This is a genomic window from Streptomyces sp. NPDC086777 (assembly GCF_040702065.1).
In the GTDB taxonomy this organism is placed as follows: Bacteria; Actinomycetota; Actinomycetes; order Streptomycetales; family Streptomycetaceae; genus Streptomyces.
The window spans coordinates 1-226,383 of the sequence record NZ_JBFBJI010000001.1 but is presented as its reverse complement, the minus strand read 5'-3'; the positions used below and the strand labels follow the sequence as shown (position 1 = coordinate 226,383).

Sequence of the window (226,383 nt, the reverse complement as noted above, 5' to 3'; positions counted from 1 at the left end):
GGCCGGACTTGACCACCAGCTGCTTCTTGTCGATGTACGGCTGGAGCACGCTCATCGCGCCGTTGAAGAAGTACTTCGTGTTGTTGTCGTCGTTGGAGCCGGCGAACAGCTCGATGTTGAACGGGCCCTTCTTGCCGCTGTCCAGGCCCAGCTTGTGCACGATGTAGGTGCCCTGCTCGACGCCGACCTTCTCGTTGTCGAAGGACGCGTAGTAGTCGACGTTCTTCGTGCCGAGGATCAGCCGGTCGTAGGCGATGACCGGGATGTGGGCGTCCGCGGCCTCCTGGAGCACGTTGTTCAGGGACTTGTTGTCGATCGCCGCGATGACCAGGCCCTTGACGCCCTGCGTGATCAGGTTCTCGATCTGCGAGACCTGGGTGTCCGGGTCGTCCTCGCCGAAGACCAGCTTCGTCTTGTAGCCCTTGGCCTTGATGTCCTTGACGAGGTTGTTGCCGTCGTTGATCCAGCGTTCGGACGACTTGGTCGGCATCGCGATGCCGATCGTGCCGCCCTTGGCGCTGCCGCTGTCCTCCTTGCTGCCGCCCTCGCTGCTCTGGCCGCAGGCGGACAGGGTCAGAGCGAGCGAGGCGGCCCCGGCTATGAGGGTGAGGGCGCTTCTACGAGTGCGCATGTGATCGGTCCCTGTTCTTCTCGTCGTTGAGAGGTGAAGCGCCCCGAGGGGCGCGAGGAACTGCGCGACCAGCCACGACGGACCCGCAGTCCCCAACGTTCGTCAGGCGGAACCCTCGACGGGGAACCGGCGGAGGGAACCCGGCAACCGCGACCCCAGCGGTGCCATCTCCCCGTCCGCCCCGTGCCGGGCCAGCAGATCCAGGGCGAGCCGCCCCCGCCGCACCCGCTCCCGCGCGGTGTCCAGCGTCACGTCCCGCAGATGCGTGCCCCACGGATAGATCCCGGGCGCCCTGGACAGCCCGAACTTCAGGTAGATCGGCGCCCCGCGCCGGATCAGCTCGGCGACCTCGTACATCCGGATGTAGCCGCCGAGGTCGTCGGGGGCCTCGATGTACATGTCCATCGGCGCGCCCGACACCCGCCGGATCTCGGTGAGGTGGTCGAGCGTCAGGTCGCTCGGCACGTTGACGGAGTCGGCGCCCAGGTGCTCGAAGACGGAGTACGAGGCCGGGTTGACGGGACCGACCAGCGCCGAGACCTTCAGCGTCGTGTCGGCCGGGATGATCCCCGCCTGCCGGGCCCGGTGCAGCGTCCACAGCACCCCCTCGTCGGCGACCAGCAGGCACTTGACGCCCAGCTCGGTCGCCCGCACCGCGTCCTCGACACAGCCGGCGACGGCGTCGTGGCCGCGGGCACGCAGTCCGGCCCCGCGCGAGTCGGACCGCACCGAGCCGCCGATGTCCCAGGTGCCGCGCGGGCCGGTGAACAGGCAGAGCTCGATGTCCCGTTCGTTCGTCGCCTCGACCATCTCGGTGATCTCGGCGTCGGTGAGCATCCACACGCCGCTGCCCTGGCTGATCCGGTGGATCGGCACGTCCAGGCGCGAGGACTCCTTGAGGACGACGGCCAGCGCCTCGGGTCCCTCGCAGGAGGGGATCTCGGTGCGCCACTTCCCGCCGCCCGGGAAACTGTGGGCGGAGGCGTCGGCGGGGTCGAGGGCGGGCGCGCCCAGGCCGAGGGCGGCGAGCGCCTGCTCACCGGGTCGGCGGGCCGCCGTAACGGAAGCGTCGGTCGTCACAAGCTGTCCTTCGTGTTCGGTATTTCGGACAAGGTTCGCGGCTCGGGGCAGAGAAAAGGCTGTGGTGGCACGCCGGCCACGGCGAGATCAGGGCACGCCGCGACCGGCGTACGACTAGGGGCGGAGCAGCACCTTGCCCACCTTCGGATCACCGGAACCCACCAGCTCGATGGCGTGCGGGAACTCGGTCAGCGGCAGCTCGTGCGTGACCAGCGGCAGCGGGTCGAGGAGACCGGCCCCGAAGACTCGGACCGTGTGCGACCAGGCGTCCGGCGGCGCCCCGAAGACGGTGTGCACCTCCAGTTGCCGTACGACGAGGTCGGTCGGGTCCAGGCCGTCGGCACCGGCGGCCGGGATGCCGGTGAGGACCAGGCGTCCGCCGCGCCTGAGCAGGGAGGCGGCGGTGCGCGCGGCGGATGCGGACCCGGCGGTCTCGACGACGACGTCGAAGTCGTCGGGGAGCTGCTGGTCCTTGGTACGGAAGTCGGTCGCCCCGAACTGCCGGGCGAGGGCCTCCCGGTCGTTCCTGGTCCCCACGACCAGCAGCTCGCCCGGTGAGATCGCGTGCAGGAACTGCACGGCGAACATCCCGAGCGTCCCGGTGCCGACCACCGCGACCCGCTCACCCGGCTGAGCGTTGCCCTTGAGCGCTGCGGCCGCGATGCAGGCGGCCGGTTCGAGCAGGGCTGCGGCCGTGAGGTCGGCGTCGTCCGGGAGGGCGTGCAGCAGGCGGGCCGGGAGGGTGAGGGTGGCGGCCATGGCGCCCGGCTGGGTGAAGCCGGTCTCCTCGTAGCCGTCGGTGCACAGGGTGGTCTCCCCGGCGTGACAGCGGTCGCACACCTGGCAGTTCCGGAACCCCTCGCCGACCACCTTGCGCCCGACGAGCGAGGCGGGTACTCCGGCGCCGACCGCCCGTACCGTCCCCGACCACTCGTGGCCCGGCGTCAACGGGTACCGGACGTACCCCTCGGGCCGGTTCCCCTGGTACACCTCGCGGTCGCTTCCGCAAATCCCGACCGCGTGCACGGCGACCAGCGCCTCGCCGGGACCCGGCTCGCGGGGCGTGTGCTCCTCGACCCGGTGGGCGCCCGGCGCCTCGACGACGATCTGTGACGCGCTCACTTCGTGCCCTTCGGCTTGCGCTGCTCCCAACCCTCGGCCCACAGGTCGAACCGGGCCTGCTGCTGCGGGAACTCGGCGGCCGCGTCGGCGTCGAACTCGACCCCGAGCCCCGGCGCGTCGGACAGCTCGAAGTACCCGTCCACGACCTCCGGCGCCCCCTTGACGACCTTCTTGATCTCGGCGTCGGCGAAGTCGTTGAAGTGCTCCAGGATCTTGAAGTTCGGCGAGGTGAACCCGACCTGGAGGGAGGCGGCGGTCAGCACCGAGCCGCCCACGTTGTGCGGGGCGACCAGCACGTAGTGCGTCTCGGCGGTGGCGGCGAGCTTCCTGGTCTCCCAGATTCCACCGATATGGCCGACGTCCGGCTGGATGATGTCGACGGCCTGGCTCTCGAAGAGCTCGCGGAACTCGATGCGGTCGTGGATGCGCTCACCGGTGGCGACCGGGATGTCCACCTTCGCGGCGACCTTCTCCAGCGCCTTCAGGTTCTCCGGCGGCACGGGCTCCTCCAGCCAGGCCGGCTTGAAGGGCGCGAGCTCGCGCACGAGCCGTACCGCGGTGGAGGGCGAGAACCGGCCGTGCATCTCCAGCATCAGCTCGGCGTCCGGCCCGATGGCGTCCCGCACGGCCTCGATGAGCGAGACGGCGTACAGGGTCTGCTCGTGGTCCAGCTCGAAGTGCCCGGTGCCGAACGGGTCGATCTTCAGCGCCTTGTACCCGCGCTCCACGACCCCCTGGGCGGCCTTGTGGTACGCCTCCGGCGTCCGCTCGGTGGTGTACCAGCCGTTGGCGTACGCCTTGACCCTGTCGGTCACCTTTCCGCCGAGCAGCTGCCACACGGGCACGCCCAGCGCCTTGCCCTTGATGTCCCAGCAGGCCATCTCGACGACGGCGATGCCGGACATGACGATCTCACCCGCCCGGCCGTAGTCGCCGTACTTCATCCGGCGTACCAGGTCTTCCACCGCGAACGGGTCCGAACCGAGAATGTGGTTGGCCTCGGCCTCTCGCAGATAGCCGATCAGCGCGTCGGTGTGACCGAGCATCCGGGTCTCGCCGACTCCCGTGATCCCTTCGTCGGTGTGCACCTGGACGTAGGTCAGGTTGCGCCACGGCGTCCCGACCACGTGTGTGCTGATTCCGGTGATGCGCACGGCAGTTGCCCCTCAGCTGTTCGAGATTTCGTCACACGTTCGAAATGCTGGCGTGACAGTAAGGACGGGGCGGCAGGGGTGTCAATGGGTCGAACAGGTAACAGTTTCGGCAAGGCTTTCGATAGGTTTTTCGGTCCCCCACAGAACCTTCACAGGGGTGGCTGGTGAAGTGACTCGTGGGGAACTTAGTCTTCCCGCGTCATGGACTACTGCCACCCGTGCCGACGGCACCTCAACGGCGCCCTCGCCTGCCCGGGGTGCGGCACCGCCGCCGAAACGCTACGCGCGTCAGCGCCGCGAGCGGCCATCTCCGAACCTGTCACGCCCAGTGAAACCCCGTACACGGAACCGGAGTTCGCCGACGGCGGGTACGACCCCGGCGCGGCGGGCGCCGAGCGCGCCGCGGACGGCGTGCATGCCGAGGGCGGCGAGAACGGCGAGAGCGGCGAGAACGGCGAGAGGGACGAGGCCGACGGACCGCCGGGGGGCGGCCGGGCCGAGCGGCGGCGGGCGGCGCGCGGGCGCGGCGGCAGGGGCCGGGGGGAGGCCGCCGAGAGCCTCGCCGAGGATCCCGAGGAGTGGCAGTCCGCCCCCGACGGGAGCCGTCGCGACCGCAAGGCCGCGGCCCATCGCCGCCGGCGCCGCAGGGTCCTGCTGGTGGCCGCGGCGTGCGTGCTGGCGGCCGGCGGCCTGAGCCTCGCCGAACTCGGCACGGACGCCATACCGTTCACCAGCCCCGGCCCGGCCTCGGCGGGCGGCGACACCACCGACGGCGGGACGTCGACGTCGTCCCCGACGGCAACCGCCCGGCCCGTGGGCGACACCTCCGGCGCGACCGGCGCGACGGACTCCGCCTCCGCCGACCCCTCCGCCTCCCCGTCCCCGTCCTCCTCGAAGGACAAGGCCTCCGCCTCCCCGTCGGCCTCCGCGAAGGACACGGGCGCCCAGTCGGCGTCGACGGGCCCGGGCACGGTCACGTCCCCGGTGACGAGCCCGACGACCACGGCGGCATCGACCCCGACGGCGGACCCGACGACCTCGCATCCGTCTCCGAACCCGTCCCCGAGTGAGACGTGCAACCGGTTCCTGTGGTGGTGCACGTGAGCGGAGCGCCCCGTCAGGGGCGCCGGGACTGAGCGACCAGCCCCCACCGGCCCGCACCCGACGCATCCGCCGAAGCAAACCCGGCAAACGACACGCTCAGTCCACCGGAATCACCGTCCGCCCGGGGTGATTCCCGCTCTCGGCCTCGTCCGGCATCGCCGCCACCGTGGCCCTTCCCGCCCTCGCCGGGAAGAACCTCCGCGGCGCCTCCGCCACGGTCAGCGTGCGCCGGCTCGCGCTGAGCGGCGTGTCGGCCAGCGGCCCGGCGTGGAACACGGTGCCGCCGGACCCGGTCACCACCTCGCACGCCGTCACCCGGTCGCTCATCTCGGACTTCATGAACGTCCGCAGCAGGTTCCGGGTGAACCCGCCGGCCGCCCGGGCGGTCGCGCCGGTCCCGAAGGCGTCGAGCCAGGTCACCCGGGCGCCGGCGTCGACGGCGGCCGGCGCGCCGGCCGTGAGGATGGAACCGCAGCCGCACGCCGGGCGCCCGGTCCCGTACGGCCGTCAGGAGCGCGGGGCCGGTCGCGGTCGTGACGGCGTCGTGGAACTGCAGGGCGAACGTCCGCTCCAGCGTGGCCAGATCCAGCCGCCGCTGCGGCGCCGGCAACCCCTGCGCCTCCTGCACCAGCCGGTGCAGGTCCGCCCGTACCGCCGGCGCGTACGGCGTCGCCGTCATCGTCCGTCCGGTGCGCACCAGGATCTGATCGCCGGTCAGGCGCCTGATCCGGCCCAGACTCCGGCTGACCGCGGGCGCGGAGAGCCGCAGCCGGACCGCGGCTCCCGTGACGCTCCCCTCCTCCAGCAGCGCGTCGAGTACCGTCAGGAGGTTGAGATCCATCTGCATCCGGCGACTCTGGGCGGGCCCCGCTCGAAGCGCCCCCGTAAAAGGCGCTGGAGGTACCCCCAGGCCGAAGGCCGGGGGAGGAACTGCGCGACCGGCCACGGTGGCGCCGCGGCCGACCGACGGCCGGTCACGGCGTCTTCCGGCGGAGCGTCAGGCCTCGAGCATCCTCCGCAGCAGATCCCGCAACGACAGCCGCTCCTCGTCCGAAAGCCCCGCCAGCGGCTCCCGCGCGAAGCGCAGCCCCTCGCGCAGGTCACGGGCGACCCGGCGGCCCTCGTCCGTCGCGGCGGCCAGCTTCACCCGGCGGTCGGCCGGGTCGGGCCGCCGCTCCACGAGCCCGCGCGCCTCCAGCCGGTCCACGATCCCCGTCACGTTGGACGGCTCGCACTTCAGCTTCTGCGCCAGCTTCCGCATCGGCAGCGGCTCCAGCGAGAGCAGGCTGAGCAGGCGCGCCTGCGCCCCGGTGAGCGCGTGCTCGCCCGCCGCCTCCTCGTAGTCCGCGTAGAAGCGGGCCACGACGTCCCCGATGAGCTCGACGACCTCCAGGGTCAGGGCGTCGGGGCGGCGGGTATGCGCAGGAGTGGACCGTGTGGACGACATGCACTCCAGGATACCGCGTTACTTGACATCCTGAAATATTCAGGCGCATCGTTGTTTCAGGTACTGAAGTAATTTAGGAAAGGCGCATGTCATGATCAACCGCGAGTGGCACCTGCTGAGCCGTCCCGTCGGCTGGCCGAAGCCGGAGAACTTCGCCCTGGTCGAGGCGGAGGCCCCCACGCCGGGCGAGGGGCAGGTGCTCGTGCGGAACAAGTACCTCTCCGTCGACCCGTACATGCGCGGCCGGATGAGTGCCGCGAAGTCGTACGTCGCCCCGTTCGAGCTGGGCAAGGTCATGCAGGGCGGCGCGGTCGGCGAGGTCGTCGAATCGAACGCCGAGGGCATCGCGGCCGGCGACCACGTCCTGCACTTCTTCGGCTGGCGCGAGTACGCCGTCGTGGACGCGAAGAACGCCGTCAAGGTCGACGCCGGTGCCGCCCCCCTGTCGACGTACCTCGGTGTGCTCGGCATGACCGGCCTCACCGCCTACGCGGGCCTGCTGCGCACCGCCTCCTTCAAGGAGGGCGACTCGGTCTTCGTCTCCGGCGCGGCCGGCGCGGTCGGCAGCCAGGTCGGCCAGATCGCCAGGCTCAAGGGCGCCTCCCGGGTGATCGGCTCGGCCGGCTCCGACGAGAAGGTCAAGCTGCTGGTGGAGGAGTACGGCTTCGACGCGGCCTTCAACTACAAGAACGGTTCCGTCGCCGAGCAACTGCGCGCGGCCGCGCCCGACGGCGTCGACGTCTACTTCGACAACGTCGGCGGCGACCACCTGGAGGCGGCCATCGGGCAGCTGAACCGGGACGGCCGGATCGCGGTCTGCGGCATGATCTCCGTCTACAACAACACCGAGCCCGCCCCCGGCCCGAGGAACCTCGCCCGTCTCATCCAGACCCGCGGCCGGATCCAGGGCTTCCTGGTCAGCGACCACTACGACCTGCAGCCGCAGTTCGTCGCCGAGGTCGGCCCGTGGGTGGCCTCCGGGCAGCTGAAGTACGCCGAGACGGTCGTCGAGGGCATCGAGAACAACGTGGAGGCGTTCCTCGGGGTCCTGCGCGGCGACAACACCGGAAAGATGATCGTCAAGCTGTAGGTCTGTCTGCGGTTTCCGGCATGCGGTAACTTCTTTCCGAAACCGTCGTCGATCGTGGGCGCGAGTCACGGCGGACCGAGGGGAGAAGAAACCGCATGCCCATTCAGCAGTCCGACGTCCTCTACACCGCCGTGGCCACCGCCGAGAACGGCCGCGACGGCCGGGTCGCCACCGACGACGGCCGGCTCGACGTCGTCGTCAACCCGCCCAAGGAGATGGGCGGCAGCGGGGCCGGGACCAACCCGGAGCAGTTGTTCGCCGCCGGGTACAGCGCGTGCTTCCAGGGGGCGCTGGCGGTCGTCGCCCGGCAGGCCGGGGCCGACGTGTCCGGGTCCCGGGTGACCGCGAGGGTGGGGCTCGGGAAGAACGAGGAGGGGTTCGGGATCATCGTCGAGATCTCGGCGGAGATTCCGGGCGTCGAGGAGCGGGTTGCCCGTGAGCTCGTCGCCAAGGCGCACGAGGTCTGCCCCTACTCGAAGGCGACTCGGGGGAACATCGGCGTGACGCTGGTCTGACGGTCGTCGTCGGTGTTGTGGGGAGGCCGCACCCCTGGACGTGGGGTGCGGCCTCTCGTCCGCCTGGCGCGGAGGCGACGCCGGGTGCGGGCAGCGGGTGCGGCGCCGGGTGCGTGGTGGCCGGTCGCGCAGTTCCTCCCCCGGCCTTCGGCCGGGGGAGGAACCAGCGCCCCTAGGGCCTGTCTGACCATTCCCGTCTGCCTCGCGACGCCGTGCACGCTCCCCCAGAGGGGGGGTACCCCCACTCGCCGCACGGGGCGCAGACCCGAGTACATCCCGTACGAGGGCCTGCGCCCGGCACGCCGAGAGCACGCACCTGACGCCGCGAGGCCGCCCTCCGGGCGACGACGGGAATGGTCGGACAGGCCCTAGAGGGGCGCGTCCAGTGCCGCCTCGTGCACGGCTCGCGCCAGCCGGTCGTTCTCCGGGGCCGCTCCGCCCGGGAACGCGAACCGGCGCCTCGTGTAGCCGTAGGCGACCCCGCTCCTCGGGTCCGCGAAGGCCTGCGAGCCCGCTGCCCCGCTGTGGCCGACGGTGCCCGCGCCGAGGAACGGGTGCCAGACGTCCGCGGTCGCCTGGAAGCCGAGGCCGTACGACTTGTGGGCGCGGGCCACCAGGTCGTAGCCGACCGAGTGGAACTGGCCGAACTCCGCGACCGTGTCCTCCTTCAGCAGCGCGGCCTTGCCGTCGACCTCGCTGAGCAGCGCCGCGTACATCCCGGCCAGGCCGCGCGCGGACGCCACCCCGCCGAAGGAGGCCGGGCCCTTGGCGCGGATCAGCCGGTCGTTGGGGAGGGCCGTCAGGTCCGTGGGCTCGGCGGCGTGCTCGTTGAAGGCGATCCCCGCGAGGGTCCGCGGGCCGGACGGGACGGCGTCGAGCAGGGCCTGCTGCTCGGGCGTGGGCCGCATCGGCAGGGTCGTGCGGAAGCGCGGCTCGTGCGCGGCCGGCAGGCCCAGGAAGAACCCGAGGCCGTACGGTGCCCGGACCCGCTCCTCGTACACGTCCTGGAGGGTGCGGCCGGTCGCGCGCCGCACCACCTCGCCGGTGAGGGCGCCGATGACGAGCGCGTGGTAGCCGAAGGCCGTGCCGGGGCGCCAGAACGGCCGCTGGTCGGCGAGGCGTTCGGCCATCGCGCGGTCGTCGGCCAGCTCCTGCGGGCCGAACCCGGTGTCGGTGCCGACCAGGCCCGCCCGGTGCGCCAGCAGGTCCCGCAGCGTCAGCGTGCCCTTGCCCTCCGCGCCGAACTCCGGCCAGTAGTAGGTGACCTTGCGGTCCAGCTCCAGCGTGCCGTCCTGCACCAGCATCGCCACGACCAGGTGCGCCGCCCCCTTCGTGGACGAGAACACGCCGTACAGGGAGTCCCCGTCGGCCCCTTCGCCCGCCCACAGGTCGACGACCCGCCTGCCGTGGACGTACGCACACAACTGACCCTCGTAGTCGGCCGGTCCGTCGGCGACGAAGGCGGCGAACTCCTCGCGCACCGCCTCGAAGCCCTCCGCGACCGTGCCCTGGACGGTGATCTCCTGCGTCATCCGTTCTCCTCAACCGAGCCGCCGGGGCAGCTCCCACTGTGAACAACGCCCTACCCACCTGGGCGACCTACCCCTTCCTGCGATCGGTACGGCGAGATGTACCTGTTCGACTCAACCGGGGCATGCTGAGGGCGGACACACCGTGGACAGATCCCACAGCGGCGGGAGGGCCCCGGCCCATGGCGAGCATTCCCTCACTTCCCGGCAGGGCGGACGTGCTGCGCATGGCCCGCAGCACCACCGACATCACCGGCCAGCTCCTGGACACCGCCCAGAACCTCACGAAGATCGCGGTCAACACCCTGGACCCGCGGGAGGGCTCGGCCCCCGAACTGCTGCGCGTCCTGCGCCGGACGACCGCGGAGCTGGCCGAGGCCAGTGCCGCACCGGGGGCACAGGAGGCCTTCTACCGCGTCGTGGGGACCCTCACCCGGCTCGGGACCAGCGGTGCCCCGCTGGCCGTGCACCCGGTGGCCGAGCCGCTCCTGACGGCCCTCAGGGACAGCCTGCTGCCGCTGCTGGACGCGGTGGAGCCGGCGGTGGAGGAGTTCGCGGCGGCGCTGCGCGAACTGACCGAGGCACTGTCGCCGCTGCTGCCGGCGGCCGCGGGCGGAGCGGCCGGCGTCCTGCTGGCCCTCACCCCGCTGCTGCGCACCGCCGCCGAGACCCTCCGGGACTCCGCCCCCGAACTCCACCGCATCGCCGCCGCCGTCACCTCGGCCGTGGCCCCGCTGCTGCCCCTCCAGGTGGCCCTCGCCGAGCGCGCGACCGCGGCGGGCGCGGGCGTGGTCCGGGCCGCGCTGCCGCCGCTGGCCGACCTGACGGAGGCGGCGGCGAAGACGGCCAGGGCGGCGGGCCCGGTCCTGATCGCCGCCGAGGAACTCGCCGTGACCGGGCTCGAGCACCTCCAGCCCCTGCTGCTGGCCTCCGCGGCCGGCGCGGGGCGGGTGGCCCGGGCGACGGCGGTACGGGTGTCGGCGGCGGTCAGCCCGGCGGCGGACCGGGGGGTGGTGGTGGCGGTGACCCCCGCGTAAGCGCTCCGCTGGGTCGGCCGCGATGTGCCGTCCGCCGCTTGCCGTCCGCGGCGGCCGTCGTGGCCGGTCGCGCGGTTCCTCGCGTTCCTGTGGGGGCGCTGTCCGGGATGTGTCGTTGTGCGTCTGCGGCGGCCGTCGTGGCTGGTCGCGCAGTTCCTCCCCCAGCCTTCGGCCGGGGGCACCCCCAGCGCCTCTTTGGGGCGCTGTCCCCGCGCCCCTGCGGGGTGTCGCTTTGGGGCGCTGCCCCGTGTTTCTTCGGGGTGCCGGGGCTGTGGGGTGTTGTGCGGGGGCCGGTAAAGTTTTGGCCATGCGTGATCTCGGGGTGGGGTTCGGTTATCTGCTCAAGGGCCAGCGGTGGGTCGGCCGGCACGGCCGGCAGTACGGGTTCGGTCTGCTGCCCGGCCTGATCACCCTGGTTCTCTACGCGGCGGCCCTGGTCGCCCTCGCGATATGGGGAGCGGACGTCGTCGCCTGGGCCACCCCGTTCGCCGACGACTGGTCCAGCCCCTGGCTCGGCCTCTTCCGCGGCTTGCTCACCGCCGTCCTGTTCGCCCTCGGCCTCCTGCTCGCCGTCCTCACCTTCACCGCGGTGACGCTGCTGGTCGGCCAGCCGTTCTACGAGAGCCTCTCCGAGAAGGTCGACGCGGACGTCTCGCCCGACGGCACCGCGCCGGGGTCCGGGCTGCCGTTCTGGCGCGAGCTGTGGATCTCCGCCCGGGACAGCCTGCGCATCCTGCTCCGGGCCGGCCTCTGGGGCGTCCTGCTCTTCGCCCTCGGCTTCCTGCCCTTCGTCGGGCAGACCGTCGTCCCGGTCATCGGCTTCTTCGTGACCGGTTTCTTCCTCACCGAGGAACTCGCCGCCGTCGCCCTCCAGCGCCGGGGCGTCGACCTGCGCGCCCGGCTCGCCCTGCTGCGCTCCCGCAAGACGCTGGTGTGGGGCTTCGGCACCCCGCTGGGCCTCGCCTTCCTGGTCCCGTTCGTCGCGGTGTTCCTGATGCCGGGCGCGGTGGCGGGCGCCACCCTCCTCGCCCGCGACCTGCTGGGCGAGGAGACGGCCGAGGAGGACGAGCGGACCGGCGAACCCGTCAGTTCCTGAACGACGCGTCCGCCGCCACGGTCACGATCGCCCGCACCTGGTCGATGATGTCCACCCGGTTCCGCACGAACTCCGGGTCGGTCACCTGCGTCGTGTTCCCGGCGCCGAACTGCAGCACCGGCGTGTGCACGTGCCCGCCGGGCAACGTGCCGTGCAGCCCGAGCCGGTCGCGCAGCAGCGTGGCCCGGTAGGCGATCTCGTTGGACAGGTAGTCCCCGCCGCCCCCGGCCCGCGCGCTGGACCCCGCGGTCGGCCCGTCCGCCCGGACGACCGGGTCGGTGCCTCCCGCCGGGATCTCCGTCACCTCGGTGTGGTCGTACACCGGGAACCGCCCCGTGTCCGCCGCCGTGATCGCCGCGTACGGGAGGGTGGTGGTCGTCCACTGCGGCTGCGCGGCCGGGTCGGCGACCGGGACGGTCCCGGTCCGGCTCACGTTCTCGTTGTCGGGGAACCCGCCCCGCCAGGCGCCGTTCGTCCGCTCCACGTCGAACCGCCCGACCCGCCCCTGGCTCACGGTCGTGAACAGGTCCACCTCCGGCAGGTACGGCCGCAGCGTCCGCTCCACGGTCCCGGCCGCGAAGTCGTCCCACCGCACCGGGAACACGGCCGTCTCCACCCGCGCGGGCCCCTCGTCGGTCTCGATCACGGTCCCGTCGAGGGCCAGCGCGCTCGCCCCGGACGGGTTGGAGATCCGGATGTCCCGGTCCAGGGTGAACGGGTCGAACCCGGTGACGAGGATCCGCCGCAGGCCCTTGCCGGGGTAGCGGATGTCCGTCTGCCCGCGCGAGGTCCGCTCCAGCAGGTCCAGCAGCGCGGCCCGCTGCCGCTCGCTCACCGCGAACCCCGGCTGCCAGGTGCGCACCTGTCGCGTCATCCCGAGCCGCGCCCAGTACAGCGGCCGGTCGTCGTCCCGGCTCAGGTCACCCCCGGTGGGCCCGCGCCCCTGCGCCCGGTCCACGGCCCGCCGCCACAGCGCCGAGCCCTGCCGTGCCACGGCCCGCCGGGCCTGTGCGTAGGAGCGGGCGTGCTCCAGCGCCCGGGCGAACCCGGGTGTTACGGTCTCGAACCCGGACCGCCGGAGTATCTCCTGCGGCACCGGCTGGTCGAGCCGCTGTTCCTCGACGGTGGGGGAGGGGGCGGTGCCGGCGTGCGCGGCGGTGGGGACGAGCGCTCCGGCCAGCAGCACGATGCCGAGGACGCCGATCCGAACACGTGGGGAAGTCAAGGGAGTTGGCCTTCCGTCGCAGTGGGGTGCGTGGTGCCGATCGGGCGCAGTATCGCGTGTGGGCCGCGATGTGGTCTACACCATGGGCCGCCCGTCGAACCCGTGGGCGTTTGTGAAGGGTTCGTACGAGATCGCTGCGACGCGCCCGATGACCGGCCGGCCTCTCACAGCCGCGGCTAAGGTCGGAGCCGGGACGAGTCCCCCTTGAGCAGCCCCGGTCCGGGACCTGACCCCTGGACCGGGGCTTGCGTGTCACCCGACGGTGACGTCGGTGGGCGGCGTCAGTCCCGCACCCCGAAGCCGTACACCGTCGCCGAGCGGTAGGCCCCGCCCGGGTCCAGCCGAGTGCTCGGGAAGTCGGGGCGGTTGGGGGAGTCCGGGAAGTGCTGGGTCTCCAGGGCCACGCCGTCGCCGGGGGCGAAGGGGCCGGTCAGGTGCTCGGCGGTGTAGAGCTGGATGCCCGGCTCGGTGGTGGACACGGTGAGGGTGCGGCCGGACGCCGGGTCGTACAGCTCGGCGATCTCCACCGGAGTCTCCGTCACGCCCTTGTCCAGGACGAGGTTGTGGTCGTAGCCGGAGCCGATCTTGCGGGCCGTACGGAAGTCGAAGCGGGTGCCGGAGACGTCCGCGGGCATCCCCGCCGGAATGAGGTCGCCGTCCACGGGGGTGTAGCGCGAGGCGGCGATCCGCAGCTCGTGGCCGCCCGCGTGCCCGGATCCCGCCAGGTTGAAGTAGCTGTGGTTGGTGAGGTTCACGACGGTGGGCGCGTCGGTGACCGCCTCGTAGGAGATGTGCAGTGCCCCCGACTCGTCCAGCGTGTACGTCACGGCGACCGTCAGCCGCCCCGGGAACCCCTCCTCCCCGTGCGGACTCACCCGCGACAGCCGCACCCCGTGCTCGACCGCCGTCGCCTCCCACACCCGCTTGTCGAAACCGTGGGCGCCGCCGTGCAGGGAGTTGGGCGCGTTGTTCGGCTCCAGGGCGTAGGTCACGCCGTCCAGCGGGAAGCGGGCGTGCGCGATCCGGTTGGCGTACCGGCCGACCAGGGCGCCGAGGTAGGGTCCCGGGTTCTCCAGGTAGCCCTCCAGGCCGTCGAACCCCAGCACCACGTCCGCGGTCCGCCCGTCCCGGTCCGGGACCTCGGCCGACTGCACGATCCCGCCGTACGACAGCACCCGCACCCGGGTCCCCGCGCGCTCCAGGGTCCAGCGGTGCACCTCGGTACCGTCGGAAAGTGTGCCGAAAAGTTCGCTCATGGGGAAACCCTAAGCCAAGGGTCTAGTCCACCGGACCCTTGGCGGTGACGGCCCGGTAGGCGATCGCGGCGAGCTTCGACTGGCCGTCGGTGCTCGGATGGAACCAGTCCCAGTGACTGAGCTGGTCGGTCCCGAACCGGTACGCGTACACCGCCCCGCCGTCGAACCGGCACCGCCGGTCCTTGGCGCAGACCTCCCGCAGCACCGTGTTGTAGTCCTCGACGCGCCGCTGCACCTTGTCCCGGCGCACGGTCGCCGCGCCGGTCAGGTCGTCCGCGTCGGAGAGCATGGACGGGCAGATGCCCAGCTTCCACACCTGCTTGCCCAGCGGGTTGGCCCGCCCCTCGGACCACAGCCGCTTCAGGTTCGGCACGCTCGCCACGTACACCTGCGTCTTCGGCAGCGCCCTGCGCAGGGTGGCCATCGCGTCCTCGAACCCGCTGCGGAAGTCGGCCACCGAGGTCATCGCCCGCACCGACGTGCGGCAGGCGTCGTTCGCCCCCACCATCACCGTCACCAACTGGGGCCTGCGCACCGCCGCGTCGGCCATCTGCGCCGGCAGGTCGGCCATCCGGGCGCCGGTCTGCGCGTAGTTCCAGCTGTGGTCGGCCGCCTGCGCCCGCCCCAGCAGCCGTACCGCGAGACTGTCCACCTGCTCGCTGGTGCCGGTCGCCCAGGACACCTCGGGGCAGTCCGAGAGGACCGTGCAGGCATCGAAACCGCGGGTGATGGAGTCGCCGACGGCCGCGATCGAGGCCGGGCTGCGGTCCCACACCTGCACGGCCTGGGGGGCCCGCGGCCTCTCGCTCCTCGTCGCGGCGGAGGAACCGCCCAGCACACCGCACCCGGCCACCCCCAGCGCGGCGGTGACGGCGACGGTGCCCGCCAGGGCACGCGAACGCCGGCGTCGCTGCTTGCGCATACCCCGTCGGTCCTCTCCGTCTGCCCGATCGTCCCCCGTAATGACAACGCACGGGAGTTCCCGCCCCGCGCCCTGCAACGGACCACCCCCGTACAAGCGTCCCCCTGGGTGAATGGCGGGGTTTCCTGGCTGTGGGACCGACGGTACGTCACACTCCTTGCGCCACCGCACGGTAGCCTCGCCATCAACGCGGCGGTCGTGTCACTGCCGCCGGCCAGCCAGCAAGATGTCCCGCTCAGCCCGGAGGTTCCGGTGACGACACGTGGAGTTCTGTACGTGCACTCCGCGCCCCGCGCGCTGTGCCCGCACGTCGAGTGGGCCGTCGCCGGGGTGCTCGGCACGCGCGTCAACCTCGACTGGATCCGCCAGCCGGCCGCGCCCGGCACCTGGCGCTCCGAGTTCTCCTGGCAGGGCGAGGTCGGCACGGCCTCCAAACTGGCGTCCGCGCTGCGCGGCTGGCACCTGCTCCGCTTCGAGGTCACCGCGGAGCCCTGCGCGAAGGCCGAGGGCGAGCGCTACAGCTGCACCCCCGACCTCGGCATCTTCCACGCGGTCACCGGAATCCACGGCGACATCCTCATCCCGGAGGACCGTCTGCGGGCCGCCCTGACCCGCTCACAGCGCGGGGAGACGGCCCTGGAGGCCGAGATCGCCAAGCTGCTCGGCAAGCCCTGGGACGACGAACTGGAGCCGTTCCGCTACGCGGGCGAGGGCGCCCCGGTCCGCTGGCTCCACCAGGTGGTCTGACGCCGGTTGCCGACTGCGGCGCCGTCGTGTCTTCTCGCTCAGTTCCCCGCGCCTCCCAATGGGGCGCACTGCAGCGCGCCTTTCTGTCGGGGGCGCGGGGAACTGCGCGACAAGCCCCCACCTGCGGTCAGCCGACGACGAAACGCGAAGTGGCCCGAACTCCGACAGGGAGTCCGGGCCACTCGCCGTTCACGGCGGGGAACCTCACACGGTCCTGAACGCCAGGACGACGTTGTGGCCGCCGAAGCCGAACGAGTCGTTCAGCGCGGCGATCCTGCCCTCGGGCAGCTGCCGGGCCTCGCCCCGCACCACGTCCGCGTTGACCTCGGGGTCGAGGTCGTCGAGGTTGATGGTCGGCGGCGCGGTCCGGTTCACCAGCGCCAGGATCGACGCGACGGTCTCGATGCCACCGGCACCACCCAGCAGGTGACCGGTCATCGACTTGGTCGCGGAGATCGCCATGTGGTCGACGTCGTCGCCGAACACCTTCCGCAGCGCCTTGATCTCGGCCACGTCACCCTGCGGCGTCGACGTCGCGTGCGCGTTCACGTGCACGATCTCGGCCGGCTTCAGATCCGTGTTGTCGAGCAGGTTCTGCAGCGCGTGCGCGATCCCGTTGCCCGACGGCTCCGGCTGCGTGATGTGGTGCGCGTCGGCCGAGATGCCCTGGCCGACCGCCTCCGCGTAGATCCGCGCCCCGCGCGCCTTCGCGTGCTCCTCGGACTCCAGGACGATCACGCCCGCGCCCTCGCCGAGGACGAAGCCGTCACGGCCGGAGTCGTAGGGACGCGACGCACCCTCGGGGTCGTCGTTGTTCTTGGACATCGCCATCATGTTGCCGAACGCGGCGATCGGCAGCGGGTGCACCGCGGCCTCCGTACCGCCGGCCACGACGACGTCCGCACGGCCGGTGCGGATCATCTCGATGGCGTACCCGATGGCCTCGGCGCCGGAGGCGCAGGCCGACACGGGCGTGTGCACACCGGCCCGCGCACCCAGCTCGATACCGACGTTGGCGGCCGGCGAGTTGGGCATCAGCATCGGCACGGTGTGCGGGGAGACACGGCGTACGCCCTTCTCCTTGAGCACGTCGTACTGGTCCAGCAGGGTCGTCACACCGCCGATGCCGGAGGCGATGACGGCGCCGACGCGGTCGGGGTTGGCGGACGCGTCCTCACCGGCCTTGGCGGTGAAACCGGCGTCCTTCCAGGCCTCCTTGGCGGCGATCAGCGCGAACTGCGCGGACCGGTCCAGCTTGCGGGCCTGCGGACGGGGGATGATCTCCCCCGGTTCGACGGCGATCTGCGCCGCGATACGGACGGGCAGCTCGGCCGCCCAGTCCTGCTCCAGGAGGCGGACGCCGGACTTGCCGGCGACCAGGGCCTCCCAGAACGAAGCTGCGTCGCCACCCAGCGGTGTGGTTGCGCCGATACCGGTGACGACCACGGTGCGATTGGTCGGGCTCACGGGAATTCTTTCTCCAACGGATACGGGATTCGACGGCGCCACCGCCGGGTGGCGGGGCATTGCAGCCAGAGGCTAGTTAACTGCCTCAGGCCTGGTGCTTGAGGATGTAGTCGGTCGCGTCGCCGACGGTCTTGAGGTTCTTGACGTCCTCGTCCGGGATCTTGACGTCGAAGCGCTCTTCAGCGGCGACGACGACCTCGACCATGGACAGCGAGTCGACGTCCAGGTCGTCGGTGAAGGACTTGTCCAGCTGGACGTCCTCAACCGGGATGCCGGCGATCTCGTTCACGATCTCGGCGAGACCTTCGACGATCTCTTCCTGAGTGGCGGCCATGTCAGGCGCTCCTTCTTAGATGTTCCAGACGGTTGCTGCGGTACTGCGGACGGCGACCCGTTCCGGATGCATGATCCGGCACGGAGTGCCTAGGGGAGGGTAACGACAGTGGCGGCGTAGACGAGACCCGCCCCGAACCCGATGACGAGTGCGGTGTCGCCGCTCTTCGCCTCACCGGTCGCCAGGAGCCGCTCCATCGCGAGCGGGATCGAGGCGGCCGAGGTGTTGCCGGTGGTGCGGATGTCACGGGCGACCGTGACGTGCTCCGGCAGCTTGAGAGTCTTCACCATCGAGTCGATGATCCGCACATTGGCCTGGTGCGGGATGAAGACGTCCAGGTCGTCCGCAGTGAGTCCGGCGGCGTCCAGCGCCTCCTTGGCGACCTTCGCCATCTCGAACACGGCCCAGCGGAACACCGCCTGGCCCTCCTGCGTGATCGCCGGGAACTTGATGTTGCCCTGGCTGTCGACCGGCAGCCCGGACCTGTCACCGAAGTGGAAACGGTCCCAGGGGACGGTCTGCTTGATGGTCTCCGACTTGTCGCCCTCGGAGCCCCACACCGTCGGGCCGATCGCCGGCTCCTGCGAGGGACCCACCACGACCGCGCCCGCGCCGTCGCCGAACAGGAAGGCGGTGGCCCGGTCCTCCAGGTCGGTGAGGTCGCTGAGCCGCTCCACGCCGATGACGAGCACGTACTCGGCGGAACCCTCCACCACCATGCCCTTGGCGAGCGTGAGGCCGTAGCCGAAGCCGGCGCAGCCCGCGGAGATGTCGAAGGCGGCGGCCTTGTTCGTGCCCAGCCTGTCGGCGATCTCGGTCGCGACGGCCGGGGTCTGGCTGAAGTGCGAGACGGTCGAGACGACCACGGCACCGATCTGCTCGGCGTCGATGCCGGCGTCCGCGATCGCCTTGCCGGAGGCCTCGATCGACATCGCGGCGACCGTCTCCTCGGGGCTCGCCCAGTGCCGGGTCTCGATGCCGGAGCGCGACCGGATCCACTCGTCGGAGGAGTCGATCGTCTCCAGGATCACCTCGTTGGGCACCACGCGGGTCGGGCGGTAGCCGCCGACACCGAGGATGCGCGCGTACGGAGCACCCTTGCTGGGCTTGATCTTCGACATCGCAATGGGCTCCTGATTCAGCTGTGCTCGGCGATGAGCTCGCGGGCCGCGTCGAGGTCGTCGGGGGTCTTCAGGGCCAGCGTCTTCACCCCGGGCAGGGCGCGCTTGGCCAGGCCGGTCAGGGTGCCGCCGGGGCACACCTCCAGGAGGGCGGTGACGCCGAGCTCCTTGAAGGTCTCCATGCACAGGTCCCAGCGGACCGGGTTGGCGACCTGGCCGACCAGGCGGTCCACGATCTCGGTGCCGGACGCGACGGCCTGGCCGTCCTTGTTGGAGACGTAGGTGAACTTCGGGTCCAGCGGCGCGAGTTCCCCGGCCGCCTCGGCCAGCCTCTCGACGGCGGGGCCCATGTGGTGCGTGTGGAAGGCGCCGGCGACCTTGAGGGCGACGACCTTGCGGACGCCCTCGGGCTTGTCCTCGTTCAGCGCCGCGAGCTGCTCCAGGGTGCCGGCGGCGACGATCTGCCCCGCGCCGTTGATGTTCGCGGGGGTCAGGCCGAGCTTCGCCAGGTGCGCCACGGAGACCTCCGGGTCGCCGCCGAGCAGCGCCGACATGCCGGTCTCGGTGATCGCGGCGGCCTCGGCCATCGCCAGGCCGCGCTTGCGCACCAGGCTCAGCGCGGCGGTGTCGTCCAGGACGCCCGCGAAGGCGGCGGCGGTGAACTCACCGACGCTGTGCCCGGCGACCGCGCCCGGCGCGATGCCGGCGATGTCACCGAGTGCCGCGCCGGAGACGAGTCCGGCGGCGACGAGCAGCGGCTGGGCGATCGCGGTGTCCCGGATCTCGTCCGCGTCGGCGTGCGTGCCGTAGTGCACCAGGTCGAGACCGATGGCGTCCGACCAGGCACGCAGACGGGCCTCGACACCGGGGAGGTCGAGCCAGGGGGTCAGGAAGCCAGGGGTCTGGGCGCCCTGGCCGGGAGCGACGAGTACGAGCACTCTCACACTCTCTCTTGGGGACGGCCACGGCCGCCCGTGGGGACAGGGACGAAGAACACGAGGGGGTTTTGTGGGCCCCCGACAAAATCCTATGACTGGGGATCTCCATCGACCAGACGCCCCAGGATCAGCGCGATCCGCAGTGTGAAGGCGGATCGTACATCGGACGGCGACCATCCGGTGACGTCAGTCACACGTCGGAGCCGGTAGCGCACGGTGTTCGGGTGGACGAAGAGCATCCGGGCCGCACCCTCCAGGCTGCTCGCCTGCTCCAGATATACGCTCAGCGTTTCCAGCAGCGCCGAACCGGCTTCTTCCAGCGGTCTGTAGATCTCCTCCACCAACTGCTCGCGCGCGCTCGGATCGCCCGCGATGGCGCGCTCCGGGAGCAGATCGTCCGCCAGCACCGGCCGCGGCGCGTCCTGCCAGGCGGAACAGGCCTTGAGTCCGGCGGCGGCGGCCTGCGCGGACCGGGTGGCCGCCAGCAGGTCCGGCACCACCGGCCCGGCGACGACCGGCCCCGCCGCGTACGGCCCGATCAGCGACTTGGCCACGGCCAGCGGATTGTCGTTGCCGCCCGCGATGACGACGAGGCGGTCCCCGAGCACCCCGGTCAGCACCTGCAGCTTGGCGTGCCGGGAGGCCCGCCGGATCGCCTCGACGGTCAGTTCGCTGTCCCCGTCGGGCGCCGTCCCGAGCACCACGCACACGTGGTCGGGCGAGTTCCAGCCGAGCGCCGCGGCCCTGCTCACCGCCCCCTCGTCGGCCTCCCCGCTGAGCACCGCGTTGACCACCAGCGACTCCAGCCGCGCGTCCCAGGCACCGCGTGCCTCGGCGGCCTGGGCGTAGACCTGGGCGGTGGCGAAGGCGATCTCGCGGGCGTACACGAGCAGCGCCTCGCGCAGCACGCTCTCGTCGCCCGGCGCCGCGACCTCGTCGATCGCGCTCTCCATGACCTCGATCGTGGTCCGCACCATCTCCACGGTCTGCCGCAGCGTGATCGCCCGGGTCAGCTCCCGCGGCGCGGTCCCGAACACGTCTGTCGAGATCGCCTGCGGGGCGTCCGGGTGCCGGAACCACTCGGTGAAGGCCGCGATGCCCGCCTGGGCGACGAGCCCGATCCAGGACCGGTTCTCCGGGGGCATGGCCCGGTACCACGGCAGGGTCTCGTCCATGCGCGCGATGGCCTGGGCGGCGAGGCTGCCGGACGACTTCTCCAGCCGCTTCAGGGTCGGGGAGTGCGGATGGGCCTGACGAGCCGAGGGGTCGGGCTTGCTGGTTACGGGTTCGGGCACGGGGACAAGACTGCCTTATCCGGACGGGAGCCTGCGCCGCCGGGTGCCGACTGCGGTCTACGGTGGTCCCGTGATGGACGTCAGGCGCGCCGCGGAGCGCTACCCGGGAGGCGACCCGGCAACCGGCATCGAGTCGCGGCACGCCTTCTCCTTCGGCCCCCACTACGACCCCGGCAACCTGCGCTTCGGGGCGGTCATCGCCTGCAACGAGGAGCGGCTGGCGCCGGGCGCCGGCTTCGACGAGCATCCGCACAGCCACACCGAGATCGTGACGTGGGTGGTCGAGGGCGAGCTCACGCACCGCGACTCGGCAGGGCACGAGACGGTGGTGCGCCACGGGGACGTCCAGCGCCTCAGCGCGGCGGGCGGCGTCCGCCACGTGGAGCGCAACGACGGCACCGGCCCGCTGGCCTTCGTCCAGATGTGGCTGGCCCCGGTGCGGCCCGGCGGTGCCCCGTCCTACGACATCGTCCGCGGCATCGCCGACTCCACCCCGTACGCGGTCCCGGAGGCCGGCGCGATGCTGCACGTCCGCCGGCTGGGGACGGGGGAGCGGACGGCGGTGCCGGACGGGGCGTACGTGTACGTGCACGTGGTGCGGGGGGATGTACGGCTGGACGGGGAGGTGTTGGGGCCGGGGGACTCCGTACGGGTCACCGACGCGAAGGACTTGGAGGCGTCGGGGATCACGGACGCGGAGTTTCTGCTGTGGGAGATGACGGGGTAGCGACGGTCGTCGAGGAACCGCGGCCTGGACGACGTGCTCATGCTGGTCTGCGACGGGCTGAAGGGACTTCCCGAGGCCGTGGAGATCGTGTGGCCTCGCACGATCGTCCAGACGTGCGTGGCTCACCTGCTGCGGAACTCGTTCCGTCACGCCGCCCGTCAGGACTGGGGCAACGTCGTCAAGGCCCTCAAGCCCGTCTACACCGCGCCCAGCGAGGACGCGGCGAGGGAGCGCTTCCTGGAGTTCCAAGAAGCGTGGGGAGGCAAGTATCCGGCGATCGTGAGGCTGTGGTCGGACGCCTGGGCCGAGTTCGTGCCCTTCCTCTCCTTCGACGTCGAGATCCGCAAGGTCATCTGCACCACGAACGCGATCGAGAGCGTCAACGCCCGCATCCGCAGGGCCGTTCGGGCCCGCGGTCACTTCCCCAACGAGGCCGCCGCCCTCAAGTGCAACGCGTTCCAGGTCGCCTTTGACGGCCGCCTGACCCCGAGCAACAACTGACCACCAACAACCAAGACCAGCCGTTAAATTGACACACCCGCCGGCCAGCTGCGTACCGTGCGCGTGCGCCCACTCCACCAGCGTCGGCAGGCCCGGCCGGCACCGGATCGGCCGCGTACCACGACACCTCCCGCGCCCGGGTCGCACCAATACACCTGCCACCGCGCCAACGGACCCAACGGACCCAACGGACCCAACGGACCGGCTTCCACCTCAAGTTCATCGATCATCAACGAGTGAACACACGGATACCCACAGTCACAGGGTCCCGGCAGCCGGAACGCTGCCAGGACCCGTAGTGCGGCGGGGCTGAAGGTCAGCCGAGGCGGAACTGCTGGTGCGGCTGGTCGCCGCCGGGCCACTGGACCAGTTCGGCGCTGTTGTCGGTGCTCTCACCGTTCACCGACAGGAACAGGCCGCTGTTGCGGTTCTGGAGCGCGAAGTAGCCGTTGTCCTTCTGGACCAGACGCCACTCCTGGTGCGGCTTGGTCTCCCACTGCCACTGAACGATCCGCGTGCCGTTGGCGGTGCTCTCGCCGTTCACCGACATGGCCTTCTGGCTGTGCACGGCGCGTACCACGTAGTACTCGCCGGTGGTCGCCTCAAGGTTCCACTTCTGGTGGTCCTTGTTCTGGAAGACGTACTGGATGACCTCCGCGCCGTTGTCCGTCTTCTCACCATTGACCGACACGGCCTTGTCACTGTGACGGGCGATCAGCGCCGCGGTGAACACAGCAGCCATAGACATTCCTCTCCCGGAGAGCCGGCCCAACGCCGGCAGGAGGCCCACTGACCGGGACCATGCCTTCACAATGGCGACTGCATCGGCTCCTGTGCCGGCCTGACAGCACCAAACCCCTCTTATGAAGGCTGCGGGATCGAACCCAGCTCCAGGGGGCGCGGGTGTGCGCCGGGGGCCCGTTGGGTGACAGCCGCTGACCGGTCTCGTGTCGCCGGACGAGGACGGCGATCACAGCGATCCTGGTGTTCACCGCCGTCGACCGCCTTGCCGGCGACCCGCGCCCCGACGGCGCGTTCGGCAGCGCGGACCTGATGAGCCTCCACGTCGGCCGCTACCGGGTGCTGCACGAGATCCATGACCGGCAAGTACGGGTGAATGTGATCCATCTCGGACGCGTGCGCTGACAGCGAACGGCACCGGAAGGGGGCCCCACCCCGGCCCCGCCGACGTCAGCCGCGCGGCTCCGCCAGCACCGCGTCCGTGAACGGCGGCCACGCCTCGATCGCCCACGGGCCGAACGCCCTGTCGGTCAGCGCGACGCACGCCATCCCCGCGTCCGGGTCCACCCACAGGAACGTGCCCGTCTGCCCGAAGTGCCCGAACGTCCGCGGCGAGGATGAAGCCCCCGTCCAGTGGGGCGACTTGGAGTCGCGGATCTCGTAGCCCAGCCCCCAGTCGTTCGGGTTCTGGTGCCCGTATCCCGGCAGCACGCCCTTCGTGCCCGGGTACTGCACGCTCAGCGTCGCCTCCGCCACCGTCCGCGGGTCCAGCAGCCGCGGCGCCTGCAGCTCGGCCGCGAAGCGGAGCAGGTCGGAGACCGAGGACACGCCGTCCTTCGCCGGCGACCCGTCCAGCGACGTCGACGTCATGCCGAGCGGCTCCAGCACCGCCTGCCGGGCGTACTCCACGAACGGCATCTCCGTCGCCTTGGCGACATGATCCCCGAGCACCTCGAACCCGGCGTTCGAGTACAGCCGCCGCTCCCCGGGCGGGGCCATGACCTGGTGCTCGTCGAAGGCCAGCCCTGAGGTGTGCGCGAGCAGGTGCCGTACCGTCGCCCCCGTCGGACCCGCCGGCTCGTCGAGCTCGACCGCCCCCTCCTCGTAGGCGACGAGGACCGCGTACGCGGCGAGTGGCTTGGTCACGGAGGCCAGCTGGAAGCGGTGTCCGACCGGCCCATGGGTCCCGAGGACCGTCCCGTCGGCACGTACGACGCCCGCCGCGGCGGTGGGGACGGGCCAGTTCTCGATCGACGCGAGACTGTTCAAGGACATGCTCACGACCCTATGCGGCTCAGAGCCGCAGCATCATCGCGGGGTCCGGCTTGTGGACGAAGCCGAGCGCGGCGTAGAGCGGCTCGGCCTCCGCGGACGCGGTCAGCATGACCTGCCCCGCACCCCGCTCACGGAACCAGGCCAGCAGCTCCTCCATGCACGCGCGCGCGTACCCGCGCCGCCGGGCGTCCGGGTCGGTCGCCACGCTGAACACGTATCCGGAGCGGCCGTGCGGGCTGCCCGCCTTGCCGATCCGGTAGTCGACGGTCCCGGCGACCAGCGCGGCCAGCGCCCCCGGCCGGTCCGGATGGTCGACGACGAACGCGGCGAAGTCCCCGTCCGGCTCGCCCAGCCTCTCCTCCAGCGCCGGCCGCGCCTGGGCGTGCCATCCTGTGGAGCTGTCCCCGCCGGGCAGCGCGTCGATCATCACCTGGCGCAGACGCAGCACTTCCGCGGCGTCCTCGGCCGTGGCACGGCGTACGAGACTCATGCCCCGCACGCTAGTCACCGTCCGGCCCGCCCGTCGCGGATATTTCTTACCGGGTACCACTTGCTTCGAGTGCACTCCAAGGTCATAGCGTGGGCGTATGACGGTGATGCACACCACGACCGCGGCCCCCACCCGGCAGTCCGACCGCGCGCCCGCCGACATCTGTTCCGCCCCACCCCGGCGGCATCCGCGACCCGAGGGCCAGGACCGTTACACGATCAGCGAGGTCGTCGCCTTCACCGGCCTGACCGCCCACACCCTGCGCTGGTACGAACGGATCGGCCTGATGTCCAGCATCGACCGCTCCCACACCGGCCAGCGCCGCTACAGCAACCGCGACCTGGACTGGCTCGACTTCGTGACCAAGCTCCGTCTGACCGGCATGCCGGTGGCCGACATGGTCCGCTACGCGGAACTGGTGAGGGAGGGCGAGACGACCTACCCCGAGCGCCGTGAACTCCTGGAGCAGACGAGAAGGGACGTCGTGGCCCGCATCGCGGAACTCCACGACACCCTGTCGGTCCTGGACCGGAAGATCAGCTTCTACGAGACCGGCGGCAACTGAAACGCGCCCTGCCAGGGGCGCTGGGGGGTGCCCCCGGCCGAAGGCTGGGGGAGGAACTGTGTGAGCAACCCCCACCGGCCGGCAGCCGAACAACCGCCCCTCACAACTCCGCCAGCAACTCCGCCTTCTTCGCGGCGAACTCCTCGTCGGTCACCAGCCCCGCCTGATGCAGCTCCCCAAGATGCCGAATCCGCTCGGCGATGTCGGCGGGGTCCCGCCGCCCCGCCTGCACCGGCACCACACCGGCCCCCTTGGCCCGCAGGGCCTCCAGCACCGCGGCCGCGAACGGCAACGACTCGTGCACCGGGCCGTACCCCAGCCCGAACACCACGGCCGCCGGGTCCTGGTCGGCCGGAACCCTCGGCGTCGCCCCGAGGAGGTCCCGCCGCAGCAGTCGCAGGTGCCCCTCGAAGACCTCGGGGGACCGCCACTGCACACCCCCGAGGTCGGCGATGGCGAAGCTCTGGTCGCCGGCCTTCCACTTCGCCGTGGACGCGCCCGTCCACGACCACCGGAAGTGCACGGCCTTGCCGTCGAAGCTCGCCTTCCCGTCGTACGCCTTGAACTGCCGGGGCCCCTCGGGGGCGGCGACCAGAAATCTCTCGGCCGGTCCGGACCCGGTGAGCAGCGGTCGCAGTTCGTCGGCGTAGTACTCGGCGAGGGTCGCCCGCTCGGCGGGGACCACCAGGCGGTAGGGGTCGCTGCCGTCCTTCAGCTGCCCGGCCGCCGCCTCCAGCAGGGGGTCGGCACCGGGGCGCGGTTCGGCCTTCAGTACGACCGTGCCCCGCTTGCCGGGCGTGAGGGTCACGCCCTCCAGCGCGGCCAGCGGCACCCGTCGCTCACCCAGGCTCTGGAACAGCTTGGGTGTTCGAATTCCTCGTTCGTAGCGGATGAGCACGGAGTCGGACTCGAACTCCCAGGCGGCATGAAATCCGGCCAGTACGTCACCCATGCGGCTCATCGTATGCGGCACGTGCTTCCCAGTCCCATCCCCGCGCATACCGCACTTCCTGCTGTCTCTACGCGCGTCCGGCCATCAACGTGCCGGACAAACCCGCCCGGCACCCGTCATCGTCGTGGGCGCAGGTCACCGCGCCGTATGCGCCGATCCCGACGTCCGCGAGGTTGCGCAGGCTGTCCGTGCCCGGCTCGAAGTAGCCGGCGTGTCCCTGCGCGTCGTGCGCCGACAGCACCCGGGCGCCGAAGGCGGAGGAGACGGGGTCGGCGCCGTGGCCGAGCCCGCCGAGCTCCAGGTAGGGGACGTCCTGGATCCAGTCGGTGGCGTCCCGCATCGCCCACACCCGGGCCGAGGTGCCCAGGTGGGAGGCGCTCTCGACGCGCATCCCGGGGCTCGCGGCCACCGCTATGTCGGCCACCCGGTCCGGCATGGAGTGCGCGCCGACCCCGCAGACCACCGAGCCGTAGCTGTGACAGAACATCGACACGGGCGCGTCTCCGGGCAGCGCGCGCAGCAGCGCGTTGAGGCGTACGGCGCCCTGCTGGGCGGCCGTGCCGGTCGCGGCGCCCACGCCGAGCCCGTCGGGCGCGGTGTAGTCGGCCCAGGCGATCACCGCCGTACGGGTCACGGGACTCGCCGTGCGCTCCGCCCGGTACAGCGCCTTGGCCATGCCGACCGGCGCGCTGTACGGGCGGTTCGTCTTCTGGAAGGTGAGCAGGTCGGTGTCGACGCCGGGGACGACGACGGAGATCCGCTCGGCCTTCGTGAGGTCGCCGAACACCTCGGCGACCCGGCCGCTGCCGTCCGGGTCGAAGGCGAGGATCTGCCGGCCCTTCGCCATCAGCGCCTCGTAGCGGTGCATGCGACGGCCGGCGTCCTGCTGTCCGGCCGCGCTGAGCCGTGGGTCGTGCATGCGTTTCTTCTCGACGGCGCGCTGCTGGTCGAGGGCGATGTCGTTGGCGCGGTAGCGCAGTTGGACCGGGGCGCCGTTCATGTTGCCCACGGCGAGCGGGTACCGGTGCACGAGCCGGTCGCGCTCCTGCGCGGTGAGCGAGGTGAAGAACCGGGTGAGGAGCGCGGGCGACGCCTCCGGGTCCGGCAGGTGCAGGCCGTGGACGCTGCCGCGCTCCCACTTGGCGAGGGAGGTCTGCAGGGCGGTGGTCTCGCGGTGCGTGCGCAGAGCGGTCCAGCCGGTGGTCGCGAGCATCACGAACACGACGGCCAGGGCAAGCAGTGCGCGCCAGACGTTGAGGGGCGGGGAGGTGTCGAAGGAAGTCACTGGGAGGACACACTAGGAGAACGAAGGGGTCTCGCGTTAACTGAGTGACTGTTATCACGTTTCGGCAAACGTGAGGCCTGTCTCAGGCCCGCATGACGGAGTGTCAGGCCTCTCGCCAGTTCCCGGTCAGCGCCGGCCCCACCTGATCCAGGTAGGAGGCGGTGAGCTCGCGGATCGCCGTGATGCTGAAGTCGGCGCCCACCGACCAGTGCCGCTCGGTGACCCGGATGACCGCGCCGAACACGGCGACCAGGAGCCGGGGCCGGGGATCGGTTGCCGGGTCGACGCCCTCCCGTCCGGCGACGATCCGCGCGATCTCCTCCTCCGTCTCCGCCTGGCGCCGCAGATGCGCGGCGAACAGGACCGGGGTCGCCTCGATCATCTTGTACGTGCGCAGGAACAGCTCGACCGGCACGTACCGCTCGATCGCCTCCTCGATGGTGTCCCAGCTGTCCATGACCGACCGGCGCAGCGCCTCCAGCGGGGGCTCCTCGGGCGGGCGGCGGCGCACCGCCTCGGCGTAGTGCTCCTCGGTCAGCCGCGGCACGAAGAAGGCCACGTCCTCCTTGCTCGCGAAGTAACGGAAGAAGGTGCGCTGCGAGACGTCGACGGACGCGGCGATCTCGTCGACGGTGGTGTGTTCGTAGCCCTGGGCCACGAACAGTTCGAGTGCGGACCGCAGCAGCATGTCCCGGGTGCGCTGTTTCTTGCGTTCGCGCAGCGTTTCCATGTCTGACAGTTACTGACTAGTGAATTTGTTTGTCAACTGTCAGTGGCTGTCACTAGCCTCGAACGCATGACTAGTCAGACCACGATCGACACGGCGGGGTCGGGGGACAAGGCAGCAGCAGCCCTGCCGGAGCAGCCGCCGGCCGCCGGCCTGCGCGGTCACCCCTGGTTCACCCTGATAACCGTCGCCGTCGGGGTCATGATGGTCGCCCTCGACGGCACCATCGTGGCCATCGCCAATCCTGCGATCCAGAAGGACCTGGGCGCCACCTTCGCCCAGGTCCAGTGGATCACCAACGGCTACTTCCTGGCCCTCGCGGTCTCCCTGATCACCGCGGGCAAGCTCGGCGACCGCTTCGGCCACCGGCAGACGTTCCTGATCGGCGTCGTCGGCTTCGCCGCGGCCTCCGGGGCCATCGGCCTCTCCGGCAGCATCGGCCTGGTCGTCACCTTCCGGGTCTTCCAGGGCCTGTTCGGCGCGCTCCTGATGCCGGCCGCGCTCGGCCTGCTGCGGGCCACCTTCCCGGCCGAGAAGCTCAACATGGCGATCGGCATCTGGGGCATGGTCATCGGCGCCTCCACCGCGGGCGGCCCGATCCTCGGCGGTGTGCTGGTCCAGCACGTCAGCTGGCAGTCGGTGTTCTTCATCAACGTGCCGGTCGGCGCGATCGCCCTGATCCTCGGCGTGGTGATGCTGCTCGACCACCGCGCGCAGAACGCGCCCCGCTCCTTCGACCTGCTCGGCATCGGCCTGCTCTCCGGCGCCATGTTCTGCCTGGTCTGGGCGCTCATCAAGGCGCCGAGCTGGGGCTGGGGCGACGGCAAGACGTGGACCTTCGTCGCCGCGTCGGTGCTGGGCTTCGCCCTCTTCTCCTTCTGGGAGACGCGGGTCAAGGAGCCGCTGATCCCGCTCGGCCTGTTCCGCTCGGTTCCGCTCTCGGCGGGCGTCGTGCTCATGGTCCTGATGGCCATCGCCTTCATGGGCGGTCTGTTCTTCGTGACCTTCTATCTGCAGAACGTGCACGGGATGGACCCGGTCGACGCCGGCCTCCACCTCCTTCCGCTCACCGGCATGATGATCGTCGGCTCCCCGCTGGCCGGCGCGGCGATCACCAAGCTCGGCCCGCGGATCCCGCTGGCCGGCGGCATGGCGGCCACCGCGATCGCCATGTACGGCATGTCCACGCTGAAGGCGGACACCGGCAGCGCCCTCATGTCCCTCTGGTTCGCGCTGCTCGGTCTCGGCCTCGCGCCGGTCATGGTCGGCGCCACCGAGGTCATCGTCGGCAACGCGCCGATGGAGCTGTCCGGCGTGGCCGGCGGTCTCCAGCAGGCCGCGATGCAGATCGGCGGCAGCCTCGGTACGGCCGTGCTCGGCGCCGTGATGGCCTCCAAGGTCGACAGCGACCTGCCCGGCAACTGGGCCGACGCGGGCCTGCCGAAGCTGACCGACGCGCAGCTGGCGCAGGCCTCGGAAGCCGTCCAGGTCGGTGTCGCGCCGGTCGCCAAGGGCACGCCCGCGGAGATCGCCGCGAAGATCTCCGACGTCGCCCACGACACGTTCATCTCCGGCATGAGCCTCGCCTCGCTCGTCGCGTCCGGGGTGGCGGCGGTCGCGATCCTGGTCGCGCTGTTCACCAAGCGCGGCGAGAACGCGGGCGCCGACGCGGGCGTGGGTCACATCTAGCGCAACGCGCCGGGCCGATATGTCCGGTTTCCGGGGGTGGAGTTCACCTATCAGGGTGAGTCCGCTAAAGATTCCTCGCCCCCGGCACGCGCCGCAGGTCACAGTGGGTCAAGTCCTCCGCAGGGCATGGGGGGACGGGCTGGCCGCGGCGCGCTGCTGGAGGGGGGCAGCGCGCGGGCAGGTCTGCGGGCACGGAACAGGGGTACCCGGTCATCAAGCCGAACAGGTCACGGAGACCGAGGAGTTGATGATGGCGAGCTTCGGGCAGCGAACCCGCGGGTACCCCCGTTCACGTGGCCGCACAGGTCCACGGACCGGGCTGGACCGCGACACGCTGGGCATCGTCGGCACGATCTGTGCCGTCGCCGGCTTCTTCACGCTGGGGATCGTGCTGGGGCCTGCGGCGCTGGTGTGCGGGTGGCTCTCGATGGGCCGGGCATGGAACCCGAAGAGTTCGATACCGGCGCTGGTGGCGGTGGTGCTGGGGGCGATCGACACACTGCTGGCACTGCTGTGGCTGGGTGGCGTATCGCCGCTGTAGTCCACGGCTGGGTGGGGGCTGGTTGCGCGGTTCCCTGCGGCTGGGTGGGGGCTGGTCGCGCAGTTCCTCCCCCAGCCTTCGGCGGGGGTACCCCCAGCGCCCCTTACGGGGCGCTGCACTCGCGCCGGCCTCCCGGCTGCGGGCAGCCCGATCGCCTTCCTAGCTGCGGGCAGTCGTGCCGCTGGGGCGATGGGGGTCCCCCCGCTCGAGCGAAGCCGAGAGTGGGGGAGGGTGGGCGCAGCGGCAGCCGGCCAGTGCCGGTGAGCGCAACGCCGTCACCTCAGCCCTGAGCGCCCGTACCTCCTCGGTCAGCAGCGCGATCGCCTCCGTCTGCCGGCGCTCCTCCACGTCGTCCTTCTCGAACCGGGCGATGAACCACGTCGCGATGTTCGCCGTCACCACACCCAGCAGGGCGATCCCGGAGAGCATCAGGCCCACCGCGATCATCCGGCCCAGCCCGGTCGTCGGGGCATGGTCCCCGTACCCCACCGTCGTCATCGTCGTGAACGACCACCACAGGGCGTCACCCAGCGTCCGGATGTTCCCGTTCGGCGAGTCGCGTTCCACCGACAGGACGGCCAGCGAGCCGAACATGAGCAGGCCGATGACCGCGCCGACGACGTACGTCGTCAGCCGGATCTGCGAGGCCATCCGGGCCCGCCGCCCCACCAGCATCAGCGTCGCGACCAGCCGCAGCAGCCGCAACGGCTGGAGCAGCGGCAGCACCACCGCGCACAGGTCTATCCAGTGCGTCCGCACGAACTCCCTGCGGCGGGGCGCGAGCGCGAGCCGTATCAGGTAGTCCACGGCGAAGGAGCCCCACACCACCCACTCCGCCACCGTGCACGCGGCGGTGAGGACATGCCCCGCGGAACCGTCCACGATCGGCAGCGCGTAGGCGACGGCGAAGGCCACCGCGAGCGCCAGCAACGGCCGTTGGGTGACCTGCTCCCAACGGGCCTGTGCGGGCTGTTCCTTCATGTGCGCATCGTAGGCATCAACCGCGCCCCGAAGGGGCGAGGGGAACTGCGCGACCGGCCCCCACCGGCCCGCAGTTGCCCACCGGCCTCCTCACGGAGCGCTACGCGTCGCCGCCCGCCGTGCCCGGGTGCGCCGCGCTGACGTCCAGCAGCTGGTACCGGTCGATGGCCTGCTTGAGCACCGAACGGTCGAGCTTCCCCTCGCGGGCCAGCTCGGTCAGCACCGCGACCACGATCGACTGCGCGTCGATGTGGAAGAACCGGCGCGCCGCGCCCCGCGTGTCGGCGAAGCCGAACCCGTCGGCGCCCAGCGACTGGTACGTGCCCGGCACCCAGCGCGCGATCTGGTCCGGAACCGAGCGCATCCAGTCGGACACGGCCACGAACGGACCCTCGGCGCCGCTCAGCTTCTGCGTCACCCACGGCACCCGCTGCTCCTCCTCCGGGTGCAGCAGGTTGTGCTGCTCGCAGGCCACGGCCTCGCGGCGCAGCTCGTTCCAGGAGGTCGCGGACCAGACGTCGGCCTTCACGTTCCAGTCCTCGGCGAGGATCCGCTGGGCCTCGATCGCCCACGGGACCGCCACGCCCGACGCCATGATCTGCGCCGGGACCGTGCCCGCCGTGCCCGCGCTGATCCGGTGGACGCCCTTGAGGATGCCCTCGACGTCGACGTCGGCCGGCTCGGCCGGGTGCTGGATCGGCTCGTTGTAGACGGTCAGGTAGTAGAAGACGTCCTCGCCGTGCGGGTGCTCGGCGTCACCGCCGTACATGCGGCGCAGGCCGTCCTGGACGATGTGGGCGATCTCGTACGAGTACGCCGGGTCGTAGGCCACGCAGCCGGGGTTCGTCGAGGCGAGCAGCTGGGAGTGGCCGTCGGCGTGCTGGAGGCCCTCACCGGTCAGGGTCGTACGACCGGCGGTCGCACCCAGGACGAAACCGCGCGCCAGCTGGTCGGCCATCTGCCAGAACTGGTCGCCGGTGCGCTGGAAACCGAACATCGAGTAGAAGACGTAGACCGGGATGAGCGGCTCGCCGTGCGTGGCGTAGGCCGAGCCGGCCGCGATCAGGGAGGCCGTGCAGCCGGCCTCGGAGATGCCGTCGTGCAGCATCTGGCCGGTCGGGGACTCCTTGTAGGCGAGCAGCAGGTCGCGGTCGACCGCCTCGTACTGCTGACCGAGCGGGTTGTAGATCTTCGCGCTCGGGAAGAAGGAGTCCATGCCGAAGGTGCGGTACTCGTCCGGTGCGATCAGCACGAAGCGGCGGCCGATCTCCTTGTCCCGCATGAGGTCCTTGAGGAGACGGACGAAGGCCATCGTCGTCGCGATGGACTGCTGGCCCGTGCCCTTCTTCACGGTCGCGTACGTCTTGTCGTCCGGCAGCGCGAGCGGCTCGGAGCGTACGACGCGGGTCGGGACGTAGCCGCCGAGGCCCTTGCGCCGGTCGTGCATGTACTGGATCTCCTCCGAGTTCCGGCCCGGGTGGTAGTACGGCGGCAGGCCGGACTCCAGCTCCCGGTCGGAGATCGGCAGGTGCAGGCGGTCCCGGAAGCCCTTGAGGTCGGCGACCGTCAGCTTCTTCATCTGGTGCGTGGCGTTGCGGCCCTCGAAGTTCGGGCCCAGGGTCCAGCCCTTGATCGTCTTGGCCAGGATGACCGTCGGCTGGCCCCGGTGCTCGGTGGCCGCCTTGAACGCGGCGTAGATCTTGCGGTGGTCGTGGCCGCCGCGGCCCAGGTGCAGGATCTGGTCGTCGGTCATGTTCGCGACCATCGCGCGCAGCCGCTGGTCGTCGCCGAAGAAGTGGTCGCGGATGTAGGCACCGGACTCGGTGGCGTAGGTCTGGAACTGGCCGTCGGGGGTCGTGTTCATCTTGTTGACCAGTACGCCGTCGCGGTCCTGGGCGAGCAGCGGGTCCCAGGTACGGTCCCAGACCAGCTTGATCACGTTCCAGCCGGCGCCCCGGAAGACCGACTCCAGCTCCTGGATGATCTTGCCGTTGCCCCGCACCGGGCCGTCGAGCCGCTGCAGGTTGCAGTTGACGACGAAGGTCAGGTTGTCCAGGCCCTCGCGGGCGGCGATGGAGAGCTGGCCGAGCGACTCCGGCTCGTCCATCTCGCCGTCGCCGAGGAACGCCCAGACGTGCGACTTCGAGGTGTCGGCGATCCCGCGCGCGTGCATGTAGCGGTTCATCCGCGCCTGGTAGATCGCGCCGATCGGCCCAAGGCCCATCGACACCGTGGGGAACTCCCAGAAGTCCGGCATGGAGCGCGGGTGCGGGTAGCTGGAGAGGCCGTCCGGGTACTTCGACTTCTCCTGGCGGAAGCCGTCCAGCTGCGCCTCGCTGAGCCGGTCGAGCAGGAACGCGCGCGCGTAGATGCCGGGCGAGGCGTGCCCCTGGAAGAAGACCTGGTCGCCGCCGAGGCCGTCGTCCTTGCCGCGGAAGAAGTGGTTGAAGCCGACGTCGTAGAGGGAGGCCGAGGAGGCGAAGGTGGCGATGTGACCGCCGACGCCGATGCCCGGGCGCTGGGCGCGGGAGACCATCACCGCGGCGTTCCAGCGGGTCGCGTTCAGGATCTTGCGCTCGATCTCCTCGTTGCCCGGGAAGAACGGCTCGGCCCGGGTCGGGATCGTGTTGACGTAGTCCGTGCTGCGCATCTCGGGCACCGCGACGCGCCGCTCGCGGGCGCGCTCGATCAGGCGGAGCATCAGATAACGGGCCCGCTCCCGGCCGCGCTCGTCCACGGCGGCGTCGAGCGAGTCGAGCCACTCCTGGGTTTCCTCGGGGTCGAAGTCAGGAACCTGACTCGGAAGGCCGCCAATGATGATCGGGTTGCGATCGGATCCGGAAGCCACGCTGTTCCTTACCTGTCAGAGGGGCACTGATTCCCTGTTTTTCCCTGCATTCCCTGCGTCTTGCCTGCGCCGCTGTCCATCGTCCACCCCGGGGCAGCGCACGTCATCTCTACCGTGAGGTAACTCGGGACCGGCCAAAACGCAACGATACGCCCGGGGTGTGACGCGCTTGGCAAACTCGTTCGACCGTCGTATGTGAGGATGATTCCGAAAGGGACATAGCGGGCAAAAGGGAGTGGTATGTGTCACACCCATCCGCGGTACGGTGCCGGGAGTTGCGGCGACACGGCCGGGATCGTCACCGTTTCGGCGGTCTGGACGGCCGGGTACTTGCGCGATCCGTCCCGCCCGTGTGGACTACGGCCAATGCTTCGCGCACGCGCGTGGCTGAGTTCATCACCAAGACATGATCAGGAGGCAACCCGTGAGCGCGACCGCGGACCACGCGGAGGAGCGGACCACCCCTGCCGTCAGGCTGGGGTTCCAGCCAGACCAGGTGGTCCAGGAGATCGGCTACGACGACGACGTCGACCAGGAGCTCCGCGAGTCCATCGAAGAGACCATCGGCAACGAGCTGATGGACGAGGACTACGACGACGTGGCCGACGCCGTGGTGCTCTGGTTCCGTGAGGATGACGGCGACCTGACGGACGCGCTGGTCGATGCCCTCGGCTTCCTCGAGGAAGGTGGCTCGATCCTGCTGCTGACGCCGAAGACCGGCCGCGACGGCTACGTCGAGCCGAGCGACATCGGCGAGGCGGTCACGACCGCCGGCCTCTCGCAGACCAAGAGCGTCAGCGTCGGCAAGGACTGGAACGGAAGCCGGCTGAACACGCCGAAGGCCGCCGCCAAGAAGCGCTGAGCCGCACCGGTGGACGGACCGGTCGCCGGTCCGTCCACCGGCCTGCCGTGATCGCCGCGCGAGAGCCGCCGCATAGGGTGTCCCCACCCGAACAGCCCCTGACGAAGGGATGCAGCGATGGCGATCCAGGTCGGCGACAAGGCGCCCGACTTCGAGCTCAAGGACAACCACGGCAGGACCGTGCGGCTGTCCGACTTCCGCGGCGAGAAGAACGTGGTGCTGCTCTTCTACCCGTTCGCCTTCACGGGTGTGTGCACCGGCGAGCTGTGCGAGCTGCGCGACAACCTGCCGAAGTTCGAGGACCGCGACACCCGGCTCCTCGCGGTCTCCAACGACTCCATCCACACCCTGCGCGTCTTCGCCGAGCAGGAGGGCCTGGAGTACCCGTTGCTGAGCGACTTCTGGCCGCACGGCGAGACCTCCCGCGCCTACGGCGTCTTCGACGAGGGCAAGGGCTGCGCCGTCCGCGGCACCTTCGTCATCGACAAGGAGGGCGTCGTGCGCTGGACCGTGGTCAACGGCCTGCCGGACGCCCGCGACCTGAACGAGTACGTGACGGCGCTCGACGCGCTGTGATCTCCCCTGCCGGGCCCCCTAGGGGTCCGCACGGCCGACACCCCGTGATTCTTCGGGGTCCAGGGCCTGCGTGCGGCGGGAACCCGTCACTAGGATCGAGTCGTTGATCCGGTATCCGAAGCACGACGGGGCTCCCCGCCCCAGACACACATGGGAGGACTCGTGGGAGTCAGCCTCAGCAAGGGCGGCAACGTATCGCTGACGAAGGAGGCCCCCGGCCTGACCGCGGTCCTCGTCGGTCTGGGCTGGGACGTCCGGACCACCACCGGCACCGACTTCGACCTGGACGCCAGCGCACTCCTGCTGAACACGGCGGGCAAGGTCGCCAGCGACCAGAACTTCGTCTTCTTCAACAACCTCAAGAGCCCCGACGGCTCGGTCGAGCACACCGGTGACAACCTCACCGGTGAGGGCGAGGGCGACGACGAGGTGATCAAGGTCAACCTGGCCACGGTCCCCGCCGACGTCGACAAGATCGTCTTCCCGGTGTCGATCTACGACGCCGACAACCGCCAGCAGTCCTTCGGCCAGGTCCGCAACGCGTTCATCCGCGTGGTCAACCAGGCCGGCGGCGCCGAGATCGCCCGCTACGACCTGTCCGAGGACGCCTCGACCGAGACCGCGATGGTCTTCGGCGAGCTGTACCGCAACGGCGCCGAGTGGAAGTTCCGCGCCATCGGCCAGGGCTACGCCTCCGGCCTGCGCGGCATCGCCCAGGACTTCGGCGTCAACGTCTGAGCCAGGTGAACGCCCCGGGGGCGTTCGAAAGTCCGCTCTGTCCGGCGCCGCACCGTTTACGGTCGGCGCCGGACGCGCAGGACAACCGGAGAAACACCGCTAGGGGAGGACCAGCATCATGGGCGTCACGCTCGCCAAGGGGGGCAATGTCTCCCTCTCGAAGGCCGCACCGAACCTCACGAACGTCATGATCGGACTCGGCTGGGACGCCCGCTCCACCACCGGCGCCCCCTTCGACCTGGACGCCAGCGCGTTGCTGTGCCAGGGCGGGCGGGTCCTCGGCGACGAGTGGTTCGTCTTCTACAACCAGCTCACGAGCCCGGAGGGCTCGGTCGAGCACACCGGTGACAACCTCACCGGTGAGGGCGAGGGCGACGACGAATCGATTCTGGTCGACCTGCCCAAGGTGCCCGCCACCTGCGACAAGATCGTGTTCCCGGTCTCCATCCACATGGCCGACGAGCGCGGCCAGACCTTCGGCCAGGTCTCCAACGCCTTCATCCGGGTCGTCAACCAGGCCGACGGCCAGGAGCTCGCCCGCTACGACCTGTCCGAGGACGCCTCCACCGAGACCGCCATGATCTTCGGCGAGCTCTACCGCTACCAGGGCGAATGGAAGTTCCGCGCCGTCGGCCAGGGCTACGCCTCCGGCCTGCGCGGTATCGCGCTCGACTTCGGTGTGAACGTCTCATAGCACCGATCGGTCCGGATGTAGGGCCCGACCCACCCGTAGGACACCGGCGCCCTCTACACTTCGTGGTCAACAGTAGGTAAAGCCGAGTACGGCGCGAGCGAGACCCGTACACACAAGATTGGGTAGCCAGTGCTTCTGAAAACCTTCGGCTGGTCGTTCGCGATCACCGCGCTCGGCCTGGTCGCCGCGGTCTTCTACGGGGGGTGGGAGGCCTTCGGCATCGTGGCGATCCTCGCCGTCCTGGAGATCTCCCTGTCGTTCGACAACGCGGTCGTCAACGCCGGAATCCTGAAGAAGATGAACGCCTTCTGGCAGAAGATCTTCCTCACGGTCGGCGTCCTCATCGCCGTCTTCGGCATGCGGCTCGTCTTCCCGGTCGTCATCGTCGCGATCACCGCCAAGATGGGCCCCATCGAGGCCGTCGACCTCGCGCTCAACAACAAGGACCGCTACCAGGAGCTGGTGACCGACGCCCACCCGGCGATCGCCGCCTTCGGTGGCATGTTCCTGTTGATGATCTTCCTCGACTTCATCTTCGAGGACCGGGACATCCAGTGGCTGCGCTGGATCGAGCGCCCGCTCGCCAAGCTCGGCAAGGTCGACATGCTGTCGGTCTGCATCGCCCTGATCGTCCTGCTGATCACCTCCTTCACCTTCGCCACCCACGCCCACCAGCACGGCGGCGGCCACGCCGACAAGGCGCAGACGGTCCTGATCGCCGGCATCGCCGGCCTGATCACATACATGATCGTCGGCGGCCTCTCCGGCTTCTTCGAGGACCGCCTCGAAGCCGAGGAGGAGCGCGAGCACGAGGAGGAGGAAGAGGCCGAGCGCGCCGGCCGGAAGAAGTCGCCGGTCCTGCTGGCCGGCCAGGCCGCGTTCTTCATGTTCCTCTACCTGGAGGTCCTGGACGCGTCCTTCTCCTTCGACGGCGTGATCGGCGCGTTCGCCATCACCAACGACATCGTGCTCATGGCCCTCGGTCTCGGCATCGGCGCGATGTACGTCCGCTCGCTCACCGTCTACCTGGTCCGCCAGGGCACCCTGGACGACTACGTCTACCTGGAGCACGGCGCCCACTACGCCATCGGCGCGCTGGCCGTGATCCTCATGGTCACCATCCAGTACGAGATCAACGAGGTCATCACCGGTCTCGTCGGCGTCGTCCTGATCGGCTGGTCGTTCTGGTCCTCGGTACGGCGCAACCAGCGGCTGGCGGCGGCCGAGGGCAACGCGGGGTCGGACGACAAGGCCGAGGTCCCCTCCGGGGTCTGAACCGGCTCGCCGGGCCGAAAACGGAGGGTGTGACGCCCTCCTCGACGAGGAACGCTCTGATGGGGGCGGCCGAGCGGTCGGCCGCCCCCAGGCGTTTTCAGGAGTTACTGGGGGCGGGAATGGGTTTCTTCGACGGGCTGCTGGGCGGGAAGGCGGCCGAGTTCGACTCGGGCAGCGCCGCGTCCAACTCCATCGAACTCACCAGGCGGCACCAGCAGGTGTCCCTCACCAAGCAGGGCGCGGCCACCGGCAACCTGCGCATCAACCTGAGCTGGCGGATGCGGACGTCCGACTTCGACGGGGAGCAGCGGGAGAGTCTCTTCCGGCACCCCTTCAAGGCGCTCAGGCCGCCGGAGGTGACCGGCCACGGGCAGAGCATGGTCAACGTCGACCTCGACCTCGGGGCGCTGTACGAGCTGACCGACGGGACGAAGGGGGTCGTCCAGCCGCTCGGCGGCCTGCTCGGGGACGTGAACGCGCCGCCCTACGTCAAGCTCAGCGGCGACGACCGGTTCGGTTCGGCGTCCGGCGAGACGATGTACGTCAACCTGGACCACCGGGACGACATCAAGCGGCTGCTGGTGTTCGTGTACATCTACGACCAGACGCCGGCCTTCGACCGCACCCACGCGATCGTCACGCTGTACCCGAGCAACGGGCCGCGGATCGAGATAGGCCTCGACGAACGGCATCCGCAGGCGCGGTCGTGTGCGGTGGTGATGATCGAGAACGTGAAGGGCGAGCTGGTCGTCCGGCGTGAGGTGAAGTTCGTGTACGGGTTCCAGGGCGAGCTGGACCGGTTGTACGGGTGGGGGCTGCAGTGGGGGCGGGGATACAAGACGGCGGAGCGGTAGTCCGCCTACGGGGGTGGGGACGCCGTGAGTGCGTGAGTGCGCGTGGTTCTCGGTGGCTCGCGCAGTTCCTACCCCCAGCGCCCCTGAGTCGGGGCGGTCACCGCCCGATGAACTGTGGCCCTTGGGGAGGCAGCCGGAAGTCCGCGTTCGGGACCGTTGCCACCGGGATCGGGGCCGGGGGCGGGTAGCCGTAGCCCGACTGCGGCTGCTGGGGCTGGGTGTAGGCGGGCTGCGGGTAGGCGTGGGTGGCCGGCTGGGGGTAGCCGTAGGCGGGCTGGGCGGGTACCGACGTCGGCTGTTCGGGCGGGAGCGGGAGGGAGGCCAGGGGCTCCTCCATCGGCTCGGACTCGTCCACCGAGATGCCGAAGTCCGTGGCCAGGCCCTTGAGGCCGTTGCTGTAGCCCTCGCCGAGCGCGCGGAACTTCCAGCCCTCGCCCCTGCGGTACAGCTCGCCGCAGATCAGGGCCGTCTCGGCGCCGGTCTCCGGCTTGATGTCGAAGTGGGCCAGCGCCTCGGCGTCGGGCGCCGAGCCGTCGTACAGCAGGATGCGCAGGGCGGGTACGTGTTCGAACGGGACGCCGTCCGCCGACGCGACCAGGAGGATTCGGCCGACATTGGGCTCGACACCGGGGAGATCTGTCTGGATCGTGTCGGTGAGGCCCTCGGCCACCCGCTTCTTGCCGAGCCGCCAGACCTTCCCGGAGGGGTGCCGGGGCTGGTTGTAGAAGACGAAGTCCTCGTCGGAGCGCACGCGTCCGTCGGGGCCGAGGAGCAGCGCCGAGGCGTCCACGTCCGGAACTCCCTGCCCGGGCGTCCAGCGCAGCACGGCCCGGACCGTGGTGGCTTCCACGGGGACGTTCGACCCCTTCAGCATCGCGTGCGTCATGCGGTCATCCTGCCCTCTCGGTCCTGGTCACGACAACGCGGGGGGCATTGCGGCCGACACAGGCGGGTTACCTGAAGTTCATGCCCGACGGGAACCCCCGACATGGCTTTGTACGTACTATTACCGGCCACCCTTTACCAATTTCACAGGCTCGGCCCACGCCACGGGGGAGTTCTATGCGTCATTTCGGGCACATCGCACCTGAGGTGCGGCAGCGCCTTTTCCACCAGGAGCCGTGCGAGTTCACCGCCGACTCCCCGGCCCGGCTGCTCTCCGCGGCGCTGGGCGCCACGCTGTACAGTCCGGCCACCCGGCCGCGGCTCGCCGATGACGTCGTCAAACAGGCGGCACTCGGCGTGGTCTCGATGGTGCTGTGCCTGGAGGACTCCATCGGCGACGAGGACGTGGTCGCCGGTGAGGAGAACCTCGTCCGGCAGTTCGCCGACCTCGCCGAGCGGCAGCGGGCCGGCGCGGAGCTGCCGCTGCTCTTCATCCGGGTGCGCGAACCCGAGCAGATCTCCGACCTGGTGCGACGGCTGGGCGCGAGCGTGTCGCTGCTGTCCGGATTCGTGTTCCCGAAGTTCACCGAGGAGCGCGGCATCCCCTTCCTGCAGGCCCTGGACGGCGCCACGCTGCGCAGCGGCCGCCGGCTCTTCGGCATGCCGGTCCTGGAGACGCCCGAGCTGATGTACCGGGAGACGCGCGTGGACGCCCTGGAGGGCATCGCCCGCGCCGTCGACAAGTACCGCGACAAGGTGCTGGCGCTGCGCCTCGGGGTAACCGACTTCTGCTCGTCCTACGGGCTGCGGCGGGCCCCCGACATGACCGCCTACGACGTGCAGATCATCGCCTCCGTCATCGCCGACGTGGTGAACATGCTGGGCCGGGCCGACGGCACCGGGTTCACGGTGACCGGGCCGGTGTGGGAGTACTTCCGGGTCCCCGAGCGCATGTTCAAGCCGATGCTGCGGACCAGCCCCTTCCTGGAGGAGCAGGCCGTGGAGCTGCGCAACCGGCTCATCGAGCACGCCATGGACGGCCTGCTCAGGGAGATCTCCCTCGACCAGGCCAACGGACTGCTCGGCAAGACCTGCATCCACCCGTCCCACGTCATCCCCGTGCACGCGCTGTCCGTGGTCAGTCACGAGGAGTTCTCGGACGCCCAGGACATCCTGCGGCCGGAACGCGGCGGCGGGGGTGTACTTCGCTCGGCCTACACGAACAAGATGAACGAGGTGAAGCCGCACCGCGCCTGGGCCGAGCGGACCATGCTCCGCGCCGAGGTGTTCGGCGTGGCCAACGAGGACGTCGGCTTCGTGGAGCTGCTCGCCGCCGGGATACCGGCTTGACGGGCGTTACGGGACGACACAGGGAACCCATGAACATCGCAGCGAACAACGGGGTCTGGTCCGGCAGCTGGGTCGCCGAGCGGCTCGGCGTCGAACTCGTCGGTGACGACGGCCTGCCGGCCCTCCTCGGCCTCGCCCTGCGCCGCAACCCCAGACGGGCCCACCTCCTCGTCTCCAACGTGCTCGGCAAACACGTGCCGCAGTCGCCGTCCGTGGTCTACGGGCACGGCTTCGCCCTCGGCCGACGGGTGCGTGACCTGCTCGGTGAGCCTGAGGCCGGGCAGGCGGTCGTCCTGGGCTACGCCGAGACGGCGACCGGCCTCGGCCACTCCGTCGCCGACGGCATCGGCCGCGCCCCCTACCTCCACTCCACGCGCCGGCCGGTCGCCGGGTTGGCGCCCGCGGGGGGCTTCGAGGAGTCCCACTCGCACGCGACCTCGCACCTGCTGCTCCCCGAGGACCCGGCCCTGCTCTCCGGCGACGGCCCCCTGGTCCTCGTCGACGACGAGTTCTCCACCGGCAACACGGTCCTGAACACGATCCGCGACCTCCACGCCCGTTATCCGCGGAAACGTTACGTCGTGGTGGCTCTGGTGGATATGCGCTCGGCGGCGGACGCGGGTCGGCTGACGTCGTTCGCCGAGGAGATCGGCGCCGGGGTGGACCTGGTGGCGGCGGCGTCGGGGACGGTGAAGCTGCCCGAGGGTGTCCTGGAGAAGGGCCAGGAGTTGGTGGCGCGGTACGAGGAGAGTGCCGCGACAGGTGCTTCGGCGTCCGCGGCAGCGTCGGGGCCGGTCGCGCAGTTCCCCGCGCCCCTGCCCGGCGTTGCCCCTGAAGCCGACTTCCAGCGCAACCCCCTGGGGGCGCGGGGCTGTGTCGAGTCTGCGGCTGCCGCCGCGTGGGCGCGACCGGCCCCCACCCACCCGCAGGCGCCCGACGACCGCACCACCCCCCACCTCACCCGCATCGACCTGCGCTGGCCGCAGGGCCTCCCCGACGGCGGACGGCACGGCTTCACCCCGGCCCACCGGACACGCCTCGAGTCGGCCCTCCCGCTGATGGCGGCCCGTGTCGCCGAAGCCCTGCCCCCCGACGCCCGCCGCGTGCTCACGCTCGGTTTCGAGGAGCTGATGTACGCCCCCCTCCGGATCGCCCGCGAGCTGGAGGCCCTGGTCGCCGCCGAGGTGCGGTACTCCACCACCACCCGCTCGCCCGTCCTGGCCGTCGACGACCCCGGCTACGCCATCCGCAGCCGCCTCGTCTTCCCGGCCCACGACAACCCCGCCGACGGCCCCGGCGAGCGCTACGCGTACAACGTCGCCGGCGCCGGCTTCGACGCCGTCGTCCTGTTCGTCGACTCGGCCGGCGACACCCCCGCACTGCACGCCCCCGGCGGCCTGCTGGACCGGCTCGGCGCGCATGCCCGGCACGTCCTGCTCGCCGCTGTACCGTCGTACGTCCCCGCGCTGACCGAAGAGAGCCCCGCCATGCTGCCCGAGCCCCTCCGCGGCCCCGCCTTCTCCTCGTACCCGGCGGAGGACGTCGGCTGGCTGCTCCAGGACCTCTCGGACGTCACGCTGGAGGCGCCGACCGAGGAGCGCGAGGAGGCGATCCAGAGCGGCGGCGCGCACTACGCGGAGTCGCTGCCGGTGGAGTACCAGCCGAGCGAGCAGTACCAGGCGCTGTTCCACGCCGCCCTGGAGACGTCGGCGGCGCGCATCGCGCAGGCGGTCGGGGTGGTCACCGAGACCGTGATGGCCGAGCGGTCTCCACGCCCGGTACTGGTGTCGCTGGCGCGGGCCGGCACCCCGGTGGGCGTGCTGATGCGCCGCTGGGCGCAGTTCCGCCACGGCACCGACCTGCCGCACTACGCGGTCTCGATCGTGCGCGGCCGCGGCATCGACGCGAACGCGCTGCGCTGGCTGGCCGCGCACCACGACCCGCGGGACGTCGTGTTCGTGGACGGCTGGACGGGCAAGGGCGCGATCACCCGGGAACTCGCCGACGCGATCACGGAGTTCGAGGCCCGGACCGGCGTCTTCGGGTTCGATCCGGAGATCGCGGTGCTCGCCGACCCGGGGTCGTGCGTGCGGACGTACGGCACCCGGGAGGACTTCCTGATCCCGTCCGCGTGCCTCAACTCGACCGTCTCCGGGCTGATCTCGCGGACCGTGCTGCGCTCCGACCTGGTGGGCCCCGACGACTTCCACGGCGCGAAGTTCTACCGCGAACTGGCCGGCGCCGACGTGTCGCTGGCCTTCCTGGACGCCGTCGCGGCCCGGTTCGCCGAGGTGTCCGACGCCGTGGACGCGGCCGTGAAGGAGCTGGCCGTCGCCGACCGCACGCCGACCTGGGAGGGCTGGGCGGCCGTCGAGCGGATCAGCGAGGAGTACCGCATCCACGACGTGAACCTGGTCAAGCCGGGCGTCGGCGAGACCACCCGGGTGCTGCTGCGCCGGGTGCCCTGGAAGATCCTGGCGCGGGCCGGGGCGGGCGCCGACCTCGACCATGTGCGGCTGCTCGCGGAGCAGAGAGGGGTACCGGTGGAGGAGGTCGGCGAACTGCCGTACACCTGTGTCGGGTTGATCCACCCCAAGTACACGCGTGGCGCGACCGGTGCCGACGGCCGGGCGGTGAACGTCTGATGGCGGTGCTCGTCGCGAGCGACCTCGACCGCACGCTCATCTACTCGGCGGGCGCCCTGGCGCTGACCATCCCGGACGCACGGGCGCCCCGGCTGCTCTGCGTCGAGGTGCACGAGAGCCGTCCGCTGTCGTACCTGACGGAGACGGCCGCACAGCTGCTGGCCGAGCTGGGGGACGCGGCGGTCTTCGTGCCGACGACCACCCGGACCCGCAAGCAGTACGAGCGGATCAACCTGCCGGGGCCGGCGCCCCGGTACGCCATCTGTGCCAACGGCGGGCACCTGCTGGTCGACGGGGTGTCCGACGCGGACTGGCACGGGCGGGTGCTGGCGCGGCTGGCCGACGAGTGCGCGCCCCTCGACGAGGTGCGGGCGTACCTGACCGAGCACGCCGACCCGGTGTGGCTGCGCAAGCAGCGGGTCGCCGAGGACCTGTTCGCCTACCTGGTCGTGGAGCGGGAGCTGCTGCCCGAGGAGTGGGTGAAGAGCCTCGCGGTGTGGGCGGAGAACCGCGGCTGGACGGTGTCGTTGCAGGGGCGGAAGATCTACGCCGTGCCGAAGCCGCTGACGAAGAGCGCGGCGATGCGGGAGGTCGCGCGCCGGACCGGCGCCGAGCTGACGCTGGCCGCGGGCGACTCCCTGCTCGACGCCGACCTGTTGCTGGCCGCGGACCGCGGCTGGCGGCCGGGGCACGGGGAGTTGGCCGACGCCGGGTGGACCGGGCCGGCCATCACCGCGCTGCCGGAGCGGGGAGTGCTTGCCGGCGAGCGAATCCTGCGCGAATTCCTGAAGACGGCGCGCAAGGGGAGTTAGCCGCAGCAGCCGCCGCCGCAACAGCCCCCACCGGAACCGGCGGGGGCGCCGGAGCCGGCGGCGGACGCGGCGGCCGTTCCCCCCACCGCCACCGTCGACAAGAGCTTTACCGTGTCTTGATGCCCCTCCGGGCATGCTGCCGGAGCCGATGACTGGGCCATGGGGCGGGACAGTTCGAATGTGTCGCCGCAGGTGCGGCAGCGGTACTCGTAGCGGGGCATGAGGGACAGGCTAACGGCAGCGATGCGGGAGTGATGGGCATCACTTCACCTCAGAATTTCATGAGTGTTCCTTTCTGTCCGATACTTGTGCGGAGATATTGAAAAGATCGCTGATAATTTGAGCTGGCCGCGAGGAGCCAAAAGACCGGGGGAAGAGGGGGCTCGAAGCGCCGCGCCCACCGCGGCCCTGCCACCCGTCGTGTCTACCTGCGCGCGCAAGACCGAGTGCGAGGGGAGACGCAGTCGTGACGGACGCAACGGAGCGGACGGGCGACCCGGATGACGGCCGTGACCAGGCCGAATCCCGGAGTCGAAAGCCGTTCGAGCCGGACGCGACCCTGCATCTGCAGGTCGACGGCCTGCGTGCGGAGCATGCTCTGTGGCAGAAGGGCGACGACGCCCGGCGCGTGGAGGAGGCCGCACGGCAGAAGGCGGAGGCCCTGTGGAACGAGCTGCACGCCCTGCGGGCCGGGGACGCCGAAGCCGCGAAGGCGGGCTCAGGGGCGGCCGAGGGCGACGACCCGGCGCCCCGCGAGGGTGCGCAGCGGAAGAAGGCGGACCCGCCGGTACATGACGCGACCCTGCATCTGAAGGTGGACGCGCTGCGTGCGAAGGTGCGCGGCTTGCGGAACGACGAGACGATGCAGATACGCGTGCCGGAGCAGGGGCGGCAGGAGCCGCCGGTGCCACGAGCGAGCCGCGCCGAGCGACGGCGCAGCGCGCGGCCCTCCGGGCGGGATCGCGTCGTCGGCGTCTGGGGCAGGATCGGAGCCCTCGTGGGGCCCCGGCTCGCGCCGCTGGCGCCGTACGCGCGCAAGCTGCGGCCGCTGTACCCGCGGCCCGGCCGGACCGGCTGGCGGCGCTGGATGCCGTCCTGGCGGCAGTGGCTGGGAGCCTGGCTGGGGGGCATCGGGCTGACCGGGCTGTTCCTCGTGGTGGCCTACGCCGCCACGGACATACCCTCCAACCTCAACTCGTACGCCACCCAGCAGGACAATGTGTACTTCTGGTCCGACGGGACGCCCATGGCCCGGACCGGCTGGGTGCAGCGGCAGGACATGCCGCTCAAGGACATACCCGTGGACGTGCGCTGGGCGGTGCTCGCGGCGGAGAACGAGAGCTTCTACACCGACCCCGGCATCTCGGTGAAGGGCATCACCCGGGCCCTGTGGCGGACCGTCGGCGAAGGGGACACCGAGGGCGGCTCCACCATCACCCAGCAGTACGTGAAGAACGTCTACCTGACGCAGAACCAGACCGTCAGCCGCAAGTTCACCGAGGCGATGATCTCCCTCAAGCTCGACAACAAGATGAGCAAGGACCAGATCCTGGAGGGCTACCTCAACACCAGCTGGTTCGGCCGGGGCACGTACGGCATCCAGCGCGCCTCCCAGGCCTACTACGGCAAGGACGTCAGCCGGCTGAACGTCAGTCAGGCCGCCGTGCTCGCCTCGCTGCTCAAGGGCGCCGGGCTCTACGACCCGACGCTCAGTGCGGCCAACCACAAGCGGGCGGTGGAGCGCTGGTCCTGGATCCTGGACCGGATGGTCAAGATCGGCAGGCTGTCGCCGGCCGAACGCGCCAAGTACACGAAGTTCCCGGAGCCGATCGCGACCAACAAGATGTACGACACCGGCAGTCAGAGCGACTACCTGGTGGAACTGGCCCAGCAGTACGCCAAGAAGGCCGCGCACATCTCGGACAAGCAGTTCGACCTCGGCGGATACCAGATCTACACCACCTTCGACCGGAAGAAGGAGGACACCCTCACCAAGGCCGTGACCAAGGCCCGCAAGGGCGCCAAGGCCGACGACCCCAAGAACGCCGCGGCCGCCCACTACGGCGCCGCCTCGGTCGCCACCGACGGGCGGATCGTCGCCGTGTACGGCGGACCCGACCACCGCACCCAGGGCTACAACGAGTCCAACGCCACCACCGTCCCGGCCGGCTCCGCCTTCCTGCCCTTCGTCTACGCCGCCGGGCTGCAGAACGGCGTCCACAAGGAACGCGGCCAGGCCGTCACCGACGTCCTGCCCGGGACGCTCTACGACGGCGACGACAAGGTCCCGGTCACCACGCTCGACGGACCGTACTGGGACCGCAGCGGCAAGAAGGTCTACGCGAGGAACGACGACGACAAGTCCCACGGCCAGATCAGCCTCGCCGACGCCCTCGCCCGCTCGGTGAACACCCCGTTCATGCAACTCGGCATGGACACCGGACTCGACAAGGTCCGCGCCACCGCGGTCGCCTCCGGGCTGCTCTCCGAGAGCATGGGCCCCCAGGTGCCCGCACTCTCCATCGGCAGCTCCACGCCCAGCGCGATCCGGATGGCGAACGGCTACGCCACGTTCGCGGCCGGCGGAGACCACACCGAGCCGTACTCGGTCTCCAAGATCACCCGCAACGGCCGCGGGATCGTCCTGGACACCCCCCGGCCGACCCGCGCGGTCCGCGACGACGTGGCCGAGGACGTCGAACAGGCACTGACCGAATCGTTCCGCCTGGCCCACCCGACCCCCGCCCTCACCAGCGCGGCGGCCGGAAAGGCAGGCAGCACCCACGCCAACGGCAAGGACACCGCCGCCTGGTACACCGGCACGCTCTCGAACGTGACGACGTCGGTCGTCGTATACCGCATCGACCTGAACAAGTCCCTGGAGCCGCTGCCGCTCGAGGGAATCGCCGGAACCGGCACCGACAACGTCCCGTACACGGTCTGGGCACAGGCCATGGGCCTCGACTGACCACCGAGGCCACGAAGCTCCCCACGCCACCCACCCGCAGAATGAGCCGAGCATGAAGCCCCGCACGAAGCCGACAACCGGCGGCCACCGCCGCAAGGCGCCCGCCCGTGACCGCCGTCCAGCCCGCCCGGAGGTCATGACCCTGGCCGCCTTCCTGGTCGTGGCCTCCCTCGTCGCGGGCTACCTGGTGCTCACCAGACAGGACGACACCGCACCCACCGCCGCCGGGACCACCAAGGCCTCCCCGTCCGCGTCCGCCTCGCCGAAGTGGGACGGCAAGACCAAGATCCTCGGCGACGGCTCGACCTCGTACACCGGGCCGCAGAAGGACCAGCTGAAGCCCCAGAAGCTCAAGCCGGGACAGAAGCCGCCCCAGTTCGTCGTCTTCTCCTGGGACGGCGCGCTGGAGGGCTCCGACCATCTCTTCTCGCACTACCGGGAGATGGCCAAGGAGTACAACGCCCACATGACCTTCTTCCTCACCGGCATCTACCTGCTGCCCAAGACCAAGAAGGACCTCTACACCGGCCCGATGCACCAGCCCGGCGACGCCGCCATCGACTACGCCACCGACGAGCACATCCGCACCACCCTGGAACAGCTCCGCGATGCCTACGACGACGGCAACGAGATCGGCACCCACTTCAACGGCCACTTCTGCGAGGCCAAGGGCGGCGGCGACTGGAGCGTCGAACAGTGGAAGAGCGAGATCGACCAGTTCTACAAGTTCGTCGAGAACTGGAAGACCAACACCGGCTTCAAGGACATCCCCGCCCTGCCCTTCGACTTCAAGCAGGAGGTCGTCGGCGGCCGCGCCCCCTGCCTGGAAGGCCAGCCCAACCTGCTGAAGGCCCTGCAGAAGTACGGCTACAACTGGAAGTACGACGCCAGCTCCCCCGGCGACTTCCAGATCTGGCCCTCCAAGAAGGACGGCCTCTGGAACTTCCCGCTGGAGATGCTCCCCTACCCCGGCGGTGACTACCAGGGCCTGTCCATGGACTTCAACTTCCTCTACAACCAGTCCAACGGCGAGACCGACGGCGACCCCGCCAAGTACGCCCAGTGGCAGCAGCAGACCGTCCAGTCGTACATGGACGGCTTCAACCGCGTCTACTACGGCAGCCGCGCACCGCTGTTCATCGGCAACCATTTCGAGGACTGGAACGGCGGCATCTACATGAAGGCCATCGACCAGGTCATCCCGAAGATATGCACCAAGAAGGGCGTCAAGTGCGTCTCCTTCAAGGAACTCGCCGACTGGATGGACGCCCAGGATCCGGCCACCCTGGCCCGGCTGCGCACCCTCGACCCCGCCCAGGCACCGTCCGACTGGTCCGACATCGTGAAATGAGCGTCCTACCAGCTCCCGGCAGGCCGTTCAATTCGGCACGGCAGCAAGCGGATTCCAATCCTGCAACCCCCTTCACAGCAGTCACACACGCCATGCGAAGATGCCGTCGCCCGGTAGAGCTGTACCGGCGTAGAGGGGAACATCATTGAAATCCAGAAAACTGAGCCGTAAGCGCAGCCGTGCGGCCATAGTCACGGCGGCTGCCGCCTCGGTCGTCGCCGGCGTCGCCCTCGTGCCCAACTGGAGCGCGGGCGCGGCGGTCGTCGACGACCCGACCGTGAACGCCGCGACCAAGGCGACCTTCCAGAAGCTGGCCGACGCGGTCTTCACCGACCGCACCCAGGCCCTCGTGCGGGGCGCCTCGCAGAAGAAGCAGACCTCCCGCTTCTCCGGCGGCGTCCGGCTCTCCAGCGCCCAGTCGCGCGACGAGAACGCGGCGCTGAGCCAGCTGCGCGGCCGTCAGAGCAGCATCGCGAAGGCCGGCGAGACCTACAGCGCCGGCAGCACCCAGGTCACGCTCGACGCGACCCGCGTGACCGGCCGCACCGCCAAGGCCGACGTCACCGAGACGACGACGCTGACCTACGCGAAGGCCGCCTCCGGCACGCCGAAGACCACCGGCTTCCAGGCCCACCACGAGCTGACCTTCAAGGCGGACCGGCAGGGCACCTGGCAGCTGACGAACATCGAGGACACCGACGACGGCGGCCTCGCCGTCAACACGACGTCCAAGCCCTCGGTCAAGGCGCCCGCCACCGGCGACGACGGCAACACCACGCCGGACGCGCCGCGCGCCGCCACCACGCGCAACCCGACGCCGGTGCCGAAGACCCTCACCGGCGGCACGTACGACTACAAGGCCATGGCCACGTACGCCGAGAAGTACTGGAACAACTACAACACGGACTACCCGAACTACAACAACGAGACGGCCGGCGGCGACTGCACCAACTTCGTCAGCCAGTCGCTCAAGGCCGGCGGCTGGAAGCACGTCCCCGGCTACGTGTACGACTACACGAAGTGGTTCGGCACCGCCGACATCCAGTCGGACTCGTTCGTCGGCGTCAACGAGTGGTCCTGGTTCGCCCAGAACTCCAAGCGGACCACCCCGCTGGCCAACGTCTTCCAGGCGCAGGTCGGCGACGTCATCCAGATGGACTTCGACCGGGACGGCGCGAAGGACCACACGATGATCGTCACGTACGTGGCCAACGGCATCCCGTACGTGACCTACCACTCCAACAACACCTACCGCAGGTCGCTGGCGAGCCTCGTCGCGTCGTACCCCAACGCGTACTACTACGCCTACCGCACCTGATCCCCGGCAGCCCCATCGGCAGCCGTGAGGGCCCGCTGCTCCGCCTCGGGGTGGCGGGCCCGCCAGTACGGGTTGTCGTGCGGCAGGTTCGTACTGACCCTGCCGTACATCCCGAACACCATCAGCACGAGACCCACCACGAAACTGAACAGCACGTTCTGGATCTTGAAGGCCAGGAAGTCGGAATCCGTGTCCAGCAGGCCCAGGAACAGGAAGCCGTTCAGGATGAACAGCACCCCGAGGACCATGTTCAGCGTGGACGCGAAGTTCCCGCCGATCACCATCCCGACGAACAGCAGCAGCCCGACACAGATCGACAGCACGCTCAGCGCGCCGTTGGTGTTCAGGCCGATCGCGGTGTTCCCGCCCGTGTCGAAGAAACCGATGTTGTTGGTCAGCCCGAGGATCCCGAAGGCCACCAGGAACAGGCCCGTCAGCCCCGCCCCGATCCGGTAGACCTGGTTCAGGCGGTGATCGACGGGCAGCGCCTCGTCGAAAACGATCCGCGGCCGCGACATCCCCGAACGCGCTGGATGCCCCGACGGCGCCGTGTGTGAGGCCATCTCCGCCTCCCCATCTGGATTGCGGGTCAGCTCCCAATATCCGCCCACGCCGACCGGACGGCAAACGGCTCAGGGATGACCGGTGCCCCGGTCCTCCCGGATCTGCGCCACCGTCCGCGCCACCGACTGCCGCACCGCCTCCGTCTCCGTCAGGAAGTGCCAGTAGTCGGGATGCCGCCCCTCCAGCGTCCCCACCGCCCGGTCCAGCCGCGCCACCGCGTCGTCCAGCGGCCGCGCGTGCCGCGGATCCGGACTGGACCGCCCGGCCATCGCCAGCCGCTGCGCGTCCCGGATCGCGAACCGCGTCCGCTCGATCTCCGCCTGCGGATCCTTCTGCACCGCGTTGAGCCGGCCCAGCCGGTCACCGGCGGCCGAAACCGCCTCGTCCGTCGCGTTCAGCAGCGCCCGCACCGTCGACAGCAGCGACGTGGCGTCCGCCCACCGCTGCGCGTCCCGCGCGGCCTGCGCCTCCCGCAGCTTCGCCTCGGCCTGCCGCAGGTTCTCCCCGGCCTGCTGCGGCACCTGCTGCAGATCCTGCCAGCAGGCCGCCGAGAACCGCCGCCGCAGCTCGCTGAGGACCGGGTCCACCTGCCCGGCCCTGGTGGTCAGCGCCTGCGCCCGCGTCCGCAGGCTCACCAGCCGGTGATCGATCTCCGCGGCCTGCTCCGGCAGCCGCTCCGCCTCGACCCGGATCGCCTCGGCCTCCCGCTGCACCCGCCCGGCCCGCTCCAGCGTCGCCTGCACACCGTGCTGCCCCGCGCCCTGGTTCAGCCGGGTCAGCTCCGGCGACAGCGCCGCCAGCCGGGCCGCCAGCCCGTCGGCCCCGAGCGGGGTCCGCCGCACCGCGTCGAGCGCGTTGCTGGCCGCCAGCAGCGCCTGCCGGGCCCGCTCCACGGCGGGCGCCAGCCGCGCCAGCTGCGTCTCGGCCTTGCCGAGCAACGGACCCAGCGACTCCCCGAACCGGTCCAGCTCCCCCTTGACCCGCACCAGCTCGTCCTTGGCCGCGGAGATCTCCCCGCGCGCCCGCGCCGCCGTGGCGGCCTCCAGGTCGTCCCGGTCCAGGTCATGGGCGTCGATGGCCTGGATGTACCGGTTGCTCACCTCGTCGATCCGCCGGCCCAGCGCCTCGAAGTCCGACACGGCACGACGCGCGGCCGGCGAGTCGTCGACGGCGGAGATGGTCTCTATCGAGATCCGCAGGTCCCGCTGGGCGGTGTCCAGCTCGTAGAACGCGGTCGCCGCGGCGTCCTTGGCCGCCTGGGCCTCCGCCCGCTGACTCTCCGCCCGCCCCCCGAACCACCGCCGCGTCCCGCCCCCCGCGAACGCCCCGGGCACCACCAGCACCGCCAGCAACGGCAGGCTCACGAGCCCCAGAACATCCCGAAACGGCGTGCGCCGGGCCCGTACGGGAGGCGGGTACGACCGCTCGGATACCGCCGAAGTCGCCGATGTCCCCGTCACTTCGCCCTCTCCCGTGCCGCACTGCGCCCTCTGTACTGGCGGTCGCTCCAAGTCTCCCACTCGTCAAAGACGAACACACGGGCCGGTCAGTTCACGATCGAGCCGACCAGCCGGGGCCGGTTCCGACGCCGACGCGGGCGGTCGGCCCCGATACGGGTTTGCGGGACAGCACCCCCGGCAATGTAGGCTGTCGACTCGTCTCGGGTGCGTAGCTCAGTGGTAGAGCGCCTGCCTTACAAGCAGGATGTCGGCGGTTCGAAACCGTCCGCGCCCACGTCAGCGAGAGGACCCCGGCCGGTGCGGCCGGGGTCCTCTGCCGTTGTCAGTCCTCGTTGTGTGCGTGCTTGAGCCGGCTTCGGGCGGCCGTGCGGTCCGGTGCCGTGACCTCGGCCCAGAAGCGGTGGCCGCTGACGAACACCGCGAGTTCGTGCTCGCGGCGGCGCAACTTCTCGACCTCGGCCTGTTCGTCCTCGGTCCAGCCCGGGGAGGCGGGGCGCTCCACCTTGCGCCAGCCGCCGTCGTCACTGAATCCGTCCAGCGGCTCGACCGACCAGGGGAGCCGCTTCAGCAGGGCCGACAGCTCGGCCCGGACCTGATGCAGCTCCTCCTGACCGGCGAGGAGGTCACTCGGAAAGTCATAGGTCGCAGCCACGCGGCAATGGTACGCCTGTTCGATTTTAGGTGGCGAGTTTGTTCGTGGGGTTCATGTGTTCGACGCGCGGGGCCGTCGGGTGGGTGGAGGGTCTCTCCATCGACCCGTGGGTGGTGGTGATCGGTCGGGGGGCGGAGGAGCCTTGAGGTATGGGGTCACTGCGCTCGGGGCTTGTCGTTCTCATCGGTGTCTGTGTGCTGGTCTTCGTCGTGGCCTGGATCGCGGGTGCCGTCTACTTCGGCATGAAGAGCCAGGCCGGTGTGCGCGGTTGGGCGCGCGGGCTGCGCCGGACGCTGCCCCGCAGGGCGCTGCTGGTCGCGGGTGCCTGGCTGTTCTCCCTGCTGCTCGGGCACACCGCCGGGTTCTGGCACCGCCTGCAGTTCTGGCAGCCCGAACTCGCGCTCCTGGGCGCCCTGCTCGCCGTCACCGGCACCGCTCTGCTGCTGTGGGCCCGCTGGGTCCTGGGCACGATGTGGGCGAGCGTCCCGACGGTCCAGGAGCACCACGAACTGCGCACCGACGGGCCCTACCGGCTGGTTCGCCATCCCATATACACCGGCCTGCTCGCGCTGGTCGCCGGTGCCATGACGGCCTGTGGCTTCGGTGTCTGGACGGCCGTCCTGGCGGTCGCCGTCCCCTGGCTGCTGAGCCGGGTGCGGACCGAGGACGCGCTCATGGCCGGCCGGTTCGGGGCCGCCTACGAGGTGTACCGCGCCCGCGTCCCGGCCCTCGTACCGTGGACCGGGCCGGCACGGATCCGCCCTCGGCACGGGGACGCGAGCAGCAGCGCAGGGTAGGACGGGGCTCCGCTACGGCCGGTGCGGCACGTAGCGGACGGTCAGGTAGGTCTCGCCGGGGCCCGGCGCACGGTTCCAGGGGCGGGTGCGGAGGGTGTGCAGGCGGCCCTGGGTGAGCGCGAACCGGGGGAGGCGGACGCCGAACCCGGTTGCGAGGGCCGTCAGGACGCTGCGTTCGTGCCGCCGGTGCTCGTCGAGACCGTCCGCGGGGAGGCGGAGGGACTCCGGCACCGGGCCCCGGTGCTCGGTGGCGGTGCCGCGGGCCGTGACGCCGTACTGCTCCTCGCCGTTCTCGGCGACGGAGAGGTGGAAGAAGCCGGGGCGGTGGTCGCGGGGCGGGGCGCTCCACACCGTGACCGTGCGGGTGCCCCGGGAGGCGGCCAGGCCGGGGGAGACGAAGCGGCGCTCGTCGAAGCTTCCGCCCGGCCTCGGCTCGAACGCGAAGCTCCAGCCGGGGCCCGCCCGGCCGACGGCGGCCAGTGCCGTGTCCGCCCACGGCGGGACGCTCTCGGCGGCGCGGAAACGCATCCGGGCGTCCCAGGGCGTCGCCGGGGCGTTGAGGACGGCGGGTTCGTCACCGGCGGCGGTGACGAGGGACGGCAGCCGGTGCGGTGCCACGCCTTCCACGAGGAGGAAGCGGTACGAGGTCAGGAGGGAGTTGGGGGGTTCGTCGGCCAGCCAGGCCAGGCCCGGAGGGTCCAGGTCTGCGGTGGGCGGCGGGGTGTCGCCGGGCCGGCCGGCCCGGGGTGTGGCGAGGAGTTCGCGGCCGCGGTCCGGCGTGATCAGGGGGCCGAGGAGCGGGTCGGCGCACAGGCCCACCGGGGCGAGGTGCTCGGGGCTGAGCGGCCGCCAGCCGGGCAGGGCGGCGCGCAGGGTGTGCCAGGCCTCGTCCGTGTCGCCCCAGCGGGCCAGCTCCCGGGCCTCCTCGACGGCCCGGCCGAAGGTGCCCTCGGCGGTGTACCGGTAGGTGCCCTCGCGTATCTGCCGCAGGACCTCGTCCGCCGCCGCACGCACCGCGTCGGAGGCACCCGGCAGGTTGTGGGCCGCCAGCTCGCCGTCCCGGCGCATGCGGACGTGTTCGGCCACCAGCACCGGCATGATCTCCGCGGCGTACACCGGGTCGGCGGTCAGACCGCGGAAGGACACCAGGTAGGTCTCCCCGAGCAGCCGGCGGATCTGGTCGTGCAGCCCCCGCGCGCGTGGCCTGCCGAAGGCGACGGCCTCCGCCAGGACCGTCGCCGCCCGTTCGTGTCTCCCGCCCAGTGCGTCGAGGCGGGCGGTGGCCACGGAGGCGTCCAGGGCCCGGGTCGTCGCGTTGTCGAACAGCGGCCCGCCCTGCTCCGCGTCGCCCGCCCGCAGCCGGTGGAACTCGCGGTACATCGTCTCCATGAACGTGCGGAACGATCCGTACCGCCTGGGTACGTCGGCGTGCCACGGCGCCCACGTGTACACGGCCCACTCACCCGTGTCGTCCACGTCCCCCGGGTCCAGGAGGACGTAGACGGCGTCCGACTCGACGTCCAGCTGCAGTGCCCGGCCCCACATCCCGGCGAGGAGTTCGTCCTCGGGCGTGGGGTCGTCGTCCAGTTCCCCGGGGAAGTACTCGGACAGGCCCGCCGCGTCCTCGTGCCACCGGGCCTGGCCGGTGCCGGCGAGCAGCCAGACGAAGCCGCCCGCGTGCCGCCAGCCGTCGCTCACCGCGAGGAACGACCGGTACGAGGGCGGCAGCCGGTGCCCGAGCCGTTCCTCCAGCTCGCGTATCCGCTGCTCCGGCGCGGGCGGGAACCCCAGCCAGCGCGTCCGCAGGGGCTCCTCGTCCCGCTCCGTCGTGTCCCCGTGCTGTGCGTCCGCCCACTCCTGGCTCCACCGCGCCAGGAGGGACCGCCAGTCCTCGTCCGTGTCCGTCATGCCGGTGATCCTGGCAGCCGCCACTGACAACGGCCGGGCCCGCGGGCTGAGAAGCTGGGGGACAGGATCGTGTTCCCGCCGGGCGGGAGAACGGAGCGAGGACAGGATGAGCGGGCAGCGGCAGCCGGCGTTCGTGAAGGTGTGCGGGCTCACCCGGGAGGAGCAGATCGACTGGGCCGTGGAGCTGGGGTACGACGCCGTCGGGATCGTCGTGACGCCGAGGAGCAAGCGGTACTGCCCGCCCGAGCGGGCCGTGGCGCTCGCCGCCCATGCCCGGGGACGGATCTCCGTCTTCGCCGTGGCCCTGACCCTCGCCGAGACGGCAGCCGTCGCCGAGCACGTCGACGTCGTCCAGATCTACGAGCCGGCCGACATCCCGAACCTCGCCCTCGCCTCCGGCTCCCCGCCCGAGGATCCGGAGGCGTTGCGGTACTTCTTCTACGACGCCAGCGCGGGCAGCGGCGTGTTCGAGGACATCCCCGGCTGGGTCGCCGAGATGCCGGGGAAGGTGGTGATCGCCGGGGGCCTCGACGAGCACAACGTGGCCGGTGTCGTAGAGGAGTTCGGGCCGTACGGCGTGGACGTCTCCAGCAGCGTCGAGACCGCGCCGGGGGTCAAGAGCCGCGAGAAGATGGCCGCCTTCGTCGCCGCCGCCCGCGCCCCCGGGCGGAACGGCCGCTAGCGGCCGGCCTCGCGCAACTCCCTGACGATGCGGGCCGTCACCGGCACGGGTACGCCGTGCCGGTCCGCGGCGCGCAGCAACGCGCCCCCGATCGCGTCGAGCTCGAGTGGCCGGCCGGCCTCCGCGTCGCGTTGCATCGAGGACTTGGCGGCGGGCGGGAAGGCGTCGTACCGGGCCAGGGCCTGGGCCGGGTCGGCGGGGGCGCCGCAGGCGCGGCTGACGGCGGCCGTCTCCGCCACGAGGGACGCCAGTTCCTCGCGGTGGCGGGTGCGGGCCTCGCCGAGGGGGAGGGCGTAGCGGGTGGTGAGGAGGGCGAACGGGGCGAGGAACGCCATCTTCGCCCAGAGGACGGTGGTCTCGTCGTCCAGGACGCGGGTGGCGGGACCTGCGGCGGTGAGGGCTTCGGCCAGGGCCTCCAGGCGGGGGCGGGGGACCTTGGCGCCGGTCAGGTCGATCTCCGCGAAGGGGCTGGTGTGTTCGATCACGCCCGGGGCGGTGCGGGTCGACTCGACGCGGATCACGGAGGGGGCGACGCGGTCGGGGGCGTAGCGGGCGCGCAGTTGCGCGGGGTGTTCCACGCCGTTCAGGAACGGCACGAGGAGGGCGTCGCCGAGGGCTGCGGGCGGGATCCGGGTGAGGGCCGGGTCCAGGGCGGTGGCCTTGACGGTGACCAGGCAGGCGTCGACGGGTTCGCGGAGGGCCGTGTCGGCGTCGACGAGGGCCGTGAAGTCGCCGAACAGGGTGCTGCGGACCTGGATTCCGGTGGCGCGGAGGGTGTGTGCGGTCTCCTCGCCGGCGAGGCAGATGACGCGGTGGCCGGAGCGGGAGAGCAGGGCGGCGAGCAGGCCGCCGACGCCGCCGGGGCCGAGGACGGCGACCGTGAGGTGGGGGCCGGGGGGGTCGGGGGTGACCGGGCTGTTCGGGCTGTCCGGGCTGTTCGGCATGGCGTTGTCCTTTCGTCGGTCGGCCCCGGGAGCGGTGGCCGCCTCTGGAAGATCCTCGCAGGAGGGAGGGGGTCTGCGGGAGACTGGGGACATGTGCCGGAGTATCAAGACCCTGCGTCCGCCCCAGTTGGCCGAGGAGGCCACGGAGGAGGAGATCCGTGCTGCCGCGTTGCAGTACGTGCGGAAGGTGTCCGGGTTCCGGGCGCCGGCCGCGCACAACCGGGAGGTGTTCGAGCGGGCGGTGGATGCGGTGGCGGAGGCGACTGCCGCGTTGCTGGGGGGACTGGAGGTGCGGGGGGCCGCTGTGCGGGGCGCCGCCGACTGAGGCGGGGCGAGCGCGGCGGGGCGGCTTGCGCGCAGGGCCGCGGCCGGCCCGGCGGGACCGCCGGGGGTGGGGACGCTTGCCGGCGCTTGCCGGGTGCTGCCCGCGCCCACCCGTGCCGCCCCAGCGGCACGACTGCCCGCGGCCGGATCGGCTGACAGGGCTGCCCGCGGCCGGGTCGGCTGACATGACTGCCCGCGGCCGGATCGGCTGACAGGACTGACAGGGCTGACCGCGGCTGAATGGCTGGTGCGGTTGCTCGCGGCGTGATGGCTGGGCGGTTGCCCGTGGCTCGGGCGGTGCGTGTTACGCCGGGCGGCGTCTTCGCATCAGGTAGCCGGCGCCTGCGCCTGCGCCGAACAGGGCTGTCACCGATACCGCGGTGGCCATCCAGGTCGCGCCGAGCCACTGGGCGCCCAGCCAGCCGAGGGCGACGCTGTAGACCGCCCAGGTGAGGCCTGCCAGGGCGGACCAGGGGAGGAAGTCGCGGACGCGGCGGTGGGTGGCGCCGGCGCCGAGGGAGACGATCGAGCGGCCGGCCGGGGCGAACCGGGCCAGGACGACCAGGGCGCCGCCGCCCCGGGACAGGGCCTCACCGAGACGTTCCTGGGCGTTGCTCAGGCGTCGGGAGCGGGCGATCGCGCGGTCCAGGCGGGCTCCGCCGCGCCGGGCGAGCCGGTAGGCGAACAGGTCGCCGAGGACCGACGCGGTGGCCGCGCAGAGGGTGAGCGCCAGGATGTCGGGCAGGGCGTGCGGCGGGACCTGTCCGGCGGACGCGCCGGTGCCCGCCGCGGCCGCCGTGGCCGCGGTGATGACGAGCACTCCGCTCGGCAGGACCGGGAGGAACACGTCGAGCAGCACGGAGAGGGCGACCATGGCGTATATCCATGGCCCGGCCTCCAGCGACCCCATGCTCTCCCACACGACGGTTCCCCCGTGATTGTCCTGGTGCGCCCCCCGACGACAGCCATACAGCGTACGCGGGGGGTGTGACAGGAGTGTCACGGGGGGCTCGTATGTTCGGCAAAGGGTTGCCGTGGAACAGTCATGCGAGCGTCATACGGCGACCGGTGTGCCGTCCGGCCGCCGCCGGCCGCTCCGGGTCCGCCTCCGGCCGCGGTCGGCCCTCGGCCGCCGCCGTCCGCAGCACCGCCCGTGCTATCGCGTCCGCGTCCGACAGGGTCACCGAGTCCACGCCCGGCCTGGCTCCCGCCGCGGTCACCCAGTGCACCCCCTCGGTGGGCACCCCGAAGGCGAACCGCCGTGCGTGCGGGCGGCCGTGACGGTCGACGAGGCGGTACGGGCGCGGGGTGACGTCGACGCCGCCGGTCTCGTGGCCGTCCACGGCATGCGGGCGGCACGCGCCTTCGCGGAGCAGGCCGGCCAGCAGTTCGTCGGCGGTGCGGCGCAGGTCCGGCTCCGGGAGCCGGGCCTCGACGACGGTGGTCACCCGCACCTCCGAGCCGGGGACCTCGGGGGAGCGGGCCACCCAGGCGCCGTCCCCGCCGCCTGCCGCGTCCGGGTGGTCCACCTCCACCCGCGGGCCGAGCACCTCCACCACGCCCGCCGCCAGCAGCGCCGCCAGCTCCTCGATGCGGCGGCGGGGCGGGCCGATGGACAGGAACGCGTTGAGCGGGGTGTACCAGCCGTCCAGGTGGGCCCGCCGGGAGGCGCCGGCCAGGCCGCCGTGGTCGACGATCAGCCGTATCTCGTTGCGCAGGTCGCGCAGTACGTCCAGGGCCGCCTTCAGCGGGCCGCGCACGTTGCCGAGGGCGGCCTGTGCCGCGTCCTCGCGCAGATGGCCCAGCAGCCAGGTCCGCCACTGCGCGGGGTCGGCGAACCTGCGGTCCCCGTACGGGCGCTGGAGGCGTTCCCAGGACCAGCGCTCCGGCTCCGGCACGCCGTGCGCGTCGAGCACGGCCGTCTCGGCGTACCGGCCGTCGGCCGCGAGGAAGCGGGCGGTGAGGTCGGGGTCGCCGGTCAGGGCGGAGTAGTAGACCGTCTCCACCTCCTTCGCGACCAGCGGCCAGACCTCCGCGAGGAAGTCGGGCGGCGCGCCGGAGTCGGTGCGGTCGCGGAAGCCCGCGATCACCTCGGGGGTGAGCAGGAGCGGGGTGTGGCGGCCGTACGGGCCCTTCGCGTTGTCACCGCGTGCCTGGTACGGGACACCGCGCCGGGAGCCCGCGTACAGGCGGGGTTCGCGGCCGGAGGGGGAGTAGCGCAGGGTACCGCCGGGGGTGCGGGTGAAACGGCCGCCCCGGCCGGTGGTCAGCAGCGCCAGGTGGTCGAAGAAGTTGAGGCCGAGGCCGCGCAGGAGCACCGGTTCGCCGGGCGCGAGCGGGGTGAGGTCGACGTCGGCCGGGTTGGCGGGCGGGACGTGCCGCAGGCCGTGCCGGGCGGCGTGGGCGGAGAGCCGGCGGTCCGCGGCGGACGGCGTCGCCGGCAGGTGGCCCTGGGCCAGCACGACCGCCGCCAGGCCGGGCAGGGTGCGGCCGTCGTGGAGGGTGAGCGTCTGACGGCGGCCGTCGGGGTCGTCGTCGAGGCGTACGGCACGGGCGCGGTGGGTCTCGACGCGGACGGCCGCCGGTGCCCGGGAGACGGTCCGGGCGAACACCCACTCCAGGTAGCGGCCGTAGAGGGCGCGGGTCGGGTAGTCGTCGGGTCCCAGCGCACCGCCGTCCGTGGCGGCGGCCCACGCGTGCAGGCTGGGGCCGGGCCGGACGGGGCCGGCGCAGTCCACGCTGGCGTCGGTGAACAGCGTGACCTGGCTCGCCACGGTGTTCATCAGCAGTTCCGCCGGCTGCGCCGTACGCCAGACCCGGCCGGGTCCCGGTGGGGCGGGATCGATCACGTGGACGGTGAGGCGCCGTCCCGGAGGCAGCAGTTCGGGTGCGGAGGCGCAGAGGCGTTCCAGGACGCTGGTGCCGCGTGGGCCGGCGCCGACCAGGGCGACGGAGACCGTCGCGGACTCCTGGACGGGCTCACGGGCGGACTCCTGGGACTCCTGGGGGGACTCCTGGGGGGACTCCTGGGGGGAGGAGGACAAAGACGTGACTCCCGGGCGAGTGGGGGCGCAGGGCAGTGACGCCGCCCGCACGGGAACAGGAAGCGGACGGTCCGCCTCATCATGCCGTCGCGCTTGGCGGATGCCAACGTGAGCCCCACGCAACACAGTTGTCACCCGGCTGTGCTCACCGGATGGTGAGGACGGACTCCGTCACGGTCTGCAGGGTCCCGTCCCGCCGGGCCCGTTCCAGCCGCAGCCGGGCCGAACGGCCGTGCAGCGTCAGCGTCATGAGCTGGTTGCCGAACCACGGGCCGCCCCGCTTGCGCCACGTCACCGGCGGCGGCGCGCACCGCCCGTGCCGGGTCAGCCGCCGCCCGAGGAACCGGGCCAGGGCGCTCCAGCCGAACCGGAAGCCGGCCCGGATCGTCGGCGGCACGGAGTTGTGAACGGGGGAGCAGGTGAGTTGCAGCACCCGGGAGCCGGGCGCGCTCCCGGCGGGCCACGCGGGCTCGGCGACGTAGGCGTGGTGGACGTCCCCGGAGAGCACGCAGACGGAGGCGGGTGCCCCGGGCCCGGAGCCGGTCCGGGCGAACAGGTCCGCGAGTTCGGCGAAGGACGCGGGGAAGGCCGCCCAGTGCTCCAGGTCGGCCGCGCGGCGCAGCCGTTCCCCGAACCGGGCCCAGCGGGCGCCCCGGTCGCCCCGGCACAGGGCCGCGTCCCAGGTCTCCAGGTCGTGTATCAGGTGCGGCAGCAGCCAGGGCAGCGAGGTGCCGACGAGGAGATGGTCGTACGACTCCGGTCCGTCCAGGGCCTGTTCGCGCAGCCACCCGGCCTCGCCGGGGTCGAGCATGGCGCGGTTCTGCTCGTCCAGGACCCGCGCCGCCCGGGTGTCCACCATCAGCAGCCGCACCCGCCCGAAGTCCCGCCGGTAACTCCACCGTACGGAGGCCGGATCGGCGTCGGCCCCGGCGGCGAAGGCGCGCAACTCGTCCGTGCCGTCGGGCGCGTCGCACACGGCGGCGTACAGCGGGTCGGCGGCCAGCTCGGCCGGGGAGAGGTTGCCCAGGTGCTGGTGGACCCAGTACGACATCAGTCCGCTCAGCAGCCGCTCCTGCCACCAGGGCGTGGCGCGCAGGTCGGCCAGCCAGGCCGCGGAGGTGTTCCAGTCGTCGATGACGTCGTGGTCGTCGAAGATCATGCAACTGGGCACGGTGGAGAGCAGCCAGCGCACCTCCGGGTCGAGCCAGGACTCGTAGTAGAGGCGGGTGTACTCCTCGTAGTCGGCGACCTCGGCGCCGGGCGGGTCCGCGAGGCCGCGGCGGGCGGCGAGCCACTGCCGGGTGGCCGCCGAGGTCTCGTCGGCGTACACCTGGTCGCCCAGCAGCAGGAGCACGTCCGGCCGTTCGCCGCCGACGGCGATGCGCGCGGCGAGGCTGTCGAGGGCGTCCGGGCCGACCGGGTCCCGGCCGTCGGCGGGCGGTGCGGCCCAGCGGCAGGAGCCGAAGACGACGCGGAAGGTGTCGCCCGCGGCCGGGGCGCGGATCACCGGCGGCGGGAAAGGGGAGTCGGGCAACGGCCACACACGGGTGCCGTCCAGGAGGACGTCGTACGACGGTGCGGTCCCCGGGGTCAGCCCGGCGACCGGGACGAGCGCGTAGTGGTGGCCGGCCACCTGGAAGGTGTGCGCGGTGCCGCCGGCGCCGTCCGAGCAGCGCACCTCGGCGGTGCACGGACGGCTCGCCTCGACCCAGACGGTCGCCGACGAGCCGTCGGTGTACCTCAGCAGCGGTCCCAGGCGCAGTCCGGACACAGTCCCCTCCTCCGTCGCCCCGTACGGTACGGAACGACGGAGGCCCGCGGGGAGGTTCCGGTGCTCAGCAGGCGGAGAGGCAGCCGGTGAGCGCGCTCTTCTCGGCGGAGTCCACGGAGAGGTTGTAGTAGTACTTCACCTGGACCCAGGCGCGGACGTAGGTGCAGCGGTACCAGGTGAGGGACGGCATCCAGGTGGCCGGGTCCTGGTCGCCCTTGGACTGGTTCACGTTGTCCGTGACGGCGAGGAGCTGCGGGCGGGTGACGTCGTCGGCGAAGGCCTCGCGCTGGGCCGTGGTCCACTTGCCGGCACCGGAGTCCCAGGCCTCGGCGAGCGGTACCAGGTGTTGTCCGTACCTTGGTTTCGGTGCCGCTGACGGTGCTGACGGAGGGGCGCGGTGGCCAGTACGCAGCGGGTGGCCATGGGCGATGGCGTGACGCGAGAAGCGGGCCCGCACTGCCCTTGCCGAGCTGACCAAGGCACGCAAGCCGATCAGTTTCACCGCGGTAGCCCGCCAGGCCGGGGGTCAGCACGGACTTCCTCCACCGAAGCCCCGAACTGCGTGATCAGATCGAACGGCACCGAGCCAGGAGTGGAGCGGCTTCCGCGATTCCGGCGGGTCGTCCGACCGAACTCCTCGACCTCGGCTGCTGTGCGAGCGCTGAGTGCACGCCTGACGCGGCAACAGCAGGCTCACCGCGAGGAGGTGGCAAGGCTCCGCAAGGCCCCGGAAGTCGCGCAAGGCGAGAACCTCGCTCTGCGGCGGGCGCTTGCCCAGTACGAGTGACAGGCACTGGCCGGTGACGCCTGATACCAGACAAACGTCACCGGCCAGTTCCCTTCTAGCCGATGCCGGTGACGCTGAGAGCCGTGGTCCAGTTCGTCTTGATCGCGGTGCGGGCAGCGTTGAGGGTGATGGTGCCCTTGCACACCGCGTTCTTCAGTTTCGTCTCCACACCGTCCTTGGTGGTGGAGTTCTTGGTGCCGGAGTGCGGCTCGGGCCACAGGTTGCCCGGGTCCCGCGGTGATCCGCCGAGTTCGAGGGGGATCTGGTGGTCTTCCTCATAGTCGGACATGTTCGTGTCGCTGTAGCCGTAGTCGATGATCCCCTGCGCTTTGAGCGCGTTGGTGTAGGAGGTGGGCGGGCGGACGGTCGCCGTCCAGCCGGACACGCAGATCGTGGAGTTGATCGTCGACTGGGTGACGTCGGGGTTGTACACACCCGGCGTGCACGTCGGGTCAGGAAGCGGCAGATAGGACTGGGAACAGGTGCTGGCCTGTGCGGTGCCGGCGCTGGCGCCGAGGATGAGGCCGCTGATCGCCAAGGCGAGAGCAGAACCGGTGGCAGTCGCTATCCGTATTCGGGAAGGCATGGGAATCTCGATCTCCTCGGATGGTCAGGCTCATGACAGGGGCGTTTCGCGGACGTTGGGCAGCGGTCTGTCGTCCGGGCTGTGCCGCCGATCGTTGGGCCCCGCGGCACACTCCGGGCTACAGACCGCGGGCCTCGGCGGGCAGATTCGTCTCCGTATCAGGAGCGGCCGTCCGGCCGGTCCGGGGCGCCATCGCGTGTGTGAGCGGTATGTCGTCAACGTCTTCAACTGCTGCTTCAGGCGCCTGGTGCATCACGGGGGCGGATGCCAGGTGGTCGATGTCGACGTCGGACGCGGCGGTCCAGGTGGCGCCGTCGTAGGGGGAGTACCAGGAACCGCTGGTCGCGGTGCAGGCGGAGTTGGTGACGGCGTTCGTGCCGTCCCGCTCGAGGATCCACTCGCGGGTGTTGCAGGTGCCGCTGACGGTGTCCCGGGTCGGGAAGAGGTCGCGCTCGTAGCCGGTGCGGTTCTCGGCGGCCACGGTGAGGGAGGCGGGGTAGGTGCGGGCGGTGGAGGCGCTGACCGGGGTGGGGAGGGCGGTGGAGGCGCTCGGGGAGTCGAGGAGGGCGGCGGAGGCTGTCGGGCCGGTGAACGCGGCGAGTATGCTGAGCCGTCGACGCGCGTAGAATCTCGGCATACGAACTCCCTTGTGGGGGTGGGGTGTTGGAGCGCGGGCGTGGGAATGCTCGCGTTCTGGTGTTGCCGTGGGGTGAGCGCCCGGTAAGAAGTTAGTGACGTGTGCATGACGCGACAAGGTGTGCGACGTGACTCACAGACGGGGACCTCGGCCTTGGGGATCGGCGCGGTCGTCACGTACCGTGGTGGCTGTTGAAGGGGAGTAGCTCTTCGCCGGACCGTCGACATACTGCTCAGCTCGTCTGAGCCGGCGCCCGGAGGCGACCTCGGCCATCTCGGTCGCGAGTCCGCCAGCGAGACCTTCGGCAAGCAGTGCACGCCCGTGCCGTACGGCACGGGTGCCCGTGTGCGCTGGCCTGCCGAGGTGATCGTCCGCGAAGTGCGGTGCTCTCGGTGGGGTGGCCCCCGACCGATTGAGGACTCTTGATCAGCATCACCGTGACGGCGCTCGTCTTCGGCGTCATCTTCCTCGCCGAACTGCCCGACAAGACCGCGCTCGCCGGTCTCGTCCTGGGCACGCGCTACCGGGCGTCGTACGTCTTCGCCGGTGTCGCCGCGGCCTTCCTCCTGCACGTCGTGCTCGCCGTGGCGGCCGGCAGTGTCCTGACCCTGCTCCCGCAGCAGATCGTGCACGCGCTGACCGGCGTGCTCTTCCTCGGTGGCGCGGCCGTGCTGCTGATGAGGAAGGACGAGGAGGACGAGGAGATCCGCAGGCCGGCCGACCAGTCCTTCTGGAAGGTCGCCGGCACCGGGTTCATGCTCATCCTGGTCGCCGAGTTCGGTGACCTCACGCAGATCATGACGGCGAACCTCGCGGCCCGCTACGACGACCCGCTCTCCGTCGGCCTCGGCGCCGTGCTCGGCCTGTGGGCGGTCGCCGGACTCGGCATCGTCGGCGGCAAGGCGCTCATGAAGAAGGTGCCGCTGCGGCTGATCACGCAGATCGCGGCGGTGCTGATGCTGGCGCTGGGCGTGTGGAGCCTGTGGGAGGCGATCGCGGGCTGAGCGGGCCGGAACCGCCCCCGGTCCGCCGGGTCGAGCTGAAGAGTCGGTGAACGGTCGGCGAAGGTGGTGGCGGGATCGGCGTTCTGTTTTGTACCGTGGGGGAACAAAGTGGCTCCCGCCCGTTTTCCCTGACCGGCGGGCGGGGCCGCCTTGTTTCTGCCCGGCCTGCTTTCGGCCCGTGTACTAGGAGCTGCCCGATGACGGCCACCGTCCTCACCGCCCGCGCCCTCCTGCTCGACATGGACGGCACCCTCGTCAACTCCGACGCCGTCGTGGAACGCATCTGGCGGCGCTGGTCCGAGCGGCACGGGCTGGACGGCGACGAGGTCATGAAGGTGGTGCACGGGCGCCAGGGACATGCGTCCATGGCCGTGCTGCTGCCGGACCGGCCGATGAAGCAGAACCTCGCGGACAACGCGCGCATGCTGGCGGAGGAGACGGCCGACGTGGCGGGCGTGGTGGCGGTGCCGGGCGCCGCGGCCTTCCTCGCCTCCCTCCAGGGGCTGCCGCACGCGCTGGTGACCTCGGCGGACGTGGCGCTGTCCACGGTGCGGATGGCCGCCGCCGGGCTGCCGCTGCCGGCGGTGCGGGTGACCGCGGAGTCGGTGGGCGCCAGCAAGCCGGACCCCGAGGGCTTTCTGAAGGGGGCGGCGGAGCTGGGCGTCGCGCCGGCGGACTGCGTGGTCTTCGAGGACTCGGGCGCCGGGATCGCGGCGGGGCACGCGGCCGGGATGCGCGTCATCGGCATCGGCGCACGCGCCGGCGCACACGGACCGGACGCGGTGGTCCGCGACCTGACACAGGTACACGTCGAGTCACTGGCGGACGGCGCGATCCGAATCCACGTCGACGAAGCCTGAGGCCGGGGGTAGGGACGCTCACCGGCGCTCGCCGGGTGTGCCTCCCCCACCTTCGGCCGGGGGAACCCCCAAGCGCCCGCCCGTGCCGCCCCAGCGGCACGACCGCCCGCAGCTGAGCAGGCCCCCTAAGGGGCGCGGGGAACTGCGCGACAAGCCCCCACTCACCCGCGGACACCCACTACCGCAACCAACGCCGCAACCGTCCCGACCAGGCACCCCTCGCCGACCCCGACGGCCCCGTACCCCCCGTCGGCCCGCCCCCTACGGCTCCGACGTCTCCGCCTCCAGCGCCGCCCGCGTAGCCGTTCCGTACACCCCCGACTCGTCGGTCAGGATGCCTCGCGCCAGCTGGTACGTGCGTACCGCGTCCTCGGTCCGGCGGTCGTAGTGGCCGTCGGCCTGCCCGGTGTAGAGGTTCAGCTGCGCCAGCCGCTGCTGGAGCTCGGTCACCTCCGCCCCGGTGTCGCCGGGGCGGAGGACCGGGGCCGTGGACGGCTGCGCGGAGGCCGCCGTGCCCGCCGTGGTGGCCGAGCCGGCGGGGGGCGCGGAGCGGGAGGGGGTGGGGGAGGCCGGCGTGCCGGACGGCGTCGGGGACGGGGAGCGCGACGCGCTCGGACTCGCCGGCCCGGACGGTGTGGCCGAGGGCGAGGACGACGGCGAGGAGACCGGCGCCGCGGCCGAGGGCGACGCGGTGCTCGGGGTCACGTCCGGGACGCTCTGCCGTACGTCCGCCGGTGCCGCCCCGTCCCTCGTCGGCGTCATGCGGGCGAACAGACCGCTCGCTAACCCCGCCACCGCGATGATCGCGGCCACCGCCCCGGCGACCGCCAGCAGCAGGGCCCACCGCGGTCCCCGGCGCGGCTGCCGGGCCGGCGCCGCCTCGGCCGCCTCCGCGGCCACCGTCCGCAACGGCACGGTCGGCTCCGGCAGGACCGGCAGCGGCGCGGTCCCGTCACCGGGACCGACCGCCGCGTCCGCCTCGATGGCGACGTACGGCCGTATCCGCAGCGGGTCGAAGTCCTCCGCCGCCGCCTGTTCGGCCGTACGCGCGTCGCGCAACGCGTCGGCGGTGCGCTGGTTGCACTCGCAGGCGGGGGAGCCGTCCGGCCCCTTCGGCGTCCCGCACTCCGGGCACTGGTGGCCCCCGCTCCCCGGCGTATCCGTCACGGCGTTCGTCCCTCCCCTCACGAACTCCACAGATTATGCGGAGCGCCCTCACGTACGTTCTCCGGATCCCCTCGTCTCACAGGCACCGAAAAGGACTCGACGGGCCATACCGGGTGACACCGTCCACGATGGAAGATGGCCGAAAGCCCCGGGAGGTCTCCATGGCCCTGGAAACGACGCCCACCCAGGCGAAGGACGCGGAGCGGGTACCCGGCAACGTGCTGGTCCCGATCGGCGCGCTGCTGCTCGGGCTGCTGCTGGCCGCGCTGGACCAGACGATCGTGTCGACGGCGCTGCCGACCATCGTCAGCGACCTCGGGGGCCTCGAACACCTCTCGTGGGTGGTCACCGCCTACCTGCTGGCCTCCACCGCCGCCACCCCGCTGTGGGGCAAGCTCGGCGACCAGTACGGGCGCAAGCGGCTCTTCCAGCTCGCGATCGTGATCTTCCTCGTCGGGTCGGCGCTGTGCGGGATGGCGCAGGACATGGGCGAGCTGATCGGCTTCCGCGCCCTGCAGGGGCTGGGCGGCGGCGGCCTGCTGGTGCTGTCGATGGCGATCGTCGGAGACATCGTGCCGCCGCGCGAACGGGGGCGGTACCAAGGGCTGTTCGGTGCCGTGTTCGGCACGACCAGCGTGCTCGGGCCGCTGCTCGGCGGGGTGCTCACCGAGCAGCTGAGCTGGCGCTGGGTGTTCTACGTCAACCTGCCCGTCGGCGTCGTCGCGCTCGCGGTGATAGCCGCCGCGCTGCACATCCCGCGCCGCAGGGCCCACCACGTCATCGACTACCTCGGCACCCTCCTGATCGCCGCCGTCGCCACCTGTCTGGTCCTGGTGGCCTCGCTGGGCGGGACGACATGGGCGTGGGGGTCGGCGCAGATCATCGGGCTCGTGGTCGTCGGGGTGGTGCTCGCCGGCGCCTTCGTCGCCGTCGAGCGGCGGGCCGCCGAACCGGTGCTCCCGCTGCAGCTCTTCGGCATCCGCACCTTCACCCTCGCGGCCGTGATCAGTTTCATCGTCGGGTTCGCGATGTTCGGCGCGATGACCTATCTGCCGACCTTCCTCCAGGTCGTGCAGGGCATCTCACCGACCCTGTCGGGCGTGCACATGCTGCCGATGGTGGTCGGGCTGCTGCTGTCCTCCACGCTCTCCGGGCAGATCGTCAGCCGCACCGGGCGCTGGAAGGTGTTCCCGGTCACCGGCACCGGCGTGACCACCATCGGGCTGCTGCTCCTGCACCGGCTCGACGAGCACAGCTCGACCGCCGAGATGAGCGCCTGCTTCTTCGTCTTCGGCCTGGGCCTCGGCCTGGTCATGCAGGTGCTGGTGCTGATAGTCCAGAACGCCGTCTCGTACGAGGACCTCGGCGTCGCCACCTCCGGCGCGACCTTCTTCCGCTCCATCGGGGCCTCCTTCGGGGTCGCCGTCTTCGGCTCCGTCTTCGCGAGCCGGCTCGCCGACAAGCTCGCCGACGCCTTCCGCGGCGTCCGCCTGCCGCCCGGCATCACCCCGGACGCCCTCAAGGCCGACCCGCGCGGCATCGCGGGCCTGCCGCCCGCGCTGCGCCCGGCCGCCCTGCACGCGTACGCGTCCTCGATCACCGACGTCTTCCTGTACGCGGCCCCGGTCGCCCTCCTCGGCTTCGCGCTCGCCTGGCTCCTGAAGGAGGACCCGCTGCGCGGCTCGGTCACCGCACCGGACGCCTCCGAGACCATCCCGCCCAACCCGGTCCAGCGGTCGTCCTACGACGAGTGCTCCCGGGCGCTGTCCCTGCTCGGCACCCGGGAGGGGCGCCGGGAGGTCTACCGGAAGATCAACGCGCGGGCCGGGTACGCCGACCTGCTGCCCGCCGCCGGCTGGCTGCTGCTGCGGATCCGGAAGTACGGCTCCGTGGAGCCGGGGCGGCTCGCCGAGCGCGGCGTCGTCCCGATGAACGTCGTCCTGGCGGGCGCCCGCCAGCTGGAGGAGCGGCACCTCGCCGACCGCCTGGGCCTCGACCTGACCCTCACCGAGCAGGGCCGCGAGGTCGCCGACCGGCTCGCCGGGGCCCGCGAGGAGTCCCTGGCCGACCTCCTCGGCGACTGGTGGAGCCCGGACCGGCCCACCGACCTGGACCGCCTGGTGAAGGAACTGACCGACGAACTCTGCGGCACCGAACGCGAGCAGCCGCAGCACCCCGCGGCCGGGCAGGTCAGCTGACGAACTCCTTGGCGAACCAGTGCTCGGCGTAGAGGTCGTCGTTGTGCCGCGCGGTCTCCGTGTAGCCGAGCCGCGCGTAGAGGGCGCGGGCCTCCACCAGGTCGGTGCGGGTGTCCAGGACGATCCGCGCGGCCCCGAGGGCACGGGCCGCCTCCTCGGCCGCCGCGACGAGGAGCGCGGCCCCGCCCCGGCCGCGCAACCCCTCGTGCACGAAGACCCGGGTGAGTTCGGCGGTGGCCGGGTCCAGGAGCCGTACGCCCGCGCTGCCGGCCGGCTCGCCGTCGTACCGTGCGATCAGCAACAGGCCGGTGGGCGGCGCCAGTTCGGAGCCCGGCCGGGCCGCGATCTCCCGTTCCAGCTCGGCCGGGTCGGTGCGGCGGCCCTCGTGGCGGAGGTACCAGCGGTCGCTGACCTCCGTGTAGTACGCCCGCCACAGGGCGCGGGCGGCGGCGGAGTCCGGGCGTTGCGGGGTGATCGTCCAGGAGGTCATGGGCCGTAGTGTCCGGCGGCCCGGGGCGGTCCGCGCAACCGGATATCGGCGGCCGGTTCCGGGTCCGCCCGGCCGGGCTGTTTGCGAGGCGGTGTGCGGGTCACCCGGTGGGGGAGACGGCCCGTCGGGCCGAGACACCGGAAGGCAACCATGTCCACAGGCTTGATCATCGCGATCGTGATCGTGGCCGCCGTGGTCGTCGTCGCGGCCCTGCTGGCCGTGCGTGCCAGGGGCAGCGGCCCGCAGGGCCTGAAGCGGCGCTTCGGACCCGAGTACGAGCGGACGGTGGCCCAGCACGGCGGCGACACCAAGGCGGCCGAGCAGGAACTCACCGAGCGGGTGCGGCGCCACGGCGAACTGCACGAGCGCGAACTGGAACCGGCGGAACGCGAACGCTACGCGGCCCGCTGGACCACCGCACAGGAGCACTTCGTGGACTCGCCCCGGGAGTCCGTGGCCGAGATCGACCGGCTGCTCGCCGAACTGGCCGCCGACCGCGGCTTCCCGGCCGGAGCCGACTACGAGGACCAGGTGGCCGCGCTCTCCGTGCACCACGCCGACCACGTCGACGGCTACCGCCGCGTCCACCGCGTCGTCCAGGCGCCCGTGGGCGGGTCGCCGCAGAGCCAGGCCGGGACCGAGGAGATGCGGACGGCCATGATCGAGGCCCGCTCCCTCTTCGACGACCTGGTCGCCCCCTCGTCCCACGAGTCGTCCCACGAGCACGGCCGGCACCGCGCCGGTGTCGGTGCCGACACCGGCGGACACCTGCCCTGGTCCGCCGACCAGAGCCGCCCGAAGGAGAGTTGACCGACATGACCGACGCCAGGACCGGATCAACGGGCCGCCGCCCCGTCGGCGGCGACGTGTATCCCGGCGGTACCGCGATGCCCCCGGGACGCGAGGAGGGGACGACCGACCGGGACGAAGCCGCCGTCAGCGGTGTCACCCCGGGACAGCAGGAACGGGAACCCGAACGCAGGGCGGCCCCGGACGACCGGGGCGCGGCCGGGCAGGCGGTCCTGGTGGCCGGCGACGGCCCGGGACACGAGGCGGACGCGGGCCGCGGCGGCGAGCAGCTGATGCCCCGCGAGGAGTGCGGACAGCTGGAGCGCCGGCTCCAGCACGCGGTCACCGGTTTCGTCGACGAGCCGCGGACGGCCGTCGAGGAGGCCGACCGGGCCGTCGAGGAGATCAGCGCCCGCTTCACCGACGCCATCGACCGGCGCCGCCGCACCCTGCGCGGCAGCTGGCAGTCCGCCGACGCGAACCGCCCCGCCAGCGCCGACACCGAGCAGCTCCGGCTGGCCCTGCGCGACTACCGCGAACTGGCGGACCGGCTGCTGCACATGTGAGTCACTCCCCGGGTGCGTCCGGCTCCCCGGCCGGTCCCGCACCTGCCGCTGCCCGGCGCTCCCGCCACTCGCGTACGACCTCCTCGACGTCGTACGGCTTCTTGCCCAGCGGGGGCCCGGGCGGCGGCTTGAACATCATGTCGCGGATCCGGACGTTGACATCCGTGATGATCCTGCGGACGATCCGCTCCGAAGGCGCCGCGTAGGCGGCCGCCAGCGCGTCCTCGGCCTCCTTGCGCAGGGCGAGCGTCGGGGGCAGCACGGCCAGGCCCTCCCGGGCCATCTTCCGCTTGATCCACCACAGTTCGTCGTACGACGTCTCCAGGGCGGCGGGCAACGGCTCGCCCGCGCCCGGCAGCCGGTCGAACTCACCGCGCCGCTGGGCGTCTTGGATCTGCTTGTCCACCCAGGACTCGAACGGCACCCCGGGTGGCTTTCGCTCGGTCATGACTCCATTGTGCCGGACGCGGCCCGGCCGGGCGTTTTATCATGCGCCGGAGATCCACGACGGATCACGAAGGATTCAGGAACCGCGCAGGGGGAACGCACGTGCTCGAACTCACCATGGCCTCCGTGTCCGGAGAAGCGGGCGAGACGGCCGGAATGCTCATGGCCGACGCGCCCAGCGACCCGGGTGCCGTGCTCCGGGTGGGCCGCGACGCCGCCGCCTGCCGGCTCACGACGCCCGACGACTGGCTGTTCGTCTCCCGGGTGCACCTGGAGTTCCTGTGCGGGCCCGAGGGCGGCTGGCAGGTCACCTGGCTGCGCGGCTCCCAGGCCGAACCCTCCTCCGAGGTGCTGCTGACCGTCGGCGAGTACGCCCAGGCCATCGCGTACGGCGGCACGGTCGCGCTGCCCCGGGGCGGCTCCGGCGAGATCGTCATCCGGGACCGCACCGCCCCGCGCAGCGTCAACGTGGGCTTCTACCAGGAGGGTTGAGCGGCGTCTTCCGGGCGGCCCGGCCTGGTCAGTCGAGGACCCGCGCCAGCGCGAAGCCGTCGTAGCCCTTGCTGCCGACCGTCTGGATCGCCGTGCCGGTCAGCCTCGGGTGGGCCGCGATCAGCTCGATCGCGGCGCGGGTGCCGACCACGTCCGGCTCGGCGCTCTCGGCGTCGACGACCCGGCCGCCGCGCACCACGTTGTCGACGACGATCAGGCTGCCGGTGCGGGTGAGCCGCAGCGCCCACTCCACGTAGTGCGGGTTGTTGGCCTTGTCGGCGTCGATGAAGACCAGGTCGAAGGGGGCCGGGTTCTCGTCGGCGAGCTTGGGCAGCGACTCCAGGGCGGGCCCCACCCGCACCTCGACCAGCTTCTCCAGTCCCGCGCGGGCGATGTTGCGGACCGCGATCTCGGCGTGCCGGGCGCTGTACTCCAGCGAGATCAGCCTGCCGTCGGCGGGCAGGGCCCGGGCCAGCCAGATGGTGCTGTAGCCGCCGAGGGTGCCGATCTCCAGGATGTTCCGGGCGTCCTGGATCTGGGCGAGGAGCTGGAGCAGTTTGCCCTGGTTGGCGGTGACGTTGACGTGCGGAAGCTCGTTCGCCTCGCTCTCCCTCAGGGCCGCCTGCAGCGACTCGTCGTCCGGTGACAGGTGGCTGGTGAAGTAGAAGTCGACGTCGTCCCAGAGCTGAGAGCCGCTCATGCGTCCGCTGCCTTTCGCCTATGCACATGGCTGTCCAGTGACAGCTACCTGGATAGCACTACTGGGGGCGGCGGCGGGGGTGGCAGCGGTGGGCGACGGGAGTGTCGTACGGCCGTGAGGCAGGCGGTCGTGACGGCCGGCAGCAGTACGGCGGCGGCCGTCAGCAGCCAGGCCGGGACACCGGCCACCTCACGCAGCCGGTCCTCGTGGACGACCTGCTGGAACGGGGTGTCGGAGGCCGCCTGCCGCAGCACGTGGTCGCCGGTGATCCGGGAGGGATGGGGGAACTCCTGGCCGATCGCCGTCAGGTACGGGGTGCCGGCGGCCAGCTCGCCCAGCTCGCCCGCCGGGTGGCCGAGACGGCCGGCGTAGACGACCCGGGGGCGTTCGCCGCCGATCGCCGAGCGCGGCTCCATGCGGTGCGCGGCGAGAACGTACAGGCCGAGCGACTGCGGGGTGACCGCGAGCCCGGACAGCCGCATCGGGTAGACCGGACGGTCGCTGGCGAAGGCGAGGCGGAGCGGGTCGAGGGCGCCGTGCAGCGCGGTGTCCGCGGTCTCCGGGGCGAGTCTGACGGCGACGTACTCCCAGTGGTCCGCGACGTAGGGCTGGAGCGCGGTGCCCAGGCGGGGCGGGAAGGGGAAGCCGTTGCTGCGCAGCCAGCCGTCCAGGGCGCCGGGGTCGGTGGCGGTCAGCTGGGCCACGTCGAACGGGCCGAGCCGCTGGCGGTCGACAACGCCGACGCGGGGGGCGTGGGCACCGGCGCCGGGCGGGCCGGGGGAGGCGGCCCTGCTGGTGGTGAGGGGTCAGTCGCCGTCCTTTGGCCAGAAGTGGAGGCGGGTGCGGTGCACCGGGGCGGTGAGGGTGTGCAGCTGGTCGAAGAGGGCCGGGTCGGCGAGGGCGACGGTGGCGCGGTGCGGGACGGGGTGGCGCGGTGCGGGACGGGCATGATCCAGGCGGCGCGGTCCGCGTCGCCGTCGACCGTCAGGCGCATCACGATCTGTTCGCGGGTGCCGTCCCAGCGCAGGACGGACTCCTCCCGGCCGACGGTGACCTGCCGGCCGGCGCCGGGGACGAGGGCGCCGCGGGCGAAAGCGGGGGCGGCGAGCCGGCCGAGCTGGATGCCGGTGAGGACGAGGAGGACCGCGAGCACGCGGGCGCGTCCGCGGGGTCGCCGCCGGCCGAACATGAACCGATGCCCTCCGCGCTGCCGTCGATCAGGACCGCGGACGGTATGGCGGAGGGCGTGCTCCCTGGGCCGTTCCGGACCGCCACCGTCTGTCCACCGACGGTACGGGCCGAGGGGGCGGGTTGTTCGAGGGGCGCAGGTGAGTGGTGGATCTGCACAGTTCCTCCCCCGGCCTTCGGCCGGGGGTACCCCCGGCGCCCCCTCGGGGCGGTTCTAGCGGGGCGGTTCGATGGCCGGTGCCGAGCCCGGGAGGGGCTTGCCTGCTGTCTCTGTCATGCGCCAGGCGGCGAAGCCGCCCACCACCGCCGCGGCCATCATGTAGTACGCGGGCATCATCAGGTTTCCCGTCGCTCCGATCAGGGCCGTCACCGCGAGCGGGGTGGTGCCGCCGAAGAGGGAGACCGAGATGTTGAAGCCGATCGACAGGGAGCCGTAGCGGACCCGGGTGGGGAAGAGGGCCGGGAGGGCGGCCGGCATCGCTGCGGTGAAGCAGACCAGGAGGAGGCCGAGGGCGCCCATGCCGAGGCCGACCGCGAGCAGGCTGCCCTGGCGGATCAGCAGGAGGGCGGGCACGGAGAGGAACAGGAAGCCCGCACAGCCCGCCGCGATCACCGGACGGCGGCCGACACGGTCGGTGAGGGCGCCGGCGAACGGCTGGACGATCATCATCAGCGCCATCACGCCGAGGACGACCAGCAGGCCGTGCGTCTCGTCGTACTTCAGCTCACTGGTGAGGTAGCTGGGCATGTACGACAGGAGCATGTAGTCGGTGACGTTGAAGACCAGGACCAGGGCCATGCACAGGAGCAGGGCCGGCCACTGGCTGGTGATCATCTCGCGGAGCGGGACCTTCGGGCGGGCGGACTCGGCCTTCTCGACCTCCGCGGCGAACGCCGGGGTCTCCTCCAGGCGCATCCGCAGGTAGAGGCCGACGATGCCCATCGGGCCCGCGATCAGGAAGGGGATGCGCCAGCCCCAGGAGGTCAGGTCGTCCGCGGACAGCAGGGCCGTCATCAGGGTCACCAGGCCGGCGCCGCCGATGTAGCCCGCCAGCGTGCCGAACTCCAGCCAGCTGCCGAAGAAGCCGCGCTTCTTGTCCGGCGCGTACTCGGCGATGAACGTGGACGCGCCCGCGTACTCGCCGCCGGTGGAGAAGCCCTGGACCAGGCGGGCGGCGAGGAGCAGCAGCGGGGCGCCGACGCCGATCGACGCGTACGACGGGATCAGGCCGATCGCGAAGGTGCCCGCCGCCATCATGATCATGGTGAGGGCGAGGACCTTCTGGCGGCCCACGCGGTCGCCGAGCGGGCCGAAGACCATGCCGCCGAGCGGGCGGACCAGGAAGGCCGCGGCGAAGGCGCCGAACGTGGACAGCAGCTGGGCGGTCGGGCTGCCGGACGGGAAGAAGACCTTGCCCAGCGTCACCGCGATGTAGCTGTAGACGCCGAAGTCGAACCACTCCATGGCGTTGCCGAGCGCGGCCGCCTTCACGGCGCGCTTCACCAGCGCGGGGTCGGTGACGGTCGGCGCGGGGGCGGTGGCCGTACGGGGGCCGGGAACCTGCGCGGACGGGGTGACTGCTGTGGCGGTCGCCAAAACGGGGCTCGCCTACCTTTCGTGGGGGACAGGGGCGCGGCCCGTACGGCGCTGGACGGGACGAAAAGCGACGATAGGAGCACTTGGGGGCGTTACGTCGCGCACGCACTTACCTGCACAGTGCAGTTAAATGCGCTGTACGCAGGCACGTCTGCCCGCTCACGTGGCCGTATGCAGGCCCGGCACTGTGATCCTTGTCGCGCTCCGTGGGGGCAACCACGCGGCCCGTGCCTTGTCGACTTCGTCGTCTTCCGGTCAAAAGGCGACCGGATGTCAGGTGAAGAGTGGGTTGCCTGCGTCTGTGCACAGAGGTGGTGGGAGCCTCGAAGGGTTCCCAACGATGTGCGGGACGCGGCGGGAGGCCGGCGAGGCGTGGCGAACGTGGAGCACAGCGGGCGAGCGGGAGAGGCATTCGGCGGGGCGGAAGCCGGAGCGCGGTTCAGAATGGTCCGGCTCGGCCTGTGGGCGGTGGCCGCGATCCTCGTCGTACGGCAGCTGGCCGTGGTCCTCGCCACCCCGAGCGGGGACCGGCTGACGGACCTGGAGACCTGGGTCGGCCCCGAGGGCGTGCTGCACGTCAAGGGGTCCCTGTACGACTCGACGCAGTTCACCGGCACCCCGTTCGGCGGGCTGGTGCTCAAGCCGCTCACCAGAGCCGCCGAGCAGGCCCTCGGCTGGGGCTGGACCTTCGGCACGCTGCTGCTGGTGGTCGCCCTCGGCCTGGTCGCCGCCCGCGCGCTGCCGCAGCCGGTGAGCCGCCGCACCTCGCTGCTGGCCGCACCGGTCGCGATCAGCCTGCTGATGCTCTCGCTGCCCGTCCGCAACACCCTCTGGCTCGGCCAGACCAGCATCATCCCGGTGCTGCTGGTGCTCCTCGGCTGCTTCGCGGCCCGCGGGCAGCGCGACAGCGGAGTCTGCGTCGGACTGGCCGCCGCCCTCCAGCCGGCCCTGCTGCTCTTCGCCCCGTTGCTGTGGTTCACCGGCCGCCGCCGGGGCGCCGTCGCCACCGGCGCGACCTTCGCCGTCTGCACGGCGCTGGCCTGGGCGGCGCTGCCGCACGACTCGTACACCTACTGGATCCACCACATCGCCGGCACCGGCCTCGGCGGCGAGGCGGACGCGCTCGCCAACCAGTCGCTGCACGGCGCCCTGCTGCGGTTCGGGCTGAGCGGCCCGCTGGAGATCGTGCTGTTCCTGGCGCTGGGCGCGGCCGTGTCCGTCGTCGCGCTGCGCCGCGCGGTGCGCTACGCCCGTGACGGGCAGCTGCTGCTCGCCGTCGCGATCACCGGCTGTGCGGTGGTGGCGATGTCACCGACCGCCTGGCAGCACCAGCTGCTGTGGGTGCTGCTCGCGGTGGTCGGCCGGGCCGGGCGGCGCACCGCCGACCGGACCGTGTGGCCGGTCGTGGTCCTCCTCGTGATGACGCTGCCCGGCAAGGCGATGCTGCCGAACCAGTCGCTCTTCGTACCCGTGCGGGACAACACGATCCTGCTCGCCGCCCTGGCCGCGGCCACGGTCGTCCCCTTCCTGTCCCGCACCGCCCCGGAGTTCGCCCGGCCGGTCCCGACGCACTACGCGCGGCCGGTCCCGGCCCGCTTCCGGCAGGTCCCGCCGGCCTCCTCGCTGCGCCGGGTGCTGACCCGCCCCAACCTCTTCCTCGAACTGGTCGCGATGCGGCTGGTCTACTTCGCCTACCAGCAGATACGGCTGGCCGCCGCCGGCGACGGGAACGGCACCTCGGGGCGGGCCCGCGCCGAGCGCCACGGGCACCAGATCCACGACATCGAGCGGTTCCTGCACCTCGACATCGAGCACTGGGCCAACCACACCGTGTACGGCATCGGCCGGCTGCGGAGCTTCCTCGACTTCTACTACGAGTCCTTCCACTTCGTCGTCCCGCTGACCGTGCTCGCCGTCCTCTACCTCCGCCGCCCGGTCGACTACCGCTGGGCCCGCACCGCCCTCGGCTTCGCCACCGGGTTCGCCCTGATCGGCTTCTGGCTCTACCCGCTGGCCCCGCCCCGCCTGATGCCGGGCCTCGGCATCATCGACACCGTGCACGGCCCGCAGGACTTCGCCAAGCCGGACTACGGCACCCTCACCCAGCTGACCAACCAGTACGCGGCGATGCCCTCGCTGCACTTCGGCTGGGCGCTGTGGTGCGGGATCGTCATCGCCGTCGTCGCCCCCAGGTGGTGGCTGAAGGCGCTCGGCCTGATCCACCCCCTGCTCACCGTCACCGCCATCATCGGCACCGGCAACCACTGGGTGCTGGACGCGGTGGGCGGGGCGGCGGTGGTCGGCGCGGGGTTCGGCGTGGGGTATCTGCTGCAGGGGCCGCGGGCGGCAGCGCCCCGAAGGGGCGCGGGGAACTGCGCGACCAGCCACGACGGCGTCGCGGACGAACGGCGGCCCATTGCGGCACTTCCAGCCGCAGAGCCGCCGTCCGGAGCAGCTCCTACAGCCGCTGGAGGATCGTCCCGGTCGCCAGGGCGCCGCCCGCGCACATGGTGACGAGGGCGAACTCCTTGTCGGTGCGCTCCAGTTCGTGCAGGGCGGTGGTGATGAGGCGGGCGCCGGTCGCGCCCACCGGGTGACCGAGGGCGATCGCGCCGCCGTTGACGTTGACCTTGTCCAGGCTCTGCTCGAAGACCTGCGCCCAGCTGAGCACCACCGACGCGAACGCCTCGTTGATCTCGACGAGGTCGATGTCCCTGAGGCTCATGCCGGCCTTGCCGAGCACCGCGCGGGTCGCGTCGACCGGGCCGTCGAGGTGGAAGTGCGGGTCGGCGCCGACCAGGGCCTGGGCGACGATCCGGGCCCGGGGGCGGAGCTTGAGGGCGCGCGCCATCCGCTTGGACGCCCACATGACGGCGGCGGCGCCGTCCGAGATCTGGGAGGAGTTGCCCGCCGTGTGCACGGCGGTCGGCATCACCGGCTTCAGACCCGCCAGCGCCTCCGCGGACGTGTCCCGCAGCCCCTCGTCCCTGTCGACGAGGCGCCACATGCCCTGACCGGAGTGCTGCTCCTCCTCCGTCGTCGGCACCTGGACGGCGAAGGTCTCGCGCTTGAAGCGTTCCTCGGCCCAGGCGTGCGCCGCCCGCTCCTGCGACAGCAGCCCGAGCGCGTCGACGTCCGCCCTGGTCAGGCCCCGGCGGCGGGCGATGCGCTCGGCGGCCTCGAACTGGTTGGGCAGGTCGACGTTCCACTCGTCGGGGAAGGGCTTGCCCGGCCCGTGCTTGGAGCCCGAGCCCAGCGGCACCCGGGACATCGCCTCGACCCCGCAGCTGATCCCGACGTCGATGACCCCGGCGGCGATCATGTTGGCGGTCATGTGCGAGGCCTGCTGCGAGGAGCCGCACTGGCAGTCGACGGTGGTGGCCGCGGTCTCGTACGGCAGCCCCATGGTCAGCCAGGCGGTACGCGCGGGGTTCATGGACTGCTCGCCGGCGTGGGTCACCGTGCCGCCGACGATCTGCTCGACCGCGTCGGCGGGGATGCCGGTGCGGCCGAGGAGTTCACGGTAGGTCTCGCCCAGGAGGTAGGCGGGATGGAGGTTGGCGAGCGCGCCGCCGCGCTTGCCGATGGGGGTGCGTACGGCTTCGACGATCACGGGTTCCGCGGCCATGGGGGCTCGGTCCTCTCCTCGGTCACCCGCGCGGCGCAGGGGCGTCCCGGCCCGGCCCGCCACGCAGAACTAGAACGCGTACTAGTTCTGCGTGCAGTCTGCTGACAGTCCTTCCACAACCGCAAGAGGGGTGCATGCAATTGGGGGGACCGTGCCCCTTGCGACTTGTAGAACCCGTTATTACCTTCACGGCAACCGGCATTCCTGATGGTCCGTCAGACGGCTGTCCGGCCGACCGCCGGGACGCCGACACGTCCAGTCCGTACACGGTGGGAGTGAGTCGCCATGCCCTGTCCCGCGCTGCCCGACGGGTTCGACCTCACCGACCCCGACCTGCTCCATCACCGGGTGCCGCTCCCGGAGTTCGCCGCGCTGCGCCAGGCCGAACCGGTCCGCTGGATCGAACAGCCGCACGGCATCGCCGGCTTCGCGGACGACGGCTACTGGGCCGTCACCCGGCACGCGGACGTCAAGTACGTCTCCACGCACCCCGAGCTGTTCTCCTCCTGGCTCAACACGGCGATCATCCGCTTCGGCGAGCACATCCAGCGGGACGCGATCGACGCCCAGCGGCTGATCCTGCTGAACATGGACCCGCCCGAGCACACCCGGGTCCGCCAGATCATCCAGCGCGGCTTCACCCCGCGCTCCATCCGGGCCCTGGAGGAGCGCCTGCGTACCCGCGCCGGGGCGATCGTCGAGGCGGCCCGCGCCCACACCGGCCCCTTCGACTTCGTCACCGAGGTCGCCTGCGAGCTCCCCCTGCAGGCGATCGCGGAACTCATCGGCATCCCGCAGGACGACCGGGCCAAGATCTTCGACTGGTCCAACAAGATGATCTCGTACGACGACCCGGAGTACGCGATCACCGAGGAGGTGGGCGCCGAGTCCGCCACCGAGCTGATCGCCTACGCGATGAACATGGCGGCCGACCGCAAGCAGTGCCCGGCCAAGGACATCGTGAGCACCCTGGTGGCGGCCGAGGACGAGGGCAACCTCAACTCCGACGAGTTCGGCTTCTTCGTGCTGATGCTCGCGGTGGCCGGCAACGAGACCACCCGCAACGCCATCACCCACGGCATGCACGCGTTCCTGACCCACCCCGACGCCTGGGACCTCTACAAGCGCGAGCGCCCGGCGACCGCGGCCGAGGAGATCGTCCGCTGGGCCACCCCGGTCAACTCCTTCCAGCGCACCGCCACCCAGGACACCGAGCTGGGCGGCAAGCTGATCCGCAAGGGCGACCGGGTCGGCGTCTTCTACGCCTCCGCCAACCACGACCCCGAGGTCTTCACCGACCCCGACGCCTTCGACATCACCCGCGACCCCAACCCCCACCTCGGCTTCGGTGGCGGCGGCCCCCACTACTGCCTCGGCAAGTCCCTGGCCGTCCTCGAGATCGACCTCATCTTCAACGCGATCGCCGACGCCATGCCGGACCTGCGCCTCGTCGGCGACCCGGACCGGCTCCGCTCGGCGTGGATCAACGGCGTGAAGCACCTCCAGGTCACCACGTCGTAGCCCGCCTTCGCCACTCCCCGGACCCGGGCCGACGGCTCCCGGCGCCGCCGGCCCGTCCCGAGGGAGGCAGGAGCACCCCCTCCCTACGCCCCCGTTCCTGCCTCCCCCGAGACGCCGGTCACCGCCCGCTTCGGCGGTGTGCCGGGACACACGACGGCACCCTCGCCCGGGGAAGGGGCGAGGGTGCCGGGGTTCAGCAGCGCGCGACGCCGGGGATCAGCGGCGGGTGCGCGGCTCGGCCGCGATCGACCGCGGGTGCGCGCGGGTCGGCCGGCTCAGTACCAGCCGTTGGCCTGCCAGAAGCTCCAGGCGGCGGTCGGGCTGCCGTAGCGGGAGTTCATGTAGTCCAGACCCCACTTGATCTGGGTGGCGGGGTTGGTCTTCCAGTCGGAGCCGGCGGACGCCATCTTCGAGCCGGGCAGGGCCTGGACCAGGCCGTAGGCGCCCGAGGAGGAGTTGGTGGCGGAGGGGTTCCAGCCGCTCTCGTGCGAGACGATCTTGCTGAACGCGTTGAACTGTGCGGCGTCCGGAATCATCTTGTGCGCGATCGCCTGGGCGGAGGAGGCCGACGTGGTGGCGGCCTGGGCGGGCGCCGCGGTCAGAGCCAGGCCGGCGGCGGCAGCGGCCACGGCGGCGGTGGTGAGGGCCTTCTTCGGGGAAGCGATGCGGCGGATGAAGGACACGGACACGGAGAACCTCGTTCGTCGGGGACAGGGAGTCGCCGGGTGCTCCGGAACCACCCGCGGGGGCTGTCCGTGTGCGTCGGCGCCGCGACCCGCTGGGGGCTCGTGGCGCCTGGCGACGTCGTCCAGAGAAGCAGTCCGGAAAGCCGCCCGCAATCACCCCTTTTACTAGTGGTGGTCGCACAGGCGTGGTTGGTCCGCAGTGTGACGTGGGTCTCGAACCGCAGGTCAGAGTGGGTGGCAAACCGGATATGGCGGGAAAGTCCGACTACTGTTCCGGATCGTAGGTGACGTGCGTCATGTGGGGTGCTTCACCGGTCGCGTCACCGGGCGCGTACGGCCCCTCACGTCCCGGGGCCGTCGAATGTGACCGCGGTCTCGAAAGCGGCCCGCCGGGTGGCCCGGCGCAGCGCCCGCAGCAGCGCCGGTCCGAGGAGGAGGGTGAGGGCGACCGTGCACAGGGCCCGGCCCAGGTTCCAGCCCATGGCGGTGGCCAGGCTGTAGGCGAGGAAACGGGCCAGGTTGGCGGCGGCCCCGGCGTGCGGGTCGAAGGAGAGGTTCGAGGCGTTGCCCGCCAGCAGCGGCCAGCCCGCCAGGTCGACGACCAGGCCGTAGCCGAACGCGGCCAGGAAGCCGTACCCCGCCAGCAGTGCCAGCTCGCCACGGCCGCGCAGCCGCCCGGCGCCCGGCAGCAGACCGGCCCCCATCGTGAACCAGCCCATCGCCAGCATCTGGAACGGCAGCCACGGCCCGACCCCGCCGGTGAGCAGCGCCGACGCGAACATGGTGAGCGAGCCGAGCGTGAACCCGAAGCCCGGCCCGAGCACCCGCCCGCTCAGCACCATCAGGAAGAACATCGGCTCGATCCCGGCGGTTCCGGCGCCGACCGGCCGCAGCGCCGCCCCGGTCGCGGCCAGCACGCCCAGCATCGCGACCGCCTTCGGGCCCAGCCCCGACTCGGCGATCGTCGCCGCCAGCACGGCGACCAGCAGCACCAGCAGGCCGGCGAAGAGCCAGGGCGCGTCCTGGGCGTGCGAGGCGATCCGGGAGGACGGCGGGGCGAGGAACGGCCAGCCGACGGCCACCACCCCGACCGCGCTGACCAGGACGAGAGCGGCCAGCGAGCGGGGGCCGAGCCGCACCGGGCCGGTCATGCCAGGGCCTCGCGGACCTGGGTCACGGTGAGCCACGGCTCGGGTGCGAGGACCTTCGTCACCTGCGGCGCGAAGGACGGCGAGGAGACGACGATGTCGTCGGTGGGCCCGTCCGCGATGACCTCGCCCTCCGCGAGCAGCACCACCCGGTGCGCCAGCTCCGCGGCCAGCTCCACGTCGTGCGTGGCCAGCACGATCGCGTGTCCGTCGGCGGCGAGCCCGCGCAACACACCGACCAGCCGGGCCTTCGCCGCGTAGTCCAGGCCCCGGGTGGGCTCGTCGAGCAGGAGCAGCGGCGGCCGGGCGGCGAGGACGACGGCCAGCGCGAGGGCGAGCCGCTGCCCCTCGGAGAGATCACGGGGGTGCGTGCCGTCCGCGACCCCCGGCAGCAGCTCGGACACCAGCCCGCGGCAGGTCCCCGCGGCCGCCCCCGCGTCCCGGTCGGCGGCCGCGCACTCGGCACCGACCGTGTCGGCGTACAGCAGGTCACGGGGTTCCTGCGGGACCAGCCCGACCAGGCGTACGAGGTCGCGGGGGCGCGTGCGGTGCGGGACCGCGCCGCCGACCCGGACCGCGCCGGAGCCCGGTTCGACGAGCCCGACCAGGGCGCCCAGCAGCGTGGACTTCCCGGCGCCGTTGCGCCCCATGAGGGCGACGGTCTCCCCGGCGGCGACGGTCAGGTCCACGCCCCGCAGCGCGTCGACCCGGCCCCGGCGGACGCCGAGGGAGCGGACCTCGGCGAGGGGAGCAGCGGGACCGGCCGCAGGACCGGCCGCAGGGCCGGTCGCGCTCGCGGGCCGCTGCTGCGGGACCAGCCCGGCGAGCCGCTCCCGCAGCCCGTCGGCCGTCGCCCGCCGCCGGGCGTCGCGCACCGTCATCGGCAGCGGCGACCACCCCGCCACCCGCCCCAGCTCCACCACCGGCGGACACACCGGAGACACGGCCATCACCTCGGCGGGCGTCCCGTGCACCGGCGCGGCCCCGTCCCCCGGGAGCAGCACGACCCGGTCGGCGTACTGCACCACCCGCTCCAGCCGGTGCTCGGCCAGCAGCACCGTCGTGCCCAGGTCGTGCACCAGTCGCTGGAGCACGGCCAGCACCTCCTCGGCGGCGGCCGGATCGAGCGCGGAGGTCGGCTCGTCGAGGACCAGGACCGCGGGATGCGGGGTGAGCACCGACCCGATCGCGACCCGCTGCCGCTGCCCGCCGGAGAGCGTGGCGATCGCCCGGTCCCGCAGCTCGGCGAGCCCCAGCAGATCCAGCGTCTCCTCCACCCGCCGCCGCATCACCGCCGGGGCGATCCCCAACGACTCCATCCCGTAGGCGAGTTCGTCCTCCACCGTGTCGGTCACGAAGTGGGCGAGCGGATCCTGGCCCACCGTGCCGACGACGTCCGCGAGTTCACGCGGCCGGTGGGTACGGGTGTCCCGGCCGGCCACCGTCACCCGGCCGCGCAGGGTGCCGCCGGTGAAGTGCGGCACGAGCCCGCACACCGAGTTCAGAACCGTCGACTTCCCGGTCCCGGACGGGCCCACCAGCAGGACGAGTTCACCCTCCGGCACCTCGAAGTCGACGCCCTGCACGGCGGGTCGGGCCGCGCCCTCGTACGTCACGGAGACGTCCTCGAAGCGGATCACGACGGCTCCTTCGGCACGGCGAGGGCGGGCAGCAGACCGAGCAGCACGGCGGCCGCGGGCCACAGCGGAAGAGTGGGGGACACCAGGGGTACGACCCCGGGTTGCAGGGCGGCCGGGTCGCGGACGGACGCCAGGGTGAGCAGGGCGGCGACGGCGGCGCCCGACCCGGACACCAGCCAGGCCCGCGCGTCCCACGGGTCCGGCCGGTACCGGGTGCGCGGCGAACGCCGGCCGCCGAGCCGCAGCCCCGCGAGCGCGGCGGCCACCCCGGCCGGCAGGACGGCCGCTCCGTAGCCGCCGCCCTCGGTGGTGAGCAGCCCGTACAGCCCCGCGCAGACGCCGAGCAGGCCACCGAGGGTGAGCCCGGCCGTCGTACGGCGGACCCGGTCCGGGACGTCGGCGCTGCGGCCGTACCCGCGCGCGTCCATCGCGGCGGCCAGGGCGACCGACCGCTCCAGCGCGCCCTCCAGGACCGGGAGGGCGACCTGGAGCAGGCCGCGGAGGCCGGAGTCGGGCCGGCCGCGCAGCCGCCGGGCGGCCCGCAGCCGCTGCACGTCGGCCACCAGGTGCGGTGCGAAGGTGAGCGCGACGACGACGGCCACGCCCAGCTCGTACAGGGCGCCGGGCAGGGACTTGAGCAGCCGGGCCGGGTTGGCGAGCGCGTTCGCGGCACCGACGCAGACGAGGAGGGTGGCGATCCGGAGCCCGTCGTAGAGCGCGAAGACGAGCGCCTCGGCCGTGACCTTCCCGCCGAGGCGGATGCCCTGGGCCCAGTGCGGGAGCGGTATGTCGGGGAGGGCGACGAGGGTGTGCGCGCCGGGCACGGGCGAGCCGAGGACCACGGTGAACGCGAGCCGTACGAGCAGCACGGCGAGGCCGAGCCTGGCGAACGCGGCGTAGGAGCGGGACCAGGGGGCGGTCCGGCTGCGGCAGGTGGCCACGACGTACGCGGAGACGGCGATGAGCAGACCGAGCAGGAGCGGGTTGGTCGTCCGCGACGCACCGACCCCCAGCGAGAGGGACCAGAGCCACCAGGCGCCGGGGTGCAGGGCGCGGGCACGTGGGGACCGGGCCGCTCGCCCGCGCTTGCGGGGTACCGCCTGCGCCCACCCGTGCCGCCCCAGCGGCACGACTGCCCGCAGCCTGAACAAAGAACTGCACCGCCCCTCCAGGCCCGCAGAGAACTGCGCGAGCACCCCCCACCGTCCCGCGGCGCCCCGACTGCCCGCGGCGGGGTCGTGCCCCGTCAGGGGCGCGGGGAACTGCGCGTCGAGCCCCCACCGGCCCGCGGTGTCAGTCATTTCTGCGCCGTCGTGCCTGCCAGAAGGCTCCCGCGGCGAGGACCACGACGACCCCCGCACCCGCCAGCAGCCCGAGTGACGGCCCGCCGTCCGACGTGCCCCCGGCCGCCCCCGCGGTCACCTTCTCGCCGCACCCTCGCGCCGGATACCCCCCGATCGCGCACAACAACGCGTTCGTGTCGTACCGCAGCGGCTTCGCCACCGTCGCCAGGGCGTCCGCCGCCGTCGCGTCCTCGGGCACCACCGCGCAGGCCGTCCGCCGCGTGGGCGGCTTCTCGCCGGGGGGCGCGTCCGCCGTCGTACCGAAGTCGACGACCAGCCCCACCCGCTTCCGGCCCCCGACGGCGGGCGTGTCCGCACAGATCGTGCCGAACTCGGCCGTGCCGCGCGGCTGCGACGCGTCCGCCGAGTCCTCGCTCACCGCGAAGCGGAAGCCCTCGACCGAACCGTCGCCGGGCCGCGCGGTCGACGGGCCCTGCGTGGCGTACGTCCAGCGCGCACCGTCCCGCTCCCAGAAGGACCAGTAGCGGTATCCGGTGGCCGCCGCCGGCCCCACGGCCGTCGCGCACAACGTCAGCGCGGCCAGGAGCAGCAGCCCCGCACGGCGGACCGCGGTCACAGCTGCCGCTGCTTCCGGCGGCCGCTGAACAGGAAGCCGATGCCGATACCGGCGACGAGCCCGGTGCCGACGATCCACCACACGCTGCTGCCCGACTTCTTCTCCCCGGCCTTCTCCTCGGCCTGCTTCGTGGCGGCCGCCTCCGGGGCCGGTCCGGTCGCGTTCAGCGCCGTCACCAGGTTCGTGCCGCCGAAGTCACGGGGGTCCTTGCCCATCGCGTGCGCCGCGAAGATCAGCTCGGCGTAGGCCGCGGGTCCGCTCTGCCTCGCCCACGGCACGGCGTGCGCCTCCAGCCAGGCGTACGGCTTCTGCGCGGGCTTCGTCCAGCCCTGCGCGGCCATGGCGACCACCGCGTCGGCGGTGTTGCCGTAGTCCGGCTGGGGCTCGGCGCCGGGCAGGGCGGAGACCAGGTAGCCCTTGGTGGCGGTGGCGTCCCCCAGGTAGGCGGCGCCGTTGCGGGCCAGCTCGGCGGGGGTGAGGGCCTTGTCGGAGTTGGCGCAGACATACCCCTCCGCCGGGGCCTTCCCGGCCGTCGTCACGAACCCCTTGCCGAGGGCCTCGAGCACCCCCGCCGCGGTCGCGTCCGCGTTGGCGGTCAGCTTCCCGGTCTTCTTGTCCGGCTGGTAGGCGAGGGCCCCGCCGCCGTCCTGGTCGCAGGGGACGGACCACTTGGCGAGGAGGTCGTAGGGCGACCTGTCCGCGCTCGCGCCGGCCGTCGCGAGCGCGCCGACGACCACGCCGGTGGAGTTGGTGTCGCTGGGCGAGCCCGTGGTGTAGCCCCAGCCGCCGTCCTTGTTCTGTACCGACTTCAGCCAGGTCACCGCCTTGTCCGCGGCAGCGTCGTGCCCGCCGACGGCCTTCAGCGCCTGTACGGCGGCGGCCGTGCTGTTCGTGTCGACCGGCACCTTGGCGTCACAGGCCGCCGTCGGCTCGGCGCGGAACGCGGCGAACGCGCCGTTCGCGCACTGCTGCCCGGCCAGCCAGTCCACCGCCTTCGCGGCCGGGGTCACCCCCACCGCGCGCTGGGCCAGCAGGGCGAGGGACTGGCGCCAGACGCCGTCGAACTTGGGGTCCGAACCGCCGTAGAGCCCCGACGGGAGCACCGTCGACGCGGACGGCGACGGGGAGGTGGTACCGGCGGCCAGCGCGGTCGTCGCGGGCACGGCGGCCCCGATGACGGCGGTGGCGGCCAGTACCCCGGCGGTGCGGCGGAGGACGGTCATGGTCGGCGGGTGCCTCTCCCTGCGGGGAGCCGGGCAGCGCGGGAGACCCCGGCGGCTCGGCTCCGTAAACCTCGACGGTGCCGTGCGACGACGGGCGTCGGCGCACGTGAGCCGATCAACGTCCCGGGCGCGGCGGTCCGGCTTGCCATGGCAGGTGGCTCACGGTTGCGGGTCAGCGCCGGAATTGCACCGGCTTCCCCCCGTACGGGTGATGACGACCCGGCTACTTTACCGGCCGCCCCGGGGAAGCTGAGAGGGGGCTGTGCGGGGACCGTCTCGTCGGGGTCGTGCCATGACGGGGAGACCGCTCGGGGTGGGGCGTTCCGCCGACGTGTACGAGATCGACCAGGCGTGGGTGCTGCGCCGGGACCGGGACGGCTGGGGGCGCGGCCGCCGAGGGCGCGGTGCGGGCGTGGGTACGGGGGGGCGCGGGTGTCCGGCACCCCGGGCGCGGCCGACCGGGTCCCGTACCGAACCGGTCATGGCGCGGCTCTCCGGCCCGACCCTGCCGGCGGCGCTGCTGACGGGCGGGACGGGCCCGGCGGCGGCCCTGCGCCCGCGCGCGGTCAATCCGGCGATGAGCCGAGCGGGAGTCGAAGTGCTCGACGCGGCGGGCCGGTTGGTACGGTCGATCGGCTTCTGGCCTTCCGGTCCGCTAGCCTTCCGCCGCCGCGGACTGCCCCCGTGTGAAACCGTGGCTCCGTTCCACCTTCGCCACGTGCAGGGTGTAACTCTCGTACCACTCGGCCCGCCCGCGCCGCTGCGCCGCCCGGTGCTCGGCGTCGGTCCGCCACCGCGTGAGCGCGTCGGCGTCGCGGAAGTACCCGACGGTGATGCCCAGCCCGCCGGGGGTCTGCGCGTGGTCCATCCCCAGGTACCCGGGGATGTCCTTCACCAGGTCCTCCATGCGTGCGTTGGTCTCGCCGTAGCCGCTCTGGTCCTCGGTCCGCACCGAGGTGAAGACGGCCACGTAGTAAGGGGGTTCGTAGGCCTCGACGGGCACGACGGGCGCTTCGGTGTGATCGCTCATGGCCGCACCGTAGGCCGGAACGCGCCCGCTGATCCAGCGCCTTTTGGGAACGTGGCGGCGCCCCGAAGGGGGCGCTGGGGGTACCCCCGGCCGAAGGCTGGGGGAGGAACGGCGCGCTCGGCCACGACGGCGCCGTAGCCGACGGACCGCACGGCGCGGCACGTCCTCAAGCGCGCTCAGGCCGCGTCCGCGAGCGGCGCGATGCCCGCCGAGAGGTGGCGGGCCATGCGGCGCAGCGCGTCCTCGCAGGCGTCCGGGGTCTCGCCCACCGCCACCCAGAGGGCCAGCCGGTCGGCGGCGGTGGCGTGCGGGCCCGCGGTGACGGGGTTGCCGGTGTGCTGGAGGAGGAGCATGCGGTCGGCGCCGGGCTCGCCGGCGGCGTCGGGGGAGAGGTCCAGGTGGTCGAGGCGGCCGGTGACGGCCGGGTACGCGAACTGGATCGCGGCCGTCCGCTGCCGGGTGGGTGTGGTGTCGGGCGTCTCGCCGGTGGCGAGGGCGGCCGCGGCCCGGGCCAGGTCGACGCCGGTGGCCCGTCGGACGAGGAGCGGGATCAGGTCGCCCGGGAGATGCGGGGCGACGTCGGTGACCCGGGGGCCGCGGTCGGTGAGGGTGAGGCCGATGTGCAGGACGCCCCGGTCGACACCGAGGGCGTGCACGGTGCGGTCGACGGCCAGGCGCAGGAAACGGTTGTGCAGGAGGCCGTCGTGGGCGTGCACGGTGTGCCGGAGCGGCTGCCGGGCGGGCGCCGGACCCAGGGCCGTACGGGTGATGGCGGCGATGCGGATCTCGCCGTCGAGGACGACCGCCTCGGCCGAGACGCGGGGCGTGCCGGGGTCGTCGGGACCGCCGGTGGGAACGGTGTGGGCGGCCAGCAGGGCGCGCAGTGCGGGCGGGTCGCTACAGGCTTCGGCCGCGGTGAGGGAGGGGCCGGGCAGCCCCAACTGCCCGGCGATCCTCGCGGCGGCGACCGCGTACTCGCCCGAGAAGGTCAGCACGCCGCGGACTCTGTGCCGGGCCGCGAACCGCACCACCGCCGACGCCGTTGCGCCGCCTTTGCCGGGGTCCGCCGCGAGCCGACCGGCCAGGCACGGCTGTGCCCAGGCGGGCGGCGCGGCGTCCACCAGCAGCACCGGCCGGGCCGCGGCGACACGCGCCAGCACGAACTCGTCGTACGCGCAGCGGCGTCCGGCGCCGAGGAGCAGGACGGGCTGCGGCATCGGTTCGCCTCACCTTCCGGGGAGGAGGCGGGGCGGCTGGTCGCCCTGGCTGCCGCTCCCCCATAGGCGACACCCGGGGCGGGTCGGTTCGACCGTGGCCTGGTGACGTGATCCTTTCCTGTCAGACCGTCATATGTCAACAATTACTGCCTACTTGCGCAGTGGTACTTGTCATGTCTGGTGGGCGGTACCGGTGATTCGGTAGCCTCGCGTCTGCCCGGCCCGTTCGGCCGGCCGGCCGATCACGCGCGCGCAGGGGGACCTTGGTGAGTGACGCCCGTGCCCCGCTGACCGGCGTACTGGAACGGCTCGGGGAACTGACCGGACGTCCCGGACGGCTCTGCGAGGTCCTGGACGTGGCCGACCTGTCGTACCGCACCGGCATCCCCGTCGGGGTGGTCGCCGAACTCCTCGCGGGCGGCGCCGCACCCGAGGCGGGGCTCGCCGAACGGGTCCGCCAGCGGCTCGACTTCATCCGTGAGAACCGGCGCAGGCCGGACGGCAAGCGGTACTCGCTGGGCGAGCTCGCGGCGATCGCCGGCACCAGCAGGCAGTGGCTCAGCGAGTGGCGCAAGAGCGGGCTGCCGAGCCTCGAACACACCGACCGGCTGCGGCGGTTCTTCGGCCTCCCGCCCGGCTTCTTCACCGCCGACGAGCCCGAGGCGCTGTACGAGGCGCTCCAGCCGGTGCTGCAGGGCCTGCAGGCCCAGGCCGACCCGCTCTCCAGCCTCCGCGAGAACGGCCTGGTCCGCCTCGCGGCCCGCGCCCCCCAGATGAACCCCCGCCAGCTCGCCACCCTCGCCGACCTCGCGGAGATGCTCATCACGGCCGGGGGCGCGGTCAACTGAGCCGGATCGGCCGGACCGCCACGTAGGTCACCGGCTCGCTCCCCGGTACCGCCTCCGCGCGGCCCAGCTTCACCAGGCGGCGCAGGTGTGCCTCGGCCTCCGAGACGGCGATGTTCCGCGATCCGTAGGGGATCTGGTCCCACGGCCGGTTCCACTCCATGCGCACCGCCAGCTGCCACGGTGTGAGCGGCTGCCGGAGGAGGGTGAGCAGGCCGGAGAGGCGTTCCTCGTGGTGGGCCAGGAGTTCGTGGACCCGTCCCGGTGCGTCGGTGAAGGTGTGCTGGTGGGCCGGGAGGATCTCGGCGGGGGCGAGGCGGCCGACGCGCTCCAGGGAGTCGAGGTAGTCGCCGAGGGGGTCGGTGACGGTCGCGTCGTCGGGGTCCTCGTAGAGGCCGATGTGCGGGGTGATCTCCGGGAGGAGGTGGTCGCCGGAGAACAGGCGTCCGTGGCCGGGCAGCCGGGCCGGGTGCTCCTCCTCCAGGTGCAGGCAGACGTGGCCGGGCGTGTGTCCCGGTGTCCAGACGGCACGCAGCCTGCGGCCCGGGAGGTCGAGGAGTTCGCCGGGGAGGATCTCCCGGTCGGGAAGCGCGGGGGCCAGGCCGGGCGGGGTGCTCCGACGGCGGGGTCCCGCGCGCAACGGCGCCACGTGCTCGTCCGGCGCCCCCGCGGCCGTCAGCTTCGCCGCCATGTACGTGAACCACCGCTCCGGCCGGGTCTCCCGCGCCCGGCGCACGATCGCCGCGTCGGCCGCGTGCATCGCGATCCAGGCCCCGGAGGCCTCGCGCACCCGCCCCGACAGCCCGTGGTGGTCGGGATGGTGGTGCGTGATGACGACCCCGTGCACCTCGCCGACGCCCGTACCGCACGCCTCCAGCCCCGCCGCCAGCACGTCCCACGACCCGGGGTCGTCCCACCCGGTGTCGACCAGCACCGGCCCCCGGTCGGTGTCCATCACGTACACCAGCGTGTGGCCGAGCGGATTGTCCGGGATGGGCACCGCGACCGACCGCACGCCCCCGCCGAGATCCCGTACGGCCACCTCCGGCGCCGCCCCCGCCGACTCGCCCAGACTGTCCGCCATCAGCCTTCCTCCGCCCCCGTCCGGTCCCGCCGGCCCCACGGCCGCTTCCCACTATAACCAGAGCTGATGATCCGTCAGATAGTCGGTACGGGCCCGGTGCGACCGCATATCGGATTGCCGTCGGCCGCACCGGCCGGATAAGAAACGAACATGCTCAGAGGTGACACGGTCGGGCTCAGGGCCCGGTACGAAGAGGACATCCCGGTGCTCCGGGCCGAGCTCTACGACGACGTGGTCAACTCCTCGCGGGCCGAGAGCCGCCCGTGGCGGCCGGCCGCACCCGGCTCGAAGGACGCCCGGCTCCTGGTGGACGACAACGACGAGGGCAGCGTCAGGTTCTCCGTGGTGGAGCTGGCGGGCGGCACCCTGGTCGGCACCGCCGCGCTGTGGGGCATCGACACCCACAACCGCCTCGCGCACGTCGGGCTGGGCCTGCTGCCCGCCGCCCGCGGCAAGGGCTACGGCACCGACGTGGTCGCGGTCCTGTGCCACTACGGCTTCGCCGTGCGCGGCCTGAACCGACTGCAGGTCGAGACCCTCGCCGACAACACCGCGATGCTGCGCGCCGCCGAGCGCAACGGCTTCGTCCACGAGGGCGTGCTGCGCTCCTCGGCCTGGGTGCTCGGCGAGTTCCTGGACGAGGTGCTGCTCGGGCTCCTCGCCGCGGAGTGGCGGCCGGCCGCGCAGGCCCACGCCCGGAGTGCCGGACGGACGGGCGCATGAGGCCCGCCGCCGAGGGCGCGGCGCCGGGCACGGAGGTCTCCCCGCTGCTGCGCCAGCTCGCCCGCACCCGCCGCTTCACCCTCGGCGCACCCACCCGTCCCACCGTGGCGCCGGACGGAGCCCGGGTCCTGTTCCTGCGGAGCCGGGCCGGGGACGACCCGGTCACGTGCCTGTGGACGCTCGACCCGGCGACCGGCACCGAGCGGCTGCTGGCCGACGCCGCCGGACTGCTCGGCGACGCGGCCGACGAGGTGCCGGAGGAGGAACGCGTCCGGCGCGAGCGCGCCAGGCAGCAGGCCGCCGGGATCACCGACTACGCCACCGACGCGGCGGCCCGGACGGCCGCGTTCGCGCTCTCCGGACAGCTGTGGCTGGTGGACACGGAGTCCGGCGCCGTACGGCGGCTGCCCGCCCGGCAACCGGTGGTCGACCCGCGGCCGTCCCCGGACGGCCGGTACGTCGCCTACGTCTGCGGCGGGGCGCTCCGGGTGATCGGCGCCGACGGCGGCGGCGACCGGACGGTGGCCGCGCCCGAACCGGCGGAAGGCCCGGACGTCTTCTTCGGCCTGCCCGAACACGTGGCGAGCGAGTCGATGGACCGCCACCGGGCGTACTGGTGGGCGCCGGACGGGGAACGGCTGCTGACCACCCGGGTGGACAACCGCCAGGTGGCGCTCTGGTACCTCGCCGACCCGGCCGACCCCGCCAGGCCGCCGCGCGCGATGCGCTACCCGCGGGTCGGCACCGCCAACGCCGACGTCACACTGTGGATCGCCGACCTGGCGGGCCACCGCACCGAGGTCCGCTGGGACCGGACGGGCTTCGAGTACCTGCCCACGGCCGGCTGGGACCGGCACGGTCCGTTCGCCGTCGTGCTCAGCCGCGACCAGCGCACCTGCCAGGTGCTGGCCGTCGACCCGGCGGACGGCTCGACCGGCCTCCTGGCCGAGCGGCGCGACGAGCGCTGGGTGGAGTTGCTGGTGCCCGGGGTGCCCGCGCGGACGGACACCGGCCGGCTCGTCGACTACCTCGACCGCGACGAGACGCGGCATCTGACCGTCGACGGCACCCCGGTCACGCCGGACGGCCTGCAACTGCACGAGGTGCTCGCGGTGGACGGCGAGACGGTGTTCTTCACGGCGGCCGTGGAACCCACCGAGCGCCATGTGTGGAGGTACCGTCCGGGCCAAGGCCTGCACCGGCTGACGGAGCGGCCGGGGGTGCACTCCGGCGCGTTCGGCGGCGGCACCTTCGTCCGCGTCACGCGCACACCCGAACTGCCGGGCTCGCACACCACCGTGCACCGGCCGGCCGGGGACGGCGCCCCGGAGCCGGACGGCCCCGCTCCCGTCGAGATCCGCTCGCACGCCCAGCGGCCGCTGCTGTCCCTGCGCGTCGAGTCCGCCGTCGTGGGACCGCGCGCACTGCGCACCCACCTCTTCCTGCCCTCCTGGCACCGGGCCGGCGACGCCCCGCTGCCGGTGCTGCTCGACCCCTACGGCGGCCCGGCCATGCAGAAGGTGCTGGCCGAACAGACCTCGCACGCCTTCGTCTCCCAGTGGTTCGCCGAACAGGGCTTCGCGGTGCTGGTGGCGGACGGCGCCGGTACGCCCGGACGCGGGCCGCGCTGGGAGAAGGAGATCTTCGGCGACCTGCTCGGACCCACCCTCGACGACCAGGTCACCGCCCTGCGCGCGACGGCCGCGCGCCGTCCGGAGCTGGACCTCGGCCGGGTCGGCATCCGCGGCTGGTCGTTCGGCGGGATCCTGGCCGCCGCCGCGGTGCTGCGCAGGCCCGACGTCTTCCACGCCGCGGTGTCCGGCGCCCCGCTCACCGACCAGCGACTCTACGACGCCTGCTGGAAGGAGCGCTTCCTCGGCCTGCCCGACCGGTACCCGGAGCACTACGAGTCGTCCTCGCTGCTCGCCGACGCCCCGAAGCTCAGCCGCCCGCTGCTGCTGGTGCACGGACTGGCCGACGACAACGTCTTCGTGGCCGGCACCCTGCAGCTGTCCGCCGCCCTGCTGGCCGCCGGGAAACCGCACGAGGTGCTGCCGCTGAGCGGCATGACGCACGCCGCACCGGCCGACGACACGTTCGCCCGGCTGCTGGGGCACCAACTGGAGTTCCTCAGGCGCCACCTGACCGGCCACCCCGCCACGACGCCCGGCTAGCGCGCCCCTGGCTTACTTCAACTAGAACTGGTATCAGTTCTGAAACATCGTCAGGAAGGGTGGCGGGGCGCCATGACCGAGTTCCTGGAACACGGACAGCTCTTCATCGGCGGGGAGTTGACCGACCCCCTGGGCAAGGACGTCATCGAGGTGGTCTCTCCGCACACCGAGGAGGTCTTCGGGCGGGTACCGCACGCCTCGCGGGCCGACGTGGACCGGGCGGTGGCGGTGGCGCGGCGGGCGTTCGACGAGGGGCCCTGGCCGCGGATGACGCTGGAGGAACGGATCGAGGTCGTCACCCGGATCAAGGACGCGATCGCCGTGCGGCACGAGGAGATCGCCCGGGTGATCTCCTCCGAGAACGGTTCGCCGTACTCCTGGAGCGTCCTCGCGCAGGCGCTCGGCGCGATGATGGTGTGGGACGCGGCGATCAGGGTCGCGCGCGACTTCACGTACGAGCACGCGCGCGACGGGGTGCTCGGGCGGATCCTGGTGCGGCGGGAGCCGGTCGGGGTGGTGGCGGCCGTGGTGCCGTGGAACGTGCCCCAGTTCGTGGCCGCCGCGAAGCTCGCCCCCGCGCTGCTCACCGGCTGCACGGTGGTGCTGAAGCCGTCCCCGGAGTCACCGCTGGACGCGTACATCCTGGGCGAGATCACGAAGGAGGCCGGGCTGCCGGAGGGCGTGCTGTCGATCCTCCCGGCGGACCGCGAGGTGAGCGAGTACCTGGTGTCCCACCCGGGCGTCGACAAGGTCTCCTTCACCGGCTCGGTCGCGGCCGGCCGGCGCGTGATGGAGGTCGCCGCGAAGAACCTCACCCGGGTGACCCTGGAACTCGGCGGCAAGTCGGCGGCCGTCGTGCTGCCGGACGCGGACGTGGCCGCCGCCGTCGCCGGCATCGTCCCGGCGGCCTGGATGAACAACGGCCAGGCCTGCGTCGCCCAGACCCGCATCCTCGTCCCGCGCTCGCGCTACGACGAGTTCGCCGACGCCTTCGCGGCCGCGGCGAGCGCCCTGAAGGTCGGCGACCCGCTGGACCCGGCCACCCAGGTGGGCCCGCTGGTCGCGCGCCGCCAGCAGCAGCGGAACCTGGACTACATCCGCATCGGGCAGGAGGAGGGCGCGAAGATCCTCACGGGCGGCGGCCGTCCCGCCGGTCTGGACAGGGGCTGGTACGTCGAGCCCACCCTCTTCGGCGACGTCGACAACTCCATGCGGATCGCGCGGGAGGAGATCTTCGGCCCGGTGATCTGCCTGCTCCCGTACGGCGACGAGACCGAGGCCCTGAAGATCGCGAACGACTCGGAGTACGGCCTGAGCGGCAGCGTCTGGACGGCGGACGTGGCACACGGCATCGAGATCGCGCGGCAGGTCCGCACCGGCACCTACTCCGTGAACACCTTCAGCCTCGACATGCTCGGCCCCTTCGGCGGCTACAAGAACTCCGGCCTGGGACGGGAGTTCGGGCCCGAGGGGTACGGCGAGTTCCTCGAACACAAGATGATCCACCTGCCGGCCGGCTGGGAGGGGTGAGGGGCCGCCATGGGTGACCGCTGGCACGTCGAGGTCGACCGTTCGATCTGCATCGGCTCGGCCCAGTGCGTCCACCGCGCCACCGGGGCCTTCCGCCTCGACTCCGCCATGCAGTCCCACCCGGTGGACCCGGAGACGGACGCCAGCGGAAGGGTCCTCGACGCGGCGGAGAACTGCCCGGTGGAGGCGATCACGATCACCCTGCTGGACAGCGGGGAGGCGGTGTTCCCGCCGGAGGACTAGCGCCTTTCCAGAGCGGCGAACAGGCCGCGGGCGCGGGAGCCGTCCGGCCGGTCCCAGGCGCCGGTGACCTGCCCGACCGCGCCGTCGGGTGCCGTCGCCCCGGCCGTCAGCACCCGCCGCAGCCGCAGCACCAGGCCGTCGCCGTCCGGTACGGGGAACTCGGTGCTCTCGTCGGTGTCGACGGGGGCGCCGAGGGCGGGCACGGGACCCGCACCGGTGTAGGACCGGGCGACCTCGCGGTCGGGGGTGTCGGTGACGCTCTGCGCCTGGGCCTCGGCGCGGCCCTCGATCAGGGCGAGCAGTGCGCCGGTGAGGACCGGGTCGTGGCAGCCGTCGTAGGCCCAGCGGGTGCCGAGGACCCCGTGCTCCATGGTGCCGACGAGCGCGTGCTCGGCGCCGGGCAGCGGCGCGCCGCGGTAGGTGAGCGGCACGAGACAGGCCGCCGGGCCGTCCGTGACGACCATGAACTCGATCCCGACCTCGCCCGCCGGGTCGTCCAGCCGGAATCCGCCGGCCCTCGTCAACTCCGGTGCGGCGGGGCCGTGGTACCAGGGGCGGGTGGGGAGCCAGCCGGCGAGGAGCTCGACCTTGGTGGGCTTGAGGGTGGTGTGGTGGATGAGTGCCATGGGGGGATTCTGCGGTCGGGCGGCGGCGCCCCGCCAGGAGGTTTCCGGCTGTGGGGGGCACCTCTATCAGGAAAAGTCCAAAAAATCCATCTTTGGGGGTTCTCTTCTGCTTCAGGCGTTCTATGCTGGAAGCAGCCTACGAGGCGAGTGAGGGAGTCCGAGCGGAGTAGCCGACTCAGGCGTGACGCAGATGCAGAAGCATCCGCCGGTGCCGACGTCGACGGTCGGGCTGAGAGGCCGGAAAGCAGCAGTCGGGCCGGACGGCGACCCCCAGGACCTGATCCGGACCATGCCGGCGAAGGGAACCCGTCTCGTAGGTCTTCGCATGTCCTGCCGCGGTCTTCGCATGTCTACCGCGCCGCCCGGGGCTCCGGCTCCGTCAGGTCGATCAGGCGGCACACCGTCTCGATGTCGATCTTCACCTGCGCGATGGAGGCGCGGCCCGAGAGCCAGGTGATCAGTGCCGAGTGCCAGGTGTGCTCGATCACCCGGACGGCGGACAGCTGGGCCGGGGTGGGGTCGGTCAGGCCCATCGCGTCCAGGATGATCGCCGTCGTCTGCCGGGAGACCTGGTCCACCTCGGGGGAGACGCTGCGGTCGGCGAAGGTGAGGGCGCGGACCATCGCGTCGGCCAGGTGCGGCTCCCGCTGCAGGGCCCGGAAGGCCCGCATCAGGGTCTCGGCGACCCGCTCGGAGGCCGTCGCGCCCGCCGGCGGCTTCTTGCGCAGCGTGCCGTGCATGTGCTCCAGCTGGTCCTGCATCGTCGCGACCAGCAGGTGCACCTTGGACGGGAAGTAGCGGTAGAGCGTGCCCAGGGCCACCTGGGAGGACTCGGCCACCTCCCGCATCTGCACCGCGTCGAAACCGCCCCGGCTGGCCAGCTGGGCGCTCGCGTGCAGGATCCGGCGGCGCCGGGCCTCCTGCCGCTCGGTGAGCGGCGGGGTGGCCGATCTGGCGCCGATGTCCACCTTGGCTTCCGCAGGCATGGGTCCCGTCCGTGACAGTCGGTGAGGGCAGTGCTCAGGGCGAGTGATCAGACAGCATGGCAGGGGTTCCGCCGTGGCGCGAATCACCCGATGCACTGCTCACTCCGCCCCTACCTGCCGGTAGATTCAGAGCCTCTTGAACGATCAAGTCTGAAACTTGTTCTAGATTAGCGTCCCGGCGTAATCTCGCGGGAAAGTGCAGGGAGAAGGGGGCCCGGGGTGACCGCTGAGGCCAGTCGGGCGGGTGCCGACGAGGAACCCGCCGCCGACGGCGAGCGACCGCTCGACATCGCGCTCCTCACCTATAAAGGGAACCCGTTCTGCGGCGGGCAGGGTGTCTACGTACGGCACCTGTCGCGCGAGCTGGCCCGGCTCGGGCACCGGGTCGAGGTGATCGGGTCGCAGCCGTACCCCGTCCTGGACGAGGGATACCCCCGGCTCACCCTCACCGAGCTGCCCAGCCTCGACCTGTACCGCTCCCCGGACCCCTTCCGGACGCCGAAGCGGGACGAGTACCGGGACTGGGTCGACGCCCTCGAAGTGGCCACCATGTGGACCGGAGGCTTCCCCGAACCGCTGACCTTCTCGCTGCGCGCCCGCCGCCATCTGCGCGCCCGCGCCGGGGAGTTCGACGTCGTCCACGACAACCAGACGCTGGGGTACGGCCTGCTGGGCGACATCGGCGCCCCACTGGTCACCACCATCCACCACCCCATCACCGTCGACCGGCAGTTGGAGCTGGACGCCGCCGAGGGCTGGAAACGGCGCTACTCCGTACGGCGCTGGTACGCCTTCACCCGGATGCAGAAGCGGGTCGCCCGCCGGCTGCCCTCCGTGCTCACCGTCTCCGGCACCTCCCGGCAGGAGATCGTCGACCACCTCGGTGTCCGCGAGGACCGCGTCCACGTCGTCCACATCGGCGCCGACACCGACCTCTTCGCGCCGAATCCCGCGGTCCCCCAGGTGCCCGGCCGGATCGTCACCACCTCCAGCGCGGACGTGCCCCTCAAGGGGCTGGTGTACCTCGTGGAGGCCCTCGCCAAGGTGCGGACCGAGCACCCCGCCGCCCACCTCGTCGTCGTCGGCAAGCGGCCCACCGAGGGGCCCGTCGCGCAGGCGATGGAACGTTACGGCCTCGCCGGTGCCGTGGAGTTCGTGAAGGGCATCTCCGACGCCGAACTGGTCGACCTCGTCCGTTCCGCCGAGGTCGCCTGCGTGCCCTCGCTCTACGAGGGCTTCTCGCTGCCCGCCGCCGAGGCCATGGCGACCGGCACCCCGCTGGTCGCCACGACCGGCGGCGCGATTCCTGAGGTCGCCGGGCGCGACGGGGAGACCTGCCTGGCGGTACCGCCGGGCGACGCGGGCGCGCTGGCCGCCGCGCTGAGCCGGCTGCTCGGCGACCCGGAACTGCGGCTGCGGCTCGGCGCGGCCGGCCGCGAGCGCGTGCTGCGGCACTACACCTGGGCGCGCGCCGCTCAGGGCACGGTGGCCCGCTACCGCGAGGCGATCGCCCGCGCCGCGGCCGGTACCGGCGCCGCCTCCGTCGCCCCCGCCGCGCCCCGCAGTCCCGGCCGCGACGCGGCCTCAGCTGGTGTTCGTCACGAGAGTGAAAGCAGGGCCACGTGCTGACCGTCGACTTCTCCCGGTTCCCGCTCGCGCCGGGCGACCGCGTCCTGGACCTCGGCTGCGGGGCCGGCCGGCACGCCTTCGAGTGCTACCGGCGGGGCGCGCAGGTGGTGGCCCTCGACCAGAACGCCGAGGAAATCCGCGAGGTCGCCAAGTGGTTCGCGGCGATGAAGGAGGCGGGCGAGGCCCCGGCCGGCGCGACCGCCACCGCCATGGAGGGCGACGCCCTCGCGCTGCCCTTCCCGGACGAGTCCTTCGACGTCGTCATCATCTCCGAGGTGATGGAGCACATCCCCGACGACAAGGGGGTGCTCGCGGAGATGGTCCGGGTGCTCAGGCCCGGCGGCCGGATCGCCGTCACCGTGCCCCGCTACGGCCCCGAGAAGGTCTGCTGGGCGCTCTCCGACGCCTACCACGAGGTCGAGGGCGGCCACATCCGCATCTACAAGGGCGACGAACTGGTCGGGAAGATCAGGGAAGCCGGGTTGCGGCCCTACGGCAGCCACCACGCGCACGCCCTGCACTCCCCGTACTGGTGGCTCAAGTGCGCGTTCGGCGTCGACAACGACAAGGCGCTGCCGGTGCGGGCGTACCACAAGCTGCTGGTCTGGGACATCATGAAGAAGCCGCTGGCCACGCGGGTCGCCGAGCAGGCGCTGAACCCCGTCATGGGCAAGAGCTTCGTCGTCTACGCCACCAAGCCGCACCTGCCCCCGGTGTCCGGCGAGGCGGGGAAGACCGGGAAGACCGGGGTGGCCGCCAAGTGACCACCCCCCGGACAGAACACCTCGTCCTGCCCGGGGTCCTCACCGCCGAGCAGGCCGCCGCGACCGTCCGCGGCATCCTCGCCGTGCAGCGGGAGGACGGCGCGATCCCGTGGTTCCGGGGACACCACCTCGACCCCTGGGACCACACCGAGGCCGCGATGGCGCTGGACGCGGCCGGGGAGCACGCGGCGGCCGAGCGGGCGTACCGCTGGCTGGCCCGGCACCAGAACGAGGACGGCTCCTGGTACGCCGCCTACGCCGACGGCGCGCACGACGACGTCACCGACCGCGCCCGCGAGTCCAACTTCGTCGCGTACATCGCCGTCGGCGTCTGGCACCACTACCTCTCCACCGGCGACGACACGTTCCTGGACCGGATGTGGCCCGCCGTCCACGCGGCCGTCGAGTGGGTGCTGCGGCTGCAGCAACCGGGCGGCCAGATCGGCTGGCGCCGCGAGGACGACGGCACGCCCACCGACGAGGCGCTGCTGACCGGGAGTTCCTCCGTCCACCACGCGCTGCGCTGCGCGCTCGCCATCGCCGAGCAACGGGAGGAGCCGCAGCCCGACTGGGAGTTGGCGGTGGGCGCGCTGCGGCACGCGATACGGCGGCACCCGGAGCGGTTCCTGGACAAGGACCGGTACTCGATGGACTGGTACTACCCGGTCCTCGGCGGGGCGTTGACGGGCGCGGAGGCGGGCGCGCGGATCGAGAAGGACTGGGAGCGCTTCGTCGTGCCCGGGTTCGGGGTGCGGTGCGTCGTCCCCAATCCGTGGGTGACGGGCGGTGAGTCGGCCGAGCTGGCGCTGGCGCTGTGGGCGGTGGGGGAGTCCGACCGGGCGCTGGAGATCCTGCAGTCCATCCAGCACCTGCGGGACGCCGGGTCGGGGCTGTACTGGACCGGGTACGTCTTCGAGGACGACGCGGTGTGGCCGCGGGAGCTGACGACGTGGACGGCGGGGTCGTTGCTGCTCGCCGTGGCCGCGCTCGGGGGGCATGACGCCACCTGTGCCGTCTTCGGGGGCGCGGAGCTTCCGTCCGGGCTCGAGGTGGACTGCTGCGCCTAGCGGGGCAGGGGGAGCCGTGGTACCGCGGGGGCGGGCCCGTCCTCTCTCGCGCAGTGACCCGCGCCCCTGTCAGGGGCGCGGGTCCGGGCCGGGGCTCTTCAGTGGCGGTGCATGCGATTCGCTATCGCGTGACCGATGAACAGGTAGACGACCGCTGCCAGGCCGTACCCCGCCACCACCCTCGCCCACGCCTCGTCGAAGGTGAACAGGTCGTGCGACCAGCCGGCGAGCCAGTCGGCCGCGTCGTGGACGAACTGGACCAGGCTGTTCGCCCGGTTCGCGTCCAACAGGTACATCAGGATCCAGAGGCCCAGGATGAGGGCCATGACGTCGGCGACGAGCGCGACGACCCTACCGGCCTGATTGGCACCGCGTTCAGAGGACATACCCTGCGGCTTGCCGCTGAACGGTCCTTGAAACCTGTACCGTGTCCGTCCCGAGTGGCGAGGTGCGGCCATCTGGGTGAGGCTGCCGGAGGAAGCAACCCGCTCGGGGAGGACACCGAGACACACGGGAGGATCCCGTGCCCGTACCGATACGGCGCCTCGTCGTCACGCTCACCCTCTGCTGTGCCCTGGTCGCCGGTGTCACCGCCTGCGCCACCGGCACCCGGAGCAGGTCCGTCGACACCGGCGTAGCGGCGGCCGCGGTGGCCGCCACGCCCAGTCCGAGCACGTCCGCGCAGAAGCAGAAGTTCGCCAAGACCCGGTTCGTCGCCAACGCGGGTCTCGCCGCGGGCGCGACCTACCAGTGGATCGTCAAACCGTGGAAGGCCGGGAAGTTCAAGAAGGGCGCCCACGGCCGCACCTTCACCCTGGTCAAGGCGGCCCTGGCCGGCACCTTCGCCTACAACCGGCTCAAGGCCGCCCAGCGCAACGCCCAGGGCGACCCGCTGCTCGCCAAGGCCCTCGCCCCGCTGACCGCCGCGATCGACGGCCTGAAGGACCTGCCGTCCAAGCTCCGCAAGGGCGACGGGGACGCGGCGAGTTCGTTCCAGGACGTCATCAACAACGTCAAGGACGCGGGCAAGAGCGCCGGCGCCCCGGTCACCAACCAGGTGCCCAAGACGTCCCAGCTCACCCACTGACGACCACGACCGCCGTCGGGCGGCTAGGAGTTGAGCTCGGCCAGCACCCGCAGGGTGTGCGGGTCGGGGGACACGGCCAACAGGTCGGTCACCGGGCCCTTGCGCCACAACTCCAGCCGCTCGGCGATGCGTTCGCGGGGACCGATCAGGGAGATCTCGTCGGCGAACGCGTCCGGCACCGCCAGCACGGCCTCTTCGCGCCGCCCGGCCAGGAACAGCTCCTGGATCCGCCGCGCCTCCTCCTCGTACCCCATGCGGGCCATGAGGTCGGCGTGGAAGTTGCGGGCGGCGTGGCCCATGCCGCCGATGTAGAAGCCGAGCATGGCCTTGACGGGGAGGAGCCCCGCCGCCACGTCGTCGCAGACCCTGACCTGGGCCATGGGGGCGACGAGGAAGCCCTCCGGGAGGTCGGCGACCGCCGGGCCGTACACCTCGGGGCGGCTCGGCGCCCAGTACAGCGGCAGCCAGCCGTCGGCGATCCGGATCGTCTGGGCGACGTTCCGCGGCCCCTCGGCCCCGAGCAGGACCGGCAGGCCGGCCCGGAGCGGGTGGGTGATGGGCTTGAGCGGCTTGCCGAGACCGGTGGCGTCCGGCCCCCGGTACGGGAGCGGGTGGAAGCGCCCGTCCACCGTCACCGGTCCCTCCCGGCGCAGCACCTGCCGTACGACGTCCACGTACTCCCGGGTCGCGGTCAGCGGTGACTTCGGGAACGGGCGGCCGTACCAGCCCTCGACGACCTGCGGCCCGGACAGCCCGAGCCCGAGCAGCACCCGGCCCCCGGACAGGTGGTCCAGGGTCAGCGCGTGCATCGCGGTGGTGGCCGGCGACCGGGCCGCCATCTGGGCAACGGCCGTACCCAGCTTGATCGTCGACGTCTGCGCGGCGATCCAGGTGAGCGGGGTGAAGGCGTCCGAGCCCCAGGACTCGGCCGTCCACACCGAGTCGTACCCGAGTCGCTCCGCCTCCCGCGCCAGCGGCACATGGTCGGAAGAGGGCCCACGCCCCCAGTAACCGAGTGCCAACCCGAGCCTCATGGCCGCCTCCTGACGTCACGTCAGACAATCGCCGGGCGACTGTACGACAACGGCCCCTCACCCGGAAGGGCAAGGGGCCGCAGGTGCGGGGCTGTTCAGCCGCGCTGGATCCCGGAGGTGTCCTGGAGCACGCCGCGGCGGCCGTCCTGGGTCTGCGCGACCAGCGCGGCACCGCGCTGCTCCACCGCCAAGTACCAGGTGCCGGGAGCGAGTTCGGCGATCGGTGCGGTCGAGCCGTCCTCCGCGAACAGCGGCCGCGGCACCGGCACGGCGAACCAGAACGGCGAGAAGTCGGGGGCCGGCGCCTGCGGCGCGGCGGCCGGCTGCTGCTGGCCGTAGGGCTGACCGGGCTGCGGCTGCGGCTGCGCGCCGTAGGGCTGACCGGGCTGCGGGGCGCCGGCGCCCGGGTAGCCGTAGCCGCCGGGGGGCTGGGCGCCGTAGGGCTGCGGGGCCTGCGGCTTGGGGGCCGGGATCAGGGCCGCCTGGAGCGCCGGGACCAGCGGGGTGGCGATCGCGGCCGCGGCCAGGACCAGTGCCGCGATCAGACCGAGGATCAGACCGGAACCCGCGCCGACGTCGGCGCCGCCCAGCTGGTCGGAGAACGCGCCCAGCGGGTCGATGGTCGACCAGAACGCGGTCCACAGGGAGAACACCGTGAGGCCGACGCCGATCTGGCCCAGGTCGAGACCGGCGAACTTGAACGGCTGCGGCAGCGCGCGGGCGAGGACGATCAGGACCGCGCCGGCGATGCCGCCGACGTACATGCTCATCACGAGGCCGAGGTTGTCCCAGGCGTTCGGGCCGGACTTGTCGAACGTGTCGAGGAACGACGCGACGAACAGCAACACCGCTGCTCCGATCACCGCGCCGTCGCCTCTAGTGAGGGAGCGGATATTCACTTCAGGTCCTTCGTGGGTCGTCTCGTCGGCGGAGGAGGCGTCGCGAGGGTGTGCCCCTCATCGTAGGAATCGATTGTAGGAATCGCAGGGACGACACTATCGCCCGAACGATCAGGGTGTCCGCCCGGACCGGCCCGCCGATGCCTACCCCCGCAGGAAACTCACGATTCCCTCAGACATCCCCTGCGCCGCCTTCTGCCGCCACGCCCCGCTCGTCAGCAACGCCGCGTCCTTGCTGTCGCGCATGTTGCCGCACTCGATGAACACCTTGGGAACCGTTGACAGATTGAGACCGCCGAGGTCCTGGCGCACGTCGAGACCGGTGCCGCCGCCCACGTAGTTGGACGGCGCGCTGCCCGTGACCTTGGCGAAGTCGCTCTCGATGCGCTCGCCGAGGGTGCGCGAGGAGTCGACGATCGGGCGGGTGTCGGCGGCGCCGGAGTGCACGGAGGCCGGGAGGATGACGTGGAAGCCGCGGTCGCCCTCGGGTGCTCCGTCGGCGTGGACGGAGATGGCCGCGTCGGCGTGCGCGTCGTTGCCGATCTCCGCCCGCTTGGTCACGCACGGCCCCCAGGCCGGCCGGTCCCCGTCGTGGGTCAGCTTCACCGTGGCGCCCTGCCGCTCCAGCAGGGTGCGCAGCCGGTGCGCGACGTCGAGGGTGAAGCGGGCCTCGCTGTACCCGTCGTTGGTGGAGGTGCCCGTCGTGTCGCACTCCTTCCAGTTCGTCCCGATGTTCACCTTCTGGTTGATCTCGGACGTGTGCTGGAAGTTCCCCGGGTTGTGCCCCGGGTCGATGACGACGACCTTGCCCTGCAGCGGGCGGGCCGCACTCGGGCTCGGGCTCGCACCGGGCACCTTGGCGTCGTCGGTCGCCGCCGCGGCCGCCGACTTGGGCGCCACCGCGCCCGCCTGTCCGTCGCCGCTCCCGCCGGAGTTCCCGCCGGGCTTGCCCACCCCCTCGTACACCACCCAGCCGAGCAGTGCACCGGGCACCAGCGCGGCGAGACCGACGGCGAGCGGCGCCCGCCGGAACCGGCGCTGCTGCGGGGGATCGAGTTCCGGGCCTGTGTACGACACGTCTGCGACTCTAACCGCGCCGTCAGATCCCTGCCCCCGTTCGCCGCAGGACGCGCAGCGAGTCGTGGGCCGAGACCTCCGTGAAGGCGCCCGACTCCAGGGCGCGGAGGTAGACGCGGTAAGGGGCCTGGCCGGTGAACTCGTCCTTCGGGTCCGGGAAGACGTCGTGGATCAGAAGGAGGCCGCCTTGGGCCACATGGGGGGCCCAGCCCTCGTAGTCGGCGGTGGCGTGCTCGTCGGTGTGGCCGCCGTCGACGAAGACGAAGCCGAGCGGCGAGGTCCACAACGCGGCGACCTGCGGGGACCGGCCGACCACGGCGACGACGTGCTCCTCCAGGCCGGCCCGGTGCAGGGTGCGCCGGAAGGTGGGCAGCGTGTCCATCAGGCCGAGCTCCGGGTCGACCGTCTCCGGGTCGTGGTAGTCCCAGCCCGGCTGCTGCTCCTCGCTGCCCCGATGGTGGTCGACGGTGACCGCGGTGACCCCGGCCGCGCGGGCCGCGTCGGCGAGCAGGATCGTCGAGCGCCCGCAGTACGTGCCGACTTCCAGCAACGGCAGGCCGAGCCGCCCCGCCTCGACGGCGGCCGCGTACAGCGCGAGTCCCTCGCCGACGGGCATGAACCCCTTCGCCGCCTCGAACGCGGCCAGGATCTCGGGCTTGGGGGCTGCCGCGGTCATGGGCGTCCTCTCCCTCATTCAGTCGTACGGCTGTCCGGGCGTCCATGCTGCCGCACCCGCTCCGCCGGCCGGCCGCCCGGGGGGTGCGCCGCCCGGGCCGGCCGCGGGGGCTGGCTCTCAAGTGCACTCCAACTCCTACACTGGCGCGGCCAACCCGCCCCACCTGCAACGGAGTTCCGACATGCGCTATCGCGTCCTCGGCAAGACCGGCATCGAGGTCAGCACCCACTGCCTCGGCACGATGATGTTCGGGGGCGTCGGCAACCCCGACCACGAGGACGGCGCCCGGGTCATCAACGCGGCGCTCGACGCCGGGATCAACTTCGTGGACACCGCCGACATGTACTCGGCCGGTGAGTGCGAGGTGATCGTCGGCAAGGCGCTCAAGGGCAGGCGCGACGACGTGGTGCTCGCCACGAAGGTGCACTTTCCGCTGGGGGAGGGCCGCAACCGCAGCGGCAACTCGCGGCGCTGGATCGTCAGGGCCGTCGAGGACAGCCTGCGGCGGCTGGACACCGACTGGATCGACCTCTACCAGGTGCACCGTCCCGACCACACCACCGACATCGAGGAGACGCTGTCCGTCCTCGGCGACCTGGTGACGGCGGGCAAGATCCGGGCGTTCGGCTGCTCCACGTTCCCGGCCGAGGACCTCGTCGAGGCGCACCACGTGGCGGAACGGCGCGGGCTGATGCGGATGCGCACCGAGCAGCCGCCGTACTCGATTCTCGCCCGCGGCGTCGAACGGGCCGTGCTGCCCACCGCGCGGCGCCTGGGCATGGGCGTGCTGACCTGGTCGCCGCTCGCCTCCGGGTTCCTCTCCGGCGCCCACCGCGAGGGCCGGCCGGTCGACCTCACCACCGGGCGGGCCCGGCTCACCCCGCACCGCTTCGACCCCGCCGCCCCCGGCAACGCCGCGAAGTACGCGGCCGTCGAGCGGCTCGTCGCGCTCAGCGAGGAGGTGGGCTGCACCCTGCCGGAGCTGGCCGTCGCGTTTCCGCTGGTACACCCGGCCGTGACGTCGGTGATCATCGGCCCGCGCACCATGGACCAGCTCACCGCCCTGCTCAAGGGGGCCGACCTGCTCCTCGACGACGCGGTCCTCGACCGCATCGACGACATCGTGGCCCCCGGCACCGACCTCTACCGCGCCGACGGCGTCTGGCAGCCCCCGTCCCTCACGGACGAGTCCACCCGCAGACGCCCGACCGCCGAACGCGCGGCCGCAGCCTGACCCCGACCCCGGCAACGCCCCGCAAGGCGCGCCCGGAACAGCGCGCCCAGCCACGACGAACGGAGCCCACGGCCACGGGCTGACGCCGGCCCCGGCAGCGCCCCGCAAGGCGCGCGGGGAACTGCGCGCCCAGCGACGACGACGGCGCGGCAGCCGGCTGACGTCCCGGGTCCCGCGCCAACGGGGTCCACCGGCCGCGGGCTGGCGCCGGGTCCGGCAGCGCCCCGCAAGGGGCGCGGGGAACTGCGCGCCCAGCGACGACGGCGCGGCAGCCGGCAGACGGCGCAGCGGAGCGCGCGGCGCCCGCGGCAAGCGGGGGGTGACCGCGTCGTACTCGGCCGCCCCCACTGAGTGCTACGCGCTGACCGTCTCCCCAGGCAGCGCCAGGTCCAGGTCGACCGCGCGGGCGTCACCGGTGTGGGTCGCCGACGAGGCCAGCGGGCCGTGTCCGGCGGCCTTCGCGGCCAGCACGTACGCCCCCTCGGCCGGCACCACGATCGCGTACGTACCGTCCTCGGCGGACACCGTCGCCCCCGCCTGCCTCCCACGCCGGTCGATCAGGGTCACCTTGGCGCGGGCCACCGGCACACCCGCCGCGTCCAGGACACGGCCGCGGAAACCCCGCAGCACCTCCTCGGCGTCCGCGAGCACCGCCTCCTCCTCGCTGCTCGCCCGCAGCCGGGTGTGCTGGGCGGCCTCGGCCGGCCGGTCCCGCTTCGGCAGCAGCAGGGCGAGGACCAGGCCCACCGCGACCGCTCCGGTGGCGATCAGGAACGAGACCCGGAAGCCGTGCATGGTCGGGACGGCGACGCCGCCCACGTGGTTCGCCGTGTTGGCCAGCACCATCCCGATGACGGCGCTGGACACGGACGTGCCGATGGACCGCATCAGGGTGTTGAGGCCGTTCGCCGCGCCCGTCTCCGACGCCGGGACCGCGCCGACGATCAGCGCCGGGAGGGAGGAGTAGGCGAGGCCGATGCCGGCGCCGAGGACGACCGCGATGACCAGGCTCTGCCAGGCCGCGCTCATCAGGCCGATGCCGCCGCCGTAGCCGATGCCGATGATCAGCATGCCGAGGATCAGGGTGGTCTTCGGGCCGTACTTGGCGGAGAGGCGCGCGTAGACGGGGGCCGTGAACATCATCGTCAGGCCCAGCGGGGCGACCAGCAGACCGGCGCTGACCATCGACTGGCCGAGACCGTAGCCGGTGGCCTTCGGGAGCTGCAGCAGCTGGGGCAGGACCAGCGAGACGACGTAGAAGCTGACGCCGACCATGATCGAGGCGAGGTTGGTGAAGAGCACCGCCGGGCGGGCCGTGGTGCGCAGGTCGACCAGCGGGGCCGAGTGGCGCAGTTCGTAGACGCCCCACAGGAGGAGGACGGCCACCGAGGCGGCGAACAGGCCCAGCGTGGTGCCGGACGACCAGCCCCAGTCGCTGCCCTTGGTGATGGGCAGCAGAAGCAGCACCAGACCGGCCGACAGGCCGATCGCACCCGGCACGTCGAAGGAGCCCGCCGCGCGCATCGGGGATTCCGGTACGACGAGGAGGGTCAGGGCTATGGAGAGCACGCCGAGGCCGGCGGCGCCGTAGAACAGGGCGTGCCAGTCCATGTGCTGCGCGACCAGGGCCGCGGCGGGCAGCGCGAGGCCGCCGCCGACGCCGATCGAGGAGCTCATCAGGGCCATCGCCGAGGCGAGCTTCTCGCGCGGCAGCATGTCGCGCATCAGGCCGATGCCCAGCGGGATCGCGCCCATGGCGAAGCCCTGGAGGGTCCGGCCCACGATCATCGTGAGCAGGTCGCTGGTGAGCGCACTGATCAGCGCGCCGACCACCATCACGGCGAGGCTCAGGATCAGCATCCGCCGCTTGCCGTAGAGGTCGCCGAGGCGCCCCATGATCGGGGTGGCCACGGCGCCCGACAGCAGCGTCGACGTCAGGACCCAGGTGGCGTTGCTGGGCTCGGTGCCCAGCAGTTGCGGGAGGTCCTTGATGACCGGAACGAGCAGGGTCTGCATCACCGCGACCACGATGCCCGCGAAGGCGAGGACCGGGACCACGGCCCCGCTCGCGCCCCGGGCGGGCTGGTCGGTCGTCGTGTGCGTCATTGAGTGGGGCCTCCGGGCCGAGAGAGTGACGGGAAGTACGGCATGCGTGCGGAATAAGTGCTCGGTAAACCTCGTATGCACAGGCAACTATTCCGTTGCTTCGAGCTGCTAACGAATCCTTGACCGTCCCATGGGTTTCTGATCGGGCGTCAGGGGCTGGCCTGTTTGTGGAACGTGTTCTAATCTCACGCGTCATGGCTGCTGTGAAGGCGTACCTAGCCGGCGTCGGGATGACCAAGTTCGAGAAGCCGGAGAGCCGTGACTGGCAGTACTGGGACATGGTCCGGGAGGCCGGCGGCTCCGCGCTCGCCGACGCCGGGATCACCTACGCCGAGGTGGAGCAGGTTCCTGTCGGCTACTGCTTCCAGCCCTCCACCGCCGGCCAGCGCGCCGCCTATGAACTGGGCCTCACCGGCGTCCCCGTCTACAACGTCAACAACAACTGCGCCACCGGCGCGACCGCCCTGATGCTCGCCCGCCAGCTGGTCGAGGGCGGCGCGGCCGACTGCGTCCTCGCCCTCGGCTTCGAGAAGATGAAGAGGGGCGCGCTCGGCGGCGGTGCCGACGGCGGCGACTTCTCGACCTCCCCCGTCGCCCGGCACTACGGCGTCATGGCCGCCCGGCACGGCTTCGAGGCGACCCCGCCCACCGCGCAGATCTTCGGCGACGCGGCCCGCGAGCACATGGAGCGGTACGGCACCACCGAGGCACAGCTCGCCGCCGTGGCCGCCAAGAACCACCGGCACTCCGCGGACAACCCGTACGCCCAGTTCCGGGACGTGTACGACGTCGCCGGGATCCTCGCCGCCCGCACCGTCCACCGCCCGCTCACCAAACTCCAGTGCTCGCCCACCTCCGACGGCGCGGCGGCGGCCGTGGTCGTCTCCGAACGGTTCGCCGAACGCCGCGGCCTCACCGGTCTCGTCGAGATCGTCGCGCAGGCGATGACGACCGACACCGAGGAGTCCTTCGCGTCGGGTTCGTGCATCGACGTCGTCGGGCAGCCCATGTCACGGGCCGCGGCCCGGCAGGTGTACGACCGCTCCGGCCTCGGCATCGAGGACGTCGACGTCGTCGAACTCCACGACTGCTTCTCCGTCAACGAGCTGCTGACCTACGAGGCGCTGGGCATGTGCGCGGTCGGCGAGTCGGGCAAGCTCGTCGAGTCCGGCGCGACCACCTACGGCGGCCGGTGGGTGGTGAACCCTTCCGGCGGGCTCATCTCCAAGGGGCACCCGCTGGGCGCGACCGGCCTCGCGCAGACCGCCGAACTGGTCTGGCAACTGCGCGGCACGGCCGGCGACCGCCAGGTGCCCGGCGCCCGGGTGGGGCTCGCCCACAACATCGGGCTGGGCGGCGCGGCGGTGGTGACGCTGCTGCGACGGGCGGCGTAGGCCGCAGGGCCGAGGGCCCGCGACCCGGGACCGAGGGCCGTGAACCGCGGGCGGGGGGACCGAAGGCGGGGGACCGAGGGCCGTGAACCGAGGGCCGGGACCGAGGGCCGTGAACCGCGGGCGGGGGGACCGAAGGCGGGGGACCGAGGGCCGTGAACCGAGGGCCGGGACCGAGGGCCGTGAACCGGGGGCGGGGGACCGAAGGCGGGGGACCGAGGGCCGGGACCGAGGGCCGGGACCGAGGGCCGGGCGGGCCACGTGGGCCGAAAAGCCGATGCAAGGACCGTAACCGCCTTGAGAGCATGACACCCATGCTCGAAGCCACGGACACCTCACACATACCCCGCCGGGTCGCGCCCCCCACCTGGCTGGTGGTGTCGCTGGCGTGCGCCGGGCAGTTCCTCGTCGTGCTCGACGTGTCCGTGGTGAACGTGGCGCTGCCGTCGATGCGCACCGACCTGGGGCTGAGCGCGTCGGGCCTGCAGTGGGTGGTCAACGCGTACGCCATCGCCTTCGCCGGGTTCATGCTGCTCGGCGGCCGGGCCGGCGACCTGTACGGCCGCAAGCGGATGTTCCTGGTCGGACTCGGCCTGTTCACGCTCGCCTCGCTCGGCGGCGGCTTCGCCCAGGACGGCTGGCAACTGCTGCTCGCCCGCGCCGTGCAGGGGCTGGGCGCCGCGGTCCTCGCCCCCTCGACACTGACCCTGCTGACGGCCGCCGTGCCGGAGGGGCCGGGCCGGGCGCGGGCGATCGCCACCTGGACGGCGGTGGGCGCGGGAGGCGGTGCGGCCGGCGGACTGGTCGGCGGGGTACTGGTGGACGTGCTGTCCTGGCGCTGGGTGCTGCTGATCAACGTGCCGGTGGGCGCGCTGGTCCTCGCCGGGTCCGTGCTGTGGCTCACGGAGAGCCGGGCCGGCGACGGACGGCGCCTCGACCTGCCCGGCGCCCTGCTGGTGACGGCGGGCCTCGGGACCCTGGCGTACGGCATCTCGCAGACCGAGGCCGAGGGCTGGACGGCCGCCGCCACCCTGGTCCCGCTCGCCGCCGGGCTCGCGCTGCTCGGCCTGTTCCTGGCCGTCGAGGCACGTACGGCGGCCCCGCTGATGCCGCTCGGACTGCTCGGCCGGCGGCCGGTGGCGTCGGCCAACGCGGCCATGCTGATCTCCGGTTCGGCGATGTTCTGCATGTGGTACTTCATGACGCTCTACGTCCAGAACGTCCTCGGCTACACCCCGCTGGAGGCCGGTCTCGCCCTGGTGCCCAGCTCGGTCGCGGTGCTCGTCGGCTCCAAGACGGCGCCCCGGCTGATGCGGCGGGCGGGGGCGCGGACGGTGGCGGTGTCCGGCACGCTGGTCGCGGCGAGCGGGTTCGCCTGGCAGTCGACGATGGGCCCGCACGGCGGCTACGTGACGGCCATCATGTTCCCCGGCATCCTGATGATGCTCGGCGCGGGCCTGGCCGCGACCCCGCTGGCCGCGCAGGCCACGGCGGGGGCGGCGCCGGCCGAGGCCGGACTGCTCTCGGGGCTGATCAACACCTCGCGCACGATGGGCGGTTCGCTGGGGCTCGCCGTGATGTCGACGATCGCGGCGGCCCGGACCGACGGGTCCGGCAGCGCGGCCGCCCTCACGGACGGGTACGCGGCCGCCTTCCGCACCAGCACCGGGGTGCTCCTGGCCGGGGCGGTCCTGATGCTGCTGTGGCTGCCGGGGCGGAAGGCCACGGCGAAGTAGGCGGGAGGGCTTCCGGGCGGCGGCCGGAGGGCTCCCGGGCGGCGGACCGTTCGGCTTCCGGGCGGCGGACCGTTGGGCTTCCGGCGGCGGACCGTTGGGCTTCCGGGCGGCGGACCGGCGGGTTTTCGGGAAGCAGGCCGGAGAATTCCGGGACGGCGGGCAACGGTCCGGGCGGCTCGTGGACTCCTTCTTGTATCTAGGAGGTGCCCATGGGGGAGCGGAAGGACGCTCGGAGCGAGGAGTTCCAGAGCTTCATGATCGGCCGCTGGCCGCGGCTGATGCGTACGGCATTTCTCCTCACGGGGGAGCAGCACGCCGCCGAGGACCTGGTCCAGTCGACGCTCGAACAGGTCTTCGTCGCCTGGCGAAAGGTCGGCTCCGCCGACGACCCGGAGGCGTACGTGCGGCGCGTGATGATCAACGCACACGCGCGCCGGCACAGAAGGAAGCTCAAGGAGTTCCTGGCGTCGAAGGACGACTTGGGCCTGGTGCGCGAGGTGCCGGACATGGGGGACCGGATCGCCCAGGCCGACGACCGCAGCGCTCTGCTCAAGGCACTCGCCCAACTGCCGCCCCGGCAGCGGGAGGCCGTGGTGCTGCGCTATTGGGAGGACCTGACGGAGACCCAGGCGGCGCAGGCGATGGGCTGTTCGGCGGGCACGGTCAAGAGCAACGCGGCCAAGGGGATCGCGAAACTCCGTGCCATACCGGGACTGGCCGACATGGTGACGCAGGGAGGCCGTAACTGATGAGCATGAACCGGGAGAACCACGACATGACACAGGCGGAGTCGGACATCGCCCTCCTCCTCGCTGACGCCGCCGACGGGGTCGAGATCGGCATGGCCCCCGTGCAGACGGTCATGCGCGGCGGCCGGCGACGCCGGACCCGGCGGTGGGCGGTGGCGGGGGCCACGGCGCTGGTGCTGGCCGCCGGTTCGACGGCGGGCGCGCTGGCGATGACGGGGCTGCCGGGCGGCGGCCACGGGGACCGGGGCAGTGAGGTGGCGGTCCGGCCGACGTCACCGGAGTCGCGCCACGTGTACTCGCCCGAGTCGACGGATCTGGCGCTGGGCAGCTACCAGGGCAAGAAGTGGGGTGTCGGAGTCATGGTGTGGGGCGCGCCGCTCACCCGCGCCGAGGCCGAGAAGCAGTGGAAGGCGATGCGCGACTGGCAGCTCGAACCCGCGGACGCGCACAAGCCCGCTGACCTGATCGGCAAGACGTCCTTCTTCGTCACCCGCGGTTATGACGGATTCCGCCGCCAGGTGGTCATGTTCAACACGGTGCGGGAGGTGGAACCGCTCTCGGGGACCGACCTGGATGCCGCCGCCGCCAGGCTCGGTGACGATCCGGGGAGCGCCGACCGACTGGTGGTCGGCAAGGTCGCCACAACGGCCGCGGAGGTCACCTGCCACTGGAAGGACGGCACCTCGACCCGGGTCGCGCGCGTCCCCGCCGACTCCCCGTACTACAGCGGGCAATCGGAACTCCGGCCGGTCCGCGACTACCCGGGGGCCAACTGGTTCGTCTGCGTCGCCCCGCAGGGCACCTCCTACGAGTCGGCGGAGGTGACGAAGTAGCGTCTTCGGCCGGCTCGCCGGGAGGTCACAGCCACCCCTGCTGCCGGGCCTCCCGTACCGCCTCCGCCCGGTTGCGGGTGCCGGTCTTGCCGATCGCGGCGGAGAGGTAGTTGCGGACGGTCGACTCCGACAGGTGCAGCTTCGCCGCGATGTCGGCGACGGTCGCGCCGTCCACCGACGCCTTCAGCACGTCGCATTCGCGGGCGGTGAGCGGGTTCGGCCCGGCGCTGAGCGCGGCGGTGGCGAGCGCCGGGTCGACCACGGTCTCCCCGGTGAGCACCCGCCGGATCGCCCGGGCCAGTTCCTCCACCGGTCCGTCCTTGACGAGGAACCCGGCCGCCCCGGCCTCCATCGCGCGGCGCAGATAGCCGGGTCGGCCGAAGGTGGTCAGGATCAGCACCCGGCAGTCCGGCGCCTGCTCGCGCAGTTCCGCCGCCGCGTCGAGGCCGCTGATGCCCGGCAGTTCGATGTCCAGGAGCGCCACGTCGGGCCGGTGCGCGAGCGCCGCGTCCACGATCGCGTCGCCCGTCCCGACCTGGGCGACGACCTCGATGTCCGGCTCCATCCCGAGCAGTAGGGCCAGGGCCCCGCGCATCATCCCCTGGTCCTCGGCGAGCAGCACCCTGATGGACTTCGCGGGCCGGTGGTCCCGGGGCATCTCGTTCGCAGGCTCGTACACAGCCCAAGCGTAGCCTCGGGCCCGGCAATTAAAGAACAGTCATTGTTCCGCGCCGCAGGTCTTGACGCCGGTTGACCGTGCTCAAACAATCGCCTCTGCAATTCCCTGAATGGTCGGCGAATGGTCGGCATTTCGACAGCTGAATGAGTTCGGTATTTCGATCGAACGGTGTTCGGGATACCGGACGTCAGGAACCCGCACCGCCCTACGAGGAACCAGGAAGAGGTGCACCGTGTTCTCAGTGCCTGTACGGGTACGAGCCCCGCGCTCCCGCCGGCCGCGCGTGCGGAGAGCCGTCCTGTCCGTGCTCGCCGCGTTCGTGACCGTCGCCGCGCTCCTGGTCGGGGCCGGCGCCCCCGAGGCGTCCGCCGCCGGTTCGCTGCCCTGTGACGTCTACGCCGCCGCCGGCACCCCGTGCGTCGCCGCGCACAGCATGGTCCGGGCGCTGTACTCGTCGTACGGCGGCTCCCTCTACCGGGTGCAGCGCGCCTCGGACGGCGCCACGGCCGACATCGGCCTGCTGGCCACCGGCGGCTACGCCGACGCGGCCGCGCAGAACTCCTTCTGCGCCGGTACGACCTGCATCGTCACCAGGATCTACGACCAGTCCAGCAAGCACAACGACCTCACCGTCGAGGGCGCGGGCGGGGCCGGCGCGGCCGATGTCGGGGCCCCGGCGGACGCGCTGCCGGTGACCGTCGGCGGGCACCAGGTCTATGGCCTGGAGATCTCGGCCGGCATGGGCTACCGGGACAACGCCACCTCGGGAGTCGCCACCAACGGCGCCGCCGAGGGGATGTACATGGTCACCTCCGGCACCCACGTCAACGGCAGCTGCTGCTTCGACTACGGCAACGCCGAGACCAACAACAAGGACACCGGCAACGGCCACATGGACGCCATCAACTTCGGCACCGAGTGCTGGTTCTCGCCCTGCTACGGCTCCGGCCCGTGGGTCCAGGCGGACCTGGAGAACGGGCTGTTCCAGTCCGACCTCGGCTACAGCACCAACTCCTCCAACGCGGGCACCGGCGCGATACCGTTCGTCACCGCGTTGCTGAAGAACAACGGGCAGGACCATTTCGCACTGAAATGGGGAAACGCACAATCGGGCGGTCTCACCACCACGTATTCCGGTGGTGAGCCCAGTACCGGCAGCGGTTACTCACCGATGCACCAGGAGGGCGCGATCGTCCTCGGCACCGGCGGCGACAACAGCAACGGCTCCATCGGCTCGTTCTTCGAGGGCGTGATGACCTCAGGCATCCCGACCGACGCGGCCGACGACGCCGTCCAGTCCGACATCGTCTCCGTCGGGTACGGCGGCGCGACCGGCTCCACCGGCAGCCTCGGTCCGGCCTCGGAGATCTCCCTGAGGGCCACCACGTCCTGCTGCACCGCCGACTACGTCCGCCACCAGAACGACGCGGGCGTGCTCTCGGCCGTCACGTCCAGCAGCTCCGCCCTCGACAGGAACGACGCCACCTGGATCGTCCGCCCCGGCCTCGCGGACGGCTCCTGCGTCTCCTTCGAGTCCCGGAACTACCCCGGCGACTACCTGCGCCACTACAACTACAGGATCTACCGGCAGCCGATGGACGGCACCATCACGTTCCGGCAGGACGCGACCTTCTGCCCGACGACCGGGAAGAGCGGCACGGGCACGTCCTTCGCCTCGTACAACTACCCGACGAAATACCTGCGCCACTACAACTACAACCTCTACATAGCGAGCGACGGCGGCTCGAACGCCTGGGACAGCGCCACGTCCTGGACCGACGACGTCAGCTGGGCCGTCAGCTCGCCCTGGGTGCCGTAGCGGCCACCGGGGCCAGCAGCTCCAGCGCCTCGGTGGGAAGTTCCGCGGTGACCGTGAAGCCGCCGCGCGGCGCCGGGCCGGCCGTGAGGGAGCCGCCCGCCGCCGCGAGGCGCTCGGTCAGCCCCTGCAGGCCGGTGCCGCCGACGCCCGCCCGGCGGGGCTCGGCGGCCACCGCGCCCGAGCCGTTGTCGGCGATCGTCAGCCGGGCCCGGCCGGCGGCGCTGTCGACGGCGATCTCGCAGCGCGTGGCGTCGCTGTGCCGGACCACGTTGGTCACCGCCTCGCGCACCACCCAGCCGAGCAGCGTCTCGGTCTGCGGGACGAGCGGCGCCCCCGACTGCCGGACCACCGGCTCGACGCCCGCCGCGGTGAGGGCCGAGCGGGCCCGGACGAGATCGGCGGCCAGGCTGCCCTCCCGGTAGCCGGTGACCGCCTCGCGGATCTCGGTCAGCGCCTGCCGGCCGACCGACTCGATGTCCGAGATCTGCGTCAGCGCCGCGTCCAGGTCCCGGGGTGCGACCCGCCGGGCCGCCTCCGACTTCACGACGATCACGGAGAGGGTGTGGCCGAGCAGGTCGTGCAGATCCCGCGAGAAGCGCAGCCGCTCCTTCTCCACCGCCCGCCGGGCCAGCTCCTCGCGGGCCGCACGCAGCTCCCGCACGGCCTCGGAGAGGGAGAGGATCGCGGCGGTGATCATCGTGGACAGGAAGGTGCCGTAGGCGATGGTGATGGCGTCGGAGCCGTCCCGGTACCAGGAGACCGCGCCCGCGAAGCAGGCCAGCAGGATGCCGCTCCGGCCCAGCCAGGGCCCGCGCAGCGCCGCGCCCGCGGCCAGGCCGAGCAGCGGGAAGAACATCAGCCAGTTGCCGCCGTAGCCCAGGGCCAGGCCGGTGGTCAGCAGGCCCATCAGCAGCAGGGCGACACGGGTGGAGGTGGCCTCCCGGGCCTCCTTGCGGAAGGAACGGAAGGTCACGTAGATGTACAGCGAGTTGAAGGCGAGCAGGCCGATCCCGCCGATCCACGGGTTGGCCGTCTTGCCCTGGAGCAGGTTGGAGAGCGAGCCCAGCCCCATCAGCAGCCAGGGGAGCAGGGCGAACCCGGAGGGCGGCGGCCCCGCATGATCGGGCACCTCGCCGTTCTTCCGGGCGGCCTTCTGCTGCTCCCTGAAGCGGGCCATGTCCTCCCGCCACTGGGCGCGAGCCGCCCGCCACCCGTCCACCCGGCATGTCACCTGCTGCCACCACGCCATGTCACTCTTCCCCCGATCTGTATGGACCTGTTCCCGTTCGTTCCGTTCCGCCCGGCCGTACTGTCCGGCGGTACGACCTTACGGAAGGCGGCGCCGGTTCGGCAGAGGCGGATGTACGGCCGTGGGCGGGACAAATGTCATGGTCCGGCGCCGTCGTATCTGACACGACGTCAGGAGCCTTCACAACTGCGGAGGGCTGGGCTATACAAGGGGCGCTGGAATGGAACGCGTTCTAGATCTGCACCCGTGGACGACCTCGGTGCGGCCGACGGTGCGGACGGCCGTGCCGGGGTCTTGAGACACTTCAGGAGCCGTATGCCCATCGACGCCGCCAAGGCCCTCGCCGCCGAACCCAGGTCCGGGGAGATCCGCTGGGAGCGCCGGGACGTCCAGCTCTACCACCTCGGCATCGGCGCGGGCCGCCCCGCCACCGATCCCGACGAACTGCGCTACACCCTGGAGACCCGGCTGCACGTCCTGCCCAGCTTCGCCACCGTCGCGGGCGCCGGCTCACCCGGGGTGATCAGCGGACTGTCCATGCCCGGCATCGACGTCGACCTCGCCAGGGTGCTGCACGGCGGCCAGTCCCTCACCCTGCACCGCCCCATCCCGGTCGCGGGCACCGCCACCGCGACGGGCCGCATCGCCGCGGTGTACGACAAGGGCAAGGCGGCCGTCCTGGTGATGCGCACCGACGTCGCGGACGCCGACGGCCCGTTGTGGACCAACGACGCGCAGATCTTCGTACGGGGGGAGGGCGGCTGGGGCGGCGACCGCGGCCCCTCGACCCGGCTCGCCCCGCCGGCCGGCGAGCCGGACCGGACCGTCGAGCGCCCGGTCCGCGAGGACCAGGCCCTGCTCTACCGCCTCTCCGGCGACTACAACCCGCTGCACGCCGACCCCGAGTTCGCCAAGCTCGCCGGCTTCGACCGGCCCATCCTGCACGGGCTGTGCACCTACGGCATGACGCTCAAGGCGGTCGTGGACACGCTGCTCGGCGGCGACGTGAGCCGGGTGCGGTCGTACGCGACGCGGTTCGCCGGGGTGGTGTACCCGGGGGAGACCCTGCGCATCCGCATGTGGCGGAGCGACGGGCGGGTCCAGGTCGCCGTGAGCGCCGCAGAGCGCGAGGACGCGCCCGTCCTCGCCGACACGATCGTCGAACACCTTTGATCCAGTGAGCAGTTGAGGGGAGCCGCAGCATGCGCGCAGCCGTACTGCACGAGATCGGCCAGGAGAAGCTGGACGTCCTCGACGACGTCGAGGCGGTGGGATTCGGGCCCGGCAGGGTACGGATCCGGGTGCGCGCCACGGGGCTGTGCCACTCGGACCTGTCGGCGATGAGCGGGGTGCTGCCGCAGCCGGGACCGTTCGTGCCGGGCCACGAGGGCGCGGGCGAGGTCCTGGAGGTGGGCGAGGGCGTCACCCGGGTGAAGCCGGGCGACCGGGTGGTCGTCTGCTGGCTGCCGGCCTGCGGTGCGTGTCCCGCGTGCAGGCGCGGCCAGACCGAGCTCTGCCTGGCCGGGTTCATGAACGCCGGCACCCCCAACTTCCGGCGCCCTGGCGGAGACGTCTTCGGCTTCGCAGGCACCGGTACCTTCACCGAGGAGGTCGTGGTCGACGCCGGGTGCGCGGTGCCGATCCCGGACGACGTGCCCTTCGACATCGCCGCGCTGATCGGCTGCGGGGTGACCACCGGGCTCGGCGCGGCCCTCAACACGGCCGATCTGGAGGCCGGTTCGTCGGTCGCCGTCATCGGCTGCGGAGGCGTCGGGATCTCGGCGATCCAGGGGGCGCGGCTCAAGGGCGCGGCCGAGATCGTCGCCGTCGACCCCGTCGAGTCGCGGCGCGAGTCGGCGCTCAGGTTCGGGGCGACGCGGGCGGTCTCGCCGGACGAGCTGCCCGGCGCCAAGCAGGAGGTCACCGCCGGTGAGGGCTTCGACTGCGTCTTCGAGGTCGTCGGCAAGTCCGCCACCGCCCGGACCGCGTACGAGAACACCCGGCGCGGCGGCACCCTCGTGGTCGTCGGCGCGGGCGCCATGGACGACTTCCTGCAGCTCAACATGTTCGAGCTGTTCTTCGACGAGAAGCGGATCCTGCCGTCCATGTACGGCGGCGGTGACGTGGTCCGCTCCTACGAGCGGACGATCGCCCTGTGGCGGGCGGGCCGGATCGACCTGGAGGGCCTGATCACCCACCGGGTTCCGCTGGCCGAGATCAACGAGGCCCTGGACCAGATGCGCACGGGCACCGCCCTGCGCACCTGCATAGAGATCTGAGGGGCGCCGTATGCGGGAGAGGCCGCTGGAAGGGCTGGCCGCCGTCGTCACGGGGGCCGGCCGGGGCCTGGGCCGGGCAGAGGCGCTGGAGCTGGCCCGGCTGGGCGCGGCCGTCGTCGTCAACGACTTCGGCCGGCCGGGCCGGGACGGCTCGGGGGCGGCCTCCTCGGCACCCGCCGAGCAGGTCGCGGAGGAGATCCGCGCGGCGGGCGGCCAGGCCGTCGCCCATACGGGAGACATCGCCGACTTCTCACAGGCGCGAGACCTTCTCACGCTTGCGACAGCCCATTACGGGAAGCTGGACATCCTCGTCAACAACGCGGGGATCCTGCGCGACCGCATGGTCTTCTCCATGACCGAGGACGAGTGGGACTCGGTGATCAGGGTCCACCTCAAGGGCCACTTCAACACCACCCACTTCGCCGCCGCGCACTGGCGGGACCGCTCCAAGGCGGCGGGCGGCGAGAAGGTCTACGGGCGGATCGTGAACACGTCCTCCGAGGCCTTCCTCGCCGGCTCCGCGGGCCAGCCCAACTACGCGGCCGCGAAGGGCGGCATCGTCGGCCTGACCACCTCCACGGCCCTCGCCCTCGCCAAGTACGGCGTCACCGCCAACGTGATCTGCCCGCGCGCCCGCACCCGGATGACCGAGGACGTCTTCGCCGGCTTCGAGCAGCCCGCCGAGGGTCTCGACCCCCTCGCCCCCGAGCACGTCGCCCCGCTCGTCGGCTACCTGGCCTCCCCGGCCGCCGAGCGGATCAACGGGCAGCTGCTCGTGGTCCACGGCGGCATGGTCGCCGTCGTGGAACGCCCGCGCGTGCAGGCCAAGTTCGACAGCAAGCAGGACACCTTCGACTACGCCGAACTCGACGCCGCGCTCACGCCGCACTACGCGGAGCGGCCGCCGGGGGAGACCTTCGCGGCGGCGGAGGTGCTGGGGCTGAAGCGCGGGTGACACCGGCCGGCCGCGGCGCCGTGGGCGGCGCCGCGGTCTCGTGGTGCGCGCCACGACCACCTGCTCGTATCGTGAAAAGACCTCGTATCGTGAAATGACGGCGAGCAGCGGGGTGAGCAAGGAAGATCATGGCTGGTCCGGCGGTCGACTACGCGGCGGTGTTCCAGGCCCTTCCCGGGGCCGCGGCGCTGGTGACGCCGCAGCTGATCTACGCCGACGCCAACGCGGAGTTCGAGCGCCTGCGGGGCCTGCCCCGTGAGCAGATGATCGGGCGCTTCCTGCCCGAGGACAGCATCGAGAACGCGTCCGCCGAGCCTCTCCTGCTCAGGGTTCTGGCGTCCCTGCGACGGGCGGCGGACACCGGCGAACGCAGCGTCGTGGCGCTGCAGCGCCTCGACAGCGAGGACCCCGACCAGCCGGGGGTGTGGCACGAGCGGTACTTCAACGTGACCGACATCCCCGTGTTCGGGGACGACGGGCGGGTGACGCTGCTGCTGCACCGGCTGGAGGACGTCACCGAGCTCATCCGGGCCCGTGAGGTCGCGCTGACCCTGCAGGAAGCCATGCTGCCCGCCCCGCGCCAGGTCGGCCGGCACCCGGCGGCCGTCCGCTACCGGCCCGCCGCCGAGGCCCTCAACGTGGCCGGCGACTGGTACGACCTGGTCGACCTGCCCGGCGACCGCATCGCCGTCGCCGTCGGCGACGTCGTCGGCCACGGTCTGCCCGCGGCCGGTGTCATGGGGCAACTGCGCAGCGCCCTCACCGCCGCCTCGCTGGTCCCCGAGGGCCCCGCCCGCGCCCTGGAGGTGCTCGGGCAGTACGCCCGCACCGTGGACGGCGCCGAGAACACCACCGTGGCCACGGCCTTCATCGACTGGGAGAACGACACCATCACCTACAGCTGCGCCGGCCACCCCCCGCCGGCACTTCTCCGGCCGGACGGGACCGTCGAGTTCCTGGACCAGGCCACCGACCCGCCCCTGGCCGCCCGCCCCCAGCACGGCCCCCGGACCCAGGCCGTCGTGTCCTTCCGCGAGGACTCCGTCCTCGTGCTCTACACCGACGGCCTGATCGAACGCCGTGGCGAGGACATCGACAAGGGCCTCGACCGGCTCGCCGACTCCCTGGTCCGCCACCGCACCGCCCGGTGCGAAGCGCTCGCCGACGCCGTCCTCGCCGACCTGCTCCCGTCCGGTGACGCCACCGACGACACCGCCCTGGTCATCGTGCGCCTGTGAACCGGCACGGAAAAGGGGCCCACCGGTCACCCGGCGGGCCCCTCTCCCTCACTGCCGTCAGGCTGCCGCCTCGACCGGCTCCGGCTTGCGGTGCCGGCCGCTGGGGGCCGTCTCGCTGTCCTGGACCGAGACGTGACCGCGGTGCTTGCCGTGGCCGTCCGTCTCCTGGGCCTCGGCGGACAGTTGCTGGGACGTGCTGGCGTCGCTCATCGGAAGAATTCACCCCGTCAACATGATCTTTCTTACAGCCCGGCGAGTCTAACGGGCCCACCACGGGGCGAATCCAGGCGGCCACGCCGACCGCTACTGGTTCGTTACAAGCCTGGCAAGTGGTGCCTGTTGGAGGGGCACCGGCCGGGCCACGACAGGTCCCGGAGGGTCCGGTTCCGCCGGCTTTCCGGGCGTACCCGACGCCCCGGCAGCCGTGCCGTCCCGAACCGGATCCCCCGGGCCCGCGTCCCCCGGCCCCCCGTTCTCCCCCGTCTCCCCCGTCTCCCCCCAGGGCACCGACACCGCCGCCACGCCGCACGGGACCTCCCCCGTGGCATACGGCAGGCGCAGCACCCCGTCCTGCGTCCACACCCCGGTGCCCGTCAACCACCCCTCGGGCGCCGGGAGATGGCACATTCTGCGGGCTCTGGGCCGCCAGGCCCCCACCCAGCTGCCGAGCGGAGAGTCGATCCGCAGCGCCACCCCGCAGCTCTCCGGCACCAGCACCTGACCCGGCTGGGCGGCGAACGGCGTGACCACGCAGTCCGGGCACTCCGGCACCCGCAGGCTCTCCGGGAAGCGCACCGGCAGCGTGGAGCCGAGGACCCCCCAGCCCAACCGTTCCTGCCCGGGGCTGGGCGCGTCCGAGCCGACCATGATCAGCCCGCTGTCCGGGTCGGCGAGCAGCAGCCGGTCGTCGCTGTCCGCCGCGATCTGCAGCAGCGGCGACACCTCGCCGCCGCGCTCCAGGTCGACGACGACCGCCTTGGTCCGCCCGCCCAGCTCCCGGTCCAGGGCCAGCATCCGCCCGGCCCGGTCCAGCCAGACCCCGCCCGCACACCGCCCCGGCACCACCGCGATCTGCTCCGGCCCGAAGGCCCCGCCCGCCACCAGCCAGACGGCGGAGGAACGCGGCCCGACGCCGAGCGCGTACGCGTGCACACCTCCCGGCGCGGGCGGCAGCAGCCGTAGCGTGGCCCCTTCGTCCGTGCACTCCACCGCCCCCAGCGGCAGCTCGCCGGTGCCGGGACCGGTCGGATAGAGAAGGGCGAAGTGGTGCCGGCCGTCCACCAGCCGGCGGATGAGCACCCGCCCGTCGCCGAGCGGCTGCACCTCCGTGTCCGGCTCCTCCGGCTGGTTGCCGGGGAGCGGTACGGCGTAGGGCTCGGGGCCGTCCAGCGTCCAGCGCTCCGGGTAGCAGGAACCATCCTGCTGGGCCAGCCGGGCCGCGTACGCCCCGTCCACCGTGATGGTGCAGCCCGCCCCCGGCGTGCTGTCTTCCGCGTCCGCTGCCGAGGGTTCGATCGCACAGGCCGTCATCGTTCGGTCACCTCCGGCCACGAAGCTAGTTTTCGCACGCACAGGCGGCGCACCGGCCCACGGTGGCTTCACACATACGGGTGCACACTCGACGATTCGCCTGAGGAAACGGGGGCGGATGTGCTGCGCGTTGCCTCCGGCGGCCGAGCAGGTACGGCCCCGCGGAACAGGCAGGTAGCCTTTCCCCGTGCCCCGTCTGTCAGAAGTCATCGCCGCGCTGGAGAACCTGTGGCCCGCCGAGCGGGCCGAGTCCTGGGACGCGGTCGGTACGGTCGTGGGCGACCCCGGCCAGGAGGTCACGCGGGTCCTCTTCGCCGTCGACCCGGTCCAGGACATCGTCGACGAGGCGGTGAAGCTGGGCGCCGACCTGCTGGTCACCCACCACCCCCTCTACCTGCGCGGCACGACGACGGTCGCGGCCTCCCACTTCAAGGGCCGGGTCGTGCACACCCTGATCAAGAACGACATCGCGCTGCACGTCGCCCACACCAACGCCGACACCGCCGACCCGGGCGTCTCGGACGCCCTCGCGGGCGCCCTGGACCTGCGCGTCGTACGCCCCCTGGTCGCGGACCCCACCGATCCGGAGGGCCGCCGGGGCCTCGGCCGCGTCTGCGAGCTGGACCACCCGGTGACCGTCCGCGAGCTCGCCGACCGGGCCGCGGCCCGGCTCCCCGCCACCGCGCAGGGCATCCGCGTCGCCGGCGACCCCGAGGCCGTCGTCCGTACGGTCGCCGTCAGCGGCGGCTCCGGCGACAGCCTCTTCGACGTGGTACGCGCCGCCGGCGTGGACGCCTTCCTCACCGCCGACCTGCGCCACCACCCGGCCTCGGAAGCGGTCGCCCACAGCCGCCTCGCGCTGCTCGACGCGGCGCACTGGGCCACCGAATGGCCCTGGTGCGAGCTGGCCGCCACCCAGCTCGACGAAATCTCCGACCGCCATGGCTGGGACCTGCGCGTGCACGTCTCCAGGACGGTCACCGACCCCTGGACCAGCCACTCACCGTCCCTTGGAGCCCCCAACTGAACGCAGCGCCCGCCGACCAGATCCGACTCCTCGACGTCCAGGCCCTGGACGTACGCCTCCAGCAGCTGGCGCACAAGCGGAAGTCGCTGCCCGAGCACGCCGAGATCGAGTCGCTGACCAAAGACCTGACCCAGCTGCGCGACCTGCTCGTGGCCGCGCAGACCGAGGAGAGCGACACCGCCCGCGAGCAGACCAAGGCCGAGCAGGACGTGGACCAGGTGCGCCAGCGCGCCGCCCGCGACCAGCAGCGCCTGGACTCCGGCGCGGTCACCTCCCCGAAGGACCTGGAGAACCTCCAGAGGGAGATCGTCTCCCTCGCCAAGCGCCAGGGCGATCTGGAGGACGTCGTCCTGGAGGTCATGGAGCGCCGGGAGTCCGCGCAGGAGCGGGTCGCCGAGCTGACCGAGCGGGTCGGCGCCGTCCAGGGCCGGATCGACGAGGCGACCGCCCGCCGCAACGCCGCGTCCGGGGACATCGACGCCGAGGTGGCCACGGTCACCAAGGAGCGCGAGGTCATCGCCGCTGCCGTCCCCGCGGACCTCCTCAAGCTCTACGACAAGCTGCGCGAGCAGCAGGGCGGCATCGGTGCGGCCAAGCTGTACGCCCGCACCTGCCAGGGCTGCCGCCAGGAGCTCGCCATCACCGAGCTGGCCGAGGTCCGCAAGGCCGCGCCGGACACCGTGGTGCGCTGCGAGAACTGCCGCCGGATCCTGGTGCGCACGTCCGAGTCGGGCCTGTAGGAATACTTGAGGGGCTTACGTGGCAAGGGAGTTCATCGTCGAGGCGGACGGCGGCTCCCGGGGCAACCCGGGGCCGGCCGGCTACGGCGCGGTGGTCTTCGACGCGGTGAGCGGCGAGACGCTGGCGGAGGCGGCGGAATACCTCGGCGTCGTCACCAACAACGTCGCCGAGTACCGCGGCCTGCTGGCCGGCCTGCGCGCGGCCCGGGACCTCGACCCCGCCGCGGCCGTCCACGTCCGCATGGACTCCAAGCTGGTCATCGAGCAGATGTCCGGCCGCTGGAAGATCAAGCACCCCGACATGAAGCCGCTGGCGGCGGAGGCGTCCCGGGTCTTCCCACCGGGCCAGGTCACCTACGAGTGGATCCCGAGAGCCGAGAACAAACACGCCGACCGCCTGGCGAACGAGGCGATGGACGCGGGCAAGCGGGGCGAACAGTGGTCGGCTGCGGGGTCTACTGCGGAGCTTGACGCTCGATCCGCGGCGACTGCGGCGCCCCGCAAGGGGCGCGGGGCTGAGACATTTGCGGCTCCGCCGCGTGGGCGCGACCAGCCCCCACCGACCGGAACTGTGACGACTACCGACACCGCCGCTGACACCCGCGCCGCGCGCTCTGTCGCCACCCCCGGCTGGAGCTCCGCCCCCGACCTCGGCGCCCCGGCGACATTCGTCCTCCTCCGCCACGGCGAGACCCCCCTCACTCCCCAGAAGCGCTTCTCCGGCAGCGGCGGCACCGACCCGGAACTCTCCCCGGCCGGCCTGGAGCAGGCGCAGCGCGCCGCCGACGCCCTCGCCCGCCGCGGCACGATCGAGACGATCCTCGCCTCCCCCCTCACCCGCACCCGGCAGACCGCCGCGGCCGTCGCCGAGCGCCTCGGCCTCGACGTCACGATCGAGGAAGGGATCAGGGAGACGGACTTCGGCGCCTGGGAGGGCCTCACCTTCGGCGAGGTCCGCGAGCGCCACCCCGACGACCTGACCGCCTGGCTGGCCGACCCGTCGGCCCGCCCCACCGGCGGCGGCGAGAGCTTCGCCGAGACGGCGGCCCGCATCGCGGCCACCCGGGACAAGCTGATCGCGGCCTACGCGGGCCGCACGGTCCTGCTCGTCACGCACGTCACACCGATCAAGACGTTCGTCCAACTCGCCCTCGGCGCCCCGCTGAAGTCCCTGTTCCGCATGGAACTGTCGGCTGCCTCGCTGTCGGCGGTGGCGTACTACGCGGACGGCAACGCGAGCGTGCGGCTCTTCAACGACACGTCCCACCTGCGTCCCTGAATCAGGACCTGAGCCCCGCCGATCAGGACCTGAGCCCCGCCGCGGTCCGGGCCAGTTCCCGGACCCGGTCCCAGTCCCCGGCGGCCACCGCGTCGGCCGGGACCATCCAGGTGCCGCCGACGCAGCCGACGTTGGGCAGGGCGAGGTACTCCCGCGCGTTGTCCGGGCCGATGCCTCCCGTGGGGCAGAAGCGGGCCCGCGGCAGCGGACCGGCGAGCGACCTGAGGTAGGCCGTGCCGCCCGCGGCCTGCGCCGGGAAGAACTTCATCTCCCGCACCCCGCGTTCGAGCAGCGCCACCACCTCCGAGGCGGTCGACACCCCCGGCAGGTACGGCACCCCGGACGCGGCCATCGCCGCCAGCAGCCCGTCCGTCCAGCCGGGACTGACCAGGAACCGCGCCCCGGCGGCCACGCACTGCGTCACCTGCTCCGGCGTCAGCACGGTCCCCGCGCCTACCACCGCGTCCGGCACCGCGGCGGCGACGGCCCGGATCGCGTCGAGCGCGGCCGGCGTCCGCAGCGTCACCTCGATGACGGGCAGCCCGCCCTCCACCAGCGCCCGCGCCAGCGGCACGGCGGCGGCGGCGTCCTCGATCACGACGACGGGCACGACGGGCGCGAGATCCAGCACGGAGGTGGGCATGACGAACATCCTGCCCACGCGATGCAGAGCGCGCAAAGGGCATTGCGCATGCTGCAACAGACCCTACGGGTGTGTCAGTGCACCTCGGTCACCAGCACGTCCAGCGCCCACGCCTGCCCGGCCTTCGCGGGCGGCTCCGCCTCCACCTCGTACCCCAGCTCCCGCAACGCCTCCACCAGCTCAGCAGGGCCGGCCGGCGTGATCCCGGCGGCCAGCAGGCTCCGCACCATGCGGCCCTTCGTCGCCTTGTTGAAGTGGCTGACCACCTTCCGGGTCGGCGCGTGCAGCACCCGCACGGTCGCCGTCCGCCCGGCCACCTCGCCCCTCGGCTTCCACGCGGCCGCGTAGGCCGCCGACCGCAGGTCCAGCACCAGCCCCGTCCCGGCGGCCGCAGGCAGCACCTCGGCCATCGGCCCCCGCCAGTGCGTGCCCAGCGCGCCGAGACCCGGCAGCTTCACCCCCATCGAACAGCGGTACGACGGGATCCGGTCCGTCAGCCGGACCGCGCCCCACAGCCCCGAGAAGACCAGCAGCGACCGTGCGGCCCGCCGCTTCGCCGCCGCGTCGAGGGAGGCCAGGTCCAGGGCGTCGTACAGCACCCCGGTGTAGATCTCCCCGGCCGGCCGGGTGCCCGCGGTCCGCAGCGCCGTGTTCTTCGTGACCTCGCCGCGCAGCCCCTCGCTCAGCCCGAGCACCTCGCGGGCCTTCTCCTCGTCGCCGGCGCACAGATCGACCAGTTCGCCGAGCACCGCCTCGCGCGCCGCCGCCAGCCCAGGCAGGGACAGCGACTCCGGTTTCAGCGGGGCACCACGCCCCGAGGACGCCTTGCCTTCCGAGGGCGGCAGCAGGACCAGCACGGGTACTCCTCCTGACCGACGGCTCCGCACCGCCGGCGTTCATCGACGCTCGTCATCAACGCTCCGCGCCAGCGTAGAGCGCCTGAGCGGTGCGATGTGACTACGCTCGTCCTATGCCCAGCCGCCACATCCGTGTCAAGGGTGCCCCCGAGGCTCCCCTCCGGGCCGCGCTCGCCGCGCTCCGGGCCGACCTCGGCGTCCCCGAGACCTTCCGGTCCGAGGTCCTCGCGGAGGCCGAGAGCACCGCCAGGTTCCCGGCCGTGCCCGGCCACGACGCGACCGACATCCCCTTCTTCACGGTCGACCCGCCCACCGCGAACGACCTGGACCAGGCGATGCACCTGTCCCGGCACGACGGCGGCTACCGCGTCCGGTACGCCATCGCCGACGTCGCCGCCTTCGTCGTACCCGGCGGCGCACTGGACTCCGAGGCGCACCACCGCGTGACCACGCTCTACTTCCCGGACGAGAAGGTCCCCCTGCACCCGACCGTGCTGAGCGAGGGCGCGGCCAGCCTGCTGCCCGGCCGGCCCACCCCGGCCGTGCTGTGGACCATCGACCTGGACGCCGAGGGCCGGACCGTGACGGCCGACGTCCGCCGGGCCCTCGTCCGGAGCCGGGCCAAGCTCGACTACGCGGGCGTGCAGAAACGGATCGACGAGGGGACCGCCGAGGAGCCCGTCGCCCTGCTCAGGGAGATCGGCGAGGCCCGTGAACGCCTGGAGGTGGCACGCGGCGGCATCTCCCTCAACGTGCCCGAGCAGGAGATCGTCGAGTACGACCACACCTACGAGCTGACCTACCGCGCCCCGCTGCCCGCCGACGCCTGGAACGCCCAGATCTCCCTGCTCACCGGCATGGCCGCGGCCGACCTGATGCTGGCCCACGGCACCGGCGTGCTGCGCACCCTCCCGACCGCCCCCGACGGCGCGGTGGCCCGCCTGCGCCGCACCGCGCACGCGCTGCGCATCGAGTGGCCGCACCACGTCTCCTACGCCGCACTGATCCGCTCCCTGAACCCGCGCCGCCCCCGCCACGCGGCCTTCCTCCAGGAGTGCACGACCCTGCTGCGCGGCGCCGGGTACACGGTCTTCCGGGACGGTCTCCTCCCCGCCAACACCACCCACGCCGCGGTCGCCGCCCCGTACGCCCACTGCACCGCGCCACTGCGCCGTCTGGCCGACCGCTACGCCTCGGAACTGTGCCTGGCGGCGGCCGCCGGCGAGGAGCCGCCGGACTGGGTGCTGATGGCGCTGGACACGCTCCCCAAGCAGATGGCGGAAGGGGCGCGGCGCGCGGGCACGGTGGAACGGGAGTGCGTCGACATCGTGGAGGCGGCCCTGCTCAAGGACCGGGTCGGGGAGGTCTTCGACGGGTGCGTGGTGGAGGTCGAGCCGCGCCGGCCGACCGTGGGGAAGGTGCTGTTGCAGCAGCCCGCCGTCATAGGCCGGATCGAGGCCGAGGCTCCTCTCCCGCTGGGCGAGCGGCTGCCGGTGCGGCTGACGCAGGCCGACCCGGGGACGACGAAGGTACGGTTCGCGCCCGCGTGAGCCGCCGCACGGCGGGGAGGGGCCGCCGCACGGTGCGGAGGGGCCGCCGGGCGCACCGCTCAGGCGGCGACGAACCAGCGGGTCAGGGCGTCGTCGAGGTCGTCTCCCCGGTCGTCCCCGTCCGCGGCCCAGGCCACGAACCCGTCGGGCCGCACCAGGAGACCGGTCAGCTCCGGCCGTCCCGGGCAGCCCGCGGTGACGACGTCCATCCGGTCGCCGTACCCCTCCGCGCGGGCGCGCAGCTTCGGGTCGTCGGCGAGGTCGAGGAGCAGGGCACGGCCGTGGTGCAGGTGGTCGCCGAGCCGGGTGCCGTCGGAGAGCTCCAGGTCCGGGGCGCTCCGTCCGGTGAGCTGGTGCTCGCCGGGCAGGTCGTAGCGCTGCCAGACGCCGGAGATCTGCTGGACGAGGTACGTCGTCCCCGTCGTCGTCAGCGCGAGGTCGGTCACCACCCGGCGCAGGGCACGGGCGTGCCGGTCCGGGCGCATCACGGCGATCTGGGCGCGGGTCCAGTCCAGCACCCAGGCGCCGATCGGGTGCCGTTCGGCGGTGTAGCTGTCGAGGAGCGAGTCGGGGGCCCTCCCGCGCACCACGGCGGCCAGCTTCCAGCCGAGGTTCATGGCGTCGCCGAGGCCGAGGTTGAGCCCCTGCCCGCCGAACGGCGAGTGCACGTGCGCCGCGTCCCCCGCGAGCAGCACCCGGCCCTTGCGGTAGCCGCTCGCCTGCCGGGCGTTGTCGGTGAACCGGGTCGAGGAGTGCACCTCGTGGATGGTCACCTCGGCCACGCCCGACACCCGGCGCAGGGCGGCCTGGAGCTCCTCGGCGGTGATCGGCGCGGAGCGGTCGGCGGGCGGCCCGTCGAACTCGACGGTGAGGATCCGGCCGGGGAAGGGACCGTTGACGTACGTGCCCACGTCGGTGGTGTTCCAGCCGACCCCCAGCCGCTCGCCCCCGCTCATCTCGACGACCGCCTGATAGCCGGTGATCTCCGGTTCGGTCCCCGGGAAGTCGAACCCGGCGAGCTTGCGGACGGTGCTCCGCCCGCCGTCGCAGCCGACGAGCCAGCCGGCGCGGACGTCTCCGCCGCTCCCGAGGTGTACGACGACTCCCTCGTCGCCGGCGTCGAAGCCGGTCAGCTCCACGCCCCGGCGGACCTCGACGCCGAGCCGTTCGGCGCGGGCGCCCAGGATCCGCTCCAGCTCCACCTGCGGCACGCCGAGACCGACGCCGTCGGCGGGGCCGATGTCGGCGAACGCCGGGTCGGAGTCGTCGAACAGGTCGCCGCGCATCATGATCCCGGCGAAGTGCCCGGCGAACTTCGGGGGAGTCCGGGGCGCGTCGGCGCCCTGCTTTTGCTCCCGGTCCCCGAGGAAGGCCCGCATCCGCCACCGGTTCCGCTCCCAGGCCGCCTGGAGGTCGGGCAGCAGCCCGCGCCGGTAGAGGCTCACCGCGCCGGCCGTGTTGATCCCGCCCGCCTTGATGGTCTCGTCCACCTCGGCCAGCCGCTCCACGACCAGCACCTTCGCGCCGCCGAGCCGCAGCTCGCCGGCGAGGAAGAGCCCGACGGGCCCGCCGCCGGCCACCACCACGTCGTAGTCCATGTCCTTCTTGCTCCCTGCAGTCGCCATGCTCTCGCCCATGGCTTCACTGTAGTCACTAAAACTTTCGAGCCGCTATAGTTTTCTCGTGACCGATGAGAACAGGCCAGGTGGGCCAGGGGAGTCCCTGCGGGAGCGCAAGAAGCGGGAGACGCGGCAGCGCATCTCGAACGTCGCGACCGTGATGTTCCGGGAGCACGGCTTCGACCGGGTGACCGTCGCGGAGGTCGCGCGGGCGGCCGGGGTGTCGGCGATGACCGTGTTCAACTACTTCCCGCGCAAGGAGGACCTGTTCCTCGACCGCATCCCGGAAGCCGTCGCGGCCTTCGCCGGTGCGGTGCGGGAGCGCGCGCCCGGCGAGACCCCGCTCGCGGCGCTGCGCCGGCTGGCCTTCCGGTTCATCGACGCGCGGCATCCGCTGGGTGGTGTGGGGGAGAACTTCGGGGGCTTCTGGCCGGTCGTCGCCGACTCGCCGGCGCTGCGGGCCCGGGCCCGTGAGGCGGTCGAGGAGGTGGAACGGGCGCTGGCCGGGGCGCTCGCCGAGGCCGGGCTCGCCGACCCGGAGCTGGCGGCGGCGGTGACGGTGGCCGCGTACCGCTCGGTGTGTGTCACCTCGGTGAGCCGTCAGCTGGCGGGCGACCCGTTCGCCGAGATCGTCGAGGACCACCGGGGGCGGATGGCGGCGGCGTTCGACGCGCTGGAGCGGATGGTGGGGTGACCGCGGAGGGTGCCGCAGTCGGCGGACTTGACGGCTAACGTCGTTAGCCTTACGGTGGTGGCTAACGACGTTAGCTGACATTGCCCCTGGAGGCAGCCATGACCAGCACCACGAACGTCACCCCCTCCCTCCGCACCGCCACCGCGGTGGCCCGCCGCACCGCCTGGCTGGCCGCTGCCCTGTTCTGGACGGCGTTCGCGATCCTGGAGGGCGTGAACCACGGCTGGCTCGCCGGCATCCTGGCCCTGCTCTTCCTGATCCTCCCCGACCTCACCTTCCTGGTCGCCCTCGGCGAGGCGCCCACGATGGCCAAGGGCCAGTTGCCGTCCCGCGCGGTGCCGTACTACAACGCGATGCACCGGGCACTGGTCCCGCTCGCCCTGCTGGCGGTGTACGCGGCGCAGCCGCTCGTCTCCTGGCCCCCGGCGTTCGCCGCCCTGTGCGGCTGGCTGGCCCACATCTCGTACGATCGCGCCTTCGGGTACGGGCTGCGGACGAAGGAGGGCTTCCAGCGTGACTGACGCGACCGACGGTTCTGAGGCGGCTGCCGCCACCGGCGCGGCCGATCGGCTGACGCCGAGGGCGCGGGAGATCGTGGCGGCGGCCCGGGAGCTGCTGGAGGAGTCCGGACCCGCCGTCCTCACCATGCGCACCATCGCCGACCGCCTCGGCATCAAGGCCCCCTCCCTCTACAAGCACTTCCCGGACAAGCACGCCGTGGAGGTGGAGCTGACCGCGCAGATGCTGGAGGAGTCGGCGGCGGCCCTGGAGGCGGCCGGGTCCCGGCACCCCGGCTCTCTGGAGGCCCTGGGCGAGGCCTACCGCGCCTACGCCCTGGCCCACCCCCACCTCTACAGCCTGGCCACCGAACGCCCCCTGCCGCGGGCCCAGCTGCCAGAGGGCCTGGAGGACCGGGCCGCCCTCCCGCTCCTGCGGGCCTGCGGCGGCGACCGGGACCTGGCCCGCGCCACCTGGGCGTTCGCCCACGGCATGGTGGTCCTGGAGATCCACGGCCGTTTCCCGCAGGACGCCGACCTGGACGCGGCATGGAAACGGGGCCTGAAGTCGTTGCACCCTTAGCGCAAGGGGGTACGACGTGGCGGAACAGGCACGGTGGACGAGGGCGAGGCTGGGCCGCTGCGGCCCGGCGCTGGACCTGCTGACGGCGAACTTCGAACGGCACACCTACGCCCCGCACGCGCACGCCGAGTTCACCATCGGGGTGTGCGTCGGCGGCTCCGAGGTCATCGACTACCGCGGCGGCCACATCAGCACCGGCCCCGGATCGATCGTCGTCCTGGCCCCCGGCGAGATGCACACGGGCGGCCCGGCCACCCCGACCGACGGCTACGCCTACCGCGCCCTGTACGCGGACCCGGCCCTGCTGGCGGACGGGACCCTGGACGCCGTACCGCACTTCCGGGACCCCGTCCTCGACGACCCCGAGCTCGCCGCGGCCTTCCGCCGGACCCACACCGAACTGGCCGCCTGCCCCGACCCCCTGGAAGCCGAATCCCGTCTCCCCTGGCTGCTGACGGCCCTCTCTCGCCGCCACTCCACGGCACGGCAGGCGACCGACCGGGTCCCTGGGGCGCACGGCATCTCCCTGCTGGTCCGGGACCGCCTGGCCGACGAGCTGACCTGTCCGCCGTCGCTCGCCGACCTGGCCGCGGACCTGGGCCTCTCCCGCTACCAGCTGCTCCGGGCGTTCCGTACGACGATGGGCGTGCCGCCGTACGCCTGGCTGGCCCAGTACCGGGTGAACCGTGCCCGTGGGCTGCTGGAGGCCGGCCTGCGCCCGGCGGAGGTGGCGACGCTGGTGGGCTTCGCCGACCAGGCCCACCTGACCCGCTGGTTCCGCCGGGTGCTGGGCGTGACCCCGGCGGCGTACCGCAACAGCGTTCAAGACGCCGAACGGTACTGACGGCGAAGCTTTCCGTATGACTGCACGCGGCTGGTTCCTGTTCTCCCTCATGGGAGTGATCTGGGGCATCCCCTATCTGATGATCAAGGTGGCGGTGGACGAGGTGTCCCCGTCGACGGTGGTGTTCGCGAGGTGCGCGGTCGGCGCCCTGCTCCTCCTCCCCCTGGCCATCCGCCAGGGCGGCCTCCTCCTCACCCTCCGCACCCACTGGCGCCCGATGCTGGCCTTCGCGTGCATAGAGATCATGGGCCCCTGGTTCACCCTCACGGACGCCGAACGGCACCTCTCCAGCTCGACGGCGGGCCTGCTGATCGCCGGCGTACCGATCGTCGGCGTGGTGGCCGGGAGGTACTTCGGCGGCGAGCGCGAACACCTGGGCGCCCGCCGGATCGCCGGCCTCCTGATCGGCCTGGCCGGCGTGGCGGTCCTCACCATCCCCCACCTCACCGGCGGCGACGCCCGCTCGCTGGGCGAGGTCCTGCTCACGGTCATCGGCTACGCGACGGCCCCCCTGATAGCGGCCCGCCGCCTGAAGGACGTGCCGACGCTGCAGCTGATAGCGCCGTGCCTGACCCTGGCGACCGTGGTCTACGCCCCGGCGGCGGCCGCGACCTGGCCGTCCTCCGTCCCCTCAACGAACGCCCTGCTCTCCCTCCTCGCCCTGGGCGTCCTCTGCACGGCGGTGGCCTTCGTGGCGTTCCTGGAGCTCATCAAGGAGATAGGCCCGACCCGCTCCACGGTGATCACGTACGTCAACCCGGCGGTGGCGGTGGCGGCGGGCGCCCTCTTCCTGGGCGAGAGCTTCACGCCCACGATCGCCGTCTCCTTCGCGCTGATCCTCACAGGCTCGGTGCTGGCGACGCTGGCCTCGGCACCGAAGAGGCCGTCCCGCCCGGTAACATGGTCCACACGGCAGACGAGCCGGGCGGACGGCCGCGTGGAGTCCCCTTGACGGGGGTCTTCCCGAGGAACGTCCGGGCTCCACAGGGCAGGGTGGTGGCTAACGGCCACCCGAGGCGACTCGCGGGACAGTGCCACAGAAAGCAGACCGCCGGGGACCTCGGTCCCCGGTAAGGGTGAAACGGTGGTGTAAGAGACCACCAGTGCCCAGGGCGACCTGGGCAGCTAGGTAAACCCCACCCGGAGCAAGGTCAAGAGGAGCGCGGCAAAACGCGCTCTGCGGGGACGTTCGAGGGCTGCCCGCCCGAGTCCCCGGGTAGACCGCACGAGGCCGGTGGCAACACCGGCCCTAGATGGATGGCCGTCACCCCGGCACCCGCGAGGGACCGGGGCACAGAACCCGGCGTACAGCCCGACTCGTCTGCCGCCCCGTATTTCCGCAGGTCAGAGGCCATGTTTACCTGCAAAACAAACCTTCGGGGTCGAATCCAGGTCGAATCTGCGCTACAGGTGTGGTCATTTCTGTCTGGCGTCCACGCCGCGTATCGGGCATTCCGGGGGTCAAATGCGGTCCAGGGCCGCTCTGTGGCAGACAACTCGGATGCCGCTGCGCTCGGAAGTACATCTACGAGATGTCTTCTTGCCGACTTGATCTGTCTGGATTTGATCACCGATGGTGCACTGTGCGGCGGAACTTGGAAGTGATCACTGGCGGGGGTTCTCGCTGACTGCTCTTACCGGGACCAGATCGATTTGGGCCTCGCGTATCGTCCGTTTCATCTGTGTGCACGTGGCATTGCGACGATGACGTGACGCGGGTCATCGCCGGTGCGTTCGGCGAGTACCGAAGCGCCGGTTTGGTTAGCCTCGAAGTTTCGTTACGGTCCGCCGACGGAGTCGGTGGACCGTTTTTGTGTCGTGGGCTGAGGCTGTGGAGGCCGAAGACCCGAGTGTCGCTTCGGGGTGGCGCCGGTTTCCACTGCTCCGAGTGTTGAGCTGCTGTCGTGGGGACGGGGAATATCGACCGATGGCTGATCGCAAACAAGAGTCGCCAAAACCAGGCACGCTCGTTCTTGCTCTGGGCCGCCACCTGTCACTTGACCCCCAGAACGTCGCGATCACCACTGCGGCCAGGACCGTCGACCGGTCGATCATGGGCGATGCCGACCGATGGCGATCCGCGCCTGCCGACCTGTTTCGTGTCTGATCGTCGCCGCCCGCGGTGTCTTGTCGAGGACCTTCGTCGCGCAACGGCCCGCGAGACGCACCAGTTCCGAGAAGGGCTGGCGGCGTCCAGGGCTGCGTGGGACAGACCACCCCAAAACCTATCCGCACTCAAGATGATGCATCCAGCGGTGGTGTCTCCCGCCCCGGCGCTGCTGCAGGGCGGCAACTGATGGCGGCACAGAGGGCTGTACCCAAGCGGAGTTGCCGCTCGTCCTTAGCTCCTGCCGGAGCGTGGGACTAGTACCGCTTTCCGGCCAGGTCTCGGAGCCTCCGGGCGCGCTGGGCTCTGTCGAATAGCCGTTCTTCTCTACGAGAGAAACCAACAGCAGCGCGTTCCGTACCGATAAGGCGCAGCACCCGGCGGGCCAACATTCGAGTCTGCAACCGAGGAAAGACCCGAGGGGGTACGCGCTTCCGCGTGGCGAAAATTTGGCGCGAATGCAGAATTCTCTTCTCTTTGTGGACGTCCGCGGTTAGTCGAGTGGCGGGCAGTGCGATTTCGTCCACCGCTTTCAGCCCTACCGCGGCGATACCGGAGGAGAGATTCGGATATTCTTTCTCCAGTCCCCGTCTCTCGACCCAGTCCCCCTCAAGGATGTGCTGCAGATACGACATGGCCACCGCGTGCACATAGGGTGGCTCCGGGATGATCCTCACGGAATGTCATGTTACACGCTTCGTGTCCCTTGCCTGTGTATCTTCGGAGAACTTAATTGGTTGTGTCCTCTGGTATCGCATTGCAGATGAAGGTCCACCTGCCGGCCTGTCGGAAAGCCATATGACAGGGAGAACTCGGGGCGCTCTTCGTCGCAGGTTTCCGTGAAATACGTCCGGTATCCGCTCCACGCGGTGTCCCGTTTGACGCAGTAGTGCGCGTCGGTGTCATAGGGGGAGTCGAACCGCAGCGAGGCGGGCGGCAGGGCGTGGCCGTCACGCCAGCGCAGGGCTTGGTCCATGTCCCAGTAGTAGTGGTGGACCCAGACCTGGCGGAGGGTCTCCACCTGTGGCAGCAGCCGGAGGTGGGGTGGGGCGTTGGAGGCCCAGGCTGTGGTGAGGATCTTCTGTCCGTCCCTGCCGAATTCCCCGGCCCGGGCGGTCACGGCTGCCTTCCGGCCCGGCAGCTAGTGCCGCATCAGGCAACGTTTGCCCTGTAGAGCATGGTGGTTGTCGGTAGGCTGTGGTCAGCCGTCGTGGGCAAAGGCGAGATGGGAAATCCGCTTCAATCTTCGAGATTGTGACCCTTTGTCGGTCTGAGCCGGTTCGAGTCCGGTAGCCCGCGACGGTGCGGGTCTGTTCCGGAGTAGCGCACGCGGCGTGACGTGTTTGTGCCGGGTAGTTCGTAACCGTCAGGCTGTGGCCGTGGCAGAGCGAGTACGCGTCCGTAAGATCGATGATGACGAGGGCAGGCGGCTGCTGCGGATCATCCGCAGGGGTACCGGGTCGGTGGTGACCTGGCGCCGCGCCCAGATGGTGCTGTTATCTGCGCAAGGCATGCCGGTGACGAAGATCGCCGAAGTGACGTTCACCAGCCCGGACCGGGTCCGGGACGTGATCCACAACTTCAATGCCGACGGCTTCCAGGCGCTCTACCCGAAGTACAAAGGCGGCCGGCCGAGAACTTTCACGCTTGCGGAGCGCCGGGAGATCAAGAAGACCGCCAAGTCCAGGCCGGCCGAGCACGGCCTGCCGTTCTCGACCTGGAGCCTGGCCAAGCTGGCCGACTTCCTGGTCGCCGAGGGGGTGGTCGACGACATCAGCCACGAGGGTCTACGGGTCCTGCTCCGCGAGGAGGGCGTCTCATTTCAACGCGTGAAGACCTGGAAGACCTCCCGTGACCCGGACTACGCGGCGAAGAAGGTGCGGGTCGAGCACCTCTACGCGATCGCCGACGGCGAGGTCATACCCGAGGAGGGCGAGCCCGACGTCGTCTTCTGCATGGACGAGTTCGGCCCGCTCAACCTCCAGCCCCACCCCGGCCGGCAATGGGCCGAACGCGGCGGCCGACACAAGGACCCTGATCGCGGTCCTCGGCCCCGGCGGCGGGCGACCTACACCCGCCCGCACGGGGTCCGGCACCTGTTCGCCGCTTACGACCTCACCAAGGACCAGCTCTACGGACACATCAAGAAGACCAAGAACAGGTCGAAGTTCCTGAAGTTCTGTCGCTACCTGCGCTCACTGCACCCGGTCGAGAAACGCATCGCGATCGTCTGCGACAACTACTCCCCGCACCTGACCACGAAGCGGTGCCAGCGGGTCGAGACATGGGCGACGGCCAACAACGTGGAGATCGCCTACACCCCGACCAACAGCTCCTGGCTCAACCGGATCGAGGCCCAGTTCACGGCCCTGCGCTACCTCGCTCTCGACGGCACCGACCACGCCAGCCACAAGGAGCAGGGCAGCATGATCCGCCGCTACATCATCTGGCGGAACAAACACGCCGCCGACGAACGCCTCCGCAAGGTCGCGAACAGGGCAAACGTTGCCTGATGCGGCACTAGCCGATCTCCACCCGGCGTCCGTATCGCTCGGTCCACTCGGGCTCGATCAGCGGAGTCAGCCAGGCGGGGGCAGCCTCGGCCAGTTCCTCCAGCGCCGCCCGCAGCGTCTCCCCGGCCAGTTCCAGGCGGCTGAGGGTGCGAACCGCGGCCAGCACATGTGGCGTCGGTACGCTGCCGGCCCCTGGTCCTGAGCAGGCCGGCCTCCATCAGGCGGTCCAGCATCAGCGGCAGCAACTCATCAACGGCGCCGTCCCGTTCGGCCAGTCGGGCCCTGAACTCGCACAGAACCGAGTGGTCGAACCCCGGATCCTCCAGTTCAAGGCCGAGGGCGTACTTCCAGTCGATTCGGGTGCGGACGGCGTCCGCCGCCGCGCGGTCGGAGAGGTTCTCCGCGAACTGCAGCACCGACACCAGCGCCGGCTGTCCGGGAGGCAAGCCCCGGCTTGCCGTCGGAGGGATACAGCCCGACGAACGCGTCGTCCTCGAACAGGACATCGAGCCGGTCCCGGATAAGCATCGCTGCAGTGCCCTTCGGGCACGCCACCCGAGCTGTTCCCACCGGCCTCACCGGAATCCGCTGGAAACTCCCCGGCCGTAACGACACTGCCCCCACACCCCAAAATCCGAGGCCACCCCGCACTCCTCCAGCGAACCATCCGACGGCCCTACCGTCAGCTTCACGGACAAGATCACCAACAGAGTCCCGGTATTGAGGCTAGGAGGGGCGGGCGTGACTGGCGTGGGAGCGGATGAGGTCCGGGTCGGAGGGTGGCTGAACGGCGGGCCTCTGTGATTTGATCACATCTGGATCGATATGGATGATGTGGGCGTATCCGGCCGCATCGAATTTGTGGTACGTGCGTCGGTAATGCGCGTTGTTGTGGGCGTCGACGGTCGAATCCGCGTCGCCCTTCACCTCTTGGGCCACGAGACCCGTGTGCAGCTTGTCCGAGTAGTCCGAGTTGAAGATGACCACCACGTCTCCGGGCTGAGCCCGGGTGGGATCGTCACCGATGTCCGCGCCGAGATCGTAGTCCATGATGAAGTCGTAGAGGCTCCGGTAGCCGATGACGTCCGAGATCAGCAGGAGGTCGTATTCCTTGCCGTTCGGTGCCTTGTAGTGGTAATAGGAGTCCTGAGGGTCATCCGGCTTCAGTCCGGGGATGAGGCCGCCCGCTGCAAGGGCGCGAGCGACGAACTCGGCGCATTCGAAATAGGGCTGAGCCTGGCCGTCCTTCACTCGCGGGGTGCTGTCGTCCCATGTGCTCCAGTTCCAGTGGGCGTCCGCGTACTGGACGGCCGTCTTGCGCCAGTCGTCGGAAGCACGGGTGGCTTTCTGTGTTTTCTGGGGCGCGGCTGGGACCGCTCGCACGAGACCGGCACTCATCCCCAGAAGTGCAGCTCCTAGGGTGACGGCGGGGAAAATGCGAAGGGATTTCCTCAGGACGGACATGGAAGGCGCCTCTCTGTAGTTCCAGGTATCGCGCACGGTCGTGCACTCGTGTGGCGGCATGCTGCCGCACTTCAGGACGATCTTGTCCGAAAGTAACCCTTTACCTGGGGTCTGGATCGAAAACTCACTCGGTAGGCCGAAGGAAATCCCTTCAGCGCACTCTCAATTCCGCAAGGCTGTTCCAAACGGGATCTCGGCCATGCGGCTCCAGCGAGACCGGTGCGGTGTCACGGCGGTCGGCGATCTGCGGGATGCGATCACTCGGATCGGCCGGTTCCTGGACGGGTACGCCCAGCCATTGGTGATCTAATACTCCAGCCGGACTTCTGTGCTTCTGCTGGTCAACGGCCTGGCGGTGGGGGGTGTAGCGGGGATTGGGCATGCGAGGGACGGTCTTGGACCGGCCGTCCCATCAACGGGTGTCCGCGCCGCACGTAGTGACAGCGCGGTGAGCAGTCCGTTGTTGTGATCCACGATGTACCGACGAACGCCTGGGACCTGGAACTCGAGGAACTCTTCCTGCAAACCGGAGCTCGCTTCGCCCGCGTGGAGGCCCGGCGGCGGATGCGGGACTAGGTCCGCGGACTGCTTGGCTCGGGCGGCCGAAAAAACAGCTGGCAGCTCGCCGAGTACGCCGGCCACTCCACCCCACACGGCCTGCAGCACCTGCTTTCCCACAGCCGCTGGGACCCCGACGGCCTGCGCGACGACATCCAGGCATACGTCGTAGAACAACTCGGCACGGCAGGCGGTGTGTTGATCCTGGACGACACCGGCTTCGTGAAGAAGGGCACTATCTCCGCCGGAGTGCAACGCCAGTACTCCGGCACCGCCGGGGTCTTGTATTTCAATTAGTGTTTTTTCAGGCGGAGTTGGATGGGACGGTGGACCATGACCGTGCGTCCGCCTGTCACCGCCGGGAACGCTGGCAAGCGGCCCGTATCCCCGACCAGTGGACCTTCGCCACCGAGGGCGACCTTGCCCGAGGCGTGATCCTGCGCCGTCCGTCACGGCCGGGAGCGGTGCGGATGGCAAGACCGCCGGTGATAACGCCGACGTCGTCCTCGGAGAAGGGGTGGCGACGTCCAGGGACGCGTGGGGCAGACCATCCCAAAACCAATCTGCACCCAAGATGATGCATTCAGCTGGGGTGTCTCCCGCACCGGCGCGGCTGCAGGGTGGCGACTGATAGCGGCACGACGTCCCTGAGGTCCGTGCGGCGATTGATGGTCTTCGTCGCCACAAGAGGCCATACCCAACCGCGGCTGCCGCTCGTCCTTGACTCTTCGACCGCACACCGAAGTGTCCCCACGGAAAGTGAGTCGATCGATCCTGCCGGAGCGTGGGAGGGCTAGTACCACTTTCCGGCCAGGACTCGGAGCCTCTGGGCGCGCTGGGCTCTGTCGAATAGTCGTTCTTCTCTACGAGACAAACCGATGGCAGTGCGTTCCGTGCTGATAAGGCGCAGTACCAAGTGGGCCAACATTCGAGTCTGCAACCTAGAAAACACCCGAGGGGGTACGCGTTCCCGCGTAGCGAAAATCTGGCGTGAATTCAGAATCCTCCTCTCTTTGTGGACGTCTGGGGTTTGCCGAATGGCGGGCAGCGCGATTTCATCCACTGCTTTCAGTCCTACCACGGCAATGCCGGCAGGGAGATTCGGATATTCCTTCTCCAGTCTTCGCCTCTCGACCCAGTCCCCCTCAAGGACGTACTGCAGATACGACATGGCCACCGCGTGCGCGTGGGGTGACTCTGAGATGATCCTCACGGAATGTCATGTTACACGCTTTGTGGCGGTCACCTGGGTATCTTTGGAGAACTTAATTGGTTGCGCCCTCTGATGCCGCCTGCAGATGAAGGTCCGCCGACCGGACTGTCGGAAAGCCGTATGACAGGGCGAATGAAATAGAGTGACCAGTCATATCAGGTACCTGCGAAATCTCCCTGCAAGGAGATGGCTCTCTTCGTCGATACGAGCGATCATCGAGCCGCTTCCTGCCCGGGTGGTTCAGTCCCAGTCGCGATCACCCAGTAGAGTCCACGTCTTGAGATGACGACCGGCTCAGCCGGCTTATGAGACGGCATCTCGTCGGTTGTCGCAAACTCCACTCACCACGGCGGTACGTCGGTGTCAGCCGAGTCCACCGACGCAACGTCGGCGAGTGCTCCGGCGGCGAGCACGGAGCAGAGTCGGGGCACAGTGCGCGCAAGGAACCGCGGGGTTGAGTCCAGATCGACGATCACCGTCACTCCGTACCGCCTGAGCGGTTTCGAAAAATAACGGGGCCGGCGTAGGCGCTCCACCAGGAGCGGTGACAACTGGAAAGGCGGATCGGTGGAATGTGGGTGCCACCAGGGGGCGGCTGGAATCTTTGCGCTTGTCCGCAGAAGGGTCCACTGCGGGCACGCCCCGCCCCCTGGCGGCGTTCGGTGCACCTACATCACTGCGGTGCCGTCAGGGCCCCCGACCTGGGACAAAGTGGTGGTACTTTTCCAGAGATTCCCCCGGATGGCTGTTGTGGAAGAGGAAGCTGAAGCCGGCTCCAGCCAGCGCTGCCATTACGACCCGCAAGCCATCGGACCTGCCGGCTGCGGTGGCGAGGTCTGCGTCCAGTGCTGACCTGAAGACCGGCGGGTGACCTGCCGTCAGCACTACTACCGCAGCCGTCGATCTCTCGACTCTCAGCCCCCGTGGCGACAGCCACATCACCGAGGTAGGGCGTTGGACGGGTGTGTACCTGCCGGGCCGCGAGAATGCAGCCTGTGAAGCTGACTCCACCGGTGACCAGATGCTTGGAACCTTGATTCATGTGTGGTGTCACTCCGGTTCAGGGGTTTTGGAAGTCGGTGCCTCATGCAAGGACTTGACCGTCCTCGAAACAATGTTCATCTATACGAGTTGTCGATACAACGTTCACTTATACGAGTTGTCGACCAAGTTGAAACTCTGTCAGTCGACCTCTACTCGTTCGGGTGTGTCACGGGATCGGTTACGGAAATAGGGTGATGCTGGCAGGAAACCCACACCAAGGTTGCCGACCGACGCCACTTTGGTGCATAACTAGGCCCTGGCATATGCCGGTGGACTCCTCGGGAGAGAAGTGGGTGTGGTGAAGGTGCGGCAGAAGAGCGATGCCGAAGTCAAGCCCAGGCTGATTATCGTAGGTATGGGATACGCAGGCCTTCCCCTGGCCATTCGTGGGGTTGAGGCGGGTTACTCCGTCGTCGGCCTGGACGCGGATAGACTACGAATCGAGCGTCTTAAGGCCTGCGACTCCTACGTTGAAGGCATCGACAACGCACGCCTCATGGCAGCGATGCGAAGTGGTTGCCTCCATGTCACCACCGATTTTTGTCGGGTCGACGCCTTCGACGTGTGTGTCATCACGGTGCCCACGCCACTGCGTAACGGGGTACCGGATCTGAGCTTCGTGGAGTGTGCCGGGCGAAGCATCGCCCCTCACATCACCCGGGGCGCCACGGTCATTTTTGAGTCCACGACGTATCCGGGGACGACCGAGAGTCTGCTGCGCCCGCTATTGGAGGCGGGCAGCGGACTGAAGGCAGGCGATGACTTCCACCTCGGCTACAGTCCCGAGCGCGTCGACCCAGGGAACCCGGACTGGCATCTGGAGAACACACCCAAGGTGATCTCAGGTATCGATGCCGAATCGCTGCGAAGCATCGAGCGCTTCTACGGCCTTATCGTGGAGCGAACCGTCTGCGTGAGCTCCTGCCGAACAGCTGAGCTGACCAGACTGCTTGAGAACACCTTCCGGCATGTCAACATCGCGCTGGTCAACGAGATGGCCATAGTTTTCCGACAGTTGGGGGCCGACATCTGGGAGGCCATCGAAGCTGCCAGCACGAAACCGTTCGGGTTCATGCCCTTCAGGCCTGGGCTGGGCGTCGGTGGGCACTTCCTTCCTGTCGACCCGTCTTACCTGTCGTGGCAAGTGAGGAGCCTGCTGAAGCAGGACCTCCGGTTTCTCGCGCTGGCCCATGAGATCAACGATCAAATGCCTGCCCGTGTAGTGGAACGGATCATCCGTGGGCTGAATGATCGCGGCAAACCGGTCAACGGCTCGCGCATCCTGCAACTCGGCCTGGCCTACAAGAAGAACGTCGGCGACATCCGCGATTCTCCGGCCCTGGTCCTTGCCTATTCACTTCTGGATCTCGGCGCCCGGCTGTTCGTGGTGGAGTCGCACACCGATTCGCACCTCGTTCCCCCGGAGATCACCCAGGTCGAACTCACCGAGGAGGAGATCAGGGCAGCCGACGTGGTCGTGGTGGCCACCGACCACGACGACTTCGACTACGCGCTCGTCGCAGAAGCAGGGGCATACGTCTTCGATGCCCGCAACCGTTGCCGGGACGAGCGTGTCGAGGTTCTCTGATCGCATCCGCGTGCCACCCCGAGAGGGTTGCCGCCTGGACCACCGAATTCCACAACACCAGGCGGCTGCACAGCGTCTGCGGTCCACGAGGCCGGTCGACTACGAGGGCGCGAACCGGGCATCTTCGTCGAGGGGTTGGCCGCATAGACCGTGTGTGCCGACCCCGGGGCGGAAGAACCGGGGCCGGCACACGGAGTGTTATCGCACCGGTGTCCCCGAAAGTTCAGTGAAGCCTGCGCCGCAGAGAGCCCCCAGGTTCGACGCGCTGAACGGAGTCGCGGTGATGTTGCATACGGCCTCGTAGATCGCCCCCCTGTCGGTTTCCACGGTGAGGAAGAGCTTGTTGGGGTTGGGTGCGCCGCTGTCGGTAGCAGACACGTCGGCGTCGATCACACACTTCGGGGCGTTGGGGACGACATCGATGTCCGTCCATACCCCCGGGGTTCGGCTGTCGTTGAGGAAGGCCTCCCCTTTACCGTTCGTCACCAGGCGGAACTCGGCGTTCGCGAAGGTTCCGTTGGCCACGATGGCCGTGCCGAAGCCGCGCTCGTCCTCGCGGCAGCGCGTGCCGACTCCACCGCTCTTATGGCCGTTCTCGTTCGCCAACTTCCCGGACGGGAGTCGGGGTGTGGAGTACTTGGCTCCGGCCGCCGCGTGCGTGGCGTTCTGGGCGACCGCAGGCGAGGCGAGGAGTGCCCCAGCGGCGACCGCTCCGATCACTGCGGACAAGCCTCTCAAGCCGTACTTCATTCGCGTGTCTCCATTCTCTGAGGGTGTGCAACGCCGAGCCGGCAGTCCCCTAGGGGAGCTCTGCCAAGCAGAGGCTGCACACTTGGACAGAGCGGATCATTACCACGGTTGTCGGGCGATAATTCATATATCGGAATTATCACCTGTTGGGAGCACGAGGCGGCCCTGGGTGGACCAAGCGACTGCTCAGTCCACCGGGTGGGAGCCACCACTCGTGGGGACTCGAGTGGATCCGCGGCCTGGTGCTGGGGCTTGTTCTTGGAGGCTGACGCGCCCCAGTTCCTGCAGGAGGCGGTGTACTCCCTCAGTGTCGAAGCGTTCGCGGCGTTTGGGCGGCCGGAAGTCTTCGGTGTCGGGAGAACCACCAGCGCCATGGCAGCACCAGGCCGAGGTCGGACCTCGCGGGTCCCCCCGGGCGAGACCATTTGGTTCTGGTGGCCTCCAGGCGCACGGCATCACCGTGGGTCCTTCAACTTCGACTACCCGACGTGAGCCCAGAGCCGGGATCACTTCATGCCGAGCCTCACGGTCGTCGGTGCATGGTCGATGACTCTGCGGACTTCTGTACCTGGCATGGGCTGGGCGGCTGACTGGGCCGCGAGGGCCCCTGGTCGAGATCGGCCCACGGCGTGGGGGCGTGCAGTTCGTCCGTGACGGTGATCAACCCCGTTTCCACGCCCCCGATGTAGTGGGGGGAGGGTTCTCTGGCCGGCGATCGTCTCGACCGCCGCGGTGACAGCATCCGGCCGAGGGGCCCGCTCGTGTCCCCGAAGGCACCGGCCGGTGCGCCACGCGTGGCATAAAAGGGGCATCTGCTGGCAGTTCGCCTATGGTGATGCCGTGCGCGGAATTCTGCTGGCCGGAGGTACCGGCTCGAGGCTGTGGCCCTTGACCCGTTCGGTGTCCAAACAACTCCTGCCGGTCTTCGACAAACCGATGGTCTACTACCCGCTCTCCACACTGCTGATGGCTGGCATTCGGGAGATCCTGATCGTCACCACCCCGCAAGACCAGGATCAGTTTCGCCGGTTGCTCGGCGACGGCGGCCAGCTGGGGCTGCGGCTGGAATATGTGGCACAGGAGTGCCCGAAGGGCATCGCTCATGCCCTCGTCCTCGGGGCCGACTTCATCGGCGGCGAGCCGGTTGCCCTGATCCTGGGCGACAACATCTTCCACGGCACCGGACTGGGCACACAGCTGTCCTGCTACGGCGACCTGACGGGCGGAAGAGTGTTCGCCTACCAGGTCGCCAACCCCTCGGCCTACGGTGTCGTGGAGTTCGACGAGCAGGGACGGGTGCTGTCCGTCGAGGAGAAACCGGCCCGGCCGAAGTCGCGGTACGCCGTGCCCGGCCTGTACTTCTACGACAACCGGGGCGTGGATTTCGCGCGCGGCCTCAGACCCAGCGTCAGGGGCGAGTTGGAGATCACCGACCTCAACCGCGTCTATCTGGAGTCCGGGGAACTGCACGTCACCCGGCTTGACCGGGGCACCGCCTGGCTGGACACGGGGACCTTTGCCTCAATGGTCGAGGCGTCGGAGTTCGTCCGGGTGATCGAGCAGCGTCAGGGCTTCAAGGTCGGCTGTGTCGAGGAGGCGGCCTGGCGGGCCGGACTGATCGACGACGACCGGCTCCGGGAGCTGGCCCAGCCGCTGCTCGCGAGCGGATACGGTCATTACCTGCTGGGTCTCCTGGAGGATTCCCGGTATCACGTGGCACCCCCACGGGGCAGAGAGGACAGCGGACCGCGCGGTGAGGAAGTGCTGCGCACCGGTCCGCGAGCTTCCGCGTGACGGTGTCCCTCTCCTGGCCAAAGTCGCGCGGCTGCTGTCCCGAAGACACTAGTTCGGCGGGAACGGCTGCGTGGCAGGACGTTGGTTCGTGTGACGGCGGGGAGTTGGGCCCTGGGCCGGCACGCCCGCGGCGTTCACCTCCTCAGTGGCGCTCTCCGCGGTATTCACTACGCGTCGTTCCGCTGGACGGGCCAAGGATGTGACATGCGGTGGCGGCGCCGTCATGGACGTCGTGGTCGATATCCGTATCGGTTTCCCGGGCGTTCGGGAAACTGGAGGCGGTCCGGCTGGACGGCACCACGCACCACTGCGGGTGTTTCTCGCTCGGAGTGACCGGGCCACGCCTTCATTGCGCTGGGGGCCAACTCCGCAGTTGTGTACCCGTGTTCCAAAGGGTACGCGCCGCAGCGGTAGTTCGGGATCGGTTCGCTCGTCCCTTCGCCGGCCATCGCCTGGCCCGAGGACCTTGTGCCGTGTCTCCTCCGGCGTGGGCGCGGCGGTGCCCACGCCGGAGGAGGGTCGAACGGTCGAACGGCAGGGCCTGCCGCTCTTCGCTCGAGGTCGGCATACGTATCGCAGAAGTCCCGCGGCACCCGGTCGTATTGAGTCGCAATTTCTGACGTCCTGCACTAATTCGACTCGTTGCCGCCAGCCGGGTGATATTGGACTATGTCGGGGCCCATTCCTGACTATTTCATCGCCGGAAGTGAACAATGAAACCGTCGATGGCCGCCGTCTGGTGAGCGCGCTCGGTGCGTGCGTATACGGCATGGCCGCTTCCCAAGTTTCGCGAGGAAGGTTCTCAGTGAGCCGTAGAACAATGCGGATTTCGCGCGTGAAATCCGCAACTCTGGTTTCGGTGGGCGCGCTTGCAGTCGTGCTCAATATCGCTCCGAGCGCCGCGGCCATCGCCGACGCGATCCACCGCTCCGGCACGAGCAGCAGTGCGGGGCTGCCCGGCCCGAACGGTGCCGTGAGCGTCGACCACGGCAAGGGGCAGGTGAAGGCGGGTAAGAGCGACCCGCACGGTGACCGTGGGCCGCAGGGGTCGCGTGGCGACAGGGGCCCGCAGGGCCCGCAGGGTTTCCAGGGCGTCCCGGGTGCTCAGGGGCCGCAGGGCGTCAAGGGGGACAAGGGAGACAAGGGGGACAAGGGAGACACCGGTACTCAGGGGCCGAAGGGTTTCCAGGGTGACCCGGGTGTCCAGGGGTCCCAGGGTTCTCAGGGCGGGCCCGGTGTCCAGGGTTCACAGGGTTTCCAGGGCGACCCGGGTGTCCAGGGGTCCCAGGGTTCTCAGGGCGGGCCCGGTGTCCAGGGTTCACAGGGTTTCCAGGGCGACCCCGGTGTCCAGGGTGACACGGGTGTCCAGGGCTCTCAGGGCTTCCAGGGCAACACCGGGGCGACCGGTGCCACGGGTGCGACCGGGCCCGTGGGCCCGCAGGGTGCCACGGGGTCGACCGGCCTGACGGGTGCCACCGGTCCGCAGGGTTCGCAGGGCGACACTGGTGTCCAGGGTCCGCGGGGCTTCCAGGGTTTCCAGGGTGACGCGGGTGTCCAGGGCTCTCAGGGCTTCCAGGGCAACACCGGGGCCACCGGCGCCCAGGGTGACACCGGGGCGACCGGTGCCACGGGTGCGACCGGGCCCGTGGGCCCGCAGGGTGCCACGGGGTCGACCGGCCTGACGGGTGCCACCGGTCCGCAGGGTTCGCAGGGCGACACTGGTGTCCAGGGTCCGCGGGGCTTCCAGGGTTTCCAGGGTGACGCGGGTGTCCAGGGCTCTCAGGGCTTCCAGGGCAACACCGGGGCCACCGGCGCCCAGGGTGACACCGGGGCGACCGGTGCCACGGGTGCGACCGGGCCCGTGGGCCCGCAGGGTGCCACGGGGTCGACCGGCCTGACCGGGGCCACTGGGCCTCAGGGCTCGCAAGGTGCCACGGGTGCGCAGGGTTTCCAGGGGTTCCAGGGGTTCCAGGGTGAGACTGGCGCTCAGGGTGCGCAGGGTTTCCAGGGCTTCCAGGGCTTCCAGGGTGACACGGGTGCTCAGGGTGCGCAGGGCTTCCAGGGTTTCCAGGGCTTCCAGGGTGACCCGGGCGTCCAGGGTGCGCAGGGTTTCCAGGGTGACACGGGTGCTCAGGGTTTCCAGGGTGAGACTGGCGCTCAGGGTGCGCAGGGCTTCCAGGGTTTCCAGGGTGACCCGGGCGTCCAGGGTGCGCAGGGTTTCCAGGGTGACACGGGTGCTCAGGGTGCGCAGGGCTTCCAGGGCACCACGGGCGCCACGGGTGCGCAGGGCTTCCAGGGCGACACGGGTGCTCAGGGTGCGCAGGGCTTCCAGGGCACCACGGGCGCCACGGGTGCCACGGGTGCGACTGGTCCCACCGGCCCGCAGGGTGCCACGGGGTCGACCGGCCTGACCGGCGCCACCGGCCCGCAGGGTTCTCAGGGTGCCACCGGCACCACGGGTGCGACCGGTCCCACGGGCCCGCAGGGTGACACCGGCGCCACCGGTTCGCAGGGCCCTCAGGGTACGCAAGGCACCCAGGGAGCGGTCAGCACCACCGTCGTGACCGGAGCCCAGGGAGCTCAGTCGACCGCCACCTGCCCAGTCGGTCAGTCGGCTCTCGGCGGTGGGTATCAGGACCCCACGGCTGGCGCCGCCGCGAGCCAGAGTGCCCCGATCGGCGGCTCCCCCGCCACGGGTTGGCAGGCCACCAGTAACGACGGCTCGACACTCACGGCGTACGTGATCTGCAGTCCGTGACGACCGCAGGGTGAGCGGCGGTACCCGCAGTACCGACCACCCACCCTGACTCGGACGCGCGACGGTGCCCCAAGGCTTCGGCCTCGGGGCACCGCCCGCGTTCCGCCCCCGCCTCCGGCGTCGCCCCACACTCGACGCCGAGTCCTACAACACCGACCTCAGCCGGTCCGGCTTGCCAGGAACGTGGCGCACGCTGGGCGGCAGGAAAGACAGAGAGCCATGCGCATTCTTGTGACCGGCGGCGCCGGATTCATCGGTTCGGAGTACGTCCGCCGACGGCTGAAGTCTGAGCCGAGGACACGGATCACCGTCCTCGACAAACTCACGTACTCAGGGGTCGAGGCCAACCTGGCGCCCGTGGCGAAGCACCCGGGTTTCACGTTCGTCCAGGGAGACATCTGTGACCCGGACGTGGTCGACCAGGTGATGGCGGCCCAGGACGCGGTGGTTCATTTCGCCGCCGAGTCGCATGTGGACCGGTCCATCGACGGTGCCGGCCCCTTCGTCCGTACGAACGTGATGGGCACCCAGATGCTCCTGGACGCGGCCCACCGCCACCGCGTCGGCCGCTTCGTCCACGTCTCCACCGACGAGGTGTACGGCTCGATCGGCCAGGGCTCCTGGCCCGAGACGTGGCCGCTCGCGCCGAACTCCCCGTACTCCGCATCGAAGGCCGGCTCCGACATGCTGGCGCTCGCCTACCACCGTACCCACGGCCTGGACGTCGTCGTCACCCGGTGCACCAACAACTACGGGCCCTACCAGTTCCCCGAGAAGGTCATCCCGCTCTTCATCACCAACCTGCTCGACGGGAAGACGGTCCCCCTGTACGGCGACGGCCGCAACATCCGCGACTGGCTGCACGTATCCGACCACTGCCGGGGCATCGACCTGGTCCTGCACGGCGGCAGGGCCGGGCACGTCTATCACATCGGTGGCGGGACCGAGCTGAGCAACCACAAGCTCACCGGTCTGTTGCTGGACGCGGTCGGTGCGGGCTGGGACCGGGTCGAGCAGGTGGCCGACCGCAAGGGCCACGACCTGCGCTACTCACTGGACGACGGCAAGATCCGCGAGGAGCTCGGGTACGAGCCGCGGGTGGACTTCGCCGCGGGCCTGGCCGCCACGGTCTCCTGGTACCGCGAAAACCGCTCCTGGTGGGCACCGCTCAAGGAGAGGGCGGGGCTGCGGTGAGCATCGGATGGCTGGTGACCGGCGCCCGCGGGCTCCTCGGGCAGGACATGCTGGCCGAACTCGCCACTCGTCCGGACGCCGTGGTGACGGGACTAGGCCGTGCCGAGCTGGACATCACCGACCCGACCGCCGTCCGCGCGGCCGTCACGGGCCAGCGTGTGGTCGTCAACTGCGCCGCCTGGACGGACGTCGACGGCGCCGAGCGGTCCGAGGCGGCAGCCACGGCCGTGAACGGCACGGGAGTCCGCCACCTGGCACGGGCCTGTGCGGACAGCGGTGCGCTCCTGCTGCACGTCTCCACCGACTACGTGTTCCCGGGCGACAGCCGTGAGCCCTGCCCCGAGGACGCGCCGACAGGTCCGGTCAACGCCTACGGGCGCAGCAAGCTGGCGGGGGAGCGGGCCGTGGCCGAACTGCTGCCGCGCACCGGCTATGTCGTGCGCACCGCCTGGCTCTACGGCGCGCACGGCCGTAACTTCGTGGCCACCGTGCTCGAACTCGCCGCCCGTCGCGAGACCCTGGACGTGGTGGCCGACCAGCACGGCCAGCCCACCTGGTCCCGCGCGCTCGCCCGGCAACTGGCCGAGCTCGGCCGTGCGGCCCTGGCCGGGCGGGCGCCGGCGGGCAGCTACCACGGCACGGCGGACGGCCACACCACGTGGTACGGCCTGGCGCGGGAGACCTTCCACCTCGCGGGCCTCGACCCCGCACGGATCCGCCCGGTCGGCTCGGAGAAGTTCCCGCGCCAGGCCGCTCGCCCGGCGTCCGGCGTCCTGGGCCACGGCAACTGGGCCCGATACGGCCTCGCCCCCCTCCCGCGATGGCACGACCAGCTGACCGCGGCTCTCGCCGAGCGCCCCTTCGCTGCTCTGGCCGAAGCGGCGCGCAGGAACGGCCCACGGCCGTCGGCCTGACCGACGAGCGACTGCCCCCGGACGGAAGAAAGGCGCCCTGCGGGAGATGACCGTCAGCAGGGCGCCTTTCCGCATGTACCGGCGCTAGACCAGCAGCGGTCCTCCGCACCGCGCGGCGCCGTCCTTCATCGCGATGAGGTTGGCGACGACATAGGAGATGTTGTTCCGGGAGTGCCATTCGGTCGGGAAGTAGGTGACCAGACGTGACGACTGGAACCTGGCCTCGATCTCGGGCACGAAGGTGCGGTACTGGTTGTCCGTGTAGTACCAGAACGAGTTCTCGTTGTAGTAGGCGACGTGGGTCGGGTCCTGGTACGCGCCGCGGCCGTCGGAGCTGGGCGTCATGGTGAGGAGCATGCCGCCGGGTGCCAGCAGCCGGTACAGCTCGTTGATCAGCGGCACCTTCGCCGGCACGTGTTCGAGGAAGTCCACCGCCCGCAGCAGACCGACCGAGTTGTCGGGCAGGTCGAGCTTTCCGGGCAGGGTCGCGACGATGTCGACGCCCTTACCGGGGTACTGGTCCACGCCGAGGTAGCCGGGCGGCTTCCGGTGCGCCGCGCCGAGGTCCAGTGCGAGCAGTTCACGCCGGTGCGTCCAGGCCAGCGCGTTGGCCTCGATGTACTTGTCGTACAGGGCGACCGTCTCACGCTGGATGTGTGCGTTGATCTCCGGGTCGCGCTGGGTGTTCGCGGGGTGCATGCGCTGCAGGTACAGACAGCGGGGGATGCGGTGGAAGTCGCCGAGGTGGAACAGCCGGCACATCAGGTCCTGGTCGTCCAGGACCGTACGCGTGGCGTCGTATCCGCCTGCCTTCTCGTAGCTTTCCTTACGGAACGCCCGCACATGGTTCGGCGCGTACCAGATGTAGGAGACGTTGTGCGGCGTCGGGTCCATGGAAAGCGCCTGGAGCAGCTTGCGCCCGTCGACGCGGACGTTCTCGTACTTCCAGCCGTGCGCCTCGTTGAAGCGGGTCTCGTCCCGCTTGCCGTCCTCGGTGATCTGCGCGGTGTTGCTGTACACGAGGACGGCCTCGGGATGCGCGTCGAACGCCTTGGCCAGTTCCGCCAGGCATGCCTTAGCCAGGAGGTCGTCGTGGTCGAGTTCGACGAGGATCTCGCCGCGTGCCAGTTCGCAGGCCCTGCGCTTCGCCGCCCCGACGCCGCGGATGCTGTCCGCGATCTCGATCCGGACCCGTTCGTCGTCCCGCTCGGGCCGCCACCGGGCGCCGTTGTTGAGCAGGACGATCCACTCCCAGTCCGGACAGGTCTGCGCTTGAAGGGCCCTGAGGCACTCGTCGAGGAAGCGGGGCCGGTGGCTGGGGGTGAAGACGGAGAACCTGGGCGTTGCGGTCGATGTCATCCGTTGGCACCTTCCTGACTCGATGTCGGAGTGGGGGTTACGTCGTCCTGGAACTGTTCCGGGACCTGGGAGAACAGCGAGGGGTCGGCCGCGACGGCACTGCGGAACTCGTCCTCGGCCTCGTCGTCGTGCTTCTTCTGCGTCAGGATCCAGCCCAGCTGGAGGTGGGCCGTGGCGGCCCGGGGACTGGCGGCGATGGCGCGCTTCAGGAGTCTGACGGCCTGGTCGGTATCGCTCGCCTTGAGCAGGACCGCCTCGTTGTAGAGGGCCGAGGCGTACTTCGGGTCGATCTTCAGCGCCTTGTCGTAGGCACCACGAGCCTCGACCGTTCTGCCGTCCCGTTGCGCGAGGACCCCCAGGTTGTACCAGGCCAGCTTGTTGTTAGGTTCGAGCTCCAGCACCCGCTGATAGGTTCTGGCCGCACCTTGGAAGTCCTGGTACTTCTCCTGCAGCAGGGCGGCCTGGAAAAGCGTATTGGCTTCCTGAGTCCGATTCACCGAACCGGGTTCGGATTCGGGCGTCGTTACGGAATGGGACTGAACCGACCAAGTGATCACCCCGGCCGCAACCGCCGCCGCACTGAAAATCCCCGCCCACAATCGCCTGCGTTTCATTTTTTCACATCTCGTAGAAATAGTGAGGATCAAGGATGTGGCTGATACCGGGCGGGCGGTCGGCACCGAAAAGACCGCAGCGGTGCCGACGGTGCCGGAGCCCCAACCACCGTCATTTCCGCCAACGTTAGGAGTTATTTGTGAGAGTGCAGCCGTTCGGCAGGGAATTGCGGTGTGCAGTCCACCCGAATGCAGGCATCAAAGCGCGGCGATGCAACGCCTGTACGGGGGCGATGGTTGCCCTGGACGGTACCCAGTGCCGTGCACACACCGCAGTCGAGGAGGCACGCACCCCGTGAGTCAAACCGTCGACCGCGCCGGACCACACGGGTGTAGGCGGAGGCATCTCCGCTGCGTCGACTCCAAAGGAGTGCCCCGCAGGGCTTCGGCGTAGTCGCGCGGCGTTGGGTTTGTGATCATTCGAGGCCGAGGAGTGTGAGAGGGCGGCGAGGGTCGCGGGCGTTGCGGCGGAGGCCGGAGGCGATGCTCTTTACTCCGGCCAAGCGGAGGGCTCCGATGGCGAGGTTGCGCCATGTGGCCTTCGCGCGGGGCGCTTTGCCGGTCCGTAGCTGGGAGGCGTCCTCGGCGAAGGTGGTGTCGCGGACAGCCTGGTCACCCAGATCCAGTCCAACACGGCGGCCGCCGGCGCGGGCGACGGACCGGCTCCTGGTGCCTGCCAGGGGCACGCCTGGTAGCCGTCCCCGGCCCGGGGAAAGCCGTATTGGTGCTGGACCACGTCCCGGGCGGCCAGGATGCTGGCATCGTCGAGCTGCAACGTTGCGGGAGAACTGGATGCAGTCGCTGTTGCGGGTGGACCGGCCGGTCATCGCGATGCAGAAAGCGCTTCACGGCCACCGCGCACCCCGGACCGCAGGTGGTACTTCAAGGAAGAGGCCGGTCCATAGGGGGCGTTGGTCGGCACGACGTAGGCAAAGTTCTGGGGGCCTCGGCATAGATTGCCCGGTGGCGAGAGTCCCCTACCTCGCCGCCCGCCGTCGCGCTATGGGGATTGGGCGGCGGGCCTCATGGATCATCCTCGGATGCTGGATCCGATTACCACTTCATTCCGAGTTCGTCGAGGTCGGCGCGTCGCTGGGCACTCAGCGCCGTGGCGCGGCGGCGCATGTTGCTGATGAACGCGCCCAGTTTCACGGGGTCGCCCTCGACGTCCTCGATGTGCTTGCGGGGTACGGTCAGGTGTCCCTGGCGGGCGCGGAATTGCCGGGCGGCAGCGATGTTCCGCGCCCACGCGGCACCCTGGGAGCGGCCACGGCCCGCGGACCGCTTTTTCTCACCCGCCGGCTCCAGGCCAAGTGCGCTGCCCAGCAGCCATTGCTGAGCGGGGAGAAGTTTGTCCCAACCGTGGCGCTGCGCGGCTGCCCAAGCTCCCAGATCCTCTCCCTGGACGATGACTTGGCCGGCGGGCGCCGACAGCGTTCCGCCGGCCTTCACGTGGGCATGGGCGAGGCGGAAGCAGCGTTGCCAGCCGATGTCCCAGGAGGGGCACCATCCTGGATCGATCGCATCCAAGGCCACCAGCCGGTCCTGTGACAGTTCCCCGGCGTAAGAGACGGTCTCACCTGCTGCGCGTCGTTCGGCGTTCTCCCGTGCCTTGCGGGCGGCGGCCCGCTGGTTCTTGACCCATGTCCCGATCGGGTAGCCCTTCCACACTGCGGAGGTCGGCGGGAGCAGCATCCCGCCGTTCGCGGCCGCGTATGCGCGGGCCACGGTCAGGCCCTCTTCCCACGCGGTGTCGTGCACCGACCACACCATGCCCAGCGCCTGGAGTTCGGCCACACGCTCCGGCTGCAGCGTCCCGGCGGCGTAGTAGCGGCGCTGATCTGCGATCCATACCCCCAAGGGGTGGTTGCCGATACCCTGCCAGTATGTGGGTGTGACAAAGGTGTAGGGCACGCGCAGTTCGGGGCTGCCGGTCTCGCGCCGCCACCGCGTGGCGGCTTCGATGCCGCGCCGCCAATAGGTGCCCTCGGAGTCGATGACCCGCAACCTGACGAACTGGGCGATGGCTGCCGGATCGCGTTCCTCCATGAACCGCAGCACTCCAGCCGCTCGCTCGCTCACCCGCGCGGAGTCCTCCTCGTTCTGCCTCTCGCCCGCGACGTCGCCGGGCAACTGCCCACCGTCACCATCCGGTTCAACGTGCAAGCGAGCGTCGCGGATGTCGGGATTGGCGAGGGCCTCGATCGTGTCCGTGTCGTGGGCCCGCAGAGCTCCGAGGACCTTTGCAAGTGTGCCGTAGGCGTCCGACGTGAGCAATTGATTCGCGTCCTCGCCCGGCTCCAGGAACACCGGCACGATGAGCGTCGCGAGCTTTCCAGAACCTGGCTGCATGCGTAGTGCTCGCCCGACCATCTGTACGATATCGATCATGCTGCCGCGCGCGTCGGCGAAGAGTACCGCGTCGCATTCCGCGGTATCGACGCCTTCCCCGAGAACTCGAACGGAGCTCAGCACCCGCAAAGCAGCGGGCATGTCACGGTCTGCAAAGCCGTTTCCGCCGAGGTAATCCGAGGCGAATTCATCCAGCACCTGGCGGCGATGGCCGGCCGGATGCTCGCCGTACAACCAGTCCGCCCACACCCGCTCCGCGGGTGGGAAGGTATTCGGGGCGTCGGCGGCGAGCCGGGCCGCGATCGCCGGCACGCCGGCCGCCATCGCCTCCGCTTCTCCGATCCGACTGTGAAACGAGAGCACCCGTCGGAAACGCTCCTCAACGGCCGCGCGCATCAGCCCGGTCTGCACGGCCGCCAGTCGCGCGCCGCGTACGGCAGCGGAGCCGGTCTCCTTGCTCGTCAGTGCGGCGTGCAGTTCGGGATCGCGGATGTCCAGGCACAGCACCTGATACGGCGCCACCAGCCCCAGCCGGATCGCCTCGGACAGCTTCAGTTTGTAGGCCACCGGCCCGAAGACGGGGGAGTCCTCGTCCATGCTGGCCATCAGCCGGTACGCCTTGCCCTCGGCTTCCCAGATGCGCGCCGTCGCGGTCATGTACAACCTGCGCACCGACGGGATCTGTTTCTGATCGTGCACAGCCGCCCACGGCTTCCCGGCATCACCACTTGTCCGGTGCGCCTCGTCCACGATCATCAGGTCCCACATTGGCAGACCGCTCTCGTGCGCCCGCTGCAGGAGGCGGAGCCCCACGGCCGCGTATGTGGCGAACACCGTTACCGACTCCAGATCCCGCGTCCAGGCCACGAGTTCTTCCGGATTGGTCGTGCAGGGCACGCCGTCGCTCTCTTCAGGCCGCAGGGAGCAAACCCCCACCATCGTGCCCTGGCGCCCACCCCGGCGCCAAGCACCGGCCATCTGGGTCAGCAGGTCGAGCGTGGGCACCAGGACCAGGACGCGGCGAGCCGAAAGCCGGTTCGCGGACTCCACGCCGATCAGCGTCTTGCCGGAGCCGGTCGCGGCGATCACCTGCGTTCTCAATCCCTCCGGCGGGATCCGGCCACCGGGAGTAACGGAAAGGTTCCGAAGAACCCCATCGCTCGCCTCAACCTGGTGCGGACGCAAATCAATCCGTGACATGGTATCCTCCAGGCCGCCGTTCTCAACGGGATTTCGCCCCCGGCGGTCCCGAGTTTCCAGCCGCTCCATCCCCTCTTTTTGGGCAGGCGCTGCAGGGGAGCGGGCGCCCGGCCAAAATCTCAGAATCGTTCCGGCACTTCAAACTTGACACTCAGTTTTTGATCTCGTGATGGGTTCGTTACCAGTGCAAACGCGTGGTGCCGTCCGCGGGCTGACGACCTGCGTGTCAGCAGCCGGTCCTGGCCCGAGAACCCCGGCATCCAGGGGACCTGCGGCATTGCCGCTGCTCAGCGCCGTGCTGGAGCTGGAGTTGCGAATCGGCACGGCAGGAGCTGTCAGGCATCGGCACGTCCGCCGTGATGCCGATGGCACGTGCTCAACAAGTTCGTCCGCACGGGTGGGAGCTGTAATCCGAGGCTACGGCTGCTGGGGGCGGCGGCTGGCTTCGGCAGCCGGTTGAGAAGAGTCGCCGTGACGTCGCGGGCGAGGGCGCTTACGGGCAAAGGAGCTGATCGGCAGCCAGGTGTGCGGACGCCGTCGGGCGCGGGCGTGCAGCCGCGTCATAAGTTGGAGGGTCTGGGCGGCCGGTGTCGGATCGCTGAGATCGTAGGTCAGGGACACTTCGACGCCGCCGCTGAACTGCTCCGTGTAGTTGTACATGAAGCTGCACAGGCATGCCGGAGCGGTGCCCAGGAGGACCTCCAGTGCCACGGCCCCAGTGGCGATGACCAGCGTGTCGGACGGCGTCGGACACACGCCCGGGGCCACGATGTTCAGGGTCACCGACGCAGCGAGTGCGGTGCCGAGGACGCATGCCCCCAAGCACCCCAGGAAGAGAAGCTCATCACCGTGACCGACCAGGGGTTGGTCTCGGATATGCGCATGCGGGTGGGCCGGCGCGGTGGAGCGTGCGAGAGGGTGTGATCACAGGGCGGCGCCGTGTGTGGCGACCCGGGGTCGGGTGCAGTCGGAGTGGGCGCCGTCGGTGCCGTCAGCAGGCGGGACGCGATCCTCGGCGCCCGCTTACGGGACGTGCTGCGGTTCTTGCCGCGCTTGGTTCCGCTCATGTCTACTCCTGGTCGGCCTACACCTGCGACGTCATGGGCGCATGTGCGGCCGCGCATCCCTGGCGATGACGGTGGGTGAAACGGGAGCGCGCTGGCCTCAGCAATCCGCGACGGCGAACCACAGAACTTGCCGGGGGTGGCCGCCCACGCCCGACAGTGCACAAACCGCCGTCGTACGCCGCCCGGTTGCGCACCCGCACGACAAGACTTCACCCGTTCGGCCTACACGGACCCCCTCCCCATGTGCGACGTCCCTCGTTCGGTCGCACGGTGAACGAGGCCGACTTGCCGCCAAGTAACGGTCGTGATTGTCAGCTTCGCGGGGAGGCACCATGATCGTGATAGCTCTGCTCGCCCCGGTGGTACCGCTTCTCATGGTGTTCGCACTGCCCGTTCTGGAAGACCGTCTGTTCCCGCCGCCACCACCGCCTCTGCCAGAACAGGAGAACCCGGAACAGGCCGAATGCGACTGACGCTCCAGGACCTGGATCGTGTCCCCTGAGGTGGGGTAGCCGGATGCGAACAGGTCGAGCGGGATTGAGGAAGTCGGCCTCCGTGACGGCGGCTGAGTGCAAGAAGATGTTGAGGGCCTGGAATACAGACGACTTCCCCGCGTTGTTCTCACCGATCAGACAACCAAAGCGGGAGAGGTGGATGTCAACCCGGCTGAGCCCCGAAGTTGTCGATCTTGATGTGTGCGAGGCGCGTGGTGCTCCAGAAGACTGTCGGGCTGAACCGACATCGTAGAGGCCCATGTGACCTCGACGTGGAAATTCGGACACCGTGAGGGCAAGGTCCTGCCGTGAGTTGACGCAGCACAAGATGCAAGGGCTGTCGAACAGGTGCAGGATGAGAGGAGCGTCCACGCGTCGACAAGTTGGGGCGGGCCGTAGCTGCCGACGAGGCGATGTTGATGGCCCGAGGTCTGCCAGCGGGTCTCGCATCGATCGGTATGTCGGGCCTACGCAAATCAGTGCGAGCGGTCTCCGTTGTCCTGAGGCGAGGCGAGGTCTGGCGGATAGCCGTGGGCGCGGAGATAGGCATCCAGCGCGTAGGCCACGACGTCGCCGTGCTGCACGCCGTGGTCGGCGTGGTAACGGCGGATGCGGCGCTGGATTTGGATGGCCTCAGGGACGGCGTAGTTGAGCTGACCACGCTTGACATTGCGGTTGCCGATGACTGCGAGAGTATCGGGGTGAGGAGCAAGCGGATCATCGGAGGGCTTGGACTGTGCTTCGAGAACGTCGGCCAAATCACGCAACCGACGGGCGTGGTGAGAGAGGTCGGGCACGAAGTTGCTCCGGTCGGTCCGGATAGGCGGCTAGTTAGCCGCCTATGGGGCTATAGGGATAGTCGGCAGAGGGTGGCCGCGCACTCGGCGAGTTGGCGGCCACCCCATCTGTCGCATGGTGTGTCAGAACCCGCGGGTGGTGGACCACTCGTCCAGTGCGACCGAGACAATGTCGCCGATCGGCAGGTGGCGAGTTCGTTGTCCAGCGCGAAGCGCTTGATCCGCTTCTTCAGCTTCAGTGCAGCGGGGACCGAGGAGTCGAGGCTCTCGCGCGTGATGATCCGTTGGTTGAGAACGGCGGCAGTCTCGGCAATGCCCTGAGGCCGGCCCGGTCCCTGAGCCCATGGGGTTCCCTGGCTCGGTGTTGCCTCCGCCCGCGTGCGCTGCTCCTGGTGAGACACCGGAACATCGCTCCTCACCGGAAAGGCCGTCCCGCCCGGGACCGGAGAAACGGTTGGCCGTACGGCCACGTCGGTGGTGGGGGACACCCCTGCGGTCGGGGAGGTGGCTTGGGCCGGACCGGCCTGCGCAACCTGCTCGACCAGTGGCGCTGGCTGAGCCGCCGGTGCCGCGGGCTCGTCAGCCCGGGCCGCCAACTGCTCGTGACCCTGTGTGGGATGCCCGAAGGGAACTGACCGCACCGCGGCATCTGCCGCGGCCGGACCAGCCGGCTGGGCGGCCGAAGCCTGGTCGGGGCCGCTCGGTGCGACGTCGGCAGTTGGTGGGGCTTGGGGCTGCGGCCTCACGGAGACCATCTCGGTCGGGTTGCCCTTCGCCGCCGTCTCCACAGGGACCGGGGAGGGGGAGGACGGGGCCTCGAACTCACCGGTAGCGGGACGGCCTTCGCCATTCGCGACTGCCTGTTCGGCGGCGAACTGCTCGGGCGTGAGCTCGGCGGTCGGCGGAGGGGGCGGTGGGGTCGTCTTCTTGGCCCCGCCGCCGAGGGTGCGACCGGCGCGGCGGGCGGGGGGCTTCGGCCTCTCGTTCTTCTCGCTCATGCCTCGGTCAGCTCCTTCATCAGGTTGGCGTACTCGCTCAGTTCGGTGGGGATCTCGCCGAAGGCCTCCATGTAGTGCACCCAGGAGTGGATGGTGGTCTCGGCGAGGGGGAAGGGTTCGTCGCGGTCGGGGCCGATGCCCTCGCCCTCGGCGGGCTCCAGCAGCTGGTCCTTCGCCCGGCCCGGCAGGCTGGTGCGGTCGTCGGCCTTGACCATGACGACGTGGGCGGTGACGCCGCGGGCGTTGCGGGCGGCGGCGCGCTCGGCCTCGTCGAAGGTGGCGACGAGCTTGCGGCGCTCGATCTTGGTCGGGGCGACCGGGACGGGCAGCAGGTTCGCCTCGTTAACGGCCTCGTGGAAGATCCGGGCACTGCCTCCGCCCGCGTCGACCACGATCGCGCCGAACTCCGCGCGCTTGGCGTGGATGTACTCGGCGATGTCGTCGAACGGGTACCGCTCGACAACGAGGTTCTCAGGGATCTCGAAGCCGGTGGCCTGGGCGACCTTGAACCAGTCGTAGGCGGACTGACTCGTGGCGTCGGCATCCAGCAGGAGCGTGGGCAGGCCGAGGACGACGGCGTAGTAGAGGGCGATGAACCAGGCGCTGGTGGTCTTGCCGGTGCCGCCCTTGAGCATGGCGACGACGATGACGAAGGTGTCCCAGGTGTGTTCGGCGGCCGGGGCAAGGGCCTTGTGGCGGGTGTTCTCGTTCACGTGTGCGCGATCTGCTGAATCGAAAATGCGGGTGTTAGACGTGTGTGTGGTGGGCGGCTTGGGAGCCCTCTTGGGCATGCCGGGCCGGGCTGGGACGGGGGTGCCCGGGCCGTCCGGGTGAGGCCGGCATGGTGAGCACGGGTGTGTTGTACGGACCATCCGGCCCTGGCGGGGATCTCGACGAGGGCGGTCATGCCTGCTTCTTGTGTGCGTGGCGGGCGGGGCCGTGGCGGTGCTGGGGGCGCATGGGGGTGTGGGCCTGACGCAGGAGGCGGTAGACGGTGGCTGTGGAGTAGTTGCACTCCTGGGCGAGCTCGGGCACCGTCGCCCCGGTTTCGTAGCGCGCCCGCAGCCAGGCCGCGAGCTTGCCCCGCTTCGCCCGGGACCCGGCGGAGCGGATCTGCACCGTCTGCTGGGTGCTGCGTACCGTGCCGCCCGCCTCGACGAGCAGACGGCGGGCTGCCGGCTTCGACTTGCCTGCGGCCGCGGCGAGTTCACCGAGAGTCGCGCCGTGCCTCTCGTAGAGGATGCGCAGCCGTGCCGCCAGGCGCTCGCGGGCCTCCTGGCCCTCGCGCATCCTGCGGGTCTGCCACGAGGTCCGCATCACCGTCCCGGCCTCACGCAGCCGGTTCAGGACCGTCCCGTAGGGCAGACCGCTCGCGGCCACCAGTTCCTGGACCGTCGCCCCGTTCCCGTACTCCTCACGCAGCTTCTGTGCGCTGGGCGGCTCGCCCTCGTGCTGGTTGGGGGGTGGTGGGTTCACGAGGCGGACTCCCATTCGCCGAGGGCTTGGGTATGGGCTGCCGCCAGCTCGTCGTAGGTGCGCTGGTCGGCAGGAGTGATGAGGATCAGCCGGCCGTCCGTGGCCACCCGCCAGTCGGCTGAAGACCGTCCAGTGACGGGATCGAGGACGCGTCCACCCGGGGTGTGCCAGGCGGCCGGGATTTCGTCCGGCCGCACCGAGGGGACCAGGATCTGGCGGCCGTCGCGGAAGATCACCACAGCCCGGCTGCGGTGCTCCGCCAGACGCTCCAGGGTCTTCCGGTAGAGGGCTCGTTCGGCGGTGTGCAGGGCCTTGCGTCGCGCCGCCGTCCCCGCTGTATTCCGCTGGAGGGCTATCTCGTCCCAGCCCCGGGCGGGCTGGGAGTCCGCGGCGGTCTCGTGGCTGGCGGAGTGGCCGATGCCGTGCAGGGCGCCTGGGGTGAGGGTCCAGGTTTCGCCGTGGTGGTGGACGAGGCCGTGGTGGACCAGGCGCCGGAGGGTGCGGTAGCTGGTGGCGCGGGAGACGGAGGAACTGGCGATGAGGTCGGTGATGGTCTGGGCGGGCCGGGCGTGGAGGGCGCTGGTGATCACGAGGGCGGCGCTGCCGAGGCCGTGATGGGCGAAGGCGTCGTGGCCCATGAGACGGGCGAGGACGGTGGAGTCGATGTCCGGTGCAGCCCCTGTCTCGGGGGTGGTCCACTCCTCAAGTGCCGGGTCGGGGGGGTACTGAGTGGTACGGGAACGAGACAACACAGCGAGCGCCACATGCTGGCGAGGGGTGCCCATGGCTAGGTACCAGGTGGAGGCCTCCCGGCCGTGCCCCACGCGCAGGCGGCGCAGCCAGCCGCACGGTTTGAGGACGGTCTCGTAGACGGCGCGCAGGGTCGTCCTGGAGATTCCGGCTTCCTCGGCAGTCTGCCGCTCACTGGCGTGGTGCAGCGGTCCGCCCGCGGTCTCCGCGAAGTTCAGGTGCGCCCGTAGGACCCGCAACGCCGTGCGGCCGCGCTCTCCGCGCCACGGCGTGGTCTCGATCCTGTCGCGCAGCGCGGCCAGGAGCTCGTAGGCGTGATCCCGGGAGCCGAGTGCCACTGTGGTGCCGACGATCTGTACGGCGCTGGCCCACACTCGGTGGATGTAGTCCAGTGCACGAGCCTGCCCGGACCGCAGGGCGATGTCCCGGGCGTGCCGGCCGCCCTCGTGGTCGGGGTGCAGCAGCAACCGCGTCAGCTGCTCCACGCTCCCGCCGGCACGGGCCACGTGACAGGCGATCGCGGCAGTGATCCGGTGACCGTGCTCCGCCAGGCCCTGACGGTTGCTGCGCGGGACCACTGTGCGGCCGTCGCTGCCGAGCCGGTTGTAGCTGCCTGCGGCGTAGCGGCCGGTGAGATCACCGAGCAGGACGAGGCCCGACGCTGCAGGAGGCAGCGGGCGTTGCAGCGCCCTCTCGATGGGGTGAATGGGGTGCTGAGGGAGGGCGGCCTGCGGGATGGGGTATGGCATTGTGGGGTCGTCTCGCAAGGACGTGGACGCCACCGAGGCCCGCTAAAACCACAGGTGGTGTCCGGAACCGACCTCCAATCGGTGCCAGCGAAGCCTCCAGGATTGCCGTCCTGAGGGCTTTCGTACGTCCTGACACCGGACGGAGGTAGGCGTCCCCATCACGGCTCGACCCGATACGAACCAGAGGCCCGTCAGCGGCCCCACTCCCGATCCAGCCCGGCCGACTCGGGCCGCCCAGACGGCTCTTTCGGAGATGACTGCCTCCGACTGCCACTGAGCGACCCGGGTCGAACCGGGGTCGAATCAGAGCGATTTCCTCTGACTGCCTCCGATCGCCTCCGCAACCCGTCCTAGCAGGTCACAGCCGGTCCGATCCTGGAAACCCGCAGGTCGGAAAGGTGCTCCAGGAATACCCGGCGTACAGCCCGACTCGTCTGCCGCTACCTGCGGCTCTGCTCGAAGGACACCACCCTCGCCGAGGGCCCTACGCCTGCGCCGCGCAGGCAGCGTCGCGCAGGCCGGTCACAGCAGAACCAGTCCAACGACCCCGAGGACGAGTGCCACGGAGAGCAGCACCACCGTGGCCCACGCGAGCCGTTCGGTGGCCGACTGGCGGGTGCGCAGGGCCTCGATGTCGGTGGCCCAGGACGTTCCGAGCCGGGTCAGCCGTTCGTCGACCGCCACTTCAAGCGCTGTCGCGGAGGACCGGGTCTCCTCGGCGGCCCGTCTCACCTCGCGGAGAACAGCGGCCGTGTCCTCACGCGCGGCGGCCAACTGGGCCTCGTGGTTCAGCTCCAACTGCTCGGCCAGGTCGTTCTTGACGGTGTTCAGTTGGCGGCGCAGTTCCTGGTTCTCCCGGGCCAGCGCCTCGTACTGTTTCCTCAGCGCGCGGGCGGCGTCCTCCTGCTCGACGGCCGCCCCGTTCAGGCCCTTGTTGAGGGCGGTCAGGGACTTGTCGAGTCGCCCCACCTCCTCGGTGACGCGCTCGACCGCGCTCCTGGCCAGCGGACTGGTGAGCTGCTCTACGACATCCTGGAAGGAGGCCCACAGCGGCTCGGCGGCGGAAGACTCATCGGTCATGGGAACATCCGGTTCAGGTCGTGGATCCCGCGCAGGGCGGCGAGGACGGACCAGGACCGCTCGTCCCCTTCCGACTGCGCCGCCCGGCTCAGCAAGCGGTGGACGTATCTCTCGTTTCTCTGGCTGTGGACGGCCCGCACCGATCGGGCCACCGCGAGGTTGGCCGCGTCCTCGGCCTCTTCCTCGGCCGCCCGTTCGCGCAGTTCGTCCAGCTGGGCGGTAGCGCACGTCAGTGCCTCGGCGGCCTGGTCGGCGTACCGGGACGCCACGGCGTACTGCCGCTCGGCGTCTGCATCGGCCTTGGCCAGCCGGGCGGTCGCGGAGCCGGCGTGCGCGCACAGGGTGGCCCGGATCCAGGCCGGCATGCGCGTGCCGACGCCGGTCATCCGCTCGTAGCAGTGGTCCGGGGTCTCCGAGTCCCGCACGAAGCGTTTCCACCAGCCCTGTTCGCACAGCTCGCAGCAGCCGCACAGCTCGTCGTACTTCTCCCTCGTCTTTGTGCTCAGGTCGTGCGGCGGCTGCCGCGGCGTCTCCGTTCCTTCGAGGGTCTCCCGCCATTCCGCCCACGCTCTGCGGGCGGCCGCCGCCCAGGCGGCGCGCTCCTCCTCCTGCTTCTCGCGGACCAGGTTGCCCTTCATCTCCGGCGCGTTCGGGCGGGTGTAGACGACCGGCCATTCGGCGAGCCTGTTCAGGTTCTCCCGCAGCGCCTCGGCCTTCCGGGAGGCGGCCTTCGCCGCCTCCCGGGCCCGGTCCAGGAGGGCGAGCGCCTCCGTGTGCTCGTGCTTGGCCCGCCGTTCGGTCCGTGCCGCCACGTTCAGCGCCCGCCCTCGGCGTCTGGCGTTGTCCCGTACGACCATCTCGACCCTGGCGGCGATCTCCGCCGCGGCCAGATGCCTGCGGTCCGGGGCGGAGTAGCGGGCAATGGTGTCGCTCAGCCGCCGCAGGAGTTCGTCACAGACGGGGGCCACCGCCTCGGCGTAGCCGGGGTCGCGGTCCAGCAACTCCTTCCAGGAGTCACCGATCTCGACCGGAAACAGGGCGCTCGGTGCGACCGAGGGCAGCTCCGACACCAGCCACTGGTCGGCGTAGTGCTCCTGGACGGCTGCGACGACCCGGTCGCGGGTCCAGCCGGGGGAGCCGGGCTCGCCGAGCACCGCGAACAGGCGCCTGCGCACGCTGTCCCCGCTGAACGCCCGGGTGAACACCAGGCTGAAGCGGTGCGCCTGCTCACCCCAGCCGAGCAGGAAGGGGTTCTCGGCGATCGCCGGGTCCCGGACCATCTCGGCGAACTGGTCCGCCGACACGACGAACACGACGTGGTCCACGACGGGGGCGTAGACCGCCAGCAGGGCCTTGGCCGCCTCCCGTTCCTCGGCTCCGGCGCCGTGCAGCCCCGGCAGGTCGAAGACCCGCAGGTCCGTTCTCCGCTCGGGGCCCGCGAAGCGGTCCGGCAGTCCGATCTCCAGCGGCCGGGCCCGCGGCTCCCAGTGCAGCCGGTCTCCGGTGACGCCGGTCCGGAACGACCTCAGCCGCTTCTTCAGTTGCCCGGAGGTCAGCCAGGTGGTTTCCCGCTGCCCGCCCGACGCGTCGCCCGAGTCGTCGTAGGCCAGGGACCACAGGTTCGGGTCCCCGGACCACTGGTAGCGGATGGGCACCGGTGTCGCCGACCGGCCACGGCCCCGTCCGGCCCGCAAGGGGACGGCAGCCTCGGCTGCGGCCTCCGGGTCGGTCACGCCGAGCAGCCTCAGCAACAGGGTCGTCTTTCCCACCTGAGAGTCACCGAGCACCATCACATGGGCGAGATCGGACTGCTCGAGCGCCTCGTCCACGCCTCGCAGCCGGGCCCGGAGCCGGGCGACGGCCTCGGCCGACCATGCCCAGCGCAGCCGGTCGAGGTCAGCCGAGTTCGTCATGGCCGAGCGCCTCCAGCATGCGCTCGCGGTAGCTCTCCACCGCACGCGTGGCCGACACCAGCCGGAACTGACCGTTGAGTTTGCTGTCCGCCCCCAGCGCCCGCTGCAACCGGGCCTGCAGGATCTCCCGGGTCACGCGGAGCAGTTCGTCCACGTTCTCCTCCACCTGCCGCTCCGCCGCCTCCCGGTACTGGGCCAGCCGCGACCTGGCTATACGGCCGCGCTCGGTCATCGCGTTGTTCCCGGCGTTGAGAAGCGTGGCGCCGACGACACCGGCGCCGAGCGTGGTGAGCAGCAGCGTCGACGCGGTCGCACTCAGCCCGGCGGTCTTCGCGCCTCCCGCGAACAGACCTGCCGAGAGCTGTCCCACGTTCGCTAGCAGGTCGACGTCCTCTTTGACGAACCGGTCCGTGCCCAGCAGGAGGCCGACGGTGCCCAGCAGCGCCTTGCGCTCGTCCGCGAGGCCGCGCAGCATGTGCGACAGTTCTTCGGGTGACTTGGTCGTCTCCAGCGACCCGTCGGGCATCGCGAGCTCACCGACCGCGAACGCCCGGGCGTCGAGTGTCATGAACGGCAGCGCCTTGACAGCCTCGGTGAGCCGGCCTCCGACCTTCATGGCGGGTGAGACGGCGCCCTGGGCGTCGTCCGGCTGCGCGTCGGCGCCGTCGGCAGGCGGTCGGCCCGTCAGCACCAGCGCGACATCCCGGTCGAGACGGCCCTGGGTGAGCGACCCGGTGAAGGCCCCCAGATGGACCTGGCGCTGGACCTGGACGGTCGCCTCGATGCTGCCCAGGTAGGCGGTGTTGGGCCCGGGCAGCCCGGCCAGCTCTGGCTGCTCCGGCTCCGCGGGCGTCAGCCACGCCTGCCTCACCAGCTCGGCCAAACGGTCGTCGCGCTCGTCCCTGCGCAGCCGGAGGAACTCGCCGGTTCGTCGCGCCCCCTCCTTGAACCCTCCGCCGTCATGCAACAGCTTCGTCAACCTGGCCGAAGCCCGCTCCATGTGCCGGTCGTAGTGCTCGGTCACCCTGGGGGTGAGCGCGCGCCGCAGACCGTCGCTCGCTGTGTCGAACTCGTCCAGCAGCCCCTGGATCTGGTCGGCGACCTCGCTGTCGAGGGCCTTGCGGTCACGTACCGCCTTCGCCGATCTGAGGACATTCGCCAGATCCGACCGGATCAGCGCGCGCATCAGGTCGGTCTCCAGCCGTCGGCTGTCCCGGGCGCTGCCGCGCTTGGCGTCGATGCGCGTCCTGAGCGTGTCGATCCAGCCCTTGGGGCTGCTGCCGTCCTTGCCGACGGGTACGACGTCCACCGGGTCGACCCCGAAGACCTCCACCGCGCGGGCGGTACGCTCCTCGATCGCATCGGGCGGCGACGCTTCGCAGCGGGTCACCGCCACCACCAGGTGCAGCTCGTCCTCGTCCCGGCGCAGCAGGCGCAGCAGTTCGGGCTGTCCGGCGTTGGCCAGCCGGCGTTCGTCGGCGACCAGGACCGCGGCCGGACTGGTGGCCAGGACGATCTTCATCAGCTCCTGCCAGTTCTCCTGCGCCCGGCCCCGCTCCAGGCCGGGCAGCAGCACAAAACCGGTACCGTCCAACTGCCAGAGACTCAAAGGCACTTCCAGCTGGGTGAGCAGCACCCGGGCATCCTGGCTCCTCACGTGCCGATGCCACTCCTCGCGCTGCTCGGCGGAGTAGTACCGCCGCTCCACGAGTTGGCCGCTGGCCTCCGCGTCGGTGCCGGGCCGCCGGAAGACCACCACCCCGCGCGGCTCCTGCAGACCGACCCGCTCGACGATGGCGACCGGGCACTTCTCGCCCAGGCCGGTGTTGTCCTCGAGCCAGGTGTCCGCGATCGGATACAGGTTGCGGACGAGCAGTGTCTTTCCGGCGCCCTGTTCGCCGGCGATCGAGACGAACTGGTGCTCGCCGAGCGAACTCAGCACGTAGAGCTGCCGTATCAGAAGCAGCCAGTCGCTGTCGTCGGCACCTCTGATGTCGAGTTCCACACCGAGCCGCATCAGGGCCATGACGAGCCCTTGCAGCAGCCTCTCCGCCTTGACGAAACGGCCGTCGGCGTCTTCCTGTTCGTCCATGTCCCTGTCCTCGGGAGAGTCGTGCGGGCAAACTGCGTGGCGACGCGGGCGTAGCTTTCCGTGTGCGCGCCAGTACGTTCGGTTCCGTGACGGGGGTGTGCCAGGGGCACGTGACGCGCTGTAGGGGGACGTTCAGTATGGCTGTAAACCGCCTGCGAATGAAAGGAGTTGATTCTAGTTCCGGTCGGTTTGTGCTGTGGATCCCGCTACGGTGGCGGACAGGGGCCAGGCGATTGTGCGAGGGGGAACGGCGTGACGCGAGGAGCGGGCCCGGAATCGCGACCTACGCCAACGACGACCGCCTCCAGACGGCCGTCGACGCTCGTCCGCACAGCACCAGTTGTGCGTAAGACTCCGTCGGCGACGTGACGAGGCGGACGGAGTCGGCCACCGGACCGCTTGCGCTTCTGGGTGGGGTGCAGGAAGACCTTCCAACGGCCGCGAAAGCAGCTGCTTGTCCGTTCGCGCCGGCCAGAGCGACGTGACTGGCCTTCCCGGCGCACAGCCCGACCGGTCTGCTGTCTGTGGTCTCCGTCCAGTGAGGAAAGTGCTGGTCGGGGCTGCTCTTTTGTCGGTCGAGAGGCTCGGCCTGCCCCATGGGACCGCCCCGGCGTCACGGGCTTCATCGGCCGGGTGGCGGTGGCCGAACTTGGATCCTCGTGATCCCTGGCGTACCGCCCTTCGCCTTGTGGGCCTTCTCCGGCACCGCATCGGTCACCGACCGGTCGAGCCGGCGGGCGCAGGGTCGTCCGGCGAGCTTCAGGACCCGACACGTCTGCACCCGCGTTCCGCCTCCGTGCGTATGCGCGTGTGTGAGGCGTGGGTCACAGCGGGGCGGTGTCCGGCGGGACAGGGGGAAAACGGGTTCTCTACCGAAAAGGAGGCTGATGTGGCACGCGATCGGATCGCCCTGGCTGAGGTGCTGGCAGCGGCGGAGGACGCCGCGCCGGTGCGCTCTCTCGACGTCGTGGCCCACAATCTGCGCGAGCGGTTCGGTGCCCGGTACGTGTCGTTCCTGTTCGTCGACGTCGTCGGCCGGCGTCTGCTGCGGGTGAGCGAGGAGGCCGCCACGCCCCAGGAGCGCCGCGCCGAGGAGGTCCCCTTCGACGACAGCGTCTACGACGAGGTCCTACGCGTGCAGCAGGCGGTGCGGGTGCCGGAGGGCGAGCGTGGGGACCGGGTGCTCACCCCCGTCACCAACCGCGGTGATGCCATAGGCGTCCTGGAGTTGTTCCTCTCCGAGGCCACCCCGGAAGTGGTGGAGCAGATCGAGGAGGCCGCGCACGCGCTGGCGTACATCATCGTCACAGACCGCCGCTTCACCGACCTCTACCACTGGGGCAACCGCACGACCTCGGTCGGTCTGGCCGCGGAGATCCAGCGCCAGCTCCTGCCCTCCGCCCCCTCCTGCGAGGCCCCGGAGTTCGCTCTCGCCGGCGCCCTGGTCCCGGCCGCCGACATCGCCGGTGACACCTACGACTACACCCTCGACCACGACACCCTGCACCTGTCCGTCACCGACGCCATGGGGCACGACGTCAGCGCCGCACTCATGGCCACTCTCCTGGTCAACGCCTCCCGTGGCGCCCGCCGTGCCGGGTGCGACCTCGCCGAACAGGCCCGCCGCACCCACGAGGCGCTCCTCGCCCACGGCCGGCAGACCTTCGCCACCGGCCAGTTGCTGCGCATCGCCCTGGACGGCAGCAGCGCCCAGCTCGTCAACGCCGGCCACCCCTGGCCCCTGCGGCTGCGCGACGGCACGGTCGAAGAACTGCGTCTGGCGGTGAACCTGCCGTTCGGCGTCGCCACGCGCACGGGACCGTACCGGGTGCAGGATTTCGACCTGCGCCCCGGTGACCGGCTCGTGCTGCACACCGACGGCATGCAGGAACGCCAGGCGAAGAAGGTCGACCTCCCCGGCCTCATCCGTGACACCGCCGCCGAGCACCCGCGCGAGGTCGTGCGGACTCTGGCCACCGCGGTCACCGACGCCTGGGACGGCCATCCGCAGGACGACGCCACCGTCCTGTGCCTGGACTGGCACGGCCCGCAGGTCCGAAGACCGCCGCGCGAACGCCGCCGCCGACGCCCCGAGTGAGGGGCGGTGGGCGGACCGGACTACACCTGCTTGGCGCCGCCGTCGATGAAGATCTCGGTGCCGGTGATGAAGCTGGACTGGCCGGTGGCGAGGAAGAGCGCGAGGTCGGCGACCTCCTCCGGCCGTCCCATCCGTCCCAGGGGCACGATGCCGGCGAGGGTCTCCCGCAGCTGCGCCGCCCCTGCCTCGTCCGCCGCGAGACCGTTGAGGCCGGGGGTGGTGATGGGGCCGGGCGAGATGGTGTTGACGCGGATGCCGCGCCCGCTCAGTTCGTTGGCCCAGGTGCGGGAGAAGGCGCGGATGGCGGCCTTGGAGGCGCCGTAGACACCGAAGGCCGGGTCGCCGGAGACGCCGGCGATGGAGCCCGTGAGGATCACGGAGGCGCCGTCGACCAGAAGGGGGAGCGCCTTCTGGACGGTGAAGACGGTGCCCTTCACATTGCTGTCGAAGGTGGTGTCGTAGTGCTCCTCGGTCATCTGGTCGAGGGGGGCGAACTCGCCGCCGCCGGCGTTGGCGAACAGGACGTCGATGCGGTGTCCGGCGTCGGTGACGGTGGCGTAGAGCCGGTCGAGGTCGGCCAGGTTCGCGCTGTCGGCCTGTACCGGGGTGACGTTGCCGCCGATCTGCTCGGCGGCCTTGTCGAGGGTCTCCTTGCGGCGTCCCGTGATGTAGACGTGGGCGCCTTCCTGCGCGAAGCGCTGCGCCGTGGCCAGCCCGATGCCGCTGGTGCCGCCGGTGATGACGACCGTCTTGCCGTCCAGCTGTCCCATGAGGTCGCTCCTGTGTCCGTGGGGGCCTCCTCGGCCCCCCGTCGCTTTAACTTTCAATCACCCTAGGAGGTGGGTAGGTGATGTGTCAACCATCTAGGTGACACGTCATCTATGAGGTCGCTCGTCCGCTCGGTGGTCCGTCGCGGCGTGCGTCTGCGTGTGCTGCACCGGTGTGTCCGGCTGCCGCATCATGCGGGGGCGAAGACGCCGCCCGGGTCAGGCGCGTCCGCGCCGGACGCTGTCTCCCCTGGCGGCACCTGCCGTGGCACGGCGCCGGTCGTCAGCGCCAGCCGAGTTCCGGCGCGACGTGCGTCAGGATGCTGCCGACGACATGCGCGTTGTAGTCGACGCCGAGCTGGTTGGGCACCGTGAGCAGCAGTGTGTCGGCGGCGGCGACGGCCTCGTCCTCGGCGAGCTGCTTGACGAGCACGTCGGGCTCGGCGGCGTAGGACCGGCCGAAGATGCTGCGGGTGCTGGGATCGATGTAGCCGATCTGGTCCGTCGAGTCGCGGTCCCCGCCGAAGTACGCACGGTCCCGCTCGTCGACGAGCGGGAAGATGCTGCGGCTGACCGACACCCTGGGGGCGCGAGTGTGTCCCGCGGCGCGCCACGCCTCGTGGTACGCCTCGATCTGCTTGCGCTGCTGGACGTGGAGCGGCTCGCCGCTCTCGTCGTCCTTGAGGGTCGAGCTCTGCAGGTTCATCCCGAGCCCGGCAGCCCAGGCCGCGGTGGCGTTCGAGCCGGAACCCCACCAGATCCGGTCCCGCAGCCCCTCGGAGTGCGGTTCGATGCGCAGCAGACCCGGCGGGTTGGCGAACATCGGCCGGGGGTCGGGCTGGGCGAACCCCTCACCCCTGAGTACGTCGAGCAGTTCCTCGGTGTGTGCGCGGGCCAGGTCGGCGTCGGTCCCGCCCTCCGGCGGCCGGTAACCGAAGTGCCGCCAGCCGTCGACGACCTGCTCCGGTGAGCCCCGGCTGAGGCCGAGCTGGAGCCGGCCGCCCGAGATCAGGTCGGCCGCGCCCGCGTCCTCCGCCATGTACAGGGGGTTCTCGTAGCGCATGTCGATCACACCGGTGCCGATCTCGATCCGGCTGGTGCGCGCACCGATCGCGGCGAGCAGGGGGAACGGGGAAGCATGCTGGCGCGCGAAGTGGTGGACGCGGAAGTAGGCGCCGTCCGCCCCCAGCTCCTCCGCGGCGACCGCCAGGTCGATCGCCTGCAGCAGGGAGTCCGCGGCGGAGCGCGTCTGAGAGTGCGGCGACGGCGTCCAGTGCCCGAAGGACAGGAACCCGATCTTTTTCATACCGCTTTCAACAATCGGTGACCGGGTTCATTCCGCTGTGCCCCGCCGGTCCGGGCGGGGTCAGGAGTCCCGGCGACTGCCGGAGCCGGGTCGGCGGCCGATGTCTCGGGTCTTGAGTCCTTGGGCCCGCGCCGCCGCTGCACGCGGGGCCTGGGCGGGGAGAGGGGGGAGAGAGGAGGGAGAGAGAGGGACCCCCGACTACTTGGTGTCGATCTTCTCGATGACCGTGTCGGTGATCTCCGCGAGCAGCGTGATCTGGCCGGGCGAGAGGTGGTCGAGGAAGAGGCGCCGGACGTCCTTGACGTGCTGGGGCGCTGCGGCGTCCAGGGCGGCACGGCCCGCCGGGGTGACCGTCATGTACGCCCCGCGTCCGTCGTCGATGCACTCCTCCCGGGCGACCAGCCCGCGCTTCGCCATGCGCGCCAGCTGGTGTGACACCCGGCTCTTCTCCCACCCGAGCACCTTCGCGAGTTCCAGCACGCGCAGTCGGTCGCCGGGCGCGCGGGACAGCTCGGCGAGCACGGGATAGTCGGTCGCCGACAACCCGAACTCGCTCTGCAGCGTCCGGCCGGCCTGATGGACCAGCAGGTCGTGCATGCGCAGCATGCCGCGCCAGGCTCGTTCCTCCACGGGACTCAGCCAGCGGGGCGCTTCCTCCTCCATGGCCCCACCCTATGAGTAGGTTGACCCTTCCACCATCCTGCCCGCGGGGTCACGGACAACCGCTCGCTCCCGGTCAGCCGTGCCGTCAGCGGTCCGGGTCGGCCATCGACGTCACGTCGATGTCGCGGGGTCCCTCTCCGTGTCTGCCCGTTCCTGGGGGCCGGTCAGGTCGACTTCGCGGGTGCGGGGCGACCAGATATGTGATACATCAACTACATGCATCGCGTGGAATGAAGCGCGAACGGGGTGAGGAAGGGGGCGAGTCGTCGTGTCGAACGCCGTCGTCATGACTGGGTACGGTCCGCCGGATGTCCTGGAGTGGGCGGAGGTTCCCGTGCCGCGGCCCGGTGACGGGGAGATCCGGATCAGGGTCCGTGCCGCGGGGGTGGGCCCGACCGACCTGGACATCCGGTCCGGCCGCCTCAGGTTCCCCCTGCCTCCGCGGCCCGTGCTGGGCTACGAGGTCGCCGGTGTCGTCGATGCCGTCGGTCCCGGCGTCCGGGGCGCGCGCGTCGGTGACGAGGTGGCCGCCCTGCTCCTCGGCCGCGGCGGCTACGCCGAATACGCGGTGGCCTCGATCTGGGCGCACAAGCCGGAGTCGGTGTCGTGGGTGGACGCCGCCGCGCTGCCGAGTTCGGTGGAGGCCGCGGCCGGTGTTCTCCGGCAACTGCGGGTCCAGGGCGGAGAGACGCTTCTGCTGCTCGGCGGGGGCGGTTCGGTGGGCGTGATCGCGACGCAGCTGGCGGTCGCCCGGGGCGTGCAGGTCATCAGTGCCGTGGGTGCGCGGGACGAGGAGCTGGCCAGGGAACTCGGAGCATCGCCGGTCCGGTACGGCCCCGGTCTCGTGGCCGCCGTCCGGGCCCTCGGATCCGTGGACGCCGTCTTCGACGCGGCCGGCAAGGGGGCGCTCGCCGACGCCGTGGAACTCGCCGGAGGGCCGCAGCGTGTCATCACCCTGTCCGACCACGCGGCGCCCGAGTTCGGAGTCGTGCTCTCGGTGCCCACGGCGGACCGCGCTCCCGGCGCCCTGGACGAGGGCATGGCCATGCTGGCCGAGGGACGGCTGCGCATGAAGGACCGCAGGCCCATGCCGTTGCAGGACGCCGCGGAGGCGCATCGCCTGCTGGAGAGCGGGGAAGTGCGGGATCGCGTCGTCCTCACCCTCGACGCGTGATCCGGCCACGAGCTCTCGGCCGGCGCGGGGTTTCCGGATCGGCCGTGAAGGAGGCCCCGGTCTTCGGGGGTTCGTGGGGGAGGCTCCGGTCTTCGGGGGTTCGTGGGGGAGGCCCCGGCTTTCGGGGGTCCGTGGGGGAGGCCCCCATGCCGGGGAGGGGGTGCTGCGGGGCCGGCTGCACCCCCTCCCCGGCAAGGGCGTCAGACCGATCCGAGCAGGCCGTTGAGGATGCCCTTCTCGGCAAGGTGGAAGACGACGCCGCCCACGGGAGCGAGAACGGCGCACAGCCAGTAGCGGCGCACCCCGGCGCGCGCCAGGTAGGCGGTCGGAAGAGCGGTGAGCAGCGCGCCGACGGCCAGGAAGACGGCCGCGTCGTCCCAGTAGTGGAGAGCCAGCCCGAACCAGAGGCCCTCGCCCAGCACCACCATCGGGATGACCGCCCCGGCCACCGCCCGTATGTCCCCCTGCCCCCGCCGTACCGTCCACCCGGCCCATCCCAGCAGGGGCCCGCCGGCGAGTCCCGCCATCGACCACACGGCGGCGGTTCCGAGCCCGCCGCTCCCGAAGGTGCCGCCGAGCGTGGACGCCGTGTAGTAGCCGCCGCAGGTGGCGAGCATCATCAACGCTCCGCCCCAGACGGCGAGTTGCCGGCTCCGGATCAGGGCGCCGGCCACGGCGGTCCAGATGATCCAGGTGGACGTCGAGTTGGTCGCGCGGTCCAGCAGGGGCGTCGTCCCGTGCAGGCCGTACGTCGCCCACCCCAGCAGCAGCCCGAAGGCGGTGGCCGCGGTGAGGACGGTGACGGGGGCGTCGCGCCGGAAGGCGATTGCGGAAGCCATGCCTCGGCACTATACACGCCATGTATACACTCAGTGTGTAGTTATCGACCCGAGGACGGCGGACCGGACGGGCTCGCGAGGGGACGGCGGCCGTCCGGTCGGCCCGGGAGAGGCTCGGCCCGGCTCCCCCCTCACCCCACCGTCGGACTGGCCGACACCGTGCTGTTCGCCGGCGGGGTGAGGACGGCCTGCGGCTGACCCGCGACCGCGGGCGGCGGGGTCAGGTCCTGGGCCGGAAGGTTCGGTGCGGCGGTCTCCTGGGCGAGGGCCCGGCCGAAGTCGACCAGGCCGGTCTGCTCCACGACCGTGATGTGGTCCAGGACGGTGTCGTTGGCCTGGTCGGCCAGTGCCCGGACCAGCGAGTTCCTCGTGGTGCTGCGGATGCTCGCGATCGTGGTGAGGAGCTGGCCGTTCGTCGCGCGCACGGTGGTGGCCATGTCCGTGTCGAACTGCTTGCCGTTCTCGCCGTTCAGCCGGGACTCGAAGCCCTGCTGCTGGGGCGACGGCCGGTCGGGCAGCGTGATGCCCAGCTGGTCGGCGACATTGCGGCAGGCGGCGTCCAGGGAGGCATCCCCGTCGACCAGATGCTCCCCGGCGTTCCTGACCGCCTTCGTCGTCCCCTTCTTCGACGCCTTGTGGCCGACGGGGTACTCCCACAGTCCGGCCGCGCGCACCGCGACCACGAAACCCCGGTCGGCTTCTGTCAGCGGTCCGGTCGCCGGGGTGGCGATGACCCGTTCGGGTGCACTGTCTATCTTCTGGACTCCGAGCATGGCGGGGTAGAGGAGGGAGCCGAGGGTCATGCCGAGGGCACCACCCACGAAGAGAGTTCCCGCCGCCTTCCGTGAAACGAGCACCGTGTCTCCTGATCCGGTTCTTCGGATCCCGCACGGACAGACATACGGATGCGAGGGTTCCGTAGAACCTCTTGGGCTCGTCATGGAGTCGTAAAGAGATCGTGCGCCCGCCGGCCCAGCGGCGCGAAGTAGGGCCGTTCGGCCCTGTCGACGGGCCCAGGAAGGGACTGTCGGCCCCTGCCGGGGCCGGGTGCCGCCCGGCCGATCATGTAGCGGCGACCGGGAAGGGCCAGGTCCATTCCCGCACTTCTGGTCCTTTCCGGCTCGTCGACGACACCGACGAGAGGAGGACGCCGTTCGACCGACCAGATGCGGCAGTCGGGGCCGGTCCGGTGTACCCGTGTACACGCACCCTGGTTCCGGGAGCGGCGTGTGGGCCGGCCTGTCGAGCCGAGCCCATGCCCGCGCCCACGCCCCGTCCGACGCCGGGCCGGGGCCGCGACGTGCTGCCCGTGGGCCGGGGCCGCGACGTGCTGCCCGTGGGCCGGGGCCGTGGTGTGCTGCCCGTGGGCCGAGGCCGTGGTGTGCTGTCGGCCTGTTCTAGATCGCCTCGCCTCCCCTGATCGGCGTGCCTAGCATGAGAAGGACGCCGCTGACCCCGGCGGTGTGTTCCCCGCGCCGGCGAAGGGTGAGAGCCGTGAGTACCTCCCACGACGAGCAGAAGCGGATGCGGTCGGCGGATCCGGGGGGCGCCGAGGACCGGGTGGGGCCCCGGCCGGACGGGGAGCCGTTCTTCCATCCGTACCACCATCCCGCCGCGGGCTGGGGCGCTGCCAAGAGCGTGAGCAAGTTCCTGCTGCGGGAGCGGGCGCTCGTCGAGGGGCCCCGGGCGATCATGAAGATGAATCACGAGGACGGGGGGTTCGACTGCCCCGGGTGTGCCTGGCCCGACGACACCAAGGGGCTGCGGCTCGACCTCTGTGAGAACGGCGTCAAACACGTCACCTGGGAGATGACCCGGAAGCGGGTCGGGCGGGAGTTCTTCGCCGAGCACTCCGTCGGTGAGCTGGCCGGGTGGAGCGACTTCGCGCTGGAGGACCAGGGGCGGCTCACCGAGCCCATGGTGTACGACCGTGACTCGGACCACTACGTGCCGATCTGCTGGCGGGACGCGTTCGACCTGGTCGGGCGGGCGCTGCGGGGGCTGGACAGTCCGCATCAGGCGTCCTTCTACACCTCAGGGCGGCTCGGGAACGAGGCCACCTTCCTGTACCAGCTCATGGCCCGTGAACTGGGGACGAACAACCTTCCGGACTGTTCCAACATGTGTCACGAGGCCAGCGGGCGGGCCCTCACCGCCTCGCTGGGGACCGGGAAGGGAACCGTCGACCTGCAGGACTGGGATGCCACCGACGCGCTCTTCATCATGGGTGTGAACGCCGCGTCGAACGCGCCCCGCATGCTCACCGCACTCGCCGCCGCCTACCGACGCGGTGCCCAGATCGTGCACGTCAACCCGCTGATCGAGGCGGCCTCGCGGCGGACGATCATCCCGCACGACTTCCTGGACATGGCGGCCTGCCACTCCACCCGCACCGGCACCCTCGATCTCCAGGTGCGCGTCGGGGGCGACATGGCGCTGATGCGCGGTATCGCCAAGGCCGTCCTCGACCAGGCCACGGCCGATCCCAAGGCACTCGACCAGGAGTTCATCGACCGGTACACGAGCGGGTTCGAGGACTACCGGAAGGCGTGCGAGGCCACCTCCTGGGACGAGATCGAGCGGCAGTCCGGGATCAGCCGTGCCGACATCCTCCGCGCCGCGCGGATCTACCGGGACGCCGACCGCAGCATCGTCAGCTGGTGCCTGGGGGTGAGCCAGCACGAGCACGGGGTCGACACGGTGCGGGAGATCGTCAACGTGCTGCTGCTGCGCGGCAACCTCGGACGGGAGGGGGCCGGGCCCTCGCCGGTCCGTGGGCACAGCAACGTGCAGGGCAACCGGACCTGCGGCATCGATCACCGGCCGACCAGCCAGTTCCTGGACCGGCTCGCCACGGTGTGCGAGATCGACCCGCCCCGGGAGCACGGGCTCGACACCGTCGGCACCATCCGCGCGATGCTCCGCGGCGACGTCAAGGTGTTCGTCGGCATGGGCGGCAACTTCGCCCTCGCCGCGCCCGACACCCGCGCCACCTACGAGGCCCTGCGCAACTGCGACCTCACCGTCCAGGTGAGCACCAAGCTCAACCGCAGCCACCTGGTCCACGGCCGGCAGGCGCTGATCCTGCCCTGCCTCGGCCGTACCGAGAAGGACCACCAGCGGTGCGGCATCCAGGCCACCTCGGTCGAGGACTCCATGAGCATGGTGCACCTGTCCGTGGGGATGAAGAAGCCGGCCTCCTCGCACCTGCTGTCCGAGCCCGCCGTCATCGCCGGGATCGCCCGCGCGGCGCTTCCCGACAGCACCACACCGTGGGCCTGGTACGTCGAGGACTACGACCGTGTCCGCGACACCATGGCCCAGGTCCTCGACGGCTTCGAGGACTTCAACCGGCGGGTGCGGCTGCCGCTGGGGTTCCGGATCCGGCAGCCCGCGCGGGAACTGGTCTTCCGTACGGCCTCCGGGCTCGCCGAGTTCTCCTCGGCGCCGCTGCCCGACGTGGTACCCGCGCCGGGGACCCTGGCGCTCGGCACCATGCGCTCCCACGACCAGTGGAACACCACGATCTACTCCGACAACGACCGCTACCGGGGGATCAGGAACCTCCGCACCCTCGTCTTCATGAACGCGGCCGACATGCGGGAACGCGGCATCGCCGAGTTCGACCCGGTGGACATCGAGAGCACGGCCAAGGACGGCAGCACACGGGTGCTCAACGGCTACCTCGCCATCCCCTACGACCTGCCGCGCGGCTGTGCTGCCGGGTACATGCCCGAGATGAACGTGCTGATCGCCCTGTGCGACTACAGCGAACAGAGCGACCAGCCGTTGATGAAGCACATCCGCGCGACGATCCGGCCGGCCACCGCCGCCCCTGCCGCTTCCTGACGGGACATCGGCGACCGGCCGCGCGCCGCCGCCGAACCGAAGAACCCGTCGAGGAGCGCCAGTTCCAGCGAACGTCGGCCCAGCCGGCCGGGACCGGTGAGGTGTTCGCCGTCTTCCGCGGCCGGCGACCGTGGCGTCCTGCCGGTACGGCACACGTCACGGCCTCGTGCGGTGGACGCGGCGACCCGGTCCTGCCGCACGTGTGTCATGTTCGATGCGGTCGTCGATTGCGGTCGTCGATTGTGGTCGTCGATTGTGGTCGGCGATGTCATCGAACGGGCCGGCGCCGCCGGTTGGGACACCTGCGGCCCGAGTCATGCACGTGGGACGTCCGGTGTGCGTACGCTGTTCACCGCGCGGAACACATCGGCGTCCCGCGCGGAGCACATCGAGGAGAGGTCCGACGTATGTCCGAGTCACCCGGCACCGAGCTGGCGTCCGAGTACAGCGCGCGGATCGCGCGGGACCTCGAAGTCAACGCCCAGGAACAGGACCGCCTCGCCACCGAGATCGCCGCCCTGGAAGAGCAGTTGCGCGGGGTGCGGGAGAACCGGGTGGTGCTGGAGCGGCTGCAGCAGGCGCTCACTCCGCAGTCCTCGGTCTCCCCCGCCCCCGCCCCCGCAGCGGCCGACGCCGACACCGATGCCGTCGTGCCCCACCAGCGGACCGAGCCCACGCCGAACCGCCGTGCCGTCCCGAAGCAGGGCCCCGCGGAGCCGAAGCCGAGCCTGGTCGAGGCGGTCCACGCCTACCTCGCCGAGCAGGAGGAGCCCCGGTCCGCGACCGACGTCGCCGAGGCGATCAGGGCCGCTCAGCCCGGCCGCACCATCAAGACGACGGTGATCCGCACGACGCTGGAGAACCTGGTCGCCAGGAACCAGGCCCGGCGCACCAAGCAGGGCCGGGCGGTCTTCTACACCCTGTCGTCCACGGACGGTCCCGAGGCGCCGGAGGCCGGGGCGGAAGCCTAGGGCACCCGGCCGCGGCACTCGCCCCCGGCCCACCCGGCGCACATGTCCCGCACCACGGCCGGGAGATGTGCGCCGTCTACGGCGCCTGCGGTCCCAGCGAGCGCGCCGTCACCCCCGCCAGATGTCGCCGGAACACCTCCTCCGCGTCCGGCGTCAGCGTCCGCAGGGCCACCAGGGCCGTGATCACCACGTCGCACAGTTCGCCCTGCACGTCCTCCCAGGTGTGCGTGGTGCCCTTGCGGGGGTTCTGGCCGGTCGCGCCGATCACCGCCTGGGCGACCTCGCCGACCTCCTCCGTGAGCTTGAGCATGCGCAGCACGAGGCCGGTCTCGCCGCCGTGCCTCCGGTTGGCGTCCAGCCAGGTCCAGAGGTCCTCGATGGAACTCCACAGGCCGGCGGGATCGCAGGGCGGTGTCCGCTGTTCCGTCATGGCCCGTAGCCTGCCCCGCGCCACCCCGCCGCTACCCCTCCACCCCTCCACCCCTCCACTCCTCCACTCCGCCGCCCCTGCACCCGTGCACCCCCGCACCCCCGCACCCCTCTACTCCTCGAACAGTGCCTCCTGCTCCCCTTCCGCCGCCCGCCGCACCCGCCGGTTCCGGGCGCCGATCACCGCCGCCGTCACCGCCGCCGTCACGCCCAGCGCCGCCGGGACCATCCAGCCCCGGTCGAGGACGTGCCCGAACGCGTGGTCCAGGGAGAGCCGGCCGGGGCCCGCGACGGCCAGGCCCGCGGTGGCCAGGCCCAGGGTCGCGGCGTACTCGTAGCCGCCCTCCGCCGCGAAGAAGCCGTTCGGCGTGTGCAGGGCGGCCGCGCCCGCCATCGCTCCCGCCGCCGCGGCTCCCGCCGCCGGGGTCGCGAGTCCCAGCGCCAGCAGCGTTCCGCCGCCCGCCTCCGAGAGCCCCGCCGCCAGCGCGCTCTGCCGCCCGGGCACGTACCCGGCGGACTCCATGAACTGGCCCGTGCCCTCGATTCCGCCCCCGCCGAACCAGCCGAACAGCTTCTGCGTGCCGTGCGCGGCCAGCACCCCGCCGGTGCCCAGCCGGAGCAGCAGCAGGCCCACGTCACGTCGGTCGTAGCAGGTCACGGCGGCTCCCATCGGCGGCATGCGGATCGCGGGTCTCCACCGTCGCACCCGGCGTACCCGCTCGGCCCGTCCGCGCGGCCGTTCGGGTGGCGGGCGGGTGGCGGGCCGCCGGGACCGATGTGACGCTGACTGACATGACGATCAAGACAGCCAAGCTCAGCGACCCGGCGGTCCGCGCCTTCGTCACCGCCGTCAATGCCAGCGACCGCGAGGGGCTCGTGAATCTCCTCACCTCGGACGCGACCATGGCGGACGACGGCTCCGACCGGAACCTCGACGACTGGATCGACCGGGAGATCTTCTCCTCCAACGGTCACCTCGACGTCGACAACGAGTCCAACGGCGGCCGCTCCCTGCTCGCCCACTACCGCAACGACACCTGGGGCGAGATGGTCACCCGCTGGGACTTCACGGTCGAGGACGACGGCCGCATCTCCCGCTTCGAGACCGGGCAGGCATAGACCGGGCGGGCATGGACCGGGCAGGCATGGACCGGGCAGGCACGGACCGGGCAGGCATGGACCGGGCAGGCATGGAAACGGACCGGGAAATCGCTTGTCCTCGGGTGCGCTCCAACTCCTAGCGTCCCGTGCATGGAAACCGACAGCACCACCAGGACCCTGGGCCGTTCCGGCATCCGGGTCAGCGCGCTCGGCTTCGGCTGCTGGGCCATCGGCGGCGAGTGGCAGGACGCCACCGGGCAGCCCCTCGGCTGGGGCAGGGTCGACGACGAGGAGTCCGTACGGGCGGTCCACCGCGCCCTCGACCTCGGCGTCACCTTCTTCGACACCGCCGACACCTACGGCGCCGGCCACAGCGAGCGCGTCCTCGGCCGCGCCCTCGGCGGGCGCCGGGACGAGGTCGTCGTCGCCACCAAGTGGGGCAACGTCTTCGACGAGGAGACCCGCACCCTCACCGGCCACGACGACTCCCCGGCCTACGTCCGCCGCGCCCTGACCGCCTCCCTGCGCCGCCTCGGCACCGACCACGTCGACCTCTACCAGCTGCACCTCTCCGACGCCGACCCGACCCGCGCCGCAGAACTACGGGACGTCTGCGAGGAGTTGGTCGGCGAGGGGCTGATCCGGGCCTACGGCTGGAGTACCGACGACCCCGCCCGCGCCGCCGTCTTCGCCGAAGGGCCGCACTGCACGGCCGTCCAGCACACCCTGAACGTGCTCCAGGACGCGCCGCGGCTCCTGGACACGGCGGAGAAGTTCGACCTCGCCGCCGTGAACCGCAGCCCACTCGCCATGGGGTTGCTGGGCGGGCGGCGGGCGGGAGCCGCGCCCGGTGACATCCGCAGCAGGCCGCCGGCCTGGCTGCCCGGTTTCGGGGACGGCGACGGGGCGGATCCCGCGTGGGTCGAGCGGATCGAGGCCCTGCGCGAGATCCTCACCAGCGACGGGCGGACCCTCGCCCAGGGCGCCCTCGGCTGGATCTGGGCACGCAGCCCGCGCACGGTCCCCATCCCCGGCTTCCGGTCCGTCGCCCAGGCCGAGCAGAACGCCGGTGCGATCGCGAAGGGGCCGCTCACCGCCGGGCAGCTGGCCGGGATCGACCGGCTCCTCGGGCGGTGAACGGCTCCCCGCCGCTCGTCGACGGCGGTCAGTGACCCTGGCCACCGCCGTACTGCTGCTGCACGTACGGCTCCTGCACGTACGGCTGCCGGCCGTAGTCCGCCTGCTGCGGCTCACCCGCGGGCCCGGCCGCCTGGTGCGCGTACCGCTGTCCGCCGCCCTGCTCGGTGAGGGTGATCCGGCCGGCCTTGATGGTGGCCAGGCGCGGGGCGCGGCGGGCGATGGAGGAGTCGTGGGTGACCATGATGAAGGTCAGCCCGTACTCGTGCCACAGGCCTTCCAGGAGGGCCATGATGTCGTCGCGGGTGCCTTCGTCGAGGTTGCCGGTCGGTTCGTCGGCGAGGAGCACCTTCGGCTTCTTCACCAGGGCGCGGGCGATCGCGACGCGCTGCTGCTGGCCGCCGGAGAGCTCGGACGGGGCGTGCCCGAGGCGCTCGCCGAGGCCCACCGAGCGCAGCGCCTCCGCCGCGCGCTCCCGGCGCTCGGCCGGCTTGGTGCCGAGCGGGACGAGGGCGGTCTCGACGTTCTCCTGCGCGGTGAGCGTCGGGATCAGGTTGAACGCCTGGAAGATGATGCCGATCTTCTCGGCGCGCAGCCGGGTGAGCTTGGTCTCACTGACCCTGGCGAGGTCGACGTCGTCCAGCAGGACGCTGCCCTCGGTCGGGCGGTCCAGGCCGCCGATCATCTGCAGCAGGGTCGACTTGCCGCCGCCGGTCGGGCCCTGGATGACGAGCTGGTCGCCGTCCTCGATGGTCAGGTCGACGCCGCGCAGCGCCTCGACCGTCTCCTTGCCCCGCGTGTAGCGCTTGGTGACTCCGGTGAGTCTGTACATGGGGTTCTCCACTGGGTGCTCTGCCGTAAGGGCGTAAGGGCGTAAGGGCGTAGGGCGTAGGGCGTAGGGGGGCGTGAGGGGGTGGGGCGCCGCGTCCCGGGGGGAGTGGAAGCGGCGCCCCGGCTCGGAGGGGGCGGAGGGGGCTACGAGACGCTGCGCAGGGCGTCGGCCGGGCGCATCCGGGAGGCGCGCCAGCCGCCCATCGCGCCGGCGATCAGTCCGCCGGTGACCGCGAGGCCGACCGCGAGGGCGATGGTGGTGAGGGAGACCGGCGCGGACAGCGCGATCTCCAGGGTGTTCTGGGAGGCCTGCTGACCGGGGCCGCCGCCCGGGCCGCCGCCCATGCCGCCACCGCCACCGGAGCTGCCCAGCTGGGCGGTGAGCTTCGGGCTGATCGCGGTGACCGCGTAGGCCGCGCCGACGCCGAGGGCGATGCCGAGGGCGCCGCCGATCAGGCCGTTCACGATGGACTCGCCGACCACCTGACGGGTGACGTTGCGGGACGGCCAGCCGAGCGCCTTCAGGGTGCCGAACTCACGCACCCGGCGGGACACCGCGGAGGAGGTCAGCAGGGCCGCCACCAGGAAGGCCGCCGCGAGGACCGCGATGGACAGCCACTTGCCGACGCTGGTCGCCAGGCTTGAGGCGGTGGACAGGGAGCCGGAGACGGTGGACGCCAGGTCGGCGGAGGTGGTGACCGTCGTACCGGAGATGTTGGCGGTGATCTCCTTCTTCACGGTGGAGATCTGCTGGGAGTCGGTCGCCTTGACGTAGATCGTGGTGACCTGGTTCTTGGCGTCGCCGAGGGTCTGCGCGACCTTCAGCGGGACGAAGACGTCGGTGTCGGACTCGCTGCTGTCCGGGGTGGCGATGCCGATGACGGTGAACTTGGTGCCGGAGATCTTGAAGGTCGAGCCGACCTTGTACTTCTTCTCCTTGGCGTACGACTTGCTGACCACCGCGACCTTGGCGTCGGTCTGCGCGGAGGTGAAGGTCCTGCCCGTGGTGATCTTCATGGTGGACAGCGGGCCGAGCCCCTGGTGGGCCACGTCGACGCCGGCCACGGAGTAGCTGTTGACGTTGAAGTCGGCGCCGCCGCCCTGAACCTGCGGCGCGCCGCCCGAGCTGCTGCTGCCCCCGCCGGGGCCGCCCTGGCTGCTGCTGCCGCCGCTGCTGCTGGTGGAGGACTTCGCCTTGCCCTGGGTGAAGGAGCCGTCGACCTTGGTGACGTTGAGGGAGAGCGCTCCGACCGCGCTCTCCACGCCCTTCTGGCCGGCGACCTTGGTCACCAGGGACGACTTCAGGGCCTGACCGCCCTGGGTCTGCACCCGGTCCGAACTCTGCGTGGAGCTGCTGCTGGACTTGGCGTCGAACCTGAAGTTCGGGCCGCCGGAGCTGCCCGAGGTCGGGGCCGTACGGGCCTTGGTGACCGTCATGTCGGTCCCCAGGCCGTACAGCGACTTGAGGACCTTGTCCTGCGCCTGGGTCATGCCGGCCGACACCGAGTTGACCGTGATGACCAGCGCGATACCGAGCGCCAGACCCAGAGCGATGACCAGGGCCGCCTTCTTTCTGCGGCCCAGCTCGCGCTTGAGATAGATGCCAAACATCCCGTTCCTCGAAGGTTCTTGGCGCCCGCTGTGGGCGCGGGCTCAAGCTAGGGAGGAACCTTTGAGCAGCCCTGGGTAAAAGATGTGTCAGAGCTGAGAAACCGGGATGTCTTAGCAAACTTTCATAAGACAGCAAATTCATATGCCGGGGAGGGGGCCGTGCGGCAAAGCCCTGCTGGAGGCGGTGTACGGTCCCGGGGTGCGCGATTCCTCCCGGCTGACCCGGCGTGCCGTCCTCGGACTGACGGCCGCCGCCCTTCCCCTGTCCGCGGCGACCCCCGCCTCCGCAGCCACCGTCGTGGGCGGTGAGCGTCTGGCCCGTGGGGGCGTACAGGTGAGCGGAGTCACCGGCCTGCCGAAGAAGATCACCGCCCGCGCCTGGCTGCTCGCCGACTGCGACAGCGGTGAGGTGCTCGCCTCGTACAACGCGCACCGGCGGCTGGCGCCCGCCTCCACCCTGAAGATGCTGTTCGCGGACACTGTGCTGAAGAACTTCGAGCGGACCGAGCGGTACCGGGTCAAGGACTCCGACATCTCCGACGTCCCGGCCGGCTCCAGCCTGGTCGGGATCAAGCCCGGTCTCACCTACACCGTCGAGCAGCTGTGGCAGGGCGTCTTCCTGCGCTCCGGCAACGACGCGGTGCACGTCCTCGCCCACATGAACGGCGGGATCGCGAAGACCGTCGCCGAGATGCAGGCCAAGGCGGCCGACCTGCAGGCCCTCGACACCCACGTGGTCAGCCCCGACGGCTTCGACCACCCGGGCCAGCTGTCGTCGGCGTACGACCTGACCCTCTTCGCCCGGCACGGGCTGAAGGACGAGGACTTCCGCGGCTACTGCGGCACCCGGACCGCGAACTTCCCGGCCGGCGGCAAGAAGACCTTCCAGATCCAGAACACCGACCGCCTGCTCACCGGTGCCTGGGGGCTCGACGTCTACAAGGGCCTGTTCGGCGTCAAGAACGGCTACACCAGTCACGCCGGCAACACCTTCACCGGCGGTGCCACCCGGGACGGCCGCACCCTGCTGGTCACCGTGATGCACCCGGACCCCGCCACCAACGCCGTGTACGAGCAGACCGCCGCACTGCTCGACTGGGGCTTCGGGAAGGGGAGTTCGGCGCAGCCGGTGGGCGCGCTGGTCGATCCGCTGAGCGAGGGCGGGGCGAGCGCGAGTCCGTCGGCGAAGGGCAAGGGGGCCGCGGGGGCGGCCGGGACCGGTGCCGCCGGTTCGGGATCGTCGGGACCGTCGCCGTGGCGGGTCGCGGAGGGCGGGGCGGTGACGCTCGGCCTGCTGGGCGCCGGGGCGTGGGCGCTGCGTCGGCGCCGGCGGGCGGCCGCTGCCGCGGCCGGCCCCGACTCGGGTGACACGCCGCCGGGCCCGACCGGCCCGGCGGCGGGCTGACGTCACGCGGCAGCCGCTCCACCCACCGGTGCGTACCCGCGGTCCCACGCGGGCCCACCCCCACCCCGGTCCGGTGGAACGGCTGCCGCCTCCCCCCCCTCGGTGTGGCCGACGGTCCACGGAATGCCACAGCCCCAACTGTGAAGTTCTGGTGGAGGAGAGTTGAGCATAGGCCCGTTACCGGCCGCAATACCGGGGACGTTGGTATTCCGCTTGTGCAGGTTGAGGATGGTCCGACTGAACGGCGGTTCAGCCCCGGCCCACGTACGGCATCGCCGTCGCCAGCACCGTCGCGAACTGCACGTTCGCCGCCAGCGGCAGCTCGGCCATGTGCCGCACGGTCCGCGCCACGTCCGCCACGTCCATCACGGGTTCCGGGGCGATCACCCCGTTCGCCTGCAGCGCGCCGGTCTCCATCCGGGCCGTCATGTCCGTGGCCGCGTTGCCGATGTCGATCTGCCCGACCGCGATGCCGTACGGCCGCCCGTCGAGGGACAGCGACTTGGTGAGCCCCGTCAGCGCGTGCTTGGTCGCGGTGTAGGCGACGGAGCGCGGGCGAGGGGCGTGCGCCGAGACGGACCCGTTGTTGATGATCCGCCCGCCCTGCGGCTCCTGCTCCTTCATCTGCCGGAACGCCGCCTGCGCGCACAGGAACGCCCCGTTGAGGTTGGTGTCCACCACGTGCCGCCACGCCTCGTAGGGCAGGTCCTCCACGGCCACCCCGCCCGGGCCGAACGTCCCCGCGTTGTTGAACAGCAGGTCCACCCGCCCGAACCGGTCCACGGCCGCCGCGAACAGCCCGGCGACGTCGTCGGGTTGCGAGACGTCGGCCCGTACGGCGAGGGAGGCGCCGTCGGGCGCCAGTGCCGCCGTCTCCTCCAGCCGCGCGGATCGCCGCCCGGCGAGCGCCACCGACCAGCCGGTGCGCAGCAGTTCCACGGCGACTGCCCGACCGATACCGGAGCCGGCTCCGGTGACCACCGCGATCTTTGGTTGCTTGGTGTTCATGGGGTCGCAGCGTAGGCGCTCCGCAGCGAGGGCCGGGTTGTCCGGGCCGTCGGTCGGGTGCGGCGGTTGGGGGCCGGCCGCGCAGTTCCTCCCCCAGCCTGCGGCCAGGGGTACCCCCAGCGCCCCTTTCGGGGCGCTTACGCCGAGGGCGCGTTCAGTGCGGGGGGTCTTTACGCCTCGCCCGGGTAGCGCACGCCGATCTGCTCCCTGAGGGTGTCCAGGGTGCGCATGACCGCGAGGGTGCCGTCGAGGGGGACGAGGGGGGATTCCTTCTCGCCGGCGCGTAGGGCGCGCATGACCTCGCGGGCCTCGTGGCGGAGGGTGCCGCGGGGGCCGTCCTCCGGGGCCAGGGCGAACTCCTCGGGGTCACGGCCGTCACGGTGCAGCACGAAGCGGTCGGGGTTGAAGAAGCCGTTCGGGATGTCGATCCGGCCCTGCGACCCCGTGACCGAGGCCGTGGTGCCGGTGCCGCCGACGATGGAGCAGTGCACCATGGCGAGAGCGCCGCTCTCCCAGGAGAGCAGTGCACCCGTCTGGAGATCGACGCCCTCGTCCGAGAGCACCGCTCGCGCCGACATCCCGTCCGGCTCGCCGAGCAGCAGGTGCGCGAACGACACCGGGTACACGCCCAGGTCCAGGAGCGCGCCGCCGCCCAGCGCGGGGTCCCGCAGCCGGTGCGCCGGCGGGAACGGCCCCTCCAGGCCGAAGTCCGCCTGCACGGTCCGCACCTCGCCGACCGCCCCGTCCGCTACCAGCGCCGTCAGCCGCCGCACCAACGGGTTGCAGTACGTCCACATCGCCTCCATCAGGAAGCGGTCGTGCTCCTTCGCCAGCGCGACGAGTTCCGCGGCCTCGCGTCCGTTGACCGTGAACGCCTTCTCGCACAGCACGTTCCGCCCCGCCGTCAGGCACAGCCCGGCGGCCGCCCGGTGCGCCGAGTGCGGAGTGGCGACGTACACGACATCGATGTCCTCGTCCCGGGCCAGCGACTCCCAGTCGCCGTACGCCCGGCCGATCCCGAACCGTTCGGCGAACGCCTCGGCGGACTCCGCCGACCGCGAGGCCACCGCCGCGATCTCCGCGTCCGGCAGATCCACCAGATCCGCCGCGAACGCGGCCGCGATCCCGCCCGTCGCCAGGATTCCCCACCGCACGCTCTGCTCACCCATCCCGGCCGCCCACCCTCGCTCACGTGTTTCCCGGCAGTCTGTACGAGCTGAGAGCATATGCGGGGGCCATCGGGGTCCAGCAACAGCCGACCGGACCGCGAGACCCATCAGGACGGGGGACACATGCCCGAACAGCCGGCGCCGGCGACACCGGACGCCCAGGACACCGGCGTATCCGCATCGCGCGGCCCCGTCGGCCGTTCCGCCCCCGCCCGCCGCGCCGGCCTCCTCCTCGTCCTGCTCCTCGGCGGACTCACCGCGACGCCCCCGCTGGCCATGGACATGTACCTCCCGTCGCTGCCGGAGGTCACCCGCTCGCTCGGCGCCCCCGCCGCGACGGTCCAGCTCACCCTCACCGCCTGCCTCGCCGGCATGGCCCTCGGCCAGCTGGTCGTCGGCCCGATGAGCGACCGCTGGGGGCGCCGCCGCCCGCTGCTGGCCGGCCTCGCCGTCTACGTCGTCGCCACCGCCCTGTGCGCCGTCGCGCCGGACGTCGAGACCCTGGTCGCCTTCCGCCTCGCCCAGGGCCTCGCGGGCGCGGCCGGCATCGTCATCGCGCGGGCCGTCGTACGCGACCTCTACGACGGGGTCGCCATGGCCCGCTTCTTCTCCACCCTGATGCTGGTCTCCGGGGTCGCCCCGGTCGTCGCCCCGCTGATCGGCGGGCAGATCCTGCGGGTGACGGACTGGCGGGGGGTCTTCGTCGTCCTCACGGTCGTCGGGGCGCTGCTCGCCGTACTGGTGGGGGTGCGGCTCCCGGAGACCCTGCCGCCCGCCGACCGGCACGCCGGGGGAGCGGCCGCCGCCGTCGGCGCCATGCGGAGCCTCCTGGCCGACCTGCCCTTCACCGGCTACATGCTTGCCGGCGGCTTCGCCTTCGCGGCCCTCTTCGCCTACATATCCGCGTCCCCGTTCGTCATCCAGGAGATCTACGGCGCCTCCCCGCAGACCTTCTCCCTGCTCTTCGGCCTCAACTCGGTCGGGCTGGTGATCGCCGGGCAGGTCAACGGCAAGGTGCTGGTCGGCCGGGTCGGCCTGGACAAGGTGCTGGGCGCGGGCCTGGGGGTGACCGTGCTCGCGGCGACCGCCCTGCTGCTGATGTCGACCGGTGCCCTCGGCCCGGTCGGGCTCGCCCCGGTCGCCGCCGCGCTCTTCGTCCTGATGTCCGCGATGGGCTTCACCCTGCCCAACGCCCAGTCCCTCGCCCTGCTGCGCACCCGGCACGCGGCCGGGTCCGCGTCCGCGCTGCTCGGGACCTCCTCGTTCCTCGTCGGCGCGGTCGCCTCGCCGCTGGTGGGGGTCGCCGGGGAGCGAACCGCCGTGCCCATGGCGATCGTCCAACTGGCGGGGGCACTGGTGGCACTGGCCTGCTTCGTGGGAATGTGCCGTCCCTGGACAGCACGTGGGAACACCCGTGCGAGGACGGAGGGAGCAGGGAGCTGAGCGTACCGAGACTGCGCGTCGAGACACCGGAACGGGCCGGTCTCGACCCCGCGGAACTCAGGCACCTCGTCCGCGAAGTGCACGACCTCACCACCGGTGTGCGGCCCTGGGCGGCCGGGGCCGTCGTGGTCGCCGGACGCGGACCCGTGATCGCCGTGCAGGAGGCCGCGGGCTGGGCCGTGCGCTGGTCCGCGTACGACCCCGAGACCGACGCCGGTGTCGAACTGCTGCCCGCCGCCCGGGTCCCGGTGACCGTCGACACCCCCTTCGACGTCGCCTCCCTCACCAAACTGTTCACCGCGGTCGCCGCCGTGCAGCAGCTGGAGCGCGGCACCCTCGGCATCGACGCCCGCGTCGGCGCCTACCTCCCCGACTTCCACGGGGCCGCCGCCCACGGCATCACCGTCCGCCAGCTGCTCACCCACACCTCGGGGCTGCGCCCCGAACTCCCGCTCTACGACTGCCCCGACGACGCGGCCCGCCTCGACCTGCTCCGCGCGGAGGCCCCGGCCGGCGCCCCCGGCGCCTACCGCTACTCGGACCTCAACCTGCTCCTCCTCCAGCAGGTCCTGGAGCGGATCACCGGCCGCCCCCTGGACGTCCTGGTCCGTGACGGCATCACCCGGCCCCTCGGCATGACCGCCACCGACTTCGGGCCCTGCCCAGGGGCGGCGGCCACCGAGGACCAGCGGCGGCCGTGGGCCAAGGCGGACCGGGGGATGCTGCGGGGCGTCGTGCACGACGAGAACGCCTGGGCGCTGGGCGGGGTGGCCGGGCACGCCGGTCTCTTCTCCACCGGCCGGGACCTGGCGATCTTCTGCCGGGCCCTGCTCGCGGGCGGCGCCTACGGCCCGGCGCGGATCCTCGGCCCCGACTTCGTGGACCTGCTGCTGGCCCCGCCCGGCCTGGGCTTCCTGGTGGACCAGCCGTGGTTCATGGGCGAGCTGGCCGGACAGGGGGCGGCGGGTCACACCGGGTTCACCGGGACCAGCCTGGTGCTGGACCGGGCCACGGACACGTTCCTCGTCCTGCTCGCCAACACCGTGCACCCGCGCCGCCGGCCCGGCGGCAGCGCACCCCGGGCGGCGGCGGCGACCCGTCTCGCCAGGGCAGTCCATACAATCGCCGGGTGAACCACCCCACCCCACCGGCCGACCGGCTCCGCGCCACGCTCTCCGACCTGCTCGACGGCCTGCCCCCGAAGCAGGCCGCCACCGCCGTCGAGCGGCTGATCGCCAGCTACCGCGGCGCCACCCCGACCGACGCACCGATCCTGCGGGACCGGGCGGACGTGGTGGCGTACGCGGCGTACCGGATGCCGGCGACCTTCGAGGCGGTACGGTCCGCGCTGGCGGCCTTCGCCGACGCGGTGCCGCAGGGGTGGGCGCCGGGGAGCCATGTGGACGTCGGCGGCGGGACGGGTGCGGCGACCTGGGCGGTGACCGACACCTGGACGGGCGCGCGGCCGGTGACGGTCCTCGACTGGGCCGAGCCGGCGCTCGCCCTCGGCCGGGAGATCGCCGCCGCGAACCCGGCGCTGCGGGACGCGAAGTGGCAGCGCTCCCGGATCGGAGCGGCGCTCACCATCGAGAGCACTGATCTCGTCACGGTCTCGTACGTCCTCAACGAGCTCGACGAGGCCGGCCGCGCCGCCCTCGTCGACGCCGCCGCGGCCGCCGCACAGGCCGTCGTCATCGTCGAGGCGGGCACCCCCGCCGGCTACGCCCGGATCATCGAGGCCCGCGACCGCCTGATCGCCGCCGGCTTCCAGGTCGCCGCCCCCTGCCCGCACAGCGCCGCCTGCCCGATCGCCCCCGGCACGGACTGGTGCCACTTCTCCGCCCGGGTCAGCCGCTCCTCCCTGCACCGCCAGGTCAAGGGCGGCACGCTGCCCTACGAGGACGAGAAGTTCAGCTACGTGGCCGCCACCCGCTTCCCGCCCGCACCGGCACCGGCCCGGGTGGTCCGCCGCCCCCAGATCCGCAAGGGGCAGGTCCTGCTCGACCTGTGCGAGAGCGACGAACGGCTGCGCCGCACGACGGTCACCAAGCGCCACGGCGACCTGTACAGGGCGGCCCGCGACGCGGACTGGGGCGACCCCTGGCCGCCCGGGTGACACAGCACTCGTACCCCCCGCTTCGCACCCAGACGGGACCATAAGGCATCCTGGCCGGACCACAGGGAGGCGAGGCGGTAGATGAGCGCGACGTTCGGCGGCCCGAGCGGCCGGCAGGGCAGACTCTCCCAGTGGCTCCGCGGCCGCCGCCCCAAACAGGCCGCCACCGCCGACGACCCGGGCCGCGCGGCGCTGCTGCTCGCCGCCGCCGAGGCGGGCCTCCCCCTGGCCCCCGCCGCGCACCCGGCCCCGGGCTACGGCTGCTCCTGCGACCGCGTCGGCTGTCCCACCCCGGCCCGGCACCCGGTGTCGTTCGCGTGGCAGACGCAGTCCACCACCGACCGCGCCCAGATCGAGCGCTGGGCCCGGCACCAGCCGCAGGCCAACTTCATCACCGCGACCGGCATGACCCACGACGTCCTCGACGTGCCCCTGGAGCCCGGCCGGCAGGCCCTGGAGCGGCTGCTCGCGAACGGCGTCGAGGTCGGCCCGGTCGCCGAGAGCGACGACGGCCGCCTGCTCTTCTTCACCCTCACCCGCGGCACCCCCGAGGACGAGGACGAGTGGTGGCCCTGCGAGCTGGACTGCCGCCCCGAGACCATGGACGAGCACCCGGGGCTGCGCTGGCACTGCCGGGGCTCCTACGTCCTCGTGCCGCCCGCCAGGCTGCCCGGCGGCGACGGCGACCTGCGGGTGCACTGGGTACGCGGGCCCGAGCACGCGCTGCCCGACCCGCTGAGCCTGCTGGAGATCCTCACGGACGCGTGCGGCCGGTACGCGGGCGAGGAGGCCGATCAGGTGGGTGCGGCCTGGTAGACGCGCCGCCGGAAGCGCCGGTCGTCGGTCGGCTGCGCGCCGTGGGGGGCTGGTCGCGCAGTTCCTCCCCCAGCCTTCGGCCGGGGGGACCCCAGCACCCCTTGCGGGGCGCTGGTGCTAGGACCCCTGGGCCGAGGTCAGGCCCTGGATGCGGCCGAGGATCGAGACCTTGCCGGTGCCCGCCGGGTCCAGGGCGACCTGGTTGGAGACGAACTGCATGGTCAGGGACTGCTTGATCTCACCCTTGGTGAGGGCCTTGACGCTGAGGTTCGGGGTCGGCACGGAGGTGCCCGCGGCCGCCGTCTCCTTGGCGTAGTAGCGGGTGGTGAAGAACACCACCGCCCCGCCGTCGGTGGTGCGCAGGGCGAGCGGTGCGTAGTCGCCGTCGGTGAGCGGCTCGTCGATGTACTGCGTGGCCAGCCCCGGCTTGGTGGACTTCTCGCGGTCCGCGCGCCAGCCGCTGGTGTGCACGCCGTCCGCGAAGACGGTGCCACCGCTCTTCAGGTACGTGGTGTAGTCCCGGCTCAGGTCGCCCGGGGGGACGGCGAGCCGGGCGCTGTTCGCCGGTACGTCCTCGGCCCAGCCGTCCTTGTCGGTGGTGAACTTCGGTACGGCGCCCGGCGCTACCAGCGTCAGGTACGCCACCTGGAACGGCTGGGAGAGGCTGTTGCGGGTGAAGACCAGCAGCCAGCGGTCGTCGCCGCCCTTGTTGGCGTGCGCGTCGGCGAGGAACCAGCGCGGCCAGCCGGCCTTCTTCGGAACGGTGTACGTGACGTCGTCGAACTCCAGTGCCGAGTGGGCGGAGTTGCCGGCCGGGCTGTTGACGTGGCCGGCCTTCAGGCGCGCGGAGTCGATGTCGGCGAGGGCGCCGGTCGTGTGGTCCGCGTCCAGGGAGCCGTCGTAGGCCTTGTCGGCGCTGTTGTAGGCGTCCGTGAACTGCCGGAGCGCCTTGGCGGCCTCGGCGCGGGTGGTGGTGGGGAGCACCTCGCGCTCCCCGTGTACCACCACGCAACCGCTCGCCGTCAGCGACAGGGCGGTCAGCGAGACCGCCATGAGCGCGTTCCGGTCACGCCGACGGAGTCTGCGGAGCCGTCGAGGGACGCGATCCCTGTTCGTCAGATGCGTCCTCAGCTGCGTCCTCAGATGCGTCATCAGGTGCCTTCACCTTCCCCTTCCCGGAGCCGAACCCTACCGGGGCGAAGAAGAGTGCGAGTGTCGGGACCAGGTACAGCAGCCACACCGTGACCTGGAGCACGGTCGGGTCCGGCTGGAAGTTGAACACGCCCTTCAGCAGCGTCCCGTACCAGCTGTCCGGCGGGACGGTGCCGCTGATGTCGAAGGCCTGGCTGGTCAGGCCCGGGATCCAGTCGGCCTCCTGGAGGTCGTGGAAGCCGTAGGCGAGCACGCCCGCCGCGACCACGACCAGCATGCCGCCGGTCCAGGTGAAGAACTTGGCGAGGTTGATGCGCAGCGCGCCCCGGTAGAACAGCCAGCCCAGGAGCACCGCGGTGGCGAGGCCGAGGGCCACGCCGATCAGCGGGCGCGGGGTGCCGTCGCTCGCCGCGTGCACGGAGGCCCACACGAACAGCGCGGTCTCCAGGCCTTCCCGCCCGACGGCGAGGAAGGCGGTGGCGACCAGTGCGCCGGTACCCATCGCGAGGGCCGTGTCCAGCCTGCCGTGCAGCTCCGCCTTGAGATGCCGGGCGGTGCGGCGCATCCAGAAGACCATCCAGGTCACGAGGCCCACCGCGACGACGGACAGGGACCCGCCGAGCGCCTCCTGCGCCTGGAACGTCAGCTCCTGGGAGCCGAATTCGAGCGCGCACCCGAAGCCCATGGCGATCAGCACCGCGACCGCGATGCCGGTCCAGATGGGCTTCAGGGCGTCCGTGCGCCCGGTCTTGACGAGGTAGGCGATGAGGATGCAGACGACGAGCGAGGCCTCGAGGCCTTCCCGCAGACCGATCAGGTAGTTGGAGAACACGGATCACGCCCCCTTGGCGGACTCGGAGAACAGCGTCCGGCCCCACCAGTCGTCCTTGTCCCGGACGCCGGGCGGGACCGCGAAGACCGCCGAACCCACGTGCTGGATGTACTCGTTGAGTGCGTCGGACGCCGACAGCTTGCGCTGGAGCGGGATGAATCCCTTGCCGACGTCACGCATGTAGGCCAGGAAGAACAGTCCCGCGTCGAGCCGTCCGAGCCCGTCCGTCCCGTCGGTGAAGGAGTAGCCGCGGCGCAGGATGGTGATGCCGCCGTTGGCGTCCGGGTGCGCGAGCCGCACGTGGGCGTCGGGCTTCATGGCCTTCAGGAACGGCTCGTCGTGCTCCTTGGCCTTGCCGACCGGGGCGCCCTCGCCCTTGTCCCGGCCGAACACGTCCTCCTGCTCCTGGAGCGAGGTCCGGTCCCAGGTCTCGATGTTCATGCGGATCCGCCGGGCGACCAGGTACGATCCCCCGCTCATCCACCGGGGCCCGTCCCCGTCCCCGACCCACACGAACTTCTTCAGCCGGTCGGTCTCGGTCCCCGCGATGTTGCGGGTGCCGTCCTTGAACCCCATGAGGTTGCGGGGCGTCTGGGCGTCCGGGGTCGTGGACGAGGTCTTGCCGAAGCCGAGCTGGGACCAGCGGATGGCGACCTTGCCGAAGCCGATCCGGGCGAGGTTGCGGATGGCGTGCACGGCGACCTGCGGATCGTCGGCGCAGGCCTGGATGCAGAGATCGCCACCGGTGCGGGCGGCGTCGAGGTTGTCCCCGGGGAACTTCGGCAGCTCGACGAGCGCGGCGGGCCGCTGCCCGCCGAGCCCGAACCTCTCGAAGAAGGACGGCCCGAAGCCGATCGTCAGCGTCAGCCGGGACGGACTGAGCCCGAGGGCCTCGCCGGTGTCGTCCGGCGGCGCCTCGGCGAGCCCGCCGTAGGCGCCCTCGCCGACGGCCCTGCCCGCGGTCATCCGCCGGGCCGCGGCCGTCCAGTCCTTCAGCAACTGCACGAACTCGGCCCGGTCGTCGGTCTTCACGTCGAACGCGGCGAAGTGCAGCCGGTCCTGGACCGGGGTGGCGATACCGGCCTGGTTGGCGCCGTGGAACGCGACGGCGGTGGCGGGGCCGGCGTCGTCGCCGCCGGACTCGGCCGCGGCCACCGCGCCGCCGGCCACGGCGGCCCCCAGCGCGAGCCCGGCGCCGCCCCAGCCGATGACCGCCCGACGTGACGGAGTGGCTTTGTCACCCATGCCCGCCCCCTACTTGACCACGGCCGCGGCGAGCTTGGACAGCGGCTCGGCGAGGGCGTTGACCGCGTCGGACAGCTCCTTGCGCTGCGCCTCGGTGACCGTGTCGTACGAGACGAAGCCGTCGGAGGTCTTGTCCGTGCGGTACTTGTCGAGCAGCGTGTCCAGCGCCGCGAACTGCTTGTCCAGTTCGGTGGCGAGCGCCGCGTCGTTCTGCTGCGCGACCGGCTTGAGCAGTTCGTACGCCTTCTGCGCGCCGTCGACGTTGGCCTTGAAGTCGCTCAGGTCGGTGTGCGAGTAGCGGTCCTCCTCGCCGGTGACCTTGCCGGTGGCGACCTCGTCGAGGAGTTCCTTGGCGCCGTTGGCCATGGAGGTCGGGGTGATCTCGGCCTTGCCGACCCGCTTCTGCCAGTCCTTCAGGTCGGTGACCAGCCCGGCCGCGAGGGTCTTCTGCTCGGCGCCGATCTTCTTGTCCTGCCACAGCGCCTTCTCCAGCGCGTGCCAGCCGGTCCACTTCTGGCCCTTCTCCAGGCCGTCGGCGCGGGTGTCGGTCTTGGGGTCGATGTCCCCGAACGACTCGGCGATCGGCTCGGTGCGCTCCCAGCCGACGCGGGAGGGGGCGTAGGCGGCCTTGGCGGCGTCGATGTTCCCGGCCTCGACGGCGTCGGCGAACGTCTGCACCTTCGGGATCGTCGCGTCGGCCTGCTCCTGCGCGTACTCGCGGTAGGCGGCGACGGCCGCGTCCAGCTTCGGGTCGCGCTTGGCGACGGCACCGGAGCCGGTGACGGTCAGCTCCTGCCGGACGCCGTGCCCCTTCATCCCCGGCCGGCAGGCTATCTCGTACGACCCCGCCTTCACCTCGGCGGTCAGCGTGTACTTGGTCCCCGGCCCGATGTTCTCCTTCTCGGAGACGATCCGGTCGTCCGGGAAGAGGATCTCGACCTCGGTGGCCTTCGAGCCCGTGTTCTCGATGGCGAGGGTGACGTGTCCCGCCGGAACCGACTTCGCCGAGGTCTCGCACTTGGCGTCGGCGGCGGTGACCTTGATCGCGTCGTCGCCCTTGGCGTCGCTCTTCGCAGTGCAGGCCGAGAGGGCGGTCAAGGCGGCCACGGTGGCGGCGGCGGTGACGGTGAGTCGGACGGCACGCATGCAGGCTCCAAGCTGGGGTGGTGTGGTGAGGCTGACCTAACTTACCTGAGGCTTACCTCACTGATACCCGGGCGGGTGGTGATTGGCCAGACGCAGAAAGATCACAGACACGGCTTGATGTCGACGGCTTGAAACAAACGTCAAGGAGTGGTAAAGGGATGGTCAATCGATGTGCGGGTCAAGGGCAGCGATCGGCTCGTCGAGGAGCAGCACCCTGCCGGGAGTGCCCCGCGCCCGCTCGGCCGTGACGGCGGCGCGCCCGGCGAGGGGCCGGCCCTGGCAGCGGCGGTGTCCGTTCGGCGGGTTCGGCACCGCCGGACCGCTCCGTGGCGGCTCGGCGCCGTCGCGGGGGGAGGAGGGGGGAGCTGCTCCGGAGCCGCGATGGCGGCGCGCGCGGTGAGGGGCCGGTACCGGGAACGGTGAGGTGCCGCCGGGGGGTTGGTGCTGTTGCGGCATCGGCCCGGACTTCCCGGCCGCCGCCGTGGCGGGGGGCGCCGGTGTCGTGTACGCGATACTCAGGCGCCGTACCGAGGGGTGAGGCCGTGAGTGCTTCAATGCCGCTGTGACTGATTACGACGTGCTGCGTGTCTTCTGCGCGGCGAACGGCGGCTACGGCAACGAACTGGCCGTCGTCCGGGACGGCTCCGTGCTGCCCGGCCCGGAGGACCGGCAGGCGCTGGCGGCGAAGCTCGGGTTCAGCGAGACCGTGTTCGTGGACGACCCCGAGCGCGGGGTCGTCGACATCTACACCCCCACCCTGCGCCTGCCGTTCGCCGGTCACCCCTGCGTCGGCACGGCGTGGCTGCTGGACGTGCCCGAACTGGTCACCCCGGCCGGCGTGGTCGGCGCCCGGCTGGACGGGGAGTTCAGCTGGATCGAGGCGCTCCCGGAGTGGGTCCCGCCGCGCACCCTGCGCCAGTACGCCGGGGCCGCCGAGGTCGACGCGCTGCCGGTGCCCGCGCCGGGCGAATGGATCTACGCGTGGGCGTGGGAGGACGAGTCGGCCGGCCGGGTCCGCGCCCGCGCCTTCCCCGGCCGCGGCGACGGCATCGACGAGGACGAGGCGACCGGGGCGGCGGCCCTGCTGCTGACCGCGCAGCTGGGCCGGGCCCTGAACATCACCCAGGGCCGGGGTTCGCAGATCCTGACCGCCCCGCAGCCGTACGGCTGGGTGGAGATCGGCGGGCGGGTCCTCCTGGAGGGCCCGGAGAGGCAGCCGGGGATCAGCCGGTGACCGACTTCTCCTGACGGCCGCGCCGTACGTAGTACCAGGTCATGTTGGACGACAGCCCCGTCAGCAGCACCCAGACCACACCGATCGGCCAGCTGCCCCGGACGAAGGAGACGACGGCGGCGACGGCGGCGAGGACGCAGACGACCAGGGCGTAGCGGGCGAGTCGCCGGGCCGGGCCGGACGGAGGCTGGGGACGCATAGGAGTCGATCGCTTTCGAAGACGTGGGGGACACCGGTGGCAGCCACCAGTGTCCCCCATCCGCTCAGACGTCCGTGACCCGGAGCCCGGCGTGTGCCTTGTAGCGCCGGTTGACCGAGATCAGGTTCGCGACCAGGGACTCCACCTGGTGGGCGTTGCGCAGCCGCCCCGCGAAGATGCCCCGCATCCCCGGGATCCGGCCGGCCAGCGCCTGCACGATCTCCACGTCCGCGCGCGCCTCGCCCAGCACCATCACATCGGTGTCGATCTCCTCGACCTCCGGGTCCTGGAGCAGCACCGCCGACAGGTGGTGGAAGGCGGCCGTGACCCGCGAGTCCGGCAGCAGCGCCGCGGCCTGCTCCGCCGCGCTGCCCTCCTCCGGCTTGAGGGCGTAGGCGCCCTTCTTGTCGAAGCCGAGCGGGTTGACGCAGTCCACGACCAGCTTGCCGGCCAGTTCCCCGCGCAGTGACTCCAGCGTCTTGCCGTGCCCGTCCCACGGTACGGCGACGATCACGACGTCGCTGCGGCGCGCGCACTCGGCGTTGTCGGCGCCCTCGACACCGTGCCCGAGTTCGTCGGCGGCGGCCTGCGCGCGCTCGGCGGCCCGCGAGCCGATGATCACCTTCTGGCCGGCCCGCGCCAGCCGGTAGGCGAGGCCCTTGCCCTGCGGGCCGGTGCCGCCGAGCACACCCACGACCAGACCGGAGACGTCGGGGAGGTCCCAGGGATCCTTGGCGGGGGCCTTGTCGGCCGCCGGCTGCTGTGCACTGTCGGTAGAGGTCATGGGCCGACTCTACGTCCGGGCCGACGGCCGTACCGGTCAGGTGAGCCGGTTCACCGGTACCCGGCGGAACGTGATCGTCGAGTACGCGCCGAAGTCGCCCGTCTCGTACAGCAGCCCGACGGTGGCCGCGTCGATCCGGGTCAGGTCGGAGTAGGCGGCGGGCAGCCCGTCGACGGTGTACACGGCCCGCCAGGTGGTGCCGCCGTCGGCGGAGGCGCGGACCGTCATCAGGGCACGGGCCGCCGGATCGCCCGGCCCGGAGTACAGCAGCACGTCGGGATCACGGAGTTGGAGCACGCCGGCCTGGCAGACGGGCGCGGTCAGCCCGGCCTGCGGCCGGAACGGCTGCACCAGCGTGCGGCCGCCGTCCGCCGAGTGGGCGTCGGCCCTGGTGCCCGGCGCCGGGGAATCGTTGCGCGTGTTGAAGTAGACGCGTCCGTCGGGCAGTTCGGCGGCGGTGGTCTCGTTGACGTTGATGTATCCGTCGGTGTTCTCGTCGAGGTAGCCGAGGTACCAGGTCGCCCCGCGGTCGTCGCTGAGCAGGCAGTGCCCGCTGTTGTACCTGCCCTCGGTGCCGGTGTCCGTCCCGGTGGGCGGCAGGGTGTGGTTGGCGGCCACGACGACCCGTCCCGAACGCAGCTGGAGGGCGTGCCCGGGTGTGGTGGCGTACCACCGCCACCCGGCCTTCTTCACGGACGCGGTGATCTCGACCGGCGCGGACCAGGTCACCCCGTCGTCGTCGCTGTGCTGCACCCACACCCGCCGCCCGTCGGCGTCGGACACCTGTCCGCGCAGGATGGCGTCCTCGGTGGCGGAGGCGGCGCTGCGGACGTGCACGAGCAGGACGCGGCCGGTGTCGAGGACGACGGGCGCCGGGTTCCCGGCGAGGTCGGTCCCGTTGCTCGCGGCCACCTGGAGCGGCCCCCAGGTGCGCCCGCCGTCCGCCGACCTCTTCAGCACCACGTCGATGTGCCCGTGGTCGGCCGCGGAGTCCACTCTCCCCTCGCAGAAGGCGAGCACGGTGCCTGCCCGGGAGACCACCACCGCCGGGATCCGGAAACTGGCGTAACCCTCTGTGCCCGCGCGAAAGGGAATGCTTGCTTCTGCGTCACTCATGGGTCGCCTCCTCCCCGGGTCGGGCGAATTCGGGGTGAACTCCACGTCACGAGTGTCAGATTGCGGCAGTATGCGGGGGCATGGACGCCGTACGGGTCGCGTTGCTGCGCGAAGTGCTCGCCGGGACCGAGTGGTTGACCGCGACCCGGAGATTCGCGGGCGCACTGCGGGGCTCCGTGGTGACGCACGGCGGCGGGCTGCTCCTGGTCGGCACGCCGGAGTACGAGCCGTGGCACCTCGCCGCGCACCTCGTGGACGAGGCGGCGTGGTCCGGTACGCCGGAACTGGCGCCGACCCTCGTACGGCACGGGGCCCGCCCCACCGACCCGGCGCACCTCGCGGTCGGCCCCGGCCGTATCGAGGCGGCCCGCCGGGGCGAGACGCTGCTCGTGGTGGCGCCGGGAGACGCCGGGTCCCTCCTGGAGCGGGTGCACACCGCCCGGCGCGCCGGCGTGACGGTCCTGACCCTTTCCACCACCGCCGACGACGCGCTGACCGCCATGGCCCACGAGACCCTCACCGTCCCCGGGGCCGCGGAACTCGACCTGGACACCGTCCAGCACCTGGTCAGCGCGGCAACCGGCGAGAACGGCCCGTCCCCACGAGGCCGCCGCCGCTTCCGCGACCGCCTCGCCCGCCTCGCGGAGACAGTGACGGCACCGCCTCCGACGCCGTGGTGATGTCCCACCCACCCGACTCGGCCGACCGATCTGCCTTCGGCCGGGGGCGGAACTGCGCGACCAGCCCCCACCGGGCCGCGGCCGGGCGAAAAGTGTTTGCTCCCGCCGAGCGCAGCGATCAGCATGGGCCAGCGTGAGTCTCCTCCCCGACCTGACCCCCTGGAAGGCCTCCGTCGACTTCCGGCGGTTGTGGGTCTCCGGTCTGATCAGCAACTTCGGCAGCTTCCTGACGTTCGTCGCGCTTCCGGTGCAGATCAAGGACCTCACCGGCTCCGCGGCCGCCGTGGGCGCCATCGGCGCCGTCGAACTGCTCCCGCTCATCGTCTTCGGCCTCTACGGCGGTGCCCTCGCCGACGCCCTCGACAAGCGCGCCGTGATCGTCCGGACCGAGGCCGCTCAGGGGCTGCTCTGTGTGGGCCTGCTGGTCAACGCGCTGCTGCCGCACCCGGCGGTCTGGCCGCTGTACGTGGTCGCGGCCCTGTCCGCCGCCCTCGTCTCGGTCCAGCGCCCCGCCCTCGACTCCCTGCTGCCGAGGATCGTCGCCCACGACGACCTTCCGGCCGCCGCGGCCCTCAACTCCTTCCGCTGGACGGTCGGCGGCGTCGCGGGACCCGCCGTCGCCGGCCTGGTCGTGGCCTACGCGGGCCTCGGCTGGGCGTACGGCACCGACCTCGTCACGTTCGTCGTCTCCGTCGCCCTGGTCGTCGGCATCGCGCCGTCCCCGGCGTCCCACGAGGCCGCGAAACCCTCCCTGCGCTCGATCGCCGAGGGCGCCCGCTACGCCTGGAACCGCAAGGAACTCCTCGGCACCTACGCGGTCGACCTCGCCGCGATGTTCCTGGCGATGCCGCTCGCCGTGCTGCCCTTCCTCGCCGACGAACTGGACGCGGACTGGTCGCTCGGCCTGATGTACGCGAGCATCCCGGCCGGCTCCCTCCTCGTGGGCCTGGTCAGCGGCTGGACCTCACGGGTGCGCCGGCACGGGCGGATGGTGGTGCTGTCGGCCGCGCTGTGGGGCCTCGCGATCGCCGCCGCCGGCGCCGTGGCGAACGTGTGGCTGGTCCTGCTCCTCCTCGCCGTCGCCGGCGGCTGCGACATGGTCAGCGGGATCTTCCGGGCCGCGATGTGGAACCAGACGATCCCCGACGAGCTGCGCGGCCGCCTCGCCGGGATCGAACTGCTGTCGTACTCGGTGGGCCCCACCCTCGGCCAGGTCCGCTCCGGGGCCATGGCCGGCCGGTTCGGCGTGCGGGCGTCCGTCGGCGTGGGCGGCCTGTTCTGCACCGCCGCGGTCGGCCTGCTGGCCCTGTGCCTGCCCGCCCTGATGTCCTACGACGCGCAGACGAACGAACACGCCGTACGGCTGCGCGCCCGGCGCACCGCCGGAGCCGCGCCCGGCCTCGCGGCCGACTCCGCCCAGCCCTCCTGATCAGCCCTCGTCGGAGGAGTCCCCGGCCGGCGCGTCGTGCCACCGCGGGTCGTTCTCCCACTGGAGGTTGCGCTCCCGCGCGATCTCCATCGCGTGCTCGGCCTCCGCCCGGGTGGCGTAAGGGCCGAACCGGTCCTTGGCGGGGCACTCGGGCCCCTCCTCGACCTTCTGATGCTGCAGGCAGTAGAACCACTCGCCCGCCTTCGCGACGGTCCGCTTCTTGAACAGGGCCATGTCCAGCTCCTCTCGCCATCCACATGTTCCCCCATGCCCGCTGGTTAGACTCGCTGGCATGTCTGGCCAGTCGCTGCTCGTACCAGGGGAGCTCTCTCCCACCCGTTCGGTACCCGGAAACATCCGCCGCCCCGAGTACGTCGGCAAACCCGCGCCGACCCCGTACACCGGGCCGGAGGTGCAGACCCCGGAGACCATCGAGGCGATGCGGATCGCCGGCCGTATCGCCGCCCGGGCGATGGAGGAGGCCGCGAAGATCATCGCACCGGGAGTGACGACGGACGAACTCGACAGGGTGGCGCACGCGTACATGTGCGACCACGGGGCCTACCCCTCGACGCTCGGCTACCGCGGTTTCCCCAAGTCCCTGTGCACCAGCGTCAACGAGGTCATCTGCCACGGCATTCCGGACTCGACGGTGCTGCAGGACGGTGACATCGTCAACCTGGACGTGACCGCGTACATCGGCGGGGTGCACGGCGACAACAACGCCACCTACCTGGTCGGGGACGTCGACGACGAGAGCCGGCTGCTTGTGGAGCGGACCCGGGAGTCCCTGAACCGGGCGATCAAGGCGGTCCGGCCGGGCCGGCAGATCAACATCATCGGCCGGGTCATCGAGTCGTACGCGAAGCGCTTCGGGTACGGGGTGGTACGGGACTTCACCGGCCACGGGATCAACTCGTCGTTCCACTCGGGGCTGATCATCCCGCACTACGACAGCCCGCACGCGACGACCGTGATGCAGCCCGGGATGACCTTCACGATCGAGCCGATGCTGACGCTCGGGACGCACGAGTACGACATGTGGGACGACGGCTGGACCGTCGTCACCAAGGACCGCAGGCGCACCGCGCAGTTCGAGCACACGCTGGTGGTGACGGACACCGGCGCGGAGATCCTGACCCTGCCGTAACCCCCCGCTGCTGCCGCCGGGCCCGTCCTCCCTTCGGAGGGCGGGCCTTTTTCCGGTACGCTTTTGCCGACAAGGTGTCGGTAACTTTACCGACGAAGCGTCGGCAAGGATATTGACTTAGGTAAGCCTTACCTTAGAGGGTGTTGCCGTGAACTCCTTCTCGACACTCATCCGCACCGCGTCCCACGAGCAGCACGTGGAGGCGGAGACCTCGACGTTCATGAGCGACCTGCTGGGCGGCGGGCTCGGCGTGGAGGCCTACGCCCGCTACACCGAGCAGCTGTGGTTCGTGTACGAGGCGCTGGAGGGCGCGGCCGGGCGGCTGGCGTCGGACCCGGTGGCCGGGCCGTTCGTGCGGCCCGAGCTGTTCCGGCTGGCCGCGCTGGAGCGGGACCTGGCACACCTGCACGGGGCCGGGTGGCGGACCGGGCGCACGGCGCTGCCGGCGACGCAGGAGTACGCGGCACGGGTGCGGGAGTGCGCCGAACGCTGGCCGGCCGGCTACGTCGCCCACCACTACACCCGCTACCTCGGCGACCTCTCCGGCGGCCAGATCATCCGCGACAGGGCCGAGCGGACCTGGGGTTTCGAGCGCAGGGGCGACGGCGTCCGGTTCTACGTCTTCGAGGACATCGCCAACCCGGCCGCCTTCAAGCGGGGTTACCGCGAGCTGCTGGACGCGGTGGACGCCGACGACCTGGAGAAGCAGCGCGTCGTCGCCGAGTGCAAGCGGGCCTTCGCCCTCAACACGGCGGTGTTCCGGGAACTGGGCGAGGAGTTCCCGCTGTCGGCCTGACCGCCGCCGCTACTGGCTGACCGAGCAGAAGTCGTCCGGCCCCTGCCAGAAGCGGTAGAGCTGCTGCCCGCAGTACTGGGAGAAGTCGTCGACGCCCAGGTGGCGCAGCAGTGCGTCGATCACGTCGAAGAACGCGCTGTTGATGGACGGCACCCACAGCAGCGCGAACACGAAGAGCAGGCCGAACGGGGCGAACGGCTCCACCTGACGCTTGATGCCGTACGACAGCCACGGCTCGACCACGCCGTAGCCGTCCAGCCCCGGCACCGGCAGGAAGTTCAGGATCGCGGCCGTGACCTGGAGCAGGGCGAGGAAGGCGAGCGCGAACCGGAAGTCGCGCGGGACGCCGTCCAGGGCGTCCAGCCAGAAGGGGGCGGTGCAGACGGCGGCGAAGACCACGTTGGTCAGCGGGCCGGCCGCGGAGATGAGGCTGTGCCGCCAGCGGCCCCGGATCCGGCTGCGCTCGATGAAGACCGCACCGCCGGGCAGACCGATCCCGCCCATGATCACGAACAGCACCGGGAGCACGATGCTCAGCAGGGCGTGTGTGTACTTCAGAGGGTTCAGGGTCAGGTAGCCCTTGGCGCCCACCGTGATGTCGCCGCCGTGCAGGGCGGTGCGCGCGTGCGCGTACTCGTGCAGGCAGAGCGAGACGATCCAGGCCGCCGTCACGAACAGGAACACGGCGACCCCGGGCTGCTCCGCGAACCCGGACCAGGTGGCCCACCCGGTGACCGCGGTGACGGCGAGGATCCCGACGAAGACGGGACTGATCCGCCGGTCGCTCGGGCGGGTGGTGGTGGCGGTCATGGCGCGGGGCTCCCGGGGCGCGTCGGTGGAGGTGGCGTGCGGGGTAGACCGTACAGGTGACAGGTGAAGAACGTGGTACGGGCCGCCGGAGGTTCCTGCCGGTCGTCGAAGTCGTCGGCGCACGCGGTCCGGCCCCTTCGGCGGGGGGATCGCCGTCCCCGCCGCCGACCGGACCCGCGCCCCCGATTCCGCCCGGTCCACGCGCATCCGAAACCCGCGGGCGGTGTCCGGGCGTCCCCGGGGACAATGGACCCCGTGCGCTACGCGATCCTCGGCACCACCCAGGCTCTCCGCCCCGACGGCACGGCCGTCCCCGTGGGCGGGGCACGGCTGCGTGCCCTGCTGACCGTGCTGGCGCTGCGGCCCGGCCGCGCGGTGCCCGCCGGGCTGCTCGTCGACGAGGTGTGGGGCGACGAGCCGCCGGCCGACGCCGGCGGAGCGCTGCAGGCGCTGGTCGGCCGGCTGCGCAGGGCGCTCGGCGCGGCCGCGATCGACTCCACCGACGGCGGCTACCGGCTCGCCGCCGTCCCCGACGACGTCGACCTGCACCGCTTCGAGCGGCTCACCGGCGAGGGCCTGCGCGCCCTCGCCGACGGCGACCCCGCCAAGGCGGCCACCGTCCTCGACGACGCCCTCGCCCTGTGGCACGGCCCGGCCCTGGCCGACCTGCCCGACCGCACCGCCGAGGCGGCCCGCGTCGACGTGCGCCGCCTGGACGCCCTGCGCGCCCGGCACACCGCCGCCCTCGCCCTCGGCCGGGCCGAGCAGTCGCTGCCCGAGCTGACCGCCCTGTGCGACGCCCACCCCCTCGACGAACCCCTCCAGGCACTGCGCCTGCGCGCCCTGCACAGCAGCGGCCGCACCGCCGAGGCGCTGGCCGCCTACGGCGACGTACGCCGGCTCCTCGCCGACCGCCTCGGCTCCGACCCGGGACCCGAGCTGCGCGCCCTGCACGGCGAGCTCCTCGACCCGGCCCCCGCGGCGGACGCACCGGCCCGCCCCGGCAACCTGCGCGCCCGGCTCACCTCCTTCGTCGGGCGCGAGGCCGACATCGAGGCCATCCGGGGCGACCTCGCCAACGCCCGGCTGGTCACCCTGCTCGGGCCCGGCGGGGCCGGCAAGACCCGGCTCTCGCAGGAGGCCGCCGAGACCCTGAAACACGCCCCGGACGGCGTCTGGCTGGCCGAGCTGGCCCCCGTGGACGACCCGGCCGACGTCCCCGAGGCCGTGCTCAGCGCGCTCGGCGCCCGCCAGGCCGTGCTGTACGGCGGCGGCGCCGAGGCCATGCGGGCCGCCGCCGACCGGCACGACGACCCGGTCGAGCGGCTCGTCGAGCACTGCGCCCGGCGCCGGATGGTGCTCGTCCTCGACAACTGCGAACACGTCGTCGACGCGGCCGCCGACCTGGCGGCGCGGCTCCTGGAGCGCTGCCCGGACCTGACGATCCTGGCCACCAGCCGCGAACCCCTCGGTGTACCTGGCGAGTTGCTGCGCCCGGTGGAGCCGCTGCCCGAGCCGGTGGCGCTGCGGCTGCTCGCCGAGCGGGGCGCCGCGGCCCGCCCCGGCTTCACGGTCGACGCCGACGACGAGACCGCGGCGGCCTGCGCCGAGATCTGCCGCCGCCTGGACGGACTTCCCCTCGCCATCGAACTGGCCGCGGCCCGGCTGCGGATGCTGACCCCGCGCCAGATAGCCGACCGGCTGGACGACCGCTTCCGGCTCCTCACCTCCGGCAGCCGCACCGTGCTGCCCCGCCAGCAGACCCTGCGCGCGGTCGTCGACTGGTCCTGGGACCTGCTGGACGCCGGTGAACGCGCCGTCCTCGGCCGCCTCTCCCTCTTCGCCGGCGGCTGCGACCTGGCCGCCGCCGAGGCCGTCTGCGGCCCCGCCGCCCTCGACTCGCTCGGCTCCCTGGTCGACAAGTCCCTGGTGGTGGCGGCCCCTTCGGGCGAGGCCGCGGACGGCGGCATGCGCTACCGGCTTCTGGAGACCGTCTCCGAGTACGCCGGCGAGCGCCTCGGCGAGAGCGGCGGACGCGCCGCCGCCGAGCGCGCCCACCTCACCTACTACCGCGAACTCGCCCGCACCAACGAACCGTTGCTGCGCGGCCCCGGCCAGCGGGCCGCCATCGCCCGGCTCCAGCTGGAGTACGAGAACCTGCGCACCGCGCTGCGGCACGCCATCGCCGTGCGGGACGAGCAGGAGGCGCTCTGCCTGCTCCACTCCCTCTTCTGGTACTGGCAGTTGCACGACCAGCGGATCGAGACCCGCACCTGGTGCGCCGACGTCATCGCCCTCGGCCCCGACCCGTTCGCCGCGCCGCTGCGCCGGGCCGAACCGGTGTGGCAGCGCTGCACCGACACCCCGCCGCCGTACACCGGAGAGGTCCTGGCCGAGGCCTGGCGCGGCGTGCACCTGGCGCATCTGGCCTGCATGGACACCGAACTGGACGTCTGGCAGACACCTGAGGCGCAGGTCAGACTGCATGCGGTCACCGAGGTCTACGAGCCCGGCCTGCCGCAGACCTGCCGGGCGCCGGGCATGTTCTGGTTCTTCGCCGTGATGCTGACCGGCGGCATGGACCGGCTGCGCGAGATCCTCGACGCCGCCGTCCGCACCTGCCGCGAGACGCCCGGCTACGAGTGGGAGCTGGCCGGGTCCCTCGCCATGCGTGCCAACCTGCTCGCCAACCGCACCGCCTGGGCGGGTGACGCCACCCGGGACGCCGACGAGGCGCTGGAGATCTTCCGGCGCCTCGGGGACGACTGGGGCACCGCCGAGGCCTTCTCCGGGCGCGCCGAGGCCCGCGAGCGCCGTGGCGACTACCTGGCGGCGGCCGCCGACTACGAGGCCGCCATCGAGCGGGTCGGCCGGCTCGGCGCCCGCGCCCAGACCGCCGTGCTGCACTCCCGCCTCGGCAGTGTGCTGATCGAGTCGGGCCAGACCGAGCGCGGGGAACGGCTGCTGCGCCAGGTCGTCGCCGACAACGAGGGCCTGAACAACGAGGCGATGCCCGCCGCCCGGCTCTTCCTCACCACCTGGCTCCTGCTGAGCGGCCGCGTCGCCGAGGCCCGCGAGCAGGTCCGGCTGGTGCGCAGCGAGTTCAAGATCTCCCACTTCGTGGTCTTCGACGCCCTGATCCTCACCCAGGAAGCCTGGGTGGACGCCCTCGACGACCTGCACGCGGAGGCCCTGGCCAGGCTGCGGAAAGCGGTGCGGCTCGCCGCCGACCCGCTGAGCGAGGCCATCACCCCGCATCTGACCTCCCTGTGCCTGACCGTCGCCGCGGTCGCCCTGGCCGGCCTCGACGGGGGTGCACGTGCCCTGGACGCCGCCCGCTGCCTGGGCGCCGCCGACGCCCTGCTGCCGCCCGGCCACCTCCAGGTCGGCCTGGAGCGCACGGCACGCGACCGGTCGGAGGTCCGGGTACGGGCCGCCCTCGCCGACGACCCCGCCTACGAGTCGGCGTACGCCGAGGGCGGTGGCCTCTCTCGTGCGGAGGCCACCGCCCTGCTCTGACGTCGTCCGGGTGAACTCCCCGGCGGGCGTCAGCTCTTCGTCCGGAACCGGTAGATCGCGTACGGTGCGGCCACCGCCGTGATCCCCACCGACCAGGCCAGCGTGACCCACAGGTCGTGGGCGACCGGGCCGCCGACCATCAGCCCGCGCGCCGCGTCGGCGAGCGTGGACAGCGGGTTGTAGTCGGTGAAGGCCTGCAGCCAGCCCGGCATCGACTTCGTCGGCGCGAAGATGGACGAGCCGAACTGCAGCGGGAACAGCACCAGGAACCCCATGGCCTGCACGGACTGGGCGTTCTTCAGGATCACGCCCAGGGTGAGGAACACCCACATGATCGAGGAGGCGAACACCGCGGACAGGCCCACCGCGGCGAACAGCCCGCCCCAGTGGTGGATGTGGAACCCGACGAGCACGGCGACGATCATCAGCACGGCGGTCGCGAACAGCATCCGCACCAGTTCCACCGAGATCTTCGCGAACAGCACCGAGCCGCGCCCGATCGGCAGCGACCGGAACCGGTCCATCACACCGGAGTTGAAGTCCTGGCTGAACCCGGTGCCGACGCCCTGCGAGAGCGTCATGCTCATCATCGCGATCATGCCCGGGATGACGTACTGGACGTAGCCGTCCTGGCCGCCGCCGAGCGCCTGCCCGATCGAGCCGCCGAAGACGTACACGAACAGCAGCGTGAAGACGACCGGCATCAGCAGGGCGTCGAACATCGACTCCGGGTCCTGCCGGATCCACAGCAGGTTGCGCCGGATCAGGGCCCCGGTGTGCCGGAGGTGCCCGCGCAGCGGGATCCGGACGTCGGTTGCGGTTGCGGTGGCGGTCGTGGCGCTCATACGGCGACCTCCTGACGGTCGTCGGTGGTCTCGGCGTTCTGCGGGGCACTGGCGCGGTGGCCGGTGAGGGACAGGAACACCTCGTCCAGGCTGGGCAGTTCGGTGACGATGGAGCTGATGGTGATCCCGCGGGCGGTGACGGCGCCGACCACGGCGGTCAGCTGCTCGTCGCTGAGGATCGGCACCAGCAGCGTGCCGTTCTCCGCGTCCACGGTGGTACCGGCGAGACCGGTGATGCCCAGCTCGTCGATCATGGCGGCGAGCGGCCGGACCTGCAGCGGGTCCACGGGGCGCACCCGCAGCGTCCGGCCGCCGACCTTCGCCTTCAGCTCCTCCACCCTGCCGTTCGCGATGACCTTCCCGCGGTCCACGACGGTCAGCTCGGAGGCGAGCTGCTCGGCCTCCTCCATGTACTGGGTGGTCAGCAGCACGGTCACGCCCTCGCCGACCATGGCCTTGACCTCGTCCCACACCTCGTTGCGGGTGCGCGGGTCGAGACCGGTGGTGGGCTCGTCCAGGAACAGCACCTGGGGGTGCCCGATCATCGAGGCGGCGAGGTCGAGCCGGCGGCGCATGCCACCGGAGTACGTGCTCGCGGGCCGCTTCGCGGCATCCGTCAGCGAGAACCGCTCCAGCAGCTCGTCGGCCCGGGCCCGCGCGTCCTTGCGCGGCAGGTCGAGCAGCCGCCCGATCATGTACAGGTTCTCCCAGCCCGGCAGCTTCTCGTCCACGGAGGCGTACTGCCCGGTCAGCCCGATCACCCGGCGCAGCTGCCGGGGCTGCCGCAGCACGTCGTACCCGGCGACGGTCGCCTCTCCCGCGTCGGGCTGCAGCAGCGTGGACAGGATCCGCACCAGGGTGGTCTTGCCGGCCCCGTTCGGCCCGAGCACGCCCATCACGGTGCCCTGGCGGACGTCCAGATCAACTCCGTCGAGTGCCTTGGTGTCGCCGTAGTGCTTCACCAGCCCCCGTACGGACACGGCGTTGTTGTCGATTCGCGTCATGGGACGTACGGTGCCAGGCCCCACCGACAAACCACCGACAGCCCGCCGACACCGACCGACAGCCCACCGATACACCGCCGACAGTTCGCCGATGCGTTGGTGACACACGGTCCGGGCAGCGCCCCGGTAGGACCCCGGCCTTCGGAACTGCGCGACCAGCCACCACGGCGCGGCAGACGACATCCGGCGCACCCCGCCGCAGAAGGCAGACAGCAGAAAGCAGATAGCAGGAAGCAGAAAGCGGACAGCCCGCCGACGGGGGAAGATCGGCGGGCTGTCCTCGGTGTTTCCGCAGTGGCTCTGTACCGCGCGGCCGGCCACGACGATGCGCAGACGGCGGACGGCGCGTCACGGCTGATCCGGCGGAGCGCTCAGTGGACGGAGTGCTCCTCCAGCGGGAACGTTCCGCCGACGACGTCCTCGGCGTAGGCCCTGGCCGCGTCGCCCATGACCTCGCGCAGGTCCGCGTACTTCTTCACGAACTTCGGGACCCGGCCCGAGGTCAGGCCGAGCATGTCCGTCCAGACCAGGACCTGTGCGTCGGTCTCGGGACCGGCGCCGATGCCGACGGTCGGGATGTGCAGTACCCGGGTCACCTCGGCGGCGAGCTCCGCCGGCACCAGTTCGAGCACGACCGCGAACGCGCCCGCGTCCTGGACCGACTTGGCGTCGCGCAACAGCTGCTGGGCCGCCTCCTCGCCACGGCCCTGCACGCGGTAGCCCATCGCGTTGACGGACTGCGGGGTGAGGCCGATGTGCGCCATCACGGGGATGCCGGACTCGACGAGCAGCCGGATCTGTTCGTGCGAGCGCTCACCGCCCTCCAGCTTGACCGCGCCGACACCGGCCTCCTTCACCAGGCGGGTCGCCGAGCGCAGCGCCTGCACCGGGCCCTCCTGGTAGGAGCCGAAGGGGAGGTCGCCGACGATCAGCGCCCGCTGGGTGCCGCGGACCACGGCCGCCGACAGCATCGTCATCTCGTCGAGGGTCACCGGGACCGTCGACTCGTAGCCCAGGTGACAGTTGCCGGCCGAGTCGCCGACCAGCAGTACCGGGATGCCGGACTCGTCGAAGACGGAGGCGGTCATCGCGTCGTACGCGGTGAGCATGGGCCACTTCTCGCCGCGCTCCTTGGCGAGGGCGATGTCGCGAACCGTGATGCGGCGGGTGCCCTTCCCCCCGTACAGCGTCCTGCTGCCGTCGGAGGGGCTGTTCTGCACAGTCTGGGCAGCCGAAAGCTGCGTCATGACAACGGCTCCTTCAAGTCATCTCGAGGCACCCTGACGGTGTCCCCGGATCCCTCTCATGGTGGCACTTCGTGCCGCCGTCGGCCAGAGGACCCCCCTGTGATCCATCGGTCACAGGCCGTCCCGCCCCCACTCTGTCGCGTTCCATAAAGTCCGGGTAAAGGAATTCAGATACGAGACGGTGCCGTATTGAAATGGCCCTAGGCTCGTCCGCATGACAACTCCTGCCGACCACGCTCCACCCGGTTCGCGCATACCCGAGGCGGTGCACCGGCGCCGCTGGGCGATCCTCGGCGTGCTCATGTTGAGCCTGCTGATCGTGGTGCTCGACAACTCGATCCTGAACGTCGCCGTCAAGACCATCTCCACTCCGGCCCCGGTCGGCCTCGGCGCCACCCAGAGCCAGCTGGAGTGGGCGATCAACGCCTACACCCTCGTCTTCGCGGGCCTGCTCTTCACCGCCGGGCTCGTCGGCGACCGCCTCGGCCGCAAGAAGGTGCTCATCGGCGGCCTCGTGGTCTTCGGTGTCGGCTCGGCCCTCGCCGCCGAGTCCGGCTCCGCGGACCAGCTGATCGCGTACCGCGCCCTGATGGCCCTCGGTGCCGCCTTCGTGATGCCCGCCACCCTCGCCGTCCTGATGAACGTCTTCGAGCGCCAGGAGCAGCCGAAGGCGATCGGCATCTGGGCCGGCGGCGTCGGTCTCGCCATCGCCATCGGCCCGATCACCGGCGGTGTGCTGCTCGACCACTTCTGGTGGGGCTCGGTCTTCCTGATCAACGTACCGATCGTGATCATCGCGCTCGTCCTGATGTTCTGGCTGGTCCCCGACTCCCGCGACCCGCGCCCCGGCCGCCTCGACCCCGTCGGCGTGGTGCTCTCCGTCGTCGGCCTGGTCCTGCTGGTCTACGGCATCATCAAGGGCGGCGAACTCGCCGACTTCACCGACGCCAAGGTGCTCGCCACCATCGCCGCGGGCGTCGTGGTGCTGGCCGGCTTCGTGATCTTCGAGAAGCGCAGCGACCATCCGTCCCTGGACGTCACCTACTTCAAGAACAAGGTCTTCTCGGCCGCCATGGCCGCCATCGCGCTGGTCTTCTTCGCGCTGATGGGCGTGACCTTCTTCTCCGTCTTCTACACCCAGAGCGTGCGCGGCTACTCGCCGCTGCAGTCCGGTCTGCTGCTGCTCCCGCTGGCCGCCGCGCAGATGATCTTCGCGCCGCGGGCCCGGCTGGTGGTGGACCGGATCGGCAACAAGGCCACCACCGCGGGCGGCCTGGTGCTGATCGCCGCCACCCTCGGCGCCTTCGCCACCTTCGAGGCGGACACCCCGATCTGGATCCTGGAGATCGTCTTCTTCCTGATGGGCACCGGGATGGCGCACATCATGACGCCGACCTCGGTCGTCATCATGCAGGCCCTGCCCCGCGAGAAGGCCGGTTCCGCCTCCGCGCTCAGCAACACCTTCCGCCAGGTCGGCGGCGCCCTCGGCATCGCCGTGCTCGGCTCGGTGCTGTCGACGTCGTACCGCAACGGCATCGAGGGCAAGCTCGGCGCGCTGCCGCCCGGGCTGCGCGATACCGCGGGCGAGTCCATCGAGGCCACGCTCGGCGTCGCCTCGAAGCTCGGAGCACAGGGCAAGGCCCTGGTCACCCCGGCCAACGATGCCTTCCTGCACGCCATGCACACCACCGCCCTGTGCGGCGCGGGCGTGGCGCTGATCGGCGCTGTGGTCGTGACCCTCTTCCTGCCGGGCAAGCCGCCGGCCGGTCAGCAGGGCGACCGGGAGCAGGAGCTGGTCGTCGCGGCGGAATGACCGGGAACGACCGCATGGTCGAACTGCTGAACTGCTGAACTGCTGAACGGACCGGCCGGCACCGGCAGGAACCACGGGGGAGACCGGGGGGACACCCCGGAGCCACGGGGAGAACCTCGTGGCGACCACGGGGGGACGCTTCGGCTGCGGGAGAATTCCCGCAGCCAGTGCACTGAGAGGACGGTACGACGTGACGCTTGCCGACAGCGGACCGCGGTCCATCACTCCGGCCCGCGGCCGCCCCCGCAGCGAGGCGGTGGAATTCGCCATCCTGGAAGGCGTGATGAAGCTCCTGGAGGACGGCGTCCCGCTCGCCGAGCTCTCCATCGAGAGAATCGCCCGGACCGCCGGCGTCGGCAAGGCCACCATCTACCGCCGCTGGAACGGCAAGGAGGAGCTCTTCGTCGACGTCATGCGCGCCGCCGAACCCCCCGACCCCGAACTCCCCGGCACCTCCATGCGCGACGACCTCGTGGTGCTGCTCGAATCGCTGCGCCGACGCGGTCTGATGAACCGTTCGTCGGCGATCCTGCACAACGTGTACGCCCAGATGAAGAGCAGCCCCCGCATCTGGAACGCCTATCACACCAACGTCGTCAACCCCCGGCGTGAACTGGGCAAGGAGGTGCTGCGCCGGGGCCAGCGCAACGGCGAACTCCGCGCCGACATCGACGTCGACCTGGCCAACGACATGTTCACAGGGCCGATGCTGCTCAGGGCCGTCCTGCGTCCGGACGCGGAACTCCCCGAGGGCCTGGCCGAGCAGATCGTCGACCAGGTGCTGTCGGGGCTGGGTCCCGTCCCGTCGCCCTAGCCAGTGTTCGCGTTTCGTCACAGACCCCTGCGACCCGCCGGTAACCGGAACCCCTCCCCTCGGGTTGTTCGTCATCCTCTTCCGTACGGCCGTCATGTGACGGCGGGAGAGAAGCCGATCATCCCCTAGGGTCGTATCCGGGGACGACGGTGTGCACGGCAGGTTGTGAGGCAGGCGGTATGGCGCAGCAGGCGTACATGACGGAGACGGACAACGGCGGCTCGGGACCCGAGCGGCGAGGAGACCGGTTCCGACGCCTGGTGGAACTGCTGCTGAAGGGCTGGCGAAACGATCCGCGCATCTGGCGCCGGGGCATCGTCACCGCCGTGGTGGGGCTGCTCCTCGCCGGAGTGATGCTGCTGCACTCCCGCATCCCCAACGCCGTCGGCAACCTCGGCAGTCTCACCGAGACCTTCCTGCCCTGGCTGGGCCTGCTGATCCCGGTCCTGCTCCTGGTCGGCTTCCTGCGCAGGTCGGCGACCGCGCTGATTGCCCTCGTCCTCCCGGCGATCGTCTGGCTGAACATGTTCGGCGGACTGCTCACCGACAAGCAGGGCACCGGCGGCGACTTCATGGTGGCCACCCACAACGTCAACGCCGACAACCCCGACCCGACCGGTACGGCCGCCCGGCTCGCCTCCTCGGGCGCCGACGTGCTCGCCCTGGAGGAGTTGACGGCGACGGCCGTGCCCACGTACCGGACCGCGCTGGCGTCGACGTACAAGTACCACGCGGTCGAGGGCACCGTCGGCCTGTGGAGCAAGTACCGGCTCACCGGCGTGAAGGCCGTCGACATCAAGCTCGGCTGGACGCGCGCGATGCGCGCCACGGTCGCCACCCCGGACGGCCCCGTCGCCGTCTACGTCGCCCATCTCCCGTCCGTACGCGTCAAGGTGAACGCCGGCTTCACCGCCCGGCAGCGTGACACGAGCGCGGACGCGCTGGGCGAGGCCATCGTCGACGAGACCCTGCCCCGGGTGATCCTCCTCGGCGACCTCAACGGCACGATGAACGACCGCTCCCTCAACGGGGTCACCTCGCAGATGCGCTCCACGCAGGGCGCGGCGGGCAGCGGCTTCGGGTTCAGCTGGCCGGCCGCGTTCCCGATGGCCCGCATCGACCAGATCATGGTCAAGGGCGTGGAGCCGGAGAGCTCGTGGACCCTGCCGAAGACCGGCAGTGACCACCTCCCGATCGCGGCACGTGTGAACCTGACCACATCGGGATCGTAAAAACCCCTGGTCGGCGACGTACTCGCGGCTTTGTAAGGACAATCGGACACCGCGCCGTAACCTGGCGGAATACTGGGGCTGGGACACTTTGTTCCGTAGCTGAACTTAGAACGCACGGAACCCTGCTCCCCGAAAGGCAAAGCCCTTCATGCCTCTGGCCCTGCTCGCCCTGGCCGTCGGCGCTTTTGGTCTCGGCACCACCGAATTCGTGATGATGGGCCTGCTGCCCGACGTCGCCGACGACCTTCACATCTCGATCCCCGCCGCCGGCCACCTGGTCTCGGCGTACGCCCTCGGCGTCGTCATCGGCGCCCCGCTCCTGGCCGCCCTCACCGCGCGGCTGCCCCGCCGCCGGGTGCTGATCTCCCTGATGGCCCTGTTCGTCGCGGGCAACGCGCTCTCGGCCCTCGCCCCCGGCTACGACTCCCTGCTCGCCGCCCGCTTCCTCAGCGGCCTCCCGCACGGCGCCTTCTTCGGCGTCGGCGCGGTCGTCGCCACCGGCCTGGTGGCACCGGAGCGCAAGGCCCGCTCGGTCTCCCTGATGTTCATGGGCCTGACCGTCGCCAACCTCGCGGGCGTGCCGGTGGCCACCCTCATGGGCCAGCACCTCGGCTGGCGGGCGACCTTCCTGGGCGTGAGCCTCATCGGCGTCGCGGCGATGGCCGCGGTGTTCTTCCTGATCCAGCCCACGCACGCGCCCGCCCCAGCCGCCGGCCTGCGCGGCGAACTCGCCGCCCTGCGCTCCCTCCCGGTCTGGCTGGCCCTCGCCACCACGGTCGTCGGCTTCGGCGCCCTGTTCTCCGCGTACAGCTACGTCACCCCGATGCTGACGGACGCCGCCGGTTACGCCGCCTCGGACGTCACCCTGCTCCTCGCCCTCTTCGGCGTCGGCGCCACCATCGGCAACCTCGTCGGCGGCCGCCTCGCCGACCACGCGATGCGCGGCACGCTCTTCGGCGGCCTGGCGTCGATGGTCGCGGTACTGCTGCTCTTCCCGGTCCTGATGCGAACGGAGTGGAGCGCGGCCCTCGCCGTCGTCCTGCTGGGCATCGCCGCCTTCGTCACCGGCTCACCGCTCCAGCTGATGGTCATGGAACGCGCCTCCGCCGGCCCCTCCCTCGCCTCCTCCGCCAACCAGGCCGCCTTCAACCTCGCCAACGCCGGCGGCGCCTGGATCGGCGGCGTCGCCCTGGCCGCGGGCTTCGGCGTCACCTCCCCGGCCGTCGCGGGCGCGGCCCTCGCCGTCCTGGGCCTGGGCGTCGCGAGCGTGGCGTACGCGGTGGACCGGGGCCGGCACGCCACGTCGACGGGTCATGTGCGGGTGGTCGCGTCGCACGTGCCGGAGCCCGCCCGGACCGTGCACTCCTGACCCGTCGCCCGCCACCGCGCACCGCGCGCCCCGGTCGGTCCGGGCGGGCGGGCCTGCCGACTCGCACCTACGATGGACTGCGGGTTCCGCCTTGCTCGGACACGACAGGAGGTTCCCGGAAGATGGACAGACGAGCCTTCGGCAAGGTCGTCGGCGCGGGCGTGACCGGCACGGCGGCGGCTTCGGCGGCCGGAGCGCACCGTGCTTCCGCGGCCCGGGCGAGCGCCGGCGGCGGCGCCCGTACCGGCGGGGACGCGGCCGCGCGGGAGACGGCAGCGGCCCCAGGGCCCTCCTTCGGCCCGCTGCGGCAGATCCGCGCCGGCGAGCTGAACGTCGGCTACGCGGAGGCAGGCCCCGCCCACGGTCCGGTGGTGCTCCTGCTGCACGGCTGGCCGTACGACATCCACAGCTTCGAGGCGGCGACGCCGCTGCTGACCGTACACGGCTACCGCGTCATCGTGCCCTACCTGCGCGGCTACGGGACGACCACGTTCCTGTCCCCGAAGACGTTCCGCAACGGCGAGCAGGCGGTGGTCGCACTGGACACCGTCGCGCTGATGGACGCGCTGCACGTCGAGCGGGCGGTGATCGGCGGCTTCGACTGGGGCGGGCGCACCGCCGGCATCGTCGCCGCGCAGTGGCCGGAACGCTGCAAGGCCCTCGTCTCCATGGGCGGTTATCTCATCCTCGACCGGAAGACGCTGCGCCGGCCGCTGCCCCCGGTCAAGGAGTACGCGTTCTGGTACCAGTACTACTTCTGCACCGACCGGGGCGAGCTGGGCCTCAAGGAGTACCGGCACGACCTCGCCGAGCTCGTCTGGCGCAACGCCTCGCCGACCTGGCACTTCAGCGGCGCCACCTTCGAGCGCACCGCCAAGGCGTTCGACAACCCCGACTACGTGCCCGTCGTCATCAGCAACTACCGCTGGCGGCTCGAACTGGCCCCCGGCGACCCGCGGTACGCCGACCTGGAGGCACGGCTGGCCGAGGGTCCGGCCATCCATGTGCCCACCGTCGGGCTCGACGGCGAGCTGGATCCCTTCACGGCGCCCGGCGGCGACGCCTCCTACCGCGACAAGTACACCGGGCCGTACGTCCACCGCACGCTCAAGGGCGTCGGTCACAACGTTCCGCAGGAGGCGCCCGCCGCTTTCGCGCAGGCGGTCCTGGAGGCCGACCGCATGGCGCGGGCCTGACCGGTCGGAGCAGCGCGATCGGGCCGCCAGGGGCGGCTTCGGCGGGACTCAGTTCCGCAGCTCGCACCAGACCGTCTTGCGGTCCCGCCCCCGCTCCACGCCCCACCGGTCGGCAAGCGCGGCCAGGAGGAGCAGCCCCCGGCCCGACTCCTCCGCCGCGGTGGCGGACCGCAGGGCGGGCGACGTGCCGGGGGCGGGGTCGGTCACCTCGATACGGGTGTGGCCGAGCGACGCCGCAGGGATCACGCGGACCGTCACGGGTGCGCCCTCGCCCACGTGGTCGATGACGTTCGTCAGCAACTCCGTCGCACACAGCCGTACTTCGAAGGTGTGGTGGCGGAGCCGGTGCCGTAGTTCCGGTGCGGCCTTCGGGGTGGCGAGGAGGCGGAGTTCGAGGTGCGTCATCGTTCCGCCGTCTTCCTGAGCGCGTCGGCGAGGGCCCGTGCCGTCGCCGTGTTGCAGTTCCCGAGCGCGACGAGGCCGGCGGGCGGGCCGTACCTGCCCGCGAAGCTCGGCAGGTCGACGCGGAGGGACGGCAGCGTGATGCCGTGCCCGGCGAGGGCGGCGCGGAGGTCCTCGACGCAGAGGGTGACGTCGTAGGCGGTGGGGGAGGGGTCGGGCATCAGGACGGGCCACCTTCTGTGCGGTGTGTGACGAACACCTCACAGCCTGTCGATCGCTCCGCTACCGTGGAAGAGCATTCACGTCCGCGACGCGAACTGCGGAAACGGCCCCATGAGTTACGGCGGTGAACGCGTGGCCCGACGCAAGGACATCGACGGCTCCTCGAGCGTCCCCGGCCTCTACGGCAAGGAGTTGCGCTGGAAGCGGGAGGCGGCCGGGCTGTCCCTGGAGAAGCTGGTCGAGGGCAGCTTCTACGGCAAGTCCCACCTCAGCGACATCGAACGCGGCGAGCGCCGCATGCCGTTGGAACTGGCCCGGCATGTGGATCGCGTGCTGGGAACGGACGGGTACTTCGAGCGGCATTGCGAGGACGTGCGGAGGGCCCGGCGGGGGCCGCATGCGGCGTATTTCGAGAAGGCGCTGGAGGCGGAAAGGCACGCGGAGTCCATCGAGTTGTGGTCCCCCAGTATTTTTCCCGGGCTGCTCCAGACTGCTCCGTATGCGCGAGCGCTGGTCTGGGCGGCTCATCCGGCAGCGGTCGACGACTGGGTCGAGGAGAAGGTGCAAGCACGTCTCGCCCGCGCCAGCCTCTTCGACGAGGACCACTCCACCCCCGAGTATTGGGCGATCCTGCACGAGTCACTGCTGACGGACACGATCCTGCCGCCGCAGGAGATGGCCTATCAACTGGACCGCGTGGCGGAGCTGGCCGGACGCCGTCGGATCGTTCCGCAGATCGTTCTGCGGAAGGCCGGGGCGTATCCCTTGATGGCGGCCTCCATCATGGTCATGACCTTCCCCGAGGCGCCGCCGCTGGTCTACACGGAGGCGTCCTACAGCGGCGACACCATCGACGATCCGGCCCTCGTGAAGCAGTACCGCAAGGCATACGATCGGCTCAGGGCCGTCGCACTGTCACCGGAGGCGTCCCTGGCCAAGATCGAGGCAGCGGCAGGGGATTATCGAAATGGCAAGCAGCCGGATCGACTTGAGTGACGCGCTCTGGATCAAGAGCAGTTACAGCAATGGCGACGGCGGTGAATGTGTCGAGGTCGCCGACATCCCCGGCCTCGTCCCCGTCCGCGACTCCAAGTCCCCCGAGGGCCCGGTGCTCGTCCTCCGTGCCGCCGCCTGGGCCCCTTTCGTCGCCTTCCTCAAATAGCCCAGCACAAAGGGGCGTGAGGTCTCCGAAGACCCCACGCCCCTTTGTCGGCCGAGCCGCCGCGCAGCGGGTCAGTGCTTGCGGTGTGCCTTCGCCGGCTTGTACGAGTCGACGTAGCCGTTGGCCGGGGTGCCGACGCCGGTGACGTCGTCGTAGCCCTTGACCGCGGACAGGGAGCTGTCCTTGCCGAGGCTGCGGACCGAGGTCAGCAGGCCGCCGGTGGCGTCGTAGCCGTTGGCGAAGTCGACGCGGGCGACCGCGAGGTCCTTGCCGGTCGGCTTGTCCGTGACGTCGTGGTAGACCTTCGTCCCGTACTTGGAGTAGATCAGCGGGTTGGCGAAACCGATCGCCTGACCGCGTGCCTCCTGGGCGAGGGCCTGGACCGCGGCGATGACCGGAGCGGCCAGCGACGTGCCGCCGATGCGGTACTCGCTGTACGCCTCGGTGCCGTCCGCCTGGGTCTGGGTCTGGCCGACCTTGAAGCCGGTGTTGGGGTCGGCGATCGCCGAGATGTCCGGGACCACGCGGTTGCCGGTCCTGCTGTTGGCCTTCGCGAGGGAGTCCGGGACGACGCCCTTCTGGTAGTACGGCTCGTTGACCGTCTTGCTGGTGCCGCCGCCCGCGCCCGAGGTGAACGGGCCGGGGAAGCCGGTCCAGCTCTTGCCGTCGGCCGACAGCGAGGCCTTCTCGGTGCCCCAGCCGGTCTCCCACAGGTACTTGTCGCCCTTGCCGACGGCGAGGGAGGTACCGCCGACCGCGGTCACCCAGGCGGAGTTGGCCGGCGTGTCGACCTGCTTCGTCTTGGTGTGGGCGACCTCGTCGCCGTTGTCACCGGAGGAGAAGTAGAAGCCGATGCCCTGCACCGCGCCCAGCTGGAAGACCTGGTCGTAGGCGGCCTGGACGTCCGGGGTCTCGTTGCCCTCGATGTCGCCCCACGAGTTGGAGACGATGTCGGCGAGGTGGTTGTCGACGACCTTGCTGAGCGCGTCCAGCAGGTCGCTGTCCTGGCAGGACGCGGCGCCCACGTAGGTGACGTCGGCGTCCGGCGCGACCGCGTGCACGGCCTCGACGTCGAGGGTCTCCTCGCCGTACCAGCCGGAGGCGTCGCACTCGTCGGCGCCGGTGTCCGTGTAGTTCGAGGGCAGCACCTGGTGCAGCTGGCTCGTCTTCCACGAGGCGTCGCCGTGCGCCTTGGCGTAGGTGCCGGCGTCGAAGGCGATGGTCGGCGAGGCGAACGCGTCGGTGATCGCGACGCGCACGTGCTTGCCGGTGTACTCGCCGGCGCCGTAGGCGGCCCGCAGCTGCTTGCCGGTGTAGCCCTCGACGGCGTACGGGATCTTCGAGCCGTACGCGCTGGGCAGCGTGCTCGCGGTGTTCGAGCCGTAGTACGACGAGAACGGACCGGCGTTCTTGAACACGGTGGCCGGGGGCGGCAGCGTGTCGTCGTGGGTCGCCTTGTGCGGCGCGTTGTCCAGGCCGGTGACGGTCAGGACGGCGTCGCTCACGGAGGCCGGCACGGTCGCCGTGGCCGCCGGGGCGCGGTAGGTCTTGGAGCCCTTGGCGTAGTTGTGCAGCTGGGTGCCGAACGCCTTCTCGGCGGCGGACACGTCGCCGGAGACGGCGATGTAGTGCTGGGTGACCTCGGTGACCTTCAGGCCGGACGCGGTCAGCCAGGCCTTGACGGCCTTCACCTGGGCCTTGGTGGCCCCGTAGCGGGCCTGCGCCTGCTTGGCGCTGAGGTACTTGCCGTAGAGCGGCGAGCTGGGGTCGGACACCGCCTTCGCGTAGGCCGCGAGGCCCTTGGCGTCCTGGCCGGCGAGGTAGACCCGGGCCTTGATCTGGGCGCTGTTCGAGGTGGCGCCCTTGTCCGCCTTGGCCGTGGCCCACGTGGGCTTGGTGCCCTTCAGGCTGTCACGGGCCGGACTGTCCGCGGCGTGCGCCGCGGGTATGCCGAGTGCGAGCGCGCCGGCGATCATCGGCAGTGTCGCTGCCATGCTCACGCTGGCCCGCACCTTGGCACGGTTGGATCTCATACTGCCCCCTGCTATGCGGTTCGACGCATGGAGTGGTCGGTCATCCGTGATCACCAGGAGGCCTGCGGCGGAACGGCCCGTGAATGGATCACACGGTCGACGTCACTCTTTCGGTGAACTGTTCATGCCAGGGGAATGAGAAACCCAAGGAAGTCCCAAGTGGGCGTTGATTAGGGGCTTTTGGTGGTGTTTCGGCGGCGCGCAGAACATTACAGATCGGTTGCGATTGTTGTCGAAACCTTGCAGTGCCGTTAAGTCGACAAATCGCCCACCATGTACCGGAGTTCAGTCGCGCGGCTGCGCGCCCCGCTCCTCGAGCATCTGCTTCATCGTCGCCAGCTCCGACTGCTGGGCGTCCACCATCCCCTGGGCGAGACTCCTCTCCACCGCGACGGTGCACTTGGCCACGCACCCCTCGGCCATGTGGATGCCGCCCTTGTGGTGGTCCGTCATCAGCTGGAGGTAGAAGATCTCCGCCTGTTTGCCGTTCAGGGTGCCCAGCTTCTTCAGCTCGGTGTCGGTCGCCATGCCCGGCATCAGCGACCCGTCCCCGCGCTCGGGCATGTCACCCATGCCCATCCATGACATCGGCGGTTTCGCGGACACCTTCGGCAGGTCCCACAGGGTCAGCCAGCCCAGCAGCATGCCGCGCTGGTTGGCCTGCGTCTGCGCGATGTCGTAGGCGAGCCGCCGCACTTCGGTGTTCGTCGTGCGGTCGCGGACGATGTACGACATCTCCACGGCCTGCTGGTGATGGACCGCCATGTCCCGCGCGAACCCCGCGTCCGCCCCCTCCGCGCTCGGGACCTTCAGGCCGCCGCCGGAGCCACCGCCGTCCTCGGCGACCGCGTAGGTGATCGCGCCGGCCGCGACCAGCACCGCCGCCGTCGTCCCGGCGATCCAGCCGATGTGCTTCCTCACGTCACATCGTCCCGCCGGTGCAGGAGGCCCCCGGCTCCGGGGTCTGCTTGCCCTGCACGTAGGTCGCGAAGAACTTGCCGACCTTCGGGTCGTCCGCGCTCGTCACGCTCAGCTGGTGACCCCACGCCGACAGCTCGATCGGGGAGGTCTGGTCCGTGTACGGGCTCATCAGCGAGTACGGCGTCGCCTTCACCTTCGCCGCCAGCTTGTCCACGTCGGACTTCTGCGCCTTGTCGGTGTACGTCACCCAGACCGCGCCGTGCTCCAGGGCGTGCACGGCGTTCTCGTCCTTCACGGCCTTGGTGTAGACGTTGCCGTTGCAGTTCAGCCACACCGGGTTGTGGTTGCCGCCGACCGGCGGGTGCATCGGGTACTTCACGGTCCCCGTGACGTGGGTGCGGGACAGCTTGCCCGTCCAGGTCCGCACGCCGTCGCTGCCGGTGACGAAGTGCCCGGAGTCCCCGGAACCGCCCTTCGCGTCGCTCGCGCTGTCGCTCTTGCCCGACTGCGAGTTCACGAGCACCACACCACCGACGACGAGACCGGCGACGACCACGACGCTCGCGCCGATCGTCAGGAACCGGTTGCGCCGCTCACGGGCCTGCTCGGCCCGCCGCATCTCCTCTATACGTGCCTTGCGGGCGGCGTTGGTGTTCTTCTTGGCGGTAGCCATGGGCCGTGTCCTTCTTGGGGGAAAGGGACGTGGAGGGTGGGGCCTGCTGATCGTAATGGGGGAGATGGGGTCAGCCGTAGGCAGGGCACAGGAAAGTCCTGTAAAGACCGGGTCCGACAGGAAACCGATAATTTGAATGTCGGATGCGTATTACCTACCCTGACCGGTATGCGGCTGTTGCGCTCCACCGACCTGGCCCTGCGCCTCCTGATGCGGCTCGCCGTCGCGGGCGACGCCAGCCCCACGACCCGCGAGGTCGCCGGTGACATGGACGTGCCGTACACGCACGCCGCGAAGGTGGTCGCCGAACTGCAGCACCTGGGGCTCGTCGACGCCCGGCGCGGCCGGGGCGGCGGGCTGACACTGAGCGGGAAGGGCCGTACCGCTTCGGTGGGGGCGCTGGTGCGGACCTTCGAGGGCGAGGGGGACGTGGTGGACTGCGAGGGTCCCACGCCGTGCCCCCTCAACTCCGCCTGCCGCCTGCGCGGTGCCCTGCGCCGGGCCCAGGAGGCGTTCTTCGCCTCGCTGGACCCGGTGACGGTGGCGGACATGGTGGCGGAGCCGACGGGGCCCCTGCTGCTCGGTATCTCCATGAGGGGGCCGGGGGCGGACTAGGGTCTCTCTGACCATTCCCGTCTGACCATTCCCGTCTGCCTCTCCCGTCTGCCTCGCAACCCCATGCGCGCTTCCCCAGAGGGGGTACCCCCACTCGCCGCACCGGGCGCAGACCCGAGTACGTCCCGTACGAGGGCCTGCGCCCGGCACGCCGAGAGCACGCACCTGAC

General features: G+C 71.4%; 200 protein-coding genes, 1 tRNA gene, 1 other RNA gene, 11 pseudogenes and 1 riboswitch (1 of these 214 only partly in view). Of the genes and pseudogenes, 98 read left to right on the top strand and 115 right to left on the bottom strand.

The window, feature by feature from the left end; all coding sequences use genetic code 11:
- The 4 genes from chvE to AB0472_RS01050 all read right to left on the bottom strand — a co-directional run.
- Window positions 1–631, bottom strand: the 5' portion of a protein-coding gene (gene chvE, locus AB0472_RS01065; protein WP_366352230.1) for a multiple monosaccharide ABC transporter substrate-binding protein. Its footprint begins 479 nt before the window's first position; 631 of the gene's 1,110 nt are visible here — the first part of the coding sequence; its start codon is at window positions 629–631; its stop codon lies off the left edge, out of view.
- Between the two features lie 102 nt (window positions 632–733).
- Window positions 734–1,711: a hypothetical protein gene (locus AB0472_RS01060; RefSeq protein ID WP_366352228.1), complete on the bottom strand. Its 978-nt coding sequence runs from the start codon at window positions 1,709–1,711 to the stop codon at window positions 734–736.
- A 114-nt stretch (window positions 1,712–1,825) separates the two neighbouring features.
- A complete protein-coding gene (locus AB0472_RS01055) occupies window positions 1,826–2,833 on the bottom strand; it encodes an alcohol dehydrogenase catalytic domain-containing protein (protein ID WP_366352226.1) in 1,008 nt (335 codons plus the stop codon).
- Entirely contained in the window at window positions 2,830–3,987 is a 1,158-nt protein-coding gene (locus AB0472_RS01050; protein WP_366352224.1) for a mandelate racemase/muconate lactonizing enzyme family protein, read from the bottom strand. The genes AB0472_RS01055 and AB0472_RS01050 overlap by 4 nt, the downstream gene beginning before the upstream one ends.
- A gap of 201 nt (window positions 3,988–4,188) precedes the next feature.
- On the opposite strand from AB0472_RS01050, the gene AB0472_RS01045 reads away from it, so the two are divergent.
- The gene (locus tag AB0472_RS01045) at window positions 4,189–5,091 is read left to right on the top strand and encodes a hypothetical protein (protein WP_366352222.1); all 903 of its coding nucleotides are present in this window, start codon (window positions 4,189–4,191) and stop codon (window positions 5,089–5,091) included.
- Between the two features lie 96 nt (window positions 5,092–5,187).
- Here the strand turns inward: AB0472_RS01045 and AB0472_RS01040 are convergent, their stop codons facing one another.
- The 3 genes and pseudogenes from AB0472_RS01040 to AB0472_RS01030 all read right to left on the bottom strand — a co-directional run bounded on the left by AB0472_RS01040 (window position 5,188) and on the right by AB0472_RS01030 (window position 6,538).
- The gene (locus AB0472_RS01040) at window positions 5,188–5,511 is read right to left on the bottom strand and encodes a hypothetical protein (protein WP_366352720.1); all 324 of its coding nucleotides are present in this window, start codon (window positions 5,509–5,511) and stop codon (window positions 5,188–5,190) included.
- A 46-nt stretch (window positions 5,512–5,557) separates the two neighbouring features.
- A pseudogene (locus AB0472_RS01035) lies at window positions 5,558–5,938 on the bottom strand (LysR family transcriptional regulator); the annotation flags it as partial.
- A gap of 150 nt (window positions 5,939–6,088) precedes the next feature.
- A complete protein-coding gene (locus AB0472_RS01030) occupies window positions 6,089–6,538 on the bottom strand; it encodes a MarR family transcriptional regulator (RefSeq protein ID WP_366352221.1) in 450 nt (149 codons plus the stop codon).
- 91 nt (window positions 6,539–6,629) lie between these two features.
- Between AB0472_RS01030 and AB0472_RS01025 the strand changes: the two genes are divergently transcribed.
- Window positions 6,630–7,628: an NADP-dependent oxidoreductase gene (locus tag AB0472_RS01025; protein ID WP_366352220.1), complete on the top strand. Its 999-nt coding sequence runs from the start codon at window positions 6,630–6,632 to the stop codon at window positions 7,626–7,628.
- A 95-nt stretch (window positions 7,629–7,723) separates the two neighbouring features.
- Complete coding sequence (locus tag AB0472_RS01020) at window positions 7,724–8,143, top strand: organic hydroperoxide resistance protein (protein ID WP_366352218.1); 420 nt, start codon at window positions 7,724–7,726, stop codon at window positions 8,141–8,143.
- Between the two features lie 368 nt (window positions 8,144–8,511).
- On the opposite strand, the gene AB0472_RS01015 is transcribed toward AB0472_RS01020, so the two are convergent.
- Window positions 8,512–9,675: a serine hydrolase domain-containing protein gene (locus AB0472_RS01015; RefSeq protein ID WP_366352216.1), complete on the bottom strand. Its 1,164-nt coding sequence runs from the start codon at window positions 9,673–9,675 to the stop codon at window positions 8,512–8,514.
- 179 nt (window positions 9,676–9,854) lie between these two features.
- Here AB0472_RS01015 and AB0472_RS01010 point away from each other — a divergent pair, with 179 nt between their 5' ends.
- Window positions 9,855–10,709, top strand: coding sequence for a hypothetical protein (locus AB0472_RS01010; RefSeq protein WP_366352214.1), 855 nt, complete (start codon window positions 9,855–9,857; stop codon window positions 10,707–10,709).
- 307 nt (window positions 10,710–11,016) lie between these two features.
- Window positions 11,017–11,805 (top strand): EI24 domain-containing protein, encoded by a 789-nt coding sequence (locus tag AB0472_RS01005; protein WP_366352212.1) that lies wholly within the window; start codon window positions 11,017–11,019, stop codon window positions 11,803–11,805.
- On the opposite strand, the gene AB0472_RS01000 is transcribed toward AB0472_RS01005, so the two are convergent.
- From AB0472_RS01000 to AB0472_RS00990, 3 genes are all read right to left on the bottom strand, one after another.
- Window positions 11,795–13,030: a pyroglutamyl peptidase gene (locus AB0472_RS01000; RefSeq protein WP_366352210.1), complete on the bottom strand. Its 1,236-nt coding sequence runs from the start codon at window positions 13,028–13,030 to the stop codon at window positions 11,795–11,797. The two genes, AB0472_RS01005 and AB0472_RS01000, sit on opposite strands and share 11 nt — an antisense overlap.
- A 281-nt stretch (window positions 13,031–13,311) precedes the next feature.
- On the bottom strand, window positions 13,312–14,286 hold the full coding sequence (locus AB0472_RS00995) for an aldose epimerase family protein (RefSeq protein ID WP_366352208.1): 975 nt from the start codon (window positions 14,284–14,286) through the stop codon (window positions 13,312–13,314).
- Window positions 14,287–14,308: 22 nt separating this feature from the next.
- Window positions 14,309–15,208, bottom strand: a complete 900-nt coding sequence (locus AB0472_RS00990) for an SGNH/GDSL hydrolase family protein (protein WP_366352206.1) — start codon at window positions 15,206–15,208, stop codon at window positions 14,309–14,311.
- Window positions 15,209–15,460: 252 nt separating this feature from the next.
- Here AB0472_RS00990 and AB0472_RS00985 point away from each other — a divergent pair, with 252 nt between their 5' ends.
- Window positions 15,461–15,955: a DUF3145 domain-containing protein gene (locus AB0472_RS00985; RefSeq protein WP_093503479.1), complete on the top strand. Its 495-nt coding sequence runs from the start codon at window positions 15,461–15,463 to the stop codon at window positions 15,953–15,955.
- Between the two features lie 204 nt (window positions 15,956–16,159).
- Here AB0472_RS00985 and fabF read toward each other — a convergent pair whose 3' ends face one another.
- The 5 genes from fabF to fasR form a co-directional block, all read right to left on the bottom strand.
- Complete coding sequence (gene fabF, locus AB0472_RS00980) at window positions 16,160–17,422, bottom strand: beta-ketoacyl-ACP synthase II (protein ID WP_366352204.1); 1,263 nt, start codon at window positions 17,420–17,422, stop codon at window positions 16,160–16,162.
- 85 nt (window positions 17,423–17,507) lie between these two features.
- Entirely contained in the window at window positions 17,508–17,756 is a 249-nt protein-coding gene (locus AB0472_RS00975; protein ID WP_046425089.1) for an acyl carrier protein, read from the bottom strand.
- A gap of 89 nt (window positions 17,757–17,845) precedes the next feature.
- Complete coding sequence (locus tag AB0472_RS00970) at window positions 17,846–18,877, bottom strand: ketoacyl-ACP synthase III (RefSeq protein ID WP_366352202.1); 1,032 nt, start codon at window positions 18,875–18,877, stop codon at window positions 17,846–17,848.
- A gap of 17 nt (window positions 18,878–18,894) precedes the next feature.
- Window positions 18,895–19,815 (bottom strand): ACP S-malonyltransferase, encoded by a 921-nt coding sequence (locus AB0472_RS00965; protein WP_366352200.1) that lies wholly within the window; start codon window positions 19,813–19,815, stop codon window positions 18,895–18,897.
- Window positions 19,816–19,904: 89 nt separating this feature from the next.
- Entirely contained in the window at window positions 19,905–21,110 is a 1,206-nt protein-coding gene (gene fasR / locus AB0472_RS00960) for a fatty acid biosynthesis transcriptional regulator FasR (RefSeq protein ID WP_366352199.1), read from the bottom strand.
- Between the two features lie 73 nt (window positions 21,111–21,183).
- Between fasR and AB0472_RS00955 the strand changes: the two genes are divergently transcribed.
- Window positions 21,184–21,837 (top strand): pirin family protein, encoded by a 654-nt coding sequence (locus AB0472_RS00955; RefSeq protein ID WP_366352688.1) that lies wholly within the window; start codon window positions 21,184–21,186, stop codon window positions 21,835–21,837.
- Window positions 21,838–21,849: 12 nt separating this feature from the next.
- Window positions 21,850–22,338 (top strand): annotated as a pseudogene (locus AB0472_RS00950) (transposase); the annotation flags it as partial.
- A gap of 316 nt (window positions 22,339–22,654) precedes the next feature.
- Here AB0472_RS00950 and AB0472_RS00945 read toward each other — a convergent pair.
- Window positions 22,655–23,080, bottom strand: coding sequence for an RICIN domain-containing protein (locus AB0472_RS00945; protein WP_366352197.1), 426 nt, complete (start codon window positions 23,078–23,080; stop codon window positions 22,655–22,657).
- Between the two features lie 242 nt (window positions 23,081–23,322).
- Between AB0472_RS00945 and AB0472_RS00940 the strand changes: the two genes are divergently transcribed.
- Window positions 23,323–23,484 (top strand): hypothetical protein, encoded by a 162-nt coding sequence (locus tag AB0472_RS00940; RefSeq protein WP_366352196.1) that lies wholly within the window; start codon window positions 23,323–23,325, stop codon window positions 23,482–23,484.
- A 45-nt stretch (window positions 23,485–23,529) separates the two neighbouring features.
- On the opposite strand, the gene AB0472_RS00935 is transcribed toward AB0472_RS00940, so the two are convergent.
- Window positions 23,530–24,354, bottom strand: coding sequence for a serine hydrolase domain-containing protein (locus tag AB0472_RS00935; RefSeq protein WP_366352195.1), 825 nt, complete (start codon window positions 24,352–24,354; stop codon window positions 23,530–23,532).
- Between the two features lie 19 nt (window positions 24,355–24,373).
- On the bottom strand, window positions 24,374–24,844 hold the full coding sequence (locus tag AB0472_RS00930) for an N-acetyltransferase (RefSeq protein ID WP_366352193.1): 471 nt from the start codon (window positions 24,842–24,844) through the stop codon (window positions 24,374–24,376).
- A gap of 97 nt (window positions 24,845–24,941) precedes the next feature.
- Here AB0472_RS00930 and AB0472_RS00925 point away from each other — a divergent pair, with 97 nt between their 5' ends.
- Complete coding sequence (locus tag AB0472_RS00925; RefSeq protein ID WP_366352191.1) at window positions 24,942–25,409, top strand: MerR family transcriptional regulator; 468 nt, start codon at window positions 24,942–24,944, stop codon at window positions 25,407–25,409.
- Between the two features lie 100 nt (window positions 25,410–25,509).
- Here the strand turns inward: AB0472_RS00925 and AB0472_RS00920 are convergent, their stop codons facing one another.
- From AB0472_RS00920 to AB0472_RS00910, 3 genes are all read right to left on the bottom strand, one after another.
- Entirely contained in the window at window positions 25,510–26,361 is an 852-nt protein-coding gene (locus tag AB0472_RS00920; RefSeq protein WP_366352189.1) for a DUF4429 domain-containing protein, read from the bottom strand.
- A 67-nt stretch (window positions 26,362–26,428) separates the two neighbouring features.
- Entirely contained in the window at window positions 26,429–27,646 is a 1,218-nt protein-coding gene (locus AB0472_RS00915) for an alpha/beta hydrolase (RefSeq protein ID WP_366352188.1), read from the bottom strand.
- Between the two features lie 103 nt (window positions 27,647–27,749).
- Window positions 27,750–28,376 carry a TetR family transcriptional regulator gene (locus tag AB0472_RS00910; RefSeq protein ID WP_366352186.1) on the bottom strand — a complete coding sequence of 209 codons (627 nt, stop codon included), beginning with the start codon at window positions 28,374–28,376 and terminating at the stop codon, window positions 27,750–27,752.
- 66 nt (window positions 28,377–28,442) lie between these two features.
- Here AB0472_RS00910 and AB0472_RS00905 point away from each other — a divergent pair, with 66 nt between their 5' ends.
- Window positions 28,443–30,062 carry an MFS transporter gene (locus tag AB0472_RS00905; RefSeq protein WP_366352184.1) on the top strand — a complete coding sequence of 540 codons (1,620 nt, stop codon included), beginning with the start codon at window positions 28,443–28,445 and terminating at the stop codon, window positions 30,060–30,062.
- 247 nt (window positions 30,063–30,309) lie between these two features.
- Complete coding sequence (locus tag AB0472_RS00900; protein WP_366352183.1) at window positions 30,310–30,603, top strand: small hydrophobic protein; 294 nt, start codon at window positions 30,310–30,312, stop codon at window positions 30,601–30,603.
- A 159-nt stretch (window positions 30,604–30,762) separates the two neighbouring features.
- On the opposite strand, the gene AB0472_RS00895 is transcribed toward AB0472_RS00900, so the two are convergent.
- Both AB0472_RS00895 and aceE read right to left on the bottom strand, forming a co-directional pair.
- Window positions 30,763–31,584, bottom strand: coding sequence for a potassium channel family protein (locus tag AB0472_RS00895; RefSeq protein WP_366352181.1), 822 nt, complete (start codon window positions 31,582–31,584; stop codon window positions 30,763–30,765).
- Between the two features lie 100 nt (window positions 31,585–31,684).
- The gene (aceE, locus tag AB0472_RS00890) at window positions 31,685–34,432 is read right to left on the bottom strand and encodes a pyruvate dehydrogenase (acetyl-transferring), homodimeric type (protein ID WP_366352179.1); all 2,748 of its coding nucleotides are present in this window, start codon (window positions 34,430–34,432) and stop codon (window positions 31,685–31,687) included.
- Window positions 34,433–34,856: 424 nt separating this feature from the next.
- On the opposite strand from aceE, the gene AB0472_RS00885 reads away from it, so the two are divergent.
- The 6 genes from AB0472_RS00885 (at window position 34,857) to AB0472_RS00860 (ending at window position 39,431) form a co-directional block, all read left to right on the top strand.
- A complete protein-coding gene (locus tag AB0472_RS00885) occupies window positions 34,857–35,294 on the top strand; it encodes a DUF3052 domain-containing protein (RefSeq protein WP_207921612.1) in 438 nt (145 codons plus the stop codon).
- Between the two features lie 117 nt (window positions 35,295–35,411).
- Window positions 35,412–35,870, top strand: coding sequence for a peroxiredoxin (locus tag AB0472_RS00880; RefSeq protein WP_366352177.1), 459 nt, complete (start codon window positions 35,412–35,414; stop codon window positions 35,868–35,870).
- A 162-nt stretch (window positions 35,871–36,032) separates the two neighbouring features.
- Window positions 36,033–36,608 (top strand): TerD family protein, encoded by a 576-nt coding sequence (locus AB0472_RS00875; RefSeq protein WP_360231231.1) that lies wholly within the window; start codon window positions 36,033–36,035, stop codon window positions 36,606–36,608.
- A gap of 118 nt (window positions 36,609–36,726) precedes the next feature.
- Window positions 36,727–37,302, top strand: coding sequence for a TerD family protein (locus AB0472_RS00870; RefSeq protein ID WP_366352175.1), 576 nt, complete (start codon window positions 36,727–36,729; stop codon window positions 37,300–37,302).
- A 129-nt stretch (window positions 37,303–37,431) separates the two neighbouring features.
- Window positions 37,432–38,577, top strand: a complete 1,146-nt coding sequence (locus AB0472_RS00865) for a DUF475 domain-containing protein (RefSeq protein WP_366352173.1) — start codon at window positions 37,432–37,434, stop codon at window positions 38,575–38,577.
- Window positions 38,578–38,696: 119 nt separating this feature from the next.
- Window positions 38,697–39,431, top strand: a complete 735-nt coding sequence (locus tag AB0472_RS00860) for a Tellurium resistance (RefSeq protein ID WP_366352171.1) — start codon at window positions 38,697–38,699, stop codon at window positions 39,429–39,431.
- A gap of 97 nt (window positions 39,432–39,528) precedes the next feature.
- Here the strand turns inward: AB0472_RS00860 and AB0472_RS00855 are convergent, their stop codons facing one another.
- The gene (locus AB0472_RS00855) at window positions 39,529–40,317 is read right to left on the bottom strand and encodes a TerD family protein (RefSeq protein ID WP_366352170.1); all 789 of its coding nucleotides are present in this window, start codon (window positions 40,315–40,317) and stop codon (window positions 39,529–39,531) included.
- Window positions 40,318–40,493: 176 nt separating this feature from the next.
- On the opposite strand from AB0472_RS00855, the gene AB0472_RS00850 reads away from it, so the two are divergent.
- Genes AB0472_RS00850 through AB0472_RS00840 form a run of 3 tightly spaced genes read left to right on the top strand, consistent with a single transcriptional unit; the run spans window position 40,494 to window position 45,123 of the window.
- A complete protein-coding gene (locus tag AB0472_RS00850) occupies window positions 40,494–41,666 on the top strand; it encodes an HpcH/HpaI aldolase/citrate lyase family protein (protein WP_366352168.1) in 1,173 nt (390 codons plus the stop codon).
- 29 nt (window positions 41,667–41,695) lie between these two features.
- Complete coding sequence (locus AB0472_RS00845) at window positions 41,696–44,311, top strand: phosphoribosyltransferase (protein WP_366352167.1); 2,616 nt, start codon at window positions 41,696–41,698, stop codon at window positions 44,309–44,311.
- The gene (locus AB0472_RS00840; RefSeq protein ID WP_366352166.1) at window positions 44,311–45,123 is read left to right on the top strand and encodes an HAD family hydrolase; all 813 of its coding nucleotides are present in this window, start codon (window positions 44,311–44,313) and stop codon (window positions 45,121–45,123) included. The genes AB0472_RS00845 and AB0472_RS00840 overlap by 1 nt, the downstream gene beginning before the upstream one ends.
- On the opposite strand, the gene AB0472_RS00835 is transcribed toward AB0472_RS00840, so the two are convergent.
- Complete coding sequence (locus tag AB0472_RS00835) at window positions 45,120–45,344, bottom strand: zinc ribbon domain-containing protein (protein ID WP_366352164.1); 225 nt, start codon at window positions 45,342–45,344, stop codon at window positions 45,120–45,122. The two genes, AB0472_RS00840 and AB0472_RS00835, sit on opposite strands and share 4 nt — an antisense overlap.
- A 641-nt stretch (window positions 45,345–45,985) precedes the next feature.
- On the opposite strand from AB0472_RS00835, the gene AB0472_RS00830 reads away from it, so the two are divergent.
- From AB0472_RS00830 to AB0472_RS00820, 3 genes are all read left to right on the top strand, one after another.
- Window positions 45,986–48,091 carry a transglycosylase domain-containing protein gene (locus AB0472_RS00830; protein WP_366352686.1) on the top strand — a complete coding sequence of 702 codons (2,106 nt, stop codon included), beginning with the start codon at window positions 45,986–45,988 and terminating at the stop codon, window positions 48,089–48,091.
- A 136-nt stretch (window positions 48,092–48,227) separates the two neighbouring features.
- The gene (locus AB0472_RS00825; RefSeq protein WP_366352684.1) at window positions 48,228–49,442 is read left to right on the top strand and encodes a hypothetical protein; all 1,215 of its coding nucleotides are present in this window, start codon (window positions 48,228–48,230) and stop codon (window positions 49,440–49,442) included.
- Between the two features lie 145 nt (window positions 49,443–49,587).
- On the top strand, window positions 49,588–50,760 hold the full coding sequence (locus tag AB0472_RS00820) for an amidase domain-containing protein (RefSeq protein WP_366352162.1): 1,173 nt from the start codon (window positions 49,588–49,590) through the stop codon (window positions 50,758–50,760).
- On the opposite strand, the gene AB0472_RS00815 is transcribed toward AB0472_RS00820, so the two are convergent.
- Together AB0472_RS00815 and AB0472_RS00810 are read right to left on the bottom strand one after the other, a co-directional pair.
- Window positions 50,748–51,323 carry a DUF4383 domain-containing protein gene (locus tag AB0472_RS00815; protein WP_366352160.1) on the bottom strand — a complete coding sequence of 192 codons (576 nt, stop codon included), beginning with the start codon at window positions 51,321–51,323 and terminating at the stop codon, window positions 50,748–50,750. The genes AB0472_RS00820 and AB0472_RS00815 overlap by 13 nt on opposite strands.
- Before the next feature lie 69 nt (window positions 51,324–51,392).
- A complete protein-coding gene (locus tag AB0472_RS00810) occupies window positions 51,393–52,697 on the bottom strand; it encodes a hypothetical protein (RefSeq protein ID WP_366352682.1) in 1,305 nt (434 codons plus the stop codon).
- A 289-nt stretch (window positions 52,698–52,986) separates the two neighbouring features.
- Here AB0472_RS00810 and AB0472_RS00805 point away from each other — a divergent pair.
- Window positions 52,987–53,058, top strand: a tRNA-Val gene (locus AB0472_RS00805).
- 48 nt (window positions 53,059–53,106) lie between these two features.
- On the opposite strand, the gene AB0472_RS00800 is transcribed toward AB0472_RS00805, so the two are convergent.
- On the bottom strand, window positions 53,107–53,436 hold the full coding sequence (locus AB0472_RS00800) for a hypothetical protein (RefSeq protein ID WP_366352158.1): 330 nt from the start codon (window positions 53,434–53,436) through the stop codon (window positions 53,107–53,109).
- Between the two features lie 149 nt (window positions 53,437–53,585).
- Between AB0472_RS00800 and AB0472_RS00795 the strand changes: the two genes are divergently transcribed.
- On the top strand, window positions 53,586–54,233 hold the full coding sequence (locus AB0472_RS00795) for an isoprenylcysteine carboxylmethyltransferase family protein (protein WP_366352156.1): 648 nt from the start codon (window positions 53,586–53,588) through the stop codon (window positions 54,231–54,233).
- A gap of 12 nt (window positions 54,234–54,245) precedes the next feature.
- Here AB0472_RS00795 and AB0472_RS00790 read toward each other — a convergent pair whose 3' ends face one another.
- Complete coding sequence (locus AB0472_RS00790) at window positions 54,246–56,141, bottom strand: SMI1/KNR4 family protein (RefSeq protein ID WP_366352155.1); 1,896 nt, start codon at window positions 56,139–56,141, stop codon at window positions 54,246–54,248.
- 106 nt (window positions 56,142–56,247) lie between these two features.
- Here AB0472_RS00790 and AB0472_RS00785 point away from each other — a divergent pair, with 106 nt between their 5' ends.
- Window positions 56,248–56,823: a hypothetical protein gene (locus AB0472_RS00785; protein ID WP_366352153.1), complete on the top strand. Its 576-nt coding sequence runs from the start codon at window positions 56,248–56,250 to the stop codon at window positions 56,821–56,823.
- Here AB0472_RS00785 and AB0472_RS00780 read toward each other — a convergent pair.
- On the bottom strand, window positions 56,820–57,767 hold the full coding sequence (locus AB0472_RS00780) for a 2-dehydropantoate 2-reductase (RefSeq protein ID WP_366352151.1): 948 nt from the start codon (window positions 57,765–57,767) through the stop codon (window positions 56,820–56,822). The genes AB0472_RS00785 and AB0472_RS00780 overlap by 4 nt on opposite strands.
- A 91-nt stretch (window positions 57,768–57,858) precedes the next feature.
- Here AB0472_RS00780 and AB0472_RS00775 point away from each other — a divergent pair, with 91 nt between their 5' ends.
- Complete coding sequence (locus AB0472_RS00775) at window positions 57,859–58,092, top strand: DUF2277 domain-containing protein (protein WP_093508360.1); 234 nt, start codon at window positions 57,859–57,861, stop codon at window positions 58,090–58,092.
- 303 nt (window positions 58,093–58,395) lie between these two features.
- Here the strand turns inward: AB0472_RS00775 and AB0472_RS00770 are convergent, their stop codons facing one another.
- From AB0472_RS00770 to AB0472_RS00745, 6 genes and pseudogenes are all read right to left on the bottom strand, one after another.
- Window positions 58,396–59,013 (bottom strand): VTT domain-containing protein, encoded by a 618-nt coding sequence (locus AB0472_RS00770; protein ID WP_366352149.1) that lies wholly within the window; start codon window positions 59,011–59,013, stop codon window positions 58,396–58,398.
- Window positions 59,014–59,134: 121 nt separating this feature from the next.
- Window positions 59,135–61,036: an FAD/NAD(P)-binding protein gene (locus tag AB0472_RS00765; protein WP_366352680.1), complete on the bottom strand. Its 1,902-nt coding sequence runs from the start codon at window positions 61,034–61,036 to the stop codon at window positions 59,135–59,137.
- Between the two features lie 244 nt (window positions 61,037–61,280).
- Window positions 61,281–62,906, bottom strand: a complete 1,626-nt coding sequence (locus AB0472_RS00760; RefSeq protein WP_366352148.1) for an alkaline phosphatase D family protein — start codon at window positions 62,904–62,906, stop codon at window positions 61,281–61,283.
- Window positions 62,907–62,970: 64 nt separating this feature from the next.
- A pseudogene (locus tag AB0472_RS00755) lies at window positions 62,971–63,252 on the bottom strand (DUF1524 domain-containing protein); the annotation flags it as partial.
- A 496-nt stretch (window positions 63,253–63,748) separates the two neighbouring features.
- Window positions 63,749–64,231 (bottom strand): hypothetical protein, encoded by a 483-nt coding sequence (locus AB0472_RS00750; protein ID WP_366352146.1) that lies wholly within the window; start codon window positions 64,229–64,231, stop codon window positions 63,749–63,751.
- Between the two features lie 166 nt (window positions 64,232–64,397).
- A complete protein-coding gene (locus AB0472_RS00745) occupies window positions 64,398–64,916 on the bottom strand; it encodes a hypothetical protein (RefSeq protein WP_366352145.1) in 519 nt (172 codons plus the stop codon).
- Window positions 64,917–65,338: 422 nt separating this feature from the next.
- Between AB0472_RS00745 and AB0472_RS00740 the strand changes: the two genes are divergently transcribed.
- Window positions 65,339–65,920 (top strand): TMEM165/GDT1 family protein, encoded by a 582-nt coding sequence (locus AB0472_RS00740; RefSeq protein ID WP_366352144.1) that lies wholly within the window; start codon window positions 65,339–65,341, stop codon window positions 65,918–65,920.
- A 197-nt stretch (window positions 65,921–66,117) separates the two neighbouring features.
- Complete coding sequence (locus AB0472_RS00735; protein ID WP_366352143.1) at window positions 66,118–66,780, top strand: HAD-IA family hydrolase; 663 nt, start codon at window positions 66,118–66,120, stop codon at window positions 66,778–66,780.
- Window positions 66,781–67,041: 261 nt separating this feature from the next.
- Here the strand turns inward: AB0472_RS00735 and AB0472_RS00730 are convergent, their stop codons facing one another.
- Window positions 67,042–67,947: a peptidoglycan-binding domain-containing protein gene (locus AB0472_RS00730; protein ID WP_366352141.1), complete on the bottom strand. Its 906-nt coding sequence runs from the start codon at window positions 67,945–67,947 to the stop codon at window positions 67,042–67,044.
- Between the two features lie 161 nt (window positions 67,948–68,108).
- Between AB0472_RS00730 and AB0472_RS00725 the strand changes: the two genes are divergently transcribed.
- Window positions 68,109–70,145, top strand: a complete 2,037-nt coding sequence (locus AB0472_RS00725) for an MFS transporter (protein WP_366352139.1) — start codon at window positions 68,109–68,111, stop codon at window positions 70,143–70,145.
- On the opposite strand, the gene AB0472_RS00720 is transcribed toward AB0472_RS00725, so the two are convergent.
- Complete coding sequence (locus tag AB0472_RS00720) at window positions 70,138–70,635, bottom strand: GNAT family N-acetyltransferase (protein WP_366352138.1); 498 nt, start codon at window positions 70,633–70,635, stop codon at window positions 70,138–70,140. The two genes, AB0472_RS00725 and AB0472_RS00720, sit on opposite strands and share 8 nt — an antisense overlap.
- Before the next feature lie 150 nt (window positions 70,636–70,785).
- On the opposite strand from AB0472_RS00720, the gene AB0472_RS00715 reads away from it, so the two are divergent.
- Window positions 70,786–71,445, top strand: coding sequence for a hypothetical protein (locus AB0472_RS00715; protein WP_366352136.1), 660 nt, complete (start codon window positions 70,786–70,788; stop codon window positions 71,443–71,445).
- A 5-nt stretch (window positions 71,446–71,450) separates the two neighbouring features.
- On the top strand, window positions 71,451–71,990 hold the full coding sequence (locus tag AB0472_RS00710; RefSeq protein WP_366352135.1) for a hypothetical protein: 540 nt from the start codon (window positions 71,451–71,453) through the stop codon (window positions 71,988–71,990).
- Between the two features lies 1 nt (window position 71,991).
- On the opposite strand, the gene AB0472_RS00705 is transcribed toward AB0472_RS00710, so the two are convergent.
- On the bottom strand, window positions 71,992–72,438 hold the full coding sequence (locus tag AB0472_RS00705; RefSeq protein ID WP_366352133.1) for a DUF1992 domain-containing protein: 447 nt from the start codon (window positions 72,436–72,438) through the stop codon (window positions 71,992–71,994).
- 101 nt (window positions 72,439–72,539) lie between these two features.
- Here AB0472_RS00705 and AB0472_RS00700 point away from each other — a divergent pair, with 101 nt between their 5' ends.
- Entirely contained in the window at window positions 72,540–72,929 is a 390-nt protein-coding gene (locus tag AB0472_RS00700; RefSeq protein ID WP_366352131.1) for a hypothetical protein, read from the top strand.
- A gap of 28 nt (window positions 72,930–72,957) precedes the next feature.
- On the opposite strand, the gene AB0472_RS00695 is transcribed toward AB0472_RS00700, so the two are convergent.
- The 4 genes and pseudogenes from AB0472_RS00695 to AB0472_RS00680 form a co-directional block, all read right to left on the bottom strand.
- Complete coding sequence (locus tag AB0472_RS00695; protein ID WP_366352130.1) at window positions 72,958–73,629, bottom strand: O-methyltransferase; 672 nt, start codon at window positions 73,627–73,629, stop codon at window positions 72,958–72,960.
- A gap of 44 nt (window positions 73,630–73,673) precedes the next feature.
- Window positions 73,674–74,501: pseudogene (locus AB0472_RS00690) on the bottom strand (DUF2330 domain-containing protein).
- 140 nt (window positions 74,502–74,641) lie between these two features.
- Window positions 74,642–74,818: pseudogene (locus tag AB0472_RS00685) on the bottom strand (DUF2330 domain-containing protein); the annotation flags it as partial.
- A 213-nt stretch (window positions 74,819–75,031) separates the two neighbouring features.
- A complete protein-coding gene (locus tag AB0472_RS00680; protein WP_366352128.1) occupies window positions 75,032–76,414 on the bottom strand; it encodes an MFS transporter in 1,383 nt (460 codons plus the stop codon).
- 372 nt (window positions 76,415–76,786) lie between these two features.
- Between AB0472_RS00680 and AB0472_RS00675 the strand changes: the two genes are divergently transcribed.
- Window positions 76,787–78,928 (top strand): bifunctional glycosyltransferase 87/phosphatase PAP2 family protein, encoded by a 2,142-nt coding sequence (locus tag AB0472_RS00675; RefSeq protein WP_366352126.1) that lies wholly within the window; start codon window positions 76,787–76,789, stop codon window positions 78,926–78,928.
- Here the strand turns inward: AB0472_RS00675 and AB0472_RS00670 are convergent.
- Complete coding sequence (locus tag AB0472_RS00670; protein WP_366352124.1) at window positions 78,873–80,042, bottom strand: steroid 3-ketoacyl-CoA thiolase; 1,170 nt, start codon at window positions 80,040–80,042, stop codon at window positions 78,873–78,875. The genes AB0472_RS00675 and AB0472_RS00670 overlap by 56 nt on opposite strands.
- Before the next feature lie 285 nt (window positions 80,043–80,327).
- Here AB0472_RS00670 and AB0472_RS00665 point away from each other — a divergent pair, with 285 nt between their 5' ends.
- On the top strand, window positions 80,328–81,563 hold the full coding sequence (locus AB0472_RS00665; protein WP_366352122.1) for a cytochrome P450: 1,236 nt from the start codon (window positions 80,328–80,330) through the stop codon (window positions 81,561–81,563).
- 275 nt (window positions 81,564–81,838) lie between these two features.
- On the opposite strand, the gene AB0472_RS00660 is transcribed toward AB0472_RS00665, so the two are convergent.
- From AB0472_RS00660 to AB0472_RS00625, 8 genes are all read right to left on the bottom strand, one after another.
- Entirely contained in the window at window positions 81,839–82,252 is a 414-nt protein-coding gene (locus tag AB0472_RS00660) for a transglycosylase SLT domain-containing protein (RefSeq protein ID WP_351954760.1), read from the bottom strand.
- A gap of 338 nt (window positions 82,253–82,590) precedes the next feature.
- A complete protein-coding gene (locus tag AB0472_RS00655; protein ID WP_366352120.1) occupies window positions 82,591–83,400 on the bottom strand; it encodes an ECF transporter S component in 810 nt (269 codons plus the stop codon).
- The gene (locus AB0472_RS00650; protein ID WP_366352118.1) at window positions 83,397–85,037 is read right to left on the bottom strand and encodes an ATP-binding cassette domain-containing protein; all 1,641 of its coding nucleotides are present in this window, start codon (window positions 85,035–85,037) and stop codon (window positions 83,397–83,399) included. Before AB0472_RS00650 ends, AB0472_RS00655 begins: the two co-directional genes overlap by 4 nt.
- On the bottom strand, window positions 85,034–86,338 hold the full coding sequence (locus AB0472_RS00645) for an energy-coupling factor transporter transmembrane component T (protein ID WP_366352117.1): 1,305 nt from the start codon (window positions 86,336–86,338) through the stop codon (window positions 85,034–85,036). Before AB0472_RS00645 ends, AB0472_RS00650 begins: the two co-directional genes overlap by 4 nt.
- On the bottom strand, window positions 86,331–86,957 hold the full coding sequence (locus tag AB0472_RS00640) for an SCO2322 family protein (RefSeq protein WP_366352115.1): 627 nt from the start codon (window positions 86,955–86,957) through the stop codon (window positions 86,331–86,333). Before AB0472_RS00640 ends, AB0472_RS00645 begins: the two co-directional genes overlap by 8 nt.
- Window positions 86,954–88,180 (bottom strand): prenyltransferase/squalene oxidase repeat-containing protein, encoded by a 1,227-nt coding sequence (locus AB0472_RS00635; RefSeq protein WP_366352114.1) that lies wholly within the window; start codon window positions 88,178–88,180, stop codon window positions 86,954–86,956. Before AB0472_RS00635 ends, AB0472_RS00640 begins: the two co-directional genes overlap by 4 nt.
- A 108-nt stretch (window positions 88,181–88,288) precedes the next feature.
- A riboswitch (cobalamin riboswitch) is annotated at window positions 88,289–88,418 on the bottom strand.
- 417 nt (window positions 88,419–88,835) lie between these two features.
- Complete coding sequence (locus tag AB0472_RS00630; RefSeq protein ID WP_366352112.1) at window positions 88,836–89,210, bottom strand: antibiotic biosynthesis monooxygenase; 375 nt, start codon at window positions 89,208–89,210, stop codon at window positions 88,836–88,838.
- A gap of 176 nt (window positions 89,211–89,386) precedes the next feature.
- On the bottom strand, window positions 89,387–90,427 hold the full coding sequence (locus AB0472_RS00625; RefSeq protein ID WP_366352110.1) for a hypothetical protein: 1,041 nt from the start codon (window positions 90,425–90,427) through the stop codon (window positions 89,387–89,389).
- Between the two features lie 266 nt (window positions 90,428–90,693).
- Between AB0472_RS00625 and AB0472_RS00620 the strand changes: the two genes are divergently transcribed.
- Window positions 90,694–91,275, top strand: coding sequence for an XRE family transcriptional regulator (locus AB0472_RS00620; protein ID WP_366352109.1), 582 nt, complete (start codon window positions 90,694–90,696; stop codon window positions 91,273–91,275).
- Here AB0472_RS00620 and AB0472_RS00615 read toward each other — a convergent pair.
- Window positions 91,268–92,356 carry an MBL fold metallo-hydrolase gene (locus tag AB0472_RS00615; protein WP_366352107.1) on the bottom strand — a complete coding sequence of 363 codons (1,089 nt, stop codon included), beginning with the start codon at window positions 92,354–92,356 and terminating at the stop codon, window positions 91,268–91,270. The two genes, AB0472_RS00620 and AB0472_RS00615, sit on opposite strands and share 8 nt — an antisense overlap.
- A 150-nt stretch (window positions 92,357–92,506) precedes the next feature.
- Between AB0472_RS00615 and AB0472_RS00610 the strand changes: the two genes are divergently transcribed.
- The 4 genes from AB0472_RS00610 to AB0472_RS00595 all read left to right on the top strand — a co-directional run bounded on the left by AB0472_RS00610 (window position 92,507) and on the right by AB0472_RS00595 (window position 97,026).
- Complete coding sequence (locus AB0472_RS00610; RefSeq protein ID WP_366352106.1) at window positions 92,507–93,079, top strand: GNAT family protein; 573 nt, start codon at window positions 92,507–92,509, stop codon at window positions 93,077–93,079.
- Window positions 93,076–95,253 carry a prolyl oligopeptidase family serine peptidase gene (locus tag AB0472_RS00605; protein ID WP_366352105.1) on the top strand — a complete coding sequence of 726 codons (2,178 nt, stop codon included), beginning with the start codon at window positions 93,076–93,078 and terminating at the stop codon, window positions 95,251–95,253. The genes AB0472_RS00610 and AB0472_RS00605 overlap by 4 nt, the downstream gene beginning before the upstream one ends.
- Before the next feature lie 72 nt (window positions 95,254–95,325).
- Window positions 95,326–96,783 carry an aldehyde dehydrogenase gene (locus AB0472_RS00600; RefSeq protein ID WP_366352103.1) on the top strand — a complete coding sequence of 486 codons (1,458 nt, stop codon included), beginning with the start codon at window positions 95,326–95,328 and terminating at the stop codon, window positions 96,781–96,783.
- 9 nt (window positions 96,784–96,792) lie between these two features.
- Window positions 96,793–97,026, top strand: a complete 234-nt coding sequence (locus tag AB0472_RS00595) for a ferredoxin (protein WP_366352101.1) — start codon at window positions 96,793–96,795, stop codon at window positions 97,024–97,026.
- Here AB0472_RS00595 and AB0472_RS00590 read toward each other — a convergent pair.
- Window positions 97,023–97,652 carry a 1,4-alpha-glucan branching protein gene (locus AB0472_RS00590; RefSeq protein WP_366352099.1) on the bottom strand — a complete coding sequence of 210 codons (630 nt, stop codon included), beginning with the start codon at window positions 97,650–97,652 and terminating at the stop codon, window positions 97,023–97,025. The genes AB0472_RS00595 and AB0472_RS00590 overlap by 4 nt on opposite strands.
- A 350-nt stretch (window positions 97,653–98,002) precedes the next feature.
- Window positions 98,003–98,638, bottom strand: a complete 636-nt coding sequence (locus AB0472_RS00585) for a TetR family transcriptional regulator (protein WP_366352097.1) — start codon at window positions 98,636–98,638, stop codon at window positions 98,003–98,005.
- 219 nt (window positions 98,639–98,857) lie between these two features.
- Here AB0472_RS00585 and AB0472_RS00580 point away from each other — a divergent pair, with 219 nt between their 5' ends.
- Genes AB0472_RS00580 through AB0472_RS00570 form a run of 3 tightly spaced genes read left to right on the top strand, consistent with a single transcriptional unit; the run spans window position 98,858 to window position 102,098 of the window.
- Entirely contained in the window at window positions 98,858–100,267 is a 1,410-nt protein-coding gene (locus AB0472_RS00580; protein ID WP_366352095.1) for a glycosyltransferase family 4 protein, read from the top strand.
- A complete protein-coding gene (locus AB0472_RS00575) occupies window positions 100,261–101,031 on the top strand; it encodes a class I SAM-dependent methyltransferase (RefSeq protein ID WP_366352093.1) in 771 nt (256 codons plus the stop codon). Before AB0472_RS00580 ends, AB0472_RS00575 begins: the two co-directional genes overlap by 7 nt.
- Window positions 101,028–102,098, top strand: a complete 1,071-nt coding sequence (locus AB0472_RS00570; protein WP_366352091.1) for a prenyltransferase/squalene oxidase repeat-containing protein — start codon at window positions 101,028–101,030, stop codon at window positions 102,096–102,098. Before AB0472_RS00575 ends, AB0472_RS00570 begins: the two co-directional genes overlap by 4 nt.
- 98 nt (window positions 102,099–102,196) lie before the next feature.
- Here AB0472_RS00570 and AB0472_RS00565 read toward each other — a convergent pair whose 3' ends face one another.
- On the bottom strand, window positions 102,197–102,484 hold the full coding sequence (locus AB0472_RS00565) for a hypothetical protein (protein WP_366352089.1): 288 nt from the start codon (window positions 102,482–102,484) through the stop codon (window positions 102,197–102,199).
- 137 nt (window positions 102,485–102,621) lie between these two features.
- Between AB0472_RS00565 and AB0472_RS00560 the strand changes: the two genes are divergently transcribed.
- Window positions 102,622–103,185, top strand: a complete 564-nt coding sequence (locus AB0472_RS00560) for a hypothetical protein (RefSeq protein ID WP_366352087.1) — start codon at window positions 102,622–102,624, stop codon at window positions 103,183–103,185.
- Between the two features lie 23 nt (window positions 103,186–103,208).
- Here the strand turns inward: AB0472_RS00560 and AB0472_RS00555 are convergent, their stop codons facing one another.
- The 4 genes from AB0472_RS00555 to AB0472_RS00540 form a co-directional block, all read right to left on the bottom strand.
- Window positions 103,209–104,219 carry an LLM class F420-dependent oxidoreductase gene (locus AB0472_RS00555; RefSeq protein ID WP_366352085.1) on the bottom strand — a complete coding sequence of 337 codons (1,011 nt, stop codon included), beginning with the start codon at window positions 104,217–104,219 and terminating at the stop codon, window positions 103,209–103,211.
- A gap of 95 nt (window positions 104,220–104,314) precedes the next feature.
- Window positions 104,315–105,118: a hypothetical protein gene (locus AB0472_RS00550; RefSeq protein WP_366352084.1), complete on the bottom strand. Its 804-nt coding sequence runs from the start codon at window positions 105,116–105,118 to the stop codon at window positions 104,315–104,317.
- Window positions 105,119–105,262: 144 nt separating this feature from the next.
- Window positions 105,263–106,195: an N-acetylmuramoyl-L-alanine amidase gene (locus AB0472_RS00545; protein ID WP_366352082.1), complete on the bottom strand. Its 933-nt coding sequence runs from the start codon at window positions 106,193–106,195 to the stop codon at window positions 105,263–105,265.
- Window positions 106,196–106,217: 22 nt separating this feature from the next.
- Complete coding sequence (locus tag AB0472_RS00540; RefSeq protein ID WP_366352080.1) at window positions 106,218–106,871, bottom strand: class I SAM-dependent methyltransferase; 654 nt, start codon at window positions 106,869–106,871, stop codon at window positions 106,218–106,220.
- Between the two features lie 181 nt (window positions 106,872–107,052).
- Here AB0472_RS00540 and AB0472_RS00535 point away from each other — a divergent pair, with 181 nt between their 5' ends.
- Entirely contained in the window at window positions 107,053–108,105 is a 1,053-nt protein-coding gene (locus tag AB0472_RS00535; protein ID WP_366352078.1) for an aldo/keto reductase, read from the top strand.
- Between the two features lie 354 nt (window positions 108,106–108,459).
- On the opposite strand, the gene AB0472_RS00530 is transcribed toward AB0472_RS00535, so the two are convergent.
- On the bottom strand, window positions 108,460–110,211 hold the full coding sequence (locus tag AB0472_RS00530; protein ID WP_366352076.1) for an MFS transporter: 1,752 nt from the start codon (window positions 110,209–110,211) through the stop codon (window positions 108,460–108,462).
- Between the two features lie 194 nt (window positions 110,212–110,405).
- On the opposite strand from AB0472_RS00530, the gene AB0472_RS00525 reads away from it, so the two are divergent.
- The 4 genes from AB0472_RS00525 (at window position 110,406) to AB0472_RS00510 (ending at window position 114,920) form a co-directional block, all read left to right on the top strand.
- Entirely contained in the window at window positions 110,406–111,605 is a 1,200-nt protein-coding gene (locus AB0472_RS00525) for a lipid-transfer protein (RefSeq protein ID WP_366352074.1), read from the top strand.
- 311 nt (window positions 111,606–111,916) lie between these two features.
- Window positions 111,917–113,338: an MFS transporter gene (locus AB0472_RS00520; RefSeq protein ID WP_366352073.1), complete on the top strand. Its 1,422-nt coding sequence runs from the start codon at window positions 111,917–111,919 to the stop codon at window positions 113,336–113,338.
- A 209-nt stretch (window positions 113,339–113,547) separates the two neighbouring features.
- Complete coding sequence (locus AB0472_RS00515; RefSeq protein ID WP_366352072.1) at window positions 113,548–114,087, top strand: SigE family RNA polymerase sigma factor; 540 nt, start codon at window positions 113,548–113,550, stop codon at window positions 114,085–114,087.
- On the top strand, window positions 114,087–114,920 hold the full coding sequence (locus tag AB0472_RS00510; protein ID WP_366352070.1) for a hypothetical protein: 834 nt from the start codon (window positions 114,087–114,089) through the stop codon (window positions 114,918–114,920). Before AB0472_RS00515 ends, AB0472_RS00510 begins: the two co-directional genes overlap by 1 nt.
- Window positions 114,921–114,945: 25 nt before the next feature.
- On the opposite strand, the gene AB0472_RS00505 is transcribed toward AB0472_RS00510, so the two are convergent.
- Entirely contained in the window at window positions 114,946–115,578 is a 633-nt protein-coding gene (locus AB0472_RS00505) for a response regulator transcription factor (RefSeq protein WP_366352678.1), read from the bottom strand.
- A gap of 253 nt (window positions 115,579–115,831) precedes the next feature.
- Between AB0472_RS00505 and AB0472_RS00500 the strand changes: the two genes are divergently transcribed.
- On the top strand, window positions 115,832–117,418 hold the full coding sequence (locus tag AB0472_RS00500) for an alpha-L-arabinofuranosidase B (protein WP_366352069.1): 1,587 nt from the start codon (window positions 115,832–115,834) through the stop codon (window positions 117,416–117,418).
- Here AB0472_RS00500 and AB0472_RS00495 read toward each other — a convergent pair.
- The gene (locus AB0472_RS00495) at window positions 117,396–118,667 is read right to left on the bottom strand and encodes a sensor histidine kinase (RefSeq protein ID WP_366352067.1); all 1,272 of its coding nucleotides are present in this window, start codon (window positions 118,665–118,667) and stop codon (window positions 117,396–117,398) included. The genes AB0472_RS00500 and AB0472_RS00495 overlap by 23 nt on opposite strands.
- A 315-nt stretch (window positions 118,668–118,982) precedes the next feature.
- On the opposite strand from AB0472_RS00495, the gene AB0472_RS00490 reads away from it, so the two are divergent.
- From AB0472_RS00490 to AB0472_RS00475, 4 genes are all read left to right on the top strand, one after another.
- Window positions 118,983–119,840, top strand: a complete 858-nt coding sequence (locus AB0472_RS00490) for a MaoC/PaaZ C-terminal domain-containing protein (protein WP_366352066.1) — start codon at window positions 118,983–118,985, stop codon at window positions 119,838–119,840.
- Between the two features lie 29 nt (window positions 119,841–119,869).
- The gene (locus AB0472_RS00485) at window positions 119,870–120,946 is read left to right on the top strand and encodes a Zn-dependent alcohol dehydrogenase (RefSeq protein ID WP_366352065.1); all 1,077 of its coding nucleotides are present in this window, start codon (window positions 119,870–119,872) and stop codon (window positions 120,944–120,946) included.
- Between the two features lie 10 nt (window positions 120,947–120,956).
- Window positions 120,957–121,901 carry a 3-oxoacyl-ACP reductase gene (locus tag AB0472_RS00480; protein ID WP_366352063.1) on the top strand — a complete coding sequence of 315 codons (945 nt, stop codon included), beginning with the start codon at window positions 120,957–120,959 and terminating at the stop codon, window positions 121,899–121,901.
- Window positions 121,902–122,029: 128 nt separating this feature from the next.
- The gene (locus AB0472_RS00475) at window positions 122,030–123,139 is read left to right on the top strand and encodes a SpoIIE family protein phosphatase (RefSeq protein WP_366352061.1); all 1,110 of its coding nucleotides are present in this window, start codon (window positions 122,030–122,032) and stop codon (window positions 123,137–123,139) included.
- 57 nt (window positions 123,140–123,196) lie between these two features.
- Here the strand turns inward: AB0472_RS00475 and AB0472_RS00470 are convergent, their stop codons facing one another.
- On the bottom strand, window positions 123,197–123,349 hold the full coding sequence (locus AB0472_RS00470; protein WP_366352059.1) for a hypothetical protein: 153 nt from the start codon (window positions 123,347–123,349) through the stop codon (window positions 123,197–123,199).
- 93 nt (window positions 123,350–123,442) lie between these two features.
- Window positions 123,443–124,669, bottom strand: a complete 1,227-nt coding sequence (locus AB0472_RS00465) for a hypothetical protein (protein ID WP_366352057.1) — start codon at window positions 124,667–124,669, stop codon at window positions 123,443–123,445.
- Between the two features lie 187 nt (window positions 124,670–124,856).
- On the opposite strand from AB0472_RS00465, the gene AB0472_RS00460 reads away from it, so the two are divergent.
- From AB0472_RS00460 to AB0472_RS00450, 3 genes are read left to right on the top strand one after another with little or no spacing between them, the layout of a single operon-like run.
- Window positions 124,857–125,696 (top strand): Nif3-like dinuclear metal center hexameric protein, encoded by an 840-nt coding sequence (locus tag AB0472_RS00460; protein WP_366352055.1) that lies wholly within the window; start codon window positions 124,857–124,859, stop codon window positions 125,694–125,696.
- Window positions 125,693–126,436, top strand: coding sequence for a C4-type zinc ribbon domain-containing protein (locus AB0472_RS00455; protein WP_366352676.1), 744 nt, complete (start codon window positions 125,693–125,695; stop codon window positions 126,434–126,436). The genes AB0472_RS00460 and AB0472_RS00455 overlap by 4 nt, the downstream gene beginning before the upstream one ends.
- 19 nt (window positions 126,437–126,455) lie before the next feature.
- Window positions 126,456–127,715 (top strand): bifunctional RNase H/acid phosphatase, encoded by a 1,260-nt coding sequence (locus tag AB0472_RS00450; RefSeq protein WP_366352053.1) that lies wholly within the window; start codon window positions 126,456–126,458, stop codon window positions 127,713–127,715.
- Window positions 127,716–127,737: 22 nt separating this feature from the next.
- Here AB0472_RS00450 and eda read toward each other — a convergent pair whose 3' ends face one another.
- Entirely contained in the window at window positions 127,738–128,358 is a 621-nt protein-coding gene (eda, locus tag AB0472_RS00445; RefSeq protein WP_366352051.1) for a bifunctional 4-hydroxy-2-oxoglutarate aldolase/2-dehydro-3-deoxy-phosphogluconate aldolase, read from the bottom strand.
- A gap of 74 nt (window positions 128,359–128,432) precedes the next feature.
- The gene (gene yaaA, locus AB0472_RS00440) at window positions 128,433–129,215 is read right to left on the bottom strand and encodes a peroxide stress protein YaaA (RefSeq protein ID WP_366352050.1); all 783 of its coding nucleotides are present in this window, start codon (window positions 129,213–129,215) and stop codon (window positions 128,433–128,435) included.
- A 113-nt stretch (window positions 129,216–129,328) separates the two neighbouring features.
- Here yaaA and AB0472_RS00435 point away from each other — a divergent pair, with 113 nt between their 5' ends.
- The gene (locus AB0472_RS00435; RefSeq protein ID WP_366352048.1) at window positions 129,329–130,765 is read left to right on the top strand and encodes an RNB domain-containing ribonuclease; all 1,437 of its coding nucleotides are present in this window, start codon (window positions 129,329–129,331) and stop codon (window positions 130,763–130,765) included.
- 59 nt (window positions 130,766–130,824) lie between these two features.
- Here AB0472_RS00435 and AB0472_RS00430 read toward each other — a convergent pair whose 3' ends face one another.
- Window positions 130,825–132,402 (bottom strand): FAD-dependent monooxygenase, encoded by a 1,578-nt coding sequence (locus tag AB0472_RS00430; protein WP_366352046.1) that lies wholly within the window; start codon window positions 132,400–132,402, stop codon window positions 130,825–130,827.
- A 46-nt stretch (window positions 132,403–132,448) separates the two neighbouring features.
- On the opposite strand from AB0472_RS00430, the gene AB0472_RS00425 reads away from it, so the two are divergent.
- The 8 genes and pseudogenes from AB0472_RS00425 (at window position 132,449) to AB0472_RS00390 (ending at window position 139,622) form a co-directional block, all read left to right on the top strand.
- Entirely contained in the window at window positions 132,449–133,078 is a 630-nt protein-coding gene (locus AB0472_RS00425) for a TetR family transcriptional regulator (protein WP_366352044.1), read from the top strand.
- Window positions 133,079–133,176: 98 nt separating this feature from the next.
- Window positions 133,177–133,599 carry a DUF4260 family protein gene (locus tag AB0472_RS00420; protein ID WP_366352042.1) on the top strand — a complete coding sequence of 141 codons (423 nt, stop codon included), beginning with the start codon at window positions 133,177–133,179 and terminating at the stop codon, window positions 133,597–133,599.
- A gap of 49 nt (window positions 133,600–133,648) precedes the next feature.
- A complete protein-coding gene (locus tag AB0472_RS00415) occupies window positions 133,649–134,158 on the top strand; it encodes a TetR/AcrR family transcriptional regulator (protein WP_366352674.1) in 510 nt (169 codons plus the stop codon).
- A gap of 16 nt (window positions 134,159–134,174) precedes the next feature.
- Window positions 134,175–135,002: an AraC family transcriptional regulator gene (locus tag AB0472_RS00410; RefSeq protein WP_366352040.1), complete on the top strand. Its 828-nt coding sequence runs from the start codon at window positions 134,175–134,177 to the stop codon at window positions 135,000–135,002.
- 16 nt (window positions 135,003–135,018) lie between these two features.
- A pseudogene (locus AB0472_RS00405) lies at window positions 135,019–135,804 on the top strand (DMT family transporter); the annotation flags it as partial.
- A 115-nt stretch (window positions 135,805–135,919) separates the two neighbouring features.
- Window positions 135,920–136,326, top strand: an RNA gene (gene rnpB / locus AB0472_RS00400) — RNase P RNA component class A.
- A 603-nt stretch (window positions 136,327–136,929) separates the two neighbouring features.
- Complete coding sequence (locus tag AB0472_RS00395) at window positions 136,930–137,109, top strand: hypothetical protein (protein WP_366352038.1); 180 nt, start codon at window positions 136,930–136,932, stop codon at window positions 137,107–137,109.
- A gap of 1,379 nt (window positions 137,110–138,488) precedes the next feature.
- Window positions 138,489–139,622: an IS630 family transposase gene (locus tag AB0472_RS00390; protein ID WP_366352036.1), complete on the top strand. Its 1,134-nt coding sequence runs from the start codon at window positions 138,489–138,491 to the stop codon at window positions 139,620–139,622.
- 16 nt (window positions 139,623–139,638) lie between these two features.
- On the opposite strand, the pseudogene AB0472_RS00385 reads toward AB0472_RS00390, so the two are convergent.
- A pseudogene (locus AB0472_RS00385) lies at window positions 139,639–140,207 on the bottom strand (transposase); the annotation flags it as partial.
- Between the two features lie 141 nt (window positions 140,208–140,348).
- Window positions 140,349–141,020, bottom strand: a complete 672-nt coding sequence (locus tag AB0472_RS00380) for a hypothetical protein (protein ID WP_366352034.1) — start codon at window positions 141,018–141,020, stop codon at window positions 140,349–140,351.
- A gap of 585 nt (window positions 141,021–141,605) precedes the next feature.
- Between AB0472_RS00380 and AB0472_RS00375 the strand changes: the two are divergent.
- A pseudogene (locus AB0472_RS00375) lies at window positions 141,606–141,923 on the top strand (transposase); the annotation flags it as partial.
- Between the two features lie 2,267 nt (window positions 141,924–144,190).
- Window positions 144,191–145,489 (top strand): nucleotide sugar dehydrogenase, encoded by a 1,299-nt coding sequence (locus AB0472_RS00370; RefSeq protein ID WP_366352032.1) that lies wholly within the window; start codon window positions 144,191–144,193, stop codon window positions 145,487–145,489.
- A gap of 198 nt (window positions 145,490–145,687) precedes the next feature.
- On the opposite strand, the gene AB0472_RS00365 is transcribed toward AB0472_RS00370, so the two are convergent.
- On the bottom strand, window positions 145,688–146,239 hold the full coding sequence (locus tag AB0472_RS00365) for a hypothetical protein (protein WP_366352030.1): 552 nt from the start codon (window positions 146,237–146,239) through the stop codon (window positions 145,688–145,690).
- 840 nt (window positions 146,240–147,079) lie between these two features.
- Between AB0472_RS00365 and rfbA the strand changes: the two genes are divergently transcribed.
- Window positions 147,080–148,033 carry a glucose-1-phosphate thymidylyltransferase RfbA gene (gene rfbA, locus AB0472_RS00360; RefSeq protein WP_366352672.1) on the top strand — a complete coding sequence of 318 codons (954 nt, stop codon included), beginning with the start codon at window positions 147,080–147,082 and terminating at the stop codon, window positions 148,031–148,033.
- Window positions 148,034–149,351: 1,318 nt separating this feature from the next.
- On the opposite strand, the gene AB0472_RS00355 is transcribed toward rfbA, so the two are convergent.
- Entirely contained in the window at window positions 149,352–150,563 is a 1,212-nt protein-coding gene (locus AB0472_RS00355) for a hypothetical protein (RefSeq protein ID WP_366352028.1), read from the bottom strand.
- Between the two features lie 447 nt (window positions 150,564–151,010).
- Here AB0472_RS00355 and rfbB point away from each other — a divergent pair, with 447 nt between their 5' ends.
- Together rfbB and rfbD are read left to right on the top strand one after the other, a co-directional pair.
- Entirely contained in the window at window positions 151,011–151,985 is a 975-nt protein-coding gene (gene rfbB, locus AB0472_RS00350) for a dTDP-glucose 4,6-dehydratase (protein WP_366352026.1), read from the top strand.
- A complete protein-coding gene (gene rfbD / locus AB0472_RS00345) occupies window positions 151,982–152,899 on the top strand; it encodes a dTDP-4-dehydrorhamnose reductase (protein ID WP_366352024.1) in 918 nt (305 codons plus the stop codon). The genes rfbB and rfbD overlap by 4 nt, the downstream gene beginning before the upstream one ends.
- 84 nt (window positions 152,900–152,983) lie before the next feature.
- Here rfbD and AB0472_RS00340 read toward each other — a convergent pair whose 3' ends face one another.
- The 5 genes and pseudogenes from AB0472_RS00340 to AB0472_RS00320 form a co-directional block, all read right to left on the bottom strand.
- Window positions 152,984–154,258, bottom strand: coding sequence for a glycosyltransferase (locus AB0472_RS00340; RefSeq protein ID WP_366352022.1), 1,275 nt, complete (start codon window positions 154,256–154,258; stop codon window positions 152,984–152,986).
- Window positions 154,255–154,872: a tetratricopeptide repeat protein gene (locus tag AB0472_RS00335; RefSeq protein WP_366352020.1), complete on the bottom strand. Its 618-nt coding sequence runs from the start codon at window positions 154,870–154,872 to the stop codon at window positions 154,255–154,257. Before AB0472_RS00335 ends, AB0472_RS00340 begins: the two co-directional genes overlap by 4 nt.
- A 416-nt stretch (window positions 154,873–155,288) precedes the next feature.
- Window positions 155,289–155,477, bottom strand: a pseudogene (locus AB0472_RS00330) (ISAs1 family transposase); the annotation flags it as partial.
- A 448-nt stretch (window positions 155,478–155,925) separates the two neighbouring features.
- Complete coding sequence (locus AB0472_RS00325; RefSeq protein WP_366352018.1) at window positions 155,926–158,493, bottom strand: Helicase associated domain protein; 2,568 nt, start codon at window positions 158,491–158,493, stop codon at window positions 155,926–155,928.
- A 348-nt stretch (window positions 158,494–158,841) separates the two neighbouring features.
- Window positions 158,842–159,207: a hypothetical protein gene (locus tag AB0472_RS00320; protein ID WP_366352016.1), complete on the bottom strand. Its 366-nt coding sequence runs from the start codon at window positions 159,205–159,207 to the stop codon at window positions 158,842–158,844.
- Between the two features lie 616 nt (window positions 159,208–159,823).
- Between AB0472_RS00320 and AB0472_RS00315 the strand changes: the two genes are divergently transcribed.
- The gene (locus AB0472_RS00315) at window positions 159,824–159,964 is read left to right on the top strand and encodes a hypothetical protein (RefSeq protein ID WP_366352015.1); all 141 of its coding nucleotides are present in this window, start codon (window positions 159,824–159,826) and stop codon (window positions 159,962–159,964) included.
- Between the two features lie 102 nt (window positions 159,965–160,066).
- Here AB0472_RS00315 and AB0472_RS00310 read toward each other — a convergent pair.
- From AB0472_RS00310 to AB0472_RS00275, 8 genes and pseudogenes are all read right to left on the bottom strand, one after another.
- Window positions 160,067–160,246, bottom strand: a pseudogene (locus tag AB0472_RS00310) (DUF2813 domain-containing protein); the annotation flags it as partial.
- Between the two features lie 215 nt (window positions 160,247–160,461).
- Window positions 160,462–160,782 carry a hypothetical protein gene (locus AB0472_RS00305; RefSeq protein WP_366352013.1) on the bottom strand — a complete coding sequence of 107 codons (321 nt, stop codon included), beginning with the start codon at window positions 160,780–160,782 and terminating at the stop codon, window positions 160,462–160,464.
- 994 nt (window positions 160,783–161,776) lie between these two features.
- A complete protein-coding gene (locus AB0472_RS00300; RefSeq protein WP_366352011.1) occupies window positions 161,777–162,493 on the bottom strand; it encodes a ParA family protein in 717 nt (238 codons plus the stop codon).
- A 190-nt stretch (window positions 162,494–162,683) separates the two neighbouring features.
- Window positions 162,684–163,256 carry a helix-turn-helix domain containing protein gene (locus AB0472_RS00295; protein ID WP_366352010.1) on the bottom strand — a complete coding sequence of 191 codons (573 nt, stop codon included), beginning with the start codon at window positions 163,254–163,256 and terminating at the stop codon, window positions 162,684–162,686.
- Window positions 163,253–164,755, bottom strand: a complete 1,503-nt coding sequence (locus tag AB0472_RS00290) for a transcriptional regulator (protein ID WP_366352008.1) — start codon at window positions 164,753–164,755, stop codon at window positions 163,253–163,255. The genes AB0472_RS00295 and AB0472_RS00290 overlap by 4 nt, the downstream gene beginning before the upstream one ends.
- A 522-nt stretch (window positions 164,756–165,277) precedes the next feature.
- The gene (locus tag AB0472_RS00285; RefSeq protein WP_366352007.1) at window positions 165,278–165,835 is read right to left on the bottom strand and encodes a hypothetical protein; all 558 of its coding nucleotides are present in this window, start codon (window positions 165,833–165,835) and stop codon (window positions 165,278–165,280) included.
- Window positions 165,832–167,748 (bottom strand): hypothetical protein, encoded by a 1,917-nt coding sequence (locus tag AB0472_RS00280; protein ID WP_366352005.1) that lies wholly within the window; start codon window positions 167,746–167,748, stop codon window positions 165,832–165,834. The genes AB0472_RS00285 and AB0472_RS00280 overlap by 4 nt, the downstream gene beginning before the upstream one ends.
- Entirely contained in the window at window positions 167,732–169,840 is a 2,109-nt protein-coding gene (locus AB0472_RS00275) for a hypothetical protein (protein WP_366352003.1), read from the bottom strand. Before AB0472_RS00275 ends, AB0472_RS00280 begins: the two co-directional genes overlap by 17 nt.
- 889 nt (window positions 169,841–170,729) lie before the next feature.
- On the opposite strand from AB0472_RS00275, the gene AB0472_RS00270 reads away from it, so the two are divergent.
- The gene (locus AB0472_RS00270) at window positions 170,730–171,938 is read left to right on the top strand and encodes a PP2C family protein-serine/threonine phosphatase (protein ID WP_366352002.1); all 1,209 of its coding nucleotides are present in this window, start codon (window positions 170,730–170,732) and stop codon (window positions 171,936–171,938) included.
- Between the two features lie 20 nt (window positions 171,939–171,958).
- Here AB0472_RS00270 and AB0472_RS00265 read toward each other — a convergent pair whose 3' ends face one another.
- From AB0472_RS00265 to AB0472_RS00255, 3 genes are all read right to left on the bottom strand, one after another.
- Complete coding sequence (locus AB0472_RS00265; RefSeq protein WP_366352000.1) at window positions 171,959–172,708, bottom strand: SDR family oxidoreductase; 750 nt, start codon at window positions 172,706–172,708, stop codon at window positions 171,959–171,961.
- 280 nt (window positions 172,709–172,988) lie between these two features.
- Window positions 172,989–174,011: an LLM class flavin-dependent oxidoreductase gene (locus tag AB0472_RS00260; protein WP_366351998.1), complete on the bottom strand. Its 1,023-nt coding sequence runs from the start codon at window positions 174,009–174,011 to the stop codon at window positions 172,989–172,991.
- Between the two features lie 198 nt (window positions 174,012–174,209).
- Entirely contained in the window at window positions 174,210–174,608 is a 399-nt protein-coding gene (locus AB0472_RS00255) for a helix-turn-helix domain-containing protein (RefSeq protein ID WP_366352670.1), read from the bottom strand.
- 352 nt (window positions 174,609–174,960) lie between these two features.
- On the opposite strand from AB0472_RS00255, the gene AB0472_RS00250 reads away from it, so the two are divergent.
- Complete coding sequence (locus tag AB0472_RS00250; RefSeq protein WP_366351997.1) at window positions 174,961–175,848, top strand: NADP-dependent oxidoreductase; 888 nt, start codon at window positions 174,961–174,963, stop codon at window positions 175,846–175,848.
- 200 nt (window positions 175,849–176,048) lie between these two features.
- Here AB0472_RS00250 and AB0472_RS00245 read toward each other — a convergent pair whose 3' ends face one another.
- On the bottom strand, window positions 176,049–176,687 hold the full coding sequence (locus AB0472_RS00245) for a DUF6518 family protein (protein ID WP_366351995.1): 639 nt from the start codon (window positions 176,685–176,687) through the stop codon (window positions 176,049–176,051).
- A gap of 131 nt (window positions 176,688–176,818) precedes the next feature.
- Window positions 176,819–177,508 carry a DUF4142 domain-containing protein gene (locus tag AB0472_RS00240; RefSeq protein WP_366352669.1) on the bottom strand — a complete coding sequence of 230 codons (690 nt, stop codon included), beginning with the start codon at window positions 177,506–177,508 and terminating at the stop codon, window positions 176,819–176,821.
- 703 nt (window positions 177,509–178,211) lie between these two features.
- Between AB0472_RS00240 and AB0472_RS00235 the strand changes: the two genes are divergently transcribed.
- The gene (locus AB0472_RS00235; protein ID WP_366352667.1) at window positions 178,212–180,536 is read left to right on the top strand and encodes an FdhF/YdeP family oxidoreductase; all 2,325 of its coding nucleotides are present in this window, start codon (window positions 178,212–178,214) and stop codon (window positions 180,534–180,536) included.
- Between the two features lie 407 nt (window positions 180,537–180,943).
- Window positions 180,944–181,507: a hypothetical protein gene (locus tag AB0472_RS00230; RefSeq protein ID WP_366351993.1), complete on the top strand. Its 564-nt coding sequence runs from the start codon at window positions 180,944–180,946 to the stop codon at window positions 181,505–181,507.
- A gap of 76 nt (window positions 181,508–181,583) precedes the next feature.
- Here the strand turns inward: AB0472_RS00230 and AB0472_RS00225 are convergent, their stop codons facing one another.
- Complete coding sequence (locus AB0472_RS00225) at window positions 181,584–181,937, bottom strand: MazG-like family protein (protein WP_366351992.1); 354 nt, start codon at window positions 181,935–181,937, stop codon at window positions 181,584–181,586.
- 111 nt (window positions 181,938–182,048) lie between these two features.
- Window positions 182,049–182,594: a DoxX family membrane protein gene (locus AB0472_RS00220; RefSeq protein WP_366352665.1), complete on the bottom strand. Its 546-nt coding sequence runs from the start codon at window positions 182,592–182,594 to the stop codon at window positions 182,049–182,051.
- A gap of 134 nt (window positions 182,595–182,728) precedes the next feature.
- On the opposite strand from AB0472_RS00220, the gene AB0472_RS00215 reads away from it, so the two are divergent.
- Window positions 182,729–183,055 (top strand): nuclear transport factor 2 family protein, encoded by a 327-nt coding sequence (locus tag AB0472_RS00215; RefSeq protein ID WP_366351990.1) that lies wholly within the window; start codon window positions 182,729–182,731, stop codon window positions 183,053–183,055.
- Between the two features lie 132 nt (window positions 183,056–183,187).
- Entirely contained in the window at window positions 183,188–184,174 is a 987-nt protein-coding gene (locus AB0472_RS00210) for an aldo/keto reductase (RefSeq protein WP_366351988.1), read from the top strand.
- A 157-nt stretch (window positions 184,175–184,331) separates the two neighbouring features.
- On the opposite strand, the pseudogene AB0472_RS00205 reads toward AB0472_RS00210, so the two are convergent.
- Together AB0472_RS00205 and AB0472_RS00200 are read right to left on the bottom strand one after the other, a co-directional pair.
- A pseudogene (locus tag AB0472_RS00205) lies at window positions 184,332–185,006 on the bottom strand (ABC transporter ATP-binding protein); the annotation flags it as partial.
- A gap of 143 nt (window positions 185,007–185,149) precedes the next feature.
- Window positions 185,150–186,616 (bottom strand): ABC transporter permease, encoded by a 1,467-nt coding sequence (locus AB0472_RS00200; RefSeq protein WP_366351986.1) that lies wholly within the window; start codon window positions 186,614–186,616, stop codon window positions 185,150–185,152.
- A gap of 142 nt (window positions 186,617–186,758) precedes the next feature.
- Between AB0472_RS00200 and AB0472_RS00195 the strand changes: the two genes are divergently transcribed.
- On the top strand, window positions 186,759–188,021 hold the full coding sequence (locus tag AB0472_RS00195) for a serine hydrolase (protein WP_366351985.1): 1,263 nt from the start codon (window positions 186,759–186,761) through the stop codon (window positions 188,019–188,021).
- 249 nt (window positions 188,022–188,270) lie between these two features.
- Here AB0472_RS00195 and AB0472_RS00190 read toward each other — a convergent pair whose 3' ends face one another.
- Together AB0472_RS00190 and AB0472_RS00185 are read right to left on the bottom strand one after the other, a co-directional pair.
- Window positions 188,271–189,029, bottom strand: coding sequence for an SDR family oxidoreductase (locus tag AB0472_RS00190; RefSeq protein ID WP_366351983.1), 759 nt, complete (start codon window positions 189,027–189,029; stop codon window positions 188,271–188,273).
- Window positions 189,030–189,199: 170 nt separating this feature from the next.
- Entirely contained in the window at window positions 189,200–190,198 is a 999-nt protein-coding gene (locus AB0472_RS00185) for a Gfo/Idh/MocA family oxidoreductase (protein WP_366351981.1), read from the bottom strand.
- Between the two features lie 123 nt (window positions 190,199–190,321).
- On the opposite strand from AB0472_RS00185, the gene AB0472_RS00180 reads away from it, so the two are divergent.
- The 4 genes from AB0472_RS00180 (at window position 190,322) to AB0472_RS00165 (ending at window position 194,573) form a co-directional block, all read left to right on the top strand.
- A complete protein-coding gene (locus AB0472_RS00180) occupies window positions 190,322–191,641 on the top strand; it encodes a multidrug effflux MFS transporter (protein ID WP_366351979.1) in 1,320 nt (439 codons plus the stop codon).
- The gene (locus AB0472_RS00175) at window positions 191,581–192,774 is read left to right on the top strand and encodes a serine hydrolase domain-containing protein (RefSeq protein ID WP_366351977.1); all 1,194 of its coding nucleotides are present in this window, start codon (window positions 191,581–191,583) and stop codon (window positions 192,772–192,774) included. The genes AB0472_RS00180 and AB0472_RS00175 overlap by 61 nt, the downstream gene beginning before the upstream one ends.
- Window positions 192,771–193,757, top strand: coding sequence for a small ribosomal subunit Rsm22 family protein (locus AB0472_RS00170; protein ID WP_366351975.1), 987 nt, complete (start codon window positions 192,771–192,773; stop codon window positions 193,755–193,757). The genes AB0472_RS00175 and AB0472_RS00170 overlap by 4 nt, the downstream gene beginning before the upstream one ends.
- An 81-nt stretch (window positions 193,758–193,838) precedes the next feature.
- Window positions 193,839–194,573: a bifunctional DNA primase/polymerase gene (locus tag AB0472_RS00165; RefSeq protein WP_366351974.1), complete on the top strand. Its 735-nt coding sequence runs from the start codon at window positions 193,839–193,841 to the stop codon at window positions 194,571–194,573.
- A 117-nt stretch (window positions 194,574–194,690) separates the two neighbouring features.
- Here the strand turns inward: AB0472_RS00165 and AB0472_RS00160 are convergent, their stop codons facing one another.
- From AB0472_RS00160 to AB0472_RS00140, 5 genes are all read right to left on the bottom strand, one after another.
- Window positions 194,691–195,626: a hypothetical protein gene (locus AB0472_RS00160; RefSeq protein ID WP_366351973.1), complete on the bottom strand. Its 936-nt coding sequence runs from the start codon at window positions 195,624–195,626 to the stop codon at window positions 194,691–194,693.
- A gap of 13 nt (window positions 195,627–195,639) precedes the next feature.
- Window positions 195,640–196,557 (bottom strand): iron uptake transporter permease EfeU, encoded by a 918-nt coding sequence (gene efeU / locus AB0472_RS00155; RefSeq protein ID WP_366351972.1) that lies wholly within the window; start codon window positions 196,555–196,557, stop codon window positions 195,640–195,642.
- A 3-nt stretch (window positions 196,558–196,560) separates the two neighbouring features.
- Window positions 196,561–197,802, bottom strand: a complete 1,242-nt coding sequence (gene efeB, locus AB0472_RS00150; protein WP_366351970.1) for an iron uptake transporter deferrochelatase/peroxidase subunit — start codon at window positions 197,800–197,802, stop codon at window positions 196,561–196,563.
- A gap of 9 nt (window positions 197,803–197,811) precedes the next feature.
- Entirely contained in the window at window positions 197,812–198,948 is a 1,137-nt protein-coding gene (efeO, locus tag AB0472_RS00145; protein ID WP_366351969.1) for an iron uptake system protein EfeO, read from the bottom strand.
- A 162-nt stretch (window positions 198,949–199,110) separates the two neighbouring features.
- A complete protein-coding gene (locus AB0472_RS00140; RefSeq protein ID WP_366351967.1) occupies window positions 199,111–199,260 on the bottom strand; it encodes a hypothetical protein in 150 nt (49 codons plus the stop codon).
- A gap of 250 nt (window positions 199,261–199,510) precedes the next feature.
- Here AB0472_RS00140 and AB0472_RS00135 point away from each other — a divergent pair, with 250 nt between their 5' ends.
- Window positions 199,511–200,182: a PhzF family phenazine biosynthesis protein gene (locus tag AB0472_RS00135; protein ID WP_366351966.1), complete on the top strand. Its 672-nt coding sequence runs from the start codon at window positions 199,511–199,513 to the stop codon at window positions 200,180–200,182.
- On the opposite strand, the gene AB0472_RS00130 is transcribed toward AB0472_RS00135, so the two are convergent.
- The 3 genes from AB0472_RS00130 to AB0472_RS00120 all read right to left on the bottom strand — a co-directional run bounded on the left by AB0472_RS00130 (window position 200,172) and on the right by AB0472_RS00120 (window position 202,281).
- Entirely contained in the window at window positions 200,172–200,381 is a 210-nt protein-coding gene (locus AB0472_RS00130; RefSeq protein WP_366351964.1) for a hypothetical protein, read from the bottom strand. The two genes, AB0472_RS00135 and AB0472_RS00130, sit on opposite strands and share 11 nt — an antisense overlap.
- Window positions 200,382–200,445: 64 nt before the next feature.
- Entirely contained in the window at window positions 200,446–201,165 is a 720-nt protein-coding gene (gene npdG / locus AB0472_RS00125) for an NADPH-dependent F420 reductase (protein ID WP_366351962.1), read from the bottom strand.
- Between the two features lie 36 nt (window positions 201,166–201,201).
- Window positions 201,202–202,281, bottom strand: a complete 1,080-nt coding sequence (locus AB0472_RS00120; RefSeq protein ID WP_366351960.1) for a sialidase family protein — start codon at window positions 202,279–202,281, stop codon at window positions 201,202–201,204.
- 80 nt (window positions 202,282–202,361) lie between these two features.
- On the opposite strand from AB0472_RS00120, the gene AB0472_RS00115 reads away from it, so the two are divergent.
- On the top strand, window positions 202,362–202,961 hold the full coding sequence (locus AB0472_RS00115) for a hypothetical protein (protein ID WP_366351959.1): 600 nt from the start codon (window positions 202,362–202,364) through the stop codon (window positions 202,959–202,961).
- 133 nt (window positions 202,962–203,094) lie between these two features.
- A complete protein-coding gene (locus tag AB0472_RS00110) occupies window positions 203,095–204,390 on the top strand; it encodes an MFS transporter (RefSeq protein WP_366351957.1) in 1,296 nt (431 codons plus the stop codon).
- Here AB0472_RS00110 and AB0472_RS00105 read toward each other — a convergent pair whose 3' ends face one another.
- Window positions 204,391–204,624, bottom strand: a complete 234-nt coding sequence (locus tag AB0472_RS00105) for a hypothetical protein (RefSeq protein WP_366351955.1) — start codon at window positions 204,622–204,624, stop codon at window positions 204,391–204,393. It lies immediately after the preceding gene.
- Between the two features lie 58 nt (window positions 204,625–204,682).
- On the opposite strand from AB0472_RS00105, the gene map reads away from it, so the two are divergent.
- Together map and AB0472_RS00095 are read left to right on the top strand one after the other, a co-directional pair.
- On the top strand, window positions 204,683–205,540 hold the full coding sequence (gene map, locus AB0472_RS00100; RefSeq protein WP_352353841.1) for a type I methionyl aminopeptidase: 858 nt from the start codon (window positions 204,683–204,685) through the stop codon (window positions 205,538–205,540).
- Window positions 205,541–205,688: 148 nt separating this feature from the next.
- Complete coding sequence (locus AB0472_RS00095; protein ID WP_366351954.1) at window positions 205,689–206,336, top strand: biliverdin-producing heme oxygenase; 648 nt, start codon at window positions 205,689–205,691, stop codon at window positions 206,334–206,336.
- Between the two features lie 9 nt (window positions 206,337–206,345).
- Here AB0472_RS00095 and AB0472_RS00090 read toward each other — a convergent pair whose 3' ends face one another.
- Window positions 206,346–207,146 carry a site-2 protease family protein gene (locus AB0472_RS00090; protein WP_366351952.1) on the bottom strand — a complete coding sequence of 267 codons (801 nt, stop codon included), beginning with the start codon at window positions 207,144–207,146 and terminating at the stop codon, window positions 206,346–206,348.
- 246 nt (window positions 207,147–207,392) lie between these two features.
- Here AB0472_RS00090 and AB0472_RS00085 point away from each other — a divergent pair, with 246 nt between their 5' ends.
- Entirely contained in the window at window positions 207,393–210,665 is a 3,273-nt protein-coding gene (locus AB0472_RS00085; protein ID WP_366351950.1) for a BTAD domain-containing putative transcriptional regulator, read from the top strand.
- Between the two features lie 29 nt (window positions 210,666–210,694).
- Here the strand turns inward: AB0472_RS00085 and AB0472_RS00080 are convergent, their stop codons facing one another.
- From AB0472_RS00080 to panB, 3 genes are all read right to left on the bottom strand, one after another.
- On the bottom strand, window positions 210,695–211,510 hold the full coding sequence (locus AB0472_RS00080; protein ID WP_366351948.1) for an ABC transporter permease: 816 nt from the start codon (window positions 211,508–211,510) through the stop codon (window positions 210,695–210,697).
- Window positions 211,507–212,514 carry an ATP-binding cassette domain-containing protein gene (locus AB0472_RS00075; protein ID WP_366351946.1) on the bottom strand — a complete coding sequence of 336 codons (1,008 nt, stop codon included), beginning with the start codon at window positions 212,512–212,514 and terminating at the stop codon, window positions 211,507–211,509. The genes AB0472_RS00080 and AB0472_RS00075 overlap by 4 nt, the downstream gene beginning before the upstream one ends.
- 371 nt (window positions 212,515–212,885) lie before the next feature.
- Window positions 212,886–213,761 (bottom strand): 3-methyl-2-oxobutanoate hydroxymethyltransferase, encoded by an 876-nt coding sequence (gene panB, locus AB0472_RS00070; protein WP_366351944.1) that lies wholly within the window; start codon window positions 213,759–213,761, stop codon window positions 212,886–212,888.
- A gap of 214 nt (window positions 213,762–213,975) precedes the next feature.
- Between panB and AB0472_RS00065 the strand changes: the two genes are divergently transcribed.
- The 5 genes from AB0472_RS00065 (at window position 213,976) to AB0472_RS00045 (ending at window position 220,185) form a co-directional block, all read left to right on the top strand.
- Window positions 213,976–215,574, top strand: a complete 1,599-nt coding sequence (locus AB0472_RS00065; protein ID WP_366351942.1) for an MFS transporter — start codon at window positions 213,976–213,978, stop codon at window positions 215,572–215,574.
- 190 nt (window positions 215,575–215,764) lie between these two features.
- Window positions 215,765–216,388, top strand: a complete 624-nt coding sequence (locus AB0472_RS00060) for a TetR/AcrR family transcriptional regulator (protein WP_366351940.1) — start codon at window positions 215,765–215,767, stop codon at window positions 216,386–216,388.
- Between the two features lie 179 nt (window positions 216,389–216,567).
- Complete coding sequence (locus AB0472_RS00055) at window positions 216,568–217,620, top strand: endonuclease/exonuclease/phosphatase family protein (protein ID WP_366351938.1); 1,053 nt, start codon at window positions 216,568–216,570, stop codon at window positions 217,618–217,620.
- 148 nt (window positions 217,621–217,768) lie between these two features.
- Window positions 217,769–218,989: an MFS transporter gene (locus AB0472_RS00050; RefSeq protein WP_366351936.1), complete on the top strand. Its 1,221-nt coding sequence runs from the start codon at window positions 217,769–217,771 to the stop codon at window positions 218,987–218,989.
- Window positions 218,990–219,111: 122 nt separating this feature from the next.
- Window positions 219,112–220,185 carry an alpha/beta hydrolase gene (locus AB0472_RS00045; protein WP_366351934.1) on the top strand — a complete coding sequence of 358 codons (1,074 nt, stop codon included), beginning with the start codon at window positions 219,112–219,114 and terminating at the stop codon, window positions 220,183–220,185.
- Window positions 220,186–220,233: 48 nt separating this feature from the next.
- On the opposite strand, the gene AB0472_RS00040 is transcribed toward AB0472_RS00045, so the two are convergent.
- A complete protein-coding gene (locus AB0472_RS00040) occupies window positions 220,234–220,590 on the bottom strand; it encodes an ATP-binding protein (RefSeq protein WP_366351932.1) in 357 nt (118 codons plus the stop codon).
- A complete protein-coding gene (locus AB0472_RS00035; protein ID WP_366351930.1) occupies window positions 220,587–220,808 on the bottom strand; it encodes a hypothetical protein in 222 nt (73 codons plus the stop codon). The genes AB0472_RS00040 and AB0472_RS00035 overlap by 4 nt, the downstream gene beginning before the upstream one ends.
- A gap of 133 nt (window positions 220,809–220,941) precedes the next feature.
- On the opposite strand from AB0472_RS00035, the gene AB0472_RS00030 reads away from it, so the two are divergent.
- Window positions 220,942–221,805, top strand: coding sequence for a helix-turn-helix transcriptional regulator (locus AB0472_RS00030; protein WP_366351928.1), 864 nt, complete (start codon window positions 220,942–220,944; stop codon window positions 221,803–221,805).
- Window positions 221,777–221,971 carry a DUF397 domain-containing protein gene (locus AB0472_RS00025; RefSeq protein ID WP_366351927.1) on the top strand — a complete coding sequence of 65 codons (195 nt, stop codon included), beginning with the start codon at window positions 221,777–221,779 and terminating at the stop codon, window positions 221,969–221,971. Before AB0472_RS00030 ends, AB0472_RS00025 begins: the two co-directional genes overlap by 29 nt.
- A 71-nt stretch (window positions 221,972–222,042) precedes the next feature.
- Here AB0472_RS00025 and AB0472_RS00020 read toward each other — a convergent pair whose 3' ends face one another.
- The 3 genes from AB0472_RS00020 to AB0472_RS00010 form a co-directional block, all read right to left on the bottom strand.
- The gene (locus AB0472_RS00020; protein WP_366351925.1) at window positions 222,043–224,004 is read right to left on the bottom strand and encodes a S53 family peptidase; all 1,962 of its coding nucleotides are present in this window, start codon (window positions 224,002–224,004) and stop codon (window positions 222,043–222,045) included.
- 285 nt (window positions 224,005–224,289) lie between these two features.
- A complete protein-coding gene (locus AB0472_RS00015) occupies window positions 224,290–224,925 on the bottom strand; it encodes a DUF305 domain-containing protein (RefSeq protein ID WP_366351923.1) in 636 nt (211 codons plus the stop codon).
- 1 nt (window position 224,926) lies between these two features.
- A complete protein-coding gene (locus AB0472_RS00010) occupies window positions 224,927–225,598 on the bottom strand; it encodes a DUF3105 domain-containing protein (protein WP_366351921.1) in 672 nt (223 codons plus the stop codon).
- A 168-nt stretch (window positions 225,599–225,766) separates the two neighbouring features.
- Here AB0472_RS00010 and AB0472_RS00005 point away from each other — a divergent pair, with 168 nt between their 5' ends.
- Window positions 225,767–226,213 carry an Rrf2 family transcriptional regulator gene (locus tag AB0472_RS00005; protein WP_366351919.1) on the top strand — a complete coding sequence of 149 codons (447 nt, stop codon included), beginning with the start codon at window positions 225,767–225,769 and terminating at the stop codon, window positions 226,211–226,213.
- The last annotated feature ends 170 nt before the right edge of the window (window positions 226,214–226,383 follow it).

Bases quoted from the DNA above. Each gene is read 5' to 3' on its own strand.
- AB0472_RS00780 (WP_366352151.1), bottom strand. From the start codon at position 57,767: ATGCCGAACAGCCCGGACAGCCCGAACAGCCCGGTCACCCCCGACCCC.
- AB0472_RS00600 (WP_366352103.1), top strand. From the start codon at position 95,326: ATGACCGAGTTCCTGGAACACGGACAGCTCTTCATCGGCGGGGAGTTG.
- AB0472_RS00860 (WP_366352171.1), top strand. From the start codon at position 38,697: ATGGGTTTCTTCGACGGGCTGCTGGGCGGGAAGGCGGCCGAGTTCGAC.
- AB0472_RS00535 (WP_366352078.1), top strand. From the start codon at position 107,053: ATGCGCTATCGCGTCCTCGGCAAGACCGGCATCGAGGTCAGCACCCAC.
- AB0472_RS00115 (WP_366351959.1), top strand. From the start codon at position 202,362: ATGGACGCCGTACGGGTCGCGTTGCTGCGCGAAGTGCTCGCCGGGACC.
- eda (WP_366352051.1), bottom strand. From the start codon at position 128,358: ATGCCCACCTCCGTGCTGGATCTCGCGCCCGTCGTGCCCGTCGTCGTG.
- AB0472_RS01015 (WP_366352216.1), bottom strand. From the start codon at position 9,675: ATGACGCAGGAGATCACCGTCCAGGGCACGGTCGCGGAGGGCTTCGAG.
- AB0472_RS00430 (WP_366352046.1), bottom strand. From the start codon at position 132,402: ATGGGCGAGAGCATGGCGACTGCAGGGAGCAAGAAGGACATGGACTAC.
- AB0472_RS00645 (WP_366352117.1), bottom strand. From the start codon at position 86,338: ATGACTGACACCGCGGGCCGGTGGGGGCTCGACGCGCAGTTCCCCGCG.
- AB0472_RS00075 (WP_366351946.1), bottom strand. From the start codon at position 212,514: ATGACGCGAATCGACAACAACGCCGTGTCCGTACGGGGGCTGGTGAAG.
- AB0472_RS00055 (WP_366351938.1), top strand. From the start codon at position 216,568: ATGGCGCAGCAGGCGTACATGACGGAGACGGACAACGGCGGCTCGGGA.
- AB0472_RS00260 (WP_366351998.1), bottom strand. From the start codon at position 174,011: ATGAAAAAGATCGGGTTCCTGTCCTTCGGGCACTGGACGCCGTCGCCG.
- AB0472_RS00615 (WP_366352107.1), bottom strand. From the start codon at position 92,356: ATGGCGGACAGTCTGGGCGAGTCGGCGGGGGCGGCGCCGGAGGTGGCC.
- AB0472_RS00520 (WP_366352073.1), top strand. From the start codon at position 111,917: ATGCTCGAAGCCACGGACACCTCACACATACCCCGCCGGGTCGCGCCC.
- AB0472_RS00920 (WP_366352189.1), bottom strand. From the start codon at position 26,361: ATGGGTGACGTACTGGCCGGATTTCATGCCGCCTGGGAGTTCGAGTCC.
- AB0472_RS00825 (WP_366352684.1), top strand. From the start codon at position 48,228: ATGACCCTGGCCGCCTTCCTGGTCGTGGCCTCCCTCGTCGCGGGCTAC.
- AB0472_RS00065 (WP_366351942.1), top strand. From the start codon at position 213,976: ATGACAACTCCTGCCGACCACGCTCCACCCGGTTCGCGCATACCCGAG.
- AB0472_RS00165 (WP_366351974.1), top strand. From the start codon at position 193,839: ATGAGCGCGACGTTCGGCGGCCCGAGCGGCCGGCAGGGCAGACTCTCC.
- AB0472_RS00595 (WP_366352101.1), top strand. From the start codon at position 96,793: ATGGGTGACCGCTGGCACGTCGAGGTCGACCGTTCGATCTGCATCGGC.
- AB0472_RS00720 (WP_366352138.1), bottom strand. From the start codon at position 70,635: ATGACCTCCTGGACGATCACCCCGCAACGCCCGGACTCCGCCGCCGCC.
- AB0472_RS00275 (WP_366352003.1), bottom strand. From the start codon at position 169,840: ATGGACGAACAGGAAGACGCCGACGGCCGTTTCGTCAAGGCGGAGAGG.
- AB0472_RS00010 (WP_366351921.1), bottom strand. From the start codon at position 225,598: ATGGCTACCGCCAAGAAGAACACCAACGCCGCCCGCAAGGCACGTATA.
- AB0472_RS00005 (WP_366351919.1), top strand. From the start codon at position 225,767: ATGCGGCTGTTGCGCTCCACCGACCTGGCCCTGCGCCTCCTGATGCGG.
- AB0472_RS00495 (WP_366352067.1), bottom strand. From the start codon at position 118,667: ATGGCGTGGTGGCAGCAGGTGACATGCCGGGTGGACGGGTGGCGGGCG.
- AB0472_RS00490 (WP_366352066.1), top strand. From the start codon at position 118,983: ATGCCCATCGACGCCGCCAAGGCCCTCGCCGCCGAACCCAGGTCCGGG.
- AB0472_RS00195 (WP_366351985.1), top strand. From the start codon at position 186,759: ATGCCGGGGAGGGGGCCGTGCGGCAAAGCCCTGCTGGAGGCGGTGTAC.
- AB0472_RS00130 (WP_366351964.1), bottom strand. From the start codon at position 200,381: ATGCGTCCCCAGCCTCCGTCCGGCCCGGCCCGGCGACTCGCCCGCTAC.
- AB0472_RS00830 (WP_366352686.1), top strand. From the start codon at position 45,986: ATGCAGATACGCGTGCCGGAGCAGGGGCGGCAGGAGCCGCCGGTGCCA.
- AB0472_RS00725 (WP_366352139.1), top strand. From the start codon at position 68,109: ATGGCCCTGGAAACGACGCCCACCCAGGCGAAGGACGCGGAGCGGGTA.
- AB0472_RS01030 (WP_366352221.1), bottom strand. From the start codon at position 6,538: ATGTCGTCCACACGGTCCACTCCTGCGCATACCCGCCGCCCCGACGCC.
- AB0472_RS00855 (WP_366352170.1), bottom strand. From the start codon at position 40,317: ATGACGCACGCGATGCTGAAGGGGTCGAACGTCCCCGTGGAAGCCACC.
- AB0472_RS00670 (WP_366352124.1), bottom strand. From the start codon at position 80,042: ATGGCCGCGGAACCCGTGATCGTCGAAGCCGTACGCACCCCCATCGGC.
- AB0472_RS00380 (WP_366352034.1), bottom strand. From the start codon at position 141,020: ATGAGTGCCGGTCTCGTGCGAGCGGTCCCAGCCGCGCCCCAGAAAACA.
- AB0472_RS00905 (WP_366352184.1), top strand. From the start codon at position 28,443: ATGACTAGTCAGACCACGATCGACACGGCGGGGTCGGGGGACAAGGCA.
- AB0472_RS00420 (WP_366352042.1), top strand. From the start codon at position 133,177: ATGACCAGCACCACGAACGTCACCCCCTCCCTCCGCACCGCCACCGCG.
- AB0472_RS00870 (WP_366352175.1), top strand. From the start codon at position 36,727: ATGGGCGTCACGCTCGCCAAGGGGGGCAATGTCTCCCTCTCGAAGGCC.
- AB0472_RS00480 (WP_366352063.1), top strand. From the start codon at position 120,957: ATGCGGGAGAGGCCGCTGGAAGGGCTGGCCGCCGTCGTCACGGGGGCC.
- AB0472_RS00845 (WP_366352167.1), top strand. From the start codon at position 41,696: ATGAACATCGCAGCGAACAACGGGGTCTGGTCCGGCAGCTGGGTCGCC.
- AB0472_RS00605 (WP_366352105.1), top strand. From the start codon at position 93,076: ATGAGGCCCGCCGCCGAGGGCGCGGCGCCGGGCACGGAGGTCTCCCCG.
- AB0472_RS00225 (WP_366351992.1), bottom strand. From the start codon at position 181,937: ATGACGGAACAGCGGACACCGCCCTGCGATCCCGCCGGCCTGTGGAGT.
- AB0472_RS00590 (WP_366352099.1), bottom strand. From the start codon at position 97,652: ATGGCACTCATCCACCACACCACCCTCAAGCCCACCAAGGTCGAGCTC.
- AB0472_RS00655 (WP_366352120.1), bottom strand. From the start codon at position 83,400: ATGACCGGCCCGGTGCGGCTCGGCCCCCGCTCGCTGGCCGCTCTCGTC.
- AB0472_RS00365 (WP_366352030.1), bottom strand. From the start codon at position 146,239: ATGAAGTACGGCTTGAGAGGCTTGTCCGCAGTGATCGGAGCGGTCGCC.
- AB0472_RS00050 (WP_366351936.1), top strand. From the start codon at position 217,769: ATGCCTCTGGCCCTGCTCGCCCTGGCCGTCGGCGCTTTTGGTCTCGGC.
- AB0472_RS00900 (WP_366352183.1), top strand. From the start codon at position 30,310: ATGATGGCGAGCTTCGGGCAGCGAACCCGCGGGTACCCCCGTTCACGT.
- AB0472_RS00990 (WP_366352206.1), bottom strand. From the start codon at position 15,208: ATGCGCAAGCAGCGACGCCGGCGTTCGCGTGCCCTGGCGGGCACCGTC.
- AB0472_RS00395 (WP_366352038.1), top strand. From the start codon at position 136,930: ATGGCTGATCGCAAACAAGAGTCGCCAAAACCAGGCACGCTCGTTCTT.
- AB0472_RS00185 (WP_366351981.1), bottom strand. From the start codon at position 190,198: ATGGGTGAGCAGAGCGTGCGGTGGGGAATCCTGGCGACGGGCGGGATC.
- AB0472_RS00510 (WP_366352070.1), top strand. From the start codon at position 114,087: ATGAGCATGAACCGGGAGAACCACGACATGACACAGGCGGAGTCGGAC.
- AB0472_RS00505 (WP_366352678.1), bottom strand. From the start codon at position 115,578: ATGCCCCGGGACCACCGGCCCGCGAAGTCCATCAGGGTGCTGCTCGCC.
- AB0472_RS00540 (WP_366352080.1), bottom strand. From the start codon at position 106,871: ATGACCGCGGCAGCCCCCAAGCCCGAGATCCTGGCCGCGTTCGAGGCG.
- AB0472_RS00515 (WP_366352072.1), top strand. From the start codon at position 113,548: ATGGGGGAGCGGAAGGACGCTCGGAGCGAGGAGTTCCAGAGCTTCATG.
- AB0472_RS00230 (WP_366351993.1), top strand. From the start codon at position 180,944: ATGTCCGAGTCACCCGGCACCGAGCTGGCGTCCGAGTACAGCGCGCGG.
- AB0472_RS00795 (WP_366352156.1), top strand. From the start codon at position 53,586: ATGGGGTCACTGCGCTCGGGGCTTGTCGTTCTCATCGGTGTCTGTGTG.
- AB0472_RS00045 (WP_366351934.1), top strand. From the start codon at position 219,112: ATGGACAGACGAGCCTTCGGCAAGGTCGTCGGCGCGGGCGTGACCGGC.
- AB0472_RS00090 (WP_366351952.1), bottom strand. From the start codon at position 207,146: ATGACCGCCACCACCACCCGCCCGAGCGACCGGCGGATCAGTCCCGTC.
- AB0472_RS00910 (WP_366352186.1), bottom strand. From the start codon at position 28,376: ATGGAAACGCTGCGCGAACGCAAGAAACAGCGCACCCGGGACATGCTG.
- AB0472_RS00475 (WP_366352061.1), top strand. From the start codon at position 122,030: ATGGCTGGTCCGGCGGTCGACTACGCGGCGGTGTTCCAGGCCCTTCCC.
- AB0472_RS00245 (WP_366351995.1), bottom strand. From the start codon at position 176,687: ATGGCTTCCGCAATCGCCTTCCGGCGCGACGCCCCCGTCACCGTCCTC.
- AB0472_RS00530 (WP_366352076.1), bottom strand. From the start codon at position 110,211: ATGACGCACACGACGACCGACCAGCCCGCCCGGGGCGCGAGCGGGGCC.
- AB0472_RS00190 (WP_366351983.1), bottom strand. From the start codon at position 189,029: ATGAACACCAAGCAACCAAAGATCGCGGTGGTCACCGGAGCCGGCTCC.
- npdG (WP_366351962.1), bottom strand. From the start codon at position 201,165: ATGACCTCTACCGACAGTGCACAGCAGCCGGCGGCCGACAAGGCCCCC.
- AB0472_RS00775 (WP_093508360.1), top strand. From the start codon at position 57,859: ATGTGCCGGAGTATCAAGACCCTGCGTCCGCCCCAGTTGGCCGAGGAG.
- efeB (WP_366351970.1), bottom strand. From the start codon at position 197,802: ATGGGTGACAAAGCCACTCCGTCACGTCGGGCGGTCATCGGCTGGGGC.
- AB0472_RS00465 (WP_366352057.1), bottom strand. From the start codon at position 124,669: ATGACGGCCTGTGCGATCGAACCCTCGGCAGCGGACGCGGAAGACAGC.
- AB0472_RS00025 (WP_366351927.1), top strand. From the start codon at position 221,777: ATGGCAAGCAGCCGGATCGACTTGAGTGACGCGCTCTGGATCAAGAGC.
- AB0472_RS00665 (WP_366352122.1), top strand. From the start codon at position 80,328: ATGCCCTGTCCCGCGCTGCCCGACGGGTTCGACCTCACCGACCCCGAC.
- AB0472_RS00975 (WP_046425089.1), bottom strand. From the start codon at position 17,756: ATGGCCGCCACTCAGGAAGAGATCGTCGAAGGTCTCGCCGAGATCGTG.
- AB0472_RS00035 (WP_366351930.1), bottom strand. From the start codon at position 220,808: ATGCCCGACCCCTCCCCCACCGCCTACGACGTCACCCTCTGCGTCGAG.
- AB0472_RS01020 (WP_366352218.1), top strand. From the start codon at position 7,724: ATGCCCATTCAGCAGTCCGACGTCCTCTACACCGCCGTGGCCACCGCC.
- AB0472_RS00995 (WP_366352208.1), bottom strand. From the start codon at position 14,286: ATGAGCGAACTTTTCGGCACACTTTCCGACGGTACCGAGGTGCACCGC.
- AB0472_RS00280 (WP_366352005.1), bottom strand. From the start codon at position 167,748: ATGACGAACTCGGCTGACCTCGACCGGCTGCGCTGGGCATGGTCGGCC.
- AB0472_RS01005 (WP_366352212.1), top strand. From the start codon at position 11,017: ATGCGTGATCTCGGGGTGGGGTTCGGTTATCTGCTCAAGGGCCAGCGG.
- map (WP_352353841.1), top strand. From the start codon at position 204,683: ATGTCTGGCCAGTCGCTGCTCGTACCAGGGGAGCTCTCTCCCACCCGT.
- AB0472_RS00255 (WP_366352670.1), bottom strand. From the start codon at position 174,608: ATGCACGACCTGCTGGTCCATCAGGCCGGCCGGACGCTGCAGAGCGAG.
- AB0472_RS00290 (WP_366352008.1), bottom strand. From the start codon at position 164,755: ATGCCATACCCCATCCCGCAGGCCGCCCTCCCTCAGCACCCCATTCAC.
- AB0472_RS00435 (WP_366352048.1), top strand. From the start codon at position 129,329: ATGCCCAGCCGCCACATCCGTGTCAAGGGTGCCCCCGAGGCTCCCCTC.
- AB0472_RS00470 (WP_366352059.1), bottom strand. From the start codon at position 123,349: ATGAGCGACGCCAGCACGTCCCAGCAACTGTCCGCCGAGGCCCAGGAG.
- AB0472_RS00555 (WP_366352085.1), bottom strand. From the start codon at position 104,219: ATGAGGCTCGGGTTGGCACTCGGTTACTGGGGGCGTGGGCCCTCTTCC.
- AB0472_RS00085 (WP_366351950.1), top strand. From the start codon at position 207,393: ATGGACCCCGTGCGCTACGCGATCCTCGGCACCACCCAGGCTCTCCGC.
- AB0472_RS01010 (WP_366352214.1), top strand. From the start codon at position 9,855: ATGGCGAGCATTCCCTCACTTCCCGGCAGGGCGGACGTGCTGCGCATG.
- AB0472_RS00945 (WP_366352197.1), bottom strand. From the start codon at position 23,080: ATGGCTGCTGTGTTCACCGCGGCGCTGATCGCCCGTCACAGTGACAAG.
- AB0472_RS00340 (WP_366352022.1), bottom strand. From the start codon at position 154,258: ATGACATCGACCGCAACGCCCAGGTTCTCCGTCTTCACCCCCAGCCAC.
- AB0472_RS00235 (WP_366352667.1), top strand. From the start codon at position 178,212: ATGCGGTCGGCGGATCCGGGGGGCGCCGAGGACCGGGTGGGGCCCCGG.
- AB0472_RS00080 (WP_366351948.1), bottom strand. From the start codon at position 211,510: ATGAGCGCCACGACCGCCACCGCAACCGCAACCGACGTCCGGATCCCG.
- AB0472_RS00925 (WP_366352191.1), top strand. From the start codon at position 24,942: ATGACGGTGATGCACACCACGACCGCGGCCCCCACCCGGCAGTCCGAC.
- AB0472_RS00710 (WP_366352135.1), top strand. From the start codon at position 71,451: ATGACCGACGCCAGGACCGGATCAACGGGCCGCCGCCCCGTCGGCGGC.
- AB0472_RS00955 (WP_366352688.1), top strand. From the start codon at position 21,184: ATGGACGTCAGGCGCGCCGCGGAGCGCTACCCGGGAGGCGACCCGGCA.
- efeO (WP_366351969.1), bottom strand. From the start codon at position 198,948: ATGCGTGCCGTCCGACTCACCGTCACCGCCGCCGCCACCGTGGCCGCC.
- AB0472_RS00265 (WP_366352000.1), bottom strand. From the start codon at position 172,708: ATGGGACAGCTGGACGGCAAGACGGTCGTCATCACCGGCGGCACCAGC.
- AB0472_RS00180 (WP_366351979.1), top strand. From the start codon at position 190,322: ATGCCCGAACAGCCGGCGCCGGCGACACCGGACGCCCAGGACACCGGC.
- AB0472_RS00040 (WP_366351932.1), bottom strand. From the start codon at position 220,590: ATGACGCACCTCGAACTCCGCCTCCTCGCCACCCCGAAGGCCGCACCG.
- AB0472_RS00635 (WP_366352114.1), bottom strand. From the start codon at position 88,180: ATGACCGTCCTCCGCCGCACCGCCGGGGTACTGGCCGCCACCGCCGTC.
- AB0472_RS00790 (WP_366352155.1), bottom strand. From the start codon at position 56,141: ATGACGGACACGGACGAGGACTGGCGGTCCCTCCTGGCGCGGTGGAGC.
- AB0472_RS00485 (WP_366352065.1), top strand. From the start codon at position 119,870: ATGCGCGCAGCCGTACTGCACGAGATCGGCCAGGAGAAGCTGGACGTC.
- AB0472_RS00695 (WP_366352130.1), bottom strand. From the start codon at position 73,629: ATGAGCGGCTCTCAGCTCTGGGACGACGTCGACTTCTACTTCACCAGC.
- AB0472_RS00705 (WP_366352133.1), bottom strand. From the start codon at position 72,438: ATGACCGAGCGAAAGCCACCCGGGGTGCCGTTCGAGTCCTGGGTGGAC.
- AB0472_RS00970 (WP_366352202.1), bottom strand. From the start codon at position 18,877: ATGTCGAAGATCAAGCCCAGCAAGGGTGCTCCGTACGCGCGCATCCTC.
- AB0472_RS00785 (WP_366352153.1), top strand. From the start codon at position 56,248: ATGAGCGGGCAGCGGCAGCCGGCGTTCGTGAAGGTGTGCGGGCTCACC.
- AB0472_RS00880 (WP_366352177.1), top strand. From the start codon at position 35,412: ATGGCGATCCAGGTCGGCGACAAGGCGCCCGACTTCGAGCTCAAGGAC.
- AB0472_RS00335 (WP_366352020.1), bottom strand. From the start codon at position 154,872: ATGAAACGCAGGCGATTGTGGGCGGGGATTTTCAGTGCGGCGGCGGTT.
- AB0472_RS00325 (WP_366352018.1), bottom strand. From the start codon at position 158,493: ATGGAGCGGCTGGAAACTCGGGACCGCCGGGGGCGAAATCCCGTTGAG.
- AB0472_RS00585 (WP_366352097.1), bottom strand. From the start codon at position 98,638: ATGCCTGCGGAAGCCAAGGTGGACATCGGCGCCAGATCGGCCACCCCG.
- AB0472_RS00895 (WP_366352181.1), bottom strand. From the start codon at position 31,584: ATGAAGGAACAGCCCGCACAGGCCCGTTGGGAGCAGGTCACCCAACGG.
- AB0472_RS00160 (WP_366351973.1), bottom strand. From the start codon at position 195,626: ATGGCGGTCTCGCTGACCGCCCTGTCGCTGACGGCGAGCGGTTGCGTG.
- AB0472_RS00630 (WP_366352112.1), bottom strand. From the start codon at position 89,210: ATGAGCGATCACACCGAAGCGCCCGTCGTGCCCGTCGAGGCCTACGAA.
- AB0472_RS00315 (WP_366352015.1), top strand. From the start codon at position 159,824: ATGATCGTGATAGCTCTGCTCGCCCCGGTGGTACCGCTTCTCATGGTG.
- AB0472_RS00715 (WP_366352136.1), top strand. From the start codon at position 70,786: ATGTCCACAGGCTTGATCATCGCGATCGTGATCGTGGCCGCCGTGGTC.
- AB0472_RS00745 (WP_366352145.1), bottom strand. From the start codon at position 64,916: ATGCCGAGATTCTACGCGCGTCGACGGCTCAGCATACTCGCCGCGTTC.
- AB0472_RS00250 (WP_366351997.1), top strand. From the start codon at position 174,961: ATGACTGGGTACGGTCCGCCGGATGTCCTGGAGTGGGCGGAGGTTCCC.
- AB0472_RS00285 (WP_366352007.1), bottom strand. From the start codon at position 165,835: ATGACCGATGAGTCTTCCGCCGCCGAGCCGCTGTGGGCCTCCTTCCAG.
- AB0472_RS00200 (WP_366351986.1), bottom strand. From the start codon at position 186,616: ATGTTTGGCATCTATCTCAAGCGCGAGCTGGGCCGCAGAAAGAAGGCG.
- AB0472_RS00215 (WP_366351990.1), top strand. From the start codon at position 182,729: ATGACGATCAAGACAGCCAAGCTCAGCGACCCGGCGGTCCGCGCCTTC.
- AB0472_RS00935 (WP_366352195.1), bottom strand. From the start codon at position 24,354: ATGTCCTTGAACAGTCTCGCGTCGATCGAGAACTGGCCCGTCCCCACC.
- AB0472_RS00105 (WP_366351955.1), bottom strand. From the start codon at position 204,624: ATGGCCCTGTTCAAGAAGCGGACCGTCGCGAAGGCGGGCGAGTGGTTC.
- AB0472_RS00815 (WP_366352160.1), bottom strand. From the start codon at position 51,323: ATGGCCTCACACACGGCGCCGTCGGGGCATCCAGCGCGTTCGGGGATG.
- AB0472_RS00625 (WP_366352110.1), bottom strand. From the start codon at position 90,427: ATGCCGCAGCCCGTCCTGCTCCTCGGCGCCGGACGCCGCTGCGCGTAC.
- rfbB (WP_366352026.1), top strand. From the start codon at position 151,011: ATGCGCATTCTTGTGACCGGCGGCGCCGGATTCATCGGTTCGGAGTAC.
- panB (WP_366351944.1), bottom strand. From the start codon at position 213,761: ATGACGCAGCTTTCGGCTGCCCAGACTGTGCAGAACAGCCCCTCCGAC.
- AB0472_RS01045 (WP_366352222.1), top strand. From the start codon at position 4,189: ATGGACTACTGCCACCCGTGCCGACGGCACCTCAACGGCGCCCTCGCC.
- AB0472_RS00565 (WP_366352089.1), bottom strand. From the start codon at position 102,484: ATGTCCTCTGAACGCGGTGCCAATCAGGCCGGTAGGGTCGTCGCGCTC.
- AB0472_RS00835 (WP_366352164.1), bottom strand. From the start codon at position 45,344: ATGCCCCGCTACGAGTACCGCTGCCGCACCTGCGGCGACACATTCGAA.
- AB0472_RS00850 (WP_366352168.1), top strand. From the start codon at position 40,494: ATGCGTCATTTCGGGCACATCGCACCTGAGGTGCGGCAGCGCCTTTTC.
- AB0472_RS00020 (WP_366351925.1), bottom strand. From the start codon at position 224,004: ATGAGATCCAACCGTGCCAAGGTGCGGGCCAGCGTGAGCATGGCAGCG.
- AB0472_RS00120 (WP_366351960.1), bottom strand. From the start codon at position 202,281: ATGAGTGACGCAGAAGCAAGCATTCCCTTTCGCGCGGGCACAGAGGGT.
- AB0472_RS00735 (WP_366352143.1), top strand. From the start codon at position 66,118: ATGACGGCCACCGTCCTCACCGCCCGCGCCCTCCTGCTCGACATGGAC.
- AB0472_RS00930 (WP_366352193.1), bottom strand. From the start codon at position 24,844: ATGAGTCTCGTACGCCGTGCCACGGCCGAGGACGCCGCGGAAGTGCTG.
- AB0472_RS00610 (WP_366352106.1), top strand. From the start codon at position 92,507: ATGCTCAGAGGTGACACGGTCGGGCTCAGGGCCCGGTACGAAGAGGAC.
- AB0472_RS00840 (WP_366352166.1), top strand. From the start codon at position 44,311: ATGGCGGTGCTCGTCGCGAGCGACCTCGACCGCACGCTCATCTACTCG.
- AB0472_RS01025 (WP_366352220.1), top strand. From the start codon at position 6,630: ATGATCAACCGCGAGTGGCACCTGCTGAGCCGTCCCGTCGGCTGGCCG.
- AB0472_RS00210 (WP_366351988.1), top strand. From the start codon at position 183,188: ATGGAAACCGACAGCACCACCAGGACCCTGGGCCGTTCCGGCATCCGG.
- AB0472_RS00525 (WP_366352074.1), top strand. From the start codon at position 110,406: ATGGCTGCTGTGAAGGCGTACCTAGCCGGCGTCGGGATGACCAAGTTC.